The organism is Cellulomonas sp. CW35 (genome assembly GCF_052378485.1).
GTDB classification, from domain to species: domain Bacteria; phylum Actinomycetota; class Actinomycetes; order Actinomycetales; family Cellulomonadaceae; genus Cellulomonas; species Cellulomonas uda.
In genome coordinates, this window is record NZ_CP199000.1 from 792693 (window position 1) to 1019589 (window position 226897).

Below are 226897 nucleotides of genomic sequence, written 5' to 3' on the forward strand. Positions count from 1 at the left end.
GAGGTCGCGGCGGTCGGGTCGGGCCGGGGCGCGCTCGCGGCACGGACCCTGGCGCGGCTGGCCGACGGCGCGTGCGAGTCACCCGGCGAGTCACTGAGCCGGGCGCGGATGCACGAGCACGGTCTGCCGGCGCCCGTCCGCGCCGTGGCCCGCTGGACCTGGCAGGACGCGATGCGCGGCGGCCCCATGGCGGACACGCTCCATCGCGCAGGCGTCCGCCCCCGGGCGCGCACCCACCCCACCGGCCCCCGCTCGACTGCTGACGTTCGCGTCTGACTGCTGCGGTCGTGCGTGCGCACCCGAGCCGGGACGTCCGCGCTCGGCGAGAGGTGGGGTGGGGGTGGGGACGAGGTCGAGCGGGGTCGAGCGGGGTCGAGCGGGGGTGGAGGTGGGGTGGCCGCGGGGGGCTGGGAGTGGATTTCGCGCCGGGCGGATGGCCGTGTAGCCTGTTCCGCGCTGCCCCGATAGCTCAGTCGGCAGAGCGTCTCCATGGTAAGGAGAAGGTCAAGGGTTCGATTCCCTTTCGGGGCTCTGTGGTGTGTTCGGGAGCGCGGCTCGGTCCGCGCTCCCGGCCCGCACCCGAGGCGGGGTAGCTCAGTTGGTGAGAGCGCACGACTCATAATCGTGAGGTCGCGGGTTCGAGTCCCGCTCCCGCTACAGACATCGAAGGCCCGCCGGTCCGCCGACGGGCCTTCGGCGTACCCGGCGCCCGCGCACCGCGCCGACGCACCGCGCCGACGCACGGCACCGACGCACCGCGCCGACGCACAGCGCCGACGCGAGTCGTGCGGGCAGGGCCGGCCGGTGATCCGGGGTGACGGACGTCGCCGCGTGCGGGCCGGCCCCGGGTTCTGGCGGCGGTGTCCCGTGCGCTATTCTTGACGGCGGTCTGTGTGCGTGTGCATCGACGGCCGCCCGGGCCGGCCCCGGGGCGTGCCGCTCGGGAGCGCAGTCGCCCGTGGGCGCGACACGACCACCGTTGACCCCGAGGGTGCCGCCGGTGCCCGCTGTTCGAACGCAAGCGCCGTGGTGGCGCGAGAGGTGGCAAGACCATGGCCAGCAAGAGCTCGGACGTCCGTCCGAAGATCACGCTCGCATGCACGGAGTGCAAGGAGCGCAACTACATCACGAAGAAGAACCGTCGGAACGACCCCGACCGTCTCGAGATGAAGAAGTACTGCCCGCGCGACAACCGCCACACGCTGCACCGCGAGACCCGCTGACCCTGGCGATGCCGGTCGACACCGGGTATGCCGGGCGGGTCTACCCGCCGAACGCGGTCTACGAGGTCGGGCGCGAGCACCTGCGGTCGTTCGCGGCCGCGGTGGGTGCGCAGCACCCGGCCCACACGGACGTCGAGGCGGCGCGTGCGTTGGGGTACCCCGACGTGGTCGCGCCCCCGACCTTCGCGGTCGTGGTCGCACAGCGCGCCGAGGCCCAGCTGTTCGAGGACCCCGCCGCGGGCATCGACTTCAGCAGGGTCGTGCACGCCGACGAGCGGTTCACGCACCACCGGCCCGTGCACGCGGGCGACCGGCTGGTCACGGTGCTGCACGTCGACTCGATCGTCGAGCGCGCCGGTCTGGCGATGATCACCACGCGCGCCGAGATCGCGGCGGAGGACGGCGAGGCCGTCGCGACCGTCGTGTCCACGCTCGCCGTGCGTCCCGAGGAGTCCTGATGTCCCCGCGTCTGCAGGACCTCGAGGTCGGCCAGGAGGTCGCGCGCAGCGAGGTCGTCGTCGACCGCGCGCGGCTCGTGCGGTACGCGGCGGCGTCGGGCGACTTCAACCCGATCCACTGGAACGACCGTGTCGCGTCGTCGGTGGGTCTGCCCGGCGTGATCGCGCACGGGATGTGGACCATGGGCGCCGCGGTCGGTCCGGTCGTGGACTGGGTGGGGGACCCCGGACGGGTCGTCGACTACCAGGTGCGGTTCACGCGCCCGGTTCCGGTGCCGGACCCCGGGCACGCGACCGTGGAGGTGGTCGGGGCCGTCGGTGCGATCGACCGGGACGCGGGCACCGCGCGCATCGACCTCACGGTGACGGTCGACGGGCAGCGGGTGCTCGGCAAGGCGCAGGCGGTCGTCCGCCTGTCCTGACCCGCCGGTCAGCGCTCCTCGTCGAACGGGCCCCCTCCGCGCTCAGCGCGGGGCGGGGCCCGTCGTCGTCCCGGGACGCAGCGCCACGGGCAGCACGGTGGGCTCGGGCATCTGGCCGGCGAGCAGCGACGCGACCGCGCGGCCGACGACGACGCCCTTCTCGGCCAGCGGCTGCACGACGGACGTGAGCACGTCGGGCGCGAGCCAGGGCAGGTCCAGCCCGTCGAACCCGGCGACCGACACGTCGCCGGGCACTGCGAGCCCCAGCTCGCGCGCCGCGAGCACGACGCCCGAGGCCAGCAGGTCCGACTGGCACACCACGGCGGTGGGCCGGTCCTCGCGGGACAGGATCGCGAAGCCCGCGGCCTTGCCGTGCTCGACGAGCGACGCGGGCGTCTCGTAGACCGACTCGGGGGTGACGCCGGCGTCCCGCACGCCGTCGAGGCGACGCCGGGTCACCTGCCACACGACCTCGTCCCACCGGGCGGGCTCGACGAACCCCTCGCCGCGCTGCCGGTCGAACGCGAGGGTCACGCACGCGAACCGCTCGTGCCCGAGGTCCTGCAGGTGGCGCACGACATCCGCCATGCCGCGGCGGTCGTCGATACCGACGGTCGCGACGTCGGGCTCGGGGACGCCCTCGACGACGACGGTGGGCACGCCGCGGCGGCGCAGCGCGTCGAGCACGGGGTCCTGGGTGCCGCTGCCCCACAGGAGGACGGCGACGTCCATCGCGGCGGACAGCACGAGCGGGTCGACGGGTGCCTCGGCGGGGTCGCTGGGGCCGGGGATGAGCAGGACGCCCAGGCTCATCTCGCCGAGGGTGCCGACGAGGCCGTCGAGCACCTGGATCGAGACGGGGTCGCGGAACGAGCGGCGCAGCGCGTCGCCGACGACCACGCCGACGATGCCGGAGCGTCCGCTGCGCAGCTGGCGGCCGAGGGGGTTGGGGCCCAGGTAGCCGAGGTCGGCGGCCGCGGACAGCACGCGCTCACGCGTGGTCGAGGCGATGGGGCCCGCGCCGGAGAAGGCGAGCGAGGCGGTGGAGACGGAGACCCCGGCCGCGGAGGCGACGTCGGCGAGCGTCGGGCGCTGGGACGACAGCGGGCACCTCCGGCGGGCGGCTCGGTGACGAGCGGGACGTCGAGTGGTCGACCTGGACGGGTGTGACCTGGACGGTTCGTGTGACCTTGACGGTTCGTTTGACGCAGCGGCCAGCGTACCCGCAGAATGGCCGTCACCCATCAAATCGATTCGACCTGTGCTCCCGCGCTCCTCTCGAATCGATTCGACCTCATCCTTCCGTCCCCGCCCGGAGCAGACCGTGACCCTGAGCGCGCCCACGCGGCCCGCCGCCTCGAGCGCCGCCCCCGTCGCTCCCGTCGTCGCGCGCGCCCGCCTGCACCTGCTCGGGCTGTTCGCGCTGCTCGGGATCGTGTTCTCGAGCTGGCTCGCCCGCCTGCCCACCGTCCGCGCGGAGCTCGACCTGTCGACCTCCGCGCTCGGCGGGGTGCTGCTCGTCGGCTCCGTCGGCGCGCTCGTCACGGTCACGTTCGCCGGCATCGTCGTGCAGCGGTGGGGGAGCCGGGCCGCGATCCTCGCCTCGACCGTGCTGCTCGCCGTCGCGTACGTGCTCATGGGCGTCGGGCCGGGCGCCGGGTCGGTGCTGCTGCTGTCGGTCGGGGTGTTCCTCAACGGCATGTCGATCGCGCTCGGCAACGTCCCCGTCAACGTCGAGTCCGCGCGCGTCGAGCGCGCGATGGGCCGGACCGTCATCCCGCAGTTCCACGCCGCGTTCTCGATCGGCGCGGTGGCCGGCTCGGGCCTCGGTGCGCTCGCCTCGCGCCAGGGCGTCCCGCTGCCGGTGCAGTTCACCACCGTCGCCGCGGTCGCCGTCGTGTGGCGGCTCGCCTCGCTGCGCAGCGTCGTCCTCCCCCCCGGCACGGGTGATCAGCCGCGCACGGTCACCCCCGCGCCGGCTTCCCCGCCCGGCGGTCGTCGCCGGCTCGGCACGGCGCTGGACGCGTGGCGCGAGCCCCGCACGCTCCTCGTGGGGGTCGTCATCATGGCCGCCGCGCTCTCCGAGGGCGCCGCCAACGACTGGCTGTCCATCGCCGTCGTCGACGGCTTCGACCGCACCGAGGCCGTCGGTGGCGTCGTCCTCGCGCTGTACGTCGCCGCGATGACGCTCGTCCGCCTCGCGGGCACCCGGCTCATCGACCGGCACGGCCGAGTCGCGGTGCTGCGCGCGTCCGGGGTCGTGTCGATCGTCGGCCTGCTGCTGTTCGGGTTCGCGCCGTCCTTCGCGCTCGCCTCCGTCGGCGTCGTGCTGTGGGGGTTCGGGGCCGCGCTCGCGGTGCCCATCGGCATCGCGGCCGCCTCCGACGACCCGCTGCGCGCAGCCGGGCGCGTCGCCGTCGTGTCGTCGTTCTCGTCGGTCGCCTCGATCGCGGCGCCGCCGCTGCTGGGACTCGCGGCGGAGTCGATCGGTGCGCGCCAGGCCCTCGCGCTCATCGCGGTCGCGATGGTCGCGAGCGTGTGCCTCGCGCACCAGGTCGCGCCGCCCACGCACGACGACACACCGACCCGCGCCTCGGACGACGACGCGGCCACCCGCACGCTCGTCGTCCCCGCGCCGCGCGCGCCGTCCGACGACGTCACCGCACCCGTGCTCGTCGCTGCCGCGACGTCCGCCCCGCACGACCCGTACCCGCACGACCTGTACTCGCACGACCCGAACCCGCACGACCCCTACCCGCACGACCTGTACCAGCACGACCCGACGCACCAGGAGGTACGCGTACCGTGAGCAGCACGCGAAGCCACGACGAGGTGGAGGACAGGTCAGTGACCGCAGGGTTCCGACGCGACCCGGTGCGTGCCGCGTCGTTCGCGGTGTTCGCCGTGTTCTTCCTGTCCGGCTTCAACTTCGCCAGCTGGGCCTCGCGCCTGCCCGCGGTGCGCGACGGCCTCGAGCTGTCCGCGGGCCGCATGGGGCTGCTGCTGCTCGTCGGGTCCGTGGGGTCGCTCGTCGCGCTCCCGCTGTCCGGGACGATCATCGAGCACCTCGGTGCGCGCCGGACCGTCCTGTACTCCGCGCTCCTCAACGCGAGCGGTCTCGCGCTCGCCGCGGTGGGCGTCGCGGCCGGTTCGGTGGTCCTCGCCGCGGTCGGGCTCGTGGTCTACGGCGTGGGCACGGGCGTGTGGGACGCGGCCATGAACGTCGAGGGCGCGGTCGTCGAGCAGCGGCTCGGGCGCACCGTCATGCCGCGCTACCACGCGGGCTTCTCGCTCGGCACGGTGGCGGCCGCGGGGATCGCCGCGGTCGCGGCGTGGCTGCACGTGCCGGTCGTCGTGCACCTTCCCGTGGTCCTGGCGCTGTCGATGGTCGCGGTGGTGTGGTCGGTGCGGCTGTTCCTGGTGGACCACGAGGCGCAGGTCGTCGTCGAGCACCACGAGGCCGCGCGGGCCGGGTCCGGCCGGGCCCGACGAGCGTTCGCCGCGTGGCTGGAGCCGCGCACGCTGCTCATCGGCCTCGTGGTCCTGGCGGCCGCGCTCACCGAGGGTTCCGCGAACGACTGGGTGAGCCTCGCGGTGGTCGACGGGTTCGAGACCCCGCACGCGCTCGGCGCGGTCGCGCTGGGCCTGTTCCTCGCGTCGATGACGGGCATGCGCTGGTTCGGCACCGCGCTGCTCGACCGGTACGGGCGCGTGTTCGTGCTGCGGCTGTGCGCGGTCCTCGCGCTCGTCGGCCTGGCCCTGTTCGGGCTCGCGCCGACCATGTGGCTCGCGCTCATCGGGATCGTCGCGTGGGGTGCGGGTGCCGCGCTCGGCTTCCCGGTGGGCATGAGCGCGGCGGCCGACGACCCGCTGCGTGCCGCCGCGCGCGTGAGCGTCGTGTCGACGATCGGCTACTCGGCGTTCCTCGCCGGGCCGCCGCTGCTCGGCCTGCTCGCGCAGCACGTCGGCTACCGGCACGCGCTGCTGGTGATCCTCGTGCCCGTCGCGCTCGGCATCCTCGTCGCGGGTGCCGCCGCACCCCTGCGTGCCGCCACCGACGACGTCACGACGGACGCGGACGACGAGTCCCGCACCCGCCCGTAGCCTGGAGGCATGACCGTCGGCACCGCACCCCGTCTCGCTGACCTGACGACCCTCGGCGTCGGCGGGCCGGTCGCCCGGTTCGTCGCGACGACGAGCGAGGCCGAGCTGATCGACGCTGTCCGCACCGCCGACGAGGCGGGCGAGCCCGTCCTGGTGCTCGGGGGCGGCTCGAACCTCCTGGTGTCCGACGAGGGGTTCGACGGCCTCGTCGTGCGGGACACGCGCACGGGCATCGACGTGCCCGACCACTCGGCGTGCGCGGGCGTGACGTACACGGTGCCCGCGGGCACGCCCTGGGACGACGTGGTCGCCGAGGCGACCTCGCACCGCCTGTACGGCATCGAGGCGCTGTCGGGGATCCCGGGCTCGACGGGCGCGACGCCCGTGCAGAACGTCGGTGCGTACGGGCAGGAGGTCGCGCAGACCATCGCGACCGTGCGGGTGTGGGACCGCGAGCGCCTGCGGGTGCGGACCCTGCCCCTCGTCGACCTGCGGTTCGGCTACCGCACGTCGCTGCTCAAGCGCTCCCTGCTCGCTGCCGACGACCCGCGGCGCGACCCCCGCGACCCGGTCGACGAGCGCGCGCCCTGGGGCCCGACGCCGCGCTACGTGGTGCTCGACGTGACGTTCCAGCTCCGCCAGGGCACGCTCTCCGCGCCGATCGCGTACGCCGAGCTCGCGCGCACGCTCGGCGTCGAGGTCGGCGAGCGTGCGCCGCTGCTCGACGTGCGCGCCGCGGTGCTCGAGCTGCGCGGCCGCAAGGGCATGGTGCTCGACGCGGCGGACGCGGACACCCGCAGCGCGGGCTCGTTCTTCACGAACCCGCTCCTCGACGAGGCCACGGCCGCACGGCTGCCCGCCGAGGCGCCCCGCTACCCGGCGGGCGACGGCGTGGTGAAGACGAGCGCGGCATGGCTGATCGAGCACGCCGGGTTCGCGCGCGGGTTCGGCATGCCCGGCCCGGCGGCGCTGTCGACCAAGCACACGCTCGCGCTCACCAACCGCGGGGGCGCGGGCGCCGCGGACGTCGTCGCGCTCGCGCGGCAGGTCCGCGACGGGGTGCGCGCCGCGTTCGGCGTGACCCTCGAGCCGGAGCCCGTGCTCGTCGGGGTGACGCTCTGAGGCGTCAGCGCGGGAGCACGACGCCGGTGAGCGCGGCGAGCCGGTCGAGCAGCTCGTCCTGCAGCGTGACGTCGGAGGCCTGCGGGTTCGCGTCGAGCACGGCGAACCGCTTGAGGTAGCGGCCCGTGACGCGCGCGGCGTCGTCGTCGGCGGTCGCGAGCCACACCTGGGTCGCGGCGCCGTCCCCGACCTCGTCCCACGCGTCCGGGCCGCCCAGCTCGGTCTTGATCCAGCCCGGGTCCACCGCGGTCGACAGGACGTCCGGCCACAGGCGCGCGACGGCGAACGCGAGCATCACGTCGTAGAGCTTCGAGTCCGAGTACGCCTGCATGCCGTCCCACGGGCGCGACTCCCACAGCAGGTCGTCGAGCACGGCGCGGCCGTCCGACTCGAGCCCGGACGTCAGGTACACGAGGCGGCCCGGGCGGGGCATGAGCGCGGTCAGGACGTACGGCGCGACCGTGTTCACCTGGACGATCCGCTCGAGGCCGTCGGCGGTCGGGGTCCGCGGCGCACCGCCGCCCACACCGGCGTTGTGGATCACCGCGTCGTACGCGCCCCCGGCGGCGGACGTCGCGGCGTCCGCGAGAGCCCGTGTCTGCGCGAGCGAGGTGAGGTCGCCGACGACGACGTCGCGCAGGGCCGGGAGGACGGCACGCACGTGCGCGGCACGCTGCGCGTCGCGGGCGTGCGCGACGACCTGGTGGCCCGCGTCGAGGAGGCGGCGGGCGGTCTCGAGACCGATGCCGTCGGTGGAGCCGGTGACCAGGACGAGTGACATGAGGACCTCTCGGGGACGATGCGGGCGGTGGTGGACCGGCCGCGGGCTCGGGCGGGGCGGTGCAGCGGGACGGTCAGGGGGTCCGGTCCGCGCCGCCCGGGGCCGTCAGGACCGGGTCGGGTGCGGGCGCGGCGAGCCACGCGTCCACGCCCGCGAGCAGGCGCACCCGGGTGGCGTCCTCGGCGCGGCTCGCGCGGATCGACGCGCGCGCCAGGTCCGCGAGGGCGTCGTCGTCGAACCCGTGCACGTCCCGCGCGACCTCGTACTGCGCGACGAGACGCGACCGGAACAGCAGCGGGTCGTCCGCCCCGAGCGCCACCTGCGCGCCCGCGTCGACGAGCGCGCCCAACGGCACCGCACCCGCGTCGGGGTAGACGCCGAGCGACACGTTCGACGCGGGACAGACCTCGAGCGCGATGCCGCGCTCGACGACGTCGTGCAGGAGGCGCGGGTCCTCGCCCGTGCGCACCCCGTGCCCCAGCCGGTCCGGGTGCAGGTGCGTCACCACGTCGTGCACGTGCGCGGGGCCCAGCAGCTCGCCGCCGTGCGGCACGGCGGCCAGCCCGGCGCGGCGCGCGATCGCGAACGCCGCGGCGAACTCGGCGGTGTCGCCGCGACGCTCGTCGTTCGACAGGCCGAACCCGATCACGTCACCCGAGCCGTCGCCCGCGTACCGCGCGGCGAGCCGGGCGAGCGTGCGGGCCTCGAGCGGGTGCCGCATGCGGGACGCGGCGACGACGACGCCGACGGACACGGCGTGCCGCACGCTCGCGGCGCGCGCCTCGTCGAGCACGATCTCGAGCGCGGGGGTGATGCCGCCGACGAACGGCGCGTACGACGTCGGGTCGACCTGGATCTCGAGTCGCCCCGACCCCTCGGCAGCGTCGTCGGCGACCGCCTCCGCGATCACGCGCCGCATGTCGGCCTCGCCGCGCACGCACGCGCGCGCCGCGTCGTACAGGCGCTGGAACCGGAACCAGCCGCGCTCGGTCGCCGGCACGTGCAGCGGGTCGGAGTCGAGCAGCGCGCCCGGCAGGCGGATGCCGTGCTGCTCGGCGAGCTCGCCGAGCGTGCTCACCCGCATCGAGCCCGTGAAGTGCAGGTGCAGGTGCGCCTTGGGGAGCCGGGCCAGGTCGCGCACGGCGGTCAGTCTGCCACCCTGCCAGGTGAATTCCGGCGCGAGCGGGTCAAAGCGCTCCCGGCGCCCGGTTCGTCCCCCCTACAGTTGCCTGTTCGTCGCCCGCCGGCGGCGCATGAGCCCGACAGGGGGAGCCATGACCCACGACCCGACAGCCGCCGCTCTCGACGACCCGTCGACGTCGCCCGCCGAGCTCGCGCGGCTCGCAGCCGAGCGACCCGACCTGCGCGCGCGGATCGCCGCGCACCCCGCCGCCTACCCCGAGCTGCTCGGCTGGCTCGCGGCGCAGGGCGACCCGGCGGTCGCCGCCGCGGTCGCGGCGCGCGGCGCGGCCCCGCAGCAGGCCGCTCCGCAGCAGGCCGCCCAGCCCACCGTGCAGCCCACCGTGCAGCCGGCCGTGCAGCCGACCACGCCGGACGCCTTCCCGAGCCCCACCGGTCCGGTCGCCCCCGTCGTCCCGCAGGACGGCGTCGACGCGCCCGGCGCGGAGTTCGCCCCGGTCGGCGCACAGCCGCGCCGACGCCGCACGGGCCTGTGGGTCGGGGTGGCCGTCGCGGCGGTCGCGGTCGTCGGCGCCGGTGGCTACGCCGCCTGGGCGACGGTGCTGAGCAAGCTGGGCGGCGCCGCGTCGCCCGAGGCAGCCGTGACGCAGCTCGTCGAGGGCGTCGCGGACAAGGACGGCGTCGCCGTGTACGGCGTCCTCTCGCCGTCGGAGGTCGGCTCGTTCCGCGACGCGTTCGACGGCGTCGACGGGCTCGACGACCTGGCCGGCGACGGCAGGTCGGTCGACCCGGAGAAGCTGCGCGCCGCGCTGGACGCGCTCGCGATCGACATCGAGGGCCTGGACCTCCAGGTCGAGGAGGTCGACGAGGGCCTCGCGAAGGTCTCGATCGCGGGCGGCACGCTCACGGTCGACGCCGACGCGGCGGAGCTCACGGACCTCGCGATCGAGGCGCTCACGCCGGTGCTCGAGGCGTACGGCCAGCCGGTGCCGACGGGCGGCGAGCGCGACGAGGCGGTGCAGCAGATCGACGACGCGCTGCCGTGGTCGCTCGACGCCGCCGAGCTGACGTGGGACGCCCAGGGCGAGGAGCAGCTGCCGTTCCTGATGGCGGTCGAGGAGGGCGGTGACTGGTACGTCAGCCCGCTCATGACGATCGGCGAGTACGTCACGGTCGCGCAGGGCGGCACGCGCGGCGCGATGCCGTCCGACGACGCTGCCGCGCCGACCTCGGCCAAGGACGCGGGTGTCGCGTTCACCGAGGCGCTCGCCGGGATCAGCTCGGGCGACATGGACACGCTGTCCGGCACGCTCGCGGAGGGCGAGCGCCGGTTCATGGACGTGTACGTCTCCCAGTGGGTCGGTGAGCTGTCGGCGTCCGACACCGTGGTGACGGTCGACGAGGCGTCGTTCGACTCGCGCGACCTCGGCTCGGGTCGCCAGCTCCTGCAGCCCCGGCGGGTCGCGCTCTCGGGCGACGGTGAGACCGTCGTCGTCGAGGGCACGTGCGCCACGACGACCGGGGGCGACGCCGACGGCGAGAAGCGCTGCATCGCCGACAACCAGGGACTCGTCGAGCTGGGCCTGGAGGACCTCGGCCTCGTCGCGGTCGAGGAGGACGGCGGGTACCGCGTGTCCGTCCTCGCGACGTTCGCGCACGCCTACGGCACGATGCTCGAGAACCTGGTGCGCCTGCAGAAGGACGGCAAGCTCGAGGACCAGCAGTGGCTCGAGGAGAACTTCGGGGACCTGTCCTCGAGCCTCGGCATGGGGGCGCTCGGAGGGCTCGGCGGTCTGGCCACGGTGCCCGAGCTCGAGGGCCTCGACGACCTGGGCGGCTCGCTCGACGACGAGTGGACGTACGAGGAGGAGGACGGCGACATCGACGTGGGCGGCGGCTCCGGCGACGGCACCGACCCCGGCTCCGGCGACGGCGAGGAGACCTGGGACTGGGACGAGGCGTCCTGGGCCGCGCAGAGCGACCTCTACTCGCTCGGCATCGAGGTCTCGGTGTACTACGTCGACCCGTCGGCGAGCCCGCTCACGCCGAACGCGCTGTCCATCGAGGGTGGCCGGTACGTCCTGACGACGGGCGACGGCTCGAAGGACGTCTCGGAGGTGACCTCGGGCGCCGAGCGCGTGACGTTCGACCCGGGCTCGAACGACGGCACGGACTTCTGCGTGGGGCTCGAGCTCGACGGTGGTGCGCAGTGGTCGTACACCCCGCAGGGCGGTGCGGTCGAGGGCGCCTGCGGCTGACGTCCGGTGCCTGCGACTGCGGTGCCTGCCGTCCGCGTGACCTCGGTCAGGCGGACGGCAGGATGCCGCGGGACATCGCGACCGTGACGGCGTGCGTGCGGTCGTCGACGCCGAGCTTGGCGAACACCCGCAGCAGGTGCGTCTTGACGGTCGCCTCGGAGATGAACAGCTCGGCTCCGACGGCGGCGTTCGACAGCCCGCGCGCGACGGCGGCGAGCACCTGCGTCTCGCGTGCCGTGAGGCGCTCGCCCGTGCCGCGCACCTGCTGCACGAGCCGCCGCGCGACCGACGGCGAGAGCGCCGCCTCGCCCCGCGCGGCGGCCCGCACGCCCGCGACCAGCTCGGCGCGCGGGGTGTCCTTGAGCAGGTACCCGGTGGCGCCGGCCTCGACGGCACGCAGGATGTCGGCGTCGGTCTCGTAGGTCGTCAGCACGAGCACGTGCGTGCCCGGGAGCTCGGCGACGACCCGCGCGGTCGCGCCCGCACCGTCGAGCCGCGGCATCCGCAGGTCCATGAGCACCAGGTCCGGGTGCAGCGCGTGCGCGAGCGCGAGCGCCTCCTCGCCGTCGGCCGCCTCGCCGACGACGTCGATGTCGGGCTCGACCCCCAGCAGCCCCGCGATGCCCGAGCGCACCACCGGGTGGTCGTCCGCGACGAGGACCCGGAGGACCGTTCCCGCGGCCTCGTCGGACGTCGTGCTCATGCGATCGCCTCCGTGCGCACGTCCGGTGCCGACGGCAGGCGCAGCACGACGCGCGTGCCCGCACCGGGCGTCCCGGTCAGCCGGAGGTCGCCGCCGGCGGAGCGCGCGCGCTCGCGCATGCCGCGCACCCCGTTGCCCTCGCGGTCGTCGTCGCGCACGCCGCGGCCGTCGTCGGCGACCTCCAGCTCCACGAGCTCGCCCGAGCGTCGCAGCCGGACCGTCACGCCGGCGGCGTCCGCGTGCCGACGCACGTTCGCCAGCGACTCCTGCGCGGCGCGCAGCAGCGTCACGGCGGTCTCTTGCGTCAGCTCGCCGACGTCCTGCGTCTCGACGCGCACGTCCAGGCCCGTCTGCGCGTGCAGCTGGTCGCCCAGCCGGTGCAGCGCGGCCGCGAGGCCGTCGTCGAGCGCGGGCGGTGCGAACGCCGCGACGAGCGCGCGGGCCTCGGCCAGGTTGTCGCCCGCGACCGACTCGATCTGCGTGAGCCGCTCGCGCACGCGCTCGGCACCGCCCGCGCCGGGTCCCGCGTCGGCGACCGCGTCGAGCTCGGCCGACGCGGTCTGCGCGAGCATCACGACGCTCGTGAACCCCTGCGCGAGCGTGTCGTGGATCTCCTGCGCGAGGCGAGCGCGCTCCGCGTGCACGCCCTGCTCGTGGTGGCTCGCGGCGAGCGCGGCCTGCGTGGCGCGCAGGTCGTCGAGCAGCGCGCCGCGCTCCTCGCTCTGCTCGGCGACGTACGTGACCCACAGGCCCAGGCCGATCGAGAACACCATGCCGAGCGTCGCCTGACCGGCGATGGACGGCAGGTCCACCGGATCGGCGCGCACCCGCAGCGCGGTGGCGACCACGACGCCCGTGGTGAGCAGCACGGTCCACGCCACGCCCTGCAGGCGCGACAGCGCGAAGAACCAGATGTGGGAGTACGCGACGAACAGCAGCACGATGCCGAGCTCGGCGGCCCAGGTCTCGTACGTCATGACCAGGACGACCACGACGAGGTACGCCTGCGTCAGCCGCGCGTCGCCGCGGCGCGCCCCGCGTCGGCCGAGCCCGTAGTACGCGAGCGCCATGACGACGAAGCCGGCGAGCGTGCCGAGCGCCCGTGCGACGCTCGGGGCGCCGGGCACGGCGAACGCCGCGCTGATCGTGACCATGATCCAGAACGCGACGTCCCACGCCCGCATCGAGCGGCGCCAGAACTCGTCGCGGTGGCTCACCCGGCGGTCGTCCACGTCGCGCAAGCCTGCCAGGTCGGCGGGGCGGGGCGCCGACGGGCGGTCCGGCGCGTCGCCGGCACCGCCCGTCCGCGCGTGGTGCGCACCCATGCGCCCGGCGTCAGCCGTCGTCCCGGCGGCGCCACCGGAACGTGCGCACGCCGACGACGAGCCCGACGACGAGCCACGCCAGCAGGACCGCCGCGATCGCCCCGTGCTGCCACGACCCGGACACCTCGAGCTGCGCCGCCTCGTCGGGCAGGAACACCGAGCGCATGCCCTGGGCCATCCACTTCAGGGGGAACACGGAGGCGACCTGCTGCATCCACGACGGGAGCTGGTCGAACTGGAAGAACACCCCGGAGATGAACTGCAGGACCAGCACCACGGGGGTGACCACGGCGCTCGCGGACCGGCCGCTGCGCGGCAGCGAGGAGAACGCGACGCCGCAGATCGCGCCGCTGGCGGTGCCGAGCAGCAGGACCCACACGAACGTGGCCCAGTGGGCCGCGTCCTGCGGCATGGGGACGTCGAACACCACCGCGGCCACGGCGAGCAGCACGGCGATCTGCAGCGTGCAGTTGACCAGGACCTGCCCGATCTTGCCCAGGAAGTACGCCGTGGCGGGCAGGGGAGTGGCGCGCAGACGCTTGAGCCCGCCCTCGTCGCGCTCGACCGCGATCGAGATCGCGAGGTTCTGGAAGCTCGTGAGCATGACGCCCGTGGCGACCATCCCGGGCAGGAAGTACTGCGCGAACGGCACCTGCCCGCTGGGCAGCTCGATGCTGGCGTCGTCCTGCCCGAACACCGTCGCGAAGATCGCGAGCATGATCACGGGGTAGGCGAAGATGAAGATGACCGCGTCGCGCTCGCGGAAGAAGCTGCGCAGCTCGTAGCCCGTGCGGGCCAGGCCGAGCGCGAGCGTGCCCGGCACCGCGGCGCGGGTGCGCGGGGTGCTCCCGGCGTGGGTCGTGCTCATCGCGCCACCTCCACGGGCTCGACGGGGGCGGCGGGCGTCGTCGCGGACGCGTCGCCGATCAGGGACAGGTAGACGTCCTCGAGCGTGGGCCGCAGCACCTGCAGCCCGGGCACCTCGCCGTACCGTCCGGCGAGGTCGCGCACGAGCGCGGTCGGCGTGTCCGTCCGCTCCTCGCGCGGGCCGTCCGGCGTGGTCCAGCGCACGAGCGCCTGGCGTGCGGTGCGCCCGCCCAGGTCGGCGGGCGCACCCTGCGCGACCACCCGGCCGGCGTTCACGACGACCACGCGGTCCGCCAGGTGCTCGGCCTCCTCGAGGTAGTGCGTCGTGAGCAGGATCGTCGTGCCGTCCTCGCGCAGCCCCGCGACGAGGTCCCAGAAGTCGCGGCGGGCCTGCGGGTCGAACCCCGTGGTCGGCTCGTCGAGGAACACCAGCTCGGGCCGCCCGACGATGCCGAGCGCGACGTCGAGGCGTCGGCGCTGCCCGCCGGACAGCTGCCGGGCCCGCGTGCGGACCTTCTCGCGCAGCCCGACCGCGTCGATGACCTCGTCGGCATCCCGCGCCTGCGGGTAGAAGCGGGCGAAGTGGCGCACGAGCTCGCCGACGGTCGCCTCCGCGAGGTCGTCGGTGCTCTGCAGCACGACACCGAGGCGGGAGCGCCACGCGCGGCCCGCCCGGGCCGGATCCTCGCCGAGCACGCGCACGTCCCCGCCGTCGCGCTCGCGGAACCCCTCGAGGATCTCCACGGTGGTCGTCTTGCCCGCGCCGTTGGGCCCGAGCACCGCGACGATCTCACCCCGGGCGACGACGAGGTCCAGCCCGTCGACCGCCTGCTTCTCGCCGTAGGCCTTGCGCAGCGCGCTGACCTCGACCGCTGGTGCTGATGTCATGCCCCCAGACTGGCCCCGTCGTGCATGCGCGCGACAGCACCGTCGGACGGGACCCGGGGTCCACCGATCGGTGGACCCCGGGGTCATCCCTCGTCCGGCGAGGTCAGCGCGCCTCGGCCAGCAGGGACTGGATGCGCGAGACGCCCTCGACCAGGTCGTCGTCGCCCAGCGCGTACGACAGGCGCAGGTAGCCCGACGGGCCGAACGCCTCACCGGGCACGACCGCGACCTCGACCTGCTCGAGGATGAGCGCCGCGAGCTCGGCGGAGGTCGTCGGGGTCACACCGCGGATCGAGCGCCCCAGCACGCCCTCGACCGAGGGGTACGCGTAGAACGCACCCTGCGGCACCGGGACGACGACGCCGTCGATCGCCGAGAGCATCTCGACCATGGTCCGTCGCCGGCGGTCGAACGCCGCGCGCATCGCCTCGACCGCCGTGAGGTCACCGGTGAGCGCCGCGATCGCGGCCCGCTGCGAGACGTTCGCGACGTTCGACGTGAGGTGGCTCTGGAAGTTCGTCGCCGCCTTGATCACGTCGGACGGGCCGATCATCCAGCCGACGCGCCAGCCCGTCATCGCGTACGTCTTGGCGACGCCGTTGAGCACGATGCACGTGTCGGCGAGCTCCGGCACGACGCGCTGGATCGGCGTGAACACGGCGTGGTCGTAGGTCAGGTGCTCGTAGATCTCGTCGGTGACAACCCAGATCCCGTGCTCGAGCGCCCAGCGGCCGATCTCGGCGGTCTGCTCGGGGGAGTACACCGCACCCGTCGGGTTGGACGGCGAGCAGAACAGCAGCACCTTGGTGCGCTCGGTCCGCGCGGCCTCGAGCTGCTCGACCGTCACGAGGTAGCCCTGGTCGGCACCGGCGAACACCTCGACGGGCACGCCGCCCGCGAGCCGGATCGCCTCGGGGTAGGTCGTCCAGTACGGCGCGGGCAGCAGCACCTCGTCGCCCGGGTCGACGACCGACGCGAACGCCTGGAACACGGCCTGCTTGCCGCCGTTGGTCACCAGCACGGCGGCCGGGTCCACGTCGTACCCGGAGTCGCGCAGCGTCTTCGCGGCGATCGCCTCGCGCAGCGCGGGCAGGCCGGCGGCGGGCGTGTACCGGTGGTTCGCGGGGTCGCGCACCGCGGCCACCGCGGCGTCGACGATCGCGCTCGGCGTCGGGAAGTCCGGCTCGCCCGCACCGAACCCGATGACGGGCCGGCCGGCGGCCTTGAGGGCCTTCGCCTTGGCGTCGACCGCGAGCGTCGCCGACGGCGCGATCGCGGCGAGGCGCTTCGAGACACGGGAACGGGGCTGCGACGTCTGCTGGCTCACCGGGTCATAGTGGCAGAGGTCACGTGCCCGGCGCGTGGGTGTCCCGGTGCGCGGATCGGTCCCGCGGGCGTCGGTGGAGAGGGCGGTTCGACCCGGGGCGCTCCGTCCCGTATGGTTGTCCACCGGCGGTTGACGTTCGCCAAGATGACCTGTGCCCGCACGGCACCCGGGAGCTCGCTCCCGAGCGCGTGAGGCCCTCGTCGTCCTGGACCGAGGCCGTCGTAGGGCAGTGGCGCAATTGGTAGCGCAGCGGTCTCCAAAACCGCAGGTTGCAGGTTCGAGTCCTGTCTGCCCTGCGCAATCTCCTGTCTGCACCCTCGTGCAGCGGGACAGTCCGAGCATCGACGAGACAGCAGAGGCCGACACGTGAGCGAAACCGCAGCCTCCGCGGCGTCCGGCGCCGAGGGCTCGGCGCGCAAGTCCGCGCCGCAGGCCCCGTCCGGCGAGCGCCGCGGCTTGTTCGCGCGCATCGCGCTTTTCGTGCGCCAGGTCGTCGCCGAGCTCAAGAAGGTGGTCCGCCCCACGCGGCAGGACCTCATCACCTACACGTCGGTCGTGCTGGTGTTCGTCGCCGTCGTCATGGCGTTCGTCACCGTGGTCGACCTGGGCATCGGCAAGGTCACGTTCTGGGTCTTCGGGGGCTGACCCCCGCGGCCCACGTGGCCCGCCAGGCTCGGTCGAGCCGCACCTCCGCACTGGAAGAAAGCAGGTTCGTACGTGTCCCACGAGTCGTCTGAGCCCACCCCGGCCGACGTCGAGCTCTCGGACGCCGTGGAGTCGGTCGAGGCCGTCGAGGCGTCGGCCGCGGACGAGGTCCCGAGCGACGAGGCCGTCTCGGACGAGGTCACGTCCGACGAGGTCGCGTCCGGCGAGGTCGCGTCCGACGAGGCTGCGTCCGACGAGGTCGACCCCGACGAGGACCCGGTCGCCGCGTTCAAGGCGCGCCTGCGCAGCCTGCCCGGTGACTGGTTCGTCATCCACTCCTACGCGGGTTACGAGAACCGCGTGAAGGCGAACCTCGAGAACCGCACGCAGAGCCTCAACATGGAGGACTTCATCTACCAGGTGGAGGTCCCCATGGAGGAGGTCGTGGAGATCAAGAACGCGCAGCGCAAGGTCGTGCGCCGCGTCCGGATCCCCGGCTACGTCCTCGTCCGCATGGACCTGACCGACGAGTCGTGGGGCGCCGTGCGTCACACGCCGGGCGTCACGGGCTTCGTCGGCCACACGCACCAGCCCGTCCCGCTCACGCTGGACGAGGTGTTCTCGATGCTCGCGCCGACGCTCGAGACGAAGGCCCCGACGGCTCCGGCCGCCGCTGCCAAGGCCGCCGCGGCGATCCAGGTCGACTTCACGGTCGGCGAGTCCGTCACGGTCACCGACGGCCCCTTCGACACGCTGCCCGCCACGATCTCCGAGATCAACGCCGAGGCGCAGAAGCTCAAGGTGCTCGTCTCCATCTTCGGCCGGGAGACCCCGGTCGAGCTGTCGTTCAGCCAGGTCGCCAAGATCTGACCGGACCGCCCCTCGGGGCGTCGCGTGCCCGCGCCGCGGGTACGCCCTGCAACCGGGTCATCGCCCACGGCGTCGGCCCACAAGCACGAAAGAGGTGGCGTCATGCCCCCCAAGAAGAAGGTCACCGGCCTCATCAAGCTCCAGATCAACGCCGGTGCGGCTACGCCCGCCCCGCCGATCGGCCCCGCGCTCGGTCAGCACGGCGTGAACATCATGGAGTTCTGCAAGGCGTACAACGCGGCGACCGAGTCGCAGCGCGGCAACGTCATCCCCGTCGAGATCACGGTGTACGAGGACCGCTCGTTCACCTTCATCACGAAGACGCCGCCGGCCGCCGAGCTCATCAAGAAGGCCGCGGGTGTCGCGAAGGGCTCGCCCACGCCGCACACCGTCAAGGTCGCCACGCTGACCCGCGAGCAGGTGCGCGAGATCGCGTCCACCAAGCTCGAGGACCTCAACGCGAACGACATCGACGCGGCCGAGAAGATCATCGCCGGCACCGCCCGGTCGATGGGTATCAAGGTCGAGGGCTGACCCCTCGTCCCCACCCCAGTGGCAGGGCCCTGTGCGGCCCGTGCGACCACGACTGCTCACCAAGGAGAAGCAGATGCCCAAGCACAGCAAGGCGTACCGCGCCGCCGTCGAGAAGATCGAGGCAGGCAAGGTCTACAGCCCTCTCGCCGCCGTCCGTCTGGCGCAGGAGACCTCCGTCTCCAAGTTCGACGCGACCGTCGAGGTCGTCTTCCGTCTCGGTGTCGACCCGCGCAAGGCGGACCAGATGGTCCGCGGCACGGTCAACCTGCCCCACGGCACCGGTAAGACCGCCCGCGTGATCGTGTTCGCGAACGGCGAGCGTGCCGAGCAGGCCCGCGCCGCCGGTGCGGACGAGGTCGGCGGCGACGAGCTCATCGAGAAGGTCGCCGGCGGTTGGACCGACTTCGACGCCGCGGTCGCGACCCCGGACCTCATGGGCAAGGTCGGTCGACTCGGCAAGGTCCTGGGCCCGCGTGGTCTCATGCCGAACCCGAAGACCGGCACCGTGACGATGGACGTGGCCAAGGCCGTCGCGGACATCAAGGGCGGCAAGATCGAGTTCCGCGTGGACCGTCACGCCAACCTGCACTTCATCATCGGCAAGACGTCGTTCTCCGACGTCTCGCTGGTCGAGAACTACGCCGCGGCGCTCGACGAGATCCTGCGTCTCAAGCCCGCCGCGTCGAAGGGCCGCTACATCACCAAGGCGACCATCTCGACCACGAACGGCCCCGGGATCCTGCTCGACCAGAACAAGACCCGGAACCTGACCGCCGAGGACGAGGACTGAGTCCGCGGTAAGACTTCTGGACCGAGACGGTCCACCAGCACGAAGGGTCCGGCCCCCGCGGGGGCCGGACCCTTCGTCGTCGCGGCGGGTGTCGCGTCCCGTCAGCCCCGCGACCCGCGCCCCGGCCCCTCCGCCGCGCGGACACCGGCGCGGAAGCCCGCCACGTACGCGGACCGGGCCACGCTGCGCCGTGCTGCGGCGTACGCCTTGCGGGCCAGCGCCGCGGCGGCCGCGGCGCGGTACGCCGCTGCGTACCCGGCGCGGTACGCCTGGTGCGCCACGCGCCTCGTCGTCGCCCCGCTCGACGCGGCCGCCGCACGACGGCCGGCCCCGACGCCCGCCGCGTAGGCCGCGCGCGCCTGTGCCGCCCCGAGCCGGCGCCCTGCCGCGTAGGCCGCTCGCGACTGCCGCGTGCCCGCGGAGCCCTCGGTGAACGGCTCGGTGAAGGGCTCTGTGAAGGGCTCTGTGAAGGGCTCGGTGAACGGTTCCGTGAAGGGTTCGGTGAACGGGTTGGTCCCGAGTGCTTCGGTGAACGGCTCGGTGAACGGCTCGGTGAACGGCTCCGTGAACGGGTTGGTGCCGAGTGCCTCGGTGAACGGTTCCGTGAAGGGTTCGGTGAACGGTTCGGTGAACGGCTCCGTGAAGGGTTCGGTGAACGGGTTGGTGCCGAGTGCCTCGGTGAACGGCTCCGTGAAGGGCTCCGTGAAGGGCTCGGTGAAGGGTTCGGTGAACGGTTCGGTGAACGGGTTGGTCCCGAGTGCCTCGGTGAACGGTTCCGTGAACGGCTCGGTGAACGGTTCCGTGAAGGGCTCCGTGAACGGCTCCGTGAACGGCTCGGTGAACGGCTCGGTGAACGGCTCGGTGAACGGCTGCGTCGACGACCCGGCGAGCCGGGACGCCCCCTGCGCGTCCCGGTCGTCGGAGTCGTCGGCGGTGGAGCCGCCGGCACCCGGGGTGGTCCGGGCAGCCGCACGCCCGTCGCCCCCGGACCGCAGCCGGTCGCGCCACGTGGGGGCCGCCGCGGCCACGGACACCCCGAGCGTGTCGAGCACGACGTCGATCGGGCTGGCCACGGAGAAGCTCCCGTCGTCCTCGCCGGCCCACAGCAGCCCGACGACGGCTCCGTCCTCGTCGACCAGCACGGACCCGGAGTCGCCCCCGGCGGAGAACCGCTCGGTGCCCTCGGCGGGCTCGACGCGGATCTGGTCGCGCAGCGTGCGCAGGCCGACGCCGGGGCCGAAGTCGACGGCAGTGGTGTAGTCGGTGGACACCACGGTGCCGAGGGTCAGGCCCGTGGTGCGCCCGGACTTGCGCACGGTGGAGCCGACGTCGGCGGTGCCGGCCCCGGTGACGGCGCCGATCCCGACGACGCCCGGGACCCACGGTGCGCCGGGTGCGAGCGCGACGACGGCGGCGTCCATGCGGTCGGTGACGGCGCCCCGCACGAGCGCGCCGAACCGGTCCGCGCCGTCGCGTCCGCCGTCGGCGACCGCGGGCTGCAGCCACGCGGAGCCGACGTCCTCGCGCCCGTCGCCCGCGGCGACGTGCCAGTTGGTGAGGGCGAACGCGCGGCCCGTGTGGCGCTCGCGCACGACGACCCCGAGCGTGCCGTTGACGCTGCGCAGCTGCGCGCGACCGTCGACGGGGATGGTCACGGCGTCGGCGGGGCCGATGCTCAGTCCGCCGGCGAGGGGTCGCACGCGCCGGGTGTGGGCGGCGGCGCCGCTGCTCGCGCTGCCCGTGCCGACCGTGCCGGTCGTGGCGGACAGCGGCGAGACCCGCCCGGAGACGACGTCGGTCGGGACGCCGTCGACGTCCGCGGGGATGCGCTCGTCGTCGGACAGCTCGTCGAGCGGCCGCTTGCGCTCCACGTGCACGACGATCGCCTGCTGCCCGGTGGGGCGGCCCTGGGACCACTTCTCGGCGATGTCGACGCCGACCACGCCGGCGCGGGCGAGCAGGACGTCCTCGACGCCGCGCTTCGTGGGGCGGATCCGGGCGCGCTCGTCGAGCGGTCTCGACGGCGGGGCCGCGGTGGTGCCGGGCTCGGGCGTCGAGTCGGTGCGGGGGTCCTGCTCGGTCATCGGGGCGACACTCCTCATGACGGGTGACGGTGGCCACGGCTGCGAGGGCCGCCGGTCAGGAGCGCGCGGGGGCGGGCCAGATACGTCCCGCGCGTGCCCGATCGCGTGCTGATCTGCACGGACCTCGTCGTCGCGTGCGCCGGCACTCCCCGGCGCGGGCGCCCCCCGGGAGGAACGCTAGTCCGCCCGTCACCCGGGCGGGTGAACTTCACCCGCTCCCCGGCCGCGCGTATCAGGCGCGGCGTGAGGGGCTCCTCGAGGACGACCCGGCTTTCCCGCGTGCGGACGTGCTTGTCGGGTTTGTCCAGGCCGTCCTAGTGTCGTGGGACGGCCGCCCGACGGGACCGGTCGAGTGAGGGGCCAATGATGAGTGACGACCTGGTGGAGCCGGTGGACACCGCGCTCCGCGGCCAGGGGGAGGGGCTCGCCGACCAGGCGGCCCGGGCTGTGCTGGCGTACCGCGACGGAGACCCTGCGCCGCTCGCGGCGCTCGTGCAGGTGATGACGCCGCTGCTCTGGCACACGGTGCGGGCGCAGGGCGCCGGCACCGAGCAGGCCCAGGACATCGTGCAGAACGTGTGGCTCGCGCTGGTGCGCGAGATCGACACGATCCGCGACCCCCGGGCGACGTTGCAGTGGACGCTCGTGACCGCGAAGCGCGCGGCGTGGCGGGCCGTGCGCCGGTCCCGTGAGGAGGCGGCGCGTACGGACTCCGACGAGGCCGCGACCGAGTGGCTCACGGCGCCTGCCGACGAGCTGCCGGACGCCCGCGCGGTGCGCGACGAGCGTGACCGTGTCCTGTGGGACAACGTCCGGTCCCTGCCCGAGCGGTGCCGCCGACTCCTCGGCCTGGTCGCGATGGTCGACCGACCCGACTACGCCGTCGTCTCCCAGGCGCTGGGGATGCCGGTGGGGAGCATCGGACCCACGCGGGGACGCTGCCTCGCCAAGCTGCGCGCCGCCCTCGCCGCCGACCCTTCCTGGAGCGTGTCATGACGCCCGACGACGTCACCGTCGCCCTGCTCGCCGGGGGCGCCGTCGACGACCTCGACACCGAGATCCTCGGCCGCCTGGCCGCGCTCGTGGAGGCTGCCGACCCGGTCCCCGAGGGTCTGGTCGACAGCATCGGCCTCGCCCTCACGATGGAGGTGCTGCACGCGGAGCTCGCGGAGCTGCACCTCGTGGGTGAGCCGGCGCTCGCGGTGCGGACCGACGAGACGAGCATCGAAGCCGGCACGATCACGTTCACGACGGACGTGCTGACCGTGATGATCTCGGTGCACCACGAGAGCGACCTGGTCCGCGTGGACGGTTGGGCCGCTCCCGCGGGGGTGCTCGCCGTCGAGCTGCACCAGTCGGGCCGGGTCACGACGACGACCTCGGACGAGGACGGCCGGTTCGCGTTCGTCGACCTGCACCGCGGCCCGGCGCGACTCGTGCTGCGGCGGCCGTCGGACCCGACCATGCCGGTCGTGACCCCGCAGATCGAGCTCTAGCGGGAACCATGACCGAACGCTCCGGTCCGGCTGCCGCCGGGCCGCTGCCGGACGGCGACGCCCGCCGCGCCGCGCTCGAGCGGGTGGCGGTGGACGTCGCCCTGGCCGAGGCGGACAACGCCGAGGGCCACCCGAACCAGGCGCGGCGCCGGCTGGTCGCGGCGCTCGGGCGCCTCGACCGGCTCGCGGGCGACGACGAGCTGACCGACCCGGTGCGCGTGCGGGTGCGGGCGCGCGCGCTGATGGAGCTCGCGAAGTGCGAGTTCGAGACGCGCGGCGGGCCGCAGGCCGCGCTCGCGCAGCTCGACGGGCTGGTCGCGGCGGGGGCTGCGGACGCGTGGCCGGGGATCGTCCCGGCGGCGGCCGGGGTGCGCGGTCTGCTCGCGCTGCGCGGGGGGCGGCAGGACGAGGCGCTCGTCGCGCTGGACGCGGCGATCGAGCAGCTCGACGTCGCGGACCCGGTCGACGGCTGCCGCGCGCTGCTCAACCGGGGCACGTTGCACAGCGAGCGCCGGGACACCGCGGCCGCGCGCGCGGACTACTCGCAGTGCGCGGTGCGCGCCCGCGCGGCGGGGTTCGACCTCCTCGTGTTCAAGGCCGAGCACAACCTCGGGTACGTGCACTTCCGTGAGGGGCGCCTGCCGGAGGCGCTCGCGACGATGGAGGCGGCGGCGCGCAGCCTGCCGGGTCCGGTCCGGCCCACGGCGCTGCGGGACCGCAGCGAGGTGCTGCTGGAGGCCGGCCTGGTCGGGGTCGCGGACGCGACGCTCGCGCAGGCCGCGCAGATGTTCGCGGACGAGCGGCTGCCGCGCGAGGTCGCGGAGTGCGAGCTGGGCCGCGCGGAGTGCGCGCTGCTGCGTGGCGACCCGGTCGCGGCGCGGCGGTGGGCGTCGAGCGCGCGGCGGCGGTTCGCGCGGCGGGGCGACGAGGCGTGGGTGGTGCGCTCGTCGCTGCTCGAGCTGCAGGCGGACGCGGGCGTGCTCGCGCGTCGGCCGGACGGTCGCGCGTCCCGCAGCGGCTGGGCGGGGGTGGCGCGCCGTGCCGCCGAGGTCGAGGAGCTGTGCCGGACGACGGGCCGGCCCGCGTGGCAGCGCGCCGCGTCCTACCTGCGCATCGAGGCGGACCTGGCCCGCGGCGTGGGGCCCGACCCGGAGCGCGTGCTCGACGGTCTGGGGACGGTGCGCGCCGACGAGCCGCTCACCTTGCGTCTGCACGGCCGGCGGATCCGGGCGCTGCTCGCGGCGGCGGCGGGCCGCCCGGACCGGGCCACGCACCACGTGCGCGCGGGGCAGCGGGACCTCGCGATGCACCGCAGCAGGTTCGGCTCGCTGGACCTGCGCACGGCCGGCGCGGTGCACGGCACGGCGCTCGCGGAGCTGGACATGCGGCTCGCGCTCGCGACCGGGCACCCCGAGCGGGTGCTCGAGTCCGCGGAGCGGGTCCGGGCGGTGATGGGCGGTGCGCCGCGGGTCAACCCGCCGAGCGACCCGCGCACGGCCGAGCTGCTGGCGCAGCTGCGCCGGCTCGTGGAGGGCAGCCGCCCGGTCACGGGTCGGCCCGCCGCGGACCCGGAGCGCCGCAAGCTGATCGCCGACGCGCAGCGGCTCAAGCTCGAGATCCTCGCGCGGTCGTGGCACGAGCCGGGCCGCAGCGCCCGCGACGAGCGGGAGGGCCGCGCGCACGAGGTGCGTGCGGTGCTGGCGCGGCGCCCGCAGACGCTCCTGCTCGACGTGATCGACCACGAGGGCCGCCTGCTCGCGGTGAGCATGGGCGTCGAGGGTGCCGAGCTGGCGGACCTGGGCGAGGCCGCGCCCGCCGCGGAGCTCGTCCGGCGCGTGCACGCGGACCTGGAGGTCGTCGCGAACCCGCTGGTGCCCGCGGAGCTGCGGGCGGTCGCGGACCGCTCGCTGCGCGGTGCGCTCGAGCGGCTCGACGCGGTCGTGCGGCCTGTGCTCGACCGTGCTGACGAGCTCGTCGTCGTCGCGGGTGGGTGGCTGGGGGTGCTGCCGTGGTCGATGCTGCCGTCGCGGCGCGGCGCCCCGACGGTCGTCGCGCCCTCGGTGCACCACTGGATGCGCTACGCGGGCGCGGGTCTGCCGGAGGCGCCGCTGACCGCGGCGGCGGGGCCGGGCCTGGTGCACGCGGCGGACGAGGCGCGGCACGTCGCGACGCTCTGGCCGGGGGCGCGCGTGCTGGTCGACGACGACGCGAGCGTCGCGAACGTGGCCGAGGCGCTCGCGTCGCCGGGTGTGGTGCACCTCGCGGCGCACGGGCGTCACGAGCCGGACAACCCGTTGTTCTCGTCGCTGCGGCTCGCCGACGGCCCGCTGTTCGCGCACGAGCTGGACGCGGGTGGCCAGGTGCCGGACCTGGTCCTGCTGTCGTCGTGCGAGGTCGGCCGCGCGACGATCCGCGCGGGGGGAGAGGCGCTGGGGCTCGCGAGCGTGCTGCTGCGCACGGGCGTCCCGTGCGTGGTCGCGGCGATCGCCCCGCTGCCCGACGAGACGGCGATGCACGTGATGTCGGGCGTGCACGAGCGCATGCGCGCGGGGATGCCCGTGGCGGCGGCGGTGGCGCAGGCGTGCGCGGACCACGACCGCGGTGGTGGCGGCCTGGTGCCGCTCGTGTGCCTGGGAGCGCCGGTGTGACGAGGCCCTCGTCGACGTGCGTCGTCGACGTGCTGGGGGCGAGGGCGGCCGGATTTGGTCGACGGGCGTCGCTGTCGTAGTCTCGTGGGGCCCAAGACCGCCGGTCGTCGTCTCCGTTCGCGGGGCGACCGAAGTCCCGCAGCTCGCGGAGGCCAGCGCAGGTGAGAGTTCCACATGATGGTGCGGTTCGTCCGCCCCGCCCTGTCGAGCCCCGCGCCTGCGCGGGGCTCTTCGTCGTTCTGGGGGACCGACCGGCACCACCATCGGAAGGATTGCCATGGCGAGGCCGGACAAGGCAGCCGCCGTCGCGGAGATCGCGGACAAGTTCCGTGCGTCCAACGCGGCCGTGCTGACCGAGTACCGCGGGCTCACCGTGGCGCAGCTCAAGACGCTGCGTCGCGCGCTCGGCGGCAACGCAACCTACGCCGTGGTGAAGAACACGCTGACCGCGATCGCGGCCAAGGAAGCCGGCCTGACGGGCCTCGACGACGCGCTCGCGGGCCCGTCGGCGATCGCCTTCGTCTCCGGCGACCCGGTCGAGGCCGCCAAGGGTCTGCGTGACTTCGCCAAGGCGAACCCCGCGCTGGTCATCAAGGGTGGTGTCCTCGACGGACGCACCCTGACCGCCGCGGAGGTCACCAAGCTCGCGGACCTCGAGTCCCGTGAGGTCCTGCTGGCCAAGGCGGCCGGCGCGATGAAGGCCAAGCTCTACCAGGCTGCCTACGTCTTCACCGCGAACACCGCCCAGGCCGCTCGTGTCATCGATGCCCTGCGTCAGAAGCAGGAGTCGGAAGGTGCGGCCGCCTGACCCAGGCCCCGGCCTGGTCAGCGCTCCGCGCATCACCCCACATCCCGCTTCCGACGCACGTCGCGTCGCGGAGCACCGAAGAAAGGAACGCCTCTCATGGCGAAGCTCAGCACCGAGGAGCTCATCGAGCAGTTCAAGGGCCTGACCCTGATCGAGCTGTCCGAGTTCGTGAAGGCCTTCGAGGAGGTCTTCGAGGTCACCGCCGCTGCCCCCGTCGCCGTCGCCGCCGCGCCGGCCGCCGGTGGTGCGGGCGCCGACGCCCCGGCCGAGGAGGAGAAGGACTCGTTCGACGTCGTCCTGACCGCCGCCGGTGACAAGAAGATCCAGGTCATCAAGGAGGTGCGTGCGCTCACGTCGCTCGGCCTCAAGGAGGCCAAGGACCTCGTCGACGAGGCGCCGAAGCCGGTTCTCGAGGGCGTCAACAAGGAGACGGCCGAGAAGGCGAAGGCGCAGCTCGAGGGCGCCGGCGCGAGCGTCGAGCTCAAGTGATCTGACTCCGCCCGGGGCGTTCCCCCGGAGCGGAGGCGCTCACGCACGAAGGCCCGTCACCCCCGCGTGGGGCGGCGGGCCTTCGTCGTGCCACGCCGCGGTGCGGACGGCCGTGCGGGCGCGGTCGGCTTCCCCCCGACGCGGCTGGTGTGCCACCATGGCCGCGGCGACGACGAGGTCGCCCGTCCGGCCGAGGGGCCGGGCGCGGCCGCGGACCGCAGGGTCCGGCTGGAGCCGGTGCGACGAGAGCGCGCCGGGCTCGCCGGAAGCCGGTGGACTTTCGCGCCAGGGCCGAGTATGCTAGCGCTTTGCGCTGGCCTGTGCCCGCGATCTCAGATATCCCGACCCGGAGCTCGACGTACGTGCGCGTCGAACACTGCCGTCGCGGCCGGGGATCGCGCCTTGCCAGGCAGCGCAGCGTGCTCTCGACCGCAGGGAAGGACCCCTCTTGGCTGCCTCGCGCACCCCTTCTGCACCGTCCGCCGACGCCATCGCGAACCGCACCGCCTCTCGCCGCATCTCCTTCGCCAAGATCCACGAGCCCCTCGAGGTCCCCGACCTGCTCGGTCTGCAGACCGAGAGCATGGACTGGCTCCTGGGCAACGAGCGCTGGCAGGCGCGCGTGGCGGCCGCGGTCGAGGCGGGGCGCAACGACGTCCCGCAGACCGCCGGCCTCGAGGAGATCTTCGAGGAGATCTCCCCGATCGAGGACTTCGGCGGGACCATGTCGCTCTCCTTCCGCGAGCACCGTTTCGAGCCGCCGAAGTACACGGCCGAGGAGTGCAAGGAGAAGGACTTCACCTTCGCCGCGCCGCTGTTCGTCACCGCCGAGTTCGTCAACTACACGACCGGTGAGATCAAGTCGCAGACGGTCTTCATGGGTGACTTCCCGCTCATGACCGAGCGTGGCACGTTCATCATCAACGGCACCGAGCGCGTCGTCGTCTCGCAGCTCGTGCGCTCGCCCGGCGTCTACTTCGAGCGCACGGCGGACAAGACGTCCGACAAGGACATCCTCACGGCCAAGGTCATCCCGAGCCGTGGGGCGTGGCTCGAGTTCGAGATCGACAAGCGCGACAACGTCGGTGTGCGCGTCGACCGCAAGCGCAAGCAGAACGCCACGGTGCTGCTCAAGGCGCTCGGCATGACCGAGGGCGAGATCCGCGAGGAGTTCGCGGCGTACCCGGCGGTCATCGACACGCTCGAGAAGGACCACGTCCAGACGCAGGACGAGGCGCTGCTCGACCTCTACCGCAAGATCCGCCCGGGCGAGCCGCCGACGGTCGAGGCCGGCCGCGCCCTGCTGGAGAACTTCTACTTCAACCCGAAGCGCTACGACCTCGCGAAGGTCGGCCGCTACAAGGTCAACAAGAAGCTCGGCCGCGACGCCGCGCTCACGGACTCGGTGCTCACGCTCGAGGACGTCGTCGCGACGATCAAGTACCTCGCGGCGCTCCACATCGACGCCACCACGCTGCCCGGCACGCGGGGCGGTGAGGCGATCGAGGTCCGCGTCGAGACGGACGACATCGACCACTTCGGCAACCGTCGCATCCGCGCGGTCGGCGAGCTCATCCAGAACCAGGTCCGCACGGGCCTGTCCAGGATGGAGCGCGTCGTGCGCGAGCGCATGACGACGCAGGACGTCGAGGCGATCACGCCGCAGACCCTGATCAACATCCGCCCGGTCGTGGCGTCGATCAAGGAGTTCTTCGGCACCTCGCAGCTCTCGCAGTTCATGGACCAGAACAACCCGCTCGCGGGCCTGACGCACAAGCGGCGTCTGTCGGCCCTGGGCCCGGGTGGTCTGTCCCGTGACCGCGCCGGCATGGAGGTCCGTGACGTCCACCCGTCGCACTACGGCCGCATGTGCCCGATCGAGACCCCCGAGGGTCCGAACATCGGTCTGATCGGCTCGCTCGCGTCGTTCGGTCGCATCAACCCGTTCGGCTTCGTCGAGACGCCGTACCGCCGGGTCGTCGCGGGCAAGGTCACGGACGAGGTGCACTACCTCACGGCCGACGACGAGGACCGCCACGTCATCGCGCAGGCGAACGCGCCGCTCAAGGAGAACGGCGAGTTCGAGGAGGACCGTGTCCTCGTCCGCACCAAGGGCGGGGAGATCGACTACATCCCCGGCGAGCTCATCGACTACATGGACGTCTCGCCGCGCCAGATGGTGTCGGTCGCGACGGCCCTGATCCCGTTCCTCGAGCACGACGACGCGAACCGCGCGCTCATGGGCGCCAACATGCAGCGCCAGGCCGTGCCGCTGGTCCGCTCCGAGGCGCCGCTCGTCGGCACCGGCATGGAGCGTCGTGCGGCCGTCGACGCCGGTGACGTGATCGTCGCGACGAAGCCGGGTGTCGTCACGGAGGTCTCCGCGGACCTCATCACGGTGGCGAACGACGACGCGACGACGTCGACGTACCGGGTCGCGAAGTTCCGCCGCTCCAACCAGGGCACGTCGTACAACCAGCGTGTGCTCGTCGACAGCGGCCAGCGCGTCGAGGTCGGCTCGGTCCTGGCGGACGGCCCGGCGACGGACGAGGGCGAGCTCGCGCTCGGCCGCAACCTGTTGGTGGCGTTCATGTCGTGGGAGGGCCACAACTACGAGGACGCGATCATCCTGTCGCAGCGCCTCGTGCAGGACGACGTGCTGTCCTCGATCCACATCGAGGAGCACGAGGTCGACGCGCGCGACACCAAGCTCGGCCCCGAGGAGATCACGCGGGACATCCCGAACGTCTCCGAGGAGGTCCTCGCGGACCTGGACGAGCGCGGCATCATCCGCATCGGTGCCGAGGTCGGCGCCGGCGACATCCTCGTCGGCAAGGTGACCCCCAAGGGTGAGACCGAGCTGACCCCGGAGGAGCGCCTGCTGCGTGCGATCTTCGGCGAGAAGGCGCGCGAGGTGCGTGACACGTCGCTCAAGGTCCCGCACGGTGAGTCCGGCACGGTCATCGAGGTGCGCACGTTCTCGCGCGAGGACGGCGACGAGCTGCCCGCGGGCGTCAACGAGCTGGTGCGCGTCTACATCGCCCAGCGCCGCAAGATCACCGCGGGTGACAAGCTCGCCGGCCGCCACGGGAACAAGGGCGTCATCTCGACGATCCTGCCCGAGGAGGACATGCCGTTCCTCGAGGACGGCACGCCGGTCGACATCATCCTCAACCCGATGGGTGTCCCGGGTCGTATGAACGTCGGCCAGGTGCTCGAGGTCCACCTCGGGTGGATCGCCGCGCAGGGGTGGGACATCTCGCTGGCAGCCGAGGGCGACGTGTCCTGGAAGGACAACGTCCCCGCGAACGCCGCGAGCAGCGACCCCCGCACCCCGGTGGCGACGCCGGTGTTCGACGGTCTGCAGGAGGACGCCCTCACGGGCCTGCTCTCCAGCACGCTGCCGAACCGCGACGGCGAGCGCATGGTCGGCCCCGACGGCAAGGCGCGCCTGTTCGACGGGCGTTCCGGCGAGCCGTTCCCGGAGCCGGTGTCGACCGGTTACATGTACATCCTGAAGCTGCACCACCTCGTCGACGACAAGATCCACGCGCGCTCGACGGGTCCGTACTCGATGATCACGCAGCAGCCGCTGGGTGGTAAGGCGCAGTTCGGTGGGCAGCGGTTCGGCGAGATGGAGGTGTGGGCCCTCGAGGCGTACGGCGCCGCCTACACGCTGCAGGAGCTCCTGACCATCAAGTCCGACGACGTGCCCGGCCGCGTCAAGGTGTACGAGGCGATCGTCAAGGGCGAGAACATCCCCGACTCGGGCATCCCGGAGTCGTTCAAGGTTCTGCTCAAGGAGATGCAGTCGCTCTGCCTGAACGTCGAGGTGCTGTCGTCCGACGGCGTGTCGATCGACATGAAGCAGAACGACGACGAGGTCTACCGCGCTGCGGAGGAGCTCGGCATCGACCTGTCGCGTCGCCCCAACGCGAGCAGCGTCGAGGAGATCTGACGTCGAGCGGCTCGTCGTGCCGCCCACCCTCGGGTGAGAGCGCACGACGAGCCGCCCGCACCACCCCTTGCACCATTCCGTCCGCCGCAGGCCCGTCCCGGGCCCGGCTAGCGAAGGAAGTAGGACCCCCTTGCTCGACGTCAACGTCTTCGACGAGCTGCGTATCGGCCTGGCCACGGCCGACGACATCCGTGCCTGGTCGCACGGCGAGGTCAAGAAGCCCGAGACCATCAACTACCGGACCCTGAAGCCGGAGAAGGACGGTCTGTTCTGCGAGAAGATCTTCGGTCCCACCCGGGACTGGGAGTGCAACTGCGGCAAGTACAAGCGCGTGCGCTTCAAGGGCATCATCTGCGAGCGCTGCGGCGTCGAGGTGACGCGTTCCAAGGTGCGCCGTGAGCGCATGGGCCACATCGAGCTGGCCGCCCCCGTCACGCACATCTGGTTCTTCAAGGGTGTGCCGTCGCGTCTGGGCTACCTGCTCGACCTGGCGCCCAAGGACCTCGAGAAGGTCATCTACTTCGCGGCCTACATGATCACGTGGGTCGACGAGGAGGGCCGTCACGAGGACCTCCCGAACCTCCAGAACGAGATCGACCTGGAGCGCAAGGAGATCGCGGACCGCCGCGACAACGACATCAACAACCGTGCCGCCAAGCTCGAGGCCGACCTGGCCGAGCTCGAGGCGGAGGGTGCCAAGGCCGACGCGCGGCGCAAGGTGCGCGACTCGGCCGAGCGGGAGATGGCGCAGATCCGCAAGCGTGCGGACGCGGAGATCGAGCGCCTCGAGCAGGTCTGGGACCGGTTCAAGAACCTCAAGGTCGCGGACCTCGAGGGCGACGAGATGCTCTACCGCCAGCTCCAGGACCGCTACGGCAACTACTTCGAGGGCTCGATGGGCGCCGCGGCGATCCAGAAGCGCCTCGAGGCGTTCGACCTGGAGGCGGAGTCGGAGAACCTGCGCGAGATCATCAAGACCGGCAAGGGCCAGCGCAAGACGCGTGCCCTCAAGCGTCTGAAGGTCGTCAACGCGTTCCTCACGACGAACAACTCGCCGACGGGCATGGTCCTCGATGCGGTCCCGGTCATCCCGCCGGACCTGCGCCCGATGGTCCAGCTCGACGGTGGCCGGTTCGCCACCTCGGACCTGAACGACCTGTACCGCCGCGTCATCAACCGGAACAACCGCCTCAAGCGGCTCCTGGACCTGGGCGCGCCGGAGATCATCGTCAACAACGAGAAGCGGATGCTCCAGGAGGCCGTGGACTCGCTGTTCGACAACGGCCGCCGCGGCCGCCCGGTCACGGGCCCCGGCAACCGTCCGCTGAAGTCGATCTCCGACATGCTCAAGGGCAAGCAGGGCCGGTTCCGCCAGAACCTGCTCGGCAAGCGCGTCGACTACTCGGGCCGTTCGGTCATCGTCGTCGGCCCGCAGCTCAAGCTGCACCAGTGCGGCCTGCCGAAGCAGATGGCGCTCGAGCTGTTCAAGCCGTTCGTCATGAAGCGCCTGGTGGACCTCAACCACGCGCAGAACATCAAGTCCGCCAAGCGCATGGTCGAGCGCGCCCGCCCGGTCGTGTGGGACGTGCTCGAGGAGGTCATCACCGAGCACCCGGTGCTGCTGAACCGTGCGCCCACGCTGCACCGTCTGGGCATCCAGGCGTTCGAGCCGCAGCTGGTCGAGGGCAAGGCGATCCACCTGCACCCGCTCGTCTGCGCCGCGTTCAACGCGGACTTCGACGGTGACCAGATGGCCGTCCACCTGCCCCTGAGCGCGGAGGCGCAGGCCGAGGCCCGCATCCTCATGCTCTCGAGCAACAACATCCTCAAGCCGTCGGACGGTCGTCCGGTGACCATGCCCTCGCAGGACATGATCATCGGCCTGTACCACCTGACGTCCGACAAGCCGGGTGCCGAGGGCGAGGGCCGTGCGTTCAGCTCGGTCGCCGAGGCCGTCATGGCGTTCGACCAGGGCACGCTCGACCTCAACGCGGTCGTGAAGATCCGGTTCGACGACCTGGTGCTGCCCGAGGAGGACGCGCCCGAGGGCTACGAGTACGGCCAGACCCTGCTGTTCGAGACGACGCTGGGCCGCGCGCTGTTCAACGAGCTGCTCCCGGTCGACTACCCGTACGAGAACGGCGTCGTCGACAAGAAGCGGCTGTCCGTGATCGTGAACGACCTCGCGGAGCGCTACCCCAAGGTAGCCGTCGCGGCGTCGCTCGACGCCCTGAAGGAGGCCGGCTTCCGCTGGGCCACCCGCTCCGGCGTGACGATCGCGATTTCCGACGTCGCCACGCCGGCGGCGAAGGCGGCGATCCTCGAGGAGCACGAGGCGCGCGCGGCGAAGGTGCAGGGTCAGTACGAGAAGGGCCTCATCACCGACGACGAGCGTCGTCAGGAGCTCATCGAGATCTGGACGCAGGCCACCGACAAGGTCGCCAAGTCGATGCAGGAGAACTTCCCTGCGCGCAACACGGTGTTCCGGATGGTCGGCTCGGGCGCACGTGGTAACTGGATGCAGGTCCGTCAGATCGCCGGTATGCGCGGTCTCGTGGCGAACCCGAAGGGCGAGATCATCCCGCGCCCGATCAAGTCCAACTACCGCGAGGGCCTGTCCGTCCTCGAGTACTTCATCGCGACGCACGGTGCCCGCAAGGGTCTGGCGGACACCGCTCTGCGGACCGCCGACTCGGGTTACCTCACGCGTCGTCTGGTGGACGTCTCGCAGGACGTCATCGTGCGCGAGGACGACTGCGGCACCGAGCGCGGTCTGACCATGCCGATCGGTGTCCCGGGTGCGGACGGCAAGCTGCGCCGCCACGACAAGGTGGAGACGAGCGTCTTCTCGCGCACGCTGGCCACCGACATCGAGGTGGAGGGCGAGGTCATCGGCCGCGCGGGCGACGACGTGGGCGACGTCCTGCTGGACCGCCTGCTCGAGACGGGCGTCGACACCCTCAAGGTGCGGTCGGTGCTCACGTGCGAGTCGCGTGTCGGCACGTGCGCGAAGTGCTACGGCCGCTCGCTGGCCACCGGCAAGCTCGTCGACATCGGTGAGGCCGTCGGCATCATCGCGGCGCAGTCGATCGGTGAGCCCGGCACGCAGCTGACGATGCGTACCTTCCACACCGGTGGTGTCGCCTCCGCGGAGGACATCACGCAGGGTCTGCCGCGTGTCCAGGAGCTCTTCGAGGCCCGCACCCCCAAGGGTGAGGCGCCGATCGCGGAGTTCTCGGGCCGGGTGGCGATCGAGGAGGGTGACCGCTCGCGGCGCATCGTCCTGACGCCGGACGACGGCTCGGAGGAGATCGCGTACCCGATCACCAAGCGCTCGCGTCTGCTCGTGAACGACGGCGACCACGTCGCGGTCGGCACGCAGCTGGTGCAGGGTGCCGTGGACCCGAAGAAGGTCCTGCGCATCCTGGGCCCGCGCAAGACGCAGGAGCACCTGGTCGACGAGGTGCAGGAGGTCTACCGCTCGCAGGGTGTGGACATCCACGACAAGCACATCGAGGTCATCGTGCGGCAGATGCTGCGTCGCGTGACGGTGCTCGACTCCGGCACGACCGACCTGCTGCCCGGCGAGCTCGCCGAGCGCGGGAAGTTCGAGGACGCGAACCGCAGGACGGTCGCCGAGGGCGGTCAGCCGGCCTCGGGTCGTCCGGAGCTCATGGGCATCACGAAGGCGTCGCTCGCGACGGACTCGTGGCTGTCGGCGGCCTCCTTCCAGGAGACGACCCGCGTGCTCACCGAGGCCGCGATGTCGGGTCGGTCCGACCCGCTGCTCGGCCTCAAGGAGAACGTCATCCTCGGCAAGCTCATCCCCGCCGGTACCGGCCTGCCGCGTTACCGCGACATCGCCGTGGAGCCGACCGAGGAGGCCAAGGCCGAGCTGTACCCGACGTTCGGCTACGACGAGATCGACTTCCCCGCCCTGGGCTTCGGCTCGGGTGAGGCGATCCCGCTCGAGGACATCGACTTCGGCGACCTGCGCTGACGTCGGTCTCCTGACCCGACCCGAGGGGGTCCACCGCATGACGGTGGGCCCCCTCGGGCGTCCCGGCCCCGCGCGCCGAGGGGTCGGACGCGGTCCCCGACGGGTGGCCCGCGTCCGCGCGGTGGGCGTTGGTCGAGGCGCTGCGGGTGCACCCGAGGAGGGCCGCTGGCCGGGTGCGGCGGCGTCCTGCTCCTGACCGCGGCGGCGCCGACGCAGGTGGCGGGGCTGCGCCGGGGGAGCGGGCATGTGGTCGGGGAGCGTCACAGTCGTGGTCCTTTGACGGTGCTATGGCGGCCAGGTAACGTTGGACTCTGTGCCCGCGCCGTCGGGCCCTCGCGCGTGCACTCGCACGGACGCGGTCCGGTTCGCCGGACGGACGTCACGACGAGTGCGGCAAGCGATCCCCCGCCACTCGCGCGGCTCCCGCCGCCCAGCTCTGCTGGGCCTCGGCGCCGCAGAGGACCGGGGCGACACGCCCGAGCGCGGGGGTCGGTGCGGGAGGAAAGACCAGGCGATAGCCGCGCGACGGGCGGCGACTCGCGCACTTGCCGGCCGTCCTGGGTGACGGGGTCCGGTCGACCAGAGCTCATCTACCAGACGGAGACGTAGTGCCTACGATCCAGCAGCTGGTCCGCAAGGGCCGGCAGGCGAAGACGAACAAGTCGAAGACGCCTGCCCTCAAGGGCAGCCCCCAGCGTCGCGGTGTGTGCACGCGCGTGTACACCACGACCCCCAAGAAGCCGAACTCCGCCCTGCGCAAGGTCGCCCGTGTGCGCCTGTCGTCGGGTGTCGAGGTCACGGCGTACATCCCCGGCGTGGGCCACAACCTCCAGGAGCACTCGATCGTGCTCGTCCGCGGCGGTCGTGTGAAGGACCTCCCCGGTGTCCGCTACAAGATCGTGCGCGGCGCGCTCGACACGCAGGGCGTGAAGAACCGCAAGCAGGCGCGCAGCCGCTACGGCGCGAAGAAGGGCTGAACCGATGCCTCGTAAGGGTCCCGCCCCGAAGCGGCCGCTGATCGTCGACCCCGTCTACGGGTCGCCGGTCGTCACGCAGCTCATCAACAAGATCCTCCTCGACGGCAAGAAGACCGTCGCCGAGTCGATCGTCTACGGCGCGCTCGAGGGCGTGCGCGAGAAGACCCAGCAGGACCCGGTCGTCGTGCTCAAGCGCGCGCTCGACAACGTGCGTCCGTCGCTCGAGGTCAAGTCGCGTCGTGTCGGTGGCGCCACCTACCAGGTGCCGATCGAGGTGCGCCCCGTGCGTTCCACGACGCTCGCGCTGCGCTGGCTCACCGACTACTCGCGCGCTCGTCGCGAGAAGACGATGACCGAGCGCCTCATGAACGAGATCCTCGACGCGTCCAACGGCCTCGGTGCCGCTGTGAAGCGCCGCGAGGACATGCACAAGATGGCCGAGTCCAACCGGGCCTTCGCGCACTACCGCTGGTGATTCCAGCCGGTGCGGCCGGCGCGCGACAGCGTGTGCCGGCCGCACACCGAGCCAACCGACAAGGGGCAGACCAACGTGGCACTTGACGTGCTGACGGACCTCACGAAGGTCCGCAACATCGGCATCATGGCGCACATCGATGCCGGCAAGACGACGACCACCGAGCGGATCCTGTTCTACACCGGGGTCAACTACAAGATCGGTGAGACGCACGACGGTGCGTCGACGATGGACTGGATGGAGCAGGAGCAGGAGCGCGGCATCACGATCACGTCCGCCGCGACGACCTGCTACTGGAAGAACAACCAGATCAACATCATCGACACGCCCGGTCACGTGGACTTCACCGTCGAGGTCGAGCGCTCGCTGCGCGTCCTCGACGGCGCCGTCGCCGTGTTCGACGGCAAGGAGGGCGTGGAGCCCCAGTCGGAGACCGTGTGGCGCCAGGCCGACAAGTACGACGTCCCGCGCATCTGCTTCGTCAACAAGATGGACAAGCTGGGTGCGGACTTCTACTTCACGGTGAAGACGATCGTGGACCGCCTCAAGGCCAAGCCGCTGGTCCTCCAGCTGCCCATCGGCTCCGAGAGCGACTTCATCGGCGTCGTGGACCTGGTCGAGCAGCGTGCGCTCGTCTGGCGCGGTGAGACCGCGCTCGGCGAGAAGTACGAGGTCGAGGACATCCCGGCCGACCTGGTGGAGAAGGCGGAGCAGTACCGCGCCGAGCTCATCGAGGCCGTCGCCGAGACCGACGAGGCGCTGCTCGAGAAGTACCTCGGTGGCGAGGAGCTCACGGTCGCCGAGATCAAGGCGGGCATCCGCAAGCTCACGGTCGCGTCCGAGGCCTACCCGGTGCTGTGCGGCTCGGCGTTCAAGAACAAGGGCGTCCAGCCCATGCTCGACGCCGTGATCGACTACCTGCCGACGCCGCTGGACGTGCCGGCCGTCGAGGGCCACGACGTCAAGGACCCCGAGGTCGTCATCGAGCGCCACCCCGACGCGTCCGAGCCGTTCGCGGCGCTCGCGTTCAAGGTCGCCGCGCACCCGTTCTTCGGCAAGCTCACCTACGTCCGCGTGTACTCGGGCAAGGTCGAGCAGGGCGCCCAGGTCCTCAACGCGACCAAGGGCAAGAAGGAGCGCATCGGCAAGCTGTTCCAGATGCACTCCAACAAGGAGAACCCGGTCGGCGAGGCGCAGGCGGGGCACATCTACGCCTTCATCGGCCTCAAGGACGTCACGACCGGTGACACGCTCACCGACCCGAGCGCGCCCGTCGTGCTCGAGTCGATGACGTTCCCCGAGCCCGTCATCGACGTCGCGATCGAGCCGAAGACCAAGGGCGACCAGGAGAAGCTCTCCATCGCGATCCAGAAGCTCGCCGAGGAGGACCCGACGTTCCGGGTCAAGCTCGACGAGGAGACCGGCCAGACGGTCATCGGCGGCATGGGCGAGCTCCACCTCGACATCCTCGTCGACCGCATGCGTCGCGAGTTCAAGGTCGAGGCCAACGTCGGCAAGCCGCAGGTCGCGTACCGCGAGACGATCCGTCGCAAGGTCGAGAAGCTCGACTACACGCACAAGAAGCAGACCGGTGGTTCGGGCCAGTACGCGAAGGTCCAGGTGACCTTCGAGCCGCTGGAGTCCGACGAGGGCGAGCTGTACCAGTTCGAGAACGCGGTCACCGGTGGCCGCGTCCCGCGCGAGTACATCCCGTCGGTCGACGCCGGTATCCAGAGCGCGATGCAGCTCGGCGTGCTCGCGGGCTACCCGCTCGTGGGCATCAAGGCGACGCTCATCGACGGTGCGGCGCACGACGTCGACTCCTCGGAGATGGCGTTCAAGATCGCCGGCTCGATGGTCCTCAAGGAGGCGGTCCGCAAGGCCGACCCGGTTCTTCTCGAGCCGGTCATGGCCGTCGAGGTCCGCACCCCCGAGGACTACATGGGTGATGTCATCGGCGACCTGAACTCGCGCCGCGGCATGATCCAGTCCATGGAGGACGCGACGGGCGTGAAGGTGATCCGCGCCCAGGTGCCGCTCTCCGAGATGTTCGGGTACGTCGGTGACCTGCGGTCGAAGACCCAGGGTCGTGCGGTGTACTCGATGCAGTTCGACAGCTACGCCGAGGTTCCTCGTAACGTGGCCGAAGAGATCATCAAGAAGACCCGGGGCGAGTAAGTCCCACAGGTCGAAACCTGTAGTTCCATCACACAAACCGACCCGTGGGGCCGCACGTCCTGCCGGTACCTTCCGGTACCTGCAGCCGGGCAGTCTCTACCAAGTCCTGAGGAGGACACCTAGTGGGCAAGGCGAAGTTCGAGCGGACGAAGCCGCACGTCAACATCGGGACCATCGGTCACGTCGACCACGGCAAGACGACGCTGACCGCCGCGATCTCGAAGGTGCTGCACGACAAGTACCCCGACCTGAACCCCTTCACGCCGTTCGACGAGATCGACAAGGCGCCGGAGGAGAAGCAGCGCGGTATCACGATCAACATCGCGCACGTCGAGTACCAGACCGAGAAGCGTCACTACGCGCACGTCGACGCCCCCGGTCACGCCGACTACATCAAGAACATGATCACGGGTGCGGCGCAGATGGACGGCGCCATCCTCGTGGTCGCGGCGACGGACGGCCCGATGGCCCAGACGCGTGAGCACGTCCTGCTCGCCCGTCAGGTCGGCGTGCCCTACCTGCTCGTGGCGCTGAACAAGACCGACATGGTCGACGACGAGGAGATCCTGGACCTCGTCGAGATGGAGGTGCGCGAGCTCCTCACGTCGCAGGGCTTCCCCGGCGACGACGTCCCGGTGATCCGCGTCTCGGGCCTCAAGGCGCTCGAGGGCGACCCCACCTGGGTCAAGTCGGTCGAGGACCTGCTCGACGCCGTCGACGAGAACGTGCCGGACCCGGTGCGTGACATCGACAAGCCGTTCCTCATGCCGATCGAGGACGTCTTCACGATCACCGGTCGTGGCACCGTCGTGACGGGCCGCGTCGAGCGCGGTCAGCTCAAGGTGAACGAGGAGGTGGAGATCGTCGGCATCAAGGAGAAGGCGATCAAGACCACGGTCACCGGCGTCGAGATGTTCCGCAAGCTGCTCGACTACGCCGAGGCCGGCGAGAACGTCGGTCTGCTCCTGCGCGGCACGAAGCGCGAGGAGGTCGAGCGCGGCCAGGTCGTCGTCAAGCCCGGCTCGATCACGCCGCACACGGAGTTCGAGGGCCAGGTCTACATCCTGGCCAAGGACGAGGGTGGCCGTCACAACCCGTTCTACGGGAACTACCGCCCGCAGTTCTACTTCCGCACGACGGACGTCACCGGCGTCATCACGCTGCCCGAGGGCACCGAGATGGTCATGCCCGGTGACAACACCGAGATCCACGTGAACCTCATCCAGCCCATCGCGATGGAGGAGGGCCTCGGCTTCGCCATCCGCGAGGGTGGCCGCACCGTCGGCTCGGGCCGCGTCACGAAGATCCTCAAGTGATCCGAGCCCTTCGGGGCTGATCGCACCACGCAGGGCCCGGGAGCTTCGGCTCCCGGGCCCTGCGCGCGTCCCGGCCCCGTCTCCGCCCTGCCCCGCGGGGCGGAGAAGAGGTGCCGGTCAGGGCCGTCCAAAACGTTTCACCCCACGGGTGTTTCGTCCGGATCCCTCGCGTGCGCGCGGCGCGCGCGATTAGCGTCCTGCGCATGTCCGCTGAGCTCCCTCCGCCGCGTGACGCGGCCGGCCGTCGCGACGCCGCGACCGCCGTCGACACGCCCCCCTCCTCCCCGTCCTTCGACTCGGTCGTCGCCTCCTCGGCGTCGGGCCCCGCACCCGCCGGGCGCGGCAAGGTCGTCGGCTGGGTGGTCGGCATCGCCATCGCCGTCGTCCTGGGCATCGGCGCCTACGCCGTGCTGGGCGGTGGCTCCGACGACGACGCGGCCGGCGACGACGCCGACGCCGCCACGAGCGCCTCGATCGCACGCGGCGACGCGACCTCCGCGCAGCTGCGCATCGAGGGCTCGGTCGGCACGGTGCAGCTGAGCGCGGACGCGCCGGCCGACAAGCTGCTCACGCTGGGTGCCACCGGCGCCGACGCCGCCGCGCAGGCCACCGAGGGCAGCCCGGCGGTGGCGACGCTCTCCGGCGAGTCGTCGACCGTGCAGGTCGCCCCGGACGCCCAGTGGTCGGTCGTCCTCGACGTGCAGACCGACACCGTCTCCGGTGACCTCTCGGCGGCGGAGGTCGCCGAGCTGCGGGTCGTCGCGGGCACCCGGTCGGTCGACGTGCACCTGGGTGAGCCGACGGGCACGTCCGTGATCAACCTCGAGGCCGGCCTCGGATCGTTCCTGCTCACCGTGCCCGACGGGGTCGGGGTCAAGGTCGTCGTCCAGGGCGGCGCCGGCCAGGTCATGATCGACGACGTGACCGAGAACTCGGTCACGTCGGGCTCGACGTTCACCACCGAGGGCTTCGTCGAGGCGGACCCGCACTACGTCGTCGAGGTGCCGAGCGGCGTCGGGACGCTCACGGTGCACCACGGCTGAGCACGCGCCCGCTGGGCACGAGCCGACCGCGCACGAGCCTGCTGAGCACGAGCCGGCCGAGCGCACCCCGCGCAGGTCGCAGGAGCCGTCCACCACCCCCGGGGCGTGGGCGGCTCCTGCGCATGCCCGGCGACGGGAACCCCGCACCCGCCGCACGGTGCCGGTGGGGCTCGGGGTGCTCGTCGTCGCGCTCGCAGCGGTGGTCGCCGTGACCGTGCTCGACGGCGACGATGCGCCGCGCGCCTGCTCCCGCACCGCCGAGGCGCCCACCGGTGGGACGGTGCGGACGGTCGCGCAGGGGGCGCAGCTCGCCGTCGGTGACGCGCGGCTCGGGGTCGGGGGACTGTCCGACGACGGGTGCACCGTCACGACGTTCGGCGACGTGGCGTCGCTCGAGGTGGTGCGGGGCCGCCCGCGCGCTGCCGTGGAGTGAGTCCGAGGTCACGACCGGGCCCGGTTGGAGTTCGACGGCCTCGTCTGGCACACTGTTCAGGTTGCCCGCTACGGGTGTGCCTTCGTGTGCGCCTGAGGCAGGGCAGACAGACGTGGCGAACCGCGTCAGCCCCGGGGTCCACCCGGTGGTGGCGGTTCGACGACAACCACCGATCCTGTACCGCACGGTACGCAGCGCCCTGGTGCGTCGCTCAACGCGACACGCCCGAGCGCGGGGGTCGGACAGGACTGGTTCGAAGAGAGAGAAGTAGAGGACGCCATGGCGGGACAGAAGATCCGCATCCGGCTCAAGTCCTACGACCACGAGGTCATCGACAGCTCGGCGCGCAAGATCGTCGACACGGTGACTCGCGCTGGTGCGTCGGTCGTGGGTCCGGTGCCGCTGCCGACGGAGAAGAACGTCTTCTGCGTCATCCGGTCGCCCCACAAGTACAAGGACAGCCGCGAGCACTTCGAGATGCGTACGCACAAGCGGCTGATCGACATCATCGACCCCACGCCGAAGGCCGTCGACTCGCTCATGCGTCTCGACCTGCCCGCGGACGTGAACATCGAGATCAAGCTCTGATCGCTGGGAAGGAACTGATCCTCATGGCTACCCAGCAGAACGCGCGCCCCGTCACGGCGCTGCTCGGCCGCAAGCTCGGCATGACCCAGCTGTGGGACGAGGCCGGTCGCCTCGTGCCCGTCACGGTCGTCGAGATCGGCACGAACGTGGTGACGCAGGTCCGCTCCGCTGAGGCTGACGGCTACGCGGCTGTCCAGCTGGCCTTCGGCCAGATCGACCCGCGCAAGGTCACCAAGCCGCTCAAGGGCCACTTCGAGAAGGCGGGGGTCACCCCCCGTCGGCACGTGGCTGAGATCCGCACGTCGAACGCGGCCGAGTTCACGCTCGGCCAGGAGCTCGACGCGACCGTCTTCGAGGCAGGCCAGCTCGTCGACGTCATCGGTACCACCAAGGGCAAGGGCACCGCCGGTGTCATGAAGCGTCACGGCTTCTCCGGCGTGAGCGCGTCCCACGGTGCGCACCGCAACCACCGCAAGCCGGGCTCGATCGGTGGCGCGTCGACGCCGTCGCGCGTGTTCAAGGGCCTGCGTATGGCCGGTCGGATGGGCGTCGCCCGTCAGACCACCCAGAACCTGACCGTGCACGCGGTCGACGCCGAGCGGGGCCTCCTGCTCGTCAAGGGTGCCGTCCCCGGCCCCAAGAACGGCGTCGTCGTCGTGCGTACCGCTGTGAAGGGTGCGTGACCTCGATGAGCGACACGCTGACCGTCGACGTCCTGGACCCGAAGGGCAAGAAGGCCGGTACGGCCGACCTGCCCGGTGAGGTCTTCGACGCCCCGACCAACGTCCCGCTGATCCACCAGGTGGTCGTCGCGCAGCTCGCGGCGGCTCGCCAGGGCACTCACGACACCAAGACGCGTGGTGAGGTCCGTGGTGGCGGCAAGAAGCCGTACAAGCAGAAGGGCACCGGTCGCGCCCGTCAGGGCTCGACGCGTGCTCCGCAGTTCGCCGGCGGTGGCACCGTCCACGGCCCGCAGCCGCGTGACTACTCGCAGCGCACCCCCAAGAAGATGAAGGCCGCGGCGCTCCGCGGTGCTCTCTCGGACCGCGCCCGCGCCGGTCGCGTGCACGTCGTCTCCGGCTTCGCGCCGGGTGAGGCCCCGTCGACGAAGGCCGCTCTCGCGGTGCTCGACAACCTCACCGTGCGTCGCCACGTCCTCGTGGTCGTGGAGCGCTCGGACGAGATCACGTGGAAGTCGCTGCGCAACGTCGAGCGCGTGCACCTGCTCGTCGCGGACCAGCTCAACACCTACGACGTCCTCGTCTCGGACGACGTCGTCTTCACGCAGGGCGCGCTCGACGCGTTCCTCGCGGGCCCGGTCAAGGGTGCGAAGGCGACGGCGACCTCGACCGAGGCCGAGGAGGAGTCCAAGTGACCAACGTCGGCAAGGACCCCCGCGACATCCTGATCGCGCCGGTGGTCTCCGAGAAGAGCTACGGCCTGCTCGACGAGGGCAAGTACACGTTCCTCGTCGACCCGCGGGCGAACAAGACCGAGATCAAGATCGCCGTCGAGCAGGTGTTCGGCGTGAAGGTCGACTCGGTCAACACCGCCAACCGTCAGGGCAAGGCCCGCCGGACCCGTTTCGGCATCGGCCGCCGCAAGGACACGAAGCGTGCGATCGTCACCCTCCGCGAGGGAACGATCGACATCTTCGGTGGTCCGGTCGGCTGAGAAGGACTGAGGACTCATGGGTATCCGTAAGTACAAGCCGACGACGCCGGGTCGCCGTGGCTCGAGCGTGGCCGACTTCGTCGAGATCACGCGCTCCACGCCGGAGAAGTCGCTCGTCAAGCCGCTGACCAAGTCGGGCGGCCGCAACAACACGGGTCGTGTGACGACGCGTCACCACGGTGGCGGGCACAAGCGCGCCTACCGCGTGATCGACTTCCGTCGTCACGACAAGGACGGCGTGCCGGCCAAGGTCGCGCACATCGAGTACGACCCCAACCGCACCGCGCGCATCGCGCTGCTGCACTACGCGGACGGCGAGAAGCGCTACATCATCGCGCCGAACAAGCTGTCGCAGGGTGACGTCGTCGAGGCCGGTGCCGGCGCCGACATCAAGCCCGGCAACAACCTGCCGCTGCGCAACATCCCGACCGGTACGGTCATCCACGCCATCGAACTGCGGCCCGGCGGCGGTGCGAAGATCGCCCGCTCGGCCGGGACCTCGGTGCAGCTCGTCGCGAAGGACGGCCCGTACGCGCAGCTGCGCATGCCGTCCGGCGAGATCCGCAACGTCGACCTGCGCTGCCGCGCCACGATCGGCGAGGTCGGCAACGCCGAGCAGTCGAACATCAACTGGGGCAAGGCCGGCCGCATGCGCTGGAAGGGCAAGCGCCCGACCGTCCGCGGTGTCGCCATGAACCCGATCGACCACCCGCACGGTGGTGGTGAGGGCAAGACCTCCGGTGGCCGCCACCCGGTGAGCCCGTGGGGTCAGGCCGAGGGCCGTACCCGCCGTCCGAACAAGCCGAGCGACAAGCTCATCGTGCGCCGTCGGCGCACCGGCAAGAAGCGCTGATAGGAGCCCGAGAGAATGCCTCGCAGCCTCAAGAAGGGCCCGTTCGTCGACGGCCACCTCCAGAAGAAGGTCGACGTCCAGAACGAGGCCGGCACGAAGAACGTCATCAAGACGTGGTCGCGTCGTTCGGTCATCACGCCGGACTTCCTCGGCCACACCTTCGCCGTCCACGACGGCCGTAAGCACACCCCGGTGTTCGTGACGGAGGCGATGGTCGGGCACAAGCTCGGCGAGTTCGCCCCGACGCGCACGTTCCGCGGCCACGAGAAGGACGACCGGAAGGGTCGTCGCCGCTGACCCCCGGGTCAGCAGGTGACGCCCTGACGGCAGAGACAGGAGCAGACACGATGGAAGCCAAGGCGAAGGCGCGGTTCGTCCGCGTCACGCCCCAGAAGGCCCGACGCGTCGTCGACCTCATCCGTGGCAAGCAGGCCGGGGAGGCCGTGGCGGTGCTGAAGTTCGCGCCGCAGGCGGCCGCGGAGCCCGTCCTCAAGACGGTGCAGTCGGCGATCGCGAACGCGGTCGAGGGCGCCAAGCGCAACAGCCAGCGTCTCGACGAGGCCAACCTCTACATCTCGGAGGTCTTCGTCGACGAGGGCCCGACCCTGAAGCGGTTCCGTCCGCGTGCGCAGGGTCGCGCCAGCCAGATCCTCAAGCGCACGAGCCACATCACCGTGGTCGTCGCGGAGCGTGAGACGAAGGGACGGTCCTGACAGTGGGGCAGAAGGTCAACCCGCTCGGGTACCGCCTGGGCATCACCACCGATCACCGCTCGCGGTGGTTCGCCGACTCGACCAAGCCGGGTCAGCGCTACCGCGACTACGTCCGTGAGGACGTCCAGATCCGCAAGCTCATGAGCACGGGTCTGGAGCGCGCGGGCATCGCGAAGGTCGAGATCGAGCGCACGCGTGACCGCGTCCGCGTCGACATCCACACCGCCCGCCCGGGCATCGTCATCGGGCGTCGTGGCGCGGAGGCCGACCGCATCCGCGGCGAGCTCGAGAAGCTCACGGGCAAGCAGGTCCAGCTCAACATCCTCGAGGTCAAGAACGCCGAGCTCGAGGCTCAGCTGGTCGCCCAGGGCATCGCCGAGCAGCTCGCGAGCCGCGTGTCCTTCCGCCGTGCGATGCGCAAGGGCATCCAGTCCGCGCAGCGCGCCGGCGCCAAGGGCATCCGCGTGCAGGTCTCCGGCCGTCTCGGCGGCGCGGAGATGAGCCGCACGGAGTTCTACCGCGAGGGTCGTGTGCCGCTGCACACGCTCCGCGCGAACATCGACTACGGGTTCTTCGAGGCCCGCACGACGTTCGGTCGCATCGGCGTCAAGGTGTGGGTCTACAAGGGCGACATGACCGAGAAGGAGTACGCCCGCGAGCAGGCGAGCGCCGCTCCGCGTCCGTCGCGTGGCCCTCGTGGCGACCGCGGCGACCGCGGTGACCGTGGCCCGCGTGGTGGCGGTCGTCGTGAGCGCGAGGCGCAGGCTCCGGCCGCCGCCGAGGCTGCTGTCGAGGTCAACCCCGAGGCGACCCCTGAGACCGGAACGGAGGCCTGAGCCGTGCTGATCCCGCGCAGGCTGAAGCACCGCAAGCAGCACCACCCGAAGCGCTCCGGCGCGGCCACGGGTGGCACCACGATCTCGTTCGGCGAGTACGGCATCCAGGCTCTCGAGCCCGCCTACGTCACGAACCGCCAGATCGAGGCTGCTCGTATCGCGATGACCCGCCACATCAAGCGTGGCGGAAAGGTCTGGATCAACATCTACCCGGACCGCCCGCTCACGAAGAAGCCCGCCGAGACCCGCATGGGGTCCGGCAAGGGTTCGCCCGAGTGGTGGATCGCCAACGTCAAGCCCGGCCGAGTGATGTTCGAGCTCGCCGGCGTCCCGGAGCCCCTGGCGCGCGAGGCCATGCGCCGCGCGCAGCACAAGCTCCCGATGAAGACCCGTTTCGTGGTTCGCGAGGGTGGTAACTGATGGCTATCGGAACCAAGGACCTGGCTCCCAGCGAGCTGGACGCCTTCGACGACGAGAAGCTGGTGAGCGAGCTGAAGAAGGCCAAGGAGGAGCTGTTCAACCTCCGCTTCCAGTCCGCGACCGGCCAGCTCGAGAGCCACGGGCGTCTGAAGGCCGTGCGCCGCGACATCGCGCGGATCTACACCATCCTGCGCGAGCGTGAGCTCGGCATCCGTACCGCGCCGACCGCGAGCGAGTGAGGCTGGACATGACCGAGAAGCACACCACCGCCACGGCCGAGCACCGCGCGTACCGCAAGACGCGCCGGGGCTACGTCGTGAGCGACAAGATGGACAAGACCGTCGTGGTCGAGGTCGAGGACCGGGTCAAGCACCCGCTCTACGGCAAGGTCATCCGCCGCACCTCCAAGGTGAAGGCGCACGACGAGCAGAACACCGCCGGCATCGGCGACCTGGTCCTCATCATGGAGACCCGCCCGCTCAGCGCGACCAAGCGCTGGCGCCTGGTGGAGATCCTGGAGAAGGCCAAGTAAGATCACGCGGCTTCGGCTGCGTGGAACGACCGCCGTCCGGCGGTCATCACAGTTGCCCACGGGCGGCGGGGAAGTCCGGTTCGAGAGCTCGGGCCGGCTCCCCGCCGCGACGTGTGCATCACGGCAACTATCCGTTCGGCCAGGCTCGGCGCGACGTGGGAACGCGGCGTGACCGAGAACCCGCCAGACGACAGGAGTAGGTAGATGATCCAGCAGGAGACGCGGCTTCGCGTCGCCGACAACACGGGTGCCAAGGAGATCCTCTGCATCCGTGTGCTCGGCGGTTCCGGCCGCCGCTACGCCGGGATCGGCGACGTCATCGTCGCCACCGTCAAGGACGCCATCCCCGGCGGCAACGTCAAGAAGGGCGACGTCGTCAAGGCGGTCGTCGTGCGCACCCGCAAGGAGCGCCGCCGCCCGGACGGCTCGTACATCAAGTTCGACGAGAACGCGGCCGTGATCCTCAAGAACGACGGGGAGCCCCGCGGCACCCGCATCTTCGGCCCCGTGGGCCGCGAGCTGCGCGACAAGAAGTTCATGAAGATCATCTCGCTGGCTCCGGAGGTGCTCTGACCATGGCGAAGATCAAGAAGGGCGACCTGGTGGTCGTCATCTCGGGCCGTGACAAGGGCAAGCAGGGCCGTGTGCTCGAGGTCCTCACGCAGACCCAGCGCGTCGTCGTCGAGGGCGTCCAGCGCGTGCAGAAGCACGTCAAGGCCGGCCAGACGGCTCGTGGCACCCGCACGGGTGGCATCGAGACGGTCGAGGCGCCCATCCACATCAGCAACGTGATGCTCGTGGACCCGGAGACCAAGAAGGGCACCCGGGTCGGCTACCGCACCGAGCAGGTCGAGCGCGACGGCCGCACGCGGAACGTCCGTGTCCGCGTCGCCAAGCGCTCCGGGAAGGACGTCTGACATGACCGAGACGACGATCCAGGCTCCGGCGCTGCCCCGCCTCAAGACCAAGTACAACGACGAGATCCGTGCCGCGCTGCGTGAGCAGTTCGGCCACGAGAACATCAACCAGGTCGCGCGCCTGGTGAAGGTCGTCGTGAACATGGGTGTGGGCGAGGCCGCCAAGGACTCCAAGCTCATCGAGGGTGCGATCCGCGACCTGACCCAGATCACGGGTCAGAAGCCGCAGGTCACCAAGGCCCGCAAGTCCATCGCGCAGTTCAAGCTGCGTGAGGGCATGCCGATCGGCGCGCACGTCACGCTGCGCGGCGACCGGGCCTGGGAGTTCCTCGACCGCCTGCTGTCGACGGCGCTGCCGCGCATCCGCGACTTCCGCGGCCTGTCGCCCAAGCAGTTCGACGGCAACGGCAACTACACGTTCGGCCTCGTGGAGCAGTCCGTGTTCCACGAGATCGACCAGGACAAGATCGACCGCGTCCGCGGCATGGACATCACGGTCGTCACGACGGCGGGCACCGACGACGAGGGACGCGCGTTCCTCAAGCTCCTCGGCTTCCCGTTCAAGGAGGACTGACCCCATGGCGAAGACCGCTCTGATCAACAAGGCGAACGCCAAGCCGAAGTTCGCGGTGCGTGGGTACACGCGCTGCCAGCGCTGCGGCCGTCCGCACTCGGTGTACCGCAAGTTCGGCCTGTGCCGGATCTGCGTGCGGGAGATGGCCCACCGCGGCGAGCTCCCCGGCGTCACCAAGAGCAGCTGGTAATCCGTTCGCGACACCCCCAGTCGGTAGGTCCCGTGCCGCCCAGCGGCCCGGGATACCCCGGCAGAAAGGCTGACAAGCCATGACCATGACCGACCCGATCGCAGACTTCCTGACGCGTCTGCGCAACGCGAACTCGGCGCACCACGACTCGGTGACGATCCCGTTCTCGAAGCTCAAGTCGCACATCGCGGAGATCCTGCAGGCCGAGGGTTTCATCCAGGGCTGGAAGGTCGAGGACGCCCCCGTGGGCAAGAACCTCGTCGTCGAGCTCAAGTACGGCCCGAACCGCGAGCGTGCGCTCGCCGGCGTCAAGCGCGTGTCCAAGCCGGGCCTGCGCGTGTACGCCAAGTCCACCAACCTGCCGAAGGTGCTCGGCGGCCTCGGCGTGGCGATCCTGTCCACGTCCTCGGGCCTCCTCACCGACAAGCAGGCCGCCAAGAAGGGCGTGGGTGGGGAAGTCCTCGCCTACGTCTGGTGAGCTGAGACCAGGAAAGGAGCAGAATCCATGTCCCGCATCGGACGGATTCCCGTCCCGGTCCCGGCCGGGGTGGACGTCACCATCGACGGCGCCGTCGTGACCGTGAAGGGCCCCAAGGGGACCCTCACGCACACGGTCGCCGCGCCCATCGAGGTCAAGCAGGAGGACGCGACGCTCGTCGTGACGCGTCCCGACGACGAGCGCAACTCGCGCTCGCTGCACGGCCTCACCCGCACGCTCCTGGCCAACCTGGTCACGGGTGTGACGGAGGGCTACACCAAGAAGCTCGAGATCGTCGGCACCGGTTACCGCGTGACCGCCAAGGGCTCGGACCTCGAGTTCGCGCTGGGCTTCAGCCACCCCGTCGTCGTCACGCCGCCGGAGGGCATCTCCTTCGTCGTCGAGGCGCCGACGCGCTTCTCGGTGCAGGGCATCGACAAGCAGCAGGTCGGCGAGGTCGCCGCGAACATCCGCAAGATCCGCAAGCCCGAGCCGTACAAGGGCAAGGGCGTGCGCTACGCGGGCGAGAACGTGCGCCGCAAGGTCGGAAAGGCTGGTAAGTAAGCCATGGCGATCAGCATCAAGGGCAAGGGCAAGGCGATCTCGCGCAAGCGTCGTCACCTGCGTCTGCGCAAGAAGGTCACCGGCACCGCGGCCCGTCCGCGTCTCGTCGTGACGCGCTCCGCGCGCCACATCACCGCTCAGGTCGTCGACGACGCGATCGGCCAGACCGTCGCGTCGGCCTCCACGCTCGAGGCGGACCTGCGCGCGACGGACGGCGACAAGACGGCCAAGGCGAAGAAGGTCGGCGAGCTCGTCGCCGAGCGCGCCAAGGCCAAGGGCGTCGAGGCGGTCGTGTTCGACCGCGGCGGCAACAAGTACCACGGTCGTGTGGCCGCGGTCGCCGACGGTGCCCGCGAGGGCGGCCTGGCCCTGTGACGACGACGAACCGGAAGAAGAGGACTCACTGATGGCTGCTCCTGCACGCAGCAACACCGGTGCTCAGGGCACCGGCGGCGAGCGCCGCGACGGCGGTCGTCGTGACGGAGGCCGTCGCGGCGACGCGGCGGAGAAGAGCGCGTTCCTCGAGCGCGTCGTGACGATCAACCGTGTGGCCAAGGTCGTCAAGGGTGGTCGCCGCTTCAGCTTCACCGCGCTCGTCGTGGTGGGCGACGGTGACGGCACGGTCGGTGTCGGCTACGGCAAGGCCAAGGAGGTGCCCGCGGCGATCGCCAAGGGTGTCGAGGAGGCGAAGAAGAACTTCTTCCGCGTCCCCCGCATCCAGGGCACGATCCCGCACCCCATCACGGCCGAGTCGGCTGCCGGCATCGTCCACCTGCGCCCCGCGGCGCCCGGTACCGGTGTGATCGCCGGTGGTCCGGTGCGTGCGGTGCTCGAGTGCGCCGGCATCCACGACGTCCTGAGCAAGTCGCTCGGCTCGTCGAACGCGATCAACATCGTCCGGGCGACCGTGGCGGCGCTGCGTGGTCTCGAGGAGCCTCAGGCCGTGGCCGCGCGCCGTGGCCTGCCGCTCGAGCACGTCGTGCCCGCCCCGCTGCTGCGGGCGCAGGCCGCCGGCCAGGCCGCCAAGGCCGCCGAGAAGGTGGGTGCGTGATGGCCCGCCTCAAGGTGACGCAGAAGCGCTCCGGCATCGGTGGCAAGCAGAACCAGCGCGACACGCTCCGCACGCTTGGTCTCAAGCGCATCGGCGACGTCGTCGTCAAGGAGGACCGTCCCGAGATCCGCGGCATGGTGAAGACCGTGCAGCACCTCGTGGTGGTCGAGGAGGTCGAGTGACCATGGCTGACGAGACGAACGAGGTGACCGAGGCGCAGGACGCGCCGAAGGCCACCAAGAAGGCCCCGGCCAAGAAGGCGACGGCTGCCGCCGCCGAGAAGGCGCCCGCGAAGAAGGCGTCCTCGAAGGCTGCGGCGAAGGACGAGGCGGCTGCTGCCGCCCCGGCCGCCGCCGCGAAGAAGGCCCCGGCCGCCAAGTCCGCCGCTGCCAAGAAGGCGGCGGAGGACGCGGCGAAGCCGGGTGCCGGTGGCACGCTCAAGGTGCACCACCTGCGTCCGGCCCCGGGCGCCAAGACCGCGAAGACCCGTGTGGGCCGTGGTGAGGCGTCGAAGGGCAAGACCGCGGGCCGTGGCACCAAGGGCACCAAGGCCCGCTACCAGGTCCCGCAGCGCTTCGAGGGTGGCCAGATGCCGCTCCACATGCGCCTGCCGAAGCTTCGCGGCTTCAAGAACCCGTTCCGTGTCGAGTACCAGGTCGTCAACCTGGACAAGCTCTCGGCGCTGTACCCGGACGGTGGCGACGTGACGGTCGCCGACCTGGTCGCCAAGGGCGCGGTCCGCAAGGGCCAGCCGGTCAAGGTGCTCGGCACCGGCGACATCACGGTCAAGGTCTCCGTGGCTGTCGACGCCCTCTCGGCGTCCGCCAAGGAGAAGATCGTGGCGGCCGGCGGGTCGGTCCAGGAGGACTGACCTCGCGACGAGATCGCTGCAGCGGGCGGTCCTGGGAGAGATCCCGGGGCCGCCCGCTTCGTCGTGCCCGGGGCCCCTCGCCGCGGGCCGCGTGCGCGGCGTGGGCGTGGCAGTCGGCTGACCTGCGTCATCACCGCGGTGCCGTGTGCATCCGGGTTCGTCCTGCGGTGCCCGGAGAAAGGGTGAGGTGCTGCCACCCAGGGGCAGTCCCGGTCCCACCTTCGTACCTTCAGGTCGCTCGTCCAACTCCCGATCACCGGTGCGGGCCCGCCCGGGTCCGTGCCCGGAGGAGGGTTGTCGATGAGCTCGCGGCTGATGCGTGCGGCGTGGACGGTGGTGGCCGTGCTCGTCGTCGCCGCCGCCGGCGTCGCGGTGCAGCCGGCCGCACCGGCCCGGTCGGCGGTCGGCGACGCGAGCTCGTCCAGCGGGTCGGGCGCGCCCGTCCGGGCGACCACGGGCAGCGGGCTGTACCGGGACCGCATCCTGTGGGTCAACTGGGGAGCCCAGGGCGCGTCGCTCAACGCGACGAGCACCACGGTGTGGACGTACCTCCAGGTGGGCGACCTCACGCGTCTCGAAGTGCAGTGCACGCTCAGCGGCCGCAGCGGGGACTCCCTCCAGGCGTACCGCTCGGGCCAGTGGGGCGCGGACGGTCTGCAGGTGCTCTACAACACGCCCGCCAACGACCTGGTGAACGGCATCGGCACGGTGAACCAGGGTGTCGCCGCCACGTTCAACGTGGGCTGCGGGACGGCCCGGCTCGCGACGTACGCGTCGTCGGCCTTCACGGGGGCGCCGACGTCCACCGCAGCGGTCACGCTGTCGGGCCTCGTGTTCGCCGACGCCGAGTCGACGAACGGCGGCGAGTTCACGCGCGCGACGCCGACGCCGAGCACGGCGACCTGGCGGATCCTCGACGTCTACCCGGGGACGTGCTCGGCGACCTACCGGGTGCAGCGCGACAACGCGAACCGGCTGACGCTCGGCTCGTCTGCGGAGTGCTCAGCGCCTGGACGTTCGGCGACCGCCGTGGCGTTCGCCGACGGTGCGACGACGCTCGCGGTGAGCCTCGAGGGCTCGGGACTCGCCGCCGCGGCGTTCGGCGTCGTGTTGGGGGTCGACTACGGCGACGCCCCGGCCTCATACGGCCTCGGGGGCGGAGTCGTGCAGCCGACGTGGTCGGGCGGCAGCCCGCCGGTCAACAGCATCTTCAACACGTGGACCACGCTCGCGAGCAACGGGTCGGTGTCCTTCACCCGTGCCGTGCTCGGACCGCCGGCGACCCGCCTCGGACCGAACGCCGTCCCCGAGCTGCTGCCCGCGTCGTCGGCCGACGCCTCGGGTGACACGCCCGACGAGGACGCGCTCGCGGCGGCGTTGGCGGACATCACCTACGTGCGCGGCGTGACGACGACGTACGCCGTCGCGAACATCCGGTGCGCCGCCGACGGCGCGACCACGTACGTGCGCGGGTGGCTGGACTGGAACCGCAACGGCCAGTTCGACGCGGGCGAGGCGTCCAGCGCGGACGCCACCTGCACGTCGACGACCTCGACCAACGTCACGCTGAGCTTCGCCGTACCGAGCACCGTGCCCGAGGGGCAGGCAGCCGGGGGCGACCGGACGTTCCTGCGTCTGATGGCCTCGAGCGTCCAGGCGCAGCTCGCACCCACCGGGTTCACGGCGCGCGGCGAGGTCGAGGACTGGCCGGTGCGCCTGCGGGTCCCGCGCCTCCAGGTCACCAAGACGGCGAACGCGACGGTCATGCCGGCCGCGGGCGGGGTGGTCACGTACACGGTCGTCGCGACGAATGTCGGCAACGGCTCCTACACGGCTGCGACGCCGGCGCGCGTCTACGACGACCTGACGGCCGTCACGGACGACGCGACGCGCGGCACCGTGACGTCGAGCCCGACGGGCGTGACCGTGTCGGGCCAGCTCGTCTCGTGGTCCGGTGCGCTGGACCCCGGCGCGTCGGTGACGCTGACGATCCCGGTCACCGTGCTCGCGACCCCGGGGGACCGTGTGATGACCAACGTCGCGCGCGTGTCCCACACGGTGCTCGCGGCGGGTTCGGTGACGTGCGCCGCGGGGTCGTCCGACGAGGCCGCGCAGCTCTGCGCGCGCCACGTCCTGTACCGCTCCGAGGTCCGCGTGACCAAGGAGGCGTTCACGAGCGCGGCGTTCACGACGCCGATCACGTCCGGCGCGTCGCTCGCGCCGGGGACGACCGTCTACTGGCGCTACACGGTGCAGAACACCGGCTCGGCGCCGCTCACGGACGTGGTGCTCACCGACACGGCGACGGACACCCGCACCGATGCCGGCGGCACGACGTCCGCCACGACCTCCCCGGTCATCTCCTGCCCGGGGACTCCCACGGTCACGCCAGGCACGAGCGTGACGATCTCCTCCCTCGCGGCCGGCGCCAGCCGGGTGTGCACCGCCACCGCGCCGGTCGGCGTGCTCTGACCGGATCCAGACCGCCCGAGCCCGGACGGACTGCGGCCCCTCGCGGGGCGAACCCTCCACAGAAAGGCACGACCATGAAGAACAAGACGAAGGGCGTCATCGCCGGGCTCGCCGGTCTCGCGCTCCTGTCCGGCGGCACGACGTTCGCCCTGTGGTCCGACTCGGACTCGATCCCGGGCGGCACGATCACCAACGGTGAGCTCGGCGTGTCGGCCACGAGCGTCGGCTGGTTCGACGTGTCCCCGGACCGCACGGACGTCACGGTCGCCGCGACGCCCGTGACCGAGCTGGCCGGCCACACGGTCGACCTGCAGACGTGGCGCATGGTCCCGGGTGACGTCGCCGAGGGCACGTACGGCCTGGACGTCACGCTCGTCGGCGACAACCTCGTCGCGAACCTCGACGTCACGAGCTCGGGCGGCACGACGCCCCTGCCCGAGGGCTTGGTCGTCTCCTACCAGGTGTTCGACGCGGACGGCACCGACGTGACCGCCGGCGTGCTCGACGGCACCTCGACGACGCTGCGGTTCGCCGCGCCGCGCACCGGCCAGGCCGCGGGCGCCCCGGTGAACACCGGCACGGTCGTCGTCGACGGCACGACCGCCGCCGACCTGTTCGTGGTCGTCACCGCGGACTGGTCCGCCGAGGCGAGCGACACGACCGACGACTCGACGATGAACGCGGCGACGGCGCTGAAGAACCTGGCCGTCTCGCTGCAGCAGGACCGCAGCGGCGCCGACTTCAGCTGACCGCGCAGGTGGGCGGGGCGTTCGCGTCCCGCCCACCTCCCGCCCACCTCCCGCCCTGACGAGCACGAGGAGCCCCGATGACCGCACGACGACACGACAGCGCGCTGTCCGGTGTGCTCTCCGTCCTCATGTGGGCGGTGCTGCTGGTCGTCGTGGCGGCGGTCGCGGTGCTCGTCGTGGTGCCCAAGGCGCTCGGCGGCACCACCCTCACCGTGCTCACCGGCTCGATGGAGCCGACGTTCGCGCCGGGCGACGTCGTCGCGGTGCGGACCGTGCCCGACCCGGCCACCGAGGTCCACGTGGGGGACGTCGTGACGTTCCAGCCGGTCTCGGGCGACCCGACGCTCGTCACGCACCGGGTGGTCGCCAAGCGCATCAGCGCCGCAGGGACGACGTTCGTCACGCGCGGCGACGCGAACGGGGCGGACGACGACCCGATCGAGCCCGCGCAGATCCAGGCGGTCGCGGTGTACTCGGTGCCGTGGGTGGGCCACGTGTCGCTGTGGCTCGGCGAGCGCAAGGGCCTGGCCGTCGCGCTCGTCGCGGCTGCGCTGCTCGGGTACGCCGCGGTGATGATCCTGCGCCCCGAGCGGCGCACGCGCGACGACGAGCCCACCGCCGACACGCCCGCTGACGACGAGCGCGCCCCCACGGGCGAGGTGGAGGGCGCCCGATGAGGACCCGGCGCCCCGTCTCCCTCGCCGCCGCGGCCCTCCTCGTCGCGGGTGCCGCGGCGGGGCTGACCTATGCGCTGTGGGGCGCCGGCGTGACCGTCGCCGCCTCCGTGGTGCGCAGCGGCACCCTGGACCTGGCGCTCGTCGGGACGCCCACCTGGACCGAGACGAGCCCGGACGTGAGCCCGGCGCACGCGGTGGCGACGAGGCCGGACGGGATTACCGCCGACCACCTCGCGACCCCCGGCGACTCGTTCCGTGTCGTGCAGCGCTTCCGCCCGGTGCTCCAGGGCGACAACCTCGCGGCGCGCCTGCGCGTCAGCTGGGACTCCGCACCCGCGCTGCTGCCCGCGGGCGGCGTGACGGCGACGTACACCGTCAGCCGTCCGGACGGCGTCACGTCCGCCGCGGTGCCGGTCGGCACGCCGACCCTGCTGCCGGGCGCACCGGACAACCTCACGGCTGCCGAGGTGGCGGCGTGGGGGACCGCGACGTGGGCGGTGACGGTGACGCTCACGTACTCGGGCGCGGACGTGATGGTCGCGGACACCGCGATCGCCTCGGCGCCGACGACCGGGCTCGGCACGGTCGTCGTGACGTGGGAGCAGGTACGCGACGGCGACGGGTTCTCGCCGTGACGCGCGCGACGACGGCCGCGGTCGTGGGGCGCGTGCGCCGCGCGGTGCGGCGGCGGGACGTCGCGGTCGTCGCGGTCGTCGTGCTCGTCGCGGCGCTCGTCGGCGTCGGGACGGGCGGGACGCTCGCGCTGTGGCGCGTGTCCGTGACCGGGACGCAGCGCATGCCCGTGGGGGTGACGGTGTTCGGCGCGGGCGCGCCCGGCAGCCCGGTCTTCGCGACGACGAGCACGCCCCTCGACGCGTCGCGCAACCGCGGCTCGGTGACGTACACGATCCCGGCGGCCGCGACGACGACGCTCTACAACAACAACAGCCTCAGCGGGGGAGCGGTCGCGATCCCGCTGCAGGTCCGCAGCCTCGCGCAGGGGCATCGCGGCCTGGCGTACACGCTGACGGTCGACACCGCGGGCGGCGTGTTCGGCGCGTCGCAGGTCAGCACGTACCGCGTCGCGTCGGCGGCGGCCTGCACGACGAGCCTGACGGGCGCGGGTGCGACGCTCGCCTCGACCCCCTGGACCTCGGCGTACACCGCGTCGACGACGCCCAGCGACGAGTACTGGTGCCTCGTCGCGCGCTACGGGCCGACCCGCTGGACGCACACCGACACCGCGCAGGTGACCGCGACGGGCCCCGCCGGGACGGTGTCCGGGGCGTCGTCCGCGTGGACGTCGACGGCCGCCCGCACGTTCGTCGTCGCGGCGGAGCCCGTGCACACCGTCACGTTCACGTTCACGACCTTCCGGACCACGCCGTGAGGCGCGCGACGAGGGTGCTCGCCGCGGTCGCCGCCGGTCTCACGCTGGCGGTGACGGCCCCGGCCGCCGCCGCGGTGGCCGACGACGAGCTGGGCGTCGGCTGGGCGGGCCCGACGGTCTCGCTCGCGTGGGACGGCACGACGCAGAGCACCGCGACGACGAGCTTCGTCGGGGTGCCCGTCTCCGTGCCCGGTGACCAGGCGCGCCGCACCCTCGTCGTGCGCAACGACGGGCCGAGCGCGGGCCGGCTGACGGCGTGGCTGGTCGACGTCGACCTCGACGCGCCCGCGGGGAGCACCACGACCTTCTTCGACGACGTGCGCCTGCGGTGGGACGGCGGCGAGCGCTCGCTGCAGGCGCTCGCGGATGCGGGCCGCACCCGCATCGCGAGCCGCGTCCTGGCGCCGGGCGAGTCGACCCGGCTGACGGTCGGGTACGTCTTCGACGTCGCCGCGACCTCGGGGAACGGCACGCACGAGGGACGCCTCGAGGCGTCCTTCGACGTGCTGCTGCACCTCGCGGACGTCGCGGTCGCACCCACGCCGGACCCCACGGTCGAGCCCACGCCCGGGCCCGGCCCGAGCCAGGACGGGATCGCCCCGACGCCGGCGCCGTCACCCGCGGCCACGCCGGGACCGGGGCGGACGCCGCCGCTCGCCCGGACGGGGGCGGACGTCCTGTTCCTGGGCACGTGGGCCGTGGCGTGCGCCACAGGGGGCATACTGCTCCTGCTCGTCGCGCGTCGGCGGCGGCGGGCACGCGTGTAGCGAAGGCGCTCACCCGCGAAGAACCGAGCTCGGTGAGGTTGCAGGTAGTCTTGCCTGCGGCCATCGCCGGGTGGCTGACGACTGCCGCACGAGCGGCTACCCAGGAGGACAGGTGCTAGGCGCATTCGTGCGGGCGTTCCGGACGCCCGACCTGCGGCGGAAGCTGCTCTTCACCATCGGGATCATGGTGGTGTTCCGCATCGGATCCTTCCTGCCCACGCCCGGGGTGTCCTACCCCAACGTGCAGCAGTGCATCGACGAGATGGGCAGCGGCAACGACCTGCTGGGGCTGGTGAACCTCTTCAGCGGTGGAGCGCTGCTCCAGCTGTCGGTGTTCGCGCTCGGGATCATGCCGTACATCACCGCGAGCATCATCGTGCAGCTGCTGCGCGTGGTGATCCCGCGGTTCGAGGAGCTGCACAAGGAAGGGCAGTCGGGTACCGCGAAGCTCACGCAGTACACCCGCTACCTGACCATCGCGCTCGCGGTCCTGCAGTCGACGACGGTCATCACCATCGCGCGCAGCGGCCAGCTCTTCGCCGGCTGCACCGTCGACGTCATCCCGGACTCGGCGTGGACGACTCTCGTGATCATGGTCATCACGATGACCGCGGGCACCGGCCTGATCATGTGGCTCGGCGAGCTCATCACCGAGCGTGGCGTCGGCAACGGCATGTCGCTGCTGATCTTCACGTCGATCGCGGCCAGCTTCCCGACGGCCATGTGGTCGATCGCGGGTGGCAACAACGGCCTCACGAAGTTCGTCGTGGTCCTGGCGATCATCGTCGTGGTCGTCGCGCTCGTCGTGTTCGTCGAGCAGAGCCAGCGCCGCATCCCGGTGCAGTACGCCAAGCGCATGGTGGGCCGCCGCATGTACGGCGGGTCGAGCACCTACATCCCGATCAAGATCAACATGGCCGGCGTCATCCCGATCATCTTCGCGTCGTCGCTGCTGGCGATCCCGGGGATCATCGCGCAGTTCGGCGATCAGACCACCGAGTGGGTCCGCTGGGTCTCGGTGAACGTCGCCGCTCAGGACGCGCCGCTGCACCTCGCGCTGTACGTCGTGCTGATCATCTTCTTCTGCTACTTCTACACGGCGATCACGTTCAACCCGGACGAGGTCGCGGACAACATGAAGAAGTACGGCGGCTTCATCCCCGGTATCCGCGCCGGTCGCCCGACCGCCGACTACCTGAGCTACGTGATCTCGCGCATCACCGCGCCTGGCTCGCTGTACCTGGCGGTCGTCGCGCTGATCCCGACGATCGCGTTCATCATGCTCGACGTCGGCCAGAACATCCCGTTCGGCGGCTCGTCGATCCTGATCGTCGTCGGCGTCGGCCTCGAGACCGTCAAGCAGATCGAGTCGCAGCTGCAGCAGCGGCACTACGAAGGGTTCCTCCGATGAGCACGCGTCTGGTCCTGCTCGGCCCGCCCGGAGCGGGCAAGGGCACGCAGGCGGCACGGCTCGCCGAGCGTCTCGCGGTCCCCGCGATCTCGACGGGCGACATCTTCCGCGCCAACATCAAGGGCGGCACGGAGCTCGGCCGCAAGGCGCAGGAGTACTCGTCGCGGGGCGCCTTGGTGCCCGACGAGATCACGAACGCGATGGTCCGTGACCGACTCGCGCAGGACGACACCGCGGGTGGGTTCCTGCTCGACGGCTACCCCCGCAACGTCGCCCAGGTCGCCGAGCTCGACGCGATCCTCGCGGACGCCGGTCTGTCCCTCGACCTCGCGGTCGAGATCACCGCGGACCCCGAGGTCGTCGCGGAGCGCCTGCTCAAGCGCGCCGAGATCGAGGGTCGCGAGGACGACACCGAGGACGTCATCCGCCACCGGCTCGACGTCTACGCCGAGCAGACCGCCCCGATCTCGGACGTCTACTCGCAGCGCGGCCTGCTGGCGCGCGTCGACGGCATCGGCGAGGTCGACGAGGTCACGGAGCGCCTGCTCGTGGCGATCGGCTCGACCGCCCGCTGAGCGGGCGGAGGACGGTGGTCCACGTGTTCGGCCGCGAGCGGATCGAGTACAAGAGCGCCGACCAGGTGCGCGTCATGCGGCGTGCCGGGCTCGTCGTCGCCGACGCGCTCGACGCGGCCCGTGCGGCTGCGGTGCCCGGCGCGACGACGGCGGACGTCGACGCGGCCGCGGCACGCGTGATCGTGCAGGCGGGTGCGACGCCGTCGTTCCTGGGCTACCACGGGTACCCCGCGACGGTCTGCGTGTCGGTGAACGACGAGGTGGTGCACGGCATCCCCGACGGGCGGGTGCTCGCGGAGGGCGACGTCGTGTCGATCGACTGCGGTGCGGTCGTCGACGGGTGGCACGGCGACAGCGCGCTGTCGTTCGTCCTGGGCGACGGCACGGTCGAGGACCGCGAGCTCGTCGCGACCGGCGAGGAGGCCATGTGGGCCGGCATCGCCGCGCTCGCCGGTGCCGACCGCCTCGGTGCCGTCGGTGACGCGATCGAGGACGTCGTGGACGACGCGCACACGGCCGGGCGCAACGGTGGCGTGCGGCTCGGCGTGGTGGAGGACTACGTCGGTCACGGCATCGGGTCGGCGATGCACCAGCCGCCGGACGTGCTGAACTACCGCACGCGGGACCGCGGGGCGAAGGTCCGCCCGGGCCTGTGCGTCGCGGTCGAGCCGATGCTCGTGCGCGGTGAGCAGGCGACGAGGGTGCTGGCCGACGACTGGACGGTCGTCACGGAGGACGGCTCGCGCGCGGCCCACTGGGAGCACACGGTCGCGATCCTCGACGGCGGGATCTGGGTGCTCACGGCGCGCGACGGCGGCCTGGCGGGTCTCGCGCCGCACGGTGTGACGCCGACGCCCCTCAGCTGACCGGATCGGGCGGCGCCAGCGCAGCGCACGTCGGGCGCGCGACGCGAACCGCCGGTTACGGGCGGTCTGCGGTCGGCCGTTCGGGTGAACCGACGCCCGGACGGCTGAACATGTGACCGGCGTCGCGCCCGGAACCACCCGTATGCCCCGGGGACCTTGCTCCCTGATGCCCTAGACATGTGTGCCGGACAAGCGTTCAGCACGTCAGACATCAGGAGTCCTCCACCGTGTCCTGCCCCCGCACGCTCCCGCCTGCCCGCGCCCGCCGATGGCGCGCCCGCCTCGCCGGCGCCGTCGCGATCCTCGTCGCCACCGCCGGGGCCGTCGCCACGACGAGCGCCCCCGCGACGGCCGCGTCGCTCAGCGGCAACCCGCTGGCGGGCGCGGCCGGGTTCACGGTCGTCTCCTACGGGGACGCCGAGCTGTCGAACCACGAGATCGAGGGGTCGGTCGCGGTCGGGGGGAACGTCTCGGTCCGCACCGGGCAGGGGCCGTACAACCTCATCCACAAGGCGGCGGGCAACGGTGACTACGTACTGCCGACGCTCGGCGGCACGCCGGTGCGCCTCGTCGTCGGCGGGTTCGACCGTGCGTCGTCCACGCAGTCGGTCCGCGTCGCCTCGGGCGGCTACACCGACGCCGCGACGCAGCTCGGCCGCATGACGATCGGCTCGACGACTGGCGTGGGCATCGCCGGTCGCGGGGCCGGCGTCTGCGTCCAGGCGCCCACGACCACCGACTGCAGCGGCGCGGTCATCGAGCAGTCGGCCGCCCCGCAGACCGTCGCGTGGACGGTGCAGCCGACGGCGTTCGACACGCTCGTGCCCACCGCTGCGCGCGACACGATGGCGCAGTGGTCGCACGGCATCGCCGAGGGCCGCCTCGTCGGCGCCGAGGCCGTCACGCTGGGCAGCACGGCGCAGCCGATGAACGGCGTCGACGTGACGCTCGTCGCGGGCAAGGTCAACGTGCTGCGCGTCGCCGCGGCGGACTTCCCGAGCACTGACTGGAAGCTGCGGTTCCCGACCGTGAAGCCGTCGGCGACCACCCCGCTGGTCATCGACGTGATCGCGGCCGACGGTGCGTCGGTGCTCCTGCCCATGGAGACCATCGGTGCCTACGACGCCCCGGGTGGCTCGAGCGACAACAACTTCGCGCGGTACATGCTCTGGAACATCGACCAGGCGCCGGGCAGCACCGTCTACCTCAGCGGGAACGGCATCGTCCCCGGGTCGCTGCTCGCGCCGTCCAGCACCGTCATCACCGGCCTGTCCGGACCGAGCGACACCAGCGCAGACAAGACCCTCATCGAGGGCCAGATCGTCGCGGCCTCGCTCCTGCTGCGGAACTCCGGCGAGGTGCACCACTACGGCTACGCCGCCTCGCTCGAGATCGGCGGCGGCGAGGGCGGTTTCTCGCTGCGCAAGGCGCTGTCCGGCATCGCGGCCGGCGACCTGCCGGACGGGGCGAGCACGCAGTTCTCGGTCGACTACTTCCTCGACGGGGCGACGACGAAGGCCGGCACGCTGACGCTCACCGCGGACGGCACGCTCGTCGCGGGCCCGCAGGACCTGCCCGTCGGCACCGAGGTCACGTTCCGCGAGGCCACCCCGAGCGCGCCGACCGGCACCGTGTGGACGGGCGTGACGTTCTCGCCCAGCACGGTCGAGATCGCCGACGGCGACGACGTCGAGGTCACGGTCACCAACTCCTACCGCGCGGCGGTCGGCGGTTTCCGCGTCGCCAAGGCCCTGTCCGGCCTGACCGCGGCCGATCTGCCCGACGGAGACGACACCGAGTTCGCGGTCGACTACTTCCTCGACGGGTCGACGACGAAGGCCGGCACGCTCGTCGTCACCGCCGACGGGACGCCCGTCGCCGGCCCGACGAGCCTGCCCCTCGGCACCGTCGTGACGTTCGGCGAGCCCAGCGCGGTCGCGCCCACCGGCCAGGTGTGGACCGGTGCGACCATCTCGCCGTCGTCGGTGACGATCACGGCGGACGGCCAGAGCACCCTCGTGACGGTCACGAACTCCTACCGCGATGCCGTGGGCGGCTTCTCGCTGGCCAAGGCGCTCGACGGGGTCGATGCGGTGGATCTGCCGGACGGTGGCGCGACCGAGTTCGAGGTGGACTACTTCCTGAACGGGTCGACGACCAAGGCCGGGACGCTGACGGTGACCGCTGACGGCGTGGTCGTCGCCGGTCCGCAGAATCTCCCGCTGGGCACGGTCGTGACGTTCGCCGAGCCGACGGCGGTCGCGCCGAGCGGGACCGTCTGGACCGGCGCGGCCTTCGCGCCGAGTTCGGTGACGGTCACGGCTGACGGGCAGAACACGTCGGTGACGGTGACCAACTCCTACCGCGATGCCGTGGGCGGCTTCTCGCTGGCCAAGGCGCTCGACGGGATCGACCCGGTGGATCTGCCGGACGGTGGGGACACCGAGTTCGAGGTGGACTACTTCCTGAACGGGTCGACGACCAAGGCCGGGACGCTGACGGTGACCGCCGACGGCGTGGTCGTCGCCGGTCCGCAGAATCTCCCGCTGGGCACGGTCGTGACGTTCGCCGAGCCGACGGCGGTCGCGCCGAGCGGGACCGTCTGGACCGGCGCGGCCTTCGCGCCGAGTTCGGTGACGGTCACGGCTGACGGGCAGAACACGTCGGTGACGGTGACCAACTCCTACCGCGATGCCGTGGGCGGCTTCTCGCTGGCCAAGGCGCTCGACGGGATCGACCCGGTGGATCTGCCGGACGGTGGGGACACCGAGTTCGAGGTGGACTACTTCCTGAACGGGTCGACGACCAAGGCCGGGACGCTGACGGTGACCGCTGACGGCGTGGTCGTCGCCGGTCCGCAGAATCTCCCGCTGGGCACGGTCGTGACGTTCGCCGAGCCGACGGCGGTCGCGCCGAGCGGGACCGTCTGGACCGGCGCGGCCTTCGCGCCGAGTTCGGTGACGGTCACGGCTGACGGGCAGAACACGTCGGTGACGGTGACCAACTCCTACCGCGATGCCGTGGGCGGCTTCTCGCTGGCCAAGGCGCTCGACGGGGTCGATGCGGTGGATCTGCCGGACGGTGGCGCGACCGAGTTCGAGGTGGACTACTTCCTGAACGGGTCGACGACCAAGGCCGGGACGCTGACGGTGACCGCTGACGGCGTGGTCGTCGCCGGTCCGCAGAATCTCCCGCTGGGCACGGTCGTGACGTTCGCCGAGCCGACGGCGGTCGCGCCGAGCGGGACCGTCTGGACCGGCGCGGCCTTCGCGCCGAGTTCGGTGACGGTCACGGCTGACGGGCAGAACACGTCGGTGACGGTGACCAACTCCTACCGCGATGCCGTGGGCGGCTTCTCGCTGGCCAAGGCGCTCGACGGGATCGACCCGGTGGATCTGCCGGACGGTGGGGACACCGAGTTCGAGGTGGACTACTTCCTGAACGGGTCGACGACCAAGGCCGGGACGCTGACGGTGACCGCCGACGGCGTGGTCGTCGCCGGTCCGCAGAATCTCCCGCTGGGCACGGTCGTGACGTTCGCCGAGCCGACGGCGGTCGCGCCGAGCGGGACCGTCTGGACCGGCGCGGCCTTCGCGCCGAGTTCGGTGACGGTCACGGCTGACGGGCAGAACACGTCGGTGACGGTGACCAACTCCTACCGCGATGCCGTGGGCGGCTTCTCGCTGGCCAAGGCGCTCGACGGGATCGACCCGGTGGATCTGCCGGACGGTGGGGACACCGAGTTCGAGGTGGACTACTTCCTGAACGGGTCGACGACCAAGGCCGGGACGCTGACGGTGACCGCTGACGGCGTGGTCGTCGCCGGTCCGCAGAATCTCCCGCTGGGCACGGTCGTGACGTTCGCCGAGCCGACGGCGGTCGCGCCGAGCGGGACCGTCTGGACCGGCGCGGCCTTCGCGCCGAGTTCGGTGACGGTCACGGCTGACGGGCAGAACACGTCGGTGACGGTGACCAACTCCTACCGCGATGCCGTGGGCGGCTTCTCGCTGGCCAAGGCGCTCGACGGGATCGACCCGGTGGATCTGCCGGACGGTGGGGACACCGAGTTCGAGGTGGACTACTTCCTGAACGGGTCGACGACGAAGGCCGGCTCCCTGACGGTGACCGCTGACGGCGCGGTCGTCGGCGGTCCGCAGAATCTCCCGCTGGGCACGGTCGTGACGTTCGCCGAGCCGACGGCGGTCGCGCCGAGCGGGACCGTCTGGACCGGCGCGGCCTTCGCGCCGAGTTCGGTGACGGTCACGGCTGACGGGCAGAACACGTCGGTGACGGTGACCAACTCCTACCGCGATGCCGTGGGCGGCTTCTCGCTGGCCAAGGCGCTCGACGGGATCGACCCGGTGGATCTGCCGGACGGTGGGGACACCGAGTTCGAGGTGGACTACTTCCTGAACGGGTCGACGACCAAGGCCGGGACGCTGACGGTGACCGCTGACGGCGTGGTCGTCGCCGGTCCGCAGAATCTCCCGCTGGGCACGGTCGTGACGTTCGCCGAGTTGACGCCCGCGCCCGTGGCAGGTGGCGACTGGGTGGCCGCGACGTTCGCGCCGGCGACGGTCGAGATCACCGCCGACGGTCAGCTCACGCGCGTGACGCTGACCAACACGTTCGACGCCGACGACCCGACCGGCCCCGGCACCGGTGGTGGCCCGGGCGGCGGGGACGGCGGTGGCGGTGGCGACGACGGCGGTGGCGACGGCGGTGGCGACGACGACGGTGGCGACGACGGGACGGCCCCGCGCGGTGAGGACGACGGCGGTGGCGACTCGAGCGCGCCCGGCGCGGGTGACGGCTCCCGCGACGAGGGCGGCGTGCTCGCGAGGACGGGCGCCGACGCGTGGACGACGCTCGGCGTCGCGCTGACTCTCGCGCTCACCGGTGCGGTGCTCCTGGTGCTGCGCCGCCGCGGGACGGCCACCGCGGGTGCCGCGGCCCGGCACGGGCTCCGACGCCCCTGAGCACGCGGCGGGGGAGTCGGACGTCACGTCTCGGGTCACCGGAGCGGTTTCGTCGAATGGGTGGCATGGCGTAAAGTAGCCCGTTGGGTGTGTGCGCTCTGTTCGTCGCGACGACCGGGAGACCGGCCGGACGGCACCGGGGCAGCACCCGCTCCCTTCCACGAACTCGACGACGTCCCGGCGCCATGCCGGTTCGCGTGGAACTCGTGGTGCTCGACACGACCGACAGTTAGCGGAGGACATGGCGAAGAAGGACGGCGTCATCGAGATCGAGGGCAGTGTCGTCGAGGCGCTGCCGAACGCGATGTTCCGCGTGGAGCTCACCAACGGCCACAAGGTGCTCGCTCACATCTCGGGCAAGATGCGGCAGCACTACATCCGGATCCTCCCCGAGGACCGGGTGGTCGTCGAGCTGAGCCCGTACGACCTGTCCCGCGGTCGCATCGTCTACCGCTACAAGTAATCACCACGACATCGCCGCCGGTCCCTGAGCGGGCACGCGGCGGCGGAGGAAACACGCGATGAAGGTCAAGCCCAGCGTCAAGAAGATCTGCGACAAGTGCAAGGTGATCCGCCGGCACGGTCGCGTCCAGGTGATCTGCGAGAACCTGCGCCACAAGCAGCGTCAGGGCTGACGCCCACGCATCACCTGCCCCTCGGGGCACCCAGCGCACCACCACCTCGGGTCCGGCTCAGCCGGGACCGTTGAACCCTCGGCTCGGAGGCCGGGGCCCGCAGGACAGCGGGAGGGCGGTGCGGAAGACCTCCGAGCAGTAACAGGAGCCACCAGGCACATGGCACGTCTCATCGGCGTCGACCTCCCCCGCGAGAAGCGGCTGGAGATCGCGCTCACCTACATCTACGGGGTCGGCCGCACGCGCGCCAAGGAGACCCTCGCGGCCACCGGCATCTCCGGCGACCTGCGCGTGAAGGAGCTCGGCGACAACGAGCTCGTCGCGCTCCGTGACTACCTCGAGGGCAGCTACAAGCTCGAGGGTGACCTCCGCCGTGAGGTCGCCGCGGACATCCGCCGCAAGGTCGAGATCGGCTGCTACGAGGGCCTGCGTCACCGCCGCGGCCTTCCGGTGCGCGGCCAGCGCACGAAGACCAACGCGCGCACCCGCAAGGGCCCGAAGCGCACCGTCGCCGGCAAGAAGAAGGCCGGGCGCAAGTAACCGCCCGCCGCTTCCGGCAGCCCGATCCGTAGAGAGAAGAAGAGCAGATGCCTCCCAAGTCCCGTACCGCCGTGCGCAAGCCGCGCCGCAAGGAGAAGAAGAACGTCTCCCACGGCCAGGCGCACATCAAGAGCACGTTCAACAACACGATCATCTCGATCACCGACCCCTCGGGCGCCGTGATCTCGTCGGCGTCGTCCGGCCAGGTCGGCTTCAAGGGTTCGCGCAAGTCGACGCCGTTCGCCGCGCAGCTCGCCGCCGAGGCCGCTGCCCGTCGTGCGCAGGAGCACGGCATGCGCAAGGTCGACGTCTTCGTCAAGGGCCCGGGTTCGGGCCGCGAGACCGCGATCCGGTCGCTGCAGGCCGCCGGCCTCGAGGTCGGTTCGATCCAGGACGTGACGCCGCAGGCGCACAACGGCTGCCGTCCGCCGAAGCGCCGCCGCGTCTGACCCCTCGCTCGCGCCGGGCCGTGCCCCTGCTCGGCCCGGCGCGAGCGTAGGTCGTCAAGCCGTCCCCCGGGATGCGGACCGAGGCATGACCGGGATAGCAACACCTGCGTGGCGTCATATGGCGGACGTCCGCTGAGAGGAATCACACCGTGCTGATCGCACAGCGCCCCACCCTGGCCGAAGAGGTCATCTCGGAGAACCGTTCGCGGTTCTCCATCGAGCCGCTCGAGCCGGGCTTCGGCTACACGCTCGGCAACTCGCTCCGCCGGACGCTGCTGTCCTCCATCCCCGGTGCCGCCGTCACGTCGATCCGTATCGACGGCGTGCTGCACGAGTTCTCGACCGTGCCGGGGGTCAAGGAGGACGTCACCGAGGTCATCCTCAACATCAAGAACCTCGTGGTCTCGTCGGAGAACGACGAGCCCGTCGTGATGTACCTGCGCAAGCAGGGCCCGGGTGAGGTCACCGCCGCGGACATCGTGCCGCCGGCGGGCGTCGAGGTGCACAACCCCGACCTGCACCTCGCGACCCTCAACGACAAGGGCAAGCTCGAGATCGAGCTCACCGTCGAGCGTGGTCGTGGCTACGTGTCGGCCGCGCAGAACAAGACGTTCGACGCCGAGATCGGCCGTATCCCGGTCGACTCGATCTACTCGCCGGTCCTCAAGGTGACCTACAAGGTCGAGGCGACGCGTGTCGAGCAGCGCACGGACTTCGACAAGCTCATCGTCGACGTCGAGACGAAGGCGGCGATCAGCCCGCGCGACGCGCTCGCGTCGGCCGGCAAGACGCTCGTCGAGCTGTTCGGCCTGGCGCGCGAGCTCAACATCGAGGCCGAGGGCATCGAGATCGGCCCGTCGCCGACGGACGCGGCCCTGGCCGCGGACCTGGCGCTGCCGATCGAGGACCTGCAGCTGACGATCCGCTCGTACAACTGCCTCAAGCGTGAGGGCATCCACACGGTCGGCGAGCTCGTCGCCCGTTCGGAGGCCGACCTCCTGGACATCCGCAACTTCGGCGCGAAGTCGATCACGGAGGTCAAGGAGAAGCTCGCCGAGCTCGGCCTGTCCCTCAAGGACAGCCCGCTCGACTTCGACCCGTCCGCGTCGGCGTACTACGGCGACGACGAGGGCGACTTCGTCGAGGACGAGCAGTACTGACCTCAGCACCGGTTGGCAGTACTGACTCGGGACCACTGACTCGGTACTTGACGAAGAACTTCAAGGAGATTTGACCATGCCTACGCCCACCAAGGGTCCCCGGCTCGGTGGCGGACCGGCGCACGAGCGGCTGATCCTCGCGAACCTCGCGACGTCGCTGTTCGAGCACGGCCGCATCACGACGACGGAGGCCAAGGCCAAGCGCCTGCGCCCCCTCGCCGAGCGCCTCATCACGTTCGCCAAGCGCGGTGACCTGCACGCGCGTCGTCGCGTCCTGACGGTCGTCAAGGACAAGAGCGTCGTGCACACGCTGTTCACCGAGATCGCCCCGGCTCTCGCCGAGCGCAACGGTGGCTACACGCGCATCACGAAGATCGGTCCGCGCAAGGGTGACAACGCGCCCCTCGCCGTGATCGAGATCGTGCGTGAGCCGCTCTCGCCGAAGCAGGCGGTCGTCAAGGAGGCCACCAAGGCCACCGCGAAGGCCGCGCCGAAGGCCGAGAAGGTCGAGGACGCGAAGGTCGAGGAGACCGTGGCCGAGGACGTCGTCGAGGACGCGCCCGTCGCCGACGAGGCTCCCGCCGAGGACAGGGCCGACGACAAGGCCTGAGCTCCGCAGCACTGACGAGGGCCCGGACACCGCCAGACGGTGTCCGGGCCCTCGTGCGTGCGGGGCGTCCGGCGCGTGGGACCGGGACGGCCGACGTCACAGGAACAGGCAGAACGGGTGCCCCGACGGGTCGAGGAGCACCCGCACGTCGCTCTGGGGCTGGACCGCGGCGAGGGTCGCGCCGGCCTCCAGCGCCCACGCGGTGGCGGTCGCGAGGTCCTGGACCTGGATGTCGAGGTGCTGGGTGGCGTTCTGACCGCCCGGCACGGCGGGCCACACCGGGCGGCGGAACCGGACCTCGCCCTCGAGGTTGAGCGTCGGCCCGTCCGGGACCCGGACCTGCGCCCAGCCGGGGTCGTCGGGGGAGGGCGGGTCGGCGGCCGTGACCTGGCCGCCGAGGAGGCGCGCGTAGAACACGGCGAGGCGTGCGGGCTCGTCGGTGCCGATGGTCACGGACGTGAGCCGGAGCGCGGGACGGTCCATGCGTCCTCCTCGGGTGCCGGGCGTGCGCCCACGCTACGCCGGGCCCGGACGCGACGAGGGGCGGGCACCGTCGTGGCGCCCGCCCCTCGTCGTCGTGTCAGGCATCCACGCCGGCTTGCCGGACGTCACGCTCACGTCGGGCGCAGGGTTGCCGGTCACGGTGAGCGTGCGCGACGTGCTCGTCGACGGTGGGAAGACCAGCGGGGTCGTCGCGCCGAACGACGGCGCCTGGTAGGTCGGTTCGCCGTTGCCGGCGCCGATCCCCTCGAGCGTCACGGAGACGTTCTGGTACGACGTGGTCGCCGAGACGAGCAGCACGATCGACTTGACCCGCGCGCGGTCGAACCCGGACGGGAACGACAGGACGGCGACGTCGCCCACGTACGCGGGCGTGTAGCGGACCGTCAGCCAGTCGGACGCCGCGCCGCCGTTGCGGGACAGGCCGCCCACCGACGCGACCTTGCCGTTGACGTCGACCGCCTGGAGACCGAACGTCACGGCCGACGGCTGGTCGGGCAGCACGTCGCGGTAGCGCATCTCGATGCGGTCCGCGCCGCCCGCCTGCAGGTCCACCGTCCCCGCGGCGGTCCACCGGATCCGAGCGTCGCCGTACGTGCAGCCCAGCGAATCGGGCACCCGCACGTCGACCTTGAGGGTCCCTGCGCCCGGGGTGAGGGTCGTGTTGCGCGTCGGCCCGCACTCGAACTCGCCCGGCGTGAGCAGCTCGCGCGGGCCCATCGAGGTGCCGGCGAAGTCGTCGACGACGAACCCGACGCCCGCGGCGGCCGCCGGGGCGACGAGACCCGTGGCGAGGGCGGCGAGCGCGAGAGAGGCGGTGGCGAGCGCGGCGGTGGCGCGACGCAAGGGGGCGGTCAGGCGCATGTGTCCTCGATGATCGGTGGCCCGGCTGGAGACGGTCCGCACGACCGTAGGGAACACCGGCACGTGGCGGGTGGCCCCGGCGGCGGCGCGACCGGAACGCCTTGGTTCGTACGGGGTCCGATCGGGTGACCGGAGCGGAGGGTGTCCGAGGTACGGTCACCTCGTGGGGGACACCGGGATCGTGCTGGTGCACGGCGTGCGCACGTCGCGCACCATGTGGCGCCCGCAGACGGACGCGCTGGCGCGCGCCGGGATCCCGACGACCGCGGTCGACCTGCCCGGGCACGGTACGCGCGCCGCGGAGCGGTTCACGGCCGACGGCGCGATCACGACGATCGCGGACGCGGTGGACGGGCTCGGCGGCCGCGCCCTCGTCGTCGGGCTCTCGCTGGGCGCGTACGTGGCGGTCGCGCACGCCGCTCGGCACCCCGAGCAGGTCGCCGGGCTGCTCGCCGCCGGGTGCTGCACACGCCCGCGTCGCGTGCTGGTCGGCGGGTGGGCCGCGCTCGCGGCGCTGATCGCCCGGCTGCCCGACCGTGGGGCAGGGCTCAACGACGGCTTCGTGCGGCTCATGCTCCCGCCGGACGCCGGCGCGGACCTGGGTGCGGGCGGGTTCGCGCTCGACGTGATGGCCGACGTGCTGCGTGAGGTCGGCGGGCTCGACCCGATCGCGGACCTGGCGCGGGTGACCGCGCCGGTCTGGCTCGTCAACGGGCGCTACGACCACTTCCGGGCCGACGAGCGCGCGTTCCTCGCCGCGTGCCACGACGGCCGGCTCGTGGTCGTGCCCGGTGCCACGCACCTCGTGAGCGTCGTGGCGCCCGTCCGGTTCACGCGTGCCGTGCTGGAGGCGTACGACGAGGTCACGGGGGACCCGCGGCGTCGTCAGCCCGTCCCCTCCGCGGGGTAGCGCAGCGTCCCGTCGACGAGCCGTGCCGCGGGGTTGAGCGGGTGCGTCACCGTCGTGCCCGGGCCCATGAGGTGCCGGACGAGCCAGCCGCGTGCCGTGAGGTCGTCGGCGATCAGCCGCCGGTGGCACCGCCACCACACGGCCTCGGCGCACATCACGGCGCACCGCTCGGCGTGCGCGCGGGCCATGAGCAGCGCGCGGGCGCCGGTGTACTCGTCGGACGCGAGGTGGTCGGCGTAGCCGCGGAACGCCGCGACGCGCCACGCGTCGTTCGGGGAGTCCGGTGCGGGCGTCCGACGACCACCCAGGGCGGGCAGCGGGAGGTACGCGTCACCGAGCTGCTCGCGCAGCGCGTCCGGGGAGTACTGCGGGTTGCGGCGCGAGCCGGCGAACCGGCGCACGTCCACCAGGCACGTCACCCCCGCGTCGTCGAGCATCGCGCGCAGCTCGTCGAACGGGCGCGTCGAGTGCCCGACGGTCCACAGGGTCGGCTCGCTCGTCATCGAGCCATCGTGCCCGCGGCGGCCGCCCGCGGCAGCGCGAACCCCGTCAGGGCGGATCTCGTCAGCGCTTCGCGCGCTTCGCCGCGCGGCGCGCCCGGCGGCTGCGGTCGATCAGGCCCATCGCCGCGAGCGTGTCGGCGAACGCGCCCTCGACGTGCACCTCGACCTCGGCGTCGGCGTGCGCCGTGATGCGCTGCGGCGTCCCGTCCGGGGCGCGGTAGAACACGTCGGCGTCGATCGCGTCCGCCTCGCCCTGCCGCAGCCGCGCGATGGTCGCCATGAGGTGCGCGGCGCGCAGCACGTGCTCGTCGCGCACCGCGTGCACCAGCAACGAGCGCGCGTCGGGCACCGCGACCAGCAGGCCGTGCGGTGCGGGCTCGTCGTCGACCGTCACCAGCAGGTCTTCGACGACGAGCACGCGGCCGGCCGTGAGCGAGTCCCCCGAGAACGCGTGCACCGCGAACGACGCGACCTGGTGCTCAGGTGCGGGCAGGGCGCGCAGTGCCGCCAGCACCGTCTCGTCGACCGTGGGAGCCTCGCCCACGCGCAGCGTCGCGGACGAGCCGTCCGGCAGGGGGACGACGACGGGGGTCTGCGGCTGCTCGGGGCTCGGGGTCTCGCTCGACATGGTGCCCCGACTGTACCGAGCGCCCGGCGCGGGTCAGTCGACGAGCCGCGCGGCCCGCATCGCGTCCGCGAACGCACCCTCCACGAGGACGTCGATCTTCTCGTCCGAGTACCGCGTGACCTGCTGCAGCGTGCCGTCGGGCGTGCGGAAGTACACGTGCGGGCTCATGGCGCCCGGCTGCGACTGCCCGGCGCGCGCGAGCTGCGCCATGAGGTGCAGCGCGTGGACCACGGTGGCGTCGCGCAGCACGTGCACGCCGAGCAGCGCGCGCGCGGGCAGCACGACGAGCGTGCCGTACGGCCGGTCGGTGAGACCGACCGAGTCGAGCAGTTCGTCGTGCACCAGCACGCGCGACGCACCGAAGAAGTCCGCCGCCTCGAACAGGTGCACGTCGTGCTCGAACGTCTCGTGCGCGGGCGCCGGCAGGCGGCGCAGACCCGCGAGCGCCGCGTCCCCGGTGACCTCCCAGCCGCCCAGCCGGTCGTCGTACAGCACCGACACCGACTCGGGGTAGTCGATCGCCGCGCGCACGCACAGCCCGCCGCCGAGCGACGGACCGGCGTCCGGCGGCAGCACCGGCAGGTCCGCCTCGACCATGACGCGCGCGACCAGGAGGTGCGCGACCTCGTCGTACGCCGACTCCGCCCGCCGCAGCGCGAGCGCGAGCGAGCTCACGTGCGTGTCCACGACCCCCTGCCACTGCGCGCGGTCCTGCTGCGCGAGCAGCGCTGCGAGGTTCGTCAGCCCGTACTGCTTGCCCGCCGCGTCGACCAGGTGGTCGGCGCGTGCCTCGACCCCCGGGACTCCGATGCGCGTGAACCCCGCGAGCGCGGCGGACCGCAGCCAGTCCGCGTCCGCGCGGCCGAGCGGCGCGAGCCCGTCGTCGGCGAAGGCGGCCCCACCGGTCGCAGCGGCCGTCGTCGGGTCGTCGTCAGGTCGTCGGGAGAACCAGCCCATGGCGGGACACGGTAACGGCGCCGGCGAGCCGACACGGCATCAGCGCGCGCGCGTCAACGTCCATGCCCGCACGCCGCCGACGATCCCGGCCTGGTTCGGCACGACGACGACGTCGTCACCGAGCCGCTCCAGGACCGTCGGTGTCACGTGCCGCGCGTTGCCCCCGCCCAGGTAGAGGCGGTCCCAGTGGAACACCGGCCGGAACCCCTCGACCACGCGCTGTACGCGCCGCGACCACAGCGCGTTGCCCAGCCGACGCCGCTCCGGCTGCCCGATGTACTCGTCGTACGTCACCGCGCGGCGCACCGGCGCGTGCGACAGCTCCAGGTGCGGCGCGATCGCCCCGCCGTCGAACAGCGCCGACCCGAGCCCCGTGCCGAGCGTCAGCACCAGCTCCAGCCCCGTCCCCGAGACCACGCCCGCCCCGTGCACCTCGGCGTCGTTCAGCACGATCGTCGCCAGCCCCAGCCCGGCCTCGAGCGCCGCGCGGATGTCGCACCCCGCCCACGCCACGACGAGGTCCGGGTCGACCGCCGTCCGCGGCCCGTGCTTCGTCACGTAGTGCGGGGTCGCGACGACCACGCCGTGCCGGATCATCCCCGGCATCCCGACCGTCAGCCGGTCCGCGCGCGGCAGGTCCGCCGCGATACCCGCGATCGTCTCCACCAACCGCTGCGGCGGCAACGGGTACGGCGTGGGGACCCGCACCGCGGGCGCGTGCAACGTCCCGGCCGCGTCGAGCACCGACGCCTTGATGCCACCCCCGCCGCAGTCCACGGCGAGCGTGTACGGCTCCACCTCAGGCACACCGCCACGCTAGAGGACGCCCCGTGCTCAGGGAGACGCAGCACGCCGCCGCTCTTCGAGCTGTACGACAACGAGGTCGAGTACACGCGGGACCTGTACGACGAGCTCGGCCTCACCGAGGATGTCAAGAAGTTCCTGCGCTACAACGCTAACAAGGCCCTGATGGACCTGGGCTACGAGGCGCTGTTCCCGCGCGACGAGACCGACGTCAACCCCGCGATCCTGTCCGCGCTGCCCCCGAACGCCGACGAGAACCACGACTTCTTCTTCGGCTCGGGCTCGTCCTACGTCATCGGCAAGGCCGTCAACACCGAGGACGACGACTGGGAGTTCTGATCCCGACCTGACCGACACGTGTCGCGCCGGTCTAGGCCATTCGGGCGATTCTGGCCTCTCGCGGGGGTTCGGATGCCCGCCTCCGCGGGAACCGCGCGGCCAGGCCACTAGCGTCGGCCCCGACCGGCAGGGTCGCTGGACCGCAATGCCAACCGGCTGCAGGTGACTCCGCGGACGTCGCAGGGGGACTCTATGCGCCGGGTTGTGTCAGCCACTCTCGCAGGCCTGCTGTCGATGACGGGGGTGCTGGGCGCGGGCTCGTCGGTGCGAAGTCCCCCCGCGTGGCCGCCGGCGCGGAACGTCTTCGGACCGTCCTCAGCACTTCCGTCCGAGAGTTCACCTCGACGGCGGCAGCGCGACTCGCTTCACTCCGAGCGCCCGGCCGTGTTGCCGCAAGCGCCGGCACCTCGCTCGTTCGGGTTGGTGACTTCGCGAGCCAGAAACTTGCATTTGAGCATTATTCGAAGCACGTCCTCGGAGTCCAGCTTGGAAAGAATGGTCGGACGGTTGCGAAACCAGGTGGCGCGGACATGCCGGAGTTCGGCTCGTTCCAGGCGTATCGCGATGCCGCACGAAGCTTTATGGGAGGCGGCCTGCCATCGGGCGTCCTTGAGCGAGCTCGGGGCACAGATCTGCTGCGAGTCGATCCGAGCACCGGCTACTTCGGTGTGCGAAGTTCCGATGGAACCGTTCAAACGTTCTTCCGGCCCGATGGAGACCCCGTCGCCTACTTTTGGAATCAGTGAGCATGAGCACCAGTTTGGCGGAGCAGTTCGCTCAGATCTTACGCGGAGAAGGACGCCGGTCGTCGTGGTCCCCGGCCGCGTTCCTTGAGGCGTGGTCGCAGTTCGTCGAGGAGTGTGAGCTGAGCTATTCCTCGGGAATCTATGAGTACGAGGACGAACGCAGCGTCCGTGATGTCATGGAACGCCTTGTCACTTGGCCGTTCGACAACCCACCCGTTGGGCTCGAGGACTTCAAGGCCGCGATGGCTGCGACCGACGATCGGTTCCGGAGGCTGATCCGAGGCGGGCCCATTATTCGACCGCAGGCCGCTTTCTGGTGGCAGTCGCATCTGCCCCCATTTGGGGGCGAGCAACTAGTCGAGGACGCGAAGCGTCTGTATGACGTCGATTTGGAACTCGAATGACCACGTTCCGCCCCGCCGTCAGCGTCGGCTGCTCGGCCTCTGCCGAACCCGCGTGCGGGCCTCGTCCATTGCGGCCGGGGTCTCGTGGCGTGCGCAACACGTTTGTGCAGGCCAGCGGCTAGGGTACGAGCCCGCGGGGCTGGTTCCGGTGGTGGCTACCGGTGTTGTCGCAAACACCGCGGCTGACGTGGCGCGTCCCCTGTCGCAGGTCGAAGCGAGGACACTGACTGATGCTCTGCGTCCGGACAAGCTGTCTCACGTGTTCGACCCGAAGCGCAACTTCGGGCCTCTCGTCGAGACCTATGGGAGCGAGGCCGGGGCCATGGAACAGCTCGTCCGAAGCCTGGATGGAGCTGGCCTGCCGAGTTCTGGGATCTTTGAGGTGACGATGATGGCGCTCGCTGAATCTCCCCAGGGGTGCTCGTTGAAAGTCCTCACCCGGGTGTGGTGTCAGGTTAGTGGTCGGCGGGTGCCGGTGGTGGCTCGCCGGCGGAACTCCGGCGGCTTGGCTGCAGGCATCCAGGACTCCTCTCCGAGGCGATCATCACCTCAGCGAAGGTGTCCACGGAAGCGGGTCAGGCTCCGTGGCGCGGACCAGGCCGGTTCGTGGTTGACCCCGATCAGGCCGGTCTCGTCGGTTGCGGCGCGGGAGGGTCTTGCACGCCCGGCTGAGAACGCGGCAACCTACGTCTCGCGGGTGACCCTCCCGCCGGGCGTGCGCATGCAGGTGGGGACCGCGGCACCGGCCTTCGGTCAGCCTGGCGGATGGGCACAAGCACAACTGCTGGAGCGCATACCGCTCTCCAGTTTCGGAAAGGGAGAGATCCTCCCGTGAGTAGCCGGCTCTTCTTCTCGGTGAGTGGCGGGGTCCTCACGATCGCATCGGAAGGCGCGCGCGAGTTGTGGACCGGCATGCCGGACGGTATGCCGGTCCGAGACTTGCACGTAGCTCCGGATGGTCGTTCGGCGATTGCACTGCTAGACCCGCCAACTGGTGGAGGCCGAGTTCGGAATCTCGTGCGAGTCACGTCCTCTGGTGAGGTCGCATGGCGGGGTGAACTTCCCGAGGTCGGATCGGCGGATGCATTCGTCGGGGTGGACGTCGGCATCGGAGGAGTCCTCCTGGCAGCGACGTGGACCGGGTACCGCGTCCGCCTCGACCCGGTGACGGGACGATTGCTCAGCCAGGAGTTCACAAAGTGACTCTTCCAGGGCACCGCGATAACCGCCTTAACCACCGTCTCCCGGCATAGGGAAGATCGGCCCAGGCACAAACGTCACAGGAGTCAACGTTCCTCTGGGCTTTGCGAGGTGGGCGCAGTGATCCCTCGAGACGCGTGCGTCGTCGCCGGTCCGTGCGAGGGACACTTCCTCGTCGCGGGAGAAGGAACTCGCCCGTCTCTGACATCCGCCACTGCTGCTCGACGTAGAGGTCGTGCGGCTCCGGGTAGGTGCTCACGAAGCTGTTCTCGCCGAACCAGCCGCCGACGAACTTGCCGGAGGCAGTCTCGATGCGCACGAACCGCCTCCCGAGGTTCGGCGCCGCCGCGTCCCACGCAGTAGGGATTCGGCTGAACGCGGGGACGACGCGGCCGACGTTCGCGGTCCACCACTCGGCGTAGCGGGCGCGTCGTGTCGAGCACCCACCGGAGCGCGCCAGAGGTCGGCGTGGTCCATCGGCTGCCCCGGTGAGCGATCCACGCGACGAGCGCCGACACGACAGCGCCGAGGACGAGTGCGTACGTCGCTGCCGACCGTCCGAGAGCGTGAACGCCTCGGTCAACGCGGCCCCGAAGACGGCCAGGTACACGAGGTCGAAGACCACCCCGGCCGCCAGGCCCTCACCGACCTTGAGGGTGGCGCTGATCGTCGACGCCCCGAGCCCGCGCGCGCGTCGGGCCCCACGACAGGGCGTCACGTCGGGCTGTGGACAACCGTGCGCGTGGGTCGCCGCCGGTCCGGGGCGGAGCAGGTCGGCTGGGCCGGTAGCGTGGCGGCGTGAATGCCGTGCGCCTGCGTCTGGATCTCGCGTACGACGGGAGCGACTTCGCCGGGTGGGCGCGTCAGCCCGCGCTGCGGACCGTGCAGGGGACGCTCGAGGACGGGCTCGCGACGATCCTGCGCACGGGTCCGCGCGGGGTGCCCGCGCCGCGGCTCGTCGTCGCAGGGCGTACCGACGCCGGGGTGCACGCACGTGGGCAGGTCGCGCACGTGGACGTGGACGACGAGGCGCTCGCGGCGGCACAGGGGCGTAGCGAGCGTGACCCGCTCGACGCGGTGGTCACGCGGCTGGCAGGGGTGCTGCCGCCGGACCTCGTCGTGCACCGTGTGACGCTCGCGCCGCCGGGGTTCGACGCGCGGTTCTCGGCGCTGCGCCGCCGGTACTCCTACCGGGTGTGCGACGACGCGGCGGCGCGCGACCCGCTCACGCGCAGCCACGTGCTGTGGCACGCGCGGGCGCTGGACGTGGCGGCGATGCACGAGGCCGCCGCGGCGCTCGTCGGGCTGCACGACTTCGCGGCGTACTGCAAGCCGCGACCGGACGCGACGACCATCCGCACGCTCGAGCGCTTCGAGTGGACCCGACCGACGGAGGGTGCCGATGCCGGGCTCGTCGTCGCGACTGTGCAGGCCGACGCGTTCTGCCACTCGATGGTGCGCTCGCTCGTCGGCGCGAGCCTGGCCGTGGGCGAGGGGCGGCGCGCGGTGTCGTGGCCGGGGGAGGTCCTCGCCGCGCGGCGGCGGGACGCGGCCGCGCACGTGGTCGCCGCGCACGGGTTGACGCTGGAGGCCGTGGAGTACCCGGCGGACGAGGAGCTGGAGGCACGCGCGGAGCAGACGCGCGCGCGGCGCGGCGAGCACGAGGTGCGCCCGGCGGTCGACTGCTGCTGAACGCGCGGCGGGTGCGCGCGGCGGCGGACCCGGCCAAGATGAGGCATGCGTCGCCTTCGGGCGCAGCTGAGCCGGTCGTCCCACGTCGGGCGGCGAGGGTCGCGAGAGCCTGGGGGCGGACCGCTGCCCGCACGTCGAGAGGCCTCGCCATGACGGTCGCGCCGGAGCTCGTCGCCCACGCCGAGACACCCGATGCGGTGCTCGCGACCCTCGCCAGCACGCCGGACGGCCTCACTGAGTCCGAGGCCGCACGTAGGCTCGCCGAGGTCGGCCCGAACCGGCTGCCCGACCCGCCGCGCAAGAACGTCGTGCTGCGGTTCCTCGAGCACTTCGACGACGTGCTCATCTACATCCTGCTCGCCGCCGCGGTGCTCAAGGCGATCCTCGGCGACTGGGTCGACTTCGCGGTGATCCTCGCGGTCGCGGTCGCCAACGCGGTCGTCGGGTTCGTGCAGGAAGGGCGCGCGGATAAGGCGCTCGCGGGCATCGCGACGATGCTGTCGCTCGAGGCGGACGTGCGGCGCGACGGGCAGTGGCGCACGGTCGCGGCCGACGACCTGGTGCCGGGTGACGTGGTGCGGGTGCGGTCCGGCGACCGCGTGCCCGCGGACGCGCGGCTCGTCGAGGCGACGACCTTGCAGGTCGACGAGGCCGCGCTCACGGGCGAGTCGGTGCCCGCGAGCAAGGACGTGGAGCCGGTCGGCGCGGATGCGGGCGTGGGGGACCGGTCCTCGATGCTGTTCTCCGGCACGATCGTCACGGCCGGGCGCGGGGTCGCGGTCGTCACCGCGACCGCGGGTGCCACGGAGATCGGACGGATCCAGCAGCTCGTCGCGGAGGTCGACCACCTCGACACCCCGCTCACGCGCCAGCTCGCGCGGCTCGGGAAGCAGCTCAGCCTGCTGATCCTGCTCATGGCCGCCGCGATGCTCGTCATCGGCCGCGTGATCCACGACTTCGCGCTCGACGAGCTCGTGTCCGCGGCGATCGGGTTCGCGGTCGCCGCCGTCCCCGAGGGGCTGCCGGCGCTCGTCACCGTGACGCTCGCGCTGGGTGTGCAGCAGATGGCGAGGCGCCACGCGATCACCCGCAAGCTCACGTCCGTGGAGGGCCTCGGGTCCGTCACGACGATCTGCTCCGACAAGACCGGCACGCTCACGCGCAACGAGATGACGGTGCGCACCGTCGTCACGCCCGAGGCGACGTACGACGTCGAGGGCCTCGGGTACGAGCCCGTGGGTGCGGTGCGCCTGCACGACGACGACGGGCCAGGTGACCTGGTCGAGCTCGACGCCCGGGCGGACCTCGCCGCGCTCGTCGGCGCCGGGGTCCGGTGCAACGACGCGCGCGCCGTGCAGACCGACGGGCGCTGGGGGATCGTCGGGCAGCCCACCGAGGGCGCGGTCGTCGTGCTGGGCGACAAGCTCGGCTACGCAGCCACGGGGCAGCGGCTCGCGCAGGTGCCGTTCGAGTCGTCGACGAAGTTCGCCGCGACGCTCGACGACCTGGGCGACGGCACGCGCGTCGTGCACCTCCTCGGTGCGCCCGACCGTCTGCTGGACCGGTGCACGACGCAGCGCGACGACTACGGCTCCGCACCGCTGGACACCGCGTACTGGGAACGGCAGATCGACGAGCTCGGCGCGCAGGGGCTGCGCGTACTCGCCGCCGCGCGGCGCGACGCGACGGACGAGACCGCGCTGACCGGCGACGACGTCGGCACCGAGCTCCAGCTGCTGGGGCTGTTCGGGATCGTGGACCCGCCGCGGCCCGAGGCGGTCGCGGCGATCGCCGACTGCCACCGCGCGGGCATCCGGGTCAAGATGATCACGGGCGACCACGCGGGCACCGCGCTCGCGATCGCGCGTGAGCTCGGCATCGTCGGCGGCCACGTGGCAGGCGAGGCTGAGCCGAACGACGACGCCGAGGTCATCACGGGCGCCGAGCTCGAGGCCATGTCCAACGAGCAGCTGCGCCGGCGCGTGCGCGGCGTCGACGTGTTCGCGCGCACGTCGCCCGAGCACAAGATCCGCATCGTGCGTGCGCTGCAGTCGCACCGCGAGGTCGTCGCGATGACGGGTGACGGCGTCAACGACGCCCCCGCGCTCACGCGGGCTGACGTGGGCATCGCGATGGGCATCAAGGGCACCGAGGCCACCAAGGAGGCCGCGGACATCGTCCTCGCCGACGACAACTTCGCGACCATCGAGCGTGCGGTCGAGGAGGGGCGGCGGATCTACGACAACATCCGCAAGTCCGTGGCGTTCCTGCTGCCGACGAACGGCGCGCAGTCGCTCGTCATCCTCGTCGCGGTGCTCGCCGGCCTCGCGCTGCCGCTCACGCCCGTGCAGATCCTGTGGGTCAACCTCATCACCGCGGTGACGCTGTCGCTCGCGCTCGCGGGTGAGCCCGCCGAGCCGGACATCATGACCCGCCCGCCGCGCTCGCCCGACGCGCACGTCATCACCGCGCGCTCGCTCACCCTGATCCTCGTGGCGTCCGCCGTGATCGGTGCGGCCACGCTCGCGGTGTTCCTCGTCGAGAAGGACCAGCTGGGGGTGTCCGACGAGTACGCCCAGACCTCCGCGGTCCTCATGCTCGCGCTGGGCCAGCTCGCCTACCTGCTCAACTGCCGGTTCCTGGGCTCGACGAGCCTCACGTGGCGCGTGCTCGTCGGGAACCGGCTCGTGTGGCTCGCGGCCGGCGCCCTGCTGCTGCTGCAGCTCGTGTTCACGTACGCGCCGTTCATGCACGACTGGTTCGGCTCGACCGCGATCGGCGCGCGCGAGTGGGGCATCACCGCGCTCGGCGCCGTGGTGGTGTTCCTCGTGATCGAGGTGGCCAAGGCGCTGACGCGCCGGACGCTGCGGGACTGACGCTCAGGCCAGGAACACCTGCGCGCACAGCGGTCCGCGGTCGGTGTCCGCGCACCCGACGCCGATCGACGTGAAATCGCCCAGCAGGTTGGCGCGGTGCCCGGGTGAGTCGAGCCAGCCGTCGACGGTCGCGCGCGCCGTGGGGTAGCCGAGCGCGAGGTTCTCGCCGACGGAACGCGCGTCGCACGCCTGGAGCACGGGCTCGAGCGGGTCGTGCTCGAAGCGGTCCTCCGCGGCGAGCACGGCGGCGCGGTCGGCCGCCTGGTCCGTCGCGCACGTCGACACCTCGAGGGGGTCCAGCCCGGCGTCGCGCCGCGCCTCGTTGGTGAGGGCGACGATCTCGTCGGCGGGCGTGGGTGCGACGTCCGGCGGAGCGGACGAGGGAGCCGCCGAGGAGGGGGCGCTCGTCGCGCGCGGGGACGAGGGGCGCCCGGAGGGGGACGGAGCCGTGCGCTCGTCCTGCCCGGCCCGCGTCGTCGTCGGCGTCGTGGGCGGGGGCGTCGTGGTGGGTGCGGCCGAGGCGCTCCGCTGCGCCGAACGGCTCGCGGGTTCGCGCACGCCGTCGCGCGGGTCGGCGGGCGGGGTCGTCGGCCCGGCGGGGACCTCGACGACCGGGCCCGCCGCCTCGCGCGCGCCCGGGGCGAGCACCGCCGGGACGACGAGCGCGAGCGCCCCGAGCACGACGAGCGTCAGCGCGGCGTGCGTCAGGCGGCGCCGACGCTGCCGCCGTGCCCGCCGCCGGGCGGTCCGTCGGCGCAAGTCACGGCGACGCGGGTCGCGTCGCACGGCGGGGTCGGGACCCGTGGCGCGACGTCCGGGGGAGGGCGGGGGAACCGGCACGAACCGGACGTTATCGGATCGTGACCTGGCCGGGGAGGGTCGGCGGCGCGGTACGCCCGATCGAGCGCTCAGTCCTCGTCGCGGTACGCCTCGTCGACGTAGACCTCCTCGACCACGTGCACCGCGGCCTCCTCGGCGCTCGCGGCGCCTCCCGCGACGCCCGAGTCGACCGCGAACGCGTCCGTGCCCCCGGCCGCGACCGCGTCGTCGTCCTCCACGAGGCGACCCGCGCGGTTCTCCTCACGGTCACCGGTGACCCGCGGCGCCTGCTCCCAGATCTCGGGCTCCTCCTGCGTGACGCGCTGGTCGATCGTCTCGCGGTGCTTCTCCTCCCACGCCGTCTCGCCGTAGTGCGAGCGGTTGTCCCGCTCGGGCGGGGAGTAGCCCTCGTCGAGCAGGTCGTCGACACCGCGGTCGATCAGGGTGTCCTCGCGAGGGAGCTGGTCGGTGTCACCCTCCGAGCCGAGGGCGGGGTCCGTGCTGCTGGCAGGTGTCTCGCTCATGAGTCGACCTTCGCACCGCTGCCGGGCGCCCGCCACCGGCAATGGCTTTGGCCGGCGGGCGGGTCGCACCGCACACTGGCGGGCATGGGACACCTCGACGTCATGGGTGTCGGGTACGTGCTGCCCGACGGGCGGCCGCTGCTGGACGACGTGACGTTCCGGGTGGGCGACGGCGCGCGCGTCGCGCTCGTCGGCCCCAACGGCGTCGGCAAGTCCACGCTCCTGCGGATCGTCACGGGCGACGAGCAGCCGCACGCGGGCTCGGTCGCGCGCTCCGGCGGGCTGGGCGTCATGCGTCAGGACGTGGGGCGCATCGACGACGACCGCAGCGTCCGTGACCTGCTCGCGTCGTTGGCCACCGCCGCGGTGCGGGACGCGGCCGCCGAGCTCGCCGCCGCCGAGCTCGCGATGATGCAGGTCGACGACGAGCCCGCCCAGCTGCGGTACGCGCAGGCGCTCGTCGACTGGGCGGACGTCGGCGGCTACGAGGCGGAGGCCGGCTGGGACCAGGTGACCGACGCGGTGCTGTCCGTGCCGTTCGAGCGCGCGCAGTACCGCGAGGTCCGCACGCTGTCCGGCGGCGAGCAGAAGCGGCTCGTCCTCGAGGCGCTGCTGCGCGGTCCCGACGAGGTGCTGCTGCTCGACGAGCCCGACAACGCGCTCGACGTGCCCACCAAGCGCTGGCTCGAGGAGCGCCTCGTCGCCGCGGGCAAGACCGTGCTGCTCGTCAGCCACGACCGCGAGCTGCTCTCGCGCGTGGCGACCCATGTCGCGACGCTCGAGCCCTCGCCCGCGGGCGCCTCGGTCTGGGTGCACGGCGGGAGCTTCACGACCTACCACGAGGCGCGTGAGGAGCGCATGAGCCGGGCCGACGAGCTGCTGCGGCGCTGGGAGGAGGAGCACGCCAAGCTCCGCACGCTCGTCACGACGCTCAAGCAGAAGGCCGCTTACAACGACGGCATGTCGTCGCGCTACCAGGCCGCGCAGACGCGCCTGCGCAAGTTCGAGGAGGCCGGGCCGCCGGCTGTGCGCGTGCGTGAGCAGTCGGTGACGATGCGGTTGCGCGGCGGGCGCACCGCCAAGCGCGCCGTCGTCGCGCGGAACCTCGAGCTCACGGGGCTGATGGAGCCGTTCGACCTCGAGGTGTTCTACGGCGAGCGGGTCGCGGTGCTCGGCTCCAACGGCTCGGGCAAGTCCCACTTCCTGCGTCTGCTCGCGCGCGGCGGCTCCGACCCCGGGCCCGAGCACGAGCCGGCCGACGACGCCGTGGTCGAACCCGTCGCGCACACCGGGACCGTGGTGCTCGGCTCGCGCGTGCGGCCCGGCTGGTTCGCGCAGAACCGCACGCACCTCGACCTCGAGGGGCGCACGCTGCTCGACATCCTGCACCGCGGCGACGGCCGACGCGCCGGGCTCGGCCGCGAGCAGGCGAGCCGTGCGCTCGACCGCTACGAGCTCGTCGCGCAGGCCGAGCAGCGCTACGAGACGCTGTCCGGCGGTCAGCAGGCGCGGTTCCAGATCCTGCTCCTCGAGCTCGGCGGCGCGACGCTCCTGCTGCTCGACGAGCCGACCGACAACCTCGACCTGCACTCGGCCGAGGCGCTCGAGGACGGGCTCGCCGCGTTCGACGGCACGGTCCTCGCGGTGACCCACGACCGCTGGTTCACCCGCACGTTCGACCGCTACCTGGTGTTCGGCGCGGACGGCCGCGTGCGCGAGACGCCGACCGCCGTGTGGGACGAGGGGCGCGTCGACCGGGTGCGCTGAGCCCGCGGTCGTGGGCGTCCCTCACGCGACGACGAGCGTGACCGCGAGCGTCGCCATGACGGCGGCGACGACGAGGTCGAGCACCTGCCACGCGCGCGGGCGGGCGAACAGCGGCGCGAGCCGCGTGGCCCCGAAGCCCAGCGCGCTGAACCAGCTCGCGCTCGCGAGCACCACGCCCACGCCGAACCCCCACGGGTGCGGCCGGGTGTGCGCGAGCGAGCCGAGCAGCACCACCGTGTCCAGGTAGACGTGCGGGTTGAGGAACGTCAGGGCCAGGCACGTCGTCACGACGCTGCGCCTCGAGGCGGGCCCGGCCGCGGCGGGGTCGAGACGCTCGGGGTGGCGCGCGCGGCGGACCGCCGCGACGGCGAGCCAGGCCAGGAACGCGGCGCCGAACCACCGCACGCCCGTGAGCGCGGCGGGATGCGCCGCGACCAGCGGTCCCAGCCCCGCGATGCCCGCCGCGGTGAGGACGAGGTCCCCCGCGGTGCACAGCGCGACGACGACCGCCACGTGCTCACGCCGGATGCCCTGGCGCAGCACGAACGCGTTCTGCGCCCCGATCGCGACGATCAGGCCGAGGCACGCGAGGAAGCCGGCCGCGAGGGCACCGAGGGCAGGAGGCACGACGAGGACGCTAGGAGACCCGCTGACGGGGAGTCCATCTCAGGTTTCTGAGGGAGCATTAGCCTGGCTTCATGAACCTCGACGCCGAGCAACTCCGAGCACTCGCCGCCGTGCTCGAGGAGGGCACGTTCGAGGCCGCCGCCGCCCGGCTGCACGTGACCCCGTCGGCCGTGAGCCAGCGCGTGCGTGCGCTCGAGCAGCGGGTCGGGCAGGTGCTCGTCGTGCGCTCGCGGCCCTGCCGTGCGACCGAGCCCGGCGCCGTGCTCGCGCGCCTCGCCGGCCAGGTCGCACTCCTCGAGCGGGACGCGGCGGCCGAGCTCGCGGGGGCGGGCCACGACGAGGCCGCCGGTGCGCCCGCGCGCCTCGCCGTCGCGGTGAACGCCGACTCGCTGTCGAGCTGGTTCCCCGCCGCGCTGGTCGGCATGCCGGAGGGTGTCGTCGTCGACCTGCGGCGCGAGGACCAGGACCGCACGGCCGAGCTGCTGCGCGACGGGACGGTCACCGCGGCCGTCACCGCCCAGGCGCACGCGGTCCAGGGCTGCCGCGTCCGGCCGCTCGGGGCCATGCGGTACCTCGGGCTCGTCGCACCCGCGGTGCGCGACCGCTGGTTCCCCGACGGTGTGACGGCCGCGGCGCTCGAGCGCGCACCGGTGCTCGCGTTCAACCGCGCGGACACGCTGCAGCACAGGTTCGCCGCCGCGCTCGTCGGGCGGGACGTCGCGCCGCCCGTGCACCACGTGCCGTCGAACACCGCGTTCCTCGAGCTGCTGGCCGCGGGGCTCGGCTGGGGGATGGCGTCCGAGGCGGCGGCCGCCGACGCTCTCGCGACCGGCGCGCTCGTGGACGTCGCTCCCGGCCGGTGGCTCGACGTCCCGCTGTACTGGCAGCACTGGTCCCTGCGCACCCCCACCCTCGACGACCTCACGGCCCGGGTCGTCCGCGCCGCGTCCACGTCCCTGCGCTGACCCCACCGACCACCCACCGACCACCCACCGACCACCCACCGACCACCCACCGACCACCCGTCGCCCTCACCGCCGCCCCCAGCTCCCGTCGAGCACCGACCGTCGACCCCGTGGTTGTTCCGGTTCTGGTCCTCCCTTCCCGGAGCAACGACGGTCTCGTCGGGGGGATGGCGGTCGACCCCGTGGTTGCTCCGGGTCTCCGCCCTGACAGCCGGAGCGATGGCGGTGTGGCGGTGGTGGTGCGTCGACCCGGTGGTTGTTCCGGCTCTCGTCGTCCGTTCTCGGAGTGATGGCGGTCTCGTCGGGAGGGATGGCGGTCGACCCCGTGGTTGCTCCGGGTCTCGGCTCGGAGAGCCGGAGCGATGGCGGGGTCGGTGGGTGTGGGGGCGAGGGGGCGGGGCGTCGGGGGAGGGTGTGACGGACGTGGTTTTGACCCGTGTTCTGGGGCACGGGTAGTCTGTTGAGTCGTTGTGCGTCCCTGTCGTGCGCCCGTGGCTTCTCACCACGCGGAGGCGATGGTAGGTCGGTGCGTTCCCACTCGCCGGTCGCGGATGCGCCACCGACAGCATCGACCGCCCCGCCGCGCCCGCGCGCGGATGGACGGTCGCCACACGACGCAACACGAGACAAAGGCAACGACCGTGCGTACGTACACCCCGAAGCCGGGCGAGATCGAGCGGAACTGGTACGTCATCGACGCGACCGACGTCGTCCTCGGCCGTCTGGCCACCCACGTGGCCACGCTGCTGCGCGGCAAGCACAAGGCCACCTTCGCCCCGCACGTCGACGGCGGTGACTTCGTCATCGTCATCAACGCGGACAAGGTCGCCCTGACCGGCAACAAGCGCGAGGCCAAGCTCGCGTACCGCCACTCCGGCTACCCGGGCGGCCTGCGTGCCACCCCGTACTCGGAGCTCCTGGCCAAGCACCCCGAGCGTGCGATCGAGAAGGCTGTGCGGGGCATGCTCCCCAAGAGCTCGCTCGGCCGTCAGCAGCTCGGCAAGCTCAAGGTCTACGCGGGTGCCGAGCACCCGCACCAGGCGCAGCAGCCGAAGCCGTTCGAGATCACCCAGGTCGCGCAGCAGGCCTGACGGCCGGCGCGACAGTAGAGACGACAGGACATCCCCGTGGCAGAGACGACGGTCGACTACGACCTCGAGGGCGACGCGCCCAGCAGCTACACCAGCGAGACCTCGGCCCCGACCGGCCGTGGCCAGAGCATCACCGCGCCGGGCCAGGCGCTCGGCCGCCGCAAGGAGGCGATCGCGCGTGTGCGCCTCGTCCCCGGCACCGGTGAGTGGAAGATCAACGGCCGCACCCTCGAGGACTACTTCCCGAACAAGGTGCACCAGCAGCTCGTCAACTCCCCGCTCAAGGTCGTGGACGTCGAGGGTCGCTTCGACGTCATCGTCCGCGTGACCGGAGGTGGCGTGTCCGGCCAGGCCGGCGCCGTCCGACTCGGCATCGCGCGTGCGCTCAACGCGATCGACGCGGAGTCGAACCGCCCGGCCCTCAAGAAGGCCGGCTTCCTCACGCGTGACGCGCGTGTGGTCGAGCGCAAGAAGGCCGGTCTCAAGAAGGCCCGCAAGGCGCCGCAGTACTCGAAGCGCTGATCCTCAGCGCGGCCCGATGGCCCCGCGGTCGCTCGACCGTCGGGGCCATCGGCATGTCCGGGCCGCGTCCACGCCGGACGCGCACGCCCGCCCGCGGCCTGCCCGCGGGACCAGTAACGTTGCAGCGCGACGACGAAGGGGTCTGACATGGGCCAGCTGTTCGGTACCGACGGGGTGCGCGGGCTCGCGAACCGGGACGTCACGGCGGAGCTCGCGCTCGACCTCGCGGTCGCGGCGGCGCACGTGCTCGGCACGCGCGGGGAGTTCGAGGGCCACCGGCCCCGAGCGGTCGTCGGGCGCGACTCGCGCGCGTCGGGCGAGTTCCTCACCGCGGCGATCGCGGCCGGCCTCGCGTCGGCGGGCGTCGACGTGCACAACGTGGGCGTCCTGCCCACACCCGCGGTGGCGTACCTGACCGCGACGACGGGCGTCGACATCGGCGTCGTGCTGTCCGCGTCGCACAACCCCATGCCGGACAACGGCATCAAGTTCCTCGCACGGGGCGGGCACAAGCTCGACGACGACCTCGAGGCGCAGATCGAGGCGCGCATCGGCGAGGACTGGCAGCGCCCTACGGGTGGTGCGGTCGGCCGCATCCGGGTGGACACCGGCGGTGCGGGGGACGCGTACGTGCAGCACCTCGTCGCCAGCATCGGCACGCCGCTGACCGGTCTGCGCATCGCGGTGGACTGCGCGAACGGCGCCGCAAGCGAGGTCGGCCCCGCCGCGCTGCGCGAGGCCGGCGCCGACGTCGTCGTCATCAACGCCTCGCCGGACGGGCGCAACATCAACGAGAAGTGCGGCTCGACGCACCCCGAGCAGCTCCAGGCGTTCGTCGTGGCGTCCGGCGCCGACCTGGGCGTCGCGTTCGACGGTGACGCGGACCGCTGCCTCGCGGTCGACAGCTCAGGCACGCTCGTCGACGGCGACCAGATCATGGGCGTTCTCGCGGTCGCGCTGCGGGACGCGGGCGAGCTCGCGCAGGACACGCTCGTCGCGACCGTCATGAGCAACCTGGGCCTCAAGCTCGCGATGGAGTCGGTCGGGATCCGGGTGCTCGACACCGCGGTGGGCGACCGGTACGTGCTCGAGGCGATGCGCGCGGGCGGGTACACGCTCGGCGGCGAGCAGTCGGGCCACATCATCATGTCGAAGCACGCGACCACGGGTGACGGCGTGCTGACGGCGCTGCACCTCGCGTCGCGCGTCGCGGCGACCGGCACGCCGCTGCACGAGCTGGCGGCGCTCGTCGGGCGGCTGCCGCAGACGCTGGTCAACGTGCCGGGCGTCGACAAGAACCGCACGCACGACGAGGCGCTGCTCGACGCGGTCGCGGCGGCGGAGGTCCGGCTGGGCCGCACGGGCCGGGTGCTCCTGCGCCCCAGCGGCACCGAGCCGCTCGTGCGCGTCATGGTCGAGGCGGCGACGCAGGACGAGGCGGACGACGTCGCGGCCGGGCTCGCGGACGTGGTGCGCGAGCGGCTCGCGCTGTGACGTCGCCCGCGGCCCGGCTGCGCGACCTCACCCTGCGGGTCGTCGAGGCGGCCGCCGAGGGCGTCGCGCCGATCGTCCGCGCGGGTCACCCGGCGCTGCGGGCGACCGCGCAGGCGTACGACGGCCAGCTCGCGGACGACGAGCTCGCGGCGCTCGTCGCGGTCATGCACCGCACCATGCGCCACGCACCCGGGGTCGGGCTCGCGGCGCCGCAGATCGGCCTGCCGCTCGCGATCGCCGTGGTCGAGGACCCGGGCGTGAGCGACGAGCGCGTCGCGGAGGTGCGTGAGCGGGTCCGAGTCGAGGCGCGGGTGCTCGTGAACCCCGCGTACGAGGCGGCCGACGACGAGCGCGCCGCGTTCTACGAGGGCTGCCTGTCGGTGCCCGGCTACCAGGCCGTCGTCGCACGGCACCGCAGGGTCCGGCTCACGGGCCAGGACGAGACGGGCGCCGCGCTCGACGAGGTGCTGACCGGCTGGCCCGCGCGCATCGTGCAGCACGAGACCGACCACCTGCGCGGGACGCTCTACCTGGACCGCGCGGAGCTGCGCTCGCTCGCGGCGGCCGACGAGCTGGGTCTGCGCTGGGCGAGCGAGCCGCGGCCGGAGGCCGCGTCGGCAGCGCTGGGCTTCCCGCTGCCGAGCTGACCAGCGGGGACGTGGCGCGGCGCCGGAACCCCGGGGCGGCGCCACGCGTTGGGCAGGAAGGACCGGTACGCGAGCAGGCCGGCCGCTGCCCGTCAGGGGTGAGCCGGGGCGGTCACGGATACCAGGACCAGCCACGGGCCCGTACGGTGGACCAAGGTCCGTGGTCAGCGGACCGCAGGGGGACCGGCGGAGGGACGGAGCGAGATGGGCTTGGAGCAGTGGGCGCTCGATCTCGCGGCGTCGCCGTGGATCTACCTGGTCATGTACCTGTTCGCGGCGATCGACGGCTTCTTCCCCCCGATCCCGAGCGAGTCCGTCGTGATCGCGCTCGCCGCGCTCGCGGTGGGCCCCGGGGGCGAGCCGAACCTGTGGGTCGTCGTCCCGGTCGCCGCGCTCGGCGCGTTCACGGGTGACCAGATCGCCTTCAGCATCGGCCGCCGCGTGCCCGTGCACCGGTTGCGGCTCTTCCGCTCGGGCCGTGGGCAGGCCGCGCTGGCGTGGGCCGAGCGGGCGCTGGAGCGCCGCGGCGCGTCGTTCATCATCGCCGCGCGGTACATCCCGGTGGGCCGCGTGGCGGTCAACATGACCGCGGGTGCCGTCGGGTTCCCGCGCCGGCGGTTCACGTTCCTCGCGGCGATCGCCGCCGTGACGTGGGCGTGCTACTCGACGGTGATCGGCGTGAGCGCGGGTGCCGCGTTCCGTGACCACTCGCCGCTGTGGGGCGTCGTCGTCGGGGTGGTCGGGGGCGTCGTCATCGGCGTCGTCGTCGACTGGGCACTGCGCCGCTGGCTGTCGCGCGCGGACCCGGACGGTGCCGCGATCCTCGAGGCGGACGAGTCGCCCGCCCCCACCGACCCGCCGCAGGCGCCCGCGGACGAGGTCCGCACACCGCAGCACCACGGCCCGCACACGCGGTGACCCGCAGGGGCGGGCGGTCCTAGAGCTTGCGCAGGCGCACGCGCTGGACGCTGTGGTCGGAGCCCTTGGTGAGGACGAGGGTCGCGCGGCTGCGCGTCGGCAGGATGTTCTGCTCGAGGTTCGGGGAGTTGATGGAGTCCCAGATCGACTCGGCGCGCGCGACCGCCTCGTCGTCCGTCAACGACGCGTACCGGTGGAAGTACGAGGCCGGGTCGGCGAACGCGGTCTGCCGCAGGCTGAGGAACCGGTCGACGTACCACTGCCGCACGTCGCGCGGCTTGGCGTCGACGTAGATCGAGAAGTCGAAGAAGTCGCTGACCGCGAGGCTGGAGCTGCCCTCGGCCGAGGGGCGCGCGGGCTGGAGCACGTTGAGCCCCTCGACGATCAGCACGTCGGGCCGCCGCACGACGATGTGCTCGCCGGGGACGATGTCGTACGTCAGGTGCGAGTACACCGGTGCCGTGACCTCGGGCTTGCCCGCCTTGACCTTGGACACGAACCGCAGCAGCGCGCGGCGGTCGTACGACTCGGGGAACCCCTTGCGCTGCATCAGCCCGCGGCGCTCGAGCTCGGCGTTCGGGTACAGGAAGCCGTCGGTCGTGATCAGCTGGACGCGCGGCGTCGCGGGCCAGCGGGCCAGGAGCTCGCGCAGCAGGCGGGCGGTGGTCGACTTGCCGACCGCGACGGACCCGGCGACCCCGATGACGAACGGCGTGGGCGTGATGTCCTCGCGCAGGAACGTCGACGACGCGGCGTGCAGACCGCGGGTGGCCTCGATGTACAGGTCGAGCAGGCGCGAGATGGGCCGGTAGATCGCGTCGACCTCGGCGAGGTCGATCGGGTCCCCGATGCCCGCGAGACGTTCGACGTCCGCGTCGGTGAGCGGCAGGGGGGTGGACGCCGACAGCCGCCGCCACGCCTCCCGGTCGAGGTCGACGTACGGGGTGGCGGGGGCCAGGGACGGCGTCGACGACGACGGGAGCACCCCCCGATTGTGCCGGACGCGGCGGGTGGCCACGTGACGGGGGCGACCTGCCACGCCGCGAGCCCCGCACGAGGCGCCGGATAGACTCGCCCTCATGTGTGGAATCGTCGGCTACGTCGGTAGCCCGGTCGCCAGCGCCCGCCCCCTCGAGGTCGTCATCGAAGGCCTGCGGCGGCTCGAGTACCGCGGGTACGACTCCGCGGGCGTCGCGCTGGTCGGCCCGTCGGGAGTCCTCGCCACCGCCAAGAAGGCCGGCAAGCTCGCGAACATGGTCGAGGAGATCGACGCGCACCCACTGCCGGACGCGACCGCCGCGATCGGCCACACCCGCTGGGCCACGCACGGCGGGCCGACGGACGTCAACGCGCACCCGCACGTCGCGGGGGACCTCGCGGTCATCCACAACGGCATCGTCGAGAACTTCGCGGTTCTCAAGGCGCAGCTCGTGGCGGACGGTGTCGAGTTCGCCTCGGAGACCGACACCGAGGTCGTCGCGCACCTGCTCGCCCGGGCGTACACCGAGACGGGCGACCTGACGACCGCGATGGGCCGCGTGGCCCGCGCGCTCGAGGGCACGTTCACGCTGCTGGCCGTGCACGCCGCCGTGCCGGACACCGTGGTCGGCGCCCGGCACGACTCGCCGCTCGTCGTCGGGCTGGGTACGGGGGAGAACTTCCTCGGCTCGGACGTCGCGGCGTTCATCGCGCACACGCGCGAGGCGCTCGAGCTGGGCCAGGACCAGGTCGTGACGATCGCGCCCGACGAGGTGCGGGTGACCGACTTCGACGGCGTGCCCGCGCAGGCGCGGCGCTACACGGTCGACTGGGACGCGGCGGCAGCGGAGAAGGGCGGCTTCCGCTCCTTCATGGACAAGGAGATCCACGACCAGCCGCACGCGGTCGCGGACACGCTCCTGGGCCGCACCGACGTGAGCGGGCGCCTGGTGCTCGACGAGGTGCGCATCGAGGAGTCGGTGCTGCGCGCGGTCGACAAGATCGTCGTCGTCGCGTGCGGTACGGCGGCGTACGCGGGGCACGTCGCCAAGTACGCGATCGAGCACTGGTGCCGGATCCCGGTCGAGGTCGAGCTCGCGCACGAGTTCCGCTACCGCGACCCCGTGGTGGACGAGCGCACGCTCGTCGTCGCCGTCTCGCAGTCCGGCGAGACCATGGACACGCTGATGGCCGTGCGGCACGCGCGCGAGCAGGGCGCGAAGGTGCTCGCGATCGTCAACACCCACGGCTCGACGATCCCGCGCGAGTCCGACGCGGTCCTCTACACGCACGCCGGCCCGGAGATCGCGGTCGCCTCGACGAAGGCGTTCCTGTCGCAGATCACCGCGGCGTACCTGCTGGGCCTGTACCTCGCGCAGCTGCGCGGCAACATGTACGCCGACGAGGTCGCGCGCATCCTCGACGAGCTGCGCGCCATCCCGGACAAGATCCAGCAGGTCCTCGACCGGGCGGGCCGCGTGCGGGAGATCGCACGGTGGATGGCGGACACGCAGTCGGTGCTGTTCCTCGGCCGGCACGTGGGCTTCCCGGTCGCGATGGAGGGTGCGCTCAAGCTCAAGGAGCTCGCGTACATCCACGCGGAGGGCTTCGCGGCGGGCGAGCTCAAGCACGGCCCGATCGCGCTGATCGAGCCCGGCCAGCCCGTGTTCGTCGTGGTGCCCTCGCCGCGTGGCCGGCACTCGCTGCACTCGAAGGTCGTCTCGAACATCCAGGAGATCCGGGCGCGCGGTGCGCGCACGCTCGTGATCGCCGAGGACGGCGACGAGGCGGTCCGCCCGTTCGCGGACGAGGTGTTCTACGTCCCGCAGTCGCCCACGCTCCTCGCGCCGCTGCTCGCGGTGGTGCCGCTGCAGATCTTCGCGTGCGAGCTCGCGACCGCCAAGGGCCTCGACGTCGACCAGCCGCGCAACCTCGCCAAGTCCGTCACGGTCGAGTGAGCGGTGGAGCTCGCCGACGCGCAGCGTGAGGTCGAGACGATCAGCCGCGTCTACGCGCGGCTGCACGGCATCGAGCGCACCGACGACTGGGCGGTGCTCAAGCTGGGCGAGGAGGTCGGCGAGCTGACGCGCGCCTACCTGGCGGCCACCGGGCGCTCGCGGCACCAGGGCGACCCGGCCGAGCTCGCGGCGGCGGTCCGCGACGAGGTCGCGGACGTCCTGGGGATGCTCATGATCGTCGCGCACCGCCTCGGCGTGGACCTCGACGACGCGGTCGAGCGCAAGTGGCTGCGGTGGAAGCACCTGGTCGAGGAGCAGGACCTGGAGCCGCAGCCGTGATCGTCGGGGTCGGCATCGACGTCGTCGACGTCGCGCGGTTCGTCGCGACGCTGCACCGCGTCCCGGCGCTGCGCGAGCGGCTGTTCACGCCCGACGAGCGTGTGATGCCCGAGACGTCGCTCGCGGCGCGGTTCGCCGCGAAGGAGGCCATCGCGAAGGCCCTGGGGGCGCCGCCGGGGATGTCCTGGCAGGACGCGACCGTGCGGCGGGTGGTCGGCGCGCAGCCGGTGGTCGAGCTGACCGGCACGGTGCTCGCGCGCGCGGCCGAGCTCGGGGTCACGCGGTGGCACCTGTCGATCTCGCACGACGCGGGCATCGCGTCGGCGATGGTCGTCGCGGAGCGCGACTGACGAACCGGCCGGGGCCGTCGGGACGGCCGAGGCCCGCCACCGCGACAGCGGTGACGGGCCCCGGCGTGGTGCGTGCGGTCAGCGCGCGATCGCGGCGGTCTGCTTCGACGTCGCCGTGCCGGCCAGGTGGCCGGGACGCTTGGCCGTGACCTTGACCGAGAGCTTCTTGCCCGCGTCGGACGACGTGAGCACGTAAGTGTTCTTCGTCGCGCCCGAGATCGCCTTGCCGTCACGCAGCCACTGGTAGCCCGGTCGAGCGAGCCCGGACGTCCCGACCGCCACCCGTGTGCGCGCGGTACGGCGGGTGACGGGCCGCCGGCCGCCCCGGGCAGCGCCGGGTCGGGTACGTCAGCGCAGCGCGGGGACCACCTGGTCGGCGAACAGCTCGATGCTCGAGCGGTCGTACGCCGCGTCGGCGAAGTAGGTGATCGCGTACCCGAGGCCCAGCTCGCGCAGCGCCGTCAGCTTCTCGACGACCTGCTCCGGCGTGCCGACCAGCGGCCCCTTGCGGAGGTCCTCGGCGAGCCCGGGCGCCTTGCCCGGCACGGTCAGCGCGTAGTGCTCCTCGAGCCACGCGACCTTGTCGTCGACGTCCGCCTCGGTCTCGCCGATGACGACGTTGTAGTTGGCCGAGCGCGTGATCTCGGCTGGGTCGCGGCCGATCGCGGCGCAGTGCTCCGCGAGGACCTGCGACTTGTGCGCGAAGCCCTCGGGGCTGCCGTCGAAGTTGGTGTACTGCGCGTGCTCGGCGGCGATCCGCAGCGTCTTGCGCTCGCCGCCGCCCGCGATCCACAGCGGGGGACCGTCGACCTGCAGCGGCAGCGGCGACAGCTGGGCGCCGTCCACCTGGTAGTGCCGGCCGGCGAACGTCGCGACGCCGTTGGTCCACATCTGCTTGAAGATCTGCACGCCCTCGTCGAGCATCGCGATCCGCTCGCCGGCGCTGGGGAACCCGTACCCGTACGCGCGCCACTCGTGCTCGTACCAGCCCGCACCGATGCCCATCTCGACGCGTCCGCCCGAGATCACGTCGGCCGTCGTCGCGACCTTCGCCAGGTAGGCGGGGTTCCGGTACGCCATGCACGTGCACATCTGCCCGAGCCGCACGCGCGACGTGCTCGCCGCGAACGCGTTGATGAGGCTCCACGCCTCGTGCGTCGCCTCGCCGTTCGGCTCCGGCACCGCGTGGAAGTGGTCGTAGACCCAGATCGACTCGAACGCGTCGCCCTCGTCGGCGTACCGCGCGAGCCCGCTCATCACCGCCCAGTGCTGCGAGGCGTCGATGCCCGTGAGGTCCTGCCGCCAGCCCTGGGGGATGAAGAGTCCGAAGCGCATGCGGCGCACGCTACCCCCGCGGGCGCGGGACGGCAGGGTCAGGCGGGGAACGTCTCACCGAACCGGACGACGAGCGCGGCGAAGCCCGTCCCGACGGTGCCGGCGAGCGTGACCGCGGCGAGGATCAGGGTGAGCGTCGCACGCGTGGTGCGTCCCTGGCGGCGCGGGGTCACGTCGGCGGGGTGGTGCGGGTCGACCCAGACCGTGCCGTCGAACGTGTACGCCACGCCGGGCGCGCGCACGAGCCAGACGAACAGCTGAGCCCGCAGCGGGCGGCCGTCGGGCCCGGGGTACTCGACGTCGACGAACGTCCCCGGCCCGACGTACGTGGACGACAGGGCGCGTGCCGGCACCTGCACGCGGTGCACGCGCCGTGCGGCGGCCAGCCAGCGCCCGCCGAGGGTCGCCAGGACGGCGGTGAGCAGAGCGCACACCGCGCACACGAGCCACAGCACCGCGGCGGGGGACGGGTCGCTCGCGGTGGCGTGCACGGTTCCTCCTGGATGACGCGACGGGGCGGGACGACTGGACCGGCGGGAAACGTAGCAAACCGCTCTCGTTGGCCTCGTCGCGGATCCGGCGCGAGGATGGGCACGTGCTGCTGTCCTGGACGTCCGCGCAGGTCCGCGCCGCGGAGGCCCCGCTCCTCGCCGACGGTGTCCCGCTCATGCAGCGCGCGTCGTTCGCGCTCGCGGGCGCGGTCGCGCGCGTGCTGCGTGAGCGACGTGGTCGCGTCGTCGGCGGGTCCGTCGTGCTGCTGGTCGGGCCGGGGAACAACGGCGGTGACGCCCTGCACGCGGGCGCGTACCTGCGGGCACGGGGTGCGGACGTGGTGGCGCTCGCGGTCGCACCGCGCGTGCACGACGAGGGCCGCGCGGCGCTCGAGGCGGCGGGCGGTCGCGTGGTCGTGGTCGACGAGGACGGCGTCGCGGCCGCCGCGGCGCGTGCGGCCGGTGCGGACGTCGTGCTCGACGGGATCCTGGGGATCGGGGCCCGGCCCGGGGGGCTGACGGGCGTCGCGGGCGCGCTCGTGGCACGGCTGTCGGCGCGCGACGACGAGCGCGGCCCCGTGGTCGTCGCGGTCGACACGCCGTCGGGCATCGGGGTCGATGACGGCTCGGCGACCGGGACGGTGCTGCGCGCCGACCGGACCGTGACGTTCGGTGCCGCCAAGCCGGGGCTGCTGCTGCCGCCGGCGGCCCGGCTCGCGGGTGAGCTCGAGGTCGTCGACATCGGTCTCGACCTGCCGGGGCGGCCCGCGATCGCGCGGCTCGAGGGCCACGACGCCGCCGCGCTGTGGCCCGTCCCCGGGCCGGCGGCGCACAAGTACTCGCGCGGGGTCGTCGGGGTGGTCGCGGGCGCGCGGCGCTACCCCGGCGCGGCGGTGCTCGCGACGTCGGCCGCCGTGCTCGCGGGCGTGGGGATGGTCCGGTACCTGGGTGACGTGGCGGACCTCGTCGTCGCGCGACGGCCCGAGGTGGTGGCCGGGCCGGGGCACGTGCAGGCGTGGGTGTTCGGGCCGGGGGTCTCGCCCGAGGACGCCGCGCAGCGGCGGCGCATCGAGCACGCCTTCGAGGGTGTGCTGAACCGCGCCGAGCCCGCGGTCGTCGACGCGGGTGCGCTCGAGCTGCTGCCGCCGCGCGTGCCCGCGCACGTCGTGCTCACGCCGCACGCGGGCGAGCTCGCGCGGCTGCTGACGGCGCGCGGGCACCGCGTCGACCGCGAGCACGTGGAGGCGCACCCGTTGCGGCACGCGTGCCTCGCGCACGAGCTCACGGGCGCGACCGTGCTGGTCAAGGGGCACGTCACGCTCGTCGTCGGGCCGGACGGCGCCGCGTACGCGCAGTCCGACGCGCCCGCGTGGCTCGCCACCGCGGGGGCCGGCGACGTGCTCGCGGGCCTGCTGGGGGCGATGCTCGCGGGACGCGCGGCGGACGTCGCCGACGACCCGTCGCTCGCGGCCGCGCTCGCGGCGGCCGCCGCGCTCGTGCACGGCCGTGCGGCGCGCACCGCGAACCCCGGCGGTCCGGTCACGGCGCGCGCGGTCGCGCTCGCGCTGCCCGAGACGGTGGCCGCGCTGCTCGGCGCGGACGCGTCCCGGCCGACGGTCGGCTGGACCGCCGGCTCGACGGCCCGCGCGACGACAGGGCCGACGACGAGGTCGGCGGACGGGCCGGGTCGCGGTGGGAGGATGGGCCGGTGAGCTTCCCCGCCCGAGCCGTCGTCGACCTGTCCGTCATCGCGTCCAACGTCCGCTCCCTGCGCGCCCACGCGCCCACCGCGCAGCTCATGGCCGTGGTGAAGGCCGACGCGTACGGGCACGGGCTCGTGCCGTCGGCGCGCGCGGCGGTCGCGGGCGGTGCGACGTGGCTGGGCACCGCGCAGATGGACGAGGCGATCGCGCTGCGCGACGCGGGCGTCACCGCGCCGCGCGTGCTCACGTGGCTGTACGCGCCGGGCGCGCCGATCGCCCGCGCGATCGAGGCGGACGTCGACGTCTCCGTCTCGTCCGCCCCCGCGCTCGACGAGGTCGTCGCGGCCGCGCGGCTCGTCGGCCGGACCGCGCGCGTGCACCTCAAGGTCGACACGGGCCTCGGCCGCAACGGCCTGACCCCCGACGGCCTCGCGGACCTGCTCCCCGCCGCGCTGCGGGCCCAGGCGGAGGGCGCGGTCGCCCTCGTCGGGATCTGGTCCCACCTCGCGTTCGCCGACGAGCCCGACCACGCGACCGTGCGCGCGCAGCACGACGTGTTCGCCGACGCCGTCCGGCTCGCGGAGGCCGCCGGCGCGGCGATCGAGGTCCGGCACATCGCGAACTCCGCCGCGACCCTCACGTCGCCGCAGGTGCACTACGACCTGGTGCGGCCCGGTATCGCGGTCTACGGGCTGTCGCCCGTGCCGCAGCTCGGTGGCCCGGGCGACTACGGTCTCGTGCCCGCGATGACGCTCGAGGCCGAGCTCGCGACCGTCAAGCGCGTGCCCGCGGGCCACGGGGTGTCCTACGCGCACCAGTACGTCACGCCGCACGAGACGCGGCTCGGGGTGGTGCCGCTCGGGTACGCCGACGGCATACCGCGGCACGCCTCGGGCTCGCGCGAACGGTCCGGCGGGCCGATCCGCGTGGGGGACCGCACGCTCGGCGTCGCGGGGCGGGTCTGCATGGACCAGGTCGTCGTCGACCTCGGCCCGGACGCGACCGAGCAGGCCGGCGACCGCGTCGAGCTGTTCGGCACGGGTGCGGACGGCGGGCCGACCGCGCAGGACTGGGCCGTCGCCGCCGGGACCATCTCGTACGAGATCGTCACGCGGCTGTCCGGCTCGGTGCCGCGCGAGTACGTCGGCGTCGAGGTGCTCGGGAGCTCCGCCGGCGAGACCGCGGCGGCGACCGGTGCGGCCGCGGTCACGGGAGGTGCGCGATGAGCGACGTCGTCGTCCGGCTGCCCGACGCGCAGGCCACCCGCGCGTTCGGCCGTGCGCTCGCGGGCGTGCTGCGCGCGGGTGACCTCCTGGTCCTCACCGGTGACCTCGGCGCCGGCAAGACCACGCTCACGCAGGGCATCGGCGCGGGCCTCGGCGTGCGCGGACAGGTCGCCTCGCCGACGTTCATCATCGCCCGGGTGCACCCCGGGCTCGTGCGCGAGGACGGCACGCAGGGCCCCGACCTCGTGCACGTCGACGCGTACCGGCTGTCCTCGCTCGACGAGGTCGAGGCCCTCGACCTCGACTCGAGCCTCGAGGACGCGGTCACGGTCGTCGAGTGGGGTCGGGGCTGGGTGGAGGCGATCGCCACCGACCGGCTGGAGATCGCCCTGACGCGACCGCGCGGTGCGGCGACGGCGGCGGACGCCGCGGAGGTCGCCGACGACGACGGGGGTGCGGGGGAGCGTGTCGTGACGCTGCGCGCGGTCGGCGAGCGATGGGCCGGGGTCGACCTGGCGGCGCTCGCGCGCGCGGCGGACGACGCCGCCGACCGCGCGGTCGGCGCGGACGACGTGGCAGGCTGAGCGTCGTGCCCCTGCTCGCCCTCGACACGTCCTCGTCCGTCTCCGTCGCCGTCACGGACGACGCCGGTAGCGCCCTCGTCCGCCACCGCGCGGACCTGCCCCGTCATCACGCGGAGCTGCTCGCCCCGCTCGTCGCGCAGGCGCTCGCGGATGCCGGCGTCGACCGCCGCGACCTGTCCGCGGTCGTCGTCGGCACCGGTCCGGCGCCGTTCACCGGCCTGCGCGTCGGCCTGGTGACCGCGCGGACCCTCGCGCTCGCACTCGGCGTGCCCGCGCTCGGCGTGCCGAGCCTCGACGCGCTCGCCGCGGCCGCGACCCGTGCGGTCCCGACGGGCGCGCCGCTCGTCGTCGCGACCGACGCGCGCCGCCGCGAGGTCTACTGGGCCGCGTACCGGCGTGACGAGCAGGGTGTCCTGGGCACGCTCGTCGAGCCGCGCGTCGGGCCGGCGCACGAGGTGGCCGACGAGCCCGCGGTGGCGGGCGGCTTCGTCGTCGGCGCCGGCACGCACCTGTACCCCGACGCGTTCGCGGGCCTGACGCACGTGGCGGGCGCCGACGACCTCGACGCGGCCGAGCTCGTGCCGCTCGCGCTCGCGCGTCGCGCGGCGGGCGAGGCGCTCGGCACCGACCCGCTGTACCTGCGCCGCCCCGACGCGGTGCCGTCGGCGGGCAGCAAGCGCGTCCTGGGCGGATGAGCCCCGACCGCACGCCGCTGCGGCTGCGGCCGCTGACGCCCGACGACGTCCCGGCGCTGGACGTCCTGGAGCGCACGCTGTTCGGCGCCGCCGCCTGGTCGCCCGCGAGCCTCGCCGACGAGGTCGTCGGCCCGGGGCGCTGGTACGTCGGCGCGCAGTACGGCAACGGACCGCTCGTCGGGTACGCCGGGCTGTGGTTCGACGGCTATGACGCGCAGGTGATGACGATCGGCACGGCGGTGGGGCACCAGGGCCGCGGCATCGGCCGGGTGCTGCTCGACGCGCTCGTCGCGCGTGCGCGCGAGGTCGGCGCACCGTCGGTGTTCCTCGAGGTGCGGGTCGACAACGAGCCCGCGCTGCGGCTGTACCAGCGGGCCGGGTTCGAGAAGCTCGGCCTGCGCCGCGGGTACTACCAGCCGGAGAACAAGGACGCCTGGACGATGCGCCTCGACCTGGCGCAGGCTCCGGGTGGAGGGTCCCGCGCGACCGCGGGGTCCGGTGCCGACGAGACGGGGGAGCGGGCATGACGAACGGGACGACGGACACGACGCGCGCCGCGGTGCTGGTGGACGCGGTGGCGCTCGCGGCGGAGCTGGCGGGCGACGAGCCGCCCGTCCTGCTGGACGTGCGCTGGGCGCTGGGCCGCTCCGACGGCCACGAGCAGTACCTCGCGGGGCACCTGCCCGGCGCCGTGTACGTGGACCTCGACTCCGAGCTCGCGGCGCCGCCGAGCGTCGCCGCCGGTCGGCACCCGCTGCCGGACGTCGCGGCGCTCGAGGCCGCCGCGCGGCGCTGGGGCGTGCGGGAGGGGGCGCCGGTCGTGGCGTACGACGCGAGCGGCGGCACCTCCGCGGCGCGCGCGTGGTGGCTGCTGCGCTGGGCGGGCGTCGCGGACGTGCGGCTGCTCGACGGTGGGCTCGCGGCCTGGTCGGCGGCCGGCCTGTCGCTCGAGCCGGGCGAGGTGACGCCCGAGCCGGGCGACGTGGTGCTCACGCCCGGCGCGCTGCCGACGATCGACGCCGACGACGCGGCCGCGTGGCCGCACGAGGGCACGCTGCTCGACGCTCGCGCGGCGGAGCGCTACGCGGGCGAGGTCGAGCCGGTGGACCCGCGTGCGGGCCACATCCCGGGCGCGGTGAGCGCGCCGACCGCGCAGAACCTCGCGGACGACGGCACGTTCCTGCCCGCGGACGCGCTGACGGAGCGGTTCCGCGCGCTGCGGGCCGCGGCGGGTGCGCCGGTCGCGGTGTACTGCGGCTCGGGGGTCACGGCGGCGCACCAGGTCGCGGCGCTCGCGAGCATCGGGGTGGAGGCGGCGCTGTACCCGGGTTCGTGGTCGCAGTGGTCGTCGGACCCGGACCGCCCGGTCGCGACCGGGTCCTGACCGACGCCTCAGACGGTCGTGGAGACCTGGTCCCAGGTGAGCCGCGCGGCCCGGGGGTGCGCGGTGCCCACGCCGTCACGGTGGCCGACGAGGACGATCAGCTGCGACTGCCAGCCCGTCCCGGCGAGCAGCTGCTCGTCGACGCCCGCGGCGTCGAACCCGCCGATCGGGCCCACGTCGAGGCCGGTGGCGCGCAGCGCGGTGAGCAGGTATCCGGTCTGGATGAGCGTGTTGGTGCGCGCCATGCCCGCGCGCGTCTCGGGCTGGGCGTCGAGCGCGTCGACCATCGCGGCGCGGTGCGGGGCGAGCACCGGCAGGTGGTGGTGGAACGCCGGGTCGGCGGCGACGACGAGCGTGACGGGGGCGGCCAGGACGCGCTCGCGGTTGCCCTCGGCGGCGAGCGCGGCGAGCCGGGCCTTCGCCTCGTCGGAACGCACGACGAGCAGGCGCAGCGGCGTGATGTTCATCGCGGTCGGGCCCCACTTGAGCAGGTCGTACGCGGCCTGCAGGTCGGCGTCGGTCACGGGCTGGTCCGTGAACGCGCCGACGGTCCGGGCGCCGCGGAACAGCAGGTCGGCGGCGTCGTCGCCGATCGCGTACGTGGGCGTCGGGAAGTCGAGGGAGTCGATCGTCGAGGTCTCGGTCGTCATAGTTCACTTGAAGTCTCAACCAACCTCGACGCTTCCCCCGGCGGCGTGTGACCGTCGTCACAGTGCGTCGGGCACGTCTCGCGCTCGCCTCGCACGGGGGCCCACCCGGCGACGCGGCCGGTGCGAGCCCGGCGCGCGAGCGGCCTAAGGTTGTCGCCATGCCGAACAGCGAGCCCCTCGTCCTCGGGATCGAGACGTCGTGCGACGAGACCGGCGTCGCGCTCGTGCGCGGGTACGACCTGCTCGTCGACGCGGTGGCGTCCTCGGTCGACGAGCACGCGCGGTTCGGCGGGATCATCCCCGAGATCGCGTCGCGCGCCCACCTGGAGGCGATGGTCCCGACGATCGAGCGTGCGCTCGCCACCGCCGACGTCACGCTCGACCAGGTCGACGCGATCGCCGTGACCGCGGGACCGGGCCTGGTCGGGCCGCTCACCGTCGGCGCCGCCGCGGCGAAGGCCCTCGCGATCGGTCTCGACAAGCCGCTGTACGGCGTCAACCACGTCATCGGCCACGCCGTCGTCGACGAGCTCGTCGACGGCCCGTTCCCGGAGCGCGTCATGGCGCTCGTCGTCTCCGGCGGGCACTCCTCGCTCCTCATGCTCGACGACACCGTGCACGTCACCGAGCTCGGCTCGACGCTCGACGACGCCGCAGGGGAGGCGTTCGACAAGGTCGGCCGCCTCCTCGGCCTGCCCTACCCGGGCGGCCCGCACATCGACCGCCTCGCGCGTGAGGGCAACCCCGAGGCGATCCGCTTCCCGCGGGGTCTGACCGCCGCCAAGGACCAGGCGAAGCACGCGACGGACTTCTCGTTCTCCGGGCTGAAGACGGCGGTGGCGCGCTGGGTCGAGGCGCGCCAGGACGCGGGCGAGGAGCTGCCGCTCGCGGACGTGTCCGCGTCGTTCGCCGCCGCGGTCGCGGACGTGCTGACCGCCAAGACGATCGCGGCGTGCCGCGCGCACGGGGTGTCGACGCTCGTCGTCGGCGGCGGGTTCTCCGCCAACTCCCAGCTGCGGGACCTGGCCGCCCAGCGGTGCGCCGAGGCCGGCATCGAGCTGCGCATCCCGCCCATCCGCTACTGCACCGACAACGGCGCGATGATCGCCGCGCTCGGCTCGGCGGTCGTCCGCCGCGGCATGCGGCCCTCGTCGCTCGACATCCCCGTCGACTCCTCGATGCCCCTCACGCAGGTCCTCGTCTAGGGCCCCGGCCTGCGCATCTGGGTCGGAAGTCACGCGCGCGCGCCGGGGTGGCGTCCCTAGCGTGGACGTGACGCGGCGTGGGCACGCCGCGCAGCGTGCGGGCGACGAGGCCCGGCGCGTGAGCCCTGCGAGGAGGGCGCCGCGTGAGCGTGCACGACGAGCGCGTGACCGTGACGGTCGACGGCCGCGAGGTGGAGGTCGACGCGGGTACGACGATCCTGCGGGCGCTGGCCGCCGAGGGGATCGCGATCCCGTCGCTGTGCCACGACGTGCGCCTCGAGCGCTCCAACGCGAGCTGCGGGCTGTGCGTGGTGGAGGTCGGCGAGGGCGCGCCGCGTGACGTCAAGGCGTGCCTGACGCCGCTGACCGCGGGCATGGTCGTCACGACGCGGTCGCCGCGCCTGGAGGCCTACCGCAAGGTGCGCCTCGAGCAGCTGCTCACGGACCACAACGCCGACTGCGTCGCGCCGTGCGTCCAGACCTGCCCCGCGGGCGTCGACGTGCAGACCTACCTGCAGCACGTCGCGGACGGCAACTACGAGGCCGCGGTGCGGGTGATCAAGGACCGCAACCCGTTCCCGTCGGTCTGCGGGCGGGTGTGCCCGCACCTGTGCGAGTCGGCGTGCCGGCGCAACCTCGTCGACGAGCCCGTGGCGATCAACTACGTCAAGCGGTTCGCGACCGACTGGGACATGGCGCGCGAAACACCGTGGGTCCCGCGGACCGCGCCCGCGACGGGCAAGCGGATCGCCGTCGTCGGCGCCGGGCCGTCGGGCTGTCCGCGGCGTACTACAGCGCGCTCGCCGGCCACGCGGTCACGGTGTTCGAGAAGCAGGACCACGCGGGCGGCATGATGCGCTACGGCATCCCCGAGTACCGCCTGCCCAAGTCCACGCTCGAGCACGAGATCGACATCATCCGCGCGCTGGGCGTGCGCGTCGTGACCGGCAAGGCGCTCGGCACGCACCTGAGCCTGGAGGACCTGCGCCGCGACTTCGACGCCGTGTACCTCGCGATCGGCTCGTGGCGGGCGACACCGCTGCGCATCGACGGGGAGAACCTCGACGGCGTGTGGCTGGGCATCCAGTACCTCGAGCGCGTGGCGAAGGGCGACGAGATCCCGCTGGGCCGCACGGTCGTCGTCGGCGGCGGCAACACCGCGATCGACTGCGCGCGTACGGCGCTGCGCTCCGGGGCGTCGCGCGTGCAGCTCGTGTACCGGCGCACGCGCCAGGAGATGCCCGCGGAGCCGTTCGAGGTCGAGGAGGCCGTCGCGGAGGGCGTCGAGATGCTCTACCTGACGGCGCCCGCGCGGATCACGGTCGGTGCCGACGGCACCAAGCGCCTCGTCTGCCTGCGCATGGAGCTGGGCGAGGCGGACCGCACCGGGCGGCGTCGCCCCGTGCCCGTCGAGGGCAGCGAGCTCGAGATCGAGGCCGACACGATCATCGGGGCCATCGGCCAGAGCACCGACACGGCGTTCCTCTACTACGAGATGCCCGTGCACATCAGCTCGTGGGTGCGCGGTCGTCCCGCGCACGGCGCCGAGGAGGCCGCGTACGCGGACCTGCCCGTGCGGCTCAACCAGTGGGGCGACGTCGAGGTCGACGGCCGGACCATGCAGTCGTCGGAGGACAAGATCTTCGCGGGCGGCGACTGCGTCACCGGTCCCGCGACCGTGATCCAGGCGGTCGCCGCCGGACGCCGTGCGGCGGCCGCGATGTCGGACTTCGTCCTGCGCGGCTACGTCCGGCCGAGCCACGAGGACTACTCCTGCTCGCGCGGCACGCTCGAGGACCTGCCGCGGCACGAGCTCGAGGACGTCGTGCGCGTCCCACGCGCGACGATGCCGTCGCTGCCCGTCGAGGAGCGCCTCGCGGGGTTCGCCGAGGTCGAGACCGGGCTGACCGAGCAGCAGGCACGCACCGAGGCCGCGCGCTGCCTGTCCTGCGGGTGCGCCAAGCAGGACTGCTGCCAGCTGCGCGACGAGGCGACCGCGCACGGGGTCGTGTTCGAGCTGCCGCTGCACGTGCGGCCGTACGAGCCCGTGGTCGCGGACCACCCGTTCATCGTGCGCGACAACAACAAGTGCATCGCGTGCGGGCGATGCGTCACCGCGTGCGCCGAGATCGAGGGGCCCGGGGTGCTGGCGTTCCAGTACCACGAGGGCCGGCTCGTCGTCGGCACGCACAACGGGCTCCCGCTGTCGCAGACCGACTGCGTCTCGTGCGGCCAGTGCGTGCGCGCGTGCCCGTGCGGTGCGCTCGACTACGTGCGCGAGCGCGGGGACGTGTTCACCGCGATCAACGACCCGCGCACGGTCGTCGTCGGGTTCGTCGCGCCCGCCGTGCGGTCGGTGATCGCCGCGGAGTACGGCATCGAGCCGGCCGCGGCGAGCCCGTTCATCGCCGGGCTCATGCGCCAGGTCGGGTTCGACAAGGTGTTCGACTTCTCGTTCGCCGCGGACCTGACGATCCTCGAGGAGACCACCGAGTTCCTCGAGCGGGTCGCGACCGGGGGCGTGCTGCCGCAGTTCACGTCGTGCTGCCCCGGCTGGGTGAACCTCGTCGAGCGGCGCTACCCCGAGCTGATCGACCACCTGTCGAGCTGCAAGAGCCCGCAGCAGATGATGGGCACGACCGTGAAGCACCACTTCGCCGCGCAGGCCGGCATCGCGCTCGACGACCTGTACGTCGTGTCCGTCGTGCCCTGCATCGCCAAGAAGGACGAGGCCGCGCGGCCCGAGCACACGACCGACGGGGTCCGGGACGTCGACGCGGTCCTGACCACGACCGAGCTCCTCGAGATGGTGCAGATGCTGCGGCTCGAGGCCGCGGACGTCGAGCCGGGCGAGTTCGACGAGCCGTACGCGCGCGTGTCCGGCGCGGGTGTCCTGTTCGGCGCGTCGGGCGGTGTGGCCGAGGCCACGCTGCGCATGGCTGTCGAGCAGCTCACCGGTGAGCCGCTCGTCGACAACCTCGACTTCACCGAGCTGCGGGGGACCGACGGGTTCAAGGAGGCGCACGTCACCGCCGGGGGCGTCGACGTGCGGGTCGCCGTGGTCTCGGGGCTGGGCAACGCCGAACCGCTCATCCGCCGGGTGATCGCGGGCGAGGACGTCGGGTACGACCTCGTCGAGATCATGGCGTGCCCGGGCGGGTGCGTGAGCGGCGCGGGTCACCCCGTGCCGACGTGCGCCGCCGAGACGCCCGGCCGCCAGCAGGTGCTCGTCGACATCGACCAGCTCTCGCCGATCCGCAAGTCCCAGGAGAACCCGGACGTCCTGCGGCTCTACGACGAGTTCTACGGCGCACCGGCCTCGCCGCTCGCGCACGAGCTGCTGCACACGACGTACGCGCCGTTCCGCGCGTGACGACGACCGGGAAGGAGGCCGCGATGAGGCGGACCGTCGCCCTGCTCGGCGCGTGCGTGCTCGCGCTGCTCGCCGCGTGCGGCCCGAGCACGCCCCCCACGGACCCGGCCGCCGTCACCACCACCACGCCCGGGCCCCGCCCCTCGCCGTCCGCCGAGCGCGTCACCGTACGGGTCGCCGCGCTCGCGGGCCCGACGACGATCGGTCTGCTCGGCCTGATGCGGGACGCGGCCGCGGGCACCGCGCGCCAGGACTACCGGGTCACCACGTACGGCACGCCCGACGAGGTGGTCCCGCAGCTCGTGCGCGGCGACGTCGACATCGCGCTGCTCCCGGCGAACCTCGCCGCGGTCGTGCACCGGCAGACCCGCACGGACGCGGGCCCGGCCGTGCAGGCGCTGGCCGTCAACACGCTCGGCGTGCTCTCGGTGCTCGAGCACGGGACCGACGTCCGCTCGCTCGCCGACCTGCGCGGCCGCACGGTGCTCTCCACCGGCAAGGGTGCGAGCCCGCAGTACGTGCTCGAGCACCTCCTGCGGCGCGCGGGCCTGACGCCCGGCACGGACGTCACCGTCGAGTACGTGCCCGAGCCCACGCAGGTCGCCGCGGCCCTCGCCGCCACGCCCGGCACGGTGGGTGTCCTGCCGCAGCCGTACGCGACCGCGGTCACCGTGCAGGAGCCGGACGTGCGCGTCGCGGTCGACCTCACGCAGGCGTGGGTGGACGTCGAGCCCTCGTCGCAGCTCGTCACGGGAGTCACGGTCGTGCGGACCGCGTTCGCGCGCGAGCACCCCGGCGCGCTCGCCGACTTCCTCGCCGACGACGCGCGCTCCGTCGCGTTCGTGACCAGCTCGCCGCAGGACGCCGCACCGCTCGTCGTCGAGGCGGGGCTCGTGCGGTCCGCGCCCGTCGCGCAGGCCGCGATCCCCGCGTGCCACCTGGTGCTGCTCACGGGCGACGAGATGCGTGCCGCGCTCGAGGGCTACCTGGCGGTGCTGCACGCCGCCGAGCCGCGGTCGGTCGGCGGGGCGCTGCCGGGGGACGACTTCTACCTGGGTGCGACGTAGGCGGCGCAGGATGACGGGCCGCCAGGTGAGGGGCCGCCGACGGGCGACGACGCAGCGGGCGCGGGCGGCCGTGGCGGTCGTCGGCTGGCTCGTCGTGTGGCAGCTCGCCGCCGCGGCGGTCGACCAGCACGTCCTGCTCGTCGGACCGTGGGACGTGGCGGTGCGGCTCACCGAGCTGGTGCCGACGAGCGCGTTCTGGGCGGCGGTGACCCGCACGCTCGTGAGCATCGCCGCGGGCTTCGTCCTCGCGGTCGTCGTCGGTGTCGCGCTCGCGGCGGCGTGCGCCGCGTCGCGGTGGGCGGACGCGGTCGTCGCGCCCGTCGTCGTGACGGTGCGCGCCACGCCGGTGGTCAGCTTCATCATCCTGGTGCTCGTGTGGACCGACGCGTCCCGCCTCGCGCTCGTGGTCGCGTTCCTCATGGCGCTCCCGGTCCTGCACGCGACCGTGCTCGAGGGCATCCGGGCGCGTGACGTGCGGCTGCTGGAGATGGCGCGCGTGTTCGCGGTCCCGTGGCCGCGGCGGGTCACCGCGGTCGACGTCCCGCAGGTGCTGCCGTTCCTCGTCGCGGGGTGCCGCACGGGTGTCGGTCTGGCGTGGAAGGCGGGCATCGCGGCCGAGGTCATCGGCCTGCCCGCCGGGACGATCGGTGAGCAGCTCTACCAGGCGAGGCTGTTCCTGGCGACGGCGGACGTGCTCGCGTGGACGGTCGTCGTCGTCGTGCTCGCGGCGCTCACCGAGCGCGTCGTGGTCGCGGCCCTCGACCGTGCTGGCGGTCGGGGCGGCGAGCCGGTCCGTCGCCGCCCGTCGGGCCTCGAGGCGGGGGGCGTCGCGTGATCGCGCTGCACGACGTCACGGTCCGGTACGGCGGACGCACCGCGCTCGCCGGCCTGTCGGCCGTGCTGCCCGGGGCCGGTGTGACCGCGGTGACCGGGCCGAACGGTGCGGGCAAGACGACGCTCGGCCGGGTGCTGCTCGGGCTCGTGCCGCCGTCGTCGGGCCGCGTGACCGGGCTCGACGGGCTGCGCCGCGCGGCGGCGTTCCAGGACCTGCGGCTGTGCGAGCACCTGTCGGCGGTCGCGAACGTCCGGCTGGTGCTGCCGCGGTCGGTGCGCGCGGTGGCCGTCACCGACGCGCTGGATTGCGTCGGTCTCGACGGGCGCGCGTGGCACGTCCCCGTGCGCACGCTGTCCGGCGGTCAGCGCCGCCGCGTCGCGCTCGTGCGCGCGCTCGCGGGCGACGCGGACCTCGTCGTGCTCGACGAGCCGTTCACCGGGCTCGACGCCGCCGGGCGGGACGCGGTCCTCGCGTGGACGCGCGAGCGGCTCGAGGGGCGCACCGTCGTGCTCGTGACCCACGACCCGGGTGACGTCGCGTTCTTCGCGGCGACCGAGCTGCCGCTCGTGCCGGCCGACGCCGGGCCGTGGCCGCCGCAGAATGCGCTGGACGGCGGTCGATAGCCTCACGCGCATGTACGTCCCGGTGTTCAACGCCATCGACGACGACGACGCGCGTGCGCTCGTGCGTGCCGTCGGGTCCGCCGAGCTCGTGACCGTGGGTCCGGACGGGTTCCCGGTCGCGACGCTGCTGCCCGTGCTGTGGGACGAGGACCGGCTGATCGCGCACATGGCGCGGGGCAACGGGCAGTGGCGGGGGATCGAGCCAGGCTCGCCGGCGCTCGCCATCGTGGCGGGAGACCAGGCGTACGTGTCGCCGTCCTGGTACGCGTCGAAGGCCGAGCACGGGCGCGTGGTGCCGACGTGGAACTACTCCGCGGTGCACCTCACGGGCCGCGTCACGGTGCACGACGACCCGCGGTGGGTGCGGGACGCGGTCACGCGGCTCACGGACGCGCACGAGGCGCACCGGTCGCAGCCGTGGCGCGTGACCGACGCGCCCGAGGTGTTCGTGACCAAGCAGCTGCGCGCGGTCGTCGGGGTCGAGCTCGTGGTGGAGCGCGTGGAGGGCAAGGCGAAGCTGAGCCAGAACCGGTCCGCGGCCGACCGTGCGGGCGTCGTCGCCGGGCTGCGCGGCGAGGCGGCGGCGGGTGCCCGGGCCGTCGCCGAGGCGATGCGCACGGACTGAGGTCCCGGGGGTTGTGGCGGAGCCGGTCCGCGCGTAACGTACAACCACATGGTTGTAGGAACAGGCGTCGCCCAGCTCGACCAGGACGAGGTCGACCGGATCTTCGGCGCGCTCGCCGACGCGACCCGGCGCGACATCGTCGTGCGCGTGCTGCGGGACGAGCAGTCGGTCTCGGCGCTCGCCCGGCGGTACTCGATGAGCTTCGCGGCGGTCCAGAAGCACGTCGCGGTGCTCGAACGGGCGGCGCTCGTGCACAAGCGTCGGCAGGGACGTGAGCAGATCGTGAGCGGCGACGTCGAGACGGTCCGGGCGGCAGCCCGGCTGCTCGACGCGTACGAGGCGGTCTGGCGCGGCCGGGTGGACCGGATCGCGGACCTCCTCGCGCAGGACGACGACCACCAGCAGCACCCGCCCACCCAGGACGAGAGGGACCCGTCATGACAGTCGTCAGCACGACCAAGGACACGCAGGCGCTCAGCCTCGTGATCGTCGCGGAGCTCGCCGCACCGCCCGAGAAGGTGTGGCAGATCTGGGCCGACCCGCGCAAGCTCGAGCGCTGGTGGGGCCCGCCCGAGTGGCCCGCGACGTTCCCGGACCACGACTTGCGCGTCGGCGGCCACGTCTCGTACTTCATGACGGGCCCGGACGGCGAGAAGGCGCACGGCTGGTGGACGTTCCTGGCGATCGACGAGCACAGGTCCATCGAGTTCGAGGACGGGTTCGCCGACGACGCAGGACAGCCGTCCGACGAGATGCCGACCATCCACGGGCGCGTGACGTTCGAGCCGCTCGAGGGCGGCACCCGGATGACCGTGACGTCGCGGTTCGACACCCTCGAGGACCTCGAGAAGCTCGTCGCGATGGGGATGGCCGACGGCATGACGGCCGCCATGGGCCAGATCGACGCGGTGCTGGCCGATGCCTGAGGGGACGGTGAGCGGCCCCGCCTCGTACTTCCCGTCGATCGAGCGGACGTACGCGCAGCGCTGACCACGCGGGCGGGCTCGAGGCGCGAGTCCCGGCCGGCTCAGAGCGGCTTGCCCGCCCGGAGCTCGGCGACGAGGGACGCGACCACCGCGTCGAGCTCGCCCGCGTTGCGCCGCGCGACCGCGCGCTGGCGCTGGTAGGACGCGCCCCGGCGCAGCACCACGCGCACCTGGTCGAGCTCGTCGGCGCAGCCGAGCCGCTCGGCCACGGGCGCGAGCACCTCGAGCCAGCGGGACACCGAGTCCGTGACCAGCTCCTCGTCGCCGGCCGCGTCGGTGATGACGATCGCGTCCATCCCGTAGCGCGCCGAGCGCCACTTGTTCTCCTGCACGAACCAGGTCGGCATGCTCGGCAGCGGCTCGCCCGCGTCGAGGAGCGTCGAGAAGTGCTCGACGAGGCAGTGCGTCAGCGCTGAGATCGCGGTGACCTCGAGCAGGTTCGTCGCGCCGTCGGCGATGCGCATCTCGAGCGTCCCGAACCGGGGCGACGGGCGGATGTCCCAGCGCACCTCGTCGAACTGGTCGATCACGCCCGTGTGCATCATGTCACCGACGTACTGCTCGAGCTGCGACCACTCCTCGAACTGGTACGGCAGGCCCGCCGTGGGCAGCTGCTGGAACAGCAGCGCGCGGTTCGACGCGTAGCCGGTGTCCTTGCCGTTCCAGAACGGCGACGACGCCGACAGCGACTGGAGCTGCGCGAACACCGTCAGCATCGCGCGCGAGATCGGCAGCACCTTGGCCCGGTCCTCGACGCCGACGTGCACGTGCACGCCGTAGATCAGCATCTGCCGGCCCCACCACTGCGTGCGGTCGATCAGCGTCGCGTAGCGCTGCTTGTCGCTGACCTTCTGCGTCGCCCAGTTCGCGAACGGGTGCGTGCCGCCGCCCATCAGGTCGATGCGCAGGGGAGCGGCGGCCGCGGCGACCTCGTCGAGCGCGCGCTGCAGGTCCCGCCCCGCCTCGGCGACCGTGCGGCACTTGCCCGAGGAGATCTCGACCGTGTTCCGCAGGAGCTCCTGCGTGATGTTGGGGTGGTCGTGCCCGACGGTGTCGAAGATCGCGTCGGCCGCCTGGCGCAGGTCGCCCGAGTCGGCGTCGACGAGGGCGACCTCCCACTCGAGGCCGACCGTCGAGCGCTCGCTGCGGGCGAACGGCAGGTGCACGGGTGCGGCCATCACGCGTCCCCCGGGGTGCTGGTGCGGGTCTCGAGCGGCTCGACGACGAGCACGCTCTGCTGCCCGGCGATGCGCGTCAGGACGATCGTGCCCGTCGCCTCGCCCCGCAGGTCGAGCTGGCGGCGCAGCTGCTCGGGCACCACGGCGGTGCCGCGCTTCTTGATCGTGAGCCGCCCGACGCCGCGCTCGCGCAGGTAGGTGCGCAGGCGCTTGAGACCGAACGGCATGCGGTCGAGGACGCGGTAGCCCGTCGCGAACGGGGTCGCGCTGCGCTCGTCGGACGTCACGTACGCGATCGTCGGGTCGACGAGGCGTCCGCGCACGTCGAGCGCGACGTCCCCGACGAGGCCGGCACGGATCACCGCCCCGTCGGGCTCGTACAGGTAGCCCCCGAGCTCGCCGACGTGCGCGGCCGCGGGCTCGTCGGGTGCGAGGACGTGCGCGGTGCCGCCCGCGAGGACGAGCGCGGACCGCCCGGGGCCCTCGGGTGCGAGGGGCCCGAACCACAGACCCAGCTCGACGACGTCACCGTCGACCGAGACCCACTGCGCGCGCGCGTCCGCGGGCAGGTCGCGGTGCGCGACGCCCGGGCCGAGCTTGAGGCCGAGGGCGGGGACGCGCTCGCGTACGGCGAGCACCGCGTCGAGCGGCGGTGCGTACGCGGCCGGGTCGTGGACGCGCGAGCCGCCGCCCGTGCGGCGGGCGGGGTCGGCGTAGACGCCGTCGACGTCCGCGAGGTCGAGCGCGAGGCCGTCGGTGTGCCGGACCTCGACCTCGGGGAAGTGGCGCAGGTTGACCGTGGCGATCGCAGCGGTCATCTCGTCGAGCTCGGCCGCGGTGACGCGCAGCCCGACGCCCGCGAACGCGAGCGCGTCCGCCCCGATCCCGCACGTGAGGTCCGCGACGTGCGTCAGGCCCGCGTCGCGGTACCGGCGCGCGTGGTGCGCGGCGACCTCGAGCCGGGTCGCCTGCTCGAGCCCGGCGGACGTGAACAGCATGCCGTCGGCGAAGTCGCCGAGCTTGGCGTGGGCCTTGGCGCGCAGCCGGGACTGGGTGAGCGCGGCCGCGACGAGCGAGGGGTGCAGCCCCTCGGCGCGCAGCCGCTCGCCCAGCGGCATCGCCAGCCGCTCGTCGTACGGCGGCAGGGCGGACAGCAGCGCCCACCCCTCGGGGGCGAGCAGCCGGCTGAGCCCGTCGGCATCCATGGCGGCGATCCTTCCACCTGTCGCGCGCCGCGGTGCACCGCACCGGGCGGCGGGTGGACACGGTTAGCACTCGCCTTGACCGAGTGCCAAGGCGTTCCTAGAGTGAGGGAACTGGCACTCTCGGTGTGAGTGTGCCAATGCGCCAGGCCTTCCGGCACCCGCGACGACGGTGGCTGGGCGCGACCCGCTGAACCACTCAACACGCGAAGGGGAGGTCCGCTGTGTCGGTCTCCATCAAGCCGCTCGAGGACCGGATCGTCGTGAAGCCGCTGGAGGCGGAGACGACGACGGCCTCGGGCCTGGTCATCCCGGACTCCGCCAAGGAGAAGCCCCAGGAGGGCGAGGTCCTCGCGATCGGTCCGGGCCGGATCGACGACAAGGGCAACCGTGTCCCGCTCGACGTCGCCGTGGGTGACAAGGTCATCTACTCGAAGTACGGCGGCACCGAGGTCAAGTACGCCGGCGAGGAGTTCCTGATCCTCTCGGCGCGCGACGTGCTGGCGGTCGTCGCCAAGTGATCGCCCGCCGGCTCGCGCCGCCGTCCGTGTGACGGTGACCGCGGTCGGCGACGACGAGGGCCCCCGTCCTGGTGGGCGGATTCTCGGGGTCCTCGCAACACCTGATGGCTTATGTGGTTGTCAGTAGATCACGCAGACGCTCGGCTGGGGTTCTCCAGCCGAGCGTCTTGCGTGGTCGGCCGTTGAGTTGTTGGGCGACGTGTTCGAGGTCGGCCGGGGAGTGGATCGACAGGTCTGTGCCCTTGGGGAAGTACTGGCGCAGCAGCCCGTTGGTGTTCTCGTTCGAGCCGCGCTGCCAGGGCGAGTGCGGGTCGCAGAAGTAGACCGGCACCCCGGTCGCGATCGTGAACTGCTTGTGGGCAGCCATCTCGCAGCCCTGGTCCCAGGTCAGCGATCCGCGCAGGTGGTCTGGCAGGGTTGTGATCAGCGGGACCAGGACGTCGCGGACCTCCTCGGCGCTGTGCCCGCCGGGCAGGTGCCCGAGCATCACGTAGCGGGTCGAGCGTTCGACCAGGGTCACGATCGCGGAGGCCGACCCGGTGCCGACGATCAGGTCGCCCTCCCAGTGCCCGGGCACCGCTCGGTCCTCGACCTCGGCGGGGCGTTCACAGATCATCACCATCTCGTCAACGAACCGGGACGTGCGCTGGTCCGGGCTCGTGTGGGGTTTGCGGCGGGTCCGCCCGGTGCGCAGCGCGTCGGCGACCTCACGGCGCAGCCCACCGCGGGCCTGGACGTAGATCGCCTGGTAGATCGTCTCGGTGCTCACCCGCATGCTCTCGTCGTGGGGGAAGTCCTCGACCAGAGCGTGGCAGACCTGCTCGGGTGACCACCGCTGCGCGAGCTTCGCGGCGACGAACTCACGCAGCGGACCGTCGGCGGCGAGCTTGGCCGCCTTGGGACGGGCGCGGCTCTTGGCCCACGCCCGCTGGGCGGCATACGGGCGGTAGACGCCGTCGACGGACCGCCGGTCCAGCTCTCGTTTGATCGTCGACGCCGGCCGACCCAGTTGGCGACCGATCTCACGCAGCGAGGCATTCTGCCGGCGTAGGTCGGCGATCGTCTCCCGCTCGGCCAACGTCAAGAACCGCCGATCCAGCTCGGCCTCCAGTGCCGCGAGCGACACCATCTCGTGCGCTCGGACAAGGGTGGTCACGCCCGTCTTATAGTCCACCCGGCGCCCGTCGGGGTAGATCCGAGCCCCGCGGGTCTTACGAACGCCGCCGTCCCAGTCGCGTGCGGTGCGCTCGTTGACCCCGACCTGCTCAGCAGCGCGACGCCGGGATACACCCGCACGCCGCAGCCGCTGGTACTCACCCTTGCCCGGATGCGGCCCCCACCCCCCAACGCCCACGGAACGCAGACCGGCCTGGCGCACCCACCCCGCCGCCGTGTGCCGGCTCAGGCCGACCTCCCGAGCGGCGAGCGTCGCACTCCCGACACGGTCGAAGACCTCGAAGAACCTCATCTTGAGCTCTGGTGAAAGCACGATCCCCGCAACTCCCTGAAAACAGGGCGTTGCGGGGATCGCTAGAACCCGCCGTGGACGGGGGCCCTCGTCGTTCCCGGTGGGTCCCGGTGGTCTCTCGGTGCCCGAGGCGCCTCGCGGCGGTCCGGGCGGTGGCAGCAGCGGGAGTCAGGCGCTGGTGCGGGCGACGACCGTGCGGGCACGCTGGGCGAGCAGCGCTGCGCGCTCGTCCTCGGAGAGCCCGCCCCAGACGCCGTACGGCTCACGGACCGCGAGCGACTGCTCACGGCACTGCTCGAGCACGGGGCACGTGGCGCACACGGCCTTGGCGGCCTCGGCGCGGCGACGGCGGGCTGAACCACGCTCGCCCTCGGGGTGGAAGAACAGGTCGGGGTCGGCCTGGCGGCAGGCGCCTTCGAACTGCCACTCCCACAGGTCCATCACCGGTCCGGGCAACCTCGAGATCTCGGCCATGCGTCCTCCTCGTGCAATCGTCCGGCTGCGGATCCGGGCGATCTGGTGTCTGGCGGTGGTGCGGTGCTGGTGGGCGGTGACCAGGGTCCGAAGTCCCAGGCCGAGCCGCTGTCGTGACCGGAACGCTACAACCGAGTCAGAATCCGGTCAAGACCCGTTCGCGAGGCAGTCGTGACGCGGTTCGAGTCGCGTGTGTCCCGGTTTTCCCCGAACGGGGGACGGCTCGGGACCGCGCCGGTGCGCGCAGCCCGCGAGGCGACTGGCAGAATCGCGCCATGACCTTGTCGCCCGACGACGGCTCTGCCGCGCCCGAGCGCGACCCGTCGGACGACACCGTGGCGACCGCACCCCCCCGACGCCACGCCGCGCCGCTGACGGTCGCGGCCGTCGCCGCGCGCCTGGGCGTCGCGCCCGCGACGCTGCGCACGTGGGACCGCCGGTACGGGCTCGGCCCGTCCGAGCGCTCCGCCGGGTCGCACCGGCGCTACTCCGCGAGCGACGTCGAGCGGCTCCTCGTCATGCGGCGCCTCACGCTCGACGGCGTCGCACCCGGTGACGCCGCGCGCATCGCGAGCGTGACCGAGGTCGAAGGGCACGCGCAGCCCGGCCCGACGAACGTCGAGACCGCCCTGCAGGGCGGCGTCGGCGCTCGCCCGGGCGTGCCGTTCGGTGCGGGCACCCCCACCGCGCTCGTCGACGCCGCCCTCACGGGCGACGCCGCCACGTGCCGCGCGCTCGTCGCGCTGCCGCGCACGGCAGGTGTCGCCGAGCTCGAGCACTGGTGGACCGGGCTGCTCGAGCCGGCGCTCACCGAGCTCGCGCGTCGCACCGTGGTCGACCGGCCCGGGCAGGACGCGCCGCTCACCGTGCGGGCCGCGGCGGTCGAGGCCCTGCGCGCGTGGCTGCCGGCCGCGCCGCGCGGCGGGGGAGTCGTCCTCGTGCTCGTCCCGGAGGGCCAGGAGCGCCCGCTGCTCGTGCACGCGCTGACCGCCGCGCTCGTCGCCGCCGACGTCGACGCGCGGGCCGTGGGCGGGCCGACGAGCGTGCACCACGTGCTCGAGCTCGTGGTCATGACCCGGCCCGGCGCGGTCGTCACGGTCTCGCGACGCGCCGACGTGGACCTGGCGCATGTCGCCCAGCTCGCGCATGCTCATCCCGGGCTCGCCCAGTTCGTCATGATTCCCGACACGACGTCCGACGTGCCCTCGGGTGCGTCGGTGACCCGATCCCGCACGTTCCGCGGACTGCTGCACGAGGTGCTCGCAGTCGCGGGTCGTACTCCGAACGGGTGAAGTCCCCGGTGGGCCGCGCCGCGGGCTGCGGGGGGAATGTGCCGGTGTCGGACGGGGCCATACCGTCCGATAGCAGCACATGCGGCCATCAAGCACCCATCCGGTACGCGGGACCCCCACCCGCCGCGCTGGACGGGCTCGCTAACGTCACGTACCCGAAGGGCCGATAGCACACGCAGGTCCCGATGGGGAACACCTGGAAGAAGGAGGACGCGATGGCGGGTGTGGTCGTCTGCCATGCCTCGACCGCCGTTCGTGAACGACTGGTCGTGACGTCGATCGGCGTGCCGACGCTGAGCCCGGTGCGAGCCGCCGCCACCGTCGACGAGCTGCTCGCGCACGCACGTCGCGTCCCGCCGACGGTCGTGCTGCTCGATGCGCACATCCCGGCGCCCGGCGCCGGTGAGGCGATCCGTCGGTTGCGCGCCGTCGCGCCCGGCGTCGCCGTGGTGCTGCTCGCGCAGCCCGACGACTCGGCGGCCCTCGACCGGGCGCTCGCGCTCGGTGCGCGGGGGTTCCTCGCGCCGGACGTCGGCCGTGCGGAGCTCTCGGCGGTCGCGGCGCACGTGCTCGCGAGCCCGGTGCTGCCCGGCGGGCAGCGGCCCGTTGTGGACGTGCCGCGTCCGGCGGTGCCCGCGGCGGACGCCGAGGGCGGCGCGGGTGTCGCGCAGGAGCCGGTCAAGCCGGCCGTGACGCTCACGAAGCGGGAGATCGAGGTCCTCGTCGGCATGAGCAACGGGCGGTCGAACGCGCAGATCGGGGCCGAGCTGTTCCTCTCGGAGGACACGGTCAAGACGCACGCGCGGCGGCTGTTCCGCAAGCTCGGCGCCAACGACCGGGCCCAGGCCGTGGCGATCGGCCTGCGCGGTGGTCTGATCCGCTGAGCCGCAGTCGTGGACGGGCGGCCGTAGGGGGCGGCGGGCGACGTATCCTGAGCGGATGACGGGACCCGACTCGCCGGCCGACCCCTTCGCTCGCATCGGCCTGACCTACGACGACGTCCTCCTGCTCCCGGGAGAGACCGACGTGATCCCCAGCGAGGTCGACACGACCTCGCGGCTCACGCGTGAGATCCACGTCCGCGTCCCGCTGCTCTCGGCCGCGATGGACACCGTGACCGAGTCGCGCATGGCCGTCGCCATGGCGCGCCAGGGCGGCATCGGCATCCTGCACCGCAACCTGTCGATCGCCGACCAGGCGCACCAGGTCGACCGGGTCAAGCGCTCGGAGTCCGGCATGGTCTCCGACCCCGTGACCGTGTCCCCGGACGCGACGCTCGCCGAGCTCGACGAGCTGTGCGGCCAGTACCGCGTCTCCGGCCTGCCGGTCGTCGACGACGAGCGCCGCCTGCTCGGCATCATCACCAACCGCGACCTGCGGTTCGTGCCGGTCGGCGAGTTCGCGACGCGCCGCGTGCGCGAGGTCATGACCGCGATGCCGCTCGTCACGGCGCCCGTCGGCATCGACCGCGACGACGCGGCGGCGCTGCTCGCCAAGCACAAGATCGAGAAGCTCCCGCTGGTCGACGACGCGGGCGTGCTGCGCGGCCTCATCACCGTCAAGGACTTCGTGAAGTCCGAGCAGTACCCGCTGTCGACCAAGGACGCCGAGGGCCGGCTCGTCGTCGGTGCCGCGATCGGCTTCTTCGGCGACGCGTGGGAGCGCGCCACGGCGCTCGTCGAGGCGGGGGTCGACGTGCTCGTGGTCGACACCGCGAACGGCCACGCGCGGCTCATGCTCGACATGGTCCGCCGCCTGAAGTCCGACCCGGCCACGCGCGGCGTGCAGGTGATCGGCGGCAACGTCGCCACCCGCGAGGGCGCGCAGGCGCTCGTCGACGCGGGCGTCGACGCCGTCAAGGTGGGCGTGGGACCGGGCTCGATCTGCACGACGCGCGTCGTCGCCGGCGTCGGGGTGCCGCAGGTGACCGCGATCCACGACGCGTCGCTCGCCTGCAAGCCCGCGGGCGTCCCGGTGATCGGCGACGGCGGTCTGCAGTACTCGGGCGACATCGCCAAGGCGCTCGTCGCGGGCGCCGACACGGTGATGCTCGGATCGCTGCTCGCGGGCTGCGACGAGTCGCCGGGCGAGCTCGTGTTCGTCAACGGCAAGCAGTACAAGCACTACCGCGGCATGGGCTCGCTCGGTGCGATGGCCTCGCGCGGGCGCATCTCGTACTCCAAGGACCGCTACTTCCAGGCCGACGTCGCGTCGGACGAGAAGATCGTCCCCGAGGGCATCGAGGGGCAGGTGCCGTACCGCGGGCCGCTCGCGGCCGTCGCGCACCAGCTCATCGGCGGTCTGCACCAGTCGATGTTCTACGTCGGCGCGCACACCATCCCGCAGCTCCAGCAGCGCGGGAAGTTCGTGCGCATCACGGCGGCGGGGCTCAAGGAGTCCCACCCGCACGACATCCAGATGACGGTCGAGGCGCCGAACTACTCGTCGCACCGCTGACCCCTCCCGAACGGCGGCCGCCCCTGCGGGGGTGGCCGCCGTTCGTCGTCCGGGGCAACCCCGCGAGACTCAACGTTTCACCCATGGGCCGGACGGTGCGGCGTGGATACCGTCTTCCCACCTCATGCCGTGGGGTCGGCGGCGCTCGTATGTGAGCGCTCAACCGGCCGTTCCGGGCGCGGTACCACTCGCACGACGCCGTGCGGCGCGTGCGCGACGGAAGGAACACACGATGCCCGCTGGAGCTGCGACCGCACGACGGGCGGGGGTGGCGCTGCTCGCGGCGCTCGCCGTCGTCCTCGCGTGCCTCACCGTCGCCGCCTCGCCCTCGACCGCGGCGACGACCGCGGGCTGCGGGAAGGCCCCGACGCTGTCCACGGGACAGCACACCATCACCAGCGGCGGCGTGTCCCGCACGTTCCGGCTCGACGTCCCCGCGGGCTACGACCGCAACAAGCCGTACCGGCTCGTCGTCGGCCTGCACTGGTGGCACGGCACGTCCAACGACGTGGTGAACGAGAACTACTACGGCCTCAAGCCGCTGTCCGGGACGAGCACGATCTTCGTCGCGCCGCAGGGCATCGACAACGCCTGGCCCAACTCGGGCGGCCGTGACGTCACGTTCATCGACGACGTCCTGCGGCGCGTCGAGTCCGACCTGTGCGTCGACACCACGCAGCGCTTCGCGCTGGGCTTCAGCTACGGCGGCGGCATGAGCAACGCGCTCGCGTGCGCCCGTGCCGACGTGTTCCGCGCTGTCGCGATCCTCAACGGCGCCGAGCTCAGCGGGTGCGCCGGCGGCACGCAGCCGATCGCCTTCCTCGGCTCGCACGGCGTCAGCGACGACGTCCTCAACATCTCCATGGGGCGCTCGCTGCGCGACCGCGCGCTGCGGAACAACGGGTGCACGGCCCAGAACGCGCCCGAGCCCGCGCCGGGCAGCGGCACGCACACGCGCACCGCGTACAGCTGCCGTGCCGGCTACCCGGTGGTCTGGCTCGCGTTCGACGGCGGGCACGCGTGGGCCGCGCGCGACCGCAACCAGGGCCAGTCCTGGGTGCCGGGCGAGGTGTGGCAGTTCTTCACGTCGCTGACGTCGACGACGACCACGCCGCCTACCCAGACGACGCCGCCGCCGACCGAGACGACCCCGCCGCCGACCGGGACGACCCCGCCGCCGACCGAGACGACGCCGCCGCCGGTCACCGGCGCCTGCACCGCGCGGTACACGACGGTCAACTCGTGGCCCGGCGGGTTCCAGGGCGAGGTCACCGTCACGGCGGGCTCCGCCGCCCTCGGCGGCTGGACCGCGAGCTGGGCCCTCGCCTCGGGGCAGGGCGTCACGCAGGTCTGGGGCGGCACCTCGTCCGTGAGCGGCGGTCGCGCGAGCGTCGCGAACGCGCCGTGGAACGGGAGGCTCGCACCCGGGGCGTCGACGACGTTCGGCTTCATCGGCACGGGCTCGCCGAGCACGCCCTCGGTGGCGTGCGCGGCACGGTGAGCGGCGACGGCTGACGTCGCGCACCGCGAGGGTCGTCGTCCGCGTCCGGGTCAGCGCGGACGACGACCCGTCCGGGCCGCAGGTCAGCCGACCGCCGCGGGCGACGGGACGGTCATGAGGGCGTCGAGCACCGCCTGGGCCGCCTCGGCGGCCTTGCGCGCGTGGTACGCCGCGCGCCACGCGGCGACCGCCACGCGCTGCCGGTCGTGCAGGTCCTCGGGCGTCGCGGCCAGCAGCGCGGGGGACGACGCGAGCACCCGCTCCAGGACGTCGAGCGTCGCGAGCGCGTCGGCGTCCGCGGTGTGCAGCAGCCCCGTGGTCACGCCGTGGTGCTCGCACAGGTCGACGAGCCGGCGGCCGCCGGCACGCGCCGGGTCGGCCATCCGGTCGAGCACCATGGGGTCCAGGACCGGGCGGACCGGCCCGCCGAGGCGCTCGGGGAGCGTCGGCAGGCCGTGCCGGACCAGCTCCGCGTCGAGCACCGCGAGGTCGAAGTCCGCGTTGTACGCGACGAGCGCGCTGCCGCCGCGCAGCGCCGCCGCGATCTCGTCGGCCACCGCGTCCAGCGCGGGGCCGGGTGCGGTGCCGTGCTCGCGCACGTGCTCCGTCGTCAGCCCGTGCACCGCGCCGGCCGCCTGCGGGATCTCGACACCCGGGTCGACGAGCCACGTGCGCACGTGCGTCCCGGTGGCGTCCCGGCGCACGAGCGCGGCGCTCACCACGCGGTCGGAGCGCACGTCGACACCCGTGGTCTCGGTGTCGAAACCCAGCAGAGGCACGTGGTTCCAGCTCGCGGCGTTCACCCGCGCAGCATCGCACCGCGCACCGACACCGCCGAGGCAGCGACACGGCGCGCGAGATCGCCCCGGTAGGCTCGTCGGGTGAGCAACGAGATCGAGATCGGCCGCGGCAAGCGCGGACGGCGGGCCTACTCCTTCGACGACATCGCGGTGGTGCCCTCGCGGCGCACGCGTGACCCGCAGGACGTGTCGGTCGGGTGGCAGATCGACGCCTACCACTTCGACCTGCCGGTGGTCGCGGCCCCGATGGACTCCGTGATGAGCCCGGCGACCGCGGTCGCGCTCGGTCGCCTCGGTGGTCTCGGCGTGCTCGACCTCGAGGGTCTGTGGACCCGGTATGACGACCCGACCCCGTACCTCACGGAGGTCGCGGCGCTCGACCCGCAGCAGGCCACCGCCCGCATGCAGGAGATCTACGCGGCGCCCATCCAGCCCGAGCTGATCACCGCGCGGCTCAAGGAGATCCGTGCCGCGGGCGTCACCGTCGCGGGCGCGCTGTCGCCGCAGCGCACGCAGGAGCACTGGCGCACGGTCGTCGACGCGGGCGTCGACCTGTTCGTGATCCGCGGCACCACCGTCTCGGCCGAGCACGTCTCCGGCAGCGCCGAGCCGCTCAACCTCAAGCGCTTCATCTACGAGCTCGACGTCCCGGTGATCGTCGGCGGCGCGTCCACCTACACCGCGGCGCTGCACCTCATGCGCACGGGCGCCGCGGGCGTGCTGGTCGGGTTCGGCGGCGGCGCCGCCCACACGACGCGCGTCTCGCTGGGCATCCACGCCCCCATGGCGACCGCGGTGGCGGACGTCGCGGCCGCGCGCCGCGACTACCTCGACGAGTCGGGCGGCCGGTACGTGCACGTCATCGCCGACGGCGGCGTGGGCCGCTCGGGTGACCTGGTCAAGGCCGTCGCGTGCGGCGCCGACGCGGTCATGCTCGGTGCGGCGCTCGCGCGCGCGACCGAGGCGCCCGGACGCGGCTTCCACTGGGGGCCCGAGGCGCACCACCCGCACCTGCCGCGCGGCGAGCGCGTCGAGGTGGGCACGTCCGGCACGCTCGAGCAGATCCTGTTCGGCCCCGGCCGCACGGCTGACGGCACGCTGAACCTCATCGGCGCGCTGCGCCGGGCGATGGCGACGACCGGCTACTCGGACCTCAAGGAGTTCCAGCGCGTCGAGGTCGTCCTGTCGCCGTACCAGCCGCGCTGACGCCGTTCCCGACGAGCGCCGGCCACTGACGGACACCGGCCCCTGACGGACGCCGGCCCCTGACGGACGCCAGCCCTGACGGACGCCGGCCCCGCGGGGGCCGGGTCAGGCGTTCGGGAAGCGGTCGGGCTCGTCGTCCAGGCGGTCGTCGAGGCGTGCGTACAGCAGCGCGTGCACCTTCTCGACGCGCGGGATGTCCTCGAACTCCAGCGGGTCGTCCGACGCGGACTCGATGATGAGCGTCCCCGTGCGCAGGATCCGGTCCACCAGCCCGTGCCGGAACTGCACGGAGTTGATGCGCAGCACGGGGATGTCGATGCCGGAGCGCGTGAGGATGCCCTGGCGGAACATCACGCGGCGGTCGGTGATGACGAAGTGCGTGGTGCGCCACGACACGAGCTTCGCGACGAACCACACGAGCGCCGCGAGCCACACGACGGCGACGGCGACGGCGACGGTCGTCGCGACACCGTCGGACACCGAGTCGCCGGTCGACCACGCCAGCCCCCAGCCGCCGAGGGCGGTGGCGACGACGAGCGCCAGGCCCGGGGCGAGCAGCGCCTTGACGTGCGGGTGCTGGTGGACGACGACGACCTCGTCGTCGGTCAGCACGTCGTTCGGGTAGCCCACGGCTCCTCCTCGGTCCCGGCCGCCCGGCCGGCGGCGGCGTCGTCGGCGGAAGCATCCCACGCCGCGCGCCCCCCGCGGAACTCCGTCAGCCGGTCAGCTCCTGCGGCGTGACCTGCGGGTTCGTCGGCGTGTGGTGGCGTCCGACGGGCACGACGAGCGGCGTGCCGGACACCGGGTCGGCGATCACGCGAGCCGTCATGCCGAACACCTCCTCGACGAGCGCGGGCGTCACCACGTCGGACGGGGCGCCCTGCGCGACGAGCCGGCCCTCGCGCAGCGCGACCAGGTGGTCCGTGTAGCGCGCGGCGAGGTTGAGGTCGTGCAGCACCATGACGATCGTCGTCCCGCGTGCGCGGTTGAGGTCGGTGAGCAGGTCGAGCACCTCGACCTGGTGCGCGACGTCGAGGAACGTCGTCGGCTCGTCGAGCAGCAGCACGTCGGTCTGCTGCGCGAGCGCCATGGCGATCCACACGCGCTGGCGCTGGCCGCCGGACAGCTCGTCGACGGACCGGTCCGCGAGGTCGAGGATGTCGGTCGCGCGCAGCGCCTCCTCGACGGCCGCGTCGTCCTGCGCGGTCCACCGGCGGAACCAGCCCTGGTGCGGGTACCGGCCGCGTCCGACGAGGTCCGCGACCGCGATGCCCTCGGGGCTGACGGGCGTCTGCGGCAGCAGGCCGAGCACGGTGGCGACCTCGCGCGGCGGGATCGTGTCGATCGGGCGGCCGTCGAGCAGCACGCGGCCGGTCCGGACCTTCAGGAGGCGCGCCATCGCGCGCAGCAGCGTGGACTTCCCGCAGGCGTTGGCGCCGACGATCGTCGTGATCCGGCCCGCCGGGACCTCGAGCGTCATGTCGTGCACGACGACGCGCTCGTCGTAGCCGATCGTCGCGGCCTCGACCGCGAGGGTGTGGGTGCTCACAGGCTTCCTCCGGAGCGGTTGGTCCTGGCCAGGAGCCAGAGCAGGTAGGGCGCGCCCAGCACGCCGGTGACGACGCCCACGGGGAAGCGCGCGACGAGCAGGTGCTGGCCGACGAGGTCGCCCACGAGCACGAGCAGCGCGCCGACGAGCGCGGCGGGCACGAGCAGCGACCCGGTGCCGCGCACGAGCCGGTGCGCGATGGGGCCGGACAGGAACGCGACGAACGCGACGGGCCCGGTCGTCGCGGTCGCGACCGACACGACGGCCACCGCGACGACGATCAGGGCGAGCCGCGTGCGGTCGGGGCGCACGCCCAGCGCCGACGCGGTGTCGTCACCGAGCTGCAGCGCCGACAGGCGCCGCGAGAGCGCCAGCAGCACGGGCAGCAGCACCGCCATGGCGACCGCGAGCGGACCGACGCCCGGCCAGAACGCCGAGTTGAGGCTGCCGGTGAGCCAGCGCAGCGCCTCGTTCGCGTCGTACACGCCCGCGCGCGTCATCGCGTACGCGATGACCGAGTCGAGCATCGCGCCGACCGCGATGCCGATGAGCACCAGACGCGCGCCGTGCACACCGCCGCGCCACGACAGCCCGTAGATCGCCGCCGCCACGGCGATGCCGCAGACCACGGCGACGAGCGACAGCGCCGTGCCGCTGAGCCCGAACATCGTGATCGCGACCACCGCGGCAGCGCTCGACCCGGCGCTCACGCCGATGATGTCGGGGCTGGCCAGCGGGTTGCGCAGCATCGTCTGGAACACCACGCCGCCCATGCCGAACCCGAGGCCGACGAGCAGACCGGTGAGCATCCTCGGCAGTCGGATCGTCTCGACGTTGAACGTGGCCCCCGGCACGCGCTCACCGAGCAGGACCTGCAGGACCTGGGCCGGTGAGTAGGTCCGCTCGCCGACGCACAGCGTCACGACGGCGACGACGAGCAGGATCCCGACGAGCACGCCCACGACGGTGCGGCGGCGGCGCGCGCGTGCGCGACGTCCGGCGCTGACCGTGCTGATGCCTCCTGGGGCGGGCCGAGCCGCGGGAGGCAGGACGGCCGTCACAGCTCGCGCACCTTCTGCCGGCGGATGATCGCGATGAACACGGGCGCGCCCAGCACGGCGGTCACGATGCCGACCTCGACCTCCTGCGGCCGCGCGACGACGCGCCCGACGACGTCCGCGGCGAGCAGCAGGGCGGAGCCGAGCGCCGCCGCGTACGGCAGCAGCCACCGGTGGCTGGGGCCGGTGAACGCGCGCGCGAGGTGCGGGACGACGAGCCCGACGAACCCGATGGGGCCCGCGATCGCGACCGACGCGCCGCACAGCAGCACCGTCGCGAGCGCGCCCACCCCGCGCACGAGGCCGACGCGCTGACCGAGCCCGGTGGCGACCTCGTCGCCGAGCGCGATCGCGTCCATGCCGCGCGCGCAGCCGACCGCGAGCACCGTGCCGACCACGAGGAACGGCACGATCTGCCCGATCTCGGCGTACGACGCGCGGCCGATCGACCCGACCTGCCAGAACCGGAACGTGTCGAGCACGTCGGTGCGCGTGAGCAGCACCATGGACACGGCGGAGAGCAGCGCGGCGGACGTCGCGGCACCCGCGAGCGCGAGCTTGAGCGGGGTGGCGCCCTCGCGGCCCATCGAGCCGATCGCGTAGACGAGCAGCGACGCGAGGGCCGCGCCGAGGAACGCGGCCCAGACGTACTGGGTGAGCGTCGCGAGGCCGACCCAGGCCATGCCGAGCACGACGAACAGCGACGCGCCCGAGCTGACGCCGAGGAGCGCGGGGTCGGCGAGCGGGTTGCGCGTGAGCCCCTGCATGACGGAGCCCGCGAGGCCCAGCGCGGCGCCGACGAGCAGGCCCAGCAGCGTGCGCGGCACGCGGGACGCCACCGCGGCCTGGGCGATCGTGTCGTCGGGGTGCAGCACACCGGCCACGACGTCGGACCAGCCGACGACGCGTGAGCCGAACGCGAGCGAGCACACGACGGCGACGACCACCGCGAGCACGCACACCGCGAGCCCGGTCGCGCGTCGCGGGCGCGCCGACGCCGGCCGCCTCGGGGCGAGGTCGGCCGGCGTCGCGGTGGTGCGCAGGGTCACCCGACCTTCTTCGCCGCCGCCTCGAACTTGTCGAGGTAGTCGTCGAGGACCCACGGGATCGACAGGACCGTCGGGCCGGACGTGGCGGCCGAGAGCGGGCCGTCGTTGGGCATGACGACGACCGAGCCGCGCTGCACCGCCGGGATCTTGCCGTAGAGCGGGTCGGCCTGGAGCGTGGCGAGCGTGCTCTCGTCGCCGTAGGTGACCAGGATGTCGACGTCCGCGAGCTCGTCGACGCGCTCGGCGGACAGGGTGATGTAGAACTCGTCGGTCTCGCCGGCGAGCGCGGTGACCGACGGCGCGACCGTCAGGCCGAGGTCCTCGACGAGCTGCACGCGCGCGTCGAGCGGCGAGTACAGGCTCACGGTGGTCGCGGCCGACGGGTCGATCCAGCCGTACGCGAACGTCTTGCCCGCGACGTCGGGGCGCGCGGCGAGCGCGTCGGCGATCTGTCCCTCCACGTCGTCGACGAGCTCCTGCGCCTGCGTCCCCAGGCCGAGCGCGCGGCCGTCGATCAGCGCCATGTCCTGCCAGCTCGTGCCCCACGCGTACTGCGGGTAGGAGACGGTCGGGGCGATGCCGCTGAGCGTGTCGAACTGCTCCTTCGTCAGGCCCGAGTAGGCCGCGAGGATGACGTCCGGCTCGGTGTTGTTGACCGACTCGAACGGGATGCCGTCGGTCTCGTCGAACAGGACGGGGAGCTGGTCGCCCGTGGCGCCGAGCTCCTCGAGCGCCGCGTACGTCCAGGGCAGGACGCCGTCGGTGTCGTCGTCCCCGTACGTCGACTTCTGGATGCCGACGGGCACGACGCCGAGCGCGATCGGCACGTCGTGGTTGCCCCAGTTGACCGTGGCGACCCGCTGCGGCTGCGACTCGATCGTGGTGTCGCCGAACGTGCTCGTGATCGTCACCGGGAACGCGTCCGACGAGGCGGCCGTCGTCGCGGCGCCGGTGGGTGCCGCGCCGTCGTCGGAGCCCGACGAGCAGGCGGTGAGCGCGAGCGCGGCGGCCGCCGCGACGGCGGCGAGCCGGATCGGGCGCGGGGCGCGCAGGAGTGCGGGGCGCATGGGGGGTCCTCACGGTGGGGGAAGGAGGCGCAGGCCTCTGACGTGGGTCGATTAGGCGAGCCTCACCTTAGTCCGCCCACGCGCGTGCTCCAAGGTCGCCGTGATCACAGCACGGCGTCAGAAACGACACCCGGGCGCCGCGCACGGCCGTCCGCGGGTGCGTGGGTGGCCGCGCGTACGCTGACGGGATGTCGCAGGATCACGAGGGGCAGCGCCCCGGTCACGACGGCGGGCAGCGCGGCTCGGCGGAGCTGTACGACCCGGAGACCGACCCGCTCGCCACGTACGTCCTCGAGCCCGAGGACGTCGCGACGCTGCTGCGCCGCGTCGTCGCCTCGCCAGGTGCGCAGACGCACACCTCCCACGCGCCGTTCACGGGCGCGCCCATCGCCGCCGTCCCGCTCTCGACGCCCGACGACGTCGCGCGCGCGGCCCGCTCCGCGCGCGCCGCGCAACGGCTGTGGTCCGCCCGGTCCGTGCGGGAGCGCGCCGCGGTCCTCTCACGCGTGCACGACCTGGTGCTCGCGCGGCAGTCGGACGTGCTCGACCTCCTCCAGCTCGAGACGGGCAAGGCGCGCGTCTCCGCGTTCGAGGAGGTCGCGGACATCGCGCTCGTCGCACGGCACTACGCCGCGCGCGCCCGGCGCTACCTCGCGCCGCGGAGGGTGCTCGGCACCGTGCCCGGGCTCACCGACGTGCGCGTGCTGCGCCACCCCGTCGGCGTGGTCGGCATCATCGCGCCCTGGAACTTCCCGCTCACGCTCACGCTCGGGGACGTCCTGCCCGCGCTCGTCGCCGGCAACGCCGTGCTGCTGCGCCCCGACCCGCAGACCGCGCTCACCGCGCTGTGGGCCGCGGAGCTGCTCGAGGACGCCGGGCTCCCGCCGGGTGTCCTCCAGGTCGTCGTCGGCGACGGCCCCACCGTCGGCGCCGCCGTCGTCGAGCACGTCGACCACGTGAGCTTCACGGGCTCGACCCGCACGGGCCGCGCGGTCGCGGCGAGCGCGGGGGACAAGCTCGTGCCCGCGACGCTGGAGCTCGGCGGCAAGAACGCGATGTACGTCGCCGACGACGTGGACGTCGAGACCGCCGCCGAGGGCGCGGTGCGCGCGGCCTTCGTCGGCGCCGGTCAGGTGTGCGTGAGCATCGAGCGCATCTACGTGCACCGCGACGTCCGGGACGACTTCCTCGAGGCGTTCGCGCGGCGCACGCGGGACCTGCGGCTCGGTGCCGGGCTCGACTACCGCAGCGACGTCGGCTCGCTCACGTCCGCCGCGCAGCTCGCGACGGTCGTCGAGCACGTGGAGGACGCCATCGGGCTGGGCGCACGCGTGCTCGCGGGCGGGGTGCACCGCTCCGACCTCGGCCCCTGGTTCTACGAGCCGACCGTGCTCGTCGACGTCTCGCCGCACGCGCGGCTGTTCCGCGAGGAGACGTTCGGTCCCGTCGTCGCGGTCTACCCCGTCGCGTCCGACGACGAGGCCGTCGCCGCGATGAACGACACCGAGTTCGGGCTCAACGCGAGCATCTGGACGCGCGACGCGCGTCGCGGGGCCGCGCTCGCGCGGCGCGTGCACGCGGGCACCGTCAACGTCAACGAGGGCTACGTGGCCACGTGGGGCTCGGTCGGCGCGCCGCAGGGCGGCTGGGGCGCGTCGGGCATCGGCGTGCGGCACGGGCGCGAGGGGCTCTGGGAGACGACGCGCCTGCAGAGCGTCGCGGTGCAGCACGGCGCGCACGGCGCGCTCGGGCTGCCGCCGTTCGGGCTGCGACGCCTCTTCGAGCTCGGGACCGACGTGTGGCCGCAGGTCTACACCGAGCTCCTGCGTGTCATGAAGGCCGCCCGGCTGCCCTGACCCGGCACGACGACGGCAGGTGGCCCGCTCTCGCGGACCGACCTGCCGTCGTCGTGGTGTCGGGGATGGTGCCGGGGATGGTGCCGGGGACGGTGTCGCGGACGGTGCGCCCGGTCAGCGGTCGCGGACCACGTCCAGCGCCTGGCGGGCGATCGCCAGCTCCTCGTTCGTCGGGTAGACGACCACGGTCGTCGCCGACGCGTCCGTCGAGATGACCGTCGGCTCCTTCTTGCGGCCCGCGTTGCGCTCCAGGTCGATCTCGATGCCGAAGCCCTGCAGCCCATCGAGGGACCGCGCCCGGACGATGTCGTCGTTCTCGCCCACGCCCGCGGTGAACGCGATGACGTCCACCCCGCCCATGACCGCGGCGTACGAGCCGATGTACTTCTTGATGCGACGCGTGTAGACGTCGACCGCGAGCCGCGCGTCCTCGTCACCCGACTCGACGAGGTCGTGGACCTCGCGCAGGTCGTTGTGGCCCGTCAGTCCCTTGAGGCCCGAGCGGCGGTTGAGCAGGTCGTCGATCTCGTCGATGCTCATGCCCGCGTTGCGCGACAGGTGGAACACCACGGCCGGGTCGATGTCGCCCGTGCGCGTCCCCATCACGAGGCCCTCGAGCGGCGTCAGGCCCATCGACGTGTCCACCGCGTGACCGCCGTCGACGGCCGAGACGGACGCCCCGTTGCCCAGGTGCAGCACGATCGTCCGGGTCGCCGCGAGGTCGCGGCCGAGGAACTCCGCGACGCCGTGCGAGACGAACTGGTGCGACGTGCCGTGCGCGCCGTAGCGGCGCACCTTGTACGTCGCCGCCACCTCGCGGTCGATCGCGTACGTCGCGGCCGCCGCGGGCAGGTGGTGGAAGAACGCCGTGTCGAACACCGCGACGTGCGGCACGTCCGGCAGCAGCGCGCGCCCCACCCGGATACCCGTGAGGTTCGCCGGGTTGTGCAGCGGGGCGAGCGCGGACAGCTCGTCGATCTTGCGCTCGACCTCCGCGTCGACCAGCACCGGGCCGTCGAACGCCATGCCGCCCTGCACCACACGGTGACCCACCGCGACGACGTTCGCCTCCGCGAGGTCCGGACCCGCGACCTCGAACAGGCTCAGCACGCGCCGCAGGCCCTCGCCGTGGTCCGGGATGTGCAGCTCACGCTCGGTCGTCGTCCCGCCGTGCACGTGCCGCAGGGAGCCCGTGGGCTCGCCGATGCGCTCGACGACGCCCGACGCGACCGCCGCTCCGGTGCCGAGCTCGACCAGCTGGTACTTGATCGAGGACGACCCCGAGTTGACGACCAGGACTGTCTGGGTGGTCATGCCTGAGCCTCCTCGCCGGCCTGCTGGGCCTGCGCCTGGATCGCGGTGATCGCGACCGTGTTGACGATGTCCTGCACGAGCGCGCCGCGCGACAGGTCGTTGACCGGCTTGCGCAGGCCCTGCAGGACCGGGCCGATCGCGACCGCTCCCGCGGAGCGCTGCACGGCCTTGTAGGTGTTGTTGCCCGTGTTCAGGTCCGGGAAGACGAACACGGTCGCCCGGCCCGCGACGGCGGAGTCCGGGAGCTTGGTCTTCGCGACCGACGCGTCGACCGCCGCGTCGTACTGGATCGGCCCCTCGACCGAGAGGTCGGGACGGCGCTCGCGCACGAGCGCGGTGGCCGCCCGCACCTTGTCGACGTCCGCGCCCGAGCCGGACTCGCCGGTCGAGTACGAGAGCATCGCGATGCGCGGCTCGATGCCGAACTGGATGGCCGTCTCCGCCGACGAGATCGCGATGTCCGCGAGTTGCTCGGCGCTCGGGTCCGGGATCACCGCGCAGTCCGCGTAGACGAGCACGCGGTCCTCGAGGCACATGAGGAACGCCGACGAGACGTTCGAGACGCCCGGCGCGGTCTTGATGATCTCGAAGCTCGGCTTGATGGTGTGCGCGGTGGTGTGCAGCGCACCCGAGACCATGCCGTCCGCCAGACCGAGGTGGACCATCATCGTGCCGAAGTACGACACCGACGGGACGATCTCCCGGGCCCGCTCGACCGTCATGCCCTTGTGCGCGCGGATCTTGGCGTACTCGCCCGCGAACCGGTCCACGTACTGCGGGTCGTGCGGGTCGATGACGTCTGCCGCGTCCAGCGCGAGGCCCAGCTCCGAGGCGCGCGCCCGGATCGCGGACTCGTCGCCGAGGATCGTGAGGTCCGCGACGCCGCGCTCGAGCAGCGTCGAGGCCGCCCGCAGGATCCGGTCGTCGTTGCCCTCGGGCAGGACGATGCGCTTGCGGTCCGCGCGGGCGCGGTCCAGCAGCGTGTACTCGAACATCAGCGGCGTCACCACGTCCGGCTTCGCGACGTCCAGCGCCGCGAGCAGACCCGGGCCGTCGACGTGCCGCTCGAACAGGGACAGCGCGGTGTCGACCTTGCGCTGCGAGTCGGCCGACAGCCGCCCGCGCGTCGAGGCGACCGTGCTCGCGGTGCGGAACGTGCCCAGGTCGGTCGCGATCAGCGGCAGCCGGCTGCCCAGACCCTCGACCAGCCGCGAGATCGTCTTCGACGGGCGGAACCCGCCGTTGAGGATGATGCCCGCGAGCGTCGGGAAGCCGTCCGCCTGGTGCGCGAGCAGCAGACCGAGCAGGATGTCGGACCGATCGCCCGGCGTCATGATGACCGCGCCGTCCGACAGCCGACCGAGCAGGTGCTCGATCTCCATCGCGCCGACGAGCATGTCGAGCACCTCGCGGCCCAGCAGCTCCGGGTCGCCCGAGATGAGCGTGCCGTCCACCGCCTCCATGAGCTGGCGCATGGTCGGCGCGGACAGCAGCGGGCTCTCCGGGAGCGCCCAGGTCGGCCGGTTCAGCGACGTCTGGAGCAGGCGGCGGACCACGTCGAGCGCGGGCTGCGCGCAGCGGTTCGGCACGATCGCCGCGACGTGCGCGTGGTTCAGCGCGAGCTCGTTGACCGCGACCTCCGCGACCTGCTCGATCTCGTCGGGCCGACGGCGGGCGCCGTTGATGACCAGCACGACGGGCGCGCCCAGGTTGGCCGCGATCCGCGCGTTGAACGCGAGCTCGGTGGGGGAGGTGACGTCGGTGTAGTCGGTGCCGACGATCACGACCGCGTCGCAGCGGCGCTCGACCGCGTGGAAGCGCGCGACGATCTGCGACAGCGCCTCCTCGGGGTCGTCGTGCACCTGCTCGTACGTCGTGCCGATGCACTCGTCGTACGACAGGCCCACGCCGTCGTGCTCGAGCAGCAGCTCGAGCACGTAGTCACGCGCCTGCGTCGAGCGCGCCACGGGGCGGAACACCCCGACGCGCTGGACGGTGCGGGCGAGGAGGTCGACGAGACCGAGGGCGACGGTCGACTTGCCGGTGTCGCCCTCTGGAGAGGCGACGTAGATGCTGCGGGCCACGGTGGGCGTGCTCCAGTCCTGCGGGGAGGGGTCGTGCTTCTAGCGGGTCGTGCCGGTGGTGCGGGTCGTGCTGGTGGTGCAGGTGCGTGAGGTGACGGCGGGGGCGGGCCTGACCGGGCCCGCCCCCGCGTGTCGTCTACTCGTTGTCACCGCCCGTCGCGACGGTCGCGGCCACCTGGCCGGAGTCGGACAGGTCCTGCGCGTCGGGCCACACCCAGTCGCGGACCTCGGGAAGGTCCTCGCCGTGCGCCCGCGTGTACTCGCGGGCCCGGAGGCGGGCGTCGACCATGCGCTGGCGCAGGCCGGCCTGCGACGCGCGCAGCCAGTGCACGTGGTCGATGACGTCGATCACCAGGTGGTACCGGTCGAGGTCGTTGAGCATGACCATGTCGAACGGCGTCGTCGTCGTGCCCTCCTCCTTGTACCCGCGCACGTGCAGGTTCGCGTGCCCGTTGCGGCGGTACGTGAGGCGGTGGATGAGCCACGGGTAGCCGTGGTAGGCGAACACGATCGGGCGGTCGGCGGTGAAGATCGTGTCGAACTCCGCGTCCGTCAGGCCGTGCGGGTGCTCCCGTGCGTCCTGCAGGCGCATGAGGTCCACGACGTTGACCACGCGGACCTTGAGCTGCGGCAGCTCACGGCGCAGGATGTCGACCGCGGCGAGCACCTCCAGCGTCGGCACGTCACCCGCCGCCGCGAGCACGACGTCCGGCTCCTCGTCGGGCGCCTCCGAGCCCGCCCACTCCCAGATGCCGAGGCCGCGCGTGCAGTGCGCGACCGCCTGCTCCATGGTGAGGAAGTTCGGCGCGGGCTGCTTGCCCGACACGACGACGTTCACGTACTGACGGCTGCGCAGGCAGTGGTCGTACGTGCTCAGGAGCGTGTTCGCGTCCGGCGGCAGGTACACCCGCACGACCTCGGCCTTCTTGTTGACCACGTGGTCGATGAAGCCCGGGTCCTGGTGGCTGAAGCCGTTGTGGTCCTGACGCCAGACGTGGCTCGACAGCAGGTAGTTCAGGCTCGCGATGGGCCGGCGCCACGGGATGTCGTTCGTGACCTTGAGCCACTTCGCGTGCTGGTTGAACATCGAGTCGACGATGTGGATGAACGCCTCGTAGCTCGTGAACAGGCCGTGCCGCCCGGTGAGCAGGTAGCCCTCGAGCCACCCCTGGCACTGGTGCTCCGAGAGCATCTCCATCACGCGACCCGCGCGAGCCAGGTGCTCGTCGACCTCGGGACCCAGCAGCTCGGCGTTCCACTGTTTGTCCGTCACGCCGTACACCGCCTGCAGGCGGTTCGACGCGGTCTCGTCGGGACCGAAGATCCGGAAGTTGTCCGGGTTCCGGCGGATGACCTCCGTGAGGTACTCGCCCAGGACGCGCGGCGCCTCCGAGATCGAGCCGCCCGGCTTGGGCACGTCCACCGCGAAGTCACGGAAGTCCGGCAGACGCAGGTCCTTGAGGAGGATGCCGCCGTTCGCCTGCGGGTTCGCGCTCATGCGCAGGTCACCCGACGGCGCGAGCGCGCGGATGTCCGGGTCGAGCCGGCCGGTCGCGTCGAACAGGTCCGCCGCGCCGTACGACTCGAGCCACTGCTCGAGCACCTGCAGGTGCTCCGCGGTGTCCCGTGCGTTCGCGAGCGGCACCTGGTGCGCGCGCCACGAGCCCGTCGTCTTCTTGCCGTCGATGACGTCCGGGCCCGTCCAGCCCTTCGGCGTGCGGAACACGATCATCGGCCAGGCCGGCCGCGTGAGGTCGCCCGCCGCCGCACGCGCCTTGATCGCGGCGATCTCGTCGAGCACCTCGTCGAGCAGCGCCGCGAACCGGCGGTGCACCTCGACCATCGGCTCGTCCGTGTCGTAGCCGCCCTCGAAGACGTAGGGCTTGTGGCCGTAGCCGACCATGAGCGCGCGCAGCTCGTCGTCGCCGATGCGGTCCAGCACCGTCGGGTTGGCGATCTTGTAGCCGTTGAGGTGCAGGATCGGCAGCACCACGCCGTCCTGCGCGGGGTTGACGAACTTGTTCGAGTGCCAGCTCGTCGCGAGCGGGCCCGTCTCCGCCTCGCCGTCGCCGACGACGGCCGCGACCAGCAGGTCGGGGTTGTCGAACGCCGCGCCGTACGCGTGGGACAGCGCGTAGCCGAGCTCGCCGCCCTCGTGGATCGAGCCGGGGGTCTCGGGGGCCACGTGGCTCGGGATGCCACCCGGGAAGGAGAACTGCCGGAACAGCCGGCGCATGCCCTCCTCGTCCTCCGTGATGTCCGAGTAGACCTCGGAGTACGTGCCGTCGAGGTACGCGCTCGCCACGAGTCCGGGACCGCCGTGGCCCGGGCCCGTGACGTAGATCGTCGACTGGCTCCGCTCCGCGATCGCCCGGTTGAGGTGCGCGTACAGGAAGTTGAGGCCGGGGGTGGTGCCCCAGTGGCCCAGCAGGCGCGGCTTGACGTGGTCCCGGGTCAGGGGTTCACGCAGCAGCGGGTTGTCGAGCAGGTAGATCTGGCCGACCGACAGGTAGTTGGCGGCGCGCCACCACTTGTCGATGCGCCCCAGGGTCTCCTCGGAGACCTGCGAACCCTGTCCGGTCTGCCATGCGGTCGTCGCCGCCGTCGTCGTGCTCATGTATCGCTCCCCGTGTCGTCCCACGGCGTGCGCCGCAGGTCTTCGAGCCGGATCCAGCCTCTACCGCACGCTCTGACGCCCGTGGGACGTCCGACCCACGGGCGTCAGCACGCCATCTGCCATACAACCGCATTCCGAGCAGTGCCGCAGGACCAGATCGTCGCAGGTCACGGGCAGTTTGCGGGTGCGCGGGCGGGGCCCGGCGCGCCGCGCGACCCCGGGCGCAGGCGGCGGTGTGACGTTGGTGACGCAGCCGAGGCGCGCACAGCCCGCGGGTTACCGTGGAGCGTGCCCGAACGACCCCTCGCGCCCGCACCGGCCGAGACCCCCGCGGCGGACGGCGCGTGGGCGGTGCGCCGCGCCGACGAGCCGACGAGCATGCTGCGCGCCGCCGTGCGACCCCGGATGCTCGGGCTGCTCGTCGTGCTGCTCGCCGCGGCCGCAGTATGCGGGATGCTCGGCGCCTGGCAGCTCGACCGCGCGGAGATCCGTGGGTCGCGTGCGCAGGCCGAGCACGAGGCGGCGATCGTCGCGGCGGACCCCGTGCCGCTGGGCGACGAGCTCGCGCCGCAGACCACGTTCCGCGGCGAGCTGGTGGCGCGCAAGGTCACCGTCACCGGCACGTACGAGGCGTCCGGGCAGGTGCTCGTACGCCAGCGCGTGCACGACGGCACGTCCGGCTACCTGGTGCTCACGCCGCTGCGGGTGAGTGACGCGGGCGGCACGTCCGGGCCGGATGCCGCGGGCGCCGTGCTCCCCGTCGTGCGCGGGTGGGTCGCCACCCCGCAGGACGCCGACGTCCCGCCCGTCGGCCCGGTCGACGTCGTCGGGTACCTGCAGGCCTCCGAGGAGTCCGGCGACGGTGTCGAGGACGGCGAGGTCGTCGCGATCTCCTCCGCCGAGCTCGTCGGCGCGTGGGGCGGCCCCATCTACACCGGGTACCTGGTGCTCGTGGCGTCCGAGCCCGGCCAGTCGGGTGCGCTCGCGCTGCTCGACCCGCCCACCACGCCCGGCTCGGAGCTCAACCTGCAGAATCTCGCGTACGCGGCGCAGTGGTGGATCTTCGGGGCGTTCGCCGTGCTGCTCTGGCTGCGCATGGTGCGCGACGAGGCCCGCGGGCGGCCCGCCGACGAGCCCACCGCGCCGCAGACCACGGCGACCTGACCCCGTCCGACCTCGTGGCCGGGTCCGGCGCTCGTGGGCCTGCTCGTGCCGTGGGGTCGTCCGGCACGCCGCACCGACCCGAGACGCACGCGCCGCCAGGTGCGACGATGCACCCGGGCGCGGGGGTGCGCCGGGACGGTCGCGGACGACAGGAGACGAGCATGCTCGCGCAGGGCACCTACGACGCCGACTACATCGCGGACAGCCGGGGCCAGGTCGAGGCCGACATCGCGGCGTTCGACAACGCGCGGGCGGACGCCGACAGCGACGACCACGCGCTCGACGACCTCGAGCTCAGCTACTTCGCCGCGCTCGTGCTCGCGCTCGAGATGCGGTTCGTGCACCGCAAGCGCGGCCGGGAGGGCACGGACGGCAACGCGCTCAACGAGGTGCGGCTGCTGGCCCGGTCGCTCATGACGAACGGCGGGCGGCTGCTGGAGGACCCCGCGATCACGCTGGACCCGGCGCGCAGCGTGCTGGGCCTGCGGCCGGGGGACGACATCGTGGTGCGGTACGAGGACTTCGTGCGCCTGTCGCGGGCGTTCTTCGACGAGCTCGAGGCGCGCTACCTGGACTGACGCCGACCTGGACCGACGCCGACGCCCCTGTTCGCTGTGGGCGAACAGGGGCGTCGGACCGGCTCCGCGGCGGGCGTCAGGCCGACTCGTGCTGCCAGGACCGCCACAGCGCCGCGTAGTCGCCGCCGGCCGCCACGAGCTCGTCGTGCGGGCCGATCTCGGTGATCCGGCCGCCGTCGACGACCGCCACGCGGTCGGCGTCGTGCGCGGTGTGCAACCGGTGCGCGATCGCGACCACCGTGCGGCCCTCCAGCACGCCGTTGAGCGAGCGCTCGAGGTGCCGGGCCGCCCGCGGGTCGAGCAACGAGGTCGCCTCGTCGAGGACCAGCGTGTGCGGGTCGAGCAGCACGAGCCGCGCGAGCGCGACCTGCTGCGCCTGGGCCGGCGTGAGCGGGGCACCGCCCGAGCCGATCTCGGTCTCGAGCGCCTCGGGCAACGCGCACACCCAGCCCCACGCGTCGACCGCCTCGAGCGCACGGCGCAGCTCCTCCTGCGAGGCGCCCGGGGCCGCGAGACGCAGGTTGTCCGCGACCGTGCCCACGAACACGTGGTGCTCCTGGGTCACGAGCGCGACGTGCCCGCGCAGCTCGTCCAGCGGCAGGTCGACGAGCGGCACGCCGCCCACGGTCACCGTGCCGCCCGTGGGCGGGTGGATGCCCGCGAGCATGCGGCCGAGCGTCGACTTGCCCGCGCCCGACGGCCCGACGACCGCGAGGCGCTCGCCCGCGCGCAGGTCGAGGTCCACGCCGTGCAGCACGTCGTGACCCTCGCGGTACGCGTACCGCAGACCCCGCGCGCGCAGGTCCTCGTCGACCGGGGTCCCCTCGCGCACCTCGCGGTCCGGCTCGACGAGCCGCACCCCGACGATGCGCGCGAGCGACGTCGCGGCGACCTGGATCTCGTCCAGCCAGAAGATGAGGTCCCAGACCGGGCCGGACACCTGGTAGGTGTACAGCACGATCGTCGCGACCACACCGATCGTCACGTGCCCCTGCGAGACGAGCCAGCCGCCCCACAGCAGGACCGCGACGGGCGCGGTGATGAACGCGAAGTCGACGCCCGGGAACAGGACCGTGCGCAGGTTCAGCGTCGCGGTCTCCGCCTCGAACGCCTCGCGCAGGTCCGCCTCGACGCGCGCCTGCCGACGCGCGCCCATGCGCAGCGCGTCGATCGTGCGCGCACCCTCGACCGACTCGGTGATGGTGCCGTTCAACGTGGCGTAGGAGGCCGACTCGCGCAGGTACGCGGGCGTCGCGCGGCGCAGGTACCAGCGCACGATCACGAGCATCACCGGCACGCCGACGAACATCGCGACGGCGACCAGCGGCGAGAGCACCAGGCACGCGACGACCGTGAGCGTGATCGTCACGACCGCGACGATCACGCGCGGCACGCCGAACCGCACCGCGTTCTGCAGCTTGTTGACGTCGTTCGTCGTGCGCGCGACCAGGTCGCCCGTGCCGGCGCGCTCGACGGTCGACAGCGGCAGCGACGTCACGGTCTCGATGAACTCCTCGCGCAGGTCGGCGAACACCATCTCGCCGAACCGCATCGAGGACCGCTGGGCGAACCGCGTGAGCACGGTCTGCCCGAGCACGGCGCCCGCGCCGACCGCCACGAGGGCGTTGACGTAGCCCGTCGTCGTGCCGTCGGCGACCGCGTCGACCAGCCGCCCGAGCAGCCACGGGCCCGCCAGGCCCAGGAGCGCCGCGCAGGTGTGCAGCACCGCGATCCCGCTCAGCGGGCGGCGGTGCGCGCGCAGCAGGTACGCCGCGTAGGCGCGCACGGTCGCGGAGTCCGCGATGGGGAGCTTCACGGCCGTCCTCCTGTCCTGTCCCGGGCCCCGGCGGGCTCGTCCTGCAGCAGCTCGTCGAACGCCTCGTCGGCGATCGGGTCGTCGTCGCCCACCTGTGCGACGCCGTGCGGTGGTGTCATCTCGTCGAGGTCGCGCCCGACGACGCGGCGGTACGCCGCGCCGTGCGCGTCGGTCCGCGCGAGCAGCCCGGCGTGCGTGCCCGTCGCGACCACGCGCCCGTCGACCAGCAGCTGCACCTCGTCGACGTGGTCGAGGACGAGCGGCGAGGCGGTGACGACCAAGGTGGCCCGCCCGCGCCGGGCCTCGGCGAGCCGCGCCGCGATCCGGGCCTCGGTGTGCGCGTCGACGGCCGAGGTCGGCTCGACGAGCAGCAGGATCTCGGGGTCCAGCAGCAGCGCACGCGCGAGCGCGACGCGTTGCCGCTGGCCGCCCGACAGCGACCGGCCCTTCTCGGGCAGCTCGCCGTCGAGGCCGTCGGGCACGGAGTCGAGCACGTCGTGCGCGTCGGCCAGCGTGATCGCGTGCAGCAGCCGTTCCGCGTCCCGCGTGCCGTGCACGTCGAGCTCGGACGCGAGCGTCCCGGAGAACAGCTGCGGCGTGGCCTCGGCGAGGACGACACGCTCGCGCACCGCGAGCTTGTCGAGCTCGGCGAGCAGCTCGCCGCCCAGCCGCACCGGGGTGTCCGCCTCGGCCGCGTCGTCGAACCGCGCCATGCGCGTCGCGACGGCCGCGGAGGCGTCCGGGTCGACGCACACGAGCGCCGAGACCCGGCCCGGGGTGACGACCGTGCCGGAGACCTCGTCCACGAGCGGGACGTGCGCGGGCGGCATCGGGCGGGTGCCCGGCCGGGCACCCGTCGCGGGCACCACGCGCAGCACGTTCAGCACCTTGCTCGCACCCACGTGCGCGCGTGTCGCCGACTGCACCGTGTACGTCATCTGCTGCACCGGCCACGACAGGAACGCCGCGAACCCGTACGCCTGCACCAGCTGGCCGGGCGTGATCTCGCCCGCGACCGCGAGGTGCGCGCCGTACCAGATGAGCACGACGACGAACGCGCCGGGCAGCAGCACCTGGAGCGCGTCGAGCCAGGACTGCGTGACCGCGACGTCCTCGCCCTTGCGTCGCACGAGCTGCGACTGCTCGCGGTAGCGTGCGGTGAACACGCCCTCGCCGCCGATGCCGCGCAGGATCCGCAGGCCCGAGACCGTGTCGGAGCCGAGCGTCGTCAGCCGTCCGGACGCCTCACGCTGCGCGGCCTGCCGCCGTTGCAGCGGCTTGACGAGCGCGGCGATGCACACGGCGACGGTCGGCAGGCCGAGCAGCACGATGAGGCCGAGCGACACCGACGTGCGCAGCATGACGAACGCGGCGATGCCGTAGGCCACGACCGAGCCGATGAACCGGGCCGACGTGTGGTAGATCTCGCCGATCCGCAGCGCGTCGTTCGCGACCGCGGACACGACCTCGCCGGTCGGCAGCTCGGCCGTGATGGTGTGCCCCGAGTGGGACACGCGGCGGCCGACGAGCTGGGAGGCGGCGAACGACGCGCGCAGCCAGTTCTCGACGTCGTACCGGTGGCCGACCGCACCCGCGGTGGCCGAGACCACACCCAGCCCGAGCAGCATCGCCGCCGACCGCCACAGGTCCGCGCCGAAGCCGTGCGCGAGGCCCGAGTCGATCGCGTGGCCGGTGACGTAGGGCAGCGCCGCCTGGCACGAGAACATGAGGACGCCGAGCAGCGCGCCGACGGTGAGGATGCCCCACTGGCGGCGCGCCTGCCACGCCAGGTACGCCACGGGCCCCGTCAGAGGCGGGGTTCCCGGGTCGATGAGGGGGAGGGATCGCACCCGCTCCACGTTACGTGCGGGTACCGACAGACCCGGAAGGCTTTTCCGTGCCCGGCCAGGACGTCGTCGGGTTCCCGGACGTGGACGGCAGGCCGGAGCAGGCCGGCGCGGCGACTACCCTGAGGGCGTGACCCAGACGCCTGAGCCCACCGCTCATCGCCCGGTCCTCGTCGTCGACTTCGGCGCCCAGTACGCGCAGCTCATCGCGCGCCGCGTGCGCGAGGCCAACGTGTACTCCGAGATCGTGCCGCACACGGCACGTGTCGAGGACCTGCTGGCCAAGGACCCGGCCGCGATCATCCTGTCGGGCGGCCCCTCGTCGGTGTACGCCGACGGCGCTCCGTTCGTCGACCCCGCCCTGTTCGAGGCGGGCGTCCCCGTGCTCGGCATCTGCTACGGCTTCCAGGCCATGGCGCAGGCGCTCGGGGGCACGGTCGCGCAGACCGGTCTGCGGGAGTACGGCGGCACCGCGGTCGAGGTGACGCGGGCGGGCACCGTCCTTTCGGGCAGCCCCGAGCAGCAGACGGTGTGGATGAGCCACGGCGACGCGGTGCACGCCGCGCCGGAGGGCTTCGAGGTGCTCGCGACGAGCGAGGGCTCGCCCGTCGCCGCGTTCGAGGACCGCGAGCGGCGCCTGTTCGGCGTGCAGTGGCACCCCGAGGTGCGGCACTCGCCGCTGGGCCAGAAGGCGCTCGAGAACTTCCTGTACGAGGGTGCGGGCCTCGCGCCGGACTGGAACCCCGGCAACGTCATCGCCGAGCAGGTCGAGCGGATCCGCGCCCAGGTGGGCGACGCGCGCGTGATCTGCGGGCTGTCCGGCGGCGTCGACTCCTCGGTGGCCGCGGCGCTCGTGCAGCGCGCGGTGGGCGACCAGCTCACGTGCGTGTTCGTCGACCACGGCCTCCTGCGGGACGGCGAGGCCGAGCAGGTCGAGCAGGACTTCGTCGCGTCGACCGGCGTGCGGCTCAAGGTCGTCGACGCGCGGGCGCGCTTCCTCACGGCGCTCGCGGGCCACACCGACCCCGAGACCAAGCGCAAGATCATCGGCCGCGAGTTCATCCGCGTGTTCGAGGACGCGGCGCGTGAGGTCGTCGCCGAGGCGGGCGACCACGGCCAGGAGGTCAAGTTCCTGGTCCAGGGCACGCTGTACCCCGACGTCGTCGAGTCGGGCGGCGGAGAGGGCGCGGCGAACATCAAGTCGCACCACAACGTGGGCGGGCTGCCCGACGACCTGCAGTTCGAGCTCGTCGAGCCGCTACGCACGCTGTTCAAGGACGAGGTCCGCGCGGTCGGCCTCGAGCTCGGCGTCCCCGAGGCGATCGTGTGGCGTCAGCCGTTCCCGGGCCCGGGTCTGGGCATCCGGATCATCGGCGAGGTCACGGCCGAGCGGCTCGACGTGCTGCGCGCGGCCGACGCGATCGCGCGCGAGGAGCTGACGAGGGCCGGGCTCGACCGCGAGATCTGGCAGTGCCCGGTGGTGCTGCTCGCCGACGTGCGCTCGGTCGGCGTCCAGGGCGACGGCCGGACCTACGGCCACCCGGTCGTGCTGCGGCCCGTGTCGTCCGAGGACGCCATGACGGCCGACTGGACGCGGATGCCGTACGACGTGCTCGCGACGATCTCGACGCGCATCACGAACGAGGTCCCCGAGGTCAACCGCGTGGTCCTCGACGTGACGAGCAAGCCGCCGGGCACCATCGAGTGGGAGTGACGGCGAGCCGGTGGACAGGGAGCAGGACGTGACGCAGGACGGGACGACGACGGGTGCGACGGGCACCGCGGGCACCTCGGGCGCCCACGGTACTGCGGGCGCCTCGGGTACGGCGGGCGCGTGGGCGACGAAGGCGCGCGGCTCGCTGACGCGCTACCGCGTCCTCGCGTGGGTCACCGGGGTGATGCTGCTGCTGCTGCTCTGCGTGGAGATGGTGCTCAAGTACGTGGTCCACTCGCCGGTGGCGGACGCGTTCGCGTGGATCCCGTACGCGCACGGCTGGATCTACGTCGTGTACCTCGTCACCGTCTTCGACCTGTGGGCCACGATGCGCTGGGGCTTCGGCAGGCTCGTGACGATGGCGCTCGCGGGCGTCGTGCCCGTCATGTCGTTCGTGCTCGAGCGCCGCGTGCACGCCCAGGCGCTCGCGCGCATCGACGCCGCGGCACCCCGCTCGCCCGCCGCGCCGGGCCCCGTCGAGGGCTGACCCTCCGGGCACGGTCCGGACGTGCCCGCCCGGCACGCCGCGGGTGCGTCCCGTGCGCCCCTCGCTAGGCTTGACGTGCAGGGACGCGACGAGCGGCCCGCGCACGGCCCCGTTCGCGACGCGGCGGGGACCGGCTCTCCAGAGAGGGGAAGCACATGGCGACCACCGGTAAGCAGCCAGGGGCGAGAGGTCTGGGCCTCTGGGTCATCGTCTTCGGGATCATCTTCATCGTGGCCGGGGCGGTCACCTGGGGTGCGGTCAGCACCAACCTCGCCGCCGAGAACATCACCGTGTCCGATGACGCGAGCGCCTTCCAGGGCCAGCTCGTCGACACCCCGTGGGAGGCCTGGGTCCAGGCCGACATCATCAACCACCACGCGCTCGACTCCTCGGGCGGCAAGACCTACGCCGAGCTCGACCGCGACGACCCGGTCCGCGAGACGATGATGACCGCGTCCTTCCTGCGGTCGTCGCTGTTCACGTCGGTGGTCGCGTTCGGGGTCGCGCTGCTCGTCGTCGGCGTCGGTGTCACGCTCCTGCTCGTCGGGATCGCGCTGCGTCGGCTGAGCCCCGTGGTCGTCGACGACGACACGTCCGCGCACACGCGCGTCGCACCGGCGGTCGCTCCGGCGAGCGCGTCCCCGGTGGTCGCCGCACCGGCTGCCCCGGCGCCGCCTGTCACCGCGCCGCCCGCCCCGGTCGCCCCGGCGACCGCGGCACCCACGACCGCGGCGCCCACGACCGCGGCGCCGCCCGCGGTCGAGGGGCACACGCACGCCGCCCCGCCCGACCCGACGGTCGAGCGCGACGACCGCGCCTGACCCCCGCCGCCGAGGCCCGCGTCCCGCCCGGACGCGGGCCTCGGCCGTGCCCGGACCGTTTCAATTCGCGGCCCCTGAGTCCGATAGTTGCGGACTAAACGGTTATACCTCTCGAAATGACGTCACCCGTTCTGGTTCCGTCCCGCATGGCGCCACGGCCGGCGCCGACCCGCGGTCAGGCACCCGACCCACCATCCGACGGACACCCGACGGACGCCGACGGACCTGGTGACGGCGCGGGACGTCGAGAGAGGGGAAGACGTGACGACGACAGCACGCAGCCGCGCAGCCCGGAGCCTGGGTCTCTGGGTCACGATCCTCGGGATCACCTTCATCGTGGCCGGCGTCGGCTCCTGGGTGGGCGTGAGCGTCAGCCTCGGCTCCGAGCGGATCACGGTCTCCGACGACGCACCGGCGTTCGGCGGCAACCGGCTCGACACGCCCTGGGAGGCGTGGGCGCAGACCGAGCAGATCAAGAAGCACGCGCTCGACGCGTCCGGGGGTCAGACGTTCGCGCAGCTCGACCGCGACGACCCGGTGCGCGCGACGCTCGAGACGGCGTCGTTCCTGCGCACGTCGCTGCTCACCTCCGTGATCGCGTTCGGCATCTCGCTGCTCGTGATGGGGGTGGGGCTGGGGCTGCTGCTCACGGGGCTGGCGATCCGCAAGCTCGCGCCGGTCGCGCAGGTCGAGCCGGCCGCGGTGGCCGAGCGCGCGCCCGCGGGCGTGGCGCCGGCCTCGCCGGCGATCGCCTGACCCCGGCGCACCCGGCACACGACGAGGGGCCCCGACCGCCGGTCGGGGCCCCTCGTCGATACGGGCGTCAGCCCCGGCGTCGCACGCCGGAGACGACGGACCCGACGAGGAGCGCCACGCCCGCGCCCGCGACCAGCACGATCGCGGCGACGTCCACGTCGATCTGCCGGCCCGCCGCCCAGGCCAGGACCCCCACGCCGAGCACGGCGAGCACCAGACCCCACACGACGGTCCCGACGCGCGGTGCGCGCACGTCGCGCTCCGGGCGCACGGGCGGCGTCTCGGGGGCCGGCTGCGCCGACGTCTCGTCGGGCTCGAGCACCTGCGTGGCGCCCGTCGTCGGGTCGGTCTCGTCGACCGCCGGGTCGGGCGACGTCGTCGCGTCCGGCTCGAGGCCGCGCGGGTCCTGCGTGCTCATGAGTCCTCCCGGGTGATGGTGACCTCGCCCGCGCCCACGGACACGTCGAGGGACAGCTGTGGCGAGCCCGCACGGCTCGCGTCGTCGCGGAACGTCGTCCCGCCGATGCCGATCCCGGACGTGCTTTCGTACTGCCCGTCCACGTCCCACGTGGCGCTGCCGAGGCCGATCCGTGCCGTCGCCTCGACGGCCGCGTCCGCGGGGACGACGACGTCGAGCCGACCGGCGCCCACAGAGATCGGCACGACGAGGAGATCGTCGGTCAGCGGGACGTCCGTGAGGTCGAGCGTGGCCTCGCCGGCACCGAACCGCAGCCCGTCCTGCGCGGCCGCGCGGCTGGTCACCACGACCGGGGCGCCTGGACGGTGCACGCCGGCCTCGTCCCAGGTCCAGCTGCGGTGCTCGACGGCACCCGCGGGGAGCGACACGAGCAGCGCGACGATCGCGAGGAAGCCGAGCGACCCGCTCGAGCGGCCCCGCAGCCCGGCGACGACGACGCCCGCACCCGCGAGCACCGCGGTGACCCCGAGCGTCGTGAGCAGGACGGGACCGTCGTAGCGGTCCGCGCGCTCGGCGGCGAGCAGGCCGGCGAAGGTGAGCAGCGCCAGCGCGACCACGACGCCCACGCTCGTCGCGCCGGGCCCACGGCGGCGCGGCTTGGTGGGCGCGGGCACGTGGGGTGTGGACGCGTGCGGCCGGGAGACGTAGGGGGCGGTCGCGTAGGAGGCGGTCGCGGGCGGCCCGCTCGGGGCGCCGTAGGGACCGTACGGGGCGTGCCCGGCCGTGCCCGTGTGGGGCGGGGTCCCGTACGGCGGCGCAGAGGTCGGTGCAGAGGAAGACGCAGAGGTCGGCGCAGACGGGACCGGGGCGGACGGCTGCCCCGGGGTCGGGCCGTAGGGGCCGTACGGCGGGCGCGGCGGCTGACCGGCCCACGGTGGCACCGGGCCGCGCGGCGGACGGCTGCGGGTCACCAGGACCAGCACCGTCACGGCGACGGCGACGACGAAGCCGAGCCACAGCAGGCCGGACAGCACGCCGAACACCCCGTGCGCCCAGCGCGGGCCGGCGTTCCACCAGCCGTTGTCGCCGCGGCCCAGGCCGATCACGAGGAGCGCGGCCGCGCCGAGCACCGCGGTGTCGAACCGTCCGGCGACGAGCTCCTCGGCGTGGATGCGGCCGTCGCGGCGCTCGGGCAGCAGGGCCCACGCGATCGCGTAGGCGACCGCGCCGACCCCGGACAGCAGGAACGTCACGACGAGCAGGCCGCGCACGACGAGCGGGTCGATGCCGAGCCGGTCGGCGACGCCGGCGCACACGCCGCCGACCCAGCGGTCGTCGGAGCGCTGGACGCCGAGCCGGCGGACGGCGCCGAAGAAGCCGCCGCCGTCGGGGCGGGGCGCCCCGTCGGGTGCGGGTCCGTCGGTGGGCTGGGGGGAGGCGGCAGGCGGTGGTGTGCCGGGCGTGGTCGAGCTCATACGACGATCGTGGCGGCCGCGGCCCGCGCGCGACATCGGGTGCTCCCCTGACCGGACCCTGAACCCGGGGTCCGCACCCCGGGTCCGGGCCCTGAGCCACGCCCTGATCCCTGCCCTGATCCGTGCCCGCAGCGGTGGTTGGCGGCCCCGGTCGGCGTCGTGACGTGTGACGATGCGGTGGTGGACCTGACCGCCGGACCGACCGCCGTGCCGCGCCCCCGCGTGCCGCGCGGCGCGCTGCGGCGCCCCGAGCGCGGGCGCTGGGTCGGTGGTGTCGCCTCCGGAGTCGCGGCGCACCTGGGCCTCCCGCTGGGCGGGGTGCGCGTGGCGTTCGTCGTCGCGACGCTCGTCGGCGGGGTCGGCGTGGTGCTGTACGTGTTCTGGTGGCTCACCGTCCCGCCGGGCGACCCGTGGGAGGTCGCGGCGGCGTCGCGGCCGTCCAACCTCGCGCGGCTCGCCGGCCGGCCGGGCGGCGACGACGAGCACCCGCGGGGCCGCCGGTGGCCCGTGACCGACATCGCGGTGGGCGTCCTGCTCGTCGTGGTGGCCGGGGTGCTCGTCGCGGTGCGCACCGACCGGCTCGACGCGGGCTGGGTGCTGCCGCTGCTCGTCGTCCTGGCGGGTGCCGCGCTCGCGTGGAGCCAGCTCGACGAGGTCGCGCGGGGTCGCTGGCGCAGCCGCGCGGGCGGCCGCACGCCCGTGTCGGTGGTGCGGCTCCTGGGTGGTGTGGTGATCGCGGGCGTCGGTGTGCTGCTGCTCGTGGGGCGCGCGACGGGCCCCGGGGTGGACGCCGCGACGTTCGTGCAGTCGGTGGTCGCGTCGCTCGCGGTGCTCGCGGGGGTCGCGCTCGTCGTCGCGCCGTGGTGGCTGCGGCTGTGGCGGGCGCTGGCCGACGAGCGGGCGGCGCGGGCGCGCGAGTCGGAGCGCGCCGACATCGCCGCGCACCTGCACGACTCGGTCCTGCAGACGCTCGCGCTCATCCGCGCCCGGGCCGACGACCCGGCGGAGGTCGCGCGCATGGCCCGCGCCCAGGAGCGCGAGCTGCGCGAGTGGCTGTACGACGACCGCCCGGCGCCCGGTACGTCGCTCGCGGCGGCGCTGCGGGACGTCGTCGCCGAGGTCGAGGACTCGCGCTCCGGACCGGGTGGCGAGCCGGTGGCGGTCGACACGGTCGTCGTCGGCGACCGCGTGCCCGACGAGGCGACGGCGGCCCTGCTGCAGGCGACGCGCGAGGCGCTCGTCAACGCGGTCGTGCACGGCCGCCCGCCCGTCTCGCTCTACCTCGAGGTCGGCGCGGCCGAGGTCGAGGTCTTCGTCAAGGACCGCGGCGACGGGTTCGACCCGGAGGCAGTCTCACCCGACCGGTTCGGCGTGCGTGAGTCGATCCTGGGCCGTGTGCGCCGCCGCGGCGGCACCGCGACGGTGACGAGCCGGCCCGGCCAGGGCACGGAGGTGCACCTGGCGATGCCGTTCGCGGCGAGCGCGCCGGCCGACCCGTCTAGCGTGACGCCGACCGGGCCCGGCACCGGCGTCCCCCTGTCCGCGGGTGCGCAGGCACCGACCGAGGAGGAGTCATGACGCAGGACGTCCCGCAGCTGCCCGACCGGATCGCCGGCTCGGCCGGGCCGGGCGCGGTCGACGTCGTCCTGGTGGACGACCACCACCTGTTCCGCACGGGTGTGCGTGCGTCGCTCGACGAGCGGGTGCGCGTCGTCGGTGAGGCGGCGGGCGTCGACGAGGCGGTGCGCGTCGTGCACGAGCTGCGCCCGCCCGTCGTCCTGCTCGACGTGCATCTGCCGGGCGGCGACGGGGGAGGGGGCGCGGAGGTGATCCGCGCGTGCGCCGACGTCCCGGGGACGCGGTTCCTCGCGCTGTCGGTCTCGGACGCGGCGGAGGACGTGGTGGCGGTGATCCGGGCGGGTGCGCGCGGGTACGTCACCAAGGCGATCGACGGGAACGCGCTGAGCGACGCCGTGCGTCGCGTCGCGGACGGGGACGCGGTCTTCTCGCCGCGGCTCGCGGGGTTCGTCCTCGACGCGTTCGGCGCGGCGGCGGGGGACGTCGCGACGGGCGACGACGAGCTCGACCGGCTGTCCGCGCGTGAGCGTGAGGTCATGCGGCTGATCGCGCGCGGCTACACCTACCGCGAGGTCGCGGGCGAGCTGTTCATCTCGATCAAGACGGTCGAGACCCACGTGTCCGCGGTGCTGCGCAAGTTGCAGCTGTCGAACCGGAACGAGCTCACGCGGTGGGCCGCGGCGCGGCGCCTGCTGTAGCGCGCGGAGGTCTGGGGTGCGCGGGGCGGCGACGCCCGACAGGCAGATCCTGACACGGTGTCAGAACGTCACGCGGCTCGTCGTATCCTTGCGGCATGGAGCTCCTGAAGAACCTGCTGCTCGTCCTGCACCTGCTGGGCTGGGCTGTCGTGCTCGGCGGCGTGCTCGTCAGCATGCGCGACCCGAAGATCCCGACCGGCGCCCTGCACGGTGCCCTCACCGCCCTCGTCACGGGCATCCTCATGGTGGGGGTGAAGGAGATGAGCGACGACCTGGCCGACCCGAACATGGTCAAGATCACGGTCAAGCTCGTCATCGCGCTCGTCGTCACCGCGCTCGTCGTCGTCGGCGGGCGTCGGCCCGAGAAGGTGACCACCGGCTTCCTCGGTGCGATCGCCGGCCTCACCGTGCTGAACGTCGCGATCGCGGTGCTCTGGCACTGACTCGTCCACCCTGCCCGTGGCCTCGCGCCGCGGGCAGGGTCCGCGCCCGGTATCCTCGGGCCTCGTGCCGGGCTGGGGAGAGGTCGTCGTCGGGGTCGTCGTCCTCGTCGGGCTGTTCGGGGTCGTCGTGCAGGTGCTGCCCGGTGCGCTGCTCGTCGCGGGCGCTGTCGTCGTCTGGGGCGTCGTCACGGGTGGCGTCGTCGGCTGGACGGTCGCGGTGGTCTCCGTGCTGGTCACGGCCGCCGCCATGGTCGGCAAGTACCTCCTCGCCGGACGGCACCTCAAGCGTGCCGGCGTGCCCGGCAGCACGCTGGTCTGGGGCGGCGTGGCCGGCGCCGTGCTGTTCTTCGTCATCCCCGTGGTCGGGCTCGTCGTCGGCTTCGTCGGCGCGGTGTACCTCGCGGAGTGGGTGCGTGTGCGCCGGGCGCAGCCCGCCTGGCGCGCGACGCTCGCCGCGATGCAGGCGACCGGGCTGACCATCCTGGTCGAGCTCGCCGGCGCGATGCTCGTCACGCTGGCGTGGCTCGTCGGCCTCGCGACCTCGTGACCCGCGTCCCGGGACCGGAGGCGTCGCGTGCGCCGTCCCCGGCTGTCGGTGGCGGCGCCTAGGCTGGTCGGGCCATGACGTCGCTCTTCGAACACCTCCCCGACTCGCTCGGCAGCTCCTTCCGGTCAGCCGTCGCGGCGGCCGCCGCGCGCTCGCACGCGGGTGAGTCGTCCGGGCTACCGCTCGTCGTGCCGCCGCGCGGCGACTCCCCGGACGGCGCGTCCGACGGGTCGGCAACCGGCCCCCACGAGTCCGCCGCCGAGGACCGGCGTGCGCGCGACGACGAAGCCCGCGCGGAGCGCGCGCTGGCCCTGCTCGAGGGGCTCAACCCCCAGCAGAAGGAGGCGGTCACCCACCACGGCGGGCCGCTGCTGATCGTCGCGGGCGCCGGCTCGGGCAAGACGCGCGTCCTCACGCACCGCATCGCGTACCTGCTGGCCACGCGCCGGGCGCGCGCGGGCGAGGTCCTCGCGATCACGTTCACCAACAAGGCCGCGGCCGAGATGCGTGAGCGCGTGGGCGGGCTCATCGGCCCCGCCGCGGGGCGCATGTGGGTCTCCACGTTCCACTCCGCGTGCGTGCGGATCCTGCGCCGCGAGGCGACCACGCTCGGGCTGCGCTCGAGCTTCTCGATCTACGACTCGGCCGACTCGCAGCGGCTGCTCACGCTCGTGGCGCGCGAGCTCGACCTGGACCCCAAGAGGTACCCGGCCAAGGCGCTCGCGTCCAAGATCTCGTCGCTCAAGGACGAGCTCGTGGACCCCGAGACGTTCGCGGCGACCTCGGGCGGAGGCGCGGCGAACGACTTCGACACCGCGCTCGCGCAGGTCTACACGCGCTACCAGGCGCGGTTGCGCCAGGCGCACGCGCTCGACTTCGACGACCTGATCATGACGACCGTGCACCTGCTGCAGGCGTTCCCCGCGGTGGCCGAGCACTACCGCCGCCGGTTCCGGCACGTGCTCGTCGACGAGTACCAGGACACCAACCACGCGCAGTACGTGCTGGTGCGCGAGCTCGTCGGCACGGGGGCCGAGGACGGCCTCGAGCGCGGCGAGCTCACCGTCGTCGGCGACGCGGACCAGTCGATCTACGCGTTCCGCGGCGCCAACATCCGCAACATCCTGGAGTTCGAGGCCGACTACCCCGACGCGCGCACGATCCTGCTCGAGCAGAACTACCGCTCGACGCAGACCATCCTGTCCGCGGCGAACGCGGTCATCAGCAAGAACCCGGGCCGCAAGCCCAAGCGGCTGTGGACCGACTCGGGCGCGGGTGCGCAGATCGTCGCGTACGTGGCGGACGACGAGCGCGAGGAGGCCCGGTTCGTCGTCGAGGAGATCGACCGGCTCGGGGACACCGCCGGTGTGCGTCCCGGCGACGTCGCGATCTTCTACCGCGCGAACGCGCAGTCCCGGGTGATCGAGGACGCGCTCGTGCGCGTGGGGCTGCCGTACAAGCTCGTCGGCGGGACGCGGTTCTACGAACGGCGCGAGATCAAGGACGCCATCGCGTACCTGCGCGCGGTCGCGAACCCCGACGACGACGTGAACCTGCGGCGGATCCTCAACGTGCCCAAGCGCGGGCTGGGGGAGCGCTCGGAGGCGATGGTCGCGTCCTTCGCCGAGCGCGAGCGCGTCTCGTTCGGGGCCGCGCTCGAGCGCCTCGACGAGGTCCCCGGGCTGGGCACGCGCGCGGTCACGGGCCTGCGCGCGTTCGTCGAGCTCATGGCGGGACTGCGCGCGCTCGCGGCGAGCGCCGGCCCGGCCGAGGTGCTCGGCGCGGTGCTCGACCGCTCGGGCTACCTGGCCGAGCTGCGCGGCAGCGAGGACCCGCAGGACGCGTCGCGCGTCGAGAACCTGGCCGAGCTGCACGCGGTGGCGACGGAGTTCGAGCAGAGCGACCCCGACGGTGACCTGGCCGACTTCCTCGAGCGCGTGTCGCTCGTCGCGGACTCCGACCAGATCCCCTCGCCCGACGGCGGCGACGAGGTCGCGGACGACCAGCCCGAGCCCGGCGTCGTGACGCTCATGACGCTGCACACCGCCAAGGGCCTCGAGTTCCCGGTCGTGTTCCTCACGGGCATGGAGGACGGCACGTTCCCGCACCTGCGCTCGCTGTCCGACCCGGACCAGCTCGCCGAGGAGCGGCGGCTCGCGTACGTGGGCCTGACCCGCGCGCGCGAGCGGTTGTACATCTCGCGTGCGGCGATCCGTACGGCGTGGGGCGTGCCGAACGAGTTCCCGCCCAGCCGGTTCCTGGCCGACCTGCCCGAGGAGCTCATCGACTGGCGTCGCCGCGAGTCGTCCACCTCGGCATTGCGCGGCGGGTGGGGCTCGGGCTTCGGCGCGGGCGGGCGCTCGGGCGGGTCCGGCTACGGCTCGGGCCCGGGGTACGGCTCCGGCCGTGCCGGGTCCGGCGGGTACCCCGCCAAGCGCGACGAGCGCCCAACGCTGCCGTCCACCGGCGCGACGTTCGGCTCCGCGACCCCGCGCCCCGCCGGGGCGATCCCGTCGCTCGAGATCGGCGACCGCGTGACGCACGACGCGTACGGCCTGGGGACGGTCGTGGCGCTCGAGGGGGCCGGGCACAACGCGGTCGTGAAGGTCGACTTCGGGACCGAGGGGACCAAGCGTCTGCTGCTCCGGTTCTCACCCGTGACGAAGTTGTGACCTGCGGCTTTGCCACGATCCCGGGGTCGGGCGACAGTCTGGGGGTGAACCGCCGACCGGTGGGTTCGTCGCGGACCGGAGTGTCCGCGTCCGGCGTCCACCTGGAGGCACCTACCGTGGCCTTCAGCAGCGAGCAAACGAGGTGCTGGTGACCACCACGACGTCGCGTCCGGAGTCCGGCGAGCAGACCGCTCCCGACCCGACCACGCGCCGCCGCACGGCCGGGCACATCCGGGGCCTGGACGGGCTGCGGGCGATCGCCGTGCTCGCCGTGATCGCCTACCACCTGTGGCCCGCGGCGGTGCCCGGCGGGTTCCTCGGCGTCGACGTCTTCTTCGTGGTCAGCGGGTTCCTCATCACCACGCTGCTGCTGCGGCGCATGGGCGGCGGCGGGGGGCTCGCGCTGCGGGACTTCTGGGTGCGCCGGGCCCGGCGCCTGCTGCCCGCGCTCGCCCTCGTCCTGGTGGTCGGGACGCTCGCCGCGCGCCTCGTCGAGCCGGACCTGCTCGTGGGTGTGCGACGCCAGTGGCTCGGCGCGTGGACGTTCTCCACCAACTGGCTCGAGATCGCGGCGGGGTCGAGCTACTTCGACGCGACGCAGCCCGAGCTGTTCCAGCCGTTCTGGTCGCTCGCCATCGAGGAGCAGTTCTACGTCCTGTGGCCGCTCGTGCTCGCCGGCCTCGTGCTGGCCGCCGGCGCCCTGCACCGGCACGGCGGGCGCAGCATCGCGATCGCGGTCGGCGGTGCCGCCGTGGTCTCCGGCGTCCTCATGGCCGTGATGTACACGCCGGGGGACGACCCGACGCGCGTCTACTACGGCACCCCGACGCACGCCTTCGGCCTCCTCGCCGGGGCAGCGCTCGCGATCGCGGTGACCGGGCGGCCCGCAGCCGCGCCCGCCGGCGCGTCGCGGAGCGACCTCCAGGCGCTGACCCGCGCGCTGCCCGTCGTCGGGCTGCTCGTCCTCGCGGCGCTGGTCGCGCTGCTGCGCGACGACTCCTCGTTCACGTACCGGGGCGGCATCGTGCTCGGGTCGCTCGCCGCGCTCGCGCTCGTCGCGGGCTGCGCGTCCGAGCAGCCCGGTGCGCTGCTGAAGGTGCTCGAGCTGCGGCCCGTCGTGTGGGTGGGGGACCGCTCGTACGGGCTGTACCTGTGGCACTGGCCCGTGATCCTCGTCGTGGGCGCGGCCTTCGGGGACGCGCCGGGCTCCCCGCTGTGGTGGCGCGTCCCGGTCGTCGCGCTCGCGCTGTCGTTCGGGCTCGCGCACCTGAGCCACCGGTTCGTCGAGATGCCGGTGCGGCGCGACGGCTTCCGGGCTGTCGCGGCTCGTGCGGCGGCCGCGCTGCGGGGTCCACGGCCGGGCGCGCGGCTCGCCGGCGTGCTCGCCACCGTGCTCGTGCTCGGCGCGGTCGTCTCGGTCGCGACCGCTCCGGCCGTGACCTCGACGCAGCGGGCGATCGAGGCGGCCCAGCGCGAGATCGACCGGCGCGCCCAGGAGCAGGCCGGTGACGGCACGACGGGCGGGGACGAGAAGGGCACGGACTCGACGGGCACGGACCCGAAGAGCACGGACCCGAAGAGCACGGATCCGAAGGACACGGACCCGAAGGGCACGGACCCGAAGGGCGCCGACGGGCAGGACCCGGACGCGAAGGACCCGGACGCGACGGACCCCGACGGGGAGCAGGGCGGCGACGACGAGGCCGCCGGCCCCGGCCGTGACGCGCAGGGCGCGATCGACGGGTCGGGCGTCGTCGGGTTCGGCGACTCGGTGCTGTCGGGCGCGGCGCCCGCGCTGTTCGACGCGTTCCCGAAGATCGCGATCGACGCCAAGCCGATCCGCAAGTGGCTCGACGCCCCGGCCATCGTGCGTGACGCCAAGGACGCTGGCGGTCTGCGCCCGGTCGTGGTCCTCAACTTCGGGACCAACGGCGGCTTCAAGTTCGACGGCTCGCGCGAGGCGTTCGAGGAGACGCTCGACATCATCGGGCCGGAGCGCCAGGTGCTCGTGCTCACCGTCGTCGGGATCAGCTACTGGGTCGACGACGCGAACGCGGAGCTCGTCGAGATCGCGAACAGCCGGCCGAACGTGCACGTGGTGGACTGGCACGCGTACGTCGCGAAGCACCCGGGGCTGCTGCACTCGGACAAGACGCACCCGAACATGGAGGGCATCGTCGCGTTCGCGGACCTGCTGCGCGAGGCGCTCGAGAAGCTCGACTCCTGACCCCCCCGGGCAGTCAGGCAGCCGCCGCCCACGCCGCGGTGACCGCGTCGCGGACCGCGTCGTCGGTCAGGCCGAGGGCGCCGAGCGCGGCGTGCGCGCCCGTCTCGTCGAGCCGGACCGCCGCCAGGAGCAGGTGGCCGGTGTCGATGCTCCGGCGCCGGCTGCGCACGGCCTCGCGCAGGGCGACCTCGAGGAGCTTCTTGGCGTCCGGGGTGAAGGTCCTCGGGGAGGTCGGCGTACCGGCGTCGAGAGCGCCGGGACCGAAGGTCGACTCGACCTGCTCGCGGATCGCGGCCAGGTCGACGCCGATCGACGCGAGCGCCTCGTCGTCGAGCCCTTCGCGCGCGCGGACCGCGGCGGCGACGTCGTCGGGCTGGATGCCGAGCGACGCGAGCGCGCGCCGCGCGGCGCCGTCGGTCCGCACGGCCGCGAGCAGGACGTGGTCGGAGTCGATGCGCTCTGCCCCGAGCGCGCCGGCCTCGTCCTGGGCCAGGGTGACCGCGGCGCGGGCGTCGCGGGTGAACCTCTCGAACATCAGGGCACCACCTTCCCGTACTTCTTGTGGACGGCCTGGCGCGTCACGCCCAGGCAGTCGGCGATCTGCTGCCAGGACCAGCCCCGGCGGCGGGCACGCTCGACCTGGAGGGCCTCGAGCCGGTCCGCGAGGGTGCGCAGCGAGCGCACGGCCCGCAGGCCCTCGGCGGGCTCGGCGGCGCCTGCCGCGGTGAGCAACGAGTCGTTCCCGGTCATGGTGTCAACATAGGTTGACGGCCATCTGGATGTCAACATCGGTTGACACGCGGCGCGGCGGTCCGCATCGCCCTACCGTGTCCCGGTGAGCATGGGCGGGCCGGGCGGCCGAGGACGAGGAGCGGGTCGACCGCTCGACGAGGCGGCGCAGCGCCGCCTCAACGCGCAGGCGCCTCGCGTGCCGCAGCTGCGCCGCCGCGTGGTCGCGCTGTTCCGGCCCTACCGCGGACGCATCGCCGTGACGGGCGTCATCGTCGTGGTCGCCGCGGGGATCGCCGTCGTCCCGCCGCTCGTCGTGCAGCGGATCTTCGACGACGCCCTCTTCCCGCTCGACGGCGGGCCGCCCGACCTGCCGCTCCTGGTACGCCTCGTCGTCCTCATGGTCACGCTGTTCCTCGCGTCCGCCGCGCTCACCGTCGCGCAGACCTGGCTCACCTCGACCGTCGGCAACCGCGTGACGGGCGACCTGCGCGTGCGCCTCTTCGAGCACCTGCAGTCGATGGAGCTCGGCTTCTTCACCCGCACCAAGACCGGCGTCATCCAGTCCCGGTTGCAGAACGACGTCGGCGGCGTCGCGGGCGTCCTGACCAACACCGTCACCACGATCCTCGGCAACGCGGTCACCGTGGTCGCCTCGCTCGTCGCGATGGTGCTCATCGACTGGCGTCTCACGCTCGTCGCGGTGGTCCTCATGCCCGGCCTCGTCGTCGTGCAACGGCGCGTCGGCCAGGTGCGGGCACGCATCGCCGGCGAGACCCAGGAGTCGCTGTCGGAGCTCACGTCGATCACGCAGGAGACGCTCAGCGTGAGCGGCGTGCTGCTGTCCAAGTCGTTCAACCGCCAGCAGTCCGAGTCCGCGCGGTACCGGGCGGAGAACGACAACCAGGTGCGCCTGCAGGTACGGCGCGCCATGAGCGGGCAGGGATTCTTCGCGGTCGTGCAGGTGCTCATGGCGAGCGTCCCCGCGGTGGTCTACCTGGTGTCCGGCCTGCTGATGCGCGACCCGGCCGGCCCGACCATCACCGCCGGCACCGTCGTCGCGTTCACGACCGTCCAGGCGCGACTGCTCGGGCCGCTGCTCGGCCTCATGCGCGTCGCGCTCGACGTGCAGACCTCCGGCGCGCTGTTCGCCCGGATCTTCGAGTACCTCGACCTGCGGCCCGTCATCCGCGACGAGCCCGGCGCGATCGACGTCGAGCAGGCGCCCGGACCCCTCGGCCGGGTCGAGTTCCGCGACGTCGTGTTCCGCTACCCCGACTCCGCACCCGGCTCGCGCGCCACGCTCCAGGGCGTGAGCTTCGTCGCCGAGCCGGGGCAGCACGTCGCGTTCGTCGGTCCGTCCGGCGCGGGCAAGACGACCGTGCTGTACCTCGCGCCTCGCCTCTACGAGGCGTCGGAGGGTGCCGTGCTGTTCGCCGGGCAGGACGTGCGTGAGCTCACGCAGCGCTCGATCATCGCGTCGGTCGGCATCGTCTCGCAGGAGACGTACCTGTTCCACGCGACCATCCGCGAGAACCTCGCGTACGCGAAGCCTGGCGCGAGCGACGAGGAGATCGAGGCCGCCTGCCGCGCCGCGAACGTCCACCACGTCATCGCGGGGTTCGAGAAGGGCTACGACACCGTCGTCGGCGAACGCGGCTACCGGCTGTCCGGCGGCGAGAAGCAGCGCATCGCGATCGCCCGCGTGCTGCTCAAGGACCCGCCCGTCCTCCTGCTCGACGAGGCGACCTCCGCCCTCGACACCGTCTCGGAGCGGGTCGTGCAGGAGGCGCTCGACGCCGCGGCGCACGGGCGGACCACCCTGACCATCGCGCACCGGCTGTCGACGGTGCTCGACGCCGACGTCATCCACGTGGTCGACGCCGGCCGCATCGTCGAGTCCGGGACCCACCCCGAGCTCGTCGCCGCGGGCGGGCTGTACGCCGAGCTGGCCGCGCAGCAGCTCGCGACCTCCCGGGTGCTCGCGAGCGAGCCCCACGAGCCGCCGGCAGACCACCCGTCGCGCCGCGCCGACCGCGCCCCCGACGAGGTCCCGGCCGACGTGCCCGACGCCCTCGCCGACGTGCCCGACGACCTCGACGACGAGGCCGACGACGTGCCCGGCGCCGCGAGAGGACGGGTCACGCCGTCGCCGACGGCCAGTGACCGTGCGGGAACGCCGACGACTGACCCGTCGCGTTGGTGACGTGGACCGTCGCCGTCGCCGCGGCACCCTGGACGGCCATGAGCCCGGCGACCGCCGCGACGACCATGCCGCTCGTCACCGCGGCCTCCTCGACGACGAGCAGCACCCCCGCCCACGAGAACACCGCCGAGCCGAACGCGGCGATCGCGACCGCGAGGGCGGTCACGACCTTCGCGACGATCACCCCGAGCGCGACGTAGAACGCCAGCCCCGCGGCGGCGCACGTGGTCAAGGACGTGGCCACGGCCGTCGCGACGGCGTGCACCTGAGCCGCGGCCGGAGCCTGCCCCGCGACCGCCGCGCGGTACGCGGTCGCCGCCGCGCCCTCCCACGCGCGCGTCGCGTGCAGCGCGGACGGCTGGAGCTCACCGGCCACGCGCGAGGCCGGCGCGCCGACGTGCGTGACCCAGTCGTGCGCGCGCACGAAGAACAGCACCGGTGCGGCGGCGCCCGTGAGCAGCTCGCCGACGCGCGCGGCGAGGTCGCGGCCGAGGGTCACGAGCCGGTCCGTGCACGAGCGCACCGCGTCGGCCAGCCACCCCGGCACCCATGCGTGGCCCACGGCCCGCGACGCCGCGCGAGGGAGCTCCGTGAGCTGTCCGGACAGCGTGCGCACGCCGGCGCGCAGGCTCTCGACGGTCGCCTCGTAGGTGGCGGGGCTGAAGTCGGCGTGCCCGGCAGTGGTGACGCTGGCTGGGGTCATGGCGGTGTCCTCGCGGTGTCGGCGGTGCTGGCGGCAGAGCGGTGCTGGCGGCAGAGCGGTGCTGGCGGCAGGGCGGTGCTGGCGGCAGAGCGGCGGTGCGGGGCGTGGTCGAGCGTGGTGCGGTGTCGATCAGGGGTGCGGGTGGGCGGCGGGCCCCGGGGCTCAGAACGTCCCGGTCACGCGGTCGGCCACGGCCGCGTCCCGGCGCTCGTACGCCTCGGCGACGGTCCGCAGGGCGGCAGCGACGTCGCTCATGGCCGCGGCGCCTTCCGTGCAGCGCCCGACGACGTGGTCGACCGCGTCGGCGTGCGCATCGCGCATGAGCGCGAACACCCCGCTCTCCAGGGTCGACAGGCGCAGCCGCCCGGCGGCCTGCGCGACCTGGCGGATCCCGGCCGCCTGCTCGTCCCAGGTGACGGCCTCGCGACGCAGGGCCGCCAGGACGACGTCCACGTCGGCGCTCACGTGCGGTCGCCGGCCGACGCCGGGTCCGCGGTCAGCGCCCGCAGGTGCGCGAGCACCTCGGCGAGCAGCGCGTCGCTCACGGCGGGCGCCTGCGCGGCGAGCCGATGCTGCAGGTCCGTGACGGCGGCGCGCACCGCTCCGGTGAGCAGCCGGGACAGCTGGGTGCCGCTCGTGCGCGCCACGCGTGGCCCGCGCAGCGTGACGCCGACGATCCCGCCGCGCACCACGCGGACCTCGATCTCGTGGTCGAGCGCGCTGCCGGTGCCGACCACCGCCGCGTCATGGGCCTGCGACGCCGCCGACAGCGACGCGATCGCGATCTCCGCGAGCTCGTCGAGCGGGCGTGGAGTGCCCGCGGGGGCGGGGCTCGCCACGGGCGCGCTCACCACGGGCGCGCTCGGCGCGCGCCGGCGCCGGTCGGCGTCGTCGGTCAGGGAGGCCCACGCCCGCTCGTCGAGCGTCCGGGCGGCCGTGCGGGCCGCGTCGAGCACCGCGGCGGCGAGGTCGTCGGCGGCGGCGTGGCGCTCCCAGCCGTCGACGACCTGGACGGCCGCGGGGGAGCCGTGCGCGTCGAGGGTGACCCGGGCGAGCCGACGGCCGTCCCACGCGGTGGTCGTCTCACGGCCCGACGACGTCTCGCGGCCCGGCTCCGCCTCGTGACCCGGCTCCGCCTCGTCGCCCGCCGGTGCCCACGCGCCGGGTGCGTGGGGATGGTCCCGGTGGGTGCTCTGGTGGGGCATCGGTGCTCTCCTCGCCGTCGTCGTGCGCGCGGGCTGGCGTGCGCACGGGTCGTGCACGTGCAGGTGCTGGTCGTGACGTCCGCGGCTCGCCGGCGGCGCGTCAGGAACGGACACTAGAGGGCGATACGGACATCGCGCAGGTGTTCGGCCGGGGTTGTGGACGTGCGGGCGACACCGCGCCGCACGCGCGACCGCGGCGGGTCCGGTGTCTCGATGTGAAGAGGTCCACATCTCTCGACATGAAGAGATCTGGGCGCGACGGTCTAGCATCGACCCGGCGCACACGGCCGCACCGAGGCCGCCGTCGCGCGGTCGACGAGAGGAACTGGACCACAGTGGACCTGTTCGAGTACCAGGCACGGGACATCTTCGAGAAGCACGGCGTACCGGTGCTCGGCGGCATCGTCGCCACCACGCCGGACGAGGCCCGCGCTGCGGCGACGACGCTGCTCGGCGGCCAGCCGGGCGTGGTCGTGGTCAAGGCGCAGGTCAAGACGGGCGGTCGCGGCAAGGCCGGCGGCGTCAAGCTCGCGCGCTCGGCCGACGAGGCCGCGGAGCGGGCCGGCGAGATCCTCGGCATGGACATCAAGGGGCACACGGTCCACCGCGTGATGATCGCGGCAGGAGCACGGATCGCGCAGGAGTTCTACTTCTCGCTGCTGCTGGACCGTGCCGAGCGTCGCTACCTGGCGATGTGCTCGGTCGAGGGCGGCATGGAGATCGAGCAGCTCGCGGTCGAGCGTCCGGAGGCGCTGGCGAAGGTCGCGGTCGACCCGCGCGTCGGCATCGACGCGGCGAAGGCCGACGAGATCGTCGCCGCGGCCGGCTTCGACGCGAGCATCGCCGGCAAGGTCGCCGACGTCCTGCAGAAGCTGTGGCTCGTCTACCGCGACGAGGACGCCACGCTGGTCGAGGTCAACCCGCTGGTCCTCACCGAGGACGGCGAGGTCGTCGCGCTCGACGGGAAGGTCTCGCTCGACGCGAACGCGGACTTCCGGCACGCGGACCACGCGGAGCTCGAGGACAAGGCCGCGGCGGACCCGCTCGAGGCTCGCGCCAAGGCCAAGGACCTCAACTACGTCAAGCTCGACGGCGAGGTCGGCATCATCGGCAACGGCGCGGGGCTCGTCATGAGCACGCTCGACGTCGTCGCGTACGCCGGTGAGAAGCACGGCGCGGTGAAGCCCGCGAACTTCCTCGACATCGGCGGTGGCGCCTCGGCCGAGGTCATGGCCGCGGGGCTCGACATCATCCTCACCGACCCGCAGGTCAAGTCGGTGTTCGTCAACGTCTTCGGCGGCATCACCGCGTGCGACGCGGTCGCGAACGGCATCGTCGCCGCGCTGGAGATCCTGGGCGACGAGGCGAGCAAGCCGCTGGTCGTGCGCCTCGACGGCAACAACGTCGAGGAGGGCCGCCGCATCCTCGCGGAGGCGAACCACCCGCTGGTCACGCTCGCCGACACCATGGACGGCGGGGCCGACAAGGCCGCCGAGCTCGCGAACGCCTGAGACGACGAGAGAGAACAACTGACATGGCGATCTTCCTCACCGAGGCCTCCAAGGTCATCGTCCAGGGCATGACCGGCTCCGAGGGCACCAAGCACACGACGCGCATGCTCGCCTCGGGCACGACCGTCGTCGGCGGCGTGAACCCGCGCAAGGCCGGCACGAGCGTGTCCTTCCCGCAGGGCGACGGCACGGTCGACGTGCCCGTCTTCGGGTCCGTCGCCGAGGCCGTCGCGGCCACGGGCGCCGACGTCTCCGTGATCTTCGTCCCGCCGGCCCACACCAAGGGCGCCGTGGTCGAGGCCGTCGACGCGGGCGTCCCGCTCGTCGTCATCATCACCGAGGGCGTGCCGGTCGCGGACACCGCGGAGTTCTTCGCGTACGCGCAGGACAAGGGCGTGCGGCTGATCGGCCCGAACTGCCCCGGCCTCATCAGCCCCGGGAAGTCGAACGTCGGGATCATCCCGGCCGACATCACGGGCCCCGGGCGCATCGGCCTGGTGTCGAAGTCGGGCACGCTGACGTACCAGATGATGTACGAGCTGCGGGACCTCGGCTTCTCGTCGGCCGTGGGCATCGGCGGCGACCCGATCATCGGCACCACGCACATCGACGCGCTCGCGGCGTTCGAGGCCGACCCGGACACGGACGTCATCGTGATGATCGGTGAGATCGGCGGCGACGCCGAGGAGCGCGCCGCGGCGTTCATCCAGGAGCACGTCACCAAGCCGGTCGTCGGCTACGTCGCGGGCTTCACCGCACCCGAGGGCAAGACGATGGGCCACGCCGGCGCGATCGTCTCGGGCTCGTCGGGCACCGCACAGGCCAAGAAGGAGGCCCTGGAGGCCGCGGGCGTGAAGGTCGGCAAGACGCCGTCCGAGACCGCCGCGCTCGCCAGGGAGCTGCTCTCGCGCTGAACCTGATCCCTCGGCGCAGGACGACGCCCCGCACGGCACCATCCGTGCGGGGCGCCGCCGTTCCCGGGGCAGTCGGACCGGATGCGGGGACTCGCCGGGCGGCGTGCACGGATCCCCGGCGCCGGGCGGTGACGATGGGGCGGTGAGTGTCCCGACCGGATCGCGCCGCCGCACGAGACCCGCCCCCGGGGCGTCGACGCGGCCCGACGAGCGACGCCCGCCCGTGGCGCCCGGCCGGCTCGGGACGGGCAACGGCCGCTCGTCGGCGTTCTTCGTGAGCGCCCTCGACGGGTCGCCGCACTGGCTGGCGGGTGCGCTCGCCGCGCTGCAGGGCGCGCTGCTGTCGTTCCTCGTCGTCGTGCTGCCCGCGGTCGCGGCGTACGTCGCCACGTCGGCCGACCCGGCGAACGAGGGCGTCGAGTGGTTCCGCTCGGTCACGGTCGGCGCGAGCATCTGGCTCGCGGGGCACGGCGTCCCGGCGGACGTCGGTGGCGTGCCGATCACCCTGGTGCCCCTGGGGGTCACGCTGCTGGCGCTGTTCACCGGCTGGGCGTCCGCGCGGCGCTCGGGCGTCGCGGACCGGACCGCACTGCTGGGTGGCACGCTCGCGTACGCCGGGCTCGTGGCGGTGCTGGCGTTGGCGACGGCCGGCCCGGTGGCGGCGCTCCGCGGCCTCGCGGGTGGGGCGCTCGTGGGTGGGGCCGGGGTCGCCGCGGGGCTGCTGGCGCGCCCCGAGGCGCCGACGTGGCGTGAGGTCACCCGGCCCTGGCACGGGCGGCTGCCCGTCGTGGTCGCGGCCGGCGTCGAGGCCGCGACGGTCGCGGCCGCAGCCGTCGTCGTGGTCGGCGCGGTCGTCGCGACGAGCTGGGTGCTCGCGGGCCGGACGACGGTCGTCGCGATCGCGGAGGGTCTCGACCTGGACACGCTCGGGGGAGCGGTGCTCGCGCTCGCCGAGCTCGCGTTCGCGCCGGTGCTCGTCGTGTGGGCCGTGGCGTGGGCCGCCGGGCCGGGCTTCTGGGTGGGCGAGGGGACGCACTTCGCGACCGACGCGGTGACGGGCGGCACGCTGCCGGCGGTGCCGATGCTCGGGGCCCTGCCGGGGGCGGACGTCGTCGGCGGGCCCTCGCTGCTCGCACCGGCGCTGCTGGTCGGCTGCGGGGCGCTCGCGGGCTGGTACCTGCACCGGGGGCTGCGCGCGCGCGACGGCCTGCGGGCCTGGAGCACGGGCGTGGCGTGCGTGGTGTGCGCGGCGGGTGCGGGCCTCGTCGCCGGGCTGCTGGTGCTGGCGGGGTCGGGCGGGGTCGGCCCGGGTCGCATGGCGCAGGTCGGCGCGTCGGCCGTGACCGTGGGCGGTGCGGTCGCGCTCGAGGTGCTGTTCGGTGCGGTGCTCGTCGCGCTGCCCTCCGACGAGCGGCTGCGCCGGGCGTGCGCGGCGGGGCTCGTCGGCGCGTGGGCGCGGCTGCGCGGCCACACGCTGATCCACCCGCGCTGAACCACCCGCGCTGAACCACCCGCTGAACCACACCAGCGCGCTGCACCACGCCACGTGTGCGGCGGGTCCGTCAGCGGCCCGTGCGCTCCTCGAGCCACTCCTGGACGGACCGCTCGAACGTCGCCTCGCACTCGTGCCGCGCGCTCACGGTCAACGCACCCGCGAGGCACTCCTGCCGGTCGAGGTAGAGCGGCCACATGAGCGTCATCCCGGCCGACACGACCAGCCAGAACGCCGTCAGTCCCGTGCCACCCGCGAGCAGCCCGATCATCGCGCCGCGCACGTGCCCCCGCACGGCACGCACGAGCGCACGGATACCGACGACGAGCGCGATCGCACCGAACACGAGGCTCGCGCCCTGCCACGGGACGGGGAACGTGCCCGTGAGCAGCGTCGCGAGCATGAGCACGGCGAACGTGCGTGTCCGCCGGGCGACGTCCACCACGACCGCGGGGTCCGGGGGCGGGGTCTGCCGCGGCGGCGGCGCGACGGGCTGCTGCGCGGGCGGCACGCCCCAACCCGGCTCGGGGCCACGCCGGTGCTCGCGCGGCGGCGTGCGGCGCTCCGGAGCGTCCGCACCGGGGCGGTCGTCGGGCGGCGCGTAGGGGTTGCTCACCCCGGCATTCTCACCCACGGCACCCACCCGTGACCGCGCGGGACGCGAGGTGGGGCCGGACCGTGACCTGTTCGACCGGAGCAGGTGGCGGGCTAGACTGACCCCGGCCGTGACTGGCGAGGGTGGGAGCGACCACCGGGGAGCGGCCGAACGTCCCTTGCAGCGCACCGCCCGCCTGGGTGCCTGGGTCCCCTGCGAAGCCGACCCAGGAGTGTGCCCCATGAGCGCCGTCCCGCCCGTCCCCGCCACCACCGCCGACCCGGCGTCCGACGTCACGCGCCGCCCGGTCCGCCGTGCCCTGGTCTCCGTCTACGACAAGACGGGCCTCGTCGAGCTCGCCACGGCGCTGCACGCCGCGGGCGTCGAGCTGGTCTCGACGGGTTCGACCGCGTCGACCATCGCCGGCGCGGGTGTGCCCGTGACGCGCGTCGAGGAGCTCACCGGGTTCCCCGAGTGCCTCGACGGGCGCGTCAAGACGCTGCACCCGCGCGTACACGCCGGGATCCTCGCGGACACGCGCCGGCCCGAGCACCTGGCGCAGCTCGACGAGCTGGGCGTCGCGGCGTTCGAGCTCGTCGTCGTCAACCTCTACCCGTTCACGCAGACGGTCGCGTCGGGTGCGGCGCCGGACGAGTGCGTCGAGCAGATCGACATCGGCGGGCCGTCGATGGTCCGCGCGGCCGCCAAGAACCATCCGAGCGTCGCGGTCGTCGTCGACCCGGCCCGGTACGACGAGGTCGGCGCCGCCCTCGCCGCCGGTGGCTTCACACTCGCGCAGCGCCGCGCGCTCGCCGCGCAGGCGTTCGCGCACACCGCCGCGTACGACACGGCGGTCGCGGGCTGGTTCGCGAACGCCTACGCACCCGACGAGACCGCCGACGAGTCGGGCTTCGGCGCGGTCGTCGGGGCGCAGTGGACGCGTGGGGAGGTGCTGCGCTACGGCGAGAACCCGCACCAGTCGGCGGCGCTGTACCTGTCCGACGAGGGGCGCGCGGGGCACGGCCTGGCGGGCGCCACGCAGCTGCACGGCAAGGCCATGAGCTACAACAACTACGTCGACGCGGACGCCGCGTGGCGCGCGGCGCACGACCACGGCGACGCGCCGACGGTCGCGATCATCAAGCACGCCAACCCGTGCGGCATCGCGGTCGGCACCGACGTGGCGGACGCGCACGCGAAGGCCCACGCGTGCGACCCGGTCTCGGCGTTCGGCGGCGTGATCGCGACGAACCAGCGGGTCACGCTCGCGGCGGCCGAGCAGATCGCGCCGGTGTTCACCGAGGTCGTCGTCGCCCCCGGGTTCGACGACGACGCGCTCGCGCTGCTCACGCAGAAGAAGAACATCCGCCTGCTCGTGGTGGACGGCCCGCCGTCGTCCGTCGTCGAGCTGCGCGCGGTCTCGGGCGGGCTGCTGCTGCAGCACGTGGACCGCATCGACGCGGCGGGCGACGACCCGGCGTCGTGGACGCTCGCGGCCGGGGACGCGGCCGACGAGGCCACGCTCGCCGACCTGGCGTTCGCGTGGCGTGCGGTGCGCGCGGTGAAGTCGAACGCGATCCTGCTCGCGCAGGACGGCGCGTCGGTCGGCGTCGGCATGGGCCAGGTCAACCGCGTCGACTCGTGCCGCCTCGCGGTCGAGCGCGCGAACACGGGCGACACCCCGCGCGCCCGGGGGGCCGTCGCGGCCTCCGACGCGTTCTTCCCGTTCGCGGACGGGCTGCAGGTGCTGCTCGACGCGGGTGTGCGCGCGGTCGTCCAGCCGGGTGGCTCGGTGCGGGACGAGGAGGTCGTCGCGGCGGCGCAGGCCGCGGGCGTCACGCTCTACCTCACGGGGACGCGGCACTTCGCGCACTGACCCGCCGGCCTCGGACGGCCCTCGGCGCCTCGGCGCGCGGGGGCCGTCCGCGTTCGTGTTCCTGCCGTCGGTCAGGGGCGCAGCGGGCGGTCGGGGTCGGCAGCGAGCGGTCGTGCGAGCTCGGGGAGCGTCGCCGAGGTGAACAGCCGGCGTGCGGCACCGACGTCGCGCGGCCGGTCGACCGTCAGCACCCCGCTGATCGTGTCGCCGCCCGGCCGGTACCAGAGCGCGGTCCACCCGCCGTCCGCGGCGGGGTCGCCGCGCAGCACCACGTCGTCCTCGGCGGACGGCTGGCCGAACAGCGTGAGGTCGTGCCCGAGCTGCGTCGAGAACACGTACGGCGCGCGGTCGCCGCGTCCCGCCGCGGCCGCGTCGCCCTCGAGCAGGTCCGCGACGAGCTCGGCCGGGTCGCGCAGCGCACCGTCCCAGTGGCCGCCGGGCACCCAGCCGTGCCGCCGCGAGCGGCGCAGCGTGACGTCACCGACCGCGCGCACGTGGCGGCCCGGCGCACCCAGCACCGCGAACCCCTCGTCGACGCGCAGCGCCCCGTCCGCCTCGCGTGGGAGCGCGTCGCCGAGCCAGGCCGTCGCGGGGCGGGCGCCCACGGCGGCGAGCACCACGTCCGCGGGCAGGTGCGTGCCGTCGGACAGCCGCACCCCGCGGGCGTCCACCTGCGCGATCGTCCGGCCGGTCAGCAGCCGCACGCCGTGCTCGCCGTACCAGGGCACGGTCAGCGCGCCTACGCGCGCCCCGAGTGCACCCGCGAGAGGCGCGGCCGCCGCCTCCACGACCGTGACGTCCACCCCCGCGCGCGCCGCGACGCCCGCGACCTCGGCCCCGATCCAGCCGGCACCCACGACGACGAGCCGGTCCCCGGGCCGCAGCGCCGTGCGCAGCTCCTGCGCGTCCGCCCAGGTGTGCAGCGTGCGGGCGCCCACCCACGCGCCCGGCAGGACCGCGTGGGCACCGGTCGCGACGACGAGCGCGTCGGAGGTGAGGTCGCCCGCGTCGGTGTGCACCGTGACCGCGTCGGGCGTCACGACGAGCCCGCGGGCCGGCCGTGCGAGGTGGACCGCGTCGGCCTGCGACGTGATGTCGGTGCCGACCTCGTCCGCGAGCCACGCGGGGCTCACGTGGTCCAGGAGGTGCTTGGACAAGGGAGGTCGGTCGTACGGGGCGACGCCCTCGGCCCCGAGCACCGTGACGTGACCGGAGTAGCCGACCTCGCGCAGTGCGGCGACGGTCTGCGTCGCGGCCAGCCCCGCGCCCACGACGAGCACGGACGCGGGCCTGCGCGTGGGCCCTTGCGGCGGGCCACCCGCGTCACTCGTCGTGCGTGTGCGCGGTCGCTCGGGCGTCAGGCTCACCCGGCAACGGTAGTCTCACCCGTCGGGAGGCGGGATGGTTCACGAGCGCGTGCACGGTCAGTCGGCACGGACGACGACGCACGGCACCCCGCTGCCGGGCGCACCGGCCGGGTGGTCGGCGGGTCCGGCGACCCCGGCACCCGAGGCGCGGGCGGGCGGGCACGAGCCCGCGCCGCCTCCGCAGCACGCGCGACCCGCGTCGGCGAGGTCGTCGGCGGCGTCCCCCGTGCCCGCGGCCGGGCCCGCGAAGCGGCCTGCGCCCGCGAGCGCTCCCGCGAGCACTCCCGCGAGCACTCTTTCGAGCACACCCGGGGGCGTCCCCGAGGACGTGCCGCCCGCCGAGCGCCCGCTCGACCCCCGCGCCATCGCGCGCGCCTCGCTCGAGGCGTCGCGCAACGCGTCGTTGTGGTGGACGGCGGCGGGCGTGGCGCTCGCGTGCCTCGTCGCACTCGTGGCCGGGACCCCCGCGGGGGCGTGGACGCTGTCCGCGCTGCTCGCGGCCGGTGCCGGGGTCCGTGCGGTGCGCCCCGAGCCCGGCCCGGTCGCGTGGGCCGTGCGCTCGCGCGCGCTGGACGTCACGGTCCTGTGCTTCCTCGCGGTCTCGATCGCGGTGCTCGCCGCGATCCTCCCGACACCCGAGAGCTGACACGACCGAGCACCCGGCGCTGAGGGCGATCAAGAACACTCGGGCGAATGACCCGTGATCGACATCGCGGTCCTGTCCTGCCCGGCTCTGCGAGTCCCGTCCTCGTCGTACTCGACGCGAGTCGCCTCGAAGTGCGCGTCGTCGCTCAGCGTCCGCATCGGCTGGACGATCTGCCACAGCTCGCCGGGCCCGATCACGCCTTCGTCGAGGTCGACCCGATGTGACCACGCCTGTGCCGACCACTCGTCTCCCGGTGCTGGAGGAATGTCGCCGGCAACGGTGTACCACCGTCCACCTTCCTGGACCAGGAAGGGAGCGTCGATCTCCAGGTCGACCGCGCCAACCGCCTGGACGCTGACGATCCTGATCGGGGACGTCCCGGTGTTCTTGACCCACACCGCGCTCAAGGCGCGTGTGCTGCGCACGCCGGCGTCGGCACAGTTCAGCTCTTGCCCGCCCGGGCCGATGCTCAAAGAGCCACCTGGCAGGCCTGAGTCATCAGAGCAGGCCGAGCTCGCGCCCGCGAGGCCAAAGGTCAGAAGGGCAAGCGCAAGGGTGCGTCGACCGAGGGTCACGGCCTGGCGACCAGTCGCCCGGTGTTCACCTGCTCGGGAACATTGCCTGTCCCGCACACGGCGTACGACGTGCCATCAGGGCGAGTCATGATGATCTTCGACTCGTAGCTGTAGGCGGTCTGTGCGGAGGCGTTGAAGCCCATGGCTGCGGGAAGCGCCACACCGCTCGACCAGTACTGCGCCTTCCCCTTGCTGAAGTGATGCGTCGAGCTGTATCGCACGCAGTAGGCGGACGGCGTGGCGGGCACCGTCGAGCCCGCTTCGTACGATCCGAACGGTCGACCGATCGGCCGGACGGTGTAGGACACGATCTGGCCAAAGTCGCCATCGCAGATGACGCTCTTGTACTTGCCGTAGTTAAGGTACTTCTTGTAGATCTTTGCGTGACTGCCGGCCTTCTTGTCGAATTCGTCCACGTCGCCGTTACTGATCTTTGCTGTGCTGGATGCCGTCCATGAAGCATTGGCTCCGGTCTGGCTGAAGCCAATCCCGAACGTGGACTCGGCGCCCTTCGTGTAGATGAACTGGGTGGTCACTCTGGGTGCCGTCGAGTACGTCGAGCCGATGATTGTCGGCCGCCTGTCGAGTCGCTGCACCAGTTTCGTGCCGCACTCCATCCCCGCTGGCGCCGAGTCTTCCGCCGCCACCGGCGGGATCCCGTCCACCTCAGACGTGTCGGAGATCTCGTCCACTGTCAACGGCTCGTCAGCGTCAATCATGAGTTCATCGGTCAGAGCGCCGCTGATGGAGTCGTCGACGGCGATCTCAGGCGAAAGAACGGCTGAGGTCGAGACCATGGCTACCTTGGCGCCCGCGTTGGCGGCGGTCACGTCAAAGTTCACGATTCGTTCGTCACCGTCGGTGGCCTCCGCCACGGCTTCTGGGTCGGCGACCAGTTCGAAGCTGCCGTCTGTATTCGTCAAGGCTGCGGCGATCGTGACGAGTTCGACGGCGTCTCCCGGCTGGTGTCGGTCGAGTGTCTCCTGGTCAGGCCAGGCCTTCGCGATCACCGGGACGCCGGCGTGGGCGCCAATCACCTCTCCTGCGACGAGTACTGGTCCGTCCAGCTCGGTCGATGGTTCTACGCTGACCAAGACCGCAAGCGCGTCAACCTGCTCTTCAGTGGTGGGGCGCGGGTCCGGCTCCACGGGCGCGGATGCGCCGATCAGCAAGATGGCGGTCAGGGCCACCCCGACAAGCGCATGACATCGGACCGCATTCGTATCTACCCCCTGCTCATAGTCGCGCGTTGCGCGCGGCGAGGAGGCAAGTGGAGCATACCGCGGGCTCGAGATGGGAGGAATTCGGCACAGTCTGCCCGAAATGGCCGCGTGATGTGCGTCACATGGCCGTCGTCGCGGAAGTTGGGGCGCGATCTCGCGCCGTGGGCGGGTGCCGGCCTCGACATCGAAGGGCCCGGGCGCGGTGCGCCCGGGCCCTTCGATGTCGGATCAGCGCTGCTGCTCCTCCACGACGACGACGTCCTCGCCGGTCACGTACACGTCGTCCTCCTCGAGGAGGTTGTCCTCGAGCGGGGGCTCCGCGGCGAACGCGCGGTACACGATGCCCGCGAGCGCGGCGCCGACGAGCGGCGCGACCCAGAAGACCCACAGCTGCTTCCACGCCCACGACTCGGAGAAGATCGCGGCGGCCGTGGCACGCGCGGGGTTCAGCGCACCGTTGGTGAGCGGGATGGTGATGAGCAGGCCGACGGCGAGCGTGAGGCCGATCGCGAACGGCGCGACGCGCGTGTTGGCGCGGCGGTCGGTCGAGCCGAGGATCACGGCGACGAAGATGCCCGTGACGACGAGCTCGATGACGAGCGCGGTGAACAGCGTCGTCTCCGCCTGGCCGCCCGAGGCGGTGCTCAGCGCGGTGTGCTCGCCGTAGCCGTTGGCGACACCGGAGAAGAACGCGCGCGCCGACTCGGACTGCACGAGGTTCGGCAGGCCGGACGGGATCGCGATGAACGCGACCGCGGCGCCGAGCGCGCCGCCGACGAGCTGCGCGAGCCAGTAGGGGAGCACGTCCTTCCAGGACGTGCGGCCGCCGAGCGCGGCGCCGAGCGTCACGGCCGGGTTGAAGTGGCCACCCGAGACGTGGCCGAACGCGGCGGCACCGGCGGCGAGCGCGAGGCCGAACGCGAGGGCGACGCCGAGCGCACCGGACCCACCGCCGAAGATGGCGAAGTTCGACGACGAGAACAGCGCGACCCCGAGGCCGGCGAGCACGAGCAGGAACGTGCCGAGCACCTCGGCCCCGAGCCGCGCGGTCAGGCTCGGGCCGTCGACGATCACGGTGCCGGCGGGCACGACGTACGCGTCGTACTCGGTGGTGTCGGCCTCATGACCGGGCGTGGGCTCGGGCGTGGGCTCCGGGGTGGGCTCGACGACCGGCTCGACGACGGGCTCGGCGACCGGCTCGACGACGGGCTCGGAGGTGGCCGCGGTCGGCTCGGCGGGCGTCGGCTCGGAGGGCTGGGTGCCCTTCGGCTCGGGCGCGCCGGCGGTGGGGTCCTGGGACATGGCGGTCCGTTCGGTAGGTTCGAGTGGTTCGCGGGCCAATATGCCAGTCCTGGCCGTGCACCGCGGCTGGTGGCGAGCACCAAAATCGGTGCTGCGCGTGGTTCGGCGCGGGTGTGGCGCGCGGGGGGTGCGCAGGTGGGTGCGCAGGTGGGTGCGCGGCGTCGTCGGACGTGACCAGGCTCGCGTCGGCGGCCCGGCCGAGATCTCTCGATGTCGAGTAATCTTGGGTCGGCCCAGTTCCCAGCAAGGAGTCCCGCATGGCGAAGATCAAGGTCGTCGGCCCGGTCGTCGAGCTCGACGGCGACGAGATGACGCGCATCATCTGGCAGTTCATCAAGGACCGCCTGATCCACCCGTACCTCGACATCGACCTGCGGTACTACGACCTGTCGATCGAGAACCGCGACGCGACCGACGACCAGGTGACGGTCGACGCGGCCCACGCGATCAAGGAGCACGGCGTCGGCGTCAAGTGCGCGACGATCACGCCGGACGAGGCGCGCGTCGAGGAGTTCGGCCTCAAGAAGATGTGGCTGTCCCCGAACGGCACGATCCGCAACATCCTGGGCGGCGTCGTGTTCCGCGAGCCGATCATCATCAGCAACATCCCGCGGCTGGTCCCGGGCTGGAACAAGCCGATCATCATCGGTCGCCACGCCCACGGCGACCAGTACAAGGCGACGAACTTCAAGGTCCCCGGCGCCGGCACCCTCACGCTGACCTTCACGCCGGCCGACGGCTCCGAGGAGATCAAGCAGACGGTCGTCACCTACCCGGAGGCGGGCGGCGTGGCGATGGGCATGTACAACTTCAACGAGTCGATCCGCGACTTCGCGCGCGCCTCGTTCGCGTACGGGCTGCAGCGCGGCTACCCGGTGTACCTCTCGACGAAGAACACGATCCTCAAGGCGTACGACGGTGCGTTCAAGGACATCTTCCAGGAGGTGTTCGACACCGAGTTCAAGGAGCAGTTCGACGCCGCGGGCCTGACGTACGAGCACCGCCTGATCGACGACATGGTCGCCGCCGCGATGAAGTGGGAGGGCGGCTACGTCTGGGCGTGCAAGAACTACGACGGTGACGTGCAGTCCGACACGGTCGCGCAGGGCTTCGGCTCGCTGGGCCTGATGACGTCGGTCCTCATGACGCCGGACGGCAAGACCGTCGAGGCCGAGGCGGCGCACGGCACGGTGACGCGTCACTACCGCCAGCACCAGCAGGGCAAGCCGACGTCGACGAACCCGATCGCGTCGATCTTCGCGTGGACGGGCGGTCTGAAGCACCGCGGCAAGCTGGACGGCACGCCCGAGGTCACGACGTTCGCGGAGACGCTCGAGGACGTCGTCATCACGACGGTCGAGAGCGGCAAGATGACGAAGGACCTCGCGCTGCTCATCGGCCCGGACCAGCCGTGGCTGACGACGGAGGAGTTCCTCGCGGCTCTCGACGAGAACCTGGCGGCGCGCCTGGGCTGAGCCCGCGCGTCCCTCGAACGGCGTCCACCCTCCGGGGTGGGCGCCGTTCGTCGTCCTCCGTCGTCCTCCGCCGTCCGTCGTCCTCCCTCGTTCTCCGGCGGTCGCGTGGCGGGTGGTTCGTGGTGCTTGGTCACGGGTCGGCAACGGCGGCAGCAAGCTCTTGCTGCAAGTTGCGGCAAGCCGGTACGGTGCCGCCAGCCGTCGACGCCGCCGTCGTCGGACGCCCGCAGCGGTGACCGCAGACGCCGCCGCGGGGCGTGCCAGCCCGCATGCCCGCGCCGACCGGCGCGGAGACGAAGGAGTCGCCGCATGTCCAGCGTCCTCGCGCGCGCCCGTCGCCCCCTGTCGCTCCTGACCGCCGCGGCGCTCGCGCTGGTCGGCGGCGCGGTGGTCACGCAGGGGGCGGCCACGGCCGCCGACCCCACGTACACGCTCGTCGGCTCGCTGCAGACCGAGCTCGGCTGCGCGGACGACTGGTCGCCCACGTGCACCGACGGCGACCTCGCCCCCGTCGCCGGCCGCGAGGGGCACCACGCGGCGACGGTCACGCTGCCCGCGGGCAGCTACGGCTTCAAGGTCGTCGCCGACCACGCGTGGGACACCGCGTACGGGTTCGGCGGGTCGAGCGACGCGGGTGCACCCGACGTGCCGCTCGTCCTGGCGGGCCCCACGCGGCTCCTCGTCGACTTCGACGTCGCGACCGGACGCACGTCCCTGACGCCGCTCGACCTGCAGGACGAGGCCGAGCAGGACGCGGTCGCGCTCGCGCCCGTCCGCCAGCCCGGCTCGGGTCAGCAGCTCTACTTCGTCATGACCGACCGGTTCGCCGACGGCGACCCGTCGAACGACCGCGGCGGCCTCACGGGCGACCGCCTGGTCACGGGCTTCGACCCGACGGACAAGGGGTTCTACCAGGGCGGCGACCTCGCGGGCCTGATCGACCGGCTCGACTACGTGCAGGGCCTGGGCACCACCGCGATCTGGCTCACGCCGTCGTTCACCAACAAGTACGTGCAGGGTGCCGGCACCGACGACGTCTCGGCGGGCTACCACGGCTACTGGGTCACGGACTTCACGACGCTCGACCCGCACTACGGCACGATGGCCGAGCTGGACGCGCTGCTGGACGCCGCGCACGACCGCGGCATGAAGGTCTACTTCGACGTCATCGCGAACCACACGGCCGACGTGATCCAGTACGAGGAGGACCCGCAGCCGGGCGACACCCCGTACCCGTACGTCTCGCAGGCGGACCGCCCGTACACGGACGCGGACGGCGACGCGTTCCTGCTCGCGGACGTCGTCGGACGCCCGTTCCCCGAGCTGGACCCGGCGACCTCGTTCCCGTACACGCCGGTGGTGCCCGAGGCCGAGCGGGACGTCAAGGTCCCGGCGTGGCTCAACGACCCGACGCTGTACCACAACCGCGGCAGCTCGACCTACGCGGGGGAGTCCTCGACGCTCGGTGACTTCGGCGCGCTCGACGACCTCATGACCGAGAACCCGGTGGTCGTCGACGGGATGGCCGACATCTTCTCCGACTGGGTCGACCGCGGCATCGACGGCTTCCGGATCGACACGGTCAAGCACGTCGACATGGAGTTCTGGAGGTCCTGGACGGCGCAGGTCATGGACCACGCGCGCGCCACGGGCAAGGACGACTTCTTCATGTTCGGCGAGGTGTACGACGCGGACGCGGCGAAGACGAGCCCGTACGTGCGGCAGACCGACATGAGCGCGGTGCTGGACTTCGCGTTCCAGTCCGCGGCGTCGGGGTACGCCGGCGGCGGGTCCGCCAGGAGCCTCGCGGGGCTGTACGCCTCGGACGACCTGTACACGACACCGGACTCGAGCGCGTACGCGCTGCCCACGTTCCTCGGCAACCATGACATGGGGCGCATCGGGTACTTCCTCGCGGGCAAGGACGCGGCGCTGGACCGGGACGTCCTCGCGCACCAGCTGATGTTCCTCACGCGCGGCCAGCCGGTCGTCTACTACGGCGACGAGCAGGGCTTCGCGGGCACCGGTGGCGACAAGGACGCGCGGCAGTCGATGTTCGGCACCCAGGTGGACTCGTACGCGGACCAGCCGCTCGTCGACGGCACGCCGATGGGCACCGACGACCACTTCGACACGGGCTCCCCGCTGTACGAGGCGATCGCCGAGCTCGGCGCGCTGCGCGGCGAGCACGACGCGCTGTCCCAGGGCGCCCAGGTCGAGCAGCTCGTCGCCGACGGCACGGGCGTGTACGCGTTCAGCCGCGTCGACCGCGACGAGCGCGTCGAGTACCTCGTCGCGGTCAACAACGCGACTGCGGCACGCACCGCGACGTTCACGCCGCTCACGCCGGACGCCACGTTCGACGCGCTGTACGGCGCGACCGGCTCCGTCACGGCGGACGACGAGGTGACGCTCGAGGTGCCGGCGCTGTCCGCGGTGGTCTACCGCGCGACGAGCCCGCTGCCCGCGCGCACGGCCGCCGTCGACGCGCAGTTCGTCGGCGCGCCCGGTCTGCCGGTCACCGCGCTCGAGGACCTCGCGGTCACGCTCGACGAGGAGGCGTACGCGGAGACGACGTTCTCCTGGCGGGTCGCGGGCGACGACGCGTGGACGACGCTCGGGACGAGCGACACCGGCCGCCCGCGCGTGTTCCACACGACCGCGGGCCTCGCGCCGGGTGCGCTCGTCGAGTACCGCGCGGTGGTGCGCGACGCGAGCGGCAACGAGTCCGTCGCGACGACGTTCGCGACCGTGGGCGAGGGCTACGGGCCCGGCACGCCCGTGGTGGCCGACGCCGAGAGCGTCGTGACGCTGCCCGGCAGCCACGGCTCGGAGATGGGCTGCGCGGCCGACTGGCAGCCCACGTGCGCCGCCGCGCAGCTGACGCAGCAGCCCGACGGTCGCTGGTCGGGCACGTTCGCGTTGCCCGCGGGGACCTACGAGTACAAGGTCGCCGTCGGCGCCGCGTACTACGAGGCGCAGGGCGCCGAGAACGGCGGCTGGCACGAGAACTACGGCGAGGACGGCGTGAAGAACTCGCCGTCGGGCAACATCACGTACACCGTGACGGACCCCGATCGTCCCGTGACGTTCTGGTACGACCCCGCGACGCACCGCGTGGTGAACGACGCCGCGGGCGCGGTGTACACGGTCGCGGGTGACTTCCAGACCGAGCTCGGCTGCGCGGGGGACTGGAGCGCCACGTGCCTGACCGGCGTCCTGGCCGACCCGGACCGGGACGGCGAGTGGACGTACACGACGTCCGCGATCCCCGCGGGCACGTACCAGGCCAAGGCCGTGCGCGGCTTCGACTGGTCGACGAGCTACGGCACGGCCGGTGGCGGCGATGTGGCGTTCGCGGTGACCGCGGAGACCCCGACGGTCACGTTCCGGCTCGACACCGCGACGGGCGTGCTGACGATCGACGCGGGCACGCCGCAGGAGCCCGGGCCGGGCGACCTCGTCGTGAGCGTGCCGGGCAGCCACAACAGCGAGATGGGCTGCCCGGGTGACTGGGCGCCCGACTGCGCCGACGCGCGCCTCGAGCTCCAGCCGGGCGGGGTGTACGCGGGCACGTTCACGATCCCCGCGGGCTCGTACGAGTACAAGGTGGCGATCGGTGGCTCGTGGAGCGAGAACTACGGCGCGGGCGGCGTGCGGGACGGCGCGAACGTCGCGTACACGCTGGACGCCGAGCGTGCCGTGACGTTCGTCTACGACCCGGTGACGCACCAGTTCACGTCGACCGCCGAGGGGCCGCTGTTCACGCTCGCGGGCGACTTCCAGTCCGAGCTCGGCTGCCCGGGCGACTGGCAGCCCGACTGCCTCGCCGCGCTCCTGCAGGACGGTGACCGCGACGGGACGTCCACGTTCACGACGACGAGCCTGCCGACCGGGTCGTACCAGGTGAAGGTCACGCAGGACCGGTCCTGGGACCTCAACTGGGGTGCCGACGGCGTGCCCGGGGGTGCGAACATCACCTTCTCCGCGACGACGGGCAAGCAGGTGCTGTTCTCGTTCGACTCCGAGACGAAGGTGCTCACCGTGACGGTCCAGGACCCGCCGCTGCCCGGCACCGGCCAGGCGCGCGCGCACTGGGTCACGGCCGACACGCTCGCGTTCCCGCAGGACCTGCTCGGCGACGCCGACGCGGCGGACCTGACGTGGTCGCTGCACGCGTCGCCGACGGGCGGGCTCGAGCTCGCCGACGGTGCGGTCGAGGGCGGCGAGCCGGTCGCGCTCACGTACGACCCGGCGGGACTGCCCGGGGACGTCACGGCCGCGTTCCCGGCGCTCGCGGGCTACGCCGCGCTGCACCTGTCCGCGTCCGACGCGGCGCGTGCGCCGCAGCTGCTCGAGGGCGAGCTGCGGGTGCTCGCGGCGGGCGACTCCCCGGTCGCCTTCACGGGCGTGCAGGTCCCGGGCGTGCTCGACGACCTGTACGCCGACGCGGCGGCCACCGCGGACCTGGGCCTGACGTGGGACGACGGCACGCCGTCGTTCGCGCTGTGGGCGCCGACCGCCCAGGACGTCGACCTGCTGGTGTGGCCGGGCGAGGTGTCCGGCGAGCCCACGCGCGTGCCCGCCGAGCGCGGCGACGACGGTGTGTGGCGCGTCGCGGGCGAGGCCGGCTGGACCGGTGCGGCCTACCGCTACGCCGTGACGGTGTACGCCCCGAGCCTGCGGCGTGTCGTCGTGAACGACGTGACGGACCCGTACTCGGTCGCGCTCACGCAGAACTCGACCCACTCGGTCGTCGTCGACCTGGCCGACCCGGCCACGCGGCCGGCGATCTGGACGGACACGCCGTCCCCGACGGTCGAGCAGGCCGTGGACCGTGCGATCTACGAGCTGCACGTGCGGGACTTCTCGATCGCCGACGAGACCGTGCCCGCGGCCGAGCGCGGGACGTACCTCGCGTTCGCCCGCGACAGCGCGGGCACGCGGCACCTCGCCGAGCTCGCCGGTGCGGGCCTGACGACGGTGCACCTGCTGCCGACGTTCGACATCGCGACCATCGAGGAGGACCGCGGGGAGCAGGAGAGCCCCGCGTGCGACCTGGCGTCGTACGCGCCGGACTCCACCGAGCAGCAGGCGTGCGTCACCGCGGTGGCCGACGCCGACGGCTTCAACTGGGGCTACGACCCGTTCCACTACCAGGTGCCCGAGGGCTCGTACGCGGTCGACCCCGACGCGCGGGTCGGCGAGTTCCGCACGATGGTCGGGGCCCTGCACGCCACAGGCCTCGAGGTCGTGCTCGACGAGGTGTACAACCACACGTCGGCGGCCGGCCAGGCGGACACCTCCGTGCTCGACAAGGTCGTGCCGGGGTACTACCACCGCCTCGACGCGACGGGTGCCGTGCAGACGAGCACGTGCTGCTCGAACATCGCGACCGAGCACGCGCTCGCGGGCAAGCTCATGGTCGACTCGGTCGTGCTGTGGGCGCGCGAGTACAAGGTCGACGGGTTCCGGTTCGACCTCATGGGTCACCACTCGGTGGCGAACATGCAGGCCGTGCGGGACGCGCTCGACGAGCTGACGCTCGCCGACGACGGGGTCGACGGCTCGCGCATCTACCTGTACGGCGAGGGCTGGAACTTCGGCGAGGTCGCCGACGACGCGCTGTTCGAGCAGGCCCGCCAGGGCAACCTCGGCGGCACGGGCATCGGCACGTTCTCCGACCGGCTGCGCGACGCGGTGCGCGGCGGCGGCCCGTTCGACGAGGACCCGCGCGTCCAGGGCTTCGGCTCGGGCCAGCTCACCGACCCGAACGGCGCCGCGGTCAACGGCGACGCCGCGGCGCAGGCCGCCACGCTCGCGCACCAGACCGACCTGGTGCGGCTCGGGATGGCGGGCAACCTCGCCGACTTCTCGTTCCTCGCGAGCGACGGGACGGTGCGTACGGGCGCGCAGGTCGACTACAACGGCCAGCCCGCTGGGTACGCGACCGAGCCCGACGAGGTCGTCACGTACGTCGACGCGCACGACAACGAGACGCTGTGGGACTCGCTCACCATGAAGCTCCCGCAGGCCACCTCGATGGACGACCGCATCCGGATGAACACGCTGTCGCTCGCCACCACCGCCCTGGCCCAGACGCCGTCGTTCTGGCACGCGGGCGCCGACCTGCTGCGCAGCAAGTCGCTCGACCGCAACAGCTACAACTCGGGCGACTGGTTCGACGCGATCGACTGGACGGGGCAGGACAACGGGTTCGGCAAGGGGCTGCCGCCGCGGCCGGACAACGAGGCGAAGTGGCCGTACATGGCGCCGCTGCTGGCCGACCCGGCGCTCAAGCCGTCCGCCGACGACGTCGCCACGGCGTCCGACGCGGCGCTCGACCTGCTGCGGCTGCGCGCCTCGACCCGCCTGCTGCGCCTCGGCTCGGCGGACGCGATCGAGACCAAGCTGACGTTCCCCACCAGCGGCCCCGACGCGACACCCGGCGTGATCGTCATGAGCGTCGACGACACGCTCGGTGCGGACGCCGACCCCGCGCTCGAAGGCGTGCTCGTCGTGCTCAACGCCGGCACGGAGGCGACCACCCAGGTCGTCCCCGAGCTCGCCGGGCGCGAGTACGCGCTGTCCCCGGTGCAGGCCGCGGGGTCCGACGACGTCGTCAGGGCGACCACGTGGGACACCGCGACCGGCACGGTGACGGTCCCGGCCCGCACGGTCGCGGTGCTCGTGGAGGCCCAGGAGGACGGCGGGCCGACCCCGACGCCCACGGCGACACCGACGGCCGGCCCGACGCCGACGGCCGGTCCCACGCCCACGACGAGCCCGACGGCCACGCCGAAGCCGCACCCGACGCGCACGCCCCACCCGCACCCGACGCGCACGGCGAAGCCGCGGCCCGAGCCGACGCGCACGGCGAAGCCGCGACCCGAGCCGACGCGCACGGCCGCCCCGAGGCCGCGGCCGCGGGTCGAGCTCTCGGCGGGCGTCGTCCGGCGCGGGAGCACCGTCGAGGTGCAGGCGTCGGGTCTCACCGCGGGGGAGCGGGTCCAGGTGTGGCTGCACTCGACGCCGGTGCTGCTGCTCGGCGGGTCGGCCTCGGCGGACGGAACGGTCGACCTGACCGTGACGATCCCGGTGGACGCCGCGCTGGGTGAGCACACCCTCGAGGTCCGCGGCCTGACCTCCGGGCTCAGCGGGTCCGCGGCGGTGCGGGTCGTCGCGGCCGACGCGGAGCTCGGGGCCACCGGGTTCGACGCCGGGCTCGTCGCGCTCGCGGCCGCCGCGCTCGTCGCCGGCCTGGTGCTCGTGCTCGTCGTACGGCGGCGCCGCGAGAGCTGACGGGCCCGCGGGCCCGCGCACGAGGAGGGGCCCGGTCGCACCGACCGGGCCCCTCCTCGTCGTGGTGCGCGTCAGCCGCAGAGCATGCCGTTCAGGGTGAACGACGTGGGTGCGGCGGCCGAGCCGCTGTGGCTCGCGTTGAAGCCGAGCTGGACGTTCCCGCCGGCCGGGATCGTCGCGTTCCACGGCGCGTTGGTGACCGTCACCACCTGACCGGACTGGGTGACCTGCGAGCTCCACGCCTGCTCGACCCGCTGACCGGCGGGCAGCGTGAACCGCAGCGTCCAGCCGTCGACCGCGGTGGCGCCCCAGTTGCCGATGGTCACGTTGGCCGTGTAGCCCGTGTTCCACGCGTTGACCTGGTAGCTCACGCGGCACCCGGAGGGCACGGTCGTCGTCGCGGTGCCCGTCGGGGTCACCGACGGCGACGACGTCGGGGTGGGCGTGGGCGTGGGCGTGGGGGTGGGCGTCGGTGTCGGGGACGTGCTGTCCGTCGGGTGCGGGCTGCTCGTCGGCGACTGCGTGGGCGCGGGGCCGTCGAGGCCGAAGAAGTGGATCGCGGCGGCGGCGTCGACCGGCAGGTTGTGCGTCGTGTTCGCCAGCGAGTTCGCCTCGACGGGTGCCTGGTCACCCGTGCCGCCGTACCGCGTGCGCGTGACGACGCCGTTGACGCTGGTCGACGACGGCGTCGCGGAGACGCCGAGCACGTTCGTCCACTGCTCGACGGCCTCGCCGAAGTTGGCGTACGCGAGCGTCGTGTCCTGCGTGCCGTGCCACAGCTGCACGCGCGGGCGGGCGCCCGTGTAGCCGGGGTACGCCGCGCGCGCCAGGTCGCCCCACTGCTGGCCGGTGCGGTTGATGCGCCCCTGCGCGCAGTCGCTGTTCCACGGCGCCTGGCTCGTCGAGCCGGGCGGGGGAGAGGACGTCGAGAAGCACGTCGCCGGCACGCCCGCGAACGCGGCCCCCGCCGCGAAGATGTCGGGGTACGTCGCGAGCATCACCTGCGTCGTCATGGCGCCCGACGAGGTGCCCGTGACGAACACGCGCGACGCGTCGGTCGAGTAGGTGCGCTGCACGTAGCGGACCATGTTCGCGATGCTCGTCGGGTCGCTCCCGCCGTCGTGGCGCAGCGCCTGCGCGGACGACACGTCGAAGCACGCGCCCGGCCGGTCGGCCTGCGGGTACACGACGATGTAGCCGTACCGGTTCGCGAGCTCGTCGAACTGCGTGCCCGAGAACATCGCCTGGGCGCTGCCCGTGCAGTAGTGCACGACGACCAGGACCGGCGCGTTCGGCTTCACCGAGTCGGGGACGTACAGGTACATGCCGAGCCCGCCGGGGTTCTGGCCGAAGCTCGAGACCCGCACGAGCGAGGCGGCCTGGGCGGGTGGCGCGGTGGTGGTGGTGGAGACCAGGGCTCCCACCGTCGCGAGGCTGAGGGCGGCCAGCGCGGTGCCGGCCAGGGCGCGCAGGCGCCGGGACAAGGACGTCGTCATCGATGACCCTTCCGTCGGGCGGACCCGCGTGCGCGCGTCCGCCCGGAAAGCGTCGTCCCGCCGCTCGACGAGCGACAACGCGGCGTCGGGCGATGAACCGTTTCGCCTCGACACCCGATGGGCCCGGGACGCACGGCCCGGCCGGGGCGGGACCGGGCCGACGCGCGTCGCGCGCTCGTCGCCGCGCCGGACGACCGCGCGCGATAGGTTCGGCGCAGGGAGTCGGGCCGCCCACGAGGCGCCGACGACCCGCACGTCCGGTCGATCGAAGGAGCCCGCCCGTGTCCGCACAGAACGCCGAGAAGACCCCCGCCGTCGTCACCGTGACGGGTGCGGCCGGGCAGATCGGGTACGCCCTGCTGTTCCGCATCGCGTCGGGCCAGCTCCTCGGGCCCCACACCCCGGTGCGGATGCGTCTCCTCGAGGTCCCGCAGGCCGTGCGCGCCGCGGAGGGCACCGCCATGGAGCTCGACGACTGCGCGTTCCCGCTGCTCGCGGGCATCGACATCACCGACGACGTGCGTGCCGCGTTCGACGGCACGAACGTCGCACTGCTCGTCGGCGCGCGTCCGCGGACCGCCGGGATGGAGCGTGGCGACCTGCTGTCCGCCAACGGGGGGATCTTCGCGCCGCAGGGAGCCGCGATCAACGCCGGCGCGGCGGACGACGTCAAGGTGCTCGTCGTCGGCAACCCCGCGAACACCAACGCGTTCATCGCCGCCTCGCACGCGCCCGACGTGCCCGCCGAGCGGTTCACCGCGATGACCCGGCTCGACCACAACCGCGCGCTCGCGCAGCTCGCCGCGCGGACCGGACGGCGGGTCGACGAGATCCGCCACCTGACCATCTGGGGCAACCACTCCGCGACGCAGTTCCCCGACCTCACGCGCGCCACGGTGGCCGGCACGCCCGCGACGGACCTCGTCGACGCCGCGTGGGTGGCCGACACGTTCATCCCCACCGTCGCGAAGCGCGGTGCCGCCATCATCGAGGCGCGCGGCGCGTCGTCCGCGGCCTCGGCGGCGAACGCCGCGGTCGACCACGTCCGCACGTGGGTCGACGGCACCCCCGCCGACGACTGGACGTCGGCGGGCGTCCTCTCCGACGGCTCGTACGGCGTGCCCGAGGGGCTGATCTCGTCGTTCCCCGTGACCTCCGACGGCACGTCGTGGTCGATCGTGCCCGACCTGGAGCTCGACGCGGACTCGCGCGCGCGGCTCGACGCGTCGGTGGCCGAGCTCGTCGAGGAGCGCGAGGCGGTGCGCGCGCTCGGCCTCGTCTGACCGGGCCGTGCGGGTCGCGATCCGGGTCAGGCCGGGGGCGTCACGGACGCGCGTCGGCGGGTCGCACGCCGGCGCGCTCGTCGTCGCCGTGTCCGCCCGGGCCGTCGACGGCGCCGCGACCGAGGCCGCGCTCGCGGCGGTCGCGGACGCCTTCGGCGTGCGCCGCCGCCACGTCACGCTGGTGACGGGCACGACGAGCCGCGACAAGGTCGTCGACGTCGACGACGACGCGCTCGCCGACGCCCCGGCCCGCCTCACGGCACTCCTGAACGCCTGACACCCACCCCGGCCCGCGCGAGGTCGCGCGTCTCTCGGGAAATCGCGCAGACGACTGCACGACCTCGCGAGAATCGCGCGACCTCACGAGGAATGACCCGGCGTCAGCGGAAGACGATGGTCCGGTGGCCGTCCAGCAGGACGCGGTGCTCGGCGTGCCAGCGCACCGCGCGGGCCAGCGCCCGGCGCTCGACGTCCTGCCCGAGCGCGACCAGGTCGTCGACCGACCGCGTGTGGTCCACGCGCTCCACGTCCTGCTCGATGATCGGCCCCTCGTCGAGGTCGCCCGTGACGTAGTGCGCGGTCGCGCCGATGAGCTTCACGCCCCGGTCGTGGGCCTGCGCGTACGGGCGCGCGCCCTTGAAGGACGGCAGGAACGAGTGGTGGATGTTGATGACGCGCCCGGCCAGCCTGCGGCACAGCTCGTCGGACAGGATCTGCATGTACCGGGCGAGCACGACGAGCTCGACGTCCAGCTCCTCGACGAGCTCCAGCAGGCGGGCCTCCGCGTCGGCCTTGGTGGCCGCGGTCACGGGCACGTGGTGGAACGGGATGCCGTAGAACTGCGCGAGCGGCTCGAGCACGGTGTGGTTCGACACGACGGCGACCAGGTCGACCGGCAGCTTCTCCGAGCGCTGGCGGAACGCGAGGTCGTTGAGGCAGTGCGCGGCCGTGGAGCCCATGACGAGCGTGCGGACCGGCCGGCCGGCGACGTCGAGCGACCACGTCATGTCGAAGGCCGCGCAGATGCGCTCGAGCGCCCCCGCGAGCTCGTCGTACGTGACCGCGGACGTGACCTGGACGCGCATGAAGAACAGACCGGTGAGCGCGTCCCCGAACTGCTGCGACTCCGTGATGTTCCCGCCGTGGTCCGCGAGCAGCCCCGCGACGGCGTGCACGATCCCGGGGCGGTCCGGGCACGAGAGGGTCAGGACCCAGTGGGTCTCTCCTGGGGTCGTCGGGCTCGCAGTGTGGGACACGAGTCCCGAGAGTAGTGCGCCGCGCCGCGCGGCTGACACGATGGCCGTATGACGGCCGACCTCGACATCCGCAAGGTGACCACCGACGACGCCGGCGAGCTGCTCACGCTGCGCCGCGCCGCGTTCGTCACCGAGGCGCAGCAGTACGGCGACCCGCACATCCCGCCGCTCACGCAGACGGTCGAGGAGCTCGTCGAGGACCTGCAATCTATCTTATCTACTCTATTACTACTTTTTCATTTACTTTCACCTTCTTACTTTACTAACCTCATTTCAAACTATTTCCCATCATTCCCCTCACTTCCTTAACTCTACTCTCCTACCATCATTCCCTTTAACTTCTACCCCTCATCATCACTCTCACCATCCTACCCATCCTTCCCTTCAACCTTCCTTATATTTATAACCCTTTTCCCTCCTCACTTATCCTCCCCACTCCCTCCATACCCCTCTCCTCCTTCAACTCTCCCCATCCCTCCTCCTCCCTCTTTCTCCCCATCCCAACTCTAACCATCTCCATACCCCATTACTCTCCCCCTTCTTACATACCCGCCCCTATCTCCACCCTCACCTTTCCCTACTACTACCCCTATGTCTTACCCCCTTCATTACTTCTTTCCTCTCCTAACCTACTCCTTCCCCCTCCTTATCCCCCCTTATATCCTCCCCCATTACTTCTTCCCCCCTCCCAACCCCCCACTCCTTATCCCTTCTAGCAACTATCCCATATTTCTCCCTCTTTCCCCCCACCTCCACTCACACTCTTCTCTTCCTCCCTTATTTAATGGCGTTTCTGTTCAGCCGTATACCCCTATTACTACCACTCCTCTTCTCCTCTACTATGGCTCCGTGTACTATACTCTCGCCGGTCCCGGGCCGCAGCGCGGTGGACCCGGTGTGGCTGGCGCGACCGCTCGACGCGGTGCGGGCCGTCGGGGCGGGCCTGCGCGCGCTGCACGACGCGCTGCCGGTCGTCGGCTGCCCGTTCTCGTGGTCGGTCGAGGACCGGCTCGGCCGGCTCGACGACCGGGACCGTGCCGCCGCGCTCGCCGAGGCGCCCCCGGTCGACCGGCTCGTGGTGTGCCACGGCGACGCGTGCGTGCCCAACACACTGCTGTCCGACGACGGCGCGTGGCTCGCGCACGTCGACCTCGGCCGGCTCGGGGTGGCCGACCGTTGGGCGGACCTGGCGATCGCGACCTGGAGCACCGTGTGGAACTACGGCCCGGGCTACGAGGACGCGCTGCTCGACGCGTACGGCGTCGCGCCCGACCCCGAGCGCACCGCGTACTACCGCGCACTGTGGGGCAGCCCGCGCGTCTCGGCCTGGTAGGCGACGGCGGGGGCTCATCCGGTGACGGGCCCGTGCCGATGAAGCGGCGTGACCGAGGACCTCGCCGCGCCGCCGCGTCTCGCCGAGGACGACCGGCGCGAGCTGCTGCTGTCGTGGGCCGTCGCGGCAGACGCGCACGACGAGCTCGTCCTGTGCGACCTGCTCGTCGACGCGTCGGGCGGCACGGCGCAGCCCGTCACGTCCTGGCGCGCTCGCACCGCCGTGCTCCGCGGGGAGCCGGTGCGGGCCCTCGAGCTGCTCGGGCGTCGCGTCGACGAGACCGAGCTCGCGGTGCCGCGCGAGCCCGACGACGTCACCGCGCTCGTCGCGCTGGCGACGCTCGGCGACCGGCGCGCGCTGCCCCTGCTGGTGCGTGCGGGGCAGGTCCCGGGGACGACCCGTGCGGCCCACCTGTACCTGCTGGCGCTCGCCGCCGAGTACTCCGGCCGGGCGGACCTGGCGACCGACGCGTGGTGCGCGCTCGCGGACCAGGGCACGGACACCCCTCTGGTGCTGGGCCGCGCCGCGGCGGGCATGGTCGCGCGCCGGGACCGGACGGACGCGGACCGCGCCGCCGACGAGGTGTACGCGGCCGCGCTCCTCCTGCGCGGCGGCTCGCCGTCGCCGTGGCGTGACCCGGCCGCTCTCGAGCACGCCGCGACCGTGCTGCAGGACTCGGGTGACCCGGCCGGTGCCACGCTGCTCGCGTGCGCCGTGCGCCAGGTGTGCCCGCCGGGCGCTCCGCTCGAGGAGGTCGTGCGGCGGCTGCGGCCCCGGCGCAACCGGTGGGCGTCGCTCGCCCCGTGGCTCGTCGCGCTCCCCATGCTCGCCTTCGGGGCCCTCGGGCTGGTCGCGGGCTGGTACCTGGGCGGGATGCTGCAGCGGGCCTGGCGGCGGATCCCGTCGTGGTCGTTCGAGGACGAGCGGCTGTGGTTCGGCATCCGCGCGCAGTCCTACGACGTCGCGCGCGGTCGTCCGCGGACGTCCACGCTGCGCCCGCTGGACGTGCTCGGCGCGGTGCTCGGTGCGGCGGTCGGGACCGGGCTCGCGGCGGGTGTGGCGGGTGCGGTGCCGCTGAGCACCGAGACGGGCGCCTCGACGGCCCTCGCGGTCGTCGTGTGGACGACCGGCGTCCTCGGAGGGCTCGCCGCGGGCGCCCTCGGCGGGGAGGCGGTGCACCGCGCGCGTGACCGACGCGGGCTCCTCGCGGGCCTCGAGGTCGACCTCGCCGTGACGCGTCGCGTGCTCGCGACGTGCCGCTGCTGGTCCACCCAGTCGCTCGTCGGTGTCGCCGCCGCCGCGTACGCCGAGGGGCACCTGCGCCCCGCCGGGTACCCGGACGCGGGGCTCGACCGGCCCGGCACGGTGTTGCTGTGCGAGCTCTCCGGGGCCCGGTGGCTCGCGACGTGGACCGCTTCGGGGCGGTCCGCGCTGCTCCTGCGCGGGGTGCCGCGCCAGGACGATGTCGTCGAGCCGGTGGCCACCGGCCTCTACCTGTGAACCGGCGTCACTCGCCGCGGTAGGCCGCCTCGAGCGCGGCGATGTCGAGCTTCTTCTGCGTGAGCATCACCTGCGTGGCGCGGGCGGCGCCCTCGGGGTCGGCGTCGGGGGACAGCGTGAGCTCCATGAGGCGCGTGGGCACCACCTGCCAGGACAGGCCGAACCGGTCGGTGAGCCAGCCGCACGCGACCTCCTGCCCTCCGCCCGCGAGCAGCGCGTCCCAGTAGTGGTCGATCTCGGCCTGGTCGGCGCAGTCGACGACGAACGAGAACGCGGCGTCGAGCTGCAACGACGGCCCGGCCGAGATCGCGTCGACCCGCTGGCCGTCGAGCTCGAACGTGACGACGAACGGCGCGCCCTTGGTGACGCCGGGCATGTCCGCGGGCGCGTGCACGACGTCGAGGATGCGGGAGTTCGGGAACACCGAGACGTAGAACTCGGCGGCCTCGAGCGCGTTGTCGGAGTACCAGAGGTGCGGGCGGACGATGCCCATGGCCGTGCTCCGTTCATGGTGCGTGCGTGTGTGCGCGCTGGCGGGTGGGTGCGGTCGGGTGGGTGCTGGCGGCCGGTCAGGCCGCGACGATGGCGTCGAGGCGCGCGTAACCCTCGGTGAGACCGCGCTCCATGCCGCTGGCGACCATGCCGTCGCGCGCCTCGAGGCTCGGGTGGACGGAGTGGACCTCGAGCCGCGTGCGGCCGTCGCCCAGGTCGACGAAGCGCAGCGTCTCGACCGACACGACATCGGGGAACCCGAGGAACTCGAACGTCTGGATGGCGAGCCCGCGCGACTCACCGAGCGACTCACGACCTTCCGAGCGAGTCCCGACCTCCCGGGCCACTCACGACCGTCAGGGCAGGTGGGCCTGGACGGCCCGTACCACCTCGTCGGGGGTGAGGGCGTCGGTCGCGACGACCGGGCCGCGTGCGGCGAGGCGATCCGCCACGGCCGAGTACCGCGCGACCTGGGAACGCCGCCATGCGCGTGCGCCGGGGTCGGCGGTGTCGGCGTCGATGCGGCGGAGCAGCTCGTCGGGCGACGCGTGCAGCGTGACGTGCCGGACCTCGTGCCCGCGCGCTGCCAGGCCGCCGAGCACCTCGTCGGCGTGCGCCGCGTCGAGCAGCGACATCGGGACGACGACGAGTTCCGTGCCGTCGGCTCGTCGGGACGTCGCCCGCACGGTCCCGCGGCGCCACGCGCGCAGGTCCTGGTAGTCGCTCACGCCGGTGACGCGGCCCACGGTGCGGCTCAGCCACCAGCCGAGCGCCTCGGGGTCGTGCGTCCGGGTGTGCGGCCGCCGCGCGGCGAGCTGCGTCGCGCAGGTCGTCTTGCCCACGCCGAACGCTCCGTTGAGCCACAGGATCATGGCGACCGACGCTAGTGGTCGGGTGGTGCCCAGGTCACGAGACTCCGGCGCCGGTCGTGACGGGTCGGCGGGGGTCCCCCGACCCGGTGCGCGGCTCGACGCGCGCGTCGACAGGCACGTCGGCGGGTGCTGCCGGGGTGCTCCGGCTGCGGGTGCGGCGGGAGAGGGACGGGTGGCCCAGGGCGACGCCCGCGAGCACGACGAGCGCGCCGGCGGCCTGCTGGAGGGCGAGCCGCTCGTGCGCGACGAACAGGCCCAGCGCCAGGCCGGCCACCGGGTTGAGCAGGCCGACGAGGCCCACGGTGCCGGCCGGGAGGCGACGCAGGCCCGCGAACCACGCGAGGTAGGCGAGCGCGGTCGCCGCGACCGAGAGGAACGCCAGCCCGGCCCACGCGGGTGCGTCGAGGTGCGGGGGAGCGCCCTCGACGACGAGCGCGGCCACCAGCAGCGTGGACCCGCCGGCGACGAGCTGCCACGCGGTCGACGAGACCACGTCCACGTCGTCGTCGCGCCACCGCTGCGCGAGCACGAACCCGACGCTCGACATGAGCATCGCGGACACCGACGCGACCAGCCCGCGCGCGTCGAGCGACGTGCCGCCCGTGAGCACCATGGCACCCACCCCGACGAGCCCCAGCACGCCTCCCGCGACCGCCGGCAGGGCCGGCCGCTGCGCGACCAGGGCCCACGCCACCAGCATCATCACCAGGGGCGAGGTCGCCATGACGGTCGCCGCGACGCTCGTCGGGAGCAGCTGGGCGGCGACGTACACGAGGACGAAGAACGCGCCCATGGTGAGGGTCCCGAGCACGAGCGAGCGCCACCACCACGCACCGCGGGGCAGGCGGCGTGCGACGAGCAGGAGCACGAGGCCGGCGGGCAGCGCGCGCAGCGCGGAGCCCCACAGCGGCGAGTCCGCGGGCAGCAGGTGCCGGGTGACGTAGTAGCTCGCGCCCCAGGTGAGCGGCGCGTAGGCGGTGAGCGCCATGAGCCGCAGATTGCCTTCCATGGAAGACAATATATCTTGCCCGGAAGATAGTGTGGTGCGGTGTCCACCACACCTCCACCCGACCGGCTCGACCTGATCCAGGCCGCCTGGCGGCGCGAGCGCCCCGACCTGGACCCGTCGCCGCAGGGCGTCATCGGTCGCCTGCACCGCGTCGCCGGGCACCTGACCGACGAGCTCGTCGCCGTGTACCGGCAGCACGGGCTCTCGGAAGGTGACTTCGACGTGCTCGCGACGCTCCGCCGCGCGGGCGAGCCGTTCGAGCGGACCGCGGGCGACCTGGCCGCCAACACGCTCGTCACCTCCGGCGGCATGACCAAGCGCATCGACCGGCTCGAGCGCGCCGGGCTCGTCTCGCGTCGCGTGTCCGACGACGACGCGCGTGCCCGCCTCGTCGCGCTCACCCCCGCCGGCCGCGAGCTGATCGACGCCGCGTTCACCGACCACATGGCGAACGAGCACCGCCTGCTCGCGGCCCTCGACCCCCGCGACGCCGCCACGCTGGCCCGCATCCTGCGCACCTGGCTCACCCACCTGGAGCCCCCACCCACCCCCTGACCGCGCGTCGCAGCAGGGACCGACGAGCGCGTGCAGCGCGTGCAGCGCGTGGGAAAGGCGGTGGGCGGGCGCGCCGGGGTTGGTACCCTGGGCGCGTCGTGACTGGCGCAACGGGTGGGTCACCACCGGGGAGCGACGCAGCAGCTGGACCACGGGGTCGGACGCCTGGGCCCTCGGTCGCCTCATCACCGGACCGTCCGTGTGCGTGGCGCCGAGCGCGCCCGCACCTGACTGCGACAGGAGCAGCCGCATGAGCGACAACGTGCTCGACCAGAACATCGCCGACCTCGACCCCGAGATCGCCGCCGTCCTCGACGGTGAGCTCGCGCGCCAGCAGGGCACGCTCGAGATGATCGCGAGCGAGAACTTCGTCCCGCTCGCCGTCCTGCAGGCGCAGGGCTCCGTGCTGACGAACAAGTACGCCGAGGGCTACCCGGGCCGCCGCTACTACGGCGGCTGCGAGCAGGTCGACATCGCCGAGAACATCGCGATCGAGCGCGCGAAGGCGCTGTTCGGCGCGCAGTTCGCGAACGTCCAGCCGCACTCGGGCGCGACCGCGAACGCCGCCGTGCTGCACGCGATCGCCCGCCCCGGCGACACGATCCTCGGCCTCGCCCTCGACCAGGGCGGCCACCTCACGCACGGCATGAAGATCAACTTCTCGGGCCGGCTGTACGACGTCGTCGCGTACGGCGTCGACGAGACGACCTCGCTGGTCGACATGGACGAGGTCCGCCGCCTCGCCGTCGAGCACAAGCCCAAGGTCATCATCGCGGGCTGGTCCGCGTACCCGCGCCAGCTCGACTTCGCGGCGTTCCGCGCGATCGCCGACGAGGTCGGCGCGTACCTGTGGGTCGACATGGCGCACTTCGCGGGCCTCGTCGCGGCGGGCGTGCACCCCTCCCCGGTGCCGCACGCGCACGTGGTGTCCTCGACCGTGCACAAGACGATCGGCGGCCCTCGCTCGGGCTTCATCCTGACCAACGACCCGGACCTCGCGAAGAAGATCAACTCCGCGGTGTTCCCGGGCCAGCAGGGCGGTCCGCTCATGCACGTCATCGCGGCCAAGGCCGTGGCGTTCAAGGTCGCCGGCTCGCCCGAGTTCCGTGACCGCCAGGAGCGCACGGTCCGCGGCGCCGCGATCATCGCCGAGCGGCTCACGCAGGCCGACGTCGCGGCCGCCGGCATCACCGTCCGCTCGGGCGGCACCGACGTGCACCTCGTGCTCGTCGACCTGCGCGACGCGGCGATCGACGGCAAGCAGGCGGAGGACCTCCTGCACGAGGCCGGCATCACGGTGAACCGCAACGCCGTCCCGAACGACCCGCGCCCGCCGATGGTCACCTCGGGCCTGCGCATCGGCACGCCCGCGCTCGCGACGCGCGGCTTCGGCGACGTCGAGTTCACCGAGGTCGCGGACATCATCGCGACCGCGCTGGTCGGCGGCGAGCAGGCGGACCTGGCGGCGCTGCAGGCGCGCGTCGCCAAGCTCACCGCCGAGTTCCCGCTGTACCCGACGCTCAAGCAGTACTGAGCATGACGGCCCAGATCCTCGACGGGACCGCCACCGCGGCGGCCATCAAGGCGGAGCTCGCGCAGCGCGTCGCGGCGCTCGCCGCGCGTGGCGTGACCCCCGGCCTCGGCACGCTGCTCGTCGGCGACGACCCGGGCAGCCGGTGGTACGTCGCGGGCAAGCACCGGGACTGCGCCGAGGTCGGCATCGCCTCCATCCAGGAGGAGCTGCCGGGCGACGCGACGCAGGAGGACATCGAGGCGGCGGTGCGCCGGCTCAACGAGAACCCGGCGTGCACCGGCTTCATCGTCCAGCTGCCGCTGCCGAAGGGCATCGACACGCACCGCGTGCTCGAGCTCGTCGACCCGGAGAAGGACGCCGACGGCCTGCACCCGACGAACCTCGGTCGCCTGGTCCTGCGGGTCAACGAGCCGATCACGAGCCCGCTGCCGTGCACGCCGCGCGGCATCGTCGAGCTGGTCGAGCGGCACGGGATCTCGCTGCACGGGGCGGACGTCGTCGTCGTCGGACGCGGTGTCACGGTCGGCCGGTCGATCGGTCTGCTCCTGACGCGCCGGGCCGTCAACGCGACCGTCACGCTGACCCACACGGGCACCGACGACCTCGCGGAGCACACGCGCAACGCCGACGTGGTCGTCGCCGCGGCGGGCGTGCCCGGGATCATCACGCCGGACATCGTCAAGCCGGGCGCGGTCGTGGTCGACGTGGGCGTCTCGCGGGCGACCGACCCGGAGACCGGCAGGTCGCGGGTCGTGGGCGACGTCCACCCGGGCGTCCAGGAGATCGCCGCCTGGGTCTCGCCGAACCCGGGCGGGGTCGGCCCCATGACGCGGGCGATGCTGCTGAGCAACGTCGTCGAGACCGCCGAGCGGCTCGCCGGCTGACCACGCGCGCGTGGGCCCCGACCGGTCGCCGGTCGGGGCCCACGCACGTCCGGGCGACGAGCCCTGCGGAACGCCCACGCGCACGGCCGCCGCGGCCCTACGCTGCGACCAGGTCGCCCGCGTCCGTGGGCGCGACGAAGGGACGTGCGATGGCGCGCAGTTTCGGACCCTCGGCGAAGGTCCTCGTGTGGGGCGTGGCGACGCTCGTCCTCGGTGCCCTGGCGAGCGTGTGGGGCTGGCTGTCACAGATCGCGCAGGCCTCGCGCGGGTACGTCGACACCGACGGGACCAGCGCGCTCGTCGTGCTCGGCATCGTCGCGGCGCTGATCGGGCTGGTGGTCACGCTCGCGGGCGTCTGGCAGCTCGCGACGAACGTCGACATCGCGGCGCTCGCCGCGCAGGAGGCCGCGGCCCAGGTCGAGCGTGACCAGGAGCGGGCGGAGCGCTCGTACGCCGAGGCCGCACGCGACGTCGAGGAGCGCTGGAAGAACCGGCTCGCGGACGAGGCGGGGCGCGACGACTGACGACCCGGTCACCGGCTCGCTCACGCCTGTCGCAGGACGTCCTTGGCGGCCACCCGCGCGACGCGGTTGACCTGCGCCTTCGTCATCGCCCCGGCGGGCAGGGCGCGCGCGATCGCCTCGGCCAGCAGCTTGACGTCGACGACGCCCTTGGCCGCGGCCTGCGCGTTCGCGTTGGTGCGGCGCAGCAGCGCGTAGGTGTCGACGCGCTCGAGCTCCCTGTTCTTGTACCCCCAGACCGCACGGGCGATCTCGTCGACGGTCGGCATGTCGTCCTCCTCGGGGACCGGGCCCGACTTCTGTTCGGTGACGCGTCCGACGAACGCGCGGACGTCCGCCAGGGTGGTGCCCCTGGCGAGCTCGAAGTGCATCGCGTCGCGCCGCCCGCGGGGGAAGTCCAGCCCCCAGACGAACAGCCCGCCGGCGTCGCGCAGGACGTCCCGCACCGCGCGCTCCTGCGCGGCCGAGAAGCCGGACACGTACGGGGTGCCCCGCGGCTGGTGGAGCTCGAACGGGTGCCTCGCCCCGTTGACGTCCACGGCGGTCCCGGAGATGTGGTTGGAGCCCGCGGCGCCGCCCACCTGCGTGTTGAACGCCCTCGAGCGCCAGCCGTTGACCACGGCGACCTTCTCGACCCGCTCGTGCAGCTGCTCCAGGAGCCAGACGAACGCGCGGGCGACGTCGCCGTCGCGCACGGTGGCGCCGTTCGCGTCGTCGCCGACGACGATGCGCGTGACGCTCGACTCGCGGGCGTCGGACCACCCGTTCATCGTGACCATGTCGCCTCCTGACCGCTGGGCGCGGGACCAGTCGTGGGGCGTCGCGGGTCGGGGCTCGCGGCAGCGTACGTGGGACAAGGTGCCGTGCGGGGTCCGTCCTGATACGCCGACGAGGTCGTCCCGCCGGTGAGGCAGGATCGTCCCGGACGACCGCGGGAGGCCCGCGCGCCGAGGAAGGACTGCTGTGCTCACGATCGCGACCGTCAACGTCAACGGCATCCGGGCGGCGTTCCGCCGCGGGATGGGCGAGTGGCTCGACACGCGCAAGCCGGACGTGCTGCTGCTGCAGGAGGTGCGCGCCACCGACGAGATCCTCGCCGACCACCTGTCTCCCGGCGAGTGGCACCTCGCGCACGAGGCGTCGGTGACGAAGGGGCGCTCGGGCGTCGCGATCGCGACGCGCCTGCCGATGACGGCGGTGCGCGTCGGGCTCGGCACGGGTGTCCCCGGGGACTGCGGTCGGTGGGTCGAGGCCGACCTCGAGGTCGACGCGCACGACGGGCAGGGGCCGCGCACGCTCACGGTCGTCTCGGCGTACATCCACTCCGGCACGCTCGGCACACCGTCGATGGACGAGAAGTACGCGTTCCTCGAGGTGGTGACCGCGCGCCTCGCGGAGCTCGCGCAGGCGGGCCGGATGGTGGTGGTGGCGGGGGACGTGAACATCGCGCACCGCGAGGCCGACATCAAGAACTGGAAGGGCAACCTCAAGTCGGCCGGGTTCCTGCCGCAGGAGCGCGCCTACCTGGACCGCTGGCTCGACGACCTGGGCTGGCGCGACCTGGGCCGCGAGCTCGGCGGCGAGGGCCCGGGGCCGTTCACGTGGTGGTCGTGGCGCGGCAAGGCGTTCGACAACGACGCGGGCTGGCGGATCGACTACCAGCTCGCGACGCCCGCGCTCGCGGACCGCGCGGTCGCCGCGACGGTCGACCGTGCCGCGACGTACGACGCGCGGTTCTCCGACCACGCGCCGCTCGTCGTCGAGTACGACCTGTAGGCGGGTCAGCCGCGCGGCGTGCCGTGCACGGGCGCCGGCGGCAGGTCGCGGGAACGCAGCAGCGGGGAGGCGACGACGGGCAGCGTCGCGACGAGGCCGATGCCGGCGGCGACCCACAGCGTCGTCACGACGCTCGTCGTGTGCCCGAGCCACCCGCCGAGGAGGCTGCCGAGCGGCATCGAGCCCCACACGAGGAACCGCACGGACGCGTTCATGCGTCCGAGCAGCGCGGGCGGGCACAGCCGTTGCCGGAAGCTCACCTGCGTGACGTTGTAGACGACGATCCCGACGAACATGATCGCCATCCCCGCGACGAGCACGGGCGCGGCGTGTCGCGGCAGCACGCCGGCGAGCGGTGTCGCCAGACCGGCGACGCCGAACAGCAGCGCGGACAGCGGGATGACCCGGGACCCGCCGACGAGCCGCGCGAGCCGGTCGGCCGCGAACGCGCCGGCCAGGCCGCCGACGGCGGACGCGGACACGACCACCCCGAACGTCGCGGTGTCGAGGCCCAGGACGCGCAGCGCGTAGATGGCGAGCACCGCAGCGGTGGCCGCGCTGCCGAAGTTGGAGATCGACGTGGTCGCGACGATGCGGCGCAGCAGCGGCTGGTGCAGGACGAACCGCAGGCCCTCGGCGATCTCGGTGCGCAGCGGACGCCGGTCCTCGCGCGGGGGCAGGTCCTCCCGCGCGGCGATCCGCCCGACGCCGAGCGCGGACAGCGCGTACGTGACGACCGTGACGGCGACGAGCCCGGGTGCGCTGACGACGCGCAGCAGCGCGCCGCCGACCGCGGGTGCGGCGACCTGCGCGACGGACTGCGTGGCCTGGAGCTTGGAGTTGCCCTCGACCACGTGGTCGAGGCCGACCAGCCCGGGCACGTAGCTCTGGTGCGCGACGTCGAAGAACACGCTCGCCACCGAGACGACGGCGGCGGCAGCCCGTCCGCGTGAGCACTGCCCGCCGCTCGAGCCCTCGCAGACGTGAGGTCCCGGACGCCGCACGAGAGGTGGGACTGGCGCCCGGCCCGCGACACCGGCACGATTCGAGCTGATGATGGACGATCTCTACGGAACCTGGTACGACGCGTCGTGGACAGCGCTCGCGCTACTGAACATCGGCTTGATCGTGTTCGCTCTCCGGCAGCTGTCCTCGAGCGCCAGGCTGCGCGCCGCGACGAAGGTCGTCTTGGCGTTCGCGGCGATCTTCCTGCCCTTCCTCGGGCCAGGAGCCGCCATCGTCGTCGCGCGTCGTCGCGCGACAGACCGCGCGACGCCGCTCGCCCGAACGTGATCGTCCTCGTCGCTCCGAGCATCGCGGCCCAGGGGCTCCTCGGGCGTTCGGCGAGGATCACGGGGTGAGCTCTTCGGCGGCGGCGAGCATCCGTGGATGTCCGACGAGCAGGGGAAGGGCTCAGGCGACGAAGGCCGGGGCTCGCAGGCCCTCGCGCGCGAACGCCGCGGCGACCGCGTCCGCGACGGTGGCGAGCGCGTCCGCCTCGACGAGCGCGATGGCGGAGCCGCCGAACCCGCCGCCCGTCATGCGCGCACCGACCGCGCCCGCCGCCCGTGCCGCCTCCACCGCGACGTCGAGCTCGCGGCACGACACCTCGTAGTCGTCGCGCAGCGAGGCGTGCGACGCGTCGAGGAGGGGACCGGTGTCACGCAGACGGTCCGCGTCGAGGAGGGCGACGAACTCGCGGACGCGCGCGATCTCGGTCAGCACGTGCCGTACCCGGCGCGCACGGAGCTCGCCGTCGGGCGTCCCGTCGTCGAGCGCCGCGATCGCGTGCTCGGCATCCCCCGGGGCGTCGGTGAGCTCGCGCAGCGTGGCCACGCCGAGCAGCCGCGCGGCCTCGTCGCACGTCGCCCGACGCGCCGCGTACTGCCCGTCGACGAGCGCGTGCTCGGCGCGCGTGTCGATCACGAGGAGGGCGAGGCCCTCGGCGGCCGGGTCGAACGGCACGTGCCGGACCGACTGGTCGCGGCAGTCGAGCAGCAGCGCGTGGCCCGGCTCGGCACGCAGCGCCGCGGCCTGGTCCATGCCGCCCGTGGGTGCACCGGCGATCTCGTTCTCGGCGCGTACGCAGTCCGCGGCGAGCGCGGCACGGTCCTGCGCGAGCGCGTTCACCGCGTCGAGCGCGAGCGCGACGGAGCAGGACAGCGCGGCGGAGGACGAGAGCCCGGAGCCGACGGGCACGCACGAGTCGATCGCGACGTCGAAGCCCGCCACCGGCAGCCCGCGCTCGCGCAGCGCCCACGCGACGCCCGCGACGTACGCGGTCCAGCCGGCGACGGCACCGGGGGCGACCGACGCGAGCTCGAGCGCGGTCACGACGCTCGCGTCCCACGCGGAGGCCATGCGCGCCGTGCCGTCGCCGCGGCGGCGCACGGCCGCGAACGTGCGGTGCGCGAGCGCGACCGGCAGGCACAGGCCGCCGTTGTAGTCGGTGTGCTCGCCGATGAGGTTGACGCGTCCGGGTGCCGACCACACGCCGTCAGGCGCGACACCGAACGCGGTGTCGAACAGCGCACGGGCGCGCTCCTCGCCCGTCCCCGCGTCCCACGCGGGCACCCACGTGGTCATGCGAGCTCCTGCAGCCGCGCCGCGATGCGCTCGGGCGTCGTGTCGCTGACCCAGGCCGCGACGCCGGACTCGACGCCCGCGAGGTACTTGAGCTTGCCGGGCGCGCGCAGCACCGAGAACACCTGCAGCGACAGGCGCCAGTCGTCGCGTCCCTGCCGCGCGGGCGCCTGGTGCCAGCCCGAGATGTACGGCAGCGGGACCGCGGTGTCGTCGTCGACGAAGAACAGGTCGAGGCGCCGCAGCAGCTCGAGGTAGGTGGTCGCCAGGTCGGCGCGCTCGGCGTCGTCGAGCGCCGGCAGGTCGGGGACGTCCCGGCGGGGGACCAGGTGCACCTCGACGGGCCAGCGCGCCGCGAACGGCACGTACGCGACCCAGTGCTCGGACTCGAGGACGACGCGCGTGGCGTGCCGCAGCTCCGCGTCCAGCACGTCGCGGCCCAGCAGGCGACCGGTGCGCGCGCGGTGCTCGCTCGCGGCCGCGAGCATGGTCGCGGTGCGGGGCGCGAGGTAGGGCAGCGCGTAGATCTGCCCGTGCGGATGGTGCAGCGTGACGCCGATCTCCTTGCCGCGGTTCTCGAACGCGAAGACCTGCTCGACGCCCTCGGTCGCGTTGAGCGCCGCGGTGCGGTGCGCCCACGCCTCGATGACCGTGCGCATCCGGCGCGGGCCGACGGTCCGCAGCGACGCGGTCGGGTCCGCCGAGAAGCACACGACCTCGCAGCGGCCCACCGCGGGGCGCGTCTGCCACAGCGGCTCGTCGTCGCGCAGCGTCACCTCGTCGAGCACGCCGGGCACGCGCAGCAGCGACGGGAAGCGGTTCTCGAACACGACGACGTCGTAGTCCTCCGCGGGGATCTCGCCGTCCTGGTACGCGGCGCCGGGCCGGGCGGGTGCGAGGGGGTTCGCGTCCGCGGGCGGCAGGAACGTGCGGTTCATGCGGTGCGCCGCCATCGCGACCCACTCGCCCGTGAGCGGGTCGCGCCTCAGCTCGGGGCCGGTGGGCACGACGCCGTCCGCGTCGGGCGCGAACCGGTCCGGCAGCGGGCGCGGGTCGTCCAGCCGGCGTGTCGCCGCGCCCGAGACGTAGGGCTCGGAGTCGTCGAAGTAGAGCAGCTCGCGGCCGTCGGCGAGCGTGGTGCTCGTGACGCGCACGCCGGCGCTCGCGGTGGGGGTGCCTGCTGGATCGGCCGTGGTCGTGCTCGTCCGGGTGGTCATGCGTCGTCTCCCACGTGCGGAGGAAGGGTGCCGGGGGCGCCCGCGGGGGGTGCAGCGGGATCGTCGCTGACGACGACCGTCTGCAGGCGGTCGGTGAGCAGGCGGCGGGCCGCGGCGGGGGCCTCGTCGTCCATCACGACGAGGTCGACCTCCTCGAGGTCGGCGATCTTCGCGAGACCGACCGTGCCCCACTTCGTGTGGTCCGCCAGCACGGTGGTCGCGGCCGCGCAGCCCATGAGCGCGCGGTCGGTCGCGGCCTCGGCGAGGTTCGGCGTGGTGAGGCCGGACTCGTCGAGCCCGTGCACCCCGAGGAACGCGCGGTCGACGCGCAGGAGCGCGAGCGAGGCGTCGGCGACGCGTCCGACGAGCGCGTCGGACGGGGTGCGCACGCCCCCCGTGAGGACGACCTCGAGGTCACCCGGTGCGACGGCCCGGTGCAGGACGTCGGCGATGCGCAGGCCGTTGGTGACGACCGTGAACGGGCGCAGCGCGGCGTCCTGCGCGACGAGCTCGGCGAGCCGGTAGGTGGTCGAGCCGGCGGACAGCGCGACGGTCTGGCCGGGCTCGAGGTCCGCGTGCGCGGCGCGCGCGATCGCGGTCTTCTGCGGGCCGGCGTGCTCGACCTTGACCTCGAAGCCGGGCTCGTCGGACGCCCGCGTGCCCTCCGGCGCCACGGCCCCGCCGTGCACGCGGCGCACGAGGCCGGCGCGTGCGAGCTCGGCGATGTCCCGCCGGATCGTCATGTCCGAGACGCCGAGGTCGTCCACGAGGTCGGACACGCGGGCGGCACCGTGCGCGCGCACGGCCGCGAGGATCAGTTCTTGTCGTTGGGTCGCCAGCACTCGAACATCGTCGCACATGACCCAACAGAAACAAACACCCGGACGGGTGGGTCCGTCAGCGTCCCGCGGGGGAGAGGCCGAGCGAGCGCCCCGCGAGCCCGCGCTGACGGGTGCCCAGCGTGCGGGCGACCTGCCGCAGCGCGACCGCCGCGGGCGAGTCCGGGTGGCTCAGCACCACCGGCTCGCCCACGTCACCGCCCTCGCGCAGCGTCACGTCGATCGGCACCTGACCCAGCACGGGCACGGCGGCGCCCGTGAGCTGCGTGAGGCGCGCCGCGACGTGCTCGCCGCCGCCCGAGCCGAACAGCTCGAGCCGCGAGCCGTCCGGCTGCTCGAGCCAGGACATGTTCTCCACCACGCCCACGACCTGCTGGCGGGTCTGCACCGCGACCGAACCCGCGCGCTCGGCGACCTCCGCGGCCGCCGCCTGCGGCGTCGTCACGACGACGATCTGCGAGCCCGGCAGCAGCTGGGCGACCGAGATCGCGATGTCACCCGTCCCCGGCGGGAGGTCCAGCAGCAGCACGTCCAGGTCGCCCCAGAACACGTCCGCGAGGAACTGCTGCAGCGCACGGTGCAGCATCGGCCCGCGCCACACCACGGGCTGGCCCGGCGGCACGAACATCCCGATCGAGACGACCTTGACGTCGTGCGCCACCGGCGGCAGGAGCATGTCGTCGACCTTCGTCGGCGGCCGGTCCACGCCCAGCATGCGCGGGATCGAGAAGCCGTAGATGTCGGCGTCGACCACGCCGACCCGCAGGCCGTCCGCCGCCATCGCGACCGCGAGGTTCGCCGTCACGGACGACTTGCCCACGCCGCCCTTGCCGGACGCGATCGCGAACACCTTCGTGAGCGACGTCGCCTGCGCGAACGGGATCGTCGGCTCCGCGTCCGTGCCGCGCAGCAGGCGACGCAGGTCCGCGCGCTGCTCGGCGGTCATGACGCCCAGCTCGACGGCCACCTCGTCGACCCCGTCGACCCGCGCGACCGCGGCGGTGACGTCCCGCGTCAGGGTCTCCTTGAGCGGACAGCCGGGGGTCGTCAGGTCGATGCCGACGACGACGCGCGCGCCGCCCGTCGCGGTGGGTGAGCCGAGGTCGACCGAGCGGACCATGCCGAGCTCGGTGATCGGGCGGCGGATCTCGGGGTCCTGGACCGTGGCGAGCGCGGAGCGCACGGCGTCGAGGAGCGCGGCGTCGGTGGCGGGAGTCGGGGGCACGGCGACCATGCTAGGTCGGCCGCGGCGCGCCCCGTCCGGGCCGTCCGGCCCGGGCCCCGCCCGGCTCGGCGTCCTCGGCGTCGTCCTCCTCCGGCTGGGCCAGGAGCTCCTCGAGGAGGTTGCGCAGCTCGGAGCGCACGAAGTCGCGCGTCGCGACGTCACCCAGCGCGATGCGCAGCGCGGCGACCTCGCGCGCGAGGAACTCGGTGTCCGCGAGGTTGCGCTCGGCGCGCTGCCGGTCCTGCTCGGCCTGCACGCGGTCGCGGTCCGTCTGCCGGTTCTGCGCGAGCAGGATGAGCGGTGCGGCGTAGGACGCCTGGAGCGACAGCATGAGCGTCAGGACGGTGAAGCCGTTCGCTGAGCTGTCGAACCGCGGGCGGTCCGGGCCCCAGTCGGCGTTCCAGGTGAGCCACGCGGCGCAGAAGATCGTCAGCCAGAAGATGAACGACGGCGTGCCGAGGAACCGCGCGATGCTCTCCGACGCGCGCCCGGCGGCGTCCTGGTCCGCGTTCGGGCGCGGCAGCGACAGGCGTCGCCGCGACTCGCGCGGCTGGTCGAGGCGCTCAGCCACGACCGACCACCGGTCGGGCCGGGCGGGCGGGGGTGGTGCGCAGGGCGTGCTCCTCGTCGTCCTGCTCGCGCCAGTCCTCGGGCAGCAGGTGGTCGAGCACGTCGTCGACCGACACCGCGCCGAGCAGGCGCTTGTCGGCGTCGACCACGGGGAGCGCGAGCAGGTTGTACGTCGCGAGCTGGCGGGTCACGGCGATGAGTGGCTTGCCGGCCTCGACTGGCTCGATGTCGGTGTCGACGATCGACCCGATCGCCTCGTGCGGGGGTTCGCGGAGCATGCGCTGCAGGTGCACGACGCCGATGTAGCGCCCGGTGGGCGTCTCGAGCGGCGGGCGCGCGACGAACACCATCGACGCGAGCGCGGGCGTCAGGTCCTGGCGGCGCACGTGCGCGAGCGCCGCGGCGATCGGGGTCTCGGGGCCCAGGATCACCGGCTCGGTGGTCATGAGGCCGCCCGCGGTGTTGTCCTCGTACGCGAGCAGGCGCCGGACGTCGCGGGCCTCCTCGGGCTCCATGAGCTCGAGGAGCTCGGCCGCCTGCTCGTCGGGCAGCTCGCCCAGCAGGTCCGCCGCGTCGTCGGGCTCCATGGCCTCGAGGACGTCGGCGGCGCGGCCCATCTCCAGGCCCTGGAGGATCGCGACCTGGTCGTCCTCGGGCAGCTCCTCGAGCACGTCCGCGAGCCGGTCGTTGTCGAGGGCCGAGGCGACCTCGAGCCGGCGCGTGGTGCCCAGGTCGTGCAGCACGTCCGCCAGGTCCGCGGGCTTGAGGTCCTCGTACTGCGCGAGCAGCAGCTCGGCGCCCTGCTGCCCGGCGGCGCGGGCGAGGCCGGTGACCTCGCCCATCGCGACGAGCTGCGTCTCGCCGCGGCGGCGCAGCAGGCCGCGGTGGCCGGGGACGACCCGCCGCACGAAGAGCTTGGTGACCACCCAGTCGTTGTTGCGCTGCAGCTCGATCGCGACGTCCTCGATCGTCGCCGACCCGCTGCCGTCCGCCAGGTCGACCGTGCGGTCGAGCAGCTCGCTCACCACGAGGGTCTCGAACGCGCGCTGCTCGAAGCGCCGCATGTTCACCAGGCCGGTCGAGATGACCTGGCCCGGGTCCATCGCGGTGACGCGCGTCAGGGGCAGGAACACGCGGCGCTTGCCGGGAACCTCGACGACCAGCCCGACCGCGCGCGGTGCGCCCTTGGGGCGCACGAGCACGACGACGTCGCGCACGCGCCCGACCTGGTCACCGAGGGGGTCGAAGACCGTGGTACCGGCCAGGCGCGCGACGAAGACCCGGGTGCCCACGCTGCTCACGCGGTCAGCCTAGACGCCGGGGCACCGGGCGGGGTCGTGGACACGTTTCACCACATCACTTACCGATCGGTCAGCAGGTGTGGTTTGCTCCGGTGTGTCCGGTCGAGCTCAACGGAGAGGATCACCGTGCACCACCACGCCACCGCACCAGCAGGACGCGTCCGCCGACGCGCGGCGCTCGCCGCGGGTGTCAGCCTCGTCGTCGCCGCGCTCGTCGCGGCCCCCGCCGCCGCGGGCGCCCGTCCCGGCCCACCCGGTCCCACGCGTCCCGACCCCTCGCGTCCCGACCTCGGCGCGAACGTCGTCGTGCTCGACCCGAGCATGCCGGTCGCCCAGGTCCAGGCCGCGTTCGACGAGGTCCACGCCCGCCAGGTCGACGCCGAGATGGGCACGGGCCGCGCCAGCCTGCTGCTCCTGCCCGGCGAGTACGGGACCGCCGAGCAGCCGCTGCACGTCCGCGTCGGCTACTACACCGAGGTCGCGGGCCTCGGGGCGTCGCCGGGGGACGTCGTCGTGCACGGCACGATCGAGACGTACAACCGCTGCCTGTCCGACGACCCCGCGAACCCGAACTGCCTCGCGCTCGTGAACTTCTGGCGCACGCTGTCCAACCTCACGCTCGACATCGACGTCACGGGCCAGGACGGCTGCCGCTCGACGGCGAACTTCTGGGCCGTCTCGCAGGCCGTGTCCGTGCGCCGCCTGGACGTGCGCGCCGACCCCGGCGACCCCGCGTTCTCGCTCATGGACTACTGCACCGCCGGTCCCCAGTACGCGAGCGGCGGGTTCATCGCCGACTCGCGGTTCGGCGACGTCGTCAACGGCTCCCAGCAGCAGTGGCTCACACGCGACAGCGAGGTGCGCTCGTGGTCCAACGCGGTGTGGAACCAGGTCTTCGCGGGCGTCGAGGGCGCACCCGACGACGCGACGTTCCCCGACCCGCCGTACACGACCCTCGACACCACGCCGGTGAGCCGCGAGAAGCCCTACCTGTACGTCGACGCGCGCGGCGCGTGGCAGGTCCGCGTGCCGTCGGTGGCGCGCGGCAGCCGCGGCGTCACGTGGGCCGACGGGACGACACCCGGCCGGTCGGTCCCGCTGCGCGACTTCTACGTCGCCCGTCCCGGCGACGACGCCGCCCGTCTCGACCGCGAGCTCGCGCGCGGCAAGCACCTGCTGCTCACCCCCGGGCTCTACGACGTCGCGCGCACGATCACCGTGCGACGCCCCGGCACGGTCGTGCTCGGCCTCGGGCACGCGACGATCACCTCGGTGCGCGGCGCCGTCCCGCTGGTGGTCGCCGACGTGCCGGGCGTGGTCGTCGCGGGTCTGACCGTCGACGCCGGTCCGACGAGGTCGCCTGCCCTGCTGCGGGTCGCCGGCACGCACCACGGCCCGCACGCCGCCGCCGCGAGCCGGCGCGACCCGATCACCCTGTCCGACGTGTACTTCCGCGTCGGCGGGCCGCACCGCGGCAGCACGGACGTCGCGCTGCAGGTCGACGCCGACCACGTGCTCGTCGACCACACCTGGGTCTGGCGGGCCGACCACGGCGTCGAGGGGTTCACCGAGGGCGTCAACGGCGACACCGACCGTTGGCGCACCAACATCGGCCGCACGGGCGTCGTCGTGAACGGCGACGACGTCACCGCCACCGGCCTGTTCGTCGAGCACTTCCAGCGCCACAACCTCGTCTGGAACGGCGAGCGCGGGCGCGTCGTGATGTTCCAGAACGAGCTGCCCTACGACCCGCCGACGCAGGCCGACTGGACGAAGCCCGACGGCACGCCCGGCTGGGCGGGCTACAAGGTCGGCGACCGGGTGCGCACGCACGAGGTGTGGGGTGCGGGCGTGTACGTGTTCAACCAGAACAACCCGTCGGTCGTCACCGAGCGTGGGTTCGAGGTGCCGCGCCGCCCGGGCGTACGCCTGCACCACGTGATGACCGTCAACCTCAGCGCCGGCACCGTGCGGCACGTCGTCAACGACACCGGCGCGCAGGTGGACGCCACGAACACCGGGACGCCCGCGTTCGTCGCGCAGTACCCCTGAGCGCTCGGGACCGGCCCCGGCGCTCCCGCGGCCCGGCACGCACGCGCTCGCGCGTCGCGTGCCGGGCCGACGGGCGCGCCTGGCGCACTGCCAGGTCGGCGGGGGAGGATCGGGCCATGGCGTTCACCGGTCAGTCCCGCATCCCGCGCACCCCGACCCCCCCGCAGGGCGAGACCGTCGCGCGGTACGACACGTACGCGCAGGCCCAGAAGGCCGTCGACCTGCTCGCCGACAAGGCGTTCCCCGTGCAGATGGTCACGATCGTCGGCGCCGACCTGCAGATGGTCGAGCGCGTCACCGGGCGGCTGTCCTACCCGCGTGCCGCGTCCGGCGGTTTCGTCTCCGGGGCGTGGTTCGGCCTGTTCGTGGGCATCCTGCTGTCGCTGTTCTCCGAGCCCGGCGGCACGAGCCCGTTCCTGCCCGCGATCCTCATCGGCGGGGCGTTCGGCCTGATGTTCTCCGTGCTGACCTACTCGCTCACGCGCGGGCGGCGCGACTTCACGTCCGCGAGCCAGATCGTCGCCGCGTCCTACGCGGTGCTGTGCCACGCGGAGAAGGCGAACCAGGCGCGTCAGCTCCTCGGCGAGGTGGGCGGCGTCGTGTCCGGTTGGCCCCCGCGCCCGGTCCAGCCCGCGCAGGTGGACCAGCCCGTGCCGGCCGACCAGCCCGCGCCCGTCGACCGGCCGGCGCCCGCCGAGCAGCCGCCCGCCGCGTCCGGCGAGGCCGGTCCGACGACGACCGGCCCCGCCGCGTAGCGCGTCAGCGCCCGAGCAGCCCCGCCATCCACGCCTCGACCGCGTCGGGGTCGCGCGGCAGCGCCGCCGAGAGGTTCTCGTTGCCGTCCGCGGTGATCAGCACGTCGTCCTCGATGCGCACGCCGATGCCCCGGTACTCCTCCGGGATCAGCAGGTCGTCGGACTTGAAGTACAGGCCCGGCTCGATCGTGAACACCATGCCCGGCTCGAGCACCCCGTCGAGGTAGAGCTCGGCGCGTGCCTGGGCGCAGTCGTGCACGTCGAGGCCCAGGTGGTGGCTGGTGCCGTGCACCATCCAGCGGCGGTGGTGCTGGTTGTCGGGGTGCAGCGACTGCGCGGCGGGCACCGGCAGCAGGCCCCACTCGTCGAGACGTGCGGCGATGACCTCCATCGCCGCCGCGTGCACGTCGCGGAACCGGGCTCCCGGCACGGCCGCGGCGAACGCGGCGTCGGCCGCGTCGAGGACCGCCTGGTAGACGCGGCGCTGGACCTCGGTGAACACGCCGTCGACCGGGAGCGTGCGCGTGAGGTCCGCGGTGTAGAGCGAGTCGACCTCGACGCCCGCGTCGAGCAGCAGCAGCTCGCCCGCGCGGACCTGCCCGTCGTTGTCGATCCAGTGCAGCGTGGTCGCGTGCTCGCCGGCGGCGGCGATCGTCTCGTAGCCGACCGCGTTGCCCTCCTGGCGCGCGTGCCCGACGAACGTGCCCTCCACCACGCGCTCGCCGCGCGCGTGGGCCTGCGCCGCGGGCAGCGCGCGCACGACCTTCTCGAACCCCTCGATCGTGGTCGCGACCGCGAGGCGCATCTGCTCGACCTCGTGGGCGTCCTTGACGAGCCGCAGCTCGGACAGCGCCTCGACCAGGTGCTCGTCGCGGTCCTCCTGCTCGGCCACCCGCTCGGCCTCCTGCCGACGGATCTCCTCGACGACCGCCTCGACGGCCGGGTCCACCTCGGGGACGACGAGCAGCTGCACGCCACCGGACCCGACGTCCTTGGCGAGCGCGTCGCGCAGGTCGTCGAGGTGCCGGGTGCTGATGCCCGTGAGCGTCTCCACGTCCTCGAGCGTGGGACGCGCGCCCACCCAGAACTCGCCGTAGCGCGAGTCCGAGAAGAACTCGGTGGTGTCCCGGCCCGCGAGCGGGCGCAGGTACAGCACCGCGTGGTGACCGCTGCCGTCGTCGCCCGTGCCGTCGGTCACGGGGTGCAGGACGAGCACCGCGTCGGGCTCCTGCTCGACACCGAGCCCGGTGAGGTGCGCGAACGCGGAGTGCGGGCGGAACCGGTAGTCCGTGTCGTTCGACCGCACCTTGAACGTGCCGGCGGGCACGACGAGCCGGCGGCCCGGGAACTTGCCGGACAGCGCGCTGCGCCGCGCGGACGTGAAGTCCGCCGCGGGGCCGCGGGTCACCTCGGACGCGGGGCGCGGAGCCCAGCCGGACGTCACGAACTCCAGGAACGCCGCCGACCCCGGCCGCTGCGAACGGTTCGCGCCGCGCTCCTCGACCGGCTGGCCCTCCTGCCAGCCCGGGTCGCCCGGACCGGCGCCCGCGGGAGCCGTCGTCGTCGCGTCGGTGGCTGTGTCGTCGCTCATCCGACCATCTTCCCACCGCGTGCCCGGGACCCGTCCGGCGCCCGGCGCGCGAGGCGCCGACCGGGCTCGATACGGTTCCGGGGTGCGCATCGACCTGCACGCCCACTCGTCGGCGTCCGACGGCACGCAGAGCCCGGCCGAGCTCGTCGCCGCGGCCGCGCGCGCCGGGCTCGACGTGCTCGCGCTCACCGACCACGACACGACCGTCGGCTGGGCACCCGCCGCGCGCGCCGCGCGCGAGCACGGCATCGCGCTCGTGCGCGGCACCGAGGTGTCCGCCCGGTGGCGCGGCGTGAGCGTCCACCTGCTGTCCTACCTGCAGGACCCGGACCACCCCGCGCTCGTCGCCGAGCTCGAGGCCACGCGGCACGCGCGCGTCACACGCGCCGAGCGCATGGTCGAGCTCCTCGCGGTGGACGTGCCGATCACCTGGGCGGACGTGCTCGCGCAGGCCGGTGACGCCGTGACCGTCGGGCGCCCGCACGTGGCGGACGCGCTCGTCGCCAACGGGGTCGTCCCGGACCGGGACACGGCGTTCGCCCACCTGCTGCGCGCCGACGGGCCGTACCACGTGCCCCACTACGCGCCCGCCGCCGCGGACGCGGTCCGCGCGATCGTCGCCGCCGGTGGCGTCGCGGTCTTCGCGCACCCGGGCGCAGACGCGCGCGGCCGCATCGTGCCGGACGAGACGTTCGACGAGCTGGCTGCCGCCGGCCTCGCCGGCCTCGAGGTCGACCACCGCGACCACTCTCCCGCGCAGCGCGAGCGGCTGCGCGCGATCGCCGACCGGCTCGGTCTGCTCGTCACCGGCGGCAGCGACTACCACGGTGCGGGGAAGGTCAACGAGCTGGGGGAGAATCTCACCCGGCCGGAGATCCTGGCCGTGATCGAGGAACGAGGCACGAGTGAGGTGGTCCGGTGACCCCGGCGCAGCGACCGGTACGAGCGGCCCGGCGGCCGACATGAGCGCACGCGCGCACGCGCGCACCAGCGACGGCGTGAGCGGGGTGCGCCCGTGACCGAGGTCTTCGACCCGCGCCTGTTCGCGTCGGTCTTCATCACGCTGTTCGTCATCATGGACCCGCCCGGGACCGTGCCGATCTTCCTCGGCCTCACGGGCGCCATGACGCGTAAGCAGCGCAACAGGGCCGCGTGGCAGGCCGTCGCCGTCGCGCTCGGCGTGATCGTGTCGTTCGCGATCTTCGGCCAGTCGATCCTGTCGTACATGCACATCTCCCTCGCGGCGCTGCAGGCGTCCGGCGGGCTCCTGCTCCTGCTCATCGCGATGGAGCTGCTCACCGGCAAGATGGAGGAGCAGCAGGCGTCACCGAACGCCAAGGTCAACGTCGCGCTCGTGCCGCTCGGCACACCGCTGCTCGCGGGTCCCGGCGCGATCGTCGCGACGATGGTCTTCGTCAAGCAGGCCGACGGCACCGTGGGGGACTGGACGGCGATCGCGCTCGCGGTCGTCGCGGTGCACGTGTCCCTCTACCTCGCGATGCGGTTCGCCAACGTGATCCACCGCGTGCTCAAGGACTCGGGCACCATCCTCGTCACCCGCATCGCGGGTCTGCTGCTCGCCGCGATCGCGGTCCAGCTCATCGCCGACGCGGTGGTCGCGTTCGTGCAGGACGCGTCCTGACCCGTCCCGGCCCGCCGCACACCGCCTGACGACGCGCGAAGGCCCCCGCGCCGTGGAGCGCGGGGGCCTTCGTCGTCTGCGCGGCCGGTCGGCCGGCGGTGCGCGGTCAGGCGCCCGCGGGCTCGCCTGCGCCGCTCGCGCCGGCGTCCGCGCCCGACTCGCCCGCGGGGCGGCCGCCGCGCGTACGACGACGGTTGCGCGAGCGACGTGCGCGCGGCTCGCCGCCCTCGTCGGACCGCGGGGTGCCGGCGGGTGCGGCAGCGGTGCCACCGGCCTCGCCCGCACGGTCGCCCGCACGGTTCTCGTTCGCGCCGGCCTCGCCGGCGCCCCGGCCGCGGCCGCCGCGACGACGACGGCGGGCGCCGTCACCCTCGCCGGCGGTGTCGCGGGCCGGACGCGCGTCGGACCGGCCGCGCGAGCCGTCCTGCCCGCCGCGCGCGTCGCGCCCACCGGACGCGCCCTGGCGCGTGCGCTTGCCGGTCTCGCCCAGGTCCTCGATCGCCTCGGCGGCGAGACCCTCGCGCGTCTGCTTGTCCTTCGGCAGGCGCCCCTTGACGCCCTCGGGGATGTCGAGGTCGGTGTACACGTGCGGCGAGCTCGAGTACGTCTCGACGGGCTCGGGCTTGCCGAGGCCGAGCGCCTTGTCGATCAGGCCCCAGCGCGGCATGTCGTCCCAGTCGACGAACGTGACGGCCGTGCCCTTGTTGCCCGCGCGGCCCGTGCGGCCCGTGCGGTGCAGGTACGTCTTCTCGTCCTCGGGGCACTGGTAGTTGATGACGTGCGTGACGTCCTCGACGTCGATGCCGCGCGCCGCGACGTCGGTCGCGACGAGCACGTCCACCTTGCCGTGACGGAACGCGCGCAGCGCCTGCTCACGCGCGCCCTGGCCCAGGTCGCCGTGCAGCGCGCCCGCGGCGAACCCGCGCTCGACGAGCTCGTCGGCGACCTTCGCGGCCGTGCGCTTGGTGCGCGCGAACACGATCGTCAGACCGCGACCGCGCGCCTGCAGGATGCGGGCGAGCAGCTCGACCTTGTCCAGCGCGTGGGCGCGGTACGCGACCTGCTTGATGTTCTTGACGGTCTGGCTGCCGTCGTCGTCGGGGTCCTGCGCGCGGATGTGCGTCGGCTGCGACATGTAGCGGCGGGCCATCGCGACGACAGGGCCGGGCATGGTCGCCGAGAACAGCATCGTGTGGCGCGTCGCGGGCGTGGCCGCGAGCAGCGTCTCGACGTCCGGCAGGAAGCCCAGGTCGAGCATCTCGTCGGCCTCGTCGAGCACGACGGTGCGCACGTGGGACAGGTCGAGGTGGCGCTGCTTGAGCATGTCGATCATGCGGCCGGGCGTGCCGACGACCACGTCGACGCCCTTGTTCAGCGCGTCGATCTGCGGCTCGTACGCGCGCCCGCCGTAGACCTGCACGACGCGCACGTCCCGGCGTGCGGACGCGGTCGCGAGGTCGCCCGCGACCTGGACGGCGAGCTCACGCGTCGGGACGACGACGAGCGCCTGGGGCTTGCCCGGCGCGCGCAGCGCGTCGTAGCCCTCCTCGCCCGGCGCGACGATGCGGTGCAGCAGCGGGACGCCGAAGCCCAGCGTCTTGCCCGTGCCGGTCTTGGCCTGGCCGATGATGTCGTGGCCGGACAGCGCGACCGGCAGCGTCATCGCCTGGATGGGGAAGGGGCGGGTGATGCCCGCGTCGGCGAGCGCCCGGACGATCTCGGGCCGGACGTCGAAGTCGGCGAACGAGGCGTCCACGGCCTGCACGGACGAGGCCGTGCTCACCAGGGGGCGGGTCGAGGGGGCGGCGAGGGCCGAGGCGTGCTCGCTGGTGGTCTCGTCGGGGGCGCCGAGGTCGTCGGCGGGCAGGTTCGTCTGCGTCTGGGTCACGTGTGCTCTTCGGTGCGGGTGGCGGCCGCGCGCCGTCCGGTCGGGCGCGCCGTGGGGACGGGTCGCGCGCGCCGGGCGCAGCGGGGCGCCACGGGTGGCCGGCAGCCGATCGCGGATTGTCGAGCTCGCGGTCTCCGCCTCGTCGCGGGGCGACAGGGCGTGCGAGTGGGTCGTGGTCGACCGGGCAACCGATGTACCCGTCCAGGGTAGCCGACGAGCACCCCCCACCGGGCGGGCGTCGCCCGGTCGCGTGACCAGCGTCTCAGCCGCGGGGCGCCCCGGCGTTCTACGATCCTCGGATGAGCAACGCCGCGCCGACCCCGCCCGCAGGTCCGTCCTCGTCCTCGGCCAGGTCCTCGGCGCCGGCCGCCACGGCGGACGCCGTGGAGCTCCTGGGCCTGGTCGCCCAGCTCGAGCACACCGCGTTCGTCCGGCTCGCGGGGGACTGCGCGCTCGCCCCCGACGTCGAGCAGCGGCTCGCGTTGTCGCGGTTCGCGGCGGCGGCGGTGGAGCGGCGCGACCGCGTCCTCGCGCGCGTCGCGGAGCTCGGGGCCGACCCGGCGGCCAGCATGCGCCAGTTCGACGACGTGCTCACCGAGTTCGACGAGCGCACGCAGCCGAGCTCCTGGTGGGAGCGGCTGCTCAAGGCGTACGTCGGCTACGGCGTCGCGGACGACTTCTGCCGCATCGCCGCCCAGGGGCTCGACGAGCGCTCGCGCGCGGTCGTGCTCGAGGTGCTCGACGACGCGTCGCACGCCGAGCTCGCGGTCGCGGAGCTCGACGCCGCGGGATCGGGCGACGGCGTGCTGTCGTCGCGGCTCGCCCTGTGGGGCCGCCGGCTCGTCGGTGAGGCGCTCGGGACCGTCCAGCGGCTCATCACGCAGCGCCCGGCCCTGGAGCGGCTCGTGGCGGCCGCGGCCGCCGAGCCCGACGGCGCCCCGAGCGACGGCGGCAACGCGTCGGCCGCCGGCACGACGACGCCCAACGCACCCGCCAAGGTGTTCGGCGAGCTCACCGCGCAGCACACGCGGCGCATGAGTCGCCTGGGCCTGACGGCCTGACGGTCCCGACGACGCCGCCGGGCCGATGCCGCGCGGCGCCCGATGCCTGGCGGCGCCGGATGCCTGGCGGTCGCGTCAGTCCGAGCGCGGGCCTGTCAGATCGAGCCGAAGCCCACGCGCGGCTTGGCCTCGACGCCGACCTCGACGTACGCGAGCGACGCCGTGGGCACGATCACCCGGCGGCCCTTGCTGTCCGTGAGCTCGAGCGCGGGCTTGCCGGCGAGCGCCGCCGCGACGGCGGCCGACACCTCGTCGGAGGTCTGGTCGCTCTCCAGGACGATCTCCCGCGCCGCGTTCTGCACGCCGATCGTGATCTCCACGCCCGTCTCCCTCCGTCGCCACCACGTGCGCGACACGTCGCCGTGACCCGGTCGCCCGGACCCGGCCTGCTGGTCTCGCGACGATCCTAGGCGGCTGCCGCGCACGGTCACGCCGTGTCCGCGACCAGCGAAACCCTGGACTCCGTGGCGTCCGCGCGGCCGTCCCGCACCGGACCCGGGGCACTACTCGTCGTACGAGAAGTCCGCGCGCACGAGACCCTGGACGCCCGCCCACGCCAGCCGCGTCACGAGGTCGGCCGCGTGCTCGGACGCGCGCGGGTCGGCGACCTCCGCGCCCCGCAGCCGGTGCGTCGCGGCGCCCTGGGCGAGCGAGATCAGGGACACCGCGATCACGTCGCAGTCCGCGGGCGGCAGGCCGGTGACGGGCTCGAGCACGGCCGCGCACCGCTGGGCCGCGACCGACGACGCGTGCTCGACGCGCTTGCGCACGTCGGCGTCGCGCGTCACGTCCGACTCGAACAGCAGGCCCGACGACTCGCCCGCGACCTCGACGAACGTCATGTACGCGCGGACGATCGCCGCGATCACGGCCTGCCCGTCGCCGCGGCGCACAGGCCCCTGCTCGATGGGTGCCACGGCCTGCTCGACCGCCGCGATGAGGTCCGCCCCGCAGCGGTCCACGACCGCCAGGTACAGGTCGAGCTTCGACGGGAAGTGGCGGTACAGCACGGGCTTGCTCACCATCGCCCGGTCCGCGATGTCGTCCATCGAGACGTGGTGGAAGCCCTCGCTCGCGAAGAGCTCCTGGGCGATCTCGAGCACCTGCGCGCGCCGCTCGCCCCCCGACATCCGGACGGTGCGGGGTCGCGGCGTCAGCTCGCTCGGGGGCTCGGCCATGCCGCGAATGCTAGCCACCGAACGTTTCCGGGATGCGACGATGTCGGGGTGAGGCCGCCGCGAGTGCACCGGACGAGTGACCCGAGCGCGCCCGGACGCACGTCCGCGGGCGTCCGGGGGGCGGTCGTGCGCCGCGCTCGGGCACGCGCCGCGACCGTCGTCGTGGGGGCCCTGCTCGCGGGCGCGGGGACCGGGTGGGTGGTCGCCGGACCGCCGACGACGAGCGCGGCCGAGCCGGTCGCCCGGCCGCCCGCCGCGACGCTCGACGCGCTCGACGTCGCCGTGCGCGGGGGCGGTGCCGCCGCTCGCGGCGCGGCGGGTGACCGACCGCTCGTCGGCCCGTCGCGTCCCGCCGGGCCGGGCCCCACCTCCCCGGGCGTCCCGAGCACCGCGAATACCCCGGCCGCGAGCCCGGACCCCACCCTGCCGCCGGGGCTGACGGCGGAGGACGTCGCGGCGGGTCTGCTCGCGGCGGACGTGCCGGAGCACGCGTCGGGCGAGCTCGTCGTCGTCCCGGCCGCGCAGCGCGCGCGTGCGGACGCGGCCGGCGGCACCGACCGGGTGCTGCGCGTCCGCGTCGAGGTCGAGAAGGGCCTGCCGGTCGACCCGGCGGTGTTCGCCGACTTCGTCATGACCACGCTCACCGACGGTCGCGGCTGGGGCGGTGACGGGTCGGTGGCCTTCGAGGTCACGGACGCGGAGCCGGACGTGCGCGTCGTGCTCGCGTCGCCGGACCTCGTCGACGAGATGTGCGCGCCGCTGCGCACGGCGGGTCAGGTCTCGTGCGGTCGCAACGGGCACGCGGCGCTGAACTTCCGGCGCTGGGTCGAGGCCGTCCAGGACTACGGCGACGACCGCACCTCGTACCGGCAGTACCTGGTCAACCACGAGGTCGGCCACCTCCTGGGCCGGCCGCACCGGCCCTGCACCGCCGCGGGGGCGGTCGCCGACGTGATGCAGCAGCAGTCGTACGCGGTCAAGCCGTGCCTGCCGAACGCCTGGCCGTTCCCGCGGGACTGACCGCGCCGGCCCGGCGCACGGTGCCCGGATGTCGGCCCCGATGTCGGCCCGGATGTCGGTGGGCCGTGATGGGATGCACGCCGTGACGACCCCCGCCCCCGTGCTGCGCCGGCCCGCTCTCGCCGACGCACCCGTGCGGGGACCGGGGTCGCCGGTGACGCTCGACGACGCGCAGGCGGCGGCCGTCGCGTGGGCCGTGGATGCGGGGTCCGACGAGCGCGCGCTGCTCGTCCTGGGTGCCCCCGGGACCGGCAAGACGACGGTCGCGCTCGAGGCGGCGGTCGCGGCCGTGCGTGCCGGGCTCGCCCCCGAGCACCTGCTCGTGCTGTCGGCGACGCGACGCGGCGCGGCCGACCTGCGCGACCGGCTCGCCGCGCGGCTGCCCGTCACCTCGAGCCGCCCCCTGGTCCAGACCCCCGCGGCGGCGGCGTTCGCCGTGCTGCGCGCGCACGCCGTCGCGCGGGGCGAGGTGCCGCCGACGCTCGTGTCGGGCCCCGAGCAGGACCTGGTGCTCGCGGAGCTGCTCGCGGGGCACGCCGCGGGCGAAGGCCGAGCGGTCGACTGGCCCGAGCGCGTGCGGGGTGAGGCGCTCGGCGTCCGCGCATTCCGCGACGAGCTCCGCGACGTGCTCATGCGCGCCGCGGAGCGCGGCCTGGGTCCGGCGGACCTCGACGCGCTCGGTCGTGCGCACGCACGCCCCGAGTGGTGCGCGGCCGCCCGCGTGTACAGCGAGTACCTCGACGTCCTCGACCTGCGCGCGGCGACGCCCGACGCGGGGCTCCGGCTCGACCCGGCCGTCGTCGTCGCCGAGGCGTCGCGGGTGCTCGCGTCGTGGGAGCGCGAGGCGCCCGGGGCGCGGCCGCCCGCGTGGCGCCTGGTGGTCGTCGACGACCACCAGGAGAGCACGTCCGCGACCGCGTCGCTGCTGGGCGTGGTCGCGGCCCGGGGCGCGCGCGTCCTCCTCACGGCGGACCCGGACGCGGCCGTCCAGACGTTCCGCGGTGCCGAGCCGGCGCTGGTCGCGCGCGCGAGCGCGCCGCGCGCCGCGGGCGGTCGGGCGGACGACGCGGCGGGCGCGCTCGGCGCGGCGCGCGTCGTGCTGCCGAGGGTGTGGCGCCACGGGACGCACGTGCGCGACGTCGTCGAGCGGGTCACGCAGCGGGTCGGCACGCTCGGTGTCGCGGTGCACCGGCGGGCGGCGTCCGCGGCACAGGCCCCTGCGGCGAGCGCGCGCGTCGCGATCCTGCCGAGCGGGGCGCAGGAGGCCGCGTTCGTCGCGCGCGAGCTGCGCCGCGCGCACCTCGAGGACGGTGTCCCGTGGGAGCGGATGGCCGTGGTGGCGCGCGCCGGTTCGCAGGTCACCGCGCTGCGGCGCGCGCTCGCGGGGGCGTCGGTGCCGGTCGCCGTGCTGGGCAGCGACGTGCCGCTGCGCGACGAGCCCGCGGTACGGCCGCTGCTGGACGCGATGGCGGTCGCGTGCGGCACCGCCGAGCTCGACGCGGTCCTCGCGGCGCGCCTCGCGTGCTCCCCCCTCGGCGGGCTCGACCCGGTGGGGCTGCGCCGCGTGCGCCGCGCGCTGCGGGCCGAGGAGCTCGCGGGCGGCGGCGGACGGTCGAGCGACGCGCTCCTGGTCGAGGTGCTGGACGCGCCGGGCCGGGCCGGGACGCTGCCGCCCACGGTCGCGGCCCCGGTCGAGCGGCTCGCCCGCGTCGTGGACGCGGGCCGAGCGGCGGCCGCCGCGCCCGGTGCCGACGCGCAGGGCGTGCTGTGGGCGCTGTGGGACGCCGCGGGGCTCGCCGAGCCGTGGCGGCGCGCCGCGCTCGCGGGCGGCGCCGCGGGCGAGCGTGCGGACCGCGACCTCGACGCGGTGGTCGCGCTGTTCCGCGCGGCGGAGACGTTCGTCGAGCGCATGCCGCGCACACCGCCCGCGGCGTTCGTCGACTGGCTGCGAGCCCAGGACCTGCCGTCCGACTCGCTCGCGCCGCGCGCCCGGCGGGCCGCGGTGCCCGTGCTGACGCCGGCGGGCGCGGCCGGCGGGGAGTGGGACGTCGTCGCGGTCACCGGCGTGCAGGAGGGGGTGTGGCCCGACCTGCGGCTGCGCGACTCGCTGCTGGGCGCCCAGGCGCTCGCCGACGTGGTCTCGGGGCGCACGACGGCCGCGCAGGACGCCGCCGCGGCGGCGCAGGACGCGCGCGCCGCGGTGCTCGCCGACGAGCTGCGCTCGTTCGCCGTCGCCGTCTCACGCGCGCGGCGGGTGCTCGTGGTGACGGCGGTCGCGGACGCCGACCACCAGCCCTCGCCGTTCGTCGACCTCGTCGAGCCGGCCGAGGGGGAGCGGGACCACCGGCGCACGCAGGTCGAGCCCGCGCTGGACCTGCGCGGGCTCGTCGCGCAGCTGCGCGCGACGCTCGAGGCCGCGGCGGCCGCGGGCGAGCCCGCCGACCCGGGTGCGGTGGCCGCGCTCGCGGACCTCGCCGCGCGCGGCGTGCCCGGCGCCGACCCGCGGGAGTGGCACGGGCTCGCGGCACCGAGCACCGACGCGCCGCTGTACGGGCCCGACGAGCTCGTGCGTGTCTCGCCGTCGAAGCTCGAGACCGCGCACCGGTGCGCGCTGCGCTGGGCGCTCGAGGCCGCGGGCGGGACCGCCGCCACGAGCAGCGGGCAGTCGCTCGGCACGCTCGTGCACGCGGTCGCGCAGGAGCACCCGCACGGCACGCGGGCCGAGCTCACGGCCGCGCTCGACGAGCGCTGGGACTCGCTCGGGCTGGGCACGGGCTGGCCCGCGCGCGCGATGCGCGCCAAGGCCGACGCGATGGTCGAGCGACTCGCGGCGTACCTCGCGGGCGCCGGTGAGGCGCTGCTCGTCGAGGCCGACTTCGCGGTGCGCACCGACCGTGCGCTCCTGCGCGGCTCGGCCGACCGCATCGAGCGTGACCTCGAGCATCCCGAGCAGGTGCGCGTCGTCGACCTCAAGACCGGCGCGCGTCCGCCCGCGCGGGACGAGGCACTGGTCAACCCCCAGCTCGGCGCGTACCAGCTCGCGGTCGACGCGGGCGCGTTCCCGCTGCCCGAGGGTGCGACGAGCGCCGGCGCGCAGCTCGTGTACCTCGGCACCGGCAGGGCGGGGACGGTGCGCGACCAGCCCGCCCTCGGTCCCGAGGACGACGGGCCGTCCTGGGCGCGCGTGCTCGTCGACGAGGTGGCGCAGAAGATGGCGGCGTCCGCGTTCACGGCGTCGGCGAACGACCTCTGCGACCGCTGCCCCGTGCGTCGCTCGTGCCCCGTGCGACCCGAGGGCGGGCAGGTGGTCGCATGAGCGAGCGCACGGTGGCGCCCGGCGGCGGGCCGGTGAGCACGACGACCGAGGTGCCCTCGCAGGGTCGGTCCGCGGACGGGGCCCGGCCGGGCGGCGTCGTCGAGCCCGTGAGCGCGGAGGACATCGCGCGGCTGCTGGGGCGCGACCTGCCGACCCGGGAGCAGCGCCGGATCATCGAGGCGCCGCTGGGCCCCGCGCTCGTCGTCGCCGGTGCGGGCTCGGGCAAGACCGAGACGATGGCGGGCCGGGTCGTGTGGCTCGTCGCGAACGGGCTCGTCGAGCCGCAGCAGGTGCTCGGCCTCACGTTCACGCGCAAGGCGGCGGGTGAGCTCGCCGAGCGCGTGCGCCTACGGCTGCGCCGCCTCGCCCGGGCCGCGGCCGAGCAGGGTGTGGCGCTGCCCGGCCGCGCACACCTCGAGGACGACGTGCTCGGCGGCCGCCCGACCATCGCGACGTACAACTCGTACGCCGCGTCCCTCGTGCGCGACCACGCGCTGCGCCTGGGCATCGACCCGAGCGCACGCCTGCTCGGCGAGGCGGCGCAGTGGCAGCTCGCGAGCGAGGTCGTCGAGGCGTGGCAGGAGGACCTGGGCGTCGACGCGGCGGTGTCGACCGTCGTCGAGGCGGTCCTGTCGCTGTCCGGGGCGCTCGACGAGCACCTGCTGGACCCGGCCGCGGCGCGGTCCGCGGTCGAGGCCATCTGCGCGGACATCGAGGCGACCCCCACGCCCACGCGCGCGCACTACGCGGAGGTGGTCGCCCTGCTGCGGTCGCTGCGCGAGCGCGAGCGGCTGCTCGACGTCGTCGCGGCGTACCGGGCCCGGAAGCGGGCGAGCGACGCGATCGACTTCGGGGACCAGGTCGCGCTCGCGGCGCGGCTCGCGCGGGAGGTGCCCGAGGTCGGTGCGGGCGAGCGCGAGCGGTTCGCGGTGGTCCTGCTCGACGAGTACCAGGACACGTCGTTCGCGCAGCTCACGTTGCTCGCGGCACTGTTCGGGGACGGTCACCCGGTGATCGCGGTGGGCGACCCGCACCAGTCGATCTACGGGTGGCGCGGCGCGAGCGCCGGCGGCCTCGAGCGGTTCCCGACGACGTTCCGCCGCTCGGCCGCCGAAGGCGGGGGACCGGCCGAGGTGCTCGCACTGACCACGTCGTGGCGCAACGACGTCGCGGTGCTCGACGCGGCGAACCACGTCGCGGCCCCGCTGCGTGCGCGCACGGCGCGCGTGCCGGTCCCGCAGCTCGCCGCGAGCCCCGTCGCGGGTCCGGGCCGGGTCGAGGCGCTCATGGCGGCGACGGTGGTCGAGGAGGCGGACGCCGTCGCCGAGCTCGTCGCGGCGCACTGGCGGCCGGCGGGCCAGGGGCCGGACGGCGGTCGTGTGAGCGCCGCGGTGCTGTGCCGCAAGCGGTCGCAGTTCGCGGCGCTGCGCCGCGCGCTGCGCGCGCGAGGGCTGCCGGTGGAGGTCGTCGGGCTCGGCGGTCTGCTCTCGACGCCCGAGGTCGTCGACGTCGTCGCCGCGTTGCAGGCGGCGTACGACCCGCTGCGCGGCGACGCGCTCGTGCGGCTCATGACGGGTGCCCGCACCCGGTTGGGCGCGGCGGACCTGCACGCGCTCGCCGCGTGGGCGGGCGAGCTCGTCGGGCAGCGTACGGGACGCGACGCGGGCGTCGAGCTGGACGTCATCGACGAGCGCAGCATCGTCGACGCGCTCGACGAGCTGCCGCGGCCGGGGTGGCGCAGCCCGGGCGGGCGCGCGCTCAGCGACGAGGGCCGCGCGCGGCTCGCCGACCTGGCGGGGCTGCTGCGCACGTTGCGTGCGCACTCCTACCTCTCGGTCCCGGACCTGGTCGCGGAGGCGGAGCGGCTGCTCGGCCTCGACATCGAGGTCGCCGCGCGTGCGGGCGTCGGCGCGGGCCGCGCGCGGGCACAGCTCGACGCGTTCCGTGACGTCGCGGTGGACTTCGCGCGGTCGGTCGACACCCCGACGCTCGGCGGGTTCCTGTCGTGGCTCGAGGCCGCCGACGCGCGGGAGAACGGTCTCGAGCTGCCCGTCACGGACCCGGACCCGGACGCGGTCCAGCTCATCACCGTGCACGCGGCCAAGGGCCTCGAGTGGGACGTCGTCGCGGTGGCCGGGCTGGTCGACGGCGTGTTCCCGACGACCGCGACGCAGGGCAAGGACGGGCCCAAGGACTCGGCGTGGCTCACCGGGCTCGGCGAGCTGCCGTACCCGCTGCGCGGCGACGCGGACGACCTGCCCCGGCTCGAGTACGCGGGGGCGCAGGACCCCAAGGAGCTGCGTGACCGCGTGCACGCGCTGCGGCTCGACGCGGGCGAGCACGAGGTCGCCGAGGAGCGCCGGCTCGCGTACGTGGCGCTCACGCGCGCCCGGCACCGCCTGCTGCTCACGGGCTCGTGGTGGGGGGACGGCAAGAAGCCGCGCCCGCCGTCGACGTTCCTGCTGGAGCTCGCGGAGGCCGGCCTCGTCGACGTGCGCGGGTGGGCGGACGAGCCGGCGCCCGACGACGCGAACCCGGCCACGGGCGAGGCCGCGACGGCGGTGTGGCCCGCGGACCCGTTCGCGGTCGAGGACGGCCCGGGGCGGCGGCCCGCGGTCGAGCAGGCCGCGGCGTGGGTACGAGCGGCGGCGGGGCGTCCCCGCGCGGGCGAGAGCCGCTGGGAGGTGCTCGCGCGCACGCTGCTGGAGGAGCAGCACGCCGCGCGCGCGTCGACAGGGGCGGTCGACCTGCCGTCGCACCTGTCGGCGTCCGCGCTCGTGCGCGTCGGCGCGGACGCCGCGCAGTTCGCGCGTGGCCTGCGCCGGCCGGTCCCCGCGGAGCCGTCGGGGCGGGCGCGGCTCGGCACGCGGTTCCACGCGTGGGTCGAGGGCTACTACGGCGCCGCGACGCTCGTCGACCTCGACGCGCTGCCCGGCGCCGAGGACGAGGACCTCACCGGGCCGGACCAGGTGGACGTCGACGAGGCCCGGCTGCGCGCGGCGTTCCTCGCGTCCGGGTGGGCGGACCGTCGGCCGCTCCAGGTCGAGGCGGACGTCGAGACGCACGTCGCCGGGTACGTGCTGCGCTCCCGGATCGACGCGGTGTTCCCGGCCGCGCCGGGCGACCCCGTCCCGGTGGGTGAGGGGGTGGTCGTCGTCGACTGGAAGACGGGCTCCGCCCCGCGGGACGCGGCGACGCGCGAGGCGCGGGAGATCCAGCTCGCGGTGTACCGACTGGCGTGGTCGCGGTACTCGGGGGTGCCGCTCAAGCGCGTGGCCGCGGCGTTCCACTACGTCGCGGGTGGTCAGACCGTGTGGCCGCAGCGGCTGCTCGGCGAGGACGAGATCGCCGCGCTGCTGGAGCGCGTCACCGACGACGAGCCGGTCGGCGTGCGGGGGTCACGTACGGACGCCGACGTGCCGGGGTCGCGGCGCAGGTGACGGCGACGGGCGCGCCGCTCGGCCGGTCGGCTCAGGCGTACGAGGAGACCGCGGCGACGGGGGCGGTGGGTGCGTCGGAGCCCCACGCGACGCCGGACGGCGACGTCCGGGTGTGCTCGTCGAGGTCCTCGAGCATCGCGACCGCGTCGGCCACGACGTCCTCGTTGCCGGACCGCACGCCGTACAGGAGCCAGCGCGCGAGCGCGAGCTCGCCCGCGAGCAGCGCCCGGTCGGTCAGGTGCGGGTCGATCAGCTCGGTGCGGCGCAGCTGGTACGCCTCCATGATCGAGTCGGCCGCGTCCGGCGGCGCCGCGACGAGCAGCCACGACAGGTCGTCGGCCGGGTCGGCGACGCTCGCGTCGCCCCAGTGCAGGATCCCGCTCACGGTGCCGTCGCCGACGAGGACGCGTTCGTTCGTCAGGTCGCCGTGCACGACGGTCGGCACGAACCGCCACAGCGCGACGTCCTCGAGCCGCTCCTCCCAGCGCCGCAGGAGCGTGGGCGGCACCTTGCCGGTGGCGGCGGCCTCGTCGACCTCGGCCTGGCGGCGGGCCCGGTACGCACCCGCGTCGTAGACGGGCAGCCCGGCGTTCTCGACGACGCTCGTCGGCAGCTCGTGGACCGCGGCGATGGCGCGTCCGAGCGACGCGCACAGCCCCGGTCCGGGCTCGAGCTCGGCGACGTCGAGGGCGCGGCCGGGGATCTCCTCGTGCACCGCGGCGCGACCGCCCTCGGGCAGGTGCGCGAACCCGACCGGGGCGGGGACGGCGAACGGCAGGGTGCCGTCGGTCGCGAACGCGTCGAGCCCGGCGAGCAGCTCGACCTCGGCCTCGAGGGCTGCGCCGGCGGCGGCGTGCACGGGTGCGCGCACGACCCAGCGTCGGCGGGCGGCGTCCACGACGACCGCGATGTCGTAGTCGGTGCCGGGGTGCGCGGGCCGCCGCACGTCGTAGGCGTCCAGACCCGGCACGGCCACGGTGGCCAGTGCGGCGAGGGCGAGCGGGGAGCGGGGCACGGGCCCAGAGTAGGCGCGCACGCGCCCGGCGGCCGCCAGCCGCCGCGGCGTGTCCGTCCCATTCGTCCCGTCCGGCCTGGTCGGGCCCGTGCCCGGCGAGCCTGCGGCCGCGCGCGCCGGACCGGTGGGGGACCTCGTCGGCGCCGCGTACGGTGACGCCCGTGAGGTCCGACGAGCTGCCCCTGTCCCGCGCGGTCGTCGACCGTGCCGCGCTCCTGCGCACCGATGCCGCGCAGGAGCGTGCCCTGGCGGACCCCGCGACGCGCGTCGTGCTGCTGCGCGACGGCCGGGTGCCGGTCGACGCGCGCGGCGGTCTGGTCCTGACGACGGTCGCGCAGGCGCAGCGGGCGGCGGCCGCCGGTGACCGCGCCGACGGCGAGCACCCGTGGCTCCTGCTCGGGGCCGACGACGAGCGCGCGTACGTCGCGCGCCGCGCACCCGGCGACGCCGACGACGTCGCCGACCTCCCGCGGCGCGGCGCACCGTCCGACCGGGACGTGCACGCCCCGGCCTCGCCGCCCGCCGACCCGCCCGCGCCGCGCGCCGTGGCGCACGGTGACGCGGTCCGCTGGGCGTCGCTGCGTGAGGTCGGGTCGCACCTCGACGCGCGCGACGCGGGCCTCGTCGCCACCGCGGTCGCGCTCGACGCGTGGCACGAGCGGCACCCGCGCTGCCCGCGCTGCGGTGCGGCGACGCGCGTCACGCAGGCCGGCTGGGTGCGCGCGTGCACGGTCGACGGCTCGGAGCACTACCCGCGCACCGACCCGGCGGTGATCATGGCGGTCGTCGACGACGCGGACCGGCTGCTGCTGGCGCACGCGGTCGCGTGGGCGCCGGGCCGGTACTCGACGCTCGCGGGCTTCGTCGAGCCGGGGGAGTCGCTCGAGCACGCGGTGCGGCGCGAGGTCGCCGAGGAGACGCGCGTCGTCGTCGGTGAGGTCACCTACGCGGGCAGCCAGCCGTGGCCGTTCCCGGCGTCGCTCATGGTCGCGTTCGTGGCCCGGGCGGTGGCCACGGACGTCCGGGTCGACGGGGTCGAGGTGGAGCACGCGGCGTGGTTCACGCGCGACGAGCTCGCGAGCGCGGTCGTCGCGGGCACGGTGGTGCCGCCGTCGCGCTCGTCGATCGCGCGCGCGCTCGTCGAGGACTGGTTCGGCGGTCCGCTCCCGGAGCCCGCCGCCGGCTGACCTGCCGACGCCTGCGGCCCTGCGCCGTGCTGCGCGGTCCTGCGCTGCCTACCCGTCGAACCGGGTCCAGCGACCCTCGGAGACCACCTCGAGACGGCCGTCGGCCACGACGAGCGCGGTCTGCTCGTCGATCGCGTAGGCGGGGCCGTCGATCTCGGCCGCCCAGGCCCGTGCGTGCTCGGCGGTGTTCGTCGGGAAGGCGTCCAGGTGCGGGAAGACCGAGAAGTCGACAACGCCCAGCGTGCGGTCGTCGGGCGCGCCGGCCCACTCGACGAACGAGGTCCCGATGCGCGGGGTCAGCACCATGCTCCCGGCGCTCACCCCGACCCAGACCGTGTCCGGCAGCGACGGCAGCAGGTCCGCGAGACCGGACGCGCGCAGCCAGTGGCACAGGTAGGTGGCGTCGCCACCGTCGACGAGCAGCGCGTCGGCGTCCCGGACCCACGGCACCCACCGCTCGGCGCCGATCGTCGGCAGCGCGGTGAGCTCGAGCACGCCGAGCGAGGCCCAGCCCAGGCCGCTGAGGTGCGGGGACCCGTCCGCGCCGGCCGCCAGGCGCTGCACCGACGCGGGCCCGCACAGGGGATGGCCCCACTGCGCGGTGGGCACGACGAGCGCGGAGCTCTCGGCGACGGGTCTGCCGAGCAGCTGCTCGAGCGCGGCGCGGATGCGGGCGTTCGTCACGCCGCCGGACGTCAGGAGCAGCTTCACGGTGCCTCCGCCGATCTCGTCGTGGTCAGCACGATCCTGCCGGTGCGCCGCCGCGGACGCTCAGGACAGGCGCGCGCGCACCTCGACGAGCGACGGGTTGGTCGCCGCGGAGCCGTCGGGGAAGACGACCGTCGGGACCGTCTGGTTGCCCCCGTTGAGCGACGCGACGAGCGCGGCGGCGTCCGGGTGGTCCTCGATGTCGACCTCGGTGTAGCCGATCCCGACCGAGTCCAGCTGCGTCTTGAGGCGGCGGCAGTACCCGCACCACGTGGTGGAGTACATCGTGATGGTGCCGGGCTCGGGGAGGGGCTGCGTGCTCATCGGTCCTCGCGTTCTCGTGGGTGCCTGCAGCGAGAGCCAACCACGACGAGCCCCGGGTGATTCCGCCCGGTCCGCGGGGCGTGCCTGTGCATGCCCGCCCCGCGGTGTCCGCGGTGCCTGAGAGACTGTCCGGCGATGTCCCCCGACGACCTGCTGGCCGCGCTCGACCCCGAGCAGCGCGCCGTCGCGACCGCGCTGCGCGGCCCGGTGTGCGTGCTCGCGGGCGCGGGGACCGGCAAGACGCGCGCGATCACCCACCGCATCGCGTACGGCATCCGCACGGGCGTCTTCCGTGCGGACCACGTGCTCGCGGTGACGTTCACGGCACGCGCGGCGGGGGAGATGCGCACGCGGCTGCGTGAGCTCGGCGCGGCCGGTGTGCAGGCGCGCACGTTCCACGCGGCGGCGCTGCGTCAGCTCACGTACTTCTGGCCGAAGGTCGTCGGGGGCGCGCCGCCGCGCATCGCCGAGGCGAAGGCGCAGCTCGTCGCGGAGGCCGCGCGCCGGGTCGGGCTGCCCGCGGACCGTACGGGTGTGCGCGACCTCGCGGCCGAGGTCGAGTGGGCGAAGGTCAGCCTGGTGGTGCCCGACGAGTACGCGGTCGCGGTCGCCGCGGTCGACCGCGTGGTGCCGGGCGGGCACGACGCCGCGGCGGTCGCGCGGCTGATGACGGCGTACGAGCAGGTGAAGGACGAGCGAGGGGTCATCGACTTCGAGGACGTGCTGTTGCTGCTCGCGGCGATGCTGGCGGAGCGGCCCGACGTGGGGCGTGAGGTGCGCGGCCAGTACCGGCACTTCGTCGTCGACGAGTACCAGGACGTCAGCCCGCTGCAGCAGTACCTGCTCGACCAGTGGCTCGGCGGTCGTGAGGAGCTGTGCGTGGTGGGCGACCCGTCGCAGACCATCTACTCGTTCGCGGGTGCGACACCGCACCACCTGCTGACGTTCGCGCGCACGCACCCGGGCGCGCAGGTCGTCCGGCTGGTGCGGGACTACCGCTCGACGCCCCAGGTGGTCGAGCTCGCGAACCGGGTCATCGCGCACGCGGGCCGGGGCACGGGCGCGTCGACGCCCGCCCCGCTGGAGCTGCGGGCGCAGCGGCCGGACGGCCCGGCGGTGCGGTGGGCGGCGTACGCCGACGACGAGGCGGAGGCGGCGGGCATCGCGGCGGCCGCGGCGCGGCTCGTCGCGGACGGTGTCCCCGCGTCGCAGATCGCGGTGCTGTACCGGACGAACGCGCAGGCCGAGGCGTTCGAGGAGGCGCTCGGGACCGCGGGCGTCGCGTACCAGGTGCGCGGCGGGGAGCGGTTCTTCGCGCGGCGGGACGTGCGCGAGGCGCTGGTGTTCCTGCGGGGCGGTGCGCGCGCGGCCGACCCGCAGGTCGCTCTCGGCGAGGCGGCCCGGGACCTGCTGCGCAACGCGGGCTGGACGGAGCAGGCGCCGACCACCCGCGGTGCGGCGCGGGACCGGTGGGAGGCGCTGGACGCGCTCGCGCGGCTCGCGGACGAGGTCGAGGCGCGCGCGACGAGCGAGGGTCGGCGCGCGAGCGTCGCGGACCTCGTCGCGGAGCTCGACGAGCGTGCGGCCGCGCAGCACGCCCCCACGGTCGAGGGCGTGACGCTCGCGTCGCTGCACGCCGCGAAGGGCCTCGAGTGGGACGCGGTGTTCCTCGCGGGCCTGAGCGAAGGGCTCCTGCCGACGTCGCTTGCGGAGACGCCCGAGGCGGTCGAGGAGGAGCGTCGGTTGCTGTACGTCGGCGTGACGCGCGCCCGCGAGCACCTGCAGCTGTCGTACGCCCGCTCGCGTCTGCCGGGTGGCCGTGCCTCGCGGCGGCCGTCCCGGTTCCTCGAGGCGCTGTGGCCCGGGTCGTCGGCCGCCAGGCCCCGGGCCGGCTCCGGCGGTCCGCCCGCCGCGGACGAGGACCCGCGGGCGTCCGCCGTGCTCGCCGCGCTCACGCGGTGGCGCGACGAGCGGGCGCGGGACCTCGGGGTCAGCCCCGGACGGGTGCTCGCGACCCATGCGCTGCACACGCTCGCGGCGCGGCGGCCCGCGTCGCGCGAGGAGCTCGCGCTCGTGCCGGGCATCGGTGCGCAGACCCTCGCGACGGTCGGTGACGACGTGCTCGCGGTGCTCGCGCGGTCGGTCCGCGCCTGAGCCCTCGCGGGCGCGAGCGCCGGGACCGGCGACGCCACGGCACCGCTGCGGGGCACCTCGTCACGGCATTTCGGACGGTCTCGAGAACTCGTCGAACTTCTTTCGTTAATTCTGTTGTCCGCCCCGCGCGAGCGCGCCTAGGGTGGAGCCCGTCCTGGTAGCAGACCTGCGTCGTGACAGCGCGGGAAGATCCGAGAGAGGAGGTGGGCAGCGGTGAAGAAGATCCAGTTCACCCCGGTCGTCCGGTCGAGCATGCAGCTCCCGACGCTCCTGATCGCGCCCACCTTCGGCGGCTTCCAGGGGCGTGCTGTGCCCGCTGCGTGGCGTGCGTCCGATGACGCGCTCATCGCGCGTCACGGCGTGACCGTCGACGGGACGGCACTCGACCCTCTCAGGGCTTCGTCGGTCTAGACCAGGTTGGTCATCAAGGCCGCGGAGTCCGACAGGCTCCGCGGCCTTCGTCTTTCCCCCGGTGATCCCGGCGGGCGAGTCGGGACGTGGACGCCGAACCACCACCGCTCACCCGCAGGACACCAGGAGGACATCGTGCGGCTCACGACGCTGCTCGACACCAGCGGATCAGGCCCCTGGCCCACCAGCAGCACCGCGACCACCGACGACACCACCTTCGACCAGCTGGTCCGAGGGCTCATCCCGTGCCGCAACAACGACCCCGAGCTCTGGTTCGCGGAGCAGACCGCTCGCGTGGAGCAGGCGAAGGCGCTCTGCCGCGAGTGCCCGATCATGGCGGGCTGCCTCGCCGGGGCGCTCGAGCGCGAGGAGCCCTGGGGCGTGTGGGGTGGCGAGGTGTTCATCGGCGGCGTGGTCGTCCCGACGAAGCGTGGGCGAGGCCGTCCGCGCAAGAACCCCGCGGCCTGACGTCGGCGTCCGCGGGGCCGCCCTCCGGGGTGTCGACCGACAGGTCGACGTCGTGCTCCGGCCGGGCGGTCCCCGGCGCGTCGTCGGTGACCGTGACGCCCCGATGGGCGGTGCACCCGCAGGCCGGGTGCACCGCCCATCGGCGTCTGCGGGGCAGCGCGTCGGGCAGGCCGATCTCGACGGTCGTGCCGCCCAGTGCGCAGGTGCCCGTGTCGAGGAACGCGAGGACCGCGGCGGCGGCGATCCCGACCGCGACGCCCACGACCGCCGGGGGCTCG

Annotated in this window: 211 protein-coding genes, 3 tRNA genes, 6 pseudogenes and 2 riboswitches (2 of these 222 only partly in view); of the genes and pseudogenes, 146 read left to right on the plus strand and 74 right to left on the minus strand. The window is 73.6% G+C overall.

The features are described from left to right. From ACT17Q_RS03745 to ACT17Q_RS03770, 6 genes are all read left to right on the plus strand, one after another. Nucleotides 1–276, plus strand: the final stretch of a protein-coding gene (locus tag ACT17Q_RS03745; RefSeq protein ID WP_444664830.1) for a hypothetical protein. Its footprint begins 537 nt before the window's first position; the window shows 276 of its 813 coding nt (coding positions 538–813); its start codon lies beyond the left edge, outside the window; it ends in the stop codon at nt 274–276. Nucleotides 277–458: 182 nt separating this feature from the next. Then, nucleotides 459–531 (plus strand) — tRNA-Thr (locus tag ACT17Q_RS03750). A gap of 52 nt (nt 532–583) precedes the next feature. Next, nucleotides 584–657, plus strand: a tRNA-Met gene (locus ACT17Q_RS03755). 395 nt (nt 658–1052) lie between these two features. Then, nucleotides 1053–1223, plus strand: a complete 171-nt coding sequence (gene rpmG, locus ACT17Q_RS03760; protein ID WP_094180784.1) for a 50S ribosomal protein L33 — start codon at nt 1053–1055, stop codon at nt 1221–1223. An 8-nt stretch (nt 1224–1231) separates the two neighbouring features. Further along, nucleotides 1232–1681 carry an FAS1-like dehydratase domain-containing protein gene (locus tag ACT17Q_RS03765; RefSeq protein ID WP_094180783.1) on the plus strand — a complete coding sequence of 150 codons (450 nt, stop codon included), beginning with the start codon at nt 1232–1234 and terminating at the stop codon, nt 1679–1681. Then, nucleotides 1681–2103, plus strand: a complete 423-nt coding sequence (locus ACT17Q_RS03770; protein ID WP_141321494.1) for a MaoC family dehydratase — start codon at nt 1681–1683, stop codon at nt 2101–2103. Before ACT17Q_RS03765 ends, ACT17Q_RS03770 begins: the two co-directional genes overlap by 1 nt. A 42-nt stretch (nt 2104–2145) precedes the next feature. On the opposite strand, the gene ACT17Q_RS03775 is transcribed toward ACT17Q_RS03770, so the two are convergent. After that, nucleotides 2146–3207, minus strand: a complete 1062-nt coding sequence (locus ACT17Q_RS03775; RefSeq protein ID WP_232514775.1) for a LacI family DNA-binding transcriptional regulator — start codon at nt 3205–3207, stop codon at nt 2146–2148. 220 nt (nt 3208–3427) lie between these two features. Here ACT17Q_RS03775 and ACT17Q_RS03780 point away from each other — a divergent pair, with 220 nt between their 5' ends. Genes ACT17Q_RS03780 through ACT17Q_RS03790 form a run of 3 tightly spaced genes read left to right on the plus strand, consistent with a single transcriptional unit; the run spans nt 3428 to nt 7329 of the window. Beyond that, on the plus strand, nt 3428–4912 hold the full coding sequence (locus ACT17Q_RS03780; protein WP_444664833.1) for an MFS transporter: 1485 nt from the start codon (nt 3428–3430) through the stop codon (nt 4910–4912). A 23-nt stretch (nt 4913–4935) separates the two neighbouring features. After that, entirely contained in the window at nt 4936–6207 is a 1272-nt protein-coding gene (locus ACT17Q_RS03785; protein WP_094182301.1) for an MFS transporter, read from the plus strand. A 9-nt stretch (nt 6208–6216) separates the two neighbouring features. After that, nucleotides 6217–7329, plus strand: coding sequence for a UDP-N-acetylmuramate dehydrogenase (locus ACT17Q_RS03790; RefSeq protein WP_444664835.1), 1113 nt, complete (start codon nt 6217–6219; stop codon nt 7327–7329). Between the two features lie 4 nt (nt 7330–7333). Here ACT17Q_RS03790 and ACT17Q_RS03795 read toward each other — a convergent pair whose 3' ends face one another. Beyond that, nucleotides 7334–8110, minus strand: coding sequence for an SDR family NAD(P)-dependent oxidoreductase (locus ACT17Q_RS03795; protein WP_444664837.1), 777 nt, complete (start codon nt 8108–8110; stop codon nt 7334–7336). A 73-nt stretch (nt 8111–8183) separates the two neighbouring features. Further along, nucleotides 8184–9251, minus strand: coding sequence for an adenosine deaminase (locus ACT17Q_RS03800; RefSeq protein WP_444664839.1), 1068 nt, complete (start codon nt 9249–9251; stop codon nt 8184–8186). 133 nt (nt 9252–9384) lie between these two features. On the opposite strand from ACT17Q_RS03800, the gene ACT17Q_RS03805 reads away from it, so the two are divergent. Further along, complete coding sequence (locus tag ACT17Q_RS03805) at nt 9385–11508, plus strand: variant leucine-rich repeat-containing protein (protein ID WP_444664841.1); 2124 nt, start codon at nt 9385–9387, stop codon at nt 11506–11508. A 46-nt stretch (nt 11509–11554) separates the two neighbouring features. On the opposite strand, the gene ACT17Q_RS03810 is transcribed toward ACT17Q_RS03805, so the two are convergent. From ACT17Q_RS03810 to ACT17Q_RS03830, 5 genes are all read right to left on the minus strand, one after another. Then, the gene (locus ACT17Q_RS03810; RefSeq protein ID WP_444664843.1) at nt 11555–12211 is read right to left on the minus strand and encodes a response regulator; all 657 of its coding nucleotides are present in this window, start codon (nt 12209–12211) and stop codon (nt 11555–11557) included. Next, nucleotides 12208–13443, minus strand: coding sequence for a sensor histidine kinase (locus tag ACT17Q_RS03815; protein ID WP_444664845.1), 1236 nt, complete (start codon nt 13441–13443; stop codon nt 12208–12210). Before ACT17Q_RS03815 ends, ACT17Q_RS03810 begins: the two co-directional genes overlap by 4 nt. A 103-nt stretch (nt 13444–13546) precedes the next feature. Next, a complete protein-coding gene (locus ACT17Q_RS03820; protein ID WP_094180774.1) occupies nt 13547–14404 on the minus strand; it encodes an ABC transporter permease in 858 nt (285 codons plus the stop codon). After that, nucleotides 14401–15291 carry an ABC transporter ATP-binding protein gene (locus tag ACT17Q_RS03825; RefSeq protein WP_094180773.1) on the minus strand — a complete coding sequence of 297 codons (891 nt, stop codon included), beginning with the start codon at nt 15289–15291 and terminating at the stop codon, nt 14401–14403. Before ACT17Q_RS03825 ends, ACT17Q_RS03820 begins: the two co-directional genes overlap by 4 nt. A gap of 103 nt (nt 15292–15394) precedes the next feature. Next, nucleotides 15395–16618 (minus strand): pyridoxal phosphate-dependent aminotransferase, encoded by a 1224-nt coding sequence (locus ACT17Q_RS03830; protein ID WP_268533219.1) that lies wholly within the window; start codon nt 16616–16618, stop codon nt 15395–15397. 223 nt (nt 16619–16841) lie between these two features. On the opposite strand from ACT17Q_RS03830, the gene ACT17Q_RS03835 reads away from it, so the two are divergent. The 5 genes from ACT17Q_RS03835 to rplA all read left to right on the plus strand — a co-directional run bounded on the left by ACT17Q_RS03835 (nt 16842) and on the right by rplA (nt 19457). After that, nucleotides 16842–16914, plus strand: a tRNA-Trp gene (locus tag ACT17Q_RS03835). A 70-nt stretch (nt 16915–16984) separates the two neighbouring features. Beyond that, a complete protein-coding gene (secE, locus tag ACT17Q_RS03840; RefSeq protein ID WP_094180771.1) occupies nt 16985–17263 on the plus strand; it encodes a preprotein translocase subunit SecE in 279 nt (92 codons plus the stop codon). Nucleotides 17264–17335: 72 nt separating this feature from the next. Continuing rightward, entirely contained in the window at nt 17336–18133 is a 798-nt protein-coding gene (gene nusG, locus ACT17Q_RS03845) for a transcription termination/antitermination protein NusG (RefSeq protein ID WP_444664848.1), read from the plus strand. Nucleotides 18134–18235: 102 nt separating this feature from the next. Continuing rightward, the gene (rplK, locus tag ACT17Q_RS03850; protein WP_094180769.1) at nt 18236–18667 is read left to right on the plus strand and encodes a 50S ribosomal protein L11; all 432 of its coding nucleotides are present in this window, start codon (nt 18236–18238) and stop codon (nt 18665–18667) included. 73 nt (nt 18668–18740) lie between these two features. Further along, nucleotides 18741–19457, plus strand: a complete 717-nt coding sequence (rplA, locus tag ACT17Q_RS03855) for a 50S ribosomal protein L1 (RefSeq protein WP_094180768.1) — start codon at nt 18741–18743, stop codon at nt 19455–19457. Between the two features lie 101 nt (nt 19458–19558). Here the strand turns inward: rplA and ACT17Q_RS03860 are convergent, their stop codons facing one another. Next, complete coding sequence (locus ACT17Q_RS03860; protein WP_444664850.1) at nt 19559–21541, minus strand: peptidase S32; 1983 nt, start codon at nt 21539–21541, stop codon at nt 19559–19561. Between the two features lie 366 nt (nt 21542–21907). Between ACT17Q_RS03860 and ACT17Q_RS03865 the strand changes: the two genes are divergently transcribed. The 50 genes from ACT17Q_RS03865 (at nt 21908) to rplQ (ending at nt 68903) form a co-directional block, all read left to right on the plus strand. Beyond that, nucleotides 21908–22537, plus strand: coding sequence for an RNA polymerase sigma factor (locus ACT17Q_RS03865; protein WP_232514426.1), 630 nt, complete (start codon nt 21908–21910; stop codon nt 22535–22537). Beyond that, the gene (locus ACT17Q_RS03870) at nt 22534–23037 is read left to right on the plus strand and encodes a carboxypeptidase regulatory-like domain-containing protein (RefSeq protein WP_444664852.1); all 504 of its coding nucleotides are present in this window, start codon (nt 22534–22536) and stop codon (nt 23035–23037) included. The genes ACT17Q_RS03865 and ACT17Q_RS03870 overlap by 4 nt, the downstream gene beginning before the upstream one ends. An 8-nt stretch (nt 23038–23045) precedes the next feature. Beyond that, nucleotides 23046–25685, plus strand: a complete 2640-nt coding sequence (locus ACT17Q_RS03875) for a CHAT domain-containing protein (RefSeq protein ID WP_094180764.1) — start codon at nt 23046–23048, stop codon at nt 25683–25685. 277 nt (nt 25686–25962) lie between these two features. Then, entirely contained in the window at nt 25963–26493 is a 531-nt protein-coding gene (gene rplJ / locus ACT17Q_RS03880; RefSeq protein ID WP_094180763.1) for a 50S ribosomal protein L10, read from the plus strand. 96 nt (nt 26494–26589) lie between these two features. Then, a complete protein-coding gene (gene rplL, locus ACT17Q_RS03885; RefSeq protein WP_094180762.1) occupies nt 26590–26982 on the plus strand; it encodes a 50S ribosomal protein L7/L12 in 393 nt (130 codons plus the stop codon). 448 nt (nt 26983–27430) lie between these two features. After that, entirely contained in the window at nt 27431–30940 is a 3510-nt protein-coding gene (rpoB, locus tag ACT17Q_RS03890; RefSeq protein WP_444664855.1) for a DNA-directed RNA polymerase subunit beta, read from the plus strand. 130 nt (nt 30941–31070) lie between these two features. Further along, a complete protein-coding gene (locus tag ACT17Q_RS03895) occupies nt 31071–34940 on the plus strand; it encodes a DNA-directed RNA polymerase subunit beta' (protein ID WP_094180760.1) in 3870 nt (1289 codons plus the stop codon). Between the two features lie 608 nt (nt 34941–35548). After that, on the plus strand, nt 35549–35917 hold the full coding sequence (gene rpsL, locus ACT17Q_RS03900) for a 30S ribosomal protein S12 (RefSeq protein ID WP_013882841.1): 369 nt from the start codon (nt 35549–35551) through the stop codon (nt 35915–35917). Between the two features lie 4 nt (nt 35918–35921). Next, complete coding sequence (gene rpsG / locus ACT17Q_RS03905) at nt 35922–36392, plus strand: 30S ribosomal protein S7 (RefSeq protein ID WP_048342519.1); 471 nt, start codon at nt 35922–35924, stop codon at nt 36390–36392. Nucleotides 36393–36467: 75 nt separating this feature from the next. Next, nucleotides 36468–38570, plus strand: coding sequence for an elongation factor G (fusA, locus tag ACT17Q_RS03910; RefSeq protein ID WP_094180759.1), 2103 nt, complete (start codon nt 36468–36470; stop codon nt 38568–38570). Nucleotides 38571–38692: 122 nt separating this feature from the next. After that, the gene (gene tuf / locus ACT17Q_RS03915; protein ID WP_094180758.1) at nt 38693–39886 is read left to right on the plus strand and encodes an elongation factor Tu; all 1194 of its coding nucleotides are present in this window, start codon (nt 38693–38695) and stop codon (nt 39884–39886) included. Nucleotides 39887–40089: 203 nt separating this feature from the next. After that, the gene (locus ACT17Q_RS03920; RefSeq protein ID WP_444664859.1) at nt 40090–40929 is read left to right on the plus strand and encodes a hypothetical protein; all 840 of its coding nucleotides are present in this window, start codon (nt 40090–40092) and stop codon (nt 40927–40929) included. 163 nt (nt 40930–41092) lie between these two features. After that, entirely contained in the window at nt 41093–41362 is a 270-nt protein-coding gene (locus ACT17Q_RS03925) for a hypothetical protein (protein WP_444664861.1), read from the plus strand. Nucleotides 41363–41641: 279 nt separating this feature from the next. Continuing rightward, entirely contained in the window at nt 41642–41950 is a 309-nt protein-coding gene (gene rpsJ, locus ACT17Q_RS03930; protein ID WP_013117879.1) for a 30S ribosomal protein S10, read from the plus strand. Nucleotides 41951–41973: 23 nt separating this feature from the next. Further along, on the plus strand, nt 41974–42633 hold the full coding sequence (rplC, locus tag ACT17Q_RS03935) for a 50S ribosomal protein L3 (RefSeq protein WP_094180755.1): 660 nt from the start codon (nt 41974–41976) through the stop codon (nt 42631–42633). 5 nt (nt 42634–42638) lie between these two features. Further along, a complete protein-coding gene (gene rplD / locus ACT17Q_RS03940; protein WP_094182299.1) occupies nt 42639–43325 on the plus strand; it encodes a 50S ribosomal protein L4 in 687 nt (228 codons plus the stop codon). Then, nucleotides 43322–43624, plus strand: a complete 303-nt coding sequence (rplW, locus tag ACT17Q_RS03945; protein ID WP_048342528.1) for a 50S ribosomal protein L23 — start codon at nt 43322–43324, stop codon at nt 43622–43624. Before rplD ends, rplW begins: the two co-directional genes overlap by 4 nt. Nucleotides 43625–43640: 16 nt before the next feature. Beyond that, the gene (gene rplB, locus ACT17Q_RS03950) at nt 43641–44477 is read left to right on the plus strand and encodes a 50S ribosomal protein L2 (protein WP_094180754.1); all 837 of its coding nucleotides are present in this window, start codon (nt 43641–43643) and stop codon (nt 44475–44477) included. Nucleotides 44478–44492: 15 nt separating this feature from the next. Further along, the gene (rpsS, locus tag ACT17Q_RS03955) at nt 44493–44774 is read left to right on the plus strand and encodes a 30S ribosomal protein S19 (protein WP_013882860.1); all 282 of its coding nucleotides are present in this window, start codon (nt 44493–44495) and stop codon (nt 44772–44774) included. A gap of 50 nt (nt 44775–44824) precedes the next feature. Then, nucleotides 44825–45190 (plus strand): 50S ribosomal protein L22, encoded by a 366-nt coding sequence (rplV, locus tag ACT17Q_RS03960; RefSeq protein WP_094180753.1) that lies wholly within the window; start codon nt 44825–44827, stop codon nt 45188–45190. Between the two features lie 2 nt (nt 45191–45192). Further along, on the plus strand, nt 45193–46026 hold the full coding sequence (gene rpsC, locus ACT17Q_RS03965; protein WP_094180752.1) for a 30S ribosomal protein S3: 834 nt from the start codon (nt 45193–45195) through the stop codon (nt 46024–46026). Nucleotides 46027–46029: 3 nt separating this feature from the next. After that, nucleotides 46030–46446 (plus strand): 50S ribosomal protein L16, encoded by a 417-nt coding sequence (rplP, locus tag ACT17Q_RS03970; protein ID WP_094180751.1) that lies wholly within the window; start codon nt 46030–46032, stop codon nt 46444–46446. Continuing rightward, the gene (rpmC, locus tag ACT17Q_RS03975; RefSeq protein WP_094180750.1) at nt 46446–46685 is read left to right on the plus strand and encodes a 50S ribosomal protein L29; all 240 of its coding nucleotides are present in this window, start codon (nt 46446–46448) and stop codon (nt 46683–46685) included. Before rplP ends, rpmC begins: the two co-directional genes overlap by 1 nt. Nucleotides 46686–46693: 8 nt before the next feature. Next, a complete protein-coding gene (rpsQ, locus tag ACT17Q_RS03980) occupies nt 46694–46978 on the plus strand; it encodes a 30S ribosomal protein S17 (protein WP_094180749.1) in 285 nt (94 codons plus the stop codon). Nucleotides 46979–47182: 204 nt separating this feature from the next. Continuing rightward, nucleotides 47183–47551 carry a 50S ribosomal protein L14 gene (rplN, locus tag ACT17Q_RS03985; RefSeq protein WP_013882866.1) on the plus strand — a complete coding sequence of 123 codons (369 nt, stop codon included), beginning with the start codon at nt 47183–47185 and terminating at the stop codon, nt 47549–47551. Nucleotides 47552–47553: 2 nt separating this feature from the next. Continuing rightward, nucleotides 47554–47895, plus strand: coding sequence for a 50S ribosomal protein L24 (rplX, locus tag ACT17Q_RS03990; RefSeq protein WP_094180748.1), 342 nt, complete (start codon nt 47554–47556; stop codon nt 47893–47895). Nucleotide 47896: 1 nt separating this feature from the next. Then, nucleotides 47897–48469: a 50S ribosomal protein L5 gene (gene rplE, locus ACT17Q_RS03995; RefSeq protein ID WP_094180747.1), complete on the plus strand. Its 573-nt coding sequence runs from the start codon at nt 47897–47899 to the stop codon at nt 48467–48469. Between the two features lie 4 nt (nt 48470–48473). After that, nucleotides 48474–48659, plus strand: a complete 186-nt coding sequence (locus ACT17Q_RS04000) for a type Z 30S ribosomal protein S14 (RefSeq protein ID WP_048342538.1) — start codon at nt 48474–48476, stop codon at nt 48657–48659. 79 nt (nt 48660–48738) lie between these two features. Further along, a complete protein-coding gene (gene rpsH, locus ACT17Q_RS04005) occupies nt 48739–49137 on the plus strand; it encodes a 30S ribosomal protein S8 (protein ID WP_094180746.1) in 399 nt (132 codons plus the stop codon). Between the two features lie 27 nt (nt 49138–49164). Beyond that, nucleotides 49165–49701, plus strand: a complete 537-nt coding sequence (gene rplF, locus ACT17Q_RS04010; RefSeq protein WP_094180745.1) for a 50S ribosomal protein L6 — start codon at nt 49165–49167, stop codon at nt 49699–49701. Between the two features lie 3 nt (nt 49702–49704). Next, entirely contained in the window at nt 49705–50076 is a 372-nt protein-coding gene (gene rplR / locus ACT17Q_RS04015) for a 50S ribosomal protein L18 (RefSeq protein WP_094180744.1), read from the plus strand. Between the two features lie 31 nt (nt 50077–50107). Beyond that, nucleotides 50108–50752, plus strand: coding sequence for a 30S ribosomal protein S5 (rpsE, locus tag ACT17Q_RS04020; protein WP_094180743.1), 645 nt, complete (start codon nt 50108–50110; stop codon nt 50750–50752). Next, nucleotides 50752–50934, plus strand: coding sequence for a 50S ribosomal protein L30 (gene rpmD, locus ACT17Q_RS04025; RefSeq protein WP_094180742.1), 183 nt, complete (start codon nt 50752–50754; stop codon nt 50932–50934). Before rpsE ends, rpmD begins: the two co-directional genes overlap by 1 nt. Nucleotides 50935–50936: 2 nt before the next feature. Then, on the plus strand, nt 50937–51623 hold the full coding sequence (rplO, locus tag ACT17Q_RS04030) for a 50S ribosomal protein L15 (protein WP_094180741.1): 687 nt from the start codon (nt 50937–50939) through the stop codon (nt 51621–51623). Nucleotides 51624–51923: 300 nt separating this feature from the next. Continuing rightward, nucleotides 51924–54095 carry a CshA/CshB family fibrillar adhesin-related protein gene (locus tag ACT17Q_RS04035; RefSeq protein WP_444664869.1) on the plus strand — a complete coding sequence of 724 codons (2172 nt, stop codon included), beginning with the start codon at nt 51924–51926 and terminating at the stop codon, nt 54093–54095. 74 nt (nt 54096–54169) lie between these two features. After that, on the plus strand, nt 54170–54844 hold the full coding sequence (locus tag ACT17Q_RS04040) for an alternate-type signal peptide domain-containing protein (protein WP_444664871.1): 675 nt from the start codon (nt 54170–54172) through the stop codon (nt 54842–54844). 77 nt (nt 54845–54921) lie between these two features. Then, entirely contained in the window at nt 54922–55521 is a 600-nt protein-coding gene (locus ACT17Q_RS04045) for a signal peptidase I (RefSeq protein ID WP_444664873.1), read from the plus strand. Beyond that, nucleotides 55518–56156 carry a hypothetical protein gene (locus ACT17Q_RS04050; RefSeq protein WP_141322353.1) on the plus strand — a complete coding sequence of 213 codons (639 nt, stop codon included), beginning with the start codon at nt 55518–55520 and terminating at the stop codon, nt 56154–56156. The genes ACT17Q_RS04045 and ACT17Q_RS04050 overlap by 4 nt, the downstream gene beginning before the upstream one ends. Beyond that, nucleotides 56153–56911, plus strand: a complete 759-nt coding sequence (locus ACT17Q_RS04055) for a hypothetical protein (RefSeq protein ID WP_444664875.1) — start codon at nt 56153–56155, stop codon at nt 56909–56911. The genes ACT17Q_RS04050 and ACT17Q_RS04055 overlap by 4 nt, the downstream gene beginning before the upstream one ends. After that, nucleotides 56908–57678 (plus strand): hypothetical protein, encoded by a 771-nt coding sequence (locus ACT17Q_RS04060; RefSeq protein WP_444664877.1) that lies wholly within the window; start codon nt 56908–56910, stop codon nt 57676–57678. The genes ACT17Q_RS04055 and ACT17Q_RS04060 overlap by 4 nt, the downstream gene beginning before the upstream one ends. A 112-nt stretch (nt 57679–57790) precedes the next feature. Continuing rightward, nucleotides 57791–59089 (plus strand): preprotein translocase subunit SecY, encoded by a 1299-nt coding sequence (gene secY / locus ACT17Q_RS04065; RefSeq protein WP_444664878.1) that lies wholly within the window; start codon nt 57791–57793, stop codon nt 59087–59089. Continuing rightward, on the plus strand, nt 59086–59664 hold the full coding sequence (locus ACT17Q_RS04070; protein ID WP_268533333.1) for an adenylate kinase: 579 nt from the start codon (nt 59086–59088) through the stop codon (nt 59662–59664). Before secY ends, ACT17Q_RS04070 begins: the two co-directional genes overlap by 4 nt. A 23-nt stretch (nt 59665–59687) precedes the next feature. Beyond that, nucleotides 59688–60530 carry a type I methionyl aminopeptidase gene (gene map, locus ACT17Q_RS04075; RefSeq protein WP_444664880.1) on the plus strand — a complete coding sequence of 281 codons (843 nt, stop codon included), beginning with the start codon at nt 59688–59690 and terminating at the stop codon, nt 60528–60530. 227 nt (nt 60531–60757) lie between these two features. After that, nucleotides 60758–65509 (plus strand): DUF5979 domain-containing protein, encoded by a 4752-nt coding sequence (locus ACT17Q_RS04080; RefSeq protein ID WP_444664882.1) that lies wholly within the window; start codon nt 60758–60760, stop codon nt 65507–65509. 241 nt (nt 65510–65750) lie between these two features. Beyond that, complete coding sequence (gene infA, locus ACT17Q_RS04085) at nt 65751–65972, plus strand: translation initiation factor IF-1 (protein ID WP_013770189.1); 222 nt, start codon at nt 65751–65753, stop codon at nt 65970–65972. 58 nt (nt 65973–66030) lie between these two features. Continuing rightward, a complete protein-coding gene (gene rpmJ / locus ACT17Q_RS04090; RefSeq protein ID WP_013117849.1) occupies nt 66031–66144 on the plus strand; it encodes a 50S ribosomal protein L36 in 114 nt (37 codons plus the stop codon). Between the two features lie 159 nt (nt 66145–66303). Further along, complete coding sequence (gene rpsM, locus ACT17Q_RS04095) at nt 66304–66684, plus strand: 30S ribosomal protein S13 (protein WP_094180729.1); 381 nt, start codon at nt 66304–66306, stop codon at nt 66682–66684. A 47-nt stretch (nt 66685–66731) separates the two neighbouring features. Then, nucleotides 66732–67133: a 30S ribosomal protein S11 gene (gene rpsK, locus ACT17Q_RS04100; RefSeq protein ID WP_019136350.1), complete on the plus strand. Its 402-nt coding sequence runs from the start codon at nt 66732–66734 to the stop codon at nt 67131–67133. A gap of 149 nt (nt 67134–67282) precedes the next feature. Continuing rightward, complete coding sequence (locus tag ACT17Q_RS04105; protein ID WP_094180728.1) at nt 67283–68293, plus strand: DNA-directed RNA polymerase subunit alpha; 1011 nt, start codon at nt 67283–67285, stop codon at nt 68291–68293. Nucleotides 68294–68369: 76 nt separating this feature from the next. After that, nucleotides 68370–68903: a 50S ribosomal protein L17 gene (gene rplQ, locus ACT17Q_RS04110; protein ID WP_444664886.1), complete on the plus strand. Its 534-nt coding sequence runs from the start codon at nt 68370–68372 to the stop codon at nt 68901–68903. Nucleotides 68904–68999: 96 nt separating this feature from the next. Here rplQ and ACT17Q_RS04115 read toward each other — a convergent pair whose 3' ends face one another. Continuing rightward, on the minus strand, nt 69000–69386 hold the full coding sequence (locus ACT17Q_RS04115) for a VOC family protein (RefSeq protein ID WP_444664888.1): 387 nt from the start codon (nt 69384–69386) through the stop codon (nt 69000–69002). A 33-nt stretch (nt 69387–69419) separates the two neighbouring features. After that, nucleotides 69420–70268: a hypothetical protein gene (locus tag ACT17Q_RS04120; RefSeq protein ID WP_444664890.1), complete on the minus strand. Its 849-nt coding sequence runs from the start codon at nt 70266–70268 to the stop codon at nt 69420–69422. A 163-nt stretch (nt 70269–70431) separates the two neighbouring features. Here ACT17Q_RS04120 and ACT17Q_RS04125 point away from each other — a divergent pair, with 163 nt between their 5' ends. Then, nucleotides 70432–71178 carry an alpha/beta fold hydrolase gene (locus ACT17Q_RS04125; protein ID WP_444664892.1) on the plus strand — a complete coding sequence of 249 codons (747 nt, stop codon included), beginning with the start codon at nt 70432–70434 and terminating at the stop codon, nt 71176–71178. On the opposite strand, the gene ACT17Q_RS04130 is transcribed toward ACT17Q_RS04125, so the two are convergent. The 4 genes from ACT17Q_RS04130 to ACT17Q_RS04145 all read right to left on the minus strand — a co-directional run bounded on the left by ACT17Q_RS04130 (nt 71154) and on the right by ACT17Q_RS04145 (nt 74073). Beyond that, nucleotides 71154–71681 (minus strand): DUF488 domain-containing protein, encoded by a 528-nt coding sequence (locus tag ACT17Q_RS04130; protein ID WP_141321536.1) that lies wholly within the window; start codon nt 71679–71681, stop codon nt 71154–71156. The two genes, ACT17Q_RS04125 and ACT17Q_RS04130, sit on opposite strands and share 25 nt — an antisense overlap. Nucleotides 71682–71742: 61 nt before the next feature. Beyond that, entirely contained in the window at nt 71743–72309 is a 567-nt protein-coding gene (locus ACT17Q_RS04135) for a hypothetical protein (protein WP_268533366.1), read from the minus strand. A 33-nt stretch (nt 72310–72342) separates the two neighbouring features. Continuing rightward, nucleotides 72343–73266, minus strand: a complete 924-nt coding sequence (locus ACT17Q_RS04140) for a hypothetical protein (RefSeq protein ID WP_444664895.1) — start codon at nt 73264–73266, stop codon at nt 72343–72345. 39 nt (nt 73267–73305) lie between these two features. After that, the gene (locus ACT17Q_RS04145; RefSeq protein WP_444664896.1) at nt 73306–74073 is read right to left on the minus strand and encodes an ROK family protein; all 768 of its coding nucleotides are present in this window, start codon (nt 74071–74073) and stop codon (nt 73306–73308) included. A 51-nt stretch (nt 74074–74124) separates the two neighbouring features. Between ACT17Q_RS04145 and ACT17Q_RS04150 the strand changes: the two are divergent. Next, nucleotides 74125–74409 (plus strand): annotated as a pseudogene (locus tag ACT17Q_RS04150) (ribonucleotide-diphosphate reductase subunit beta); the annotation flags it as partial. Nucleotides 74410–75157: 748 nt separating this feature from the next. Further along, nucleotides 75158–75559, plus strand: a complete 402-nt coding sequence (locus ACT17Q_RS04155) for a hypothetical protein (RefSeq protein ID WP_444664897.1) — start codon at nt 75158–75160, stop codon at nt 75557–75559. Nucleotides 75560–76751: 1192 nt separating this feature from the next. On the opposite strand, the gene ACT17Q_RS04160 is transcribed toward ACT17Q_RS04155, so the two are convergent. After that, entirely contained in the window at nt 76752–77477 is a 726-nt protein-coding gene (locus ACT17Q_RS04160; RefSeq protein WP_444664898.1) for a DUF6338 family protein, read from the minus strand. Nucleotides 77478–77557: 80 nt separating this feature from the next. Between ACT17Q_RS04160 and truA the strand changes: the two genes are divergently transcribed. Beyond that, nucleotides 77558–78451: a tRNA pseudouridine(38-40) synthase TruA gene (truA, locus tag ACT17Q_RS04165; RefSeq protein WP_141321530.1), complete on the plus strand. Its 894-nt coding sequence runs from the start codon at nt 77558–77560 to the stop codon at nt 78449–78451. A gap of 149 nt (nt 78452–78600) precedes the next feature. Beyond that, nucleotides 78601–81327 carry a cation-translocating P-type ATPase gene (locus ACT17Q_RS04170; protein ID WP_444664899.1) on the plus strand — a complete coding sequence of 909 codons (2727 nt, stop codon included), beginning with the start codon at nt 78601–78603 and terminating at the stop codon, nt 81325–81327. A gap of 3 nt (nt 81328–81330) precedes the next feature. Here the strand turns inward: ACT17Q_RS04170 and ACT17Q_RS04175 are convergent, their stop codons facing one another. Together ACT17Q_RS04175 and ACT17Q_RS04180 are read right to left on the minus strand one after the other, a co-directional pair. Beyond that, entirely contained in the window at nt 81331–82086 is a 756-nt protein-coding gene (locus ACT17Q_RS04175) for a CAP domain-containing protein (protein WP_444664900.1), read from the minus strand. Between the two features lie 149 nt (nt 82087–82235). Next, nucleotides 82236–82670 (minus strand): DUF5709 domain-containing protein, encoded by a 435-nt coding sequence (locus tag ACT17Q_RS04180; RefSeq protein ID WP_094180708.1) that lies wholly within the window; start codon nt 82668–82670, stop codon nt 82236–82238. Between the two features lie 84 nt (nt 82671–82754). Here ACT17Q_RS04180 and ACT17Q_RS04185 point away from each other — a divergent pair, with 84 nt between their 5' ends. Beyond that, nucleotides 82755–84437, plus strand: a complete 1683-nt coding sequence (locus ACT17Q_RS04185) for an ABC-F family ATP-binding cassette domain-containing protein (protein ID WP_444664901.1) — start codon at nt 82755–82757, stop codon at nt 84435–84437. A gap of 21 nt (nt 84438–84458) precedes the next feature. Here ACT17Q_RS04185 and ACT17Q_RS04190 read toward each other — a convergent pair whose 3' ends face one another. Next, entirely contained in the window at nt 84459–85064 is a 606-nt protein-coding gene (locus tag ACT17Q_RS04190) for a LysE/ArgO family amino acid transporter (protein ID WP_094180705.1), read from the minus strand. 71 nt (nt 85065–85135) lie between these two features. On the opposite strand from ACT17Q_RS04190, the gene ACT17Q_RS04195 reads away from it, so the two are divergent. From ACT17Q_RS04195 to ACT17Q_RS04220, 6 genes are all read left to right on the plus strand, one after another. Further along, nucleotides 85136–86029 carry a LysR family transcriptional regulator ArgP gene (locus ACT17Q_RS04195; protein WP_444664902.1) on the plus strand — a complete coding sequence of 298 codons (894 nt, stop codon included), beginning with the start codon at nt 85136–85138 and terminating at the stop codon, nt 86027–86029. 641 nt (nt 86030–86670) lie between these two features. Then, nucleotides 86671–87120: a 50S ribosomal protein L13 gene (gene rplM, locus ACT17Q_RS04200; RefSeq protein WP_094180703.1), complete on the plus strand. Its 450-nt coding sequence runs from the start codon at nt 86671–86673 to the stop codon at nt 87118–87120. A gap of 36 nt (nt 87121–87156) precedes the next feature. Beyond that, nucleotides 87157–87642: a 30S ribosomal protein S9 gene (gene rpsI / locus ACT17Q_RS04205; protein WP_094180702.1), complete on the plus strand. Its 486-nt coding sequence runs from the start codon at nt 87157–87159 to the stop codon at nt 87640–87642. Nucleotides 87643–87789: 147 nt separating this feature from the next. After that, nucleotides 87790–89136 carry a phosphoglucosamine mutase gene (gene glmM, locus ACT17Q_RS04210; RefSeq protein WP_141321516.1) on the plus strand — a complete coding sequence of 449 codons (1347 nt, stop codon included), beginning with the start codon at nt 87790–87792 and terminating at the stop codon, nt 89134–89136. Then, nucleotides 89133–89783 carry a peptide deformylase gene (locus ACT17Q_RS04215; RefSeq protein WP_094180700.1) on the plus strand — a complete coding sequence of 217 codons (651 nt, stop codon included), beginning with the start codon at nt 89133–89135 and terminating at the stop codon, nt 89781–89783. Before glmM ends, ACT17Q_RS04215 begins: the two co-directional genes overlap by 4 nt. A gap of 204 nt (nt 89784–89987) precedes the next feature. After that, the gene (locus ACT17Q_RS04220) at nt 89988–90701 is read left to right on the plus strand and encodes a DedA family protein (RefSeq protein WP_268531544.1); all 714 of its coding nucleotides are present in this window, start codon (nt 89988–89990) and stop codon (nt 90699–90701) included. A 19-nt stretch (nt 90702–90720) separates the two neighbouring features. Here ACT17Q_RS04220 and coaA read toward each other — a convergent pair whose 3' ends face one another. Then, on the minus strand, nt 90721–91686 hold the full coding sequence (coaA, locus tag ACT17Q_RS04225; RefSeq protein WP_444664903.1) for a type I pantothenate kinase: 966 nt from the start codon (nt 91684–91686) through the stop codon (nt 90721–90723). A 94-nt stretch (nt 91687–91780) separates the two neighbouring features. Between coaA and glmS the strand changes: the two genes are divergently transcribed. From glmS to ACT17Q_RS04240, 3 genes are read left to right on the plus strand one after another with little or no spacing between them, the layout of a single operon-like run. After that, nucleotides 91781–93637 (plus strand): glutamine--fructose-6-phosphate transaminase (isomerizing), encoded by a 1857-nt coding sequence (glmS, locus tag ACT17Q_RS04230; RefSeq protein WP_444664904.1) that lies wholly within the window; start codon nt 91781–91783, stop codon nt 93635–93637. Between the two features lie 3 nt (nt 93638–93640). Further along, a complete protein-coding gene (locus tag ACT17Q_RS04235; RefSeq protein ID WP_094180696.1) occupies nt 93641–93976 on the plus strand; it encodes a pyrophosphatase in 336 nt (111 codons plus the stop codon). Next, nucleotides 93973–94326: a holo-ACP synthase gene (locus tag ACT17Q_RS04240; RefSeq protein WP_094180695.1), complete on the plus strand. Its 354-nt coding sequence runs from the start codon at nt 93973–93975 to the stop codon at nt 94324–94326. The genes ACT17Q_RS04235 and ACT17Q_RS04240 overlap by 4 nt, the downstream gene beginning before the upstream one ends. Nucleotides 94327–94404: 78 nt before the next feature. Here the strand turns inward: ACT17Q_RS04240 and ACT17Q_RS04245 are convergent, their stop codons facing one another. From ACT17Q_RS04245 to ACT17Q_RS04255, 3 genes are all read right to left on the minus strand, one after another. Then, nucleotides 94405–94608 (minus strand): hypothetical protein, encoded by a 204-nt coding sequence (locus ACT17Q_RS04245; protein WP_444664905.1) that lies wholly within the window; start codon nt 94606–94608, stop codon nt 94405–94407. 66 nt (nt 94609–94674) lie between these two features. Beyond that, a complete protein-coding gene (locus ACT17Q_RS04250) occupies nt 94675–95661 on the minus strand; it encodes an LLM class F420-dependent oxidoreductase (RefSeq protein WP_444664906.1) in 987 nt (328 codons plus the stop codon). A 38-nt stretch (nt 95662–95699) separates the two neighbouring features. After that, nucleotides 95700–96152 carry a hypothetical protein gene (locus tag ACT17Q_RS04255; protein ID WP_444664907.1) on the minus strand — a complete coding sequence of 151 codons (453 nt, stop codon included), beginning with the start codon at nt 96150–96152 and terminating at the stop codon, nt 95700–95702. Nucleotides 96153–96256: 104 nt separating this feature from the next. Between ACT17Q_RS04255 and ACT17Q_RS04260 the strand changes: the two genes are divergently transcribed. The 6 genes from ACT17Q_RS04260 to ACT17Q_RS04285 are packed head-to-tail and all read left to right on the plus strand — an operon-like array spanning nt 96257 to nt 101744. Next, on the plus strand, nt 96257–97864 hold the full coding sequence (locus ACT17Q_RS04260) for a bifunctional ADP-dependent NAD(P)H-hydrate dehydratase/NAD(P)H-hydrate epimerase (RefSeq protein ID WP_444664908.1): 1608 nt from the start codon (nt 96257–96259) through the stop codon (nt 97862–97864). Next, the gene (gene alr, locus ACT17Q_RS04265; RefSeq protein WP_444664909.1) at nt 97861–99081 is read left to right on the plus strand and encodes an alanine racemase; all 1221 of its coding nucleotides are present in this window, start codon (nt 97861–97863) and stop codon (nt 99079–99081) included. The genes ACT17Q_RS04260 and alr overlap by 4 nt, the downstream gene beginning before the upstream one ends. Continuing rightward, nucleotides 99078–99665: a tRNA (adenosine(37)-N6)-threonylcarbamoyltransferase complex ATPase subunit type 1 TsaE gene (tsaE, locus tag ACT17Q_RS04270; protein ID WP_444664910.1), complete on the plus strand. Its 588-nt coding sequence runs from the start codon at nt 99078–99080 to the stop codon at nt 99663–99665. The genes alr and tsaE overlap by 4 nt, the downstream gene beginning before the upstream one ends. A 5-nt stretch (nt 99666–99670) precedes the next feature. Beyond that, nucleotides 99671–100360: a tRNA (adenosine(37)-N6)-threonylcarbamoyltransferase complex dimerization subunit type 1 TsaB gene (tsaB, locus tag ACT17Q_RS04275; protein ID WP_444664911.1), complete on the plus strand. Its 690-nt coding sequence runs from the start codon at nt 99671–99673 to the stop codon at nt 100358–100360. Beyond that, a complete protein-coding gene (gene rimI / locus ACT17Q_RS04280; RefSeq protein ID WP_268531530.1) occupies nt 100357–100887 on the plus strand; it encodes a ribosomal protein S18-alanine N-acetyltransferase in 531 nt (176 codons plus the stop codon). Before tsaB ends, rimI begins: the two co-directional genes overlap by 4 nt. Further along, nucleotides 100884–101744, plus strand: a complete 861-nt coding sequence (locus ACT17Q_RS04285; protein WP_444664912.1) for a sulfurtransferase — start codon at nt 100884–100886, stop codon at nt 101742–101744. Before rimI ends, ACT17Q_RS04285 begins: the two co-directional genes overlap by 4 nt. Nucleotides 101745–101752: 8 nt before the next feature. On the opposite strand, the gene ACT17Q_RS04290 is transcribed toward ACT17Q_RS04285, so the two are convergent. Beyond that, nucleotides 101753–102394 (minus strand): malonic semialdehyde reductase, encoded by a 642-nt coding sequence (locus ACT17Q_RS04290; RefSeq protein ID WP_094180685.1) that lies wholly within the window; start codon nt 102392–102394, stop codon nt 101753–101755. A 158-nt stretch (nt 102395–102552) separates the two neighbouring features. On the opposite strand from ACT17Q_RS04290, the gene tsaD reads away from it, so the two are divergent. From tsaD to ACT17Q_RS04340, 10 genes and pseudogenes are all read left to right on the plus strand, one after another. Then, nucleotides 102553–103599, plus strand: coding sequence for a tRNA (adenosine(37)-N6)-threonylcarbamoyltransferase complex transferase subunit TsaD (gene tsaD, locus ACT17Q_RS04295; protein ID WP_094180684.1), 1047 nt, complete (start codon nt 102553–102555; stop codon nt 103597–103599). A gap of 191 nt (nt 103600–103790) precedes the next feature. Beyond that, nucleotides 103791–104240 (plus strand): annotated as a pseudogene (locus ACT17Q_RS04300) (2Fe-2S iron-sulfur cluster-binding protein); the annotation flags it as partial. A 68-nt stretch (nt 104241–104308) separates the two neighbouring features. Further along, nucleotides 104309–104419 (plus strand): annotated as a pseudogene (locus ACT17Q_RS04305) (hypothetical protein); the annotation flags it as partial. Then, entirely contained in the window at nt 104420–106972 is a 2553-nt protein-coding gene (locus ACT17Q_RS04310) for a [FeFe] hydrogenase, group A (RefSeq protein ID WP_444665359.1), read from the plus strand. A gap of 23 nt (nt 106973–106995) precedes the next feature. Next, on the plus strand, nt 106996–108039 hold the full coding sequence (locus ACT17Q_RS04315) for an ABC transporter substrate-binding protein (RefSeq protein WP_444664913.1): 1044 nt from the start codon (nt 106996–106998) through the stop codon (nt 108037–108039). Nucleotides 108040–108049: 10 nt separating this feature from the next. Continuing rightward, complete coding sequence (locus tag ACT17Q_RS04320) at nt 108050–108874, plus strand: ABC transporter permease (protein ID WP_444664914.1); 825 nt, start codon at nt 108050–108052, stop codon at nt 108872–108874. Next, a complete protein-coding gene (locus tag ACT17Q_RS04325) occupies nt 108871–109497 on the plus strand; it encodes an ABC transporter ATP-binding protein (protein ID WP_444664915.1) in 627 nt (208 codons plus the stop codon). The genes ACT17Q_RS04320 and ACT17Q_RS04325 overlap by 4 nt, the downstream gene beginning before the upstream one ends. Before the next feature lie 10 nt (nt 109498–109507). Further along, nucleotides 109508–110122, plus strand: a complete 615-nt coding sequence (locus ACT17Q_RS04330; RefSeq protein WP_444664916.1) for an FMN-binding negative transcriptional regulator — start codon at nt 109508–109510, stop codon at nt 110120–110122. A gap of 48 nt (nt 110123–110170) precedes the next feature. Further along, nucleotides 110171–110563, plus strand: coding sequence for an ArsR/SmtB family transcription factor (locus ACT17Q_RS04335; protein ID WP_141321977.1), 393 nt, complete (start codon nt 110171–110173; stop codon nt 110561–110563). Next, nucleotides 110560–111048, plus strand: coding sequence for an SRPBCC family protein (locus ACT17Q_RS04340; RefSeq protein WP_094180678.1), 489 nt, complete (start codon nt 110560–110562; stop codon nt 111046–111048). The genes ACT17Q_RS04335 and ACT17Q_RS04340 overlap by 4 nt, the downstream gene beginning before the upstream one ends. Nucleotides 111049–111149: 101 nt before the next feature. Here the strand turns inward: ACT17Q_RS04340 and ACT17Q_RS04345 are convergent, their stop codons facing one another. Further along, on the minus strand, nt 111150–112286 hold the full coding sequence (locus tag ACT17Q_RS04345) for a glutamate--cysteine ligase (RefSeq protein WP_094180677.1): 1137 nt from the start codon (nt 112284–112286) through the stop codon (nt 111150–111152). After that, a complete protein-coding gene (locus ACT17Q_RS04350) occupies nt 112286–113491 on the minus strand; it encodes a class I SAM-dependent methyltransferase (protein ID WP_268531516.1) in 1206 nt (401 codons plus the stop codon). Before ACT17Q_RS04350 ends, ACT17Q_RS04345 begins: the two co-directional genes overlap by 1 nt. 221 nt (nt 113492–113712) lie before the next feature. On the opposite strand from ACT17Q_RS04350, the gene groES reads away from it, so the two are divergent. Then, nucleotides 113713–114009 carry a co-chaperone GroES gene (groES, locus tag ACT17Q_RS04355; protein ID WP_094180675.1) on the plus strand — a complete coding sequence of 99 codons (297 nt, stop codon included), beginning with the start codon at nt 113713–113715 and terminating at the stop codon, nt 114007–114009. A gap of 109 nt (nt 114010–114118) precedes the next feature. On the opposite strand, the gene ACT17Q_RS04360 is transcribed toward groES, so the two are convergent. Together ACT17Q_RS04360 and ACT17Q_RS04365 are read right to left on the minus strand one after the other, a co-directional pair. After that, entirely contained in the window at nt 114119–115477 is a 1359-nt protein-coding gene (locus ACT17Q_RS04360; RefSeq protein ID WP_444664917.1) for an IS30 family transposase, read from the minus strand. A gap of 168 nt (nt 115478–115645) precedes the next feature. Continuing rightward, on the minus strand, nt 115646–115951 hold the full coding sequence (locus ACT17Q_RS04365) for a WhiB family transcriptional regulator (RefSeq protein ID WP_094180674.1): 306 nt from the start codon (nt 115949–115951) through the stop codon (nt 115646–115648). A 275-nt stretch (nt 115952–116226) separates the two neighbouring features. On the opposite strand from ACT17Q_RS04365, the gene ACT17Q_RS04370 reads away from it, so the two are divergent. From ACT17Q_RS04370 to ACT17Q_RS04385, 4 genes are all read left to right on the plus strand, one after another. Continuing rightward, nucleotides 116227–117243 (plus strand): MerR family transcriptional regulator, encoded by a 1017-nt coding sequence (locus ACT17Q_RS04370; protein WP_141321964.1) that lies wholly within the window; start codon nt 116227–116229, stop codon nt 117241–117243. A 185-nt stretch (nt 117244–117428) separates the two neighbouring features. Further along, nucleotides 117429–118127: a response regulator transcription factor gene (locus tag ACT17Q_RS04375; protein WP_243860722.1), complete on the plus strand. Its 699-nt coding sequence runs from the start codon at nt 117429–117431 to the stop codon at nt 118125–118127. 55 nt (nt 118128–118182) lie between these two features. Next, nucleotides 118183–119700 carry an IMP dehydrogenase gene (gene guaB / locus ACT17Q_RS04380; RefSeq protein ID WP_094180673.1) on the plus strand — a complete coding sequence of 506 codons (1518 nt, stop codon included), beginning with the start codon at nt 118183–118185 and terminating at the stop codon, nt 119698–119700. Between the two features lie 232 nt (nt 119701–119932). After that, nucleotides 119933–121201 (plus strand): cellulose binding domain-containing protein, encoded by a 1269-nt coding sequence (locus ACT17Q_RS04385; RefSeq protein WP_094180672.1) that lies wholly within the window; start codon nt 119933–119935, stop codon nt 121199–121201. Nucleotides 121202–121284: 83 nt separating this feature from the next. Here ACT17Q_RS04385 and ACT17Q_RS04390 read toward each other — a convergent pair whose 3' ends face one another. Further along, nucleotides 121285–122004: an exonuclease domain-containing protein gene (locus ACT17Q_RS04390; protein ID WP_094180671.1), complete on the minus strand. Its 720-nt coding sequence runs from the start codon at nt 122002–122004 to the stop codon at nt 121285–121287. 78 nt (nt 122005–122082) lie between these two features. Here ACT17Q_RS04390 and ACT17Q_RS04395 point away from each other — a divergent pair, with 78 nt between their 5' ends. Continuing rightward, nucleotides 122083–123207, plus strand: coding sequence for a GuaB3 family IMP dehydrogenase-related protein (locus ACT17Q_RS04395; protein ID WP_094180670.1), 1125 nt, complete (start codon nt 122083–122085; stop codon nt 123205–123207). 105 nt (nt 123208–123312) lie between these two features. Here the strand turns inward: ACT17Q_RS04395 and ACT17Q_RS04400 are convergent, their stop codons facing one another. The 5 genes from ACT17Q_RS04400 to ACT17Q_RS04420 form a co-directional block, all read right to left on the minus strand. Further along, on the minus strand, nt 123313–123837 hold the full coding sequence (locus ACT17Q_RS04400; RefSeq protein ID WP_444664918.1) for a PH domain-containing protein: 525 nt from the start codon (nt 123835–123837) through the stop codon (nt 123313–123315). Nucleotides 123838–123922: 85 nt separating this feature from the next. Further along, nucleotides 123923–124687, minus strand: a complete 765-nt coding sequence (locus tag ACT17Q_RS04405) for an ABC transporter ATP-binding protein (RefSeq protein WP_243860781.1) — start codon at nt 124685–124687, stop codon at nt 123923–123925. Nucleotides 124688–124752: 65 nt separating this feature from the next. Continuing rightward, on the minus strand, nt 124753–125817 hold the full coding sequence (locus ACT17Q_RS04410; protein WP_141319914.1) for a FecCD family ABC transporter permease: 1065 nt from the start codon (nt 125815–125817) through the stop codon (nt 124753–124755). Continuing rightward, entirely contained in the window at nt 125814–126863 is a 1050-nt protein-coding gene (locus tag ACT17Q_RS04415; protein ID WP_094180666.1) for a FecCD family ABC transporter permease, read from the minus strand. The genes ACT17Q_RS04410 and ACT17Q_RS04415 overlap by 4 nt, the downstream gene beginning before the upstream one ends. Continuing rightward, entirely contained in the window at nt 126860–127930 is a 1071-nt protein-coding gene (locus ACT17Q_RS04420; protein ID WP_094180665.1) for an iron-siderophore ABC transporter substrate-binding protein, read from the minus strand. Before ACT17Q_RS04420 ends, ACT17Q_RS04415 begins: the two co-directional genes overlap by 4 nt. A 188-nt stretch (nt 127931–128118) precedes the next feature. On the opposite strand from ACT17Q_RS04420, the gene ACT17Q_RS04425 reads away from it, so the two are divergent. Further along, on the plus strand, nt 128119–129786 hold the full coding sequence (locus ACT17Q_RS04425; protein ID WP_444664919.1) for a succinic semialdehyde dehydrogenase: 1668 nt from the start codon (nt 128119–128121) through the stop codon (nt 129784–129786). A 114-nt stretch (nt 129787–129900) separates the two neighbouring features. Here ACT17Q_RS04425 and ACT17Q_RS04430 read toward each other — a convergent pair whose 3' ends face one another. The 3 genes from ACT17Q_RS04430 to ACT17Q_RS04440 all read right to left on the minus strand — a co-directional run bounded on the left by ACT17Q_RS04430 (nt 129901) and on the right by ACT17Q_RS04440 (nt 135801). Continuing rightward, nucleotides 129901–131100, minus strand: coding sequence for an acetate/propionate family kinase (locus tag ACT17Q_RS04430; protein ID WP_444664920.1), 1200 nt, complete (start codon nt 131098–131100; stop codon nt 129901–129903). Next, entirely contained in the window at nt 131097–133184 is a 2088-nt protein-coding gene (pta, locus tag ACT17Q_RS04435; RefSeq protein ID WP_444664921.1) for a phosphate acetyltransferase, read from the minus strand. Before pta ends, ACT17Q_RS04430 begins: the two co-directional genes overlap by 4 nt. A 136-nt stretch (nt 133185–133320) precedes the next feature. Further along, nucleotides 133321–135801, minus strand: coding sequence for a phosphoketolase family protein (locus ACT17Q_RS04440; protein WP_094180662.1), 2481 nt, complete (start codon nt 135799–135801; stop codon nt 133321–133323). 288 nt (nt 135802–136089) lie between these two features. Between ACT17Q_RS04440 and ACT17Q_RS04445 the strand changes: the two genes are divergently transcribed. Both ACT17Q_RS04445 and ACT17Q_RS04450 read left to right on the plus strand, forming a co-directional pair. After that, nucleotides 136090–136965, plus strand: coding sequence for an SURF1 family protein (locus ACT17Q_RS04445; RefSeq protein ID WP_444664922.1), 876 nt, complete (start codon nt 136090–136092; stop codon nt 136963–136965). A gap of 161 nt (nt 136966–137126) precedes the next feature. Then, nucleotides 137127–137543 carry a hypothetical protein gene (locus ACT17Q_RS04450; protein ID WP_141319929.1) on the plus strand — a complete coding sequence of 139 codons (417 nt, stop codon included), beginning with the start codon at nt 137127–137129 and terminating at the stop codon, nt 137541–137543. A gap of 76 nt (nt 137544–137619) precedes the next feature. Here the strand turns inward: ACT17Q_RS04450 and ACT17Q_RS04455 are convergent, their stop codons facing one another. Next, nucleotides 137620–139359 (minus strand): ABC transporter ATP-binding protein, encoded by a 1740-nt coding sequence (locus tag ACT17Q_RS04455; RefSeq protein WP_444664923.1) that lies wholly within the window; start codon nt 139357–139359, stop codon nt 137620–137622. After that, complete coding sequence (locus ACT17Q_RS04460) at nt 139356–141209, minus strand: ABC transporter ATP-binding protein (protein ID WP_444664924.1); 1854 nt, start codon at nt 141207–141209, stop codon at nt 139356–139358. The genes ACT17Q_RS04455 and ACT17Q_RS04460 overlap by 4 nt, the downstream gene beginning before the upstream one ends. A 127-nt stretch (nt 141210–141336) precedes the next feature. Here ACT17Q_RS04460 and guaA point away from each other — a divergent pair, with 127 nt between their 5' ends. The 4 genes from guaA to ACT17Q_RS04480 all read left to right on the plus strand — a co-directional run bounded on the left by guaA (nt 141337) and on the right by ACT17Q_RS04480 (nt 144984). Continuing rightward, complete coding sequence (guaA, locus tag ACT17Q_RS04465; RefSeq protein WP_094180658.1) at nt 141337–142920, plus strand: glutamine-hydrolyzing GMP synthase; 1584 nt, start codon at nt 141337–141339, stop codon at nt 142918–142920. Between the two features lie 28 nt (nt 142921–142948). Next, nucleotides 142949–143407 carry a DUF3817 domain-containing protein gene (locus ACT17Q_RS04470; RefSeq protein WP_444664925.1) on the plus strand — a complete coding sequence of 153 codons (459 nt, stop codon included), beginning with the start codon at nt 142949–142951 and terminating at the stop codon, nt 143405–143407. A 155-nt stretch (nt 143408–143562) separates the two neighbouring features. After that, nucleotides 143563–144228, plus strand: a complete 666-nt coding sequence (locus tag ACT17Q_RS04475) for an aromatic ring-opening dioxygenase LigA (protein WP_444664926.1) — start codon at nt 143563–143565, stop codon at nt 144226–144228. A gap of 261 nt (nt 144229–144489) precedes the next feature. Continuing rightward, a complete protein-coding gene (locus ACT17Q_RS04480) occupies nt 144490–144984 on the plus strand; it encodes an aromatic ring-opening dioxygenase LigA (RefSeq protein ID WP_094180657.1) in 495 nt (164 codons plus the stop codon). A 67-nt stretch (nt 144985–145051) separates the two neighbouring features. Here the strand turns inward: ACT17Q_RS04480 and ACT17Q_RS04485 are convergent, their stop codons facing one another. Then, on the minus strand, nt 145052–145402 hold the full coding sequence (locus tag ACT17Q_RS04485; protein ID WP_094180656.1) for a hypothetical protein: 351 nt from the start codon (nt 145400–145402) through the stop codon (nt 145052–145054). Further along, entirely contained in the window at nt 145399–146877 is a 1479-nt protein-coding gene (locus ACT17Q_RS04490) for a PspC domain-containing protein (RefSeq protein WP_444664927.1), read from the minus strand. Before ACT17Q_RS04490 ends, ACT17Q_RS04485 begins: the two co-directional genes overlap by 4 nt. Nucleotides 146878–147057: 180 nt before the next feature. Between ACT17Q_RS04490 and ACT17Q_RS04495 the strand changes: the two genes are divergently transcribed. The 6 genes from ACT17Q_RS04495 to ACT17Q_RS04520 all read left to right on the plus strand — a co-directional run bounded on the left by ACT17Q_RS04495 (nt 147058) and on the right by ACT17Q_RS04520 (nt 155042). Continuing rightward, a complete protein-coding gene (locus tag ACT17Q_RS04495; RefSeq protein ID WP_444664928.1) occupies nt 147058–148455 on the plus strand; it encodes a PspC domain-containing protein in 1398 nt (465 codons plus the stop codon). Then, a complete protein-coding gene (locus ACT17Q_RS04500) occupies nt 148452–149153 on the plus strand; it encodes a LuxR C-terminal-related transcriptional regulator (protein ID WP_444664929.1) in 702 nt (233 codons plus the stop codon). Before ACT17Q_RS04495 ends, ACT17Q_RS04500 begins: the two co-directional genes overlap by 4 nt. A 95-nt stretch (nt 149154–149248) precedes the next feature. Next, the gene (locus ACT17Q_RS04505) at nt 149249–149596 is read left to right on the plus strand and encodes a hypothetical protein (protein ID WP_268531476.1); all 348 of its coding nucleotides are present in this window, start codon (nt 149249–149251) and stop codon (nt 149594–149596) included. A 64-nt stretch (nt 149597–149660) separates the two neighbouring features. After that, nucleotides 149661–150143: a DUF456 domain-containing protein gene (locus ACT17Q_RS04510; protein ID WP_094182290.1), complete on the plus strand. Its 483-nt coding sequence runs from the start codon at nt 149661–149663 to the stop codon at nt 150141–150143. Between the two features lie 74 nt (nt 150144–150217). Further along, complete coding sequence (pcrA, locus tag ACT17Q_RS04515) at nt 150218–152815, plus strand: DNA helicase PcrA (protein WP_444664930.1); 2598 nt, start codon at nt 150218–150220, stop codon at nt 152813–152815. A gap of 148 nt (nt 152816–152963) precedes the next feature. Further along, nucleotides 152964–155042, plus strand: coding sequence for an acyltransferase family protein (locus tag ACT17Q_RS04520; protein ID WP_444664931.1), 2079 nt, complete (start codon nt 152964–152966; stop codon nt 155040–155042). 13 nt (nt 155043–155055) lie between these two features. Here ACT17Q_RS04520 and ACT17Q_RS04525 read toward each other — a convergent pair whose 3' ends face one another. Together ACT17Q_RS04525 and ACT17Q_RS04530 are read right to left on the minus strand one after the other, a co-directional pair. Beyond that, on the minus strand, nt 155056–155577 hold the full coding sequence (locus tag ACT17Q_RS04525; RefSeq protein WP_444664932.1) for a Clp protease N-terminal domain-containing protein: 522 nt from the start codon (nt 155575–155577) through the stop codon (nt 155056–155058). Then, nucleotides 155577–155792 carry a helix-turn-helix domain-containing protein gene (locus ACT17Q_RS04530; protein ID WP_141319949.1) on the minus strand — a complete coding sequence of 72 codons (216 nt, stop codon included), beginning with the start codon at nt 155790–155792 and terminating at the stop codon, nt 155577–155579. The genes ACT17Q_RS04525 and ACT17Q_RS04530 overlap by 1 nt, the downstream gene beginning before the upstream one ends. Before the next feature lie 91 nt (nt 155793–155883). Here ACT17Q_RS04530 and ACT17Q_RS04535 point away from each other — a divergent pair, with 91 nt between their 5' ends. Further along, complete coding sequence (locus tag ACT17Q_RS04535; RefSeq protein ID WP_444665360.1) at nt 155884–157977, plus strand: ABC transporter ATP-binding protein; 2094 nt, start codon at nt 155884–155886, stop codon at nt 157975–157977. On the opposite strand, the gene ACT17Q_RS04540 is transcribed toward ACT17Q_RS04535, so the two are convergent. The 3 genes from ACT17Q_RS04540 to ACT17Q_RS04550 form a co-directional block, all read right to left on the minus strand. Beyond that, entirely contained in the window at nt 157913–158680 is a 768-nt protein-coding gene (locus tag ACT17Q_RS04540) for a hypothetical protein (RefSeq protein WP_444664933.1), read from the minus strand. The two genes, ACT17Q_RS04535 and ACT17Q_RS04540, sit on opposite strands and share 65 nt — an antisense overlap. 162 nt (nt 158681–158842) lie before the next feature. After that, nucleotides 158843–159145, minus strand: coding sequence for a type VII secretion target (locus ACT17Q_RS04545; protein WP_444664934.1), 303 nt, complete (start codon nt 159143–159145; stop codon nt 158843–158845). Beyond that, complete coding sequence (locus ACT17Q_RS04550) at nt 159142–159885, minus strand: hypothetical protein (protein WP_444664935.1); 744 nt, start codon at nt 159883–159885, stop codon at nt 159142–159144. Before ACT17Q_RS04550 ends, ACT17Q_RS04545 begins: the two co-directional genes overlap by 4 nt. A 335-nt stretch (nt 159886–160220) precedes the next feature. On the opposite strand from ACT17Q_RS04550, the gene sucC reads away from it, so the two are divergent. The 3 genes from sucC (at nt 160221) to ACT17Q_RS04565 (ending at nt 163802) form a co-directional block, all read left to right on the plus strand. Further along, entirely contained in the window at nt 160221–161396 is a 1176-nt protein-coding gene (gene sucC, locus ACT17Q_RS04555; protein ID WP_444664936.1) for an ADP-forming succinate--CoA ligase subunit beta, read from the plus strand. A gap of 23 nt (nt 161397–161419) precedes the next feature. Beyond that, complete coding sequence (sucD, locus tag ACT17Q_RS04560) at nt 161420–162310, plus strand: succinate--CoA ligase subunit alpha (RefSeq protein ID WP_094180643.1); 891 nt, start codon at nt 161420–161422, stop codon at nt 162308–162310. A gap of 142 nt (nt 162311–162452) precedes the next feature. Next, nucleotides 162453–163802, plus strand: coding sequence for a cell division protein PerM (locus tag ACT17Q_RS04565; RefSeq protein WP_444664937.1), 1350 nt, complete (start codon nt 162453–162455; stop codon nt 163800–163802). Between the two features lie 70 nt (nt 163803–163872). Here ACT17Q_RS04565 and ACT17Q_RS04570 read toward each other — a convergent pair whose 3' ends face one another. Further along, entirely contained in the window at nt 163873–164418 is a 546-nt protein-coding gene (locus ACT17Q_RS04570; protein WP_444664938.1) for a hypothetical protein, read from the minus strand. A 99-nt stretch (nt 164419–164517) separates the two neighbouring features. After that, nucleotides 164518–164606, plus strand: a riboswitch (ZMP/ZTP riboswitch). Between the two features lie 32 nt (nt 164607–164638). Between ACT17Q_RS04570 and purH the strand changes: the two genes are divergently transcribed. Next, a complete protein-coding gene (gene purH / locus ACT17Q_RS04575; protein WP_444664939.1) occupies nt 164639–166273 on the plus strand; it encodes a bifunctional phosphoribosylaminoimidazolecarboxamide formyltransferase/IMP cyclohydrolase in 1635 nt (544 codons plus the stop codon). Nucleotides 166274–166344: 71 nt separating this feature from the next. On the opposite strand, the gene ACT17Q_RS04580 is transcribed toward purH, so the two are convergent. Together ACT17Q_RS04580 and ACT17Q_RS04585 are read right to left on the minus strand one after the other, a co-directional pair. After that, the gene (locus tag ACT17Q_RS04580) at nt 166345–167640 is read right to left on the minus strand and encodes an NAD(P)/FAD-dependent oxidoreductase (protein ID WP_232514417.1); all 1296 of its coding nucleotides are present in this window, start codon (nt 167638–167640) and stop codon (nt 166345–166347) included. Nucleotides 167641–167697: 57 nt separating this feature from the next. After that, nucleotides 167698–167934: a hypothetical protein gene (locus tag ACT17Q_RS04585; RefSeq protein ID WP_157732556.1), complete on the minus strand. Its 237-nt coding sequence runs from the start codon at nt 167932–167934 to the stop codon at nt 167698–167700. 34 nt (nt 167935–167968) lie between these two features. Here ACT17Q_RS04585 and ACT17Q_RS04590 point away from each other — a divergent pair, with 34 nt between their 5' ends. Further along, nucleotides 167969–168286, plus strand: a complete 318-nt coding sequence (locus ACT17Q_RS04590) for a DUF3017 domain-containing protein (RefSeq protein ID WP_094180638.1) — start codon at nt 167969–167971, stop codon at nt 168284–168286. 29 nt (nt 168287–168315) lie between these two features. Here ACT17Q_RS04590 and ACT17Q_RS04595 read toward each other — a convergent pair whose 3' ends face one another. The 3 genes from ACT17Q_RS04595 to ACT17Q_RS04605 form a co-directional block, all read right to left on the minus strand. Continuing rightward, nucleotides 168316–168759 (minus strand): hypothetical protein, encoded by a 444-nt coding sequence (locus ACT17Q_RS04595; RefSeq protein ID WP_157732555.1) that lies wholly within the window; start codon nt 168757–168759, stop codon nt 168316–168318. 98 nt (nt 168760–168857) lie between these two features. Beyond that, the gene (locus ACT17Q_RS04600) at nt 168858–170051 is read right to left on the minus strand and encodes a hypothetical protein (protein ID WP_157732554.1); all 1194 of its coding nucleotides are present in this window, start codon (nt 170049–170051) and stop codon (nt 168858–168860) included. Nucleotides 170052–170312: 261 nt separating this feature from the next. Continuing rightward, nucleotides 170313–171386 (minus strand): MIP family channel protein, encoded by a 1074-nt coding sequence (locus ACT17Q_RS04605; protein WP_444664940.1) that lies wholly within the window; start codon nt 171384–171386, stop codon nt 170313–170315. A gap of 257 nt (nt 171387–171643) precedes the next feature. Here ACT17Q_RS04605 and ACT17Q_RS04610 point away from each other — a divergent pair, with 257 nt between their 5' ends. Then, nucleotides 171644–172861 carry an NADP-dependent isocitrate dehydrogenase gene (locus tag ACT17Q_RS04610; RefSeq protein ID WP_141319969.1) on the plus strand — a complete coding sequence of 406 codons (1218 nt, stop codon included), beginning with the start codon at nt 171644–171646 and terminating at the stop codon, nt 172859–172861. A gap of 309 nt (nt 172862–173170) precedes the next feature. After that, the gene (gene pulA / locus ACT17Q_RS04615; RefSeq protein WP_444664941.1) at nt 173171–180163 is read left to right on the plus strand and encodes a pullulanase-type alpha-1,6-glucosidase; all 6993 of its coding nucleotides are present in this window, start codon (nt 173171–173173) and stop codon (nt 180161–180163) included. A gap of 71 nt (nt 180164–180234) precedes the next feature. Here pulA and ACT17Q_RS04620 read toward each other — a convergent pair whose 3' ends face one another. Continuing rightward, a complete protein-coding gene (locus ACT17Q_RS04620; RefSeq protein WP_444664942.1) occupies nt 180235–181659 on the minus strand; it encodes an extracellular catalytic domain type 1 short-chain-length polyhydroxyalkanoate depolymerase in 1425 nt (474 codons plus the stop codon). Nucleotides 181660–181940: 281 nt separating this feature from the next. On the opposite strand from ACT17Q_RS04620, the gene ACT17Q_RS04625 reads away from it, so the two are divergent. Continuing rightward, nucleotides 181941–182942, plus strand: coding sequence for a malate dehydrogenase (locus tag ACT17Q_RS04625; RefSeq protein ID WP_444664943.1), 1002 nt, complete (start codon nt 181941–181943; stop codon nt 182940–182942). A gap of 7 nt (nt 182943–182949) precedes the next feature. Then, nucleotides 182950–183219, plus strand: a complete 270-nt coding sequence (locus ACT17Q_RS04630; RefSeq protein ID WP_444664944.1) for a DUF167 domain-containing protein — start codon at nt 182950–182952, stop codon at nt 183217–183219. A 103-nt stretch (nt 183220–183322) separates the two neighbouring features. Here the strand turns inward: ACT17Q_RS04630 and purU are convergent, their stop codons facing one another. After that, entirely contained in the window at nt 183323–184198 is an 876-nt protein-coding gene (gene purU, locus ACT17Q_RS04635; RefSeq protein WP_444664945.1) for a formyltetrahydrofolate deformylase, read from the minus strand. Nucleotides 184199–184246: 48 nt separating this feature from the next. Between purU and ACT17Q_RS04640 the strand changes: the two are divergent. The 3 genes and pseudogenes from ACT17Q_RS04640 to ACT17Q_RS04650 all read left to right on the plus strand — a co-directional run. Next, nucleotides 184247–184402, plus strand: a pseudogene (locus ACT17Q_RS04640) (GNAT family N-acetyltransferase); the annotation flags it as partial. Nucleotides 184403–185066: 664 nt separating this feature from the next. Continuing rightward, nucleotides 185067–185531: pseudogene (locus ACT17Q_RS04645) on the plus strand (phosphotransferase); the annotation flags it as partial. A gap of 48 nt (nt 185532–185579) precedes the next feature. Then, the gene (locus ACT17Q_RS04650; protein WP_444664946.1) at nt 185580–187031 is read left to right on the plus strand and encodes a hypothetical protein; all 1452 of its coding nucleotides are present in this window, start codon (nt 185580–185582) and stop codon (nt 187029–187031) included. A gap of 7 nt (nt 187032–187038) precedes the next feature. Here ACT17Q_RS04650 and ACT17Q_RS04655 read toward each other — a convergent pair whose 3' ends face one another. From ACT17Q_RS04655 to ACT17Q_RS04670, 4 genes and pseudogenes are all read right to left on the minus strand, one after another. After that, entirely contained in the window at nt 187039–187524 is a 486-nt protein-coding gene (locus ACT17Q_RS04655; protein WP_444664947.1) for a VOC family protein, read from the minus strand. A gap of 76 nt (nt 187525–187600) precedes the next feature. Further along, nucleotides 187601–187807, minus strand: a pseudogene (locus ACT17Q_RS04660) (polyketide cyclase); the annotation flags it as partial. Nucleotides 187808–187879: 72 nt separating this feature from the next. Continuing rightward, complete coding sequence (locus ACT17Q_RS04665; RefSeq protein WP_444664948.1) at nt 187880–188395, minus strand: AAA family ATPase; 516 nt, start codon at nt 188393–188395, stop codon at nt 187880–187882. 34 nt (nt 188396–188429) lie between these two features. Continuing rightward, the gene (locus ACT17Q_RS04670) at nt 188430–189404 is read right to left on the minus strand and encodes a DMT family transporter (RefSeq protein ID WP_444664949.1); all 975 of its coding nucleotides are present in this window, start codon (nt 189402–189404) and stop codon (nt 188430–188432) included. 39 nt (nt 189405–189443) lie between these two features. On the opposite strand from ACT17Q_RS04670, the gene ACT17Q_RS04675 reads away from it, so the two are divergent. From ACT17Q_RS04675 to ACT17Q_RS04690, 4 genes are all read left to right on the plus strand, one after another. After that, nucleotides 189444–189959 carry a MarR family transcriptional regulator gene (locus ACT17Q_RS04675; protein WP_268531311.1) on the plus strand — a complete coding sequence of 172 codons (516 nt, stop codon included), beginning with the start codon at nt 189444–189446 and terminating at the stop codon, nt 189957–189959. A gap of 88 nt (nt 189960–190047) precedes the next feature. Continuing rightward, nucleotides 190048–190137, plus strand: a riboswitch (ZMP/ZTP riboswitch). Nucleotides 190138–190209: 72 nt separating this feature from the next. After that, nucleotides 190210–191493, plus strand: coding sequence for a serine hydroxymethyltransferase (gene glyA / locus ACT17Q_RS04680; protein ID WP_444664950.1), 1284 nt, complete (start codon nt 190210–190212; stop codon nt 191491–191493). A gap of 2 nt (nt 191494–191495) precedes the next feature. Next, nucleotides 191496–192377 carry a bifunctional methylenetetrahydrofolate dehydrogenase/methenyltetrahydrofolate cyclohydrolase gene (locus tag ACT17Q_RS04685; RefSeq protein WP_444664951.1) on the plus strand — a complete coding sequence of 294 codons (882 nt, stop codon included), beginning with the start codon at nt 191496–191498 and terminating at the stop codon, nt 192375–192377. 149 nt (nt 192378–192526) lie between these two features. Then, a complete protein-coding gene (locus ACT17Q_RS04690) occupies nt 192527–192901 on the plus strand; it encodes a hypothetical protein (protein ID WP_141322241.1) in 375 nt (124 codons plus the stop codon). 20 nt (nt 192902–192921) lie between these two features. On the opposite strand, the gene ACT17Q_RS04695 is transcribed toward ACT17Q_RS04690, so the two are convergent. Continuing rightward, on the minus strand, nt 192922–193677 hold the full coding sequence (locus ACT17Q_RS04695; protein ID WP_141322239.1) for a D-Ala-D-Ala carboxypeptidase family metallohydrolase: 756 nt from the start codon (nt 193675–193677) through the stop codon (nt 192922–192924). Nucleotides 193678–193861: 184 nt separating this feature from the next. Here ACT17Q_RS04695 and ACT17Q_RS04700 point away from each other — a divergent pair, with 184 nt between their 5' ends. Next, nucleotides 193862–194674, plus strand: a complete 813-nt coding sequence (locus ACT17Q_RS04700) for an exodeoxyribonuclease III (RefSeq protein ID WP_444664952.1) — start codon at nt 193862–193864, stop codon at nt 194672–194674. 5 nt (nt 194675–194679) lie between these two features. Here the strand turns inward: ACT17Q_RS04700 and ACT17Q_RS04705 are convergent, their stop codons facing one another. Then, the gene (locus tag ACT17Q_RS04705; protein WP_444664953.1) at nt 194680–195585 is read right to left on the minus strand and encodes an MFS transporter; all 906 of its coding nucleotides are present in this window, start codon (nt 195583–195585) and stop codon (nt 194680–194682) included. A gap of 142 nt (nt 195586–195727) precedes the next feature. Here ACT17Q_RS04705 and ACT17Q_RS04710 point away from each other — a divergent pair, with 142 nt between their 5' ends. Then, on the plus strand, nt 195728–195967 hold the full coding sequence (locus ACT17Q_RS04710) for a hypothetical protein (protein ID WP_268531306.1): 240 nt from the start codon (nt 195728–195730) through the stop codon (nt 195965–195967). Between the two features lie 120 nt (nt 195968–196087). On the opposite strand, the gene galK is transcribed toward ACT17Q_RS04710, so the two are convergent. The 6 genes from galK to ACT17Q_RS04740 are packed head-to-tail and all read right to left on the minus strand — an operon-like array spanning nt 196088 to nt 202409. After that, complete coding sequence (galK, locus tag ACT17Q_RS04715; RefSeq protein ID WP_444664954.1) at nt 196088–197260, minus strand: galactokinase; 1173 nt, start codon at nt 197258–197260, stop codon at nt 196088–196090. Next, entirely contained in the window at nt 197257–198474 is a 1218-nt protein-coding gene (gene galT / locus ACT17Q_RS04720; RefSeq protein ID WP_268531304.1) for a galactose-1-phosphate uridylyltransferase, read from the minus strand. Before galT ends, galK begins: the two co-directional genes overlap by 4 nt. After that, nucleotides 198471–199316, minus strand: a complete 846-nt coding sequence (locus ACT17Q_RS04725) for a DeoR/GlpR family DNA-binding transcription regulator (protein ID WP_444664955.1) — start codon at nt 199314–199316, stop codon at nt 198471–198473. Before ACT17Q_RS04725 ends, galT begins: the two co-directional genes overlap by 4 nt. A 55-nt stretch (nt 199317–199371) precedes the next feature. Then, nucleotides 199372–200547: an Mrp/NBP35 family ATP-binding protein gene (locus ACT17Q_RS04730; protein ID WP_444664956.1), complete on the minus strand. Its 1176-nt coding sequence runs from the start codon at nt 200545–200547 to the stop codon at nt 199372–199374. Nucleotide 200548: 1 nt separating this feature from the next. Next, the gene (locus ACT17Q_RS04735; protein WP_094180615.1) at nt 200549–201109 is read right to left on the minus strand and encodes a DUF1003 domain-containing protein; all 561 of its coding nucleotides are present in this window, start codon (nt 201107–201109) and stop codon (nt 200549–200551) included. Further along, entirely contained in the window at nt 201102–202409 is a 1308-nt protein-coding gene (locus tag ACT17Q_RS04740; protein ID WP_268531301.1) for a magnesium transporter MgtE N-terminal domain-containing protein, read from the minus strand. The genes ACT17Q_RS04735 and ACT17Q_RS04740 overlap by 8 nt, the downstream gene beginning before the upstream one ends. Before the next feature lie 126 nt (nt 202410–202535). Here ACT17Q_RS04740 and ACT17Q_RS04745 point away from each other — a divergent pair, with 126 nt between their 5' ends. Both ACT17Q_RS04745 and ACT17Q_RS04750 read left to right on the plus strand, forming a co-directional pair. Next, nucleotides 202536–204461, plus strand: a complete 1926-nt coding sequence (locus ACT17Q_RS04745) for an adenylyl cyclase (RefSeq protein WP_444664957.1) — start codon at nt 202536–202538, stop codon at nt 204459–204461. 116 nt (nt 204462–204577) lie between these two features. Further along, on the plus strand, nt 204578–205216 hold the full coding sequence (locus ACT17Q_RS04750) for a stage II sporulation protein M (protein WP_232514414.1): 639 nt from the start codon (nt 204578–204580) through the stop codon (nt 205214–205216). A gap of 4 nt (nt 205217–205220) precedes the next feature. Here the strand turns inward: ACT17Q_RS04750 and ACT17Q_RS04755 are convergent, their stop codons facing one another. Further along, the gene (locus ACT17Q_RS04755) at nt 205221–206807 is read right to left on the minus strand and encodes an aminopeptidase P family protein (protein ID WP_444664958.1); all 1587 of its coding nucleotides are present in this window, start codon (nt 206805–206807) and stop codon (nt 205221–205223) included. An 82-nt stretch (nt 206808–206889) separates the two neighbouring features. Here ACT17Q_RS04755 and ACT17Q_RS04760 point away from each other — a divergent pair, with 82 nt between their 5' ends. Beyond that, nucleotides 206890–207729: a PHP domain-containing protein gene (locus tag ACT17Q_RS04760; protein ID WP_444664959.1), complete on the plus strand. Its 840-nt coding sequence runs from the start codon at nt 206890–206892 to the stop codon at nt 207727–207729. Nucleotides 207730–207822: 93 nt separating this feature from the next. Continuing rightward, a complete protein-coding gene (locus ACT17Q_RS04765) occupies nt 207823–208449 on the plus strand; it encodes a MarC family protein (protein ID WP_094180610.1) in 627 nt (208 codons plus the stop codon). Nucleotides 208450–208555: 106 nt separating this feature from the next. Here ACT17Q_RS04765 and ACT17Q_RS04770 read toward each other — a convergent pair whose 3' ends face one another. Beyond that, nucleotides 208556–210337 (minus strand): DEAD/DEAH box helicase, encoded by a 1782-nt coding sequence (locus ACT17Q_RS04770; RefSeq protein ID WP_444664960.1) that lies wholly within the window; start codon nt 210335–210337, stop codon nt 208556–208558. Between the two features lie 299 nt (nt 210338–210636). On the opposite strand from ACT17Q_RS04770, the gene ACT17Q_RS04775 reads away from it, so the two are divergent. Further along, entirely contained in the window at nt 210637–211398 is a 762-nt protein-coding gene (locus ACT17Q_RS04775; protein WP_268531296.1) for a ferritin-like fold-containing protein, read from the plus strand. Nucleotides 211399–211493: 95 nt separating this feature from the next. On the opposite strand, the gene ACT17Q_RS04780 is transcribed toward ACT17Q_RS04775, so the two are convergent. Next, nucleotides 211494–211718, minus strand: a complete 225-nt coding sequence (locus ACT17Q_RS04780; RefSeq protein WP_094180608.1) for a DUF3107 domain-containing protein — start codon at nt 211716–211718, stop codon at nt 211494–211496. 183 nt (nt 211719–211901) lie between these two features. After that, complete coding sequence (locus tag ACT17Q_RS04785) at nt 211902–212576, minus strand: TetR/AcrR family transcriptional regulator (RefSeq protein WP_444664961.1); 675 nt, start codon at nt 212574–212576, stop codon at nt 211902–211904. Nucleotides 212577–212702: 126 nt separating this feature from the next. Here ACT17Q_RS04785 and ACT17Q_RS04790 point away from each other — a divergent pair, with 126 nt between their 5' ends. From ACT17Q_RS04790 to ACT17Q_RS04800, 3 genes are all read left to right on the plus strand, one after another. After that, nucleotides 212703–213596, plus strand: a complete 894-nt coding sequence (locus ACT17Q_RS04790) for a DUF3152 domain-containing protein (RefSeq protein WP_444664962.1) — start codon at nt 212703–212705, stop codon at nt 213594–213596. Between the two features lie 73 nt (nt 213597–213669). Next, nucleotides 213670–216912, plus strand: coding sequence for a PD-(D/E)XK nuclease family protein (locus ACT17Q_RS04795; RefSeq protein ID WP_444665361.1), 3243 nt, complete (start codon nt 213670–213672; stop codon nt 216910–216912). Continuing rightward, nucleotides 216909–220352, plus strand: coding sequence for an ATP-dependent DNA helicase (locus ACT17Q_RS04800; RefSeq protein ID WP_444664963.1), 3444 nt, complete (start codon nt 216909–216911; stop codon nt 220350–220352). Before ACT17Q_RS04795 ends, ACT17Q_RS04800 begins: the two co-directional genes overlap by 4 nt. Before the next feature lie 31 nt (nt 220353–220383). Here ACT17Q_RS04800 and ACT17Q_RS04805 read toward each other — a convergent pair whose 3' ends face one another. After that, nucleotides 220384–221367: a phosphotransferase gene (locus ACT17Q_RS04805; protein WP_141318674.1), complete on the minus strand. Its 984-nt coding sequence runs from the start codon at nt 221365–221367 to the stop codon at nt 220384–220386. Nucleotides 221368–221528: 161 nt separating this feature from the next. Between ACT17Q_RS04805 and nudC the strand changes: the two genes are divergently transcribed. Then, entirely contained in the window at nt 221529–222554 is a 1026-nt protein-coding gene (gene nudC, locus ACT17Q_RS04810) for an NAD(+) diphosphatase (RefSeq protein WP_444664964.1), read from the plus strand. 48 nt (nt 222555–222602) lie between these two features. Here nudC and ACT17Q_RS04815 read toward each other — a convergent pair whose 3' ends face one another. Together ACT17Q_RS04815 and ACT17Q_RS04820 are read right to left on the minus strand one after the other, a co-directional pair. After that, entirely contained in the window at nt 222603–223265 is a 663-nt protein-coding gene (locus ACT17Q_RS04815) for a Type 1 glutamine amidotransferase-like domain-containing protein (RefSeq protein ID WP_444664965.1), read from the minus strand. 60 nt (nt 223266–223325) lie between these two features. Continuing rightward, the gene (locus ACT17Q_RS04820; RefSeq protein ID WP_444664966.1) at nt 223326–223586 is read right to left on the minus strand and encodes a mycoredoxin; all 261 of its coding nucleotides are present in this window, start codon (nt 223584–223586) and stop codon (nt 223326–223328) included. Between the two features lie 135 nt (nt 223587–223721). Here ACT17Q_RS04820 and ACT17Q_RS04825 point away from each other — a divergent pair, with 135 nt between their 5' ends. The 3 genes from ACT17Q_RS04825 to ACT17Q_RS04835 all read left to right on the plus strand — a co-directional run bounded on the left by ACT17Q_RS04825 (nt 223722) and on the right by ACT17Q_RS04835 (nt 226619). After that, nucleotides 223722–225740, plus strand: coding sequence for an ATP-dependent helicase (locus ACT17Q_RS04825; RefSeq protein ID WP_444664967.1), 2019 nt, complete (start codon nt 223722–223724; stop codon nt 225738–225740). Between the two features lie 213 nt (nt 225741–225953). Further along, entirely contained in the window at nt 225954–226151 is a 198-nt protein-coding gene (locus tag ACT17Q_RS04830; protein WP_444664968.1) for a hypothetical protein, read from the plus strand. 135 nt (nt 226152–226286) lie between these two features. Continuing rightward, complete coding sequence (locus tag ACT17Q_RS04835) at nt 226287–226619, plus strand: WhiB family transcriptional regulator (RefSeq protein ID WP_094180600.1); 333 nt, start codon at nt 226287–226289, stop codon at nt 226617–226619. Here ACT17Q_RS04835 and ACT17Q_RS04840 read toward each other — a convergent pair. Beyond that, nucleotides 226552–226897, minus strand: the 3' portion of a protein-coding gene (locus ACT17Q_RS04840; RefSeq protein WP_444664969.1) for a ThiF family adenylyltransferase. Its footprint extends 971 nt past the window's final position; the window shows 346 of its 1317 coding nt (coding positions 972–1317); its start codon lies off the right edge, out of view; the stop codon is at nt 226552–226554. The genes ACT17Q_RS04835 and ACT17Q_RS04840 overlap by 68 nt on opposite strands.

Excerpts from the sequence above, each read along its gene's own strand:
- ACT17Q_RS03765 (WP_094180783.1), top strand. The coding sequence starts at position 1,232 with ATGCCGGTCGACACCGGGTATGCCGGGCGGGTCTACCCGCCGAACGCG.
- ACT17Q_RS04130 (WP_141321536.1), bottom strand. The coding sequence starts at position 71,681 with ATGACGAGCGAGCCGACCCTGTGGACCGTCGGGCACTCGACGCGCCCG.
- ACT17Q_RS04730 (WP_444664956.1), bottom strand. The coding sequence starts at position 200,547 with ATGGTCGCCGTGCCCCCGACTCCCGCCACCGACGCCGCGCTCCTCGAC.
- ACT17Q_RS04180 (WP_094180708.1), bottom strand. The coding sequence starts at position 82,670 with ATGAGCGAGACACCTGCCAGCAGCACGGACCCCGCCCTCGGCTCGGAG.
- rplQ (WP_444664886.1), top strand. The coding sequence starts at position 68,370 with ATGCCTACGCCCACCAAGGGTCCCCGGCTCGGTGGCGGACCGGCGCAC.
- ACT17Q_RS04505 (WP_268531476.1), top strand. The coding sequence starts at position 149,249 with ATGGAGCTCCTGAAGAACCTGCTGCTCGTCCTGCACCTGCTGGGCTGG.
- ACT17Q_RS04775 (WP_268531296.1), top strand. The coding sequence starts at position 210,637 with ATGAGCAACGCCGCGCCGACCCCGCCCGCAGGTCCGTCCTCGTCCTCG.
- pcrA (WP_444664930.1), top strand. The coding sequence starts at position 150,218 with ATGACGTCGCTCTTCGAACACCTCCCCGACTCGCTCGGCAGCTCCTTC.
- ACT17Q_RS04490 (WP_444664927.1), bottom strand. The coding sequence starts at position 146,877 with ATGAGCTCGACCACGCCCGGCACACCACCGCCTGCCGCCTCCCCCCAG.
- rimI (WP_268531530.1), top strand. The coding sequence starts at position 100,357 with ATGAGCCCCGACCGCACGCCGCTGCGGCTGCGGCCGCTGACGCCCGAC.
- ACT17Q_RS04440 (WP_094180662.1), bottom strand. The coding sequence starts at position 135,801 with ATGAGCACGACGACGGCGGCGACGACCGCATGGCAGACCGGACAGGGT.
- ACT17Q_RS03795 (WP_444664837.1), bottom strand. The coding sequence starts at position 8,110 with ATGTCACTCGTCCTGGTCACCGGCTCCACCGACGGCATCGGTCTCGAG.
- ACT17Q_RS04785 (WP_444664961.1), bottom strand. The coding sequence starts at position 212,576 with ATGGCCGAGCCCCCGAGCGAGCTGACGCCGCGACCCCGCACCGTCCGG.
- ACT17Q_RS04250 (WP_444664906.1), bottom strand. The coding sequence starts at position 95,661 with ATGCGCTTCGGACTCTTCATCCCCCAGGGCTGGCGGCAGGACCTCACG.
- rplD (WP_094182299.1), top strand. The coding sequence starts at position 42,639 with ATGAGCGACACGCTGACCGTCGACGTCCTGGACCCGAAGGGCAAGAAG.
- ACT17Q_RS04345 (WP_094180677.1), bottom strand. The coding sequence starts at position 112,286 with ATGGCCGCACCCGTGCACCTGCCGTTCGCCCGCAGCGAGCGCTCGACG.
- rpsS (WP_013882860.1), top strand. The coding sequence starts at position 44,493 with ATGCCTCGCAGCCTCAAGAAGGGCCCGTTCGTCGACGGCCACCTCCAG.
- ACT17Q_RS04370 (WP_141321964.1), top strand. The coding sequence starts at position 116,227 with ATGACCTTGTCGCCCGACGACGGCTCTGCCGCGCCCGAGCGCGACCCG.
- ACT17Q_RS04605 (WP_444664940.1), bottom strand. The coding sequence starts at position 171,386 with ATGTCCCAGGACCCCACCGCCGGCGCGCCCGAGCCGAAGGGCACCCAG.
- ACT17Q_RS04540 (WP_444664933.1), bottom strand. The coding sequence starts at position 158,680 with ATGACCCCAGCCAGCGTCACCACTGCCGGGCACGCCGACTTCAGCCCC.
- ACT17Q_RS04045 (WP_444664873.1), top strand. The coding sequence starts at position 54,922 with ATGACCGCACGACGACACGACAGCGCGCTGTCCGGTGTGCTCTCCGTC.
- ACT17Q_RS04195 (WP_444664902.1), top strand. The coding sequence starts at position 85,136 with ATGAACCTCGACGCCGAGCAACTCCGAGCACTCGCCGCCGTGCTCGAG.
- ACT17Q_RS04755 (WP_444664958.1), bottom strand. The coding sequence starts at position 206,807 with ATGAGCGACGACACAGCCACCGACGCGACGACGACGGCTCCCGCGGGC.
- ACT17Q_RS04710 (WP_268531306.1), top strand. The coding sequence starts at position 195,728 with ATGATGGACGATCTCTACGGAACCTGGTACGACGCGTCGTGGACAGCG.
- ACT17Q_RS04550 (WP_444664935.1), bottom strand. The coding sequence starts at position 159,885 with ATGCCCCACCAGAGCACCCACCGGGACCATCCCCACGCACCCGGCGCG.
- ACT17Q_RS04185 (WP_444664901.1), top strand. The coding sequence starts at position 82,755 with ATGGGACACCTCGACGTCATGGGTGTCGGGTACGTGCTGCCCGACGGG.
- ACT17Q_RS04320 (WP_444664914.1), top strand. The coding sequence starts at position 108,050 with ATGACGGGCCGCCAGGTGAGGGGCCGCCGACGGGCGACGACGCAGCGG.
- ACT17Q_RS03825 (WP_094180773.1), bottom strand. The coding sequence starts at position 15,291 with ATGACATCAGCACCAGCGGTCGAGGTCAGCGCGCTGCGCAAGGCCTAC.
- rpsJ (WP_013117879.1), top strand. The coding sequence starts at position 41,642 with ATGGCGGGACAGAAGATCCGCATCCGGCTCAAGTCCTACGACCACGAG.
- ACT17Q_RS04475 (WP_444664926.1), top strand. The coding sequence starts at position 143,563 with ATGGCGACCACCGGTAAGCAGCCAGGGGCGAGAGGTCTGGGCCTCTGG.
- rplE (WP_094180747.1), top strand. The coding sequence starts at position 47,897 with ATGACCGAGACGACGATCCAGGCTCCGGCGCTGCCCCGCCTCAAGACC.
- rpsE (WP_094180743.1), top strand. The coding sequence starts at position 50,108 with ATGGCTGCTCCTGCACGCAGCAACACCGGTGCTCAGGGCACCGGCGGC.
- ACT17Q_RS03820 (WP_094180774.1), bottom strand. The coding sequence starts at position 14,404 with ATGAGCACGACCCACGCCGGGAGCACCCCGCGCACCCGCGCCGCGGTG.
- ACT17Q_RS03860 (WP_444664850.1), bottom strand. The coding sequence starts at position 21,541 with ATGACCGAGCAGGACCCCCGCACCGACTCGACGCCCGAGCCCGGCACC.
- rpmC (WP_094180750.1), top strand. The coding sequence starts at position 46,446 with ATGGCTATCGGAACCAAGGACCTGGCTCCCAGCGAGCTGGACGCCTTC.
- rplX (WP_094180748.1), top strand. The coding sequence starts at position 47,554 with ATGGCGAAGATCAAGAAGGGCGACCTGGTGGTCGTCATCTCGGGCCGT.
- tsaE (WP_444664910.1), top strand. The coding sequence starts at position 99,078 with ATGAGCGACGTCGTCGTCCGGCTGCCCGACGCGCAGGCCACCCGCGCG.
- galT (WP_268531304.1), bottom strand. The coding sequence starts at position 198,474 with ATGACCACCCGGACGAGCACGACCACGGCCGATCCAGCAGGCACCCCC.
- ACT17Q_RS04350 (WP_268531516.1), bottom strand. The coding sequence starts at position 113,491 with ATGGATGCCGACGGGCTCAGCCGGCTGCTCGCCCCCGAGGGGTGGGCG.
- ACT17Q_RS04800 (WP_444664963.1), top strand. The coding sequence starts at position 216,909 with ATGAGCGAGCGCACGGTGGCGCCCGGCGGCGGGCCGGTGAGCACGACG.
- rplN (WP_013882866.1), top strand. The coding sequence starts at position 47,183 with ATGATCCAGCAGGAGACGCGGCTTCGCGTCGCCGACAACACGGGTGCC.
- ACT17Q_RS04610 (WP_141319969.1), top strand. The coding sequence starts at position 171,644 with ATGGCGAAGATCAAGGTCGTCGGCCCGGTCGTCGAGCTCGACGGCGAC.
- ACT17Q_RS04825 (WP_444664967.1), top strand. The coding sequence starts at position 223,722 with ATGTCCCCCGACGACCTGCTGGCCGCGCTCGACCCCGAGCAGCGCGCC.
- ACT17Q_RS04690 (WP_141322241.1), top strand. The coding sequence starts at position 192,527 with ATGGCGCGCAGTTTCGGACCCTCGGCGAAGGTCCTCGTGTGGGGCGTG.
- rpsM (WP_094180729.1), top strand. The coding sequence starts at position 66,304 with ATGGCACGTCTCATCGGCGTCGACCTCCCCCGCGAGAAGCGGCTGGAG.
- ACT17Q_RS04485 (WP_094180656.1), bottom strand. The coding sequence starts at position 145,402 with ATGAGCACGCAGGACCCGCGCGGCCTCGAGCCGGACGCGACGACGTCG.
- ACT17Q_RS04795 (WP_444665361.1), top strand. The coding sequence starts at position 213,670 with ATGCACGCCGTGACGACCCCCGCCCCCGTGCTGCGCCGGCCCGCTCTC.
- ACT17Q_RS04750 (WP_232514414.1), top strand. The coding sequence starts at position 204,578 with ATGGCGTTCACCGGTCAGTCCCGCATCCCGCGCACCCCGACCCCCCCG.
- rplJ (WP_094180763.1), top strand. The coding sequence starts at position 25,963 with ATGGCGAGGCCGGACAAGGCAGCCGCCGTCGCGGAGATCGCGGACAAG.
- ACT17Q_RS03770 (WP_141321494.1), top strand. The coding sequence starts at position 1,681 with ATGTCCCCGCGTCTGCAGGACCTCGAGGTCGGCCAGGAGGTCGCGCGC.
- ACT17Q_RS04425 (WP_444664919.1), top strand. The coding sequence starts at position 128,119 with ATGTCGCAGGATCACGAGGGGCAGCGCCCCGGTCACGACGGCGGGCAG.
- glmM (WP_141321516.1), top strand. The coding sequence starts at position 87,790 with ATGGGCCAGCTGTTCGGTACCGACGGGGTGCGCGGGCTCGCGAACCGG.
- ACT17Q_RS04525 (WP_444664932.1), bottom strand. The coding sequence starts at position 155,577 with ATGTTCGAGAGGTTCACCCGCGACGCCCGCGCCGCGGTCACCCTGGCC.
- ACT17Q_RS03875 (WP_094180764.1), top strand. The coding sequence starts at position 23,046 with ATGACCGAACGCTCCGGTCCGGCTGCCGCCGGGCCGCTGCCGGACGGC.
- ACT17Q_RS04685 (WP_444664951.1), top strand. The coding sequence starts at position 191,496 with ATGACGGCCCAGATCCTCGACGGGACCGCCACCGCGGCGGCCATCAAG.
- rplA (WP_094180768.1), top strand. The coding sequence starts at position 18,741 with ATGCCCAAGCACAGCAAGGCGTACCGCGCCGCCGTCGAGAAGATCGAG.
- rpmJ (WP_013117849.1), top strand. The coding sequence starts at position 66,031 with ATGAAGGTCAAGCCCAGCGTCAAGAAGATCTGCGACAAGTGCAAGGTG.
- rplC (WP_094180755.1), top strand. The coding sequence starts at position 41,974 with ATGGCTACCCAGCAGAACGCGCGCCCCGTCACGGCGCTGCTCGGCCGC.
- ACT17Q_RS04140 (WP_444664895.1), bottom strand. The coding sequence starts at position 73,266 with ATGGGCTGGTTCTCCCGACGACCTGACGACGACCCGACGACGGCCGCT.
- rpmD (WP_094180742.1), top strand. The coding sequence starts at position 50,752 with ATGGCCCGCCTCAAGGTGACGCAGAAGCGCTCCGGCATCGGTGGCAAG.
- ACT17Q_RS04035 (WP_444664869.1), top strand. The coding sequence starts at position 51,924 with ATGAGCTCGCGGCTGATGCGTGCGGCGTGGACGGTGGTGGCCGTGCTC.
- tsaD (WP_094180684.1), top strand. The coding sequence starts at position 102,553 with ATGCCGAACAGCGAGCCCCTCGTCCTCGGGATCGAGACGTCGTGCGAC.
- rplK (WP_094180769.1), top strand. The coding sequence starts at position 18,236 with ATGCCCCCCAAGAAGAAGGTCACCGGCCTCATCAAGCTCCAGATCAAC.
- rpmG (WP_094180784.1), top strand. The coding sequence starts at position 1,053 with ATGGCCAGCAAGAGCTCGGACGTCCGTCCGAAGATCACGCTCGCATGC.
- ACT17Q_RS04000 (WP_048342538.1), top strand. The coding sequence starts at position 48,474 with ATGGCGAAGACCGCTCTGATCAACAAGGCGAACGCCAAGCCGAAGTTC.
- ACT17Q_RS04340 (WP_094180678.1), top strand. The coding sequence starts at position 110,560 with ATGACAGTCGTCAGCACGACCAAGGACACGCAGGCGCTCAGCCTCGTG.
- rpsK (WP_019136350.1), top strand. The coding sequence starts at position 66,732 with ATGCCTCCCAAGTCCCGTACCGCCGTGCGCAAGCCGCGCCGCAAGGAG.
- ACT17Q_RS04155 (WP_444664897.1), top strand. The coding sequence starts at position 75,158 with ATGAGCACCAGTTTGGCGGAGCAGTTCGCTCAGATCTTACGCGGAGAA.
- ACT17Q_RS04135 (WP_268533366.1), bottom strand. The coding sequence starts at position 72,309 with ATGTCGAGCGAGACCCCGAGCCCCGAGCAGCCGCAGACCCCCGTCGTC.
- ACT17Q_RS04050 (WP_141322353.1), top strand. The coding sequence starts at position 55,518 with ATGAGGACCCGGCGCCCCGTCTCCCTCGCCGCCGCGGCCCTCCTCGTC.
- ACT17Q_RS04330 (WP_444664916.1), top strand. The coding sequence starts at position 109,508 with ATGTACGTCCCGGTGTTCAACGCCATCGACGACGACGACGCGCGTGCG.
- rpsH (WP_094180746.1), top strand. The coding sequence starts at position 48,739 with ATGACCATGACCGACCCGATCGCAGACTTCCTGACGCGTCTGCGCAAC.
- ACT17Q_RS04070 (WP_268533333.1), top strand. The coding sequence starts at position 59,086 with ATGAGCACGCGTCTGGTCCTGCTCGGCCCGCCCGGAGCGGGCAAGGGC.
- ACT17Q_RS04315 (WP_444664913.1), top strand. The coding sequence starts at position 106,996 with ATGAGGCGGACCGTCGCCCTGCTCGGCGCGTGCGTGCTCGCGCTGCTC.
- purH (WP_444664939.1), top strand. The coding sequence starts at position 164,639 with ATGAGCGCCGTCCCGCCCGTCCCCGCCACCACCGCCGACCCGGCGTCC.
- ACT17Q_RS04535 (WP_444665360.1), top strand. The coding sequence starts at position 155,884 with ATGGGCGGGCCGGGCGGCCGAGGACGAGGAGCGGGTCGACCGCTCGAC.
- ACT17Q_RS03870 (WP_444664852.1), top strand. The coding sequence starts at position 22,534 with ATGACGCCCGACGACGTCACCGTCGCCCTGCTCGCCGGGGGCGCCGTC.
- ACT17Q_RS04670 (WP_444664949.1), bottom strand. The coding sequence starts at position 189,404 with ATGGAAGGCAATCTGCGGCTCATGGCGCTCACCGCCTACGCGCCGCTC.
- ACT17Q_RS04120 (WP_444664890.1), bottom strand. The coding sequence starts at position 70,268 with ATGCGCCTGACCGCCCCCTTGCGTCGCGCCACCGCCGCGCTCGCCACC.
- rplL (WP_094180762.1), top strand. The coding sequence starts at position 26,590 with ATGGCGAAGCTCAGCACCGAGGAGCTCATCGAGCAGTTCAAGGGCCTG.
- rplO (WP_094180741.1), top strand. The coding sequence starts at position 50,937 with ATGGCTGACGAGACGAACGAGGTGACCGAGGCGCAGGACGCGCCGAAG.
- ACT17Q_RS04385 (WP_094180672.1), top strand. The coding sequence starts at position 119,933 with ATGCCCGCTGGAGCTGCGACCGCACGACGGGCGGGGGTGGCGCTGCTC.
- pulA (WP_444664941.1), top strand. The coding sequence starts at position 173,171 with ATGTCCAGCGTCCTCGCGCGCGCCCGTCGCCCCCTGTCGCTCCTGACC.
- ACT17Q_RS04430 (WP_444664920.1), bottom strand. The coding sequence starts at position 131,100 with ATGACCACCCAGACAGTCCTGGTCGTCAACTCGGGGTCGTCCTCGATC.
- ACT17Q_RS04365 (WP_094180674.1), bottom strand. The coding sequence starts at position 115,951 with ATGGCCGAGATCTCGAGGTTGCCCGGACCGGTGATGGACCTGTGGGAG.
- ACT17Q_RS04220 (WP_268531544.1), top strand. The coding sequence starts at position 89,988 with ATGGGCTTGGAGCAGTGGGCGCTCGATCTCGCGGCGTCGCCGTGGATC.
- ACT17Q_RS04115 (WP_444664888.1), bottom strand. The coding sequence starts at position 69,386 with ATGGACCGTCCCGCGCTCCGGCTCACGTCCGTGACCATCGGCACCGAC.
- ACT17Q_RS04530 (WP_141319949.1), bottom strand. The coding sequence starts at position 155,792 with ATGACCGGGAACGACTCGTTGCTCACCGCGGCAGGCGCCGCCGAGCCC.
- ACT17Q_RS04405 (WP_243860781.1), bottom strand. The coding sequence starts at position 124,687 with ATGACGCTCGAGGTCCCGGCGGGCCGGATCACGACGATCGTCGGCGCC.
- sucD (WP_094180643.1), top strand. The coding sequence starts at position 161,420 with ATGGCGATCTTCCTCACCGAGGCCTCCAAGGTCATCGTCCAGGGCATG.
- rplR (WP_094180744.1), top strand. The coding sequence starts at position 49,705 with ATGGCGATCAGCATCAAGGGCAAGGGCAAGGCGATCTCGCGCAAGCGT.
- ACT17Q_RS04620 (WP_444664942.1), bottom strand. The coding sequence starts at position 181,659 with ATGACGACGTCCTTGTCCCGGCGCCTGCGCGCCCTGGCCGGCACCGCG.
- ACT17Q_RS03810 (WP_444664843.1), bottom strand. The coding sequence starts at position 12,211 with ATGAGCACGACGTCCGACGAGGCCGCGGGAACGGTCCTCCGGGTCCTC.
- guaB (WP_094180673.1), top strand. The coding sequence starts at position 118,183 with ATGACGGGACCCGACTCGCCGGCCGACCCCTTCGCTCGCATCGGCCTG.
- ACT17Q_RS04665 (WP_444664948.1), bottom strand. The coding sequence starts at position 188,395 with ATGATCCTGTGGCTCAACGGAGCGTTCGGCGTGGGCAAGACGACCTGC.
- ACT17Q_RS04290 (WP_094180685.1), bottom strand. The coding sequence starts at position 102,394 with ATGACGACCGAGACCTCGACGATCGACTCCCTCGACTTCCCGACGCCC.
- ACT17Q_RS04820 (WP_444664966.1), bottom strand. The coding sequence starts at position 223,586 with ATGAGCACGCAGCCCCTCCCCGAGCCCGGCACCATCACGATGTACTCC.
- ACT17Q_RS03790 (WP_444664835.1), top strand. The coding sequence starts at position 6,217 with ATGACCGTCGGCACCGCACCCCGTCTCGCTGACCTGACGACCCTCGGC.
- rpsQ (WP_094180749.1), top strand. The coding sequence starts at position 46,694 with ATGACCGAGAAGCACACCACCGCCACGGCCGAGCACCGCGCGTACCGC.
- glyA (WP_444664950.1), top strand. The coding sequence starts at position 190,210 with ATGAGCGACAACGTGCTCGACCAGAACATCGCCGACCTCGACCCCGAG.
- ACT17Q_RS04285 (WP_444664912.1), top strand. The coding sequence starts at position 100,884 with ATGACGAACGGGACGACGGACACGACGCGCGCCGCGGTGCTGGTGGAC.
- ACT17Q_RS04170 (WP_444664899.1), top strand. The coding sequence starts at position 78,601 with ATGACGGTCGCGCCGGAGCTCGTCGCCCACGCCGAGACACCCGATGCG.
- ACT17Q_RS03920 (WP_444664859.1), top strand. The coding sequence starts at position 40,090 with ATGTCCGCTGAGCTCCCTCCGCCGCGTGACGCGGCCGGCCGTCGCGAC.
- ACT17Q_RS04040 (WP_444664871.1), top strand. The coding sequence starts at position 54,170 with ATGAAGAACAAGACGAAGGGCGTCATCGCCGGGCTCGCCGGTCTCGCG.
- ACT17Q_RS04695 (WP_141322239.1), bottom strand. The coding sequence starts at position 193,677 with ATGGTCACGATGAACGGGTGGTCCGACGCCCGCGAGTCGAGCGTCACG.
- ACT17Q_RS04655 (WP_444664947.1), bottom strand. The coding sequence starts at position 187,524 with ATGGGCATCGTCCGCCCGCACCTCTGGTACTCCGACAACGCGCTCGAG.
- ACT17Q_RS03805 (WP_444664841.1), top strand. The coding sequence starts at position 9,385 with ATGACCCACGACCCGACAGCCGCCGCTCTCGACGACCCGTCGACGTCG.
- infA (WP_013770189.1), top strand. The coding sequence starts at position 65,751 with ATGGCGAAGAAGGACGGCGTCATCGAGATCGAGGGCAGTGTCGTCGAG.
- glmS (WP_444664904.1), top strand. The coding sequence starts at position 91,781 with ATGTGTGGAATCGTCGGCTACGTCGGTAGCCCGGTCGCCAGCGCCCGC.
- rpsG (WP_048342519.1), top strand. The coding sequence starts at position 35,922 with ATGCCTCGTAAGGGTCCCGCCCCGAAGCGGCCGCTGATCGTCGACCCC.
- ACT17Q_RS04335 (WP_141321977.1), top strand. The coding sequence starts at position 110,171 with ATGGTTGTAGGAACAGGCGTCGCCCAGCTCGACCAGGACGAGGTCGAC.
- ACT17Q_RS03865 (WP_232514426.1), top strand. The coding sequence starts at position 21,908 with ATGAGTGACGACCTGGTGGAGCCGGTGGACACCGCGCTCCGCGGCCAG.
- ACT17Q_RS04500 (WP_444664929.1), top strand. The coding sequence starts at position 148,452 with ATGACGCAGGACGTCCCGCAGCTGCCCGACCGGATCGCCGGCTCGGCC.
- ACT17Q_RS04375 (WP_243860722.1), top strand. The coding sequence starts at position 117,429 with ATGGGGAACACCTGGAAGAAGGAGGACGCGATGGCGGGTGTGGTCGTC.
- rplF (WP_094180745.1), top strand. The coding sequence starts at position 49,165 with ATGTCCCGCATCGGACGGATTCCCGTCCCGGTCCCGGCCGGGGTGGAC.
- galK (WP_444664954.1), bottom strand. The coding sequence starts at position 197,260 with ATGACCACGTGGGTGCCCGCGTGGGACGCGGGGACGGGCGAGGAGCGC.
- ACT17Q_RS04360 (WP_444664917.1), bottom strand. The coding sequence starts at position 115,477 with ATGAGGTTCTTCGAGGTCTTCGACCGTGTCGGGAGTGCGACGCTCGCC.
- rplB (WP_094180754.1), top strand. The coding sequence starts at position 43,641 with ATGGGTATCCGTAAGTACAAGCCGACGACGCCGGGTCGCCGTGGCTCG.
- rplV (WP_094180753.1), top strand. The coding sequence starts at position 44,825 with ATGGAAGCCAAGGCGAAGGCGCGGTTCGTCCGCGTCACGCCCCAGAAG.
- ACT17Q_RS04420 (WP_094180665.1), bottom strand. The coding sequence starts at position 127,930 with ATGCGCCCCGCACTCCTGCGCGCCCCGCGCCCGATCCGGCTCGCCGCC.
- ACT17Q_RS04450 (WP_141319929.1), top strand. The coding sequence starts at position 137,127 with ATGCTCGCGCAGGGCACCTACGACGCCGACTACATCGCGGACAGCCGG.